This is a genomic window from Superficieibacter sp. 1612_C1, from assembly GCF_015234305.1.
GTDB lineage: Bacteria > Pseudomonadota > Gammaproteobacteria > Enterobacterales > Enterobacteriaceae > Superficieibacter.
Map to the genome: position 1 here is coordinate 1,032,778 of NZ_JADGMI010000001.1, position 230,686 is coordinate 1,263,463.

The 230,686-nt window shown below is 52.9% G+C and carries 216 protein-coding genes and 8 pseudogenes (1 of these 224 cut by a window edge); 98 read left to right on the forward strand and 126 right to left on the reverse strand.

Features of this window, described 5'->3' with window-relative positions; all coding sequences use genetic code 11:
* Positions 1-44: 44 nt before the first annotated feature.
* The 3 genes from gloA to INT84_RS04955 form a co-directional block, all read right to left on the reverse strand.
* Complete coding sequence (gloA, locus tag INT84_RS04945) at positions 45-452, reverse strand: lactoylglutathione lyase (protein WP_194205855.1); 408 nt, start codon at positions 450-452, stop codon at positions 45-47.
* 91 nt (positions 453-543) lie between these two features.
* Positions 544-1,641: an alkene reductase gene (locus tag INT84_RS04950; protein ID WP_194205856.1), complete on the reverse strand. Its 1,098-nt coding sequence runs from the start codon at positions 1,639-1,641 to the stop codon at positions 544-546.
* Positions 1,642-1,699: 58 nt separating this feature from the next.
* Positions 1,700-2,296 (reverse strand): TetR/AcrR family transcriptional regulator, encoded by a 597-nt coding sequence (locus INT84_RS04955; protein ID WP_194205857.1) that lies wholly within the window; start codon positions 2,294-2,296, stop codon positions 1,700-1,702.
* 109 nt (positions 2,297-2,405) lie between these two features.
* On the opposite strand from INT84_RS04955, the gene INT84_RS04960 reads away from it, so the two are divergent.
* The 3 genes from INT84_RS04960 (at position 2,406) to sodC (ending at position 4,193) form a co-directional block, all read left to right on the forward strand.
* Entirely contained in the window at positions 2,406-2,645 is a 240-nt protein-coding gene (locus tag INT84_RS04960; protein ID WP_176920848.1) for a DUF1289 domain-containing protein, read from the forward strand.
* Positions 2,646-2,693: 48 nt separating this feature from the next.
* Positions 2,694-3,590, forward strand: coding sequence for an aldo/keto reductase family oxidoreductase (locus INT84_RS04965; protein ID WP_194206114.1), 897 nt, complete (start codon positions 2,694-2,696; stop codon positions 3,588-3,590).
* An 81-nt stretch (positions 3,591-3,671) separates the two neighbouring features.
* Complete coding sequence (sodC, locus tag INT84_RS04970) at positions 3,672-4,193, forward strand: superoxide dismutase [Cu-Zn] SodC (RefSeq protein WP_194205858.1); 522 nt, start codon at positions 3,672-3,674, stop codon at positions 4,191-4,193.
* On the opposite strand, the gene INT84_RS04975 is transcribed toward sodC, so the two are convergent.
* The 3 genes from INT84_RS04975 to INT84_RS04985 are packed head-to-tail and all read right to left on the reverse strand — an operon-like array spanning position 4,194 to position 7,310.
* Positions 4,194-6,209 carry an FUSC family protein gene (locus INT84_RS04975; protein WP_194205859.1) on the reverse strand — a complete coding sequence of 672 codons (2,016 nt, stop codon included), beginning with the start codon at positions 6,207-6,209 and terminating at the stop codon, positions 4,194-4,196.
* Positions 6,206-7,069, reverse strand: coding sequence for an HlyD family secretion protein (locus INT84_RS04980; protein ID WP_194205860.1), 864 nt, complete (start codon positions 7,067-7,069; stop codon positions 6,206-6,208). Before INT84_RS04980 ends, INT84_RS04975 begins: the two co-directional genes overlap by 4 nt.
* Before the next feature lie 4 nt (positions 7,070-7,073).
* Positions 7,074-7,310, reverse strand: coding sequence for a DUF1656 domain-containing protein (locus INT84_RS04985; RefSeq protein ID WP_176920843.1), 237 nt, complete (start codon positions 7,308-7,310; stop codon positions 7,074-7,076).
* A 195-nt stretch (positions 7,311-7,505) separates the two neighbouring features.
* On the opposite strand from INT84_RS04985, the gene slyA reads away from it, so the two are divergent.
* Positions 7,506-7,946 (forward strand): transcriptional regulator SlyA, encoded by a 441-nt coding sequence (gene slyA, locus INT84_RS04990; protein ID WP_304949796.1) that lies wholly within the window; start codon positions 7,506-7,508, stop codon positions 7,944-7,946.
* Positions 7,947-7,974: 28 nt separating this feature from the next.
* On the opposite strand, the gene INT84_RS04995 is transcribed toward slyA, so the two are convergent.
* Entirely contained in the window at positions 7,975-9,339 is a 1,365-nt protein-coding gene (locus INT84_RS04995) for a GGDEF domain-containing protein (protein ID WP_194205862.1), read from the reverse strand.
* A gap of 256 nt (positions 9,340-9,595) precedes the next feature.
* Positions 9,596-10,063, reverse strand: coding sequence for an outer membrane lipoprotein SlyB (gene slyB, locus INT84_RS05000; RefSeq protein WP_176920840.1), 468 nt, complete (start codon positions 10,061-10,063; stop codon positions 9,596-9,598).
* A 248-nt stretch (positions 10,064-10,311) separates the two neighbouring features.
* On the opposite strand from slyB, the gene anmK reads away from it, so the two are divergent.
* The 4 genes from anmK (at position 10,312) to tyrS (ending at position 13,973) form a co-directional block, all read left to right on the forward strand.
* The gene (gene anmK / locus INT84_RS05005) at positions 10,312-11,436 is read left to right on the forward strand and encodes an anhydro-N-acetylmuramic acid kinase (protein ID WP_194205863.1); all 1,125 of its coding nucleotides are present in this window, start codon (positions 10,312-10,314) and stop codon (positions 11,434-11,436) included.
* 96 nt (positions 11,437-11,532) lie between these two features.
* The gene (gene mliC, locus INT84_RS05010; RefSeq protein ID WP_176920838.1) at positions 11,533-11,856 is read left to right on the forward strand and encodes a C-type lysozyme inhibitor; all 324 of its coding nucleotides are present in this window, start codon (positions 11,533-11,535) and stop codon (positions 11,854-11,856) included.
* Positions 11,857-11,915: 59 nt separating this feature from the next.
* Positions 11,916-12,572, forward strand: a complete 657-nt coding sequence (gene pdxH, locus INT84_RS05015; RefSeq protein ID WP_194205864.1) for a pyridoxamine 5'-phosphate oxidase — start codon at positions 11,916-11,918, stop codon at positions 12,570-12,572.
* Between the two features lie 126 nt (positions 12,573-12,698).
* Positions 12,699-13,973: a tyrosine--tRNA ligase gene (gene tyrS, locus INT84_RS05020; RefSeq protein ID WP_194205865.1), complete on the forward strand. Its 1,275-nt coding sequence runs from the start codon at positions 12,699-12,701 to the stop codon at positions 13,971-13,973.
* A gap of 90 nt (positions 13,974-14,063) precedes the next feature.
* Here the strand turns inward: tyrS and gstA are convergent, their stop codons facing one another.
* The 13 genes from gstA to blr form a co-directional block, all read right to left on the reverse strand.
* Positions 14,064-14,666, reverse strand: a complete 603-nt coding sequence (gstA, locus tag INT84_RS05025) for a glutathione transferase GstA (protein ID WP_176920835.1) — start codon at positions 14,664-14,666, stop codon at positions 14,064-14,066.
* Positions 14,667-14,780: 114 nt separating this feature from the next.
* Positions 14,781-16,286: a dipeptide/tripeptide permease DtpA gene (gene dtpA / locus INT84_RS05030; RefSeq protein ID WP_194205866.1), complete on the reverse strand. Its 1,506-nt coding sequence runs from the start codon at positions 16,284-16,286 to the stop codon at positions 14,781-14,783.
* 598 nt (positions 16,287-16,884) lie between these two features.
* On the reverse strand, positions 16,885-17,520 hold the full coding sequence (gene nth, locus INT84_RS05035; RefSeq protein ID WP_194205867.1) for an endonuclease III: 636 nt from the start codon (positions 17,518-17,520) through the stop codon (positions 16,885-16,887).
* On the reverse strand, positions 17,520-18,218 hold the full coding sequence (locus tag INT84_RS05040; protein WP_194205868.1) for an electron transport complex subunit E: 699 nt from the start codon (positions 18,216-18,218) through the stop codon (positions 17,520-17,522). The genes nth and INT84_RS05040 overlap by 1 nt, the downstream gene beginning before the upstream one ends.
* A gap of 3 nt (positions 18,219-18,221) precedes the next feature.
* Positions 18,222-18,842: an electron transport complex subunit RsxG gene (gene rsxG, locus INT84_RS05045; RefSeq protein ID WP_194205869.1), complete on the reverse strand. Its 621-nt coding sequence runs from the start codon at positions 18,840-18,842 to the stop codon at positions 18,222-18,224.
* A gap of 9 nt (positions 18,843-18,851) precedes the next feature.
* A complete protein-coding gene (rsxD, locus tag INT84_RS05050) occupies positions 18,852-19,904 on the reverse strand; it encodes an electron transport complex subunit RsxD (RefSeq protein ID WP_194205870.1) in 1,053 nt (350 codons plus the stop codon).
* Complete coding sequence (gene rsxC, locus INT84_RS05055) at positions 19,905-22,025, reverse strand: electron transport complex subunit RsxC (RefSeq protein ID WP_194205871.1); 2,121 nt, start codon at positions 22,023-22,025, stop codon at positions 19,905-19,907. It abuts the gene before it with no gap.
* Positions 22,018-22,596 carry an electron transport complex subunit RsxB gene (gene rsxB / locus INT84_RS05060; protein ID WP_194206115.1) on the reverse strand — a complete coding sequence of 193 codons (579 nt, stop codon included), beginning with the start codon at positions 22,594-22,596 and terminating at the stop codon, positions 22,018-22,020. Before rsxB ends, rsxC begins: the two co-directional genes overlap by 8 nt.
* Positions 22,596-23,177, reverse strand: a complete 582-nt coding sequence (rsxA, locus tag INT84_RS05065) for an electron transport complex subunit RsxA (RefSeq protein WP_049840739.1) — start codon at positions 23,175-23,177, stop codon at positions 22,596-22,598. The genes rsxB and rsxA overlap by 1 nt, the downstream gene beginning before the upstream one ends.
* Positions 23,178-23,254: 77 nt before the next feature.
* Positions 23,255-23,695: a DUF2569 domain-containing protein gene (locus tag INT84_RS05070; RefSeq protein WP_194205872.1), complete on the reverse strand. Its 441-nt coding sequence runs from the start codon at positions 23,693-23,695 to the stop codon at positions 23,255-23,257.
* Between the two features lie 83 nt (positions 23,696-23,778).
* Positions 23,779-23,994 (reverse strand): transcription modulator YdgT, encoded by a 216-nt coding sequence (ydgT, locus tag INT84_RS05075; protein WP_103674570.1) that lies wholly within the window; start codon positions 23,992-23,994, stop codon positions 23,779-23,781.
* Between the two features lie 266 nt (positions 23,995-24,260).
* Positions 24,261-25,661 (reverse strand): GH1 family beta-glucosidase, encoded by a 1,401-nt coding sequence (locus INT84_RS05080; protein ID WP_194205873.1) that lies wholly within the window; start codon positions 25,659-25,661, stop codon positions 24,261-24,263.
* Positions 25,662-25,773: 112 nt separating this feature from the next.
* Complete coding sequence (gene blr, locus INT84_RS05085; RefSeq protein ID WP_194205874.1) at positions 25,774-25,911, reverse strand: division septum protein Blr; 138 nt, start codon at positions 25,909-25,911, stop codon at positions 25,774-25,776.
* Positions 25,912-26,124: 213 nt separating this feature from the next.
* Here blr and INT84_RS05090 point away from each other — a divergent pair, with 213 nt between their 5' ends.
* Positions 26,125-27,168 carry an oxidoreductase gene (locus tag INT84_RS05090; RefSeq protein ID WP_194205875.1) on the forward strand — a complete coding sequence of 348 codons (1,044 nt, stop codon included), beginning with the start codon at positions 26,125-26,127 and terminating at the stop codon, positions 27,166-27,168.
* Between the two features lie 38 nt (positions 27,169-27,206).
* Here INT84_RS05090 and add read toward each other — a convergent pair whose 3' ends face one another.
* Positions 27,207-28,208, reverse strand: a complete 1,002-nt coding sequence (gene add / locus INT84_RS05095; RefSeq protein ID WP_194205876.1) for an adenosine deaminase — start codon at positions 28,206-28,208, stop codon at positions 27,207-27,209.
* A 598-nt stretch (positions 28,209-28,806) separates the two neighbouring features.
* Here add and INT84_RS05100 point away from each other — a divergent pair.
* The gene (locus tag INT84_RS05100) at positions 28,807-28,971 is read left to right on the forward strand and encodes a hypothetical protein (protein ID WP_194205877.1); all 165 of its coding nucleotides are present in this window, start codon (positions 28,807-28,809) and stop codon (positions 28,969-28,971) included.
* Positions 28,972-29,480: 509 nt separating this feature from the next.
* On the opposite strand, the gene INT84_RS05105 is transcribed toward INT84_RS05100, so the two are convergent.
* The 5 genes from INT84_RS05105 to malX form a co-directional block, all read right to left on the reverse strand.
* On the reverse strand, positions 29,481-31,130 hold the full coding sequence (locus tag INT84_RS05105; protein WP_194205878.1) for a DUF6056 family protein: 1,650 nt from the start codon (positions 31,128-31,130) through the stop codon (positions 29,481-29,483).
* Positions 31,120-32,055 (reverse strand): glycosyltransferase family 2 protein, encoded by a 936-nt coding sequence (locus tag INT84_RS05110; protein WP_194205879.1) that lies wholly within the window; start codon positions 32,053-32,055, stop codon positions 31,120-31,122. The genes INT84_RS05105 and INT84_RS05110 overlap by 11 nt, the downstream gene beginning before the upstream one ends.
* The gene (locus tag INT84_RS05115) at positions 32,052-32,414 is read right to left on the reverse strand and encodes a GtrA family protein (RefSeq protein ID WP_194206116.1); all 363 of its coding nucleotides are present in this window, start codon (positions 32,412-32,414) and stop codon (positions 32,052-32,054) included. The genes INT84_RS05110 and INT84_RS05115 overlap by 4 nt, the downstream gene beginning before the upstream one ends.
* A gap of 638 nt (positions 32,415-33,052) precedes the next feature.
* Positions 33,053-34,225, reverse strand: a complete 1,173-nt coding sequence (locus INT84_RS05120; protein WP_194205880.1) for a MalY/PatB family protein — start codon at positions 34,223-34,225, stop codon at positions 33,053-33,055.
* Positions 34,226-34,292: 67 nt separating this feature from the next.
* Positions 34,293-35,885, reverse strand: a complete 1,593-nt coding sequence (gene malX / locus INT84_RS05125; protein ID WP_194205881.1) for a maltose/glucose-specific PTS transporter subunit IIBC — start codon at positions 35,883-35,885, stop codon at positions 34,293-34,295.
* 165 nt (positions 35,886-36,050) lie between these two features.
* Here malX and INT84_RS05130 point away from each other — a divergent pair, with 165 nt between their 5' ends.
* Entirely contained in the window at positions 36,051-37,079 is a 1,029-nt protein-coding gene (locus INT84_RS05130; protein ID WP_194205882.1) for a Mal regulon transcriptional regulator MalI, read from the forward strand.
* A gap of 24 nt (positions 37,080-37,103) precedes the next feature.
* Here INT84_RS05130 and INT84_RS05135 read toward each other — a convergent pair whose 3' ends face one another.
* Both INT84_RS05135 and manA read right to left on the reverse strand, forming a co-directional pair.
* On the reverse strand, positions 37,104-38,720 hold the full coding sequence (locus INT84_RS05135) for a YdgA family protein (protein WP_194205883.1): 1,617 nt from the start codon (positions 38,718-38,720) through the stop codon (positions 37,104-37,106).
* Between the two features lie 101 nt (positions 38,721-38,821).
* The gene (gene manA, locus INT84_RS05140; RefSeq protein ID WP_194205884.1) at positions 38,822-40,000 is read right to left on the reverse strand and encodes a mannose-6-phosphate isomerase; all 1,179 of its coding nucleotides are present in this window, start codon (positions 39,998-40,000) and stop codon (positions 38,822-38,824) included.
* A 199-nt stretch (positions 40,001-40,199) separates the two neighbouring features.
* Here manA and fumA (INT84_RS05145) point away from each other — a divergent pair, with 199 nt between their 5' ends.
* Both fumA (INT84_RS05145) and fumC read left to right on the forward strand, forming a co-directional pair.
* On the forward strand, positions 40,200-41,846 hold the full coding sequence (gene fumA, locus INT84_RS05145) for a class I fumarate hydratase FumA (RefSeq protein ID WP_194205885.1): 1,647 nt from the start codon (positions 40,200-40,202) through the stop codon (positions 41,844-41,846).
* 163 nt (positions 41,847-42,009) lie between these two features.
* Complete coding sequence (gene fumC / locus INT84_RS05150; RefSeq protein WP_194205886.1) at positions 42,010-43,413, forward strand: class II fumarate hydratase; 1,404 nt, start codon at positions 42,010-42,012, stop codon at positions 43,411-43,413.
* On the opposite strand, the gene tus is transcribed toward fumC, so the two are convergent.
* The 3 genes from tus to rstA all read right to left on the reverse strand — a co-directional run bounded on the left by tus (position 43,403) and on the right by rstA (position 46,456).
* Positions 43,403-44,335: a DNA replication terminus site-binding protein gene (tus, locus tag INT84_RS05155; protein WP_194205887.1), complete on the reverse strand. Its 933-nt coding sequence runs from the start codon at positions 44,333-44,335 to the stop codon at positions 43,403-43,405. The genes fumC and tus overlap by 11 nt on opposite strands.
* Positions 44,336-44,409: 74 nt before the next feature.
* The gene (gene rstB / locus INT84_RS05160) at positions 44,410-45,711 is read right to left on the reverse strand and encodes a two-component system sensor histidine kinase RstB (protein WP_194205888.1); all 1,302 of its coding nucleotides are present in this window, start codon (positions 45,709-45,711) and stop codon (positions 44,410-44,412) included.
* Positions 45,712-45,739: 28 nt separating this feature from the next.
* Positions 45,740-46,456: a two-component system response regulator RstA gene (gene rstA / locus INT84_RS05165; RefSeq protein WP_194205889.1), complete on the reverse strand. Its 717-nt coding sequence runs from the start codon at positions 46,454-46,456 to the stop codon at positions 45,740-45,742.
* A gap of 126 nt (positions 46,457-46,582) precedes the next feature.
* Here rstA and INT84_RS05170 point away from each other — a divergent pair, with 126 nt between their 5' ends.
* A complete protein-coding gene (locus tag INT84_RS05170) occupies positions 46,583-46,918 on the forward strand; it encodes a GlpM family protein (protein ID WP_194205890.1) in 336 nt (111 codons plus the stop codon).
* 89 nt (positions 46,919-47,007) lie between these two features.
* Here INT84_RS05170 and INT84_RS05175 read toward each other — a convergent pair whose 3' ends face one another.
* Both INT84_RS05175 and ydgH read right to left on the reverse strand, forming a co-directional pair.
* Complete coding sequence (locus INT84_RS05175) at positions 47,008-48,390, reverse strand: amino acid permease (protein ID WP_194205891.1); 1,383 nt, start codon at positions 48,388-48,390, stop codon at positions 47,008-47,010.
* Positions 48,391-48,608: 218 nt separating this feature from the next.
* On the reverse strand, positions 48,609-49,553 hold the full coding sequence (gene ydgH / locus INT84_RS05180; protein ID WP_194205892.1) for a DUF1471 family protein YdgH: 945 nt from the start codon (positions 49,551-49,553) through the stop codon (positions 48,609-48,611).
* Positions 49,554-50,069: 516 nt separating this feature from the next.
* Between ydgH and pntA the strand changes: the two genes are divergently transcribed.
* From pntA to INT84_RS05195, 3 genes are all read left to right on the forward strand, one after another.
* Positions 50,070-51,599, forward strand: coding sequence for a Re/Si-specific NAD(P)(+) transhydrogenase subunit alpha (pntA, locus tag INT84_RS05185; protein ID WP_194205893.1), 1,530 nt, complete (start codon positions 50,070-50,072; stop codon positions 51,597-51,599).
* Between the two features lie 10 nt (positions 51,600-51,609).
* On the forward strand, positions 51,610-52,998 hold the full coding sequence (gene pntB, locus INT84_RS05190; RefSeq protein ID WP_194205894.1) for a Re/Si-specific NAD(P)(+) transhydrogenase subunit beta: 1,389 nt from the start codon (positions 51,610-51,612) through the stop codon (positions 52,996-52,998).
* A gap of 113 nt (positions 52,999-53,111) precedes the next feature.
* A complete protein-coding gene (locus INT84_RS05195) occupies positions 53,112-53,372 on the forward strand; it encodes a DUF2534 family protein (protein WP_194205895.1) in 261 nt (86 codons plus the stop codon).
* Positions 53,373-53,402: 30 nt separating this feature from the next.
* Here the strand turns inward: INT84_RS05195 and uspE are convergent, their stop codons facing one another.
* The 3 genes from uspE to ogt form a co-directional block, all read right to left on the reverse strand.
* On the reverse strand, positions 53,403-54,353 hold the full coding sequence (uspE, locus tag INT84_RS05200; RefSeq protein WP_194205896.1) for a universal stress protein UspE: 951 nt from the start codon (positions 54,351-54,353) through the stop codon (positions 53,403-53,405).
* Between the two features lie 141 nt (positions 54,354-54,494).
* On the reverse strand, positions 54,495-55,247 hold the full coding sequence (fnr, locus tag INT84_RS05205) for a fumarate/nitrate reduction transcriptional regulator Fnr (protein ID WP_133159226.1): 753 nt from the start codon (positions 55,245-55,247) through the stop codon (positions 54,495-54,497).
* Positions 55,248-55,431: 184 nt separating this feature from the next.
* Positions 55,432-55,947: a methylated-DNA--[protein]-cysteine S-methyltransferase gene (ogt, locus tag INT84_RS05210; RefSeq protein WP_194205897.1), complete on the reverse strand. Its 516-nt coding sequence runs from the start codon at positions 55,945-55,947 to the stop codon at positions 55,432-55,434.
* Between the two features lie 571 nt (positions 55,948-56,518).
* Here ogt and smrA point away from each other — a divergent pair.
* Positions 56,519-57,082 carry a DNA endonuclease SmrA gene (gene smrA, locus INT84_RS05215; protein WP_194205898.1) on the forward strand — a complete coding sequence of 188 codons (564 nt, stop codon included), beginning with the start codon at positions 56,519-56,521 and terminating at the stop codon, positions 57,080-57,082.
* A 6-nt stretch (positions 57,083-57,088) separates the two neighbouring features.
* On the opposite strand, the gene INT84_RS05220 is transcribed toward smrA, so the two are convergent.
* From INT84_RS05220 to INT84_RS05230, 3 genes and pseudogenes are all read right to left on the reverse strand, one after another.
* A complete protein-coding gene (locus INT84_RS05220) occupies positions 57,089-57,895 on the reverse strand; it encodes a serine protease (protein WP_194205899.1) in 807 nt (268 codons plus the stop codon).
* Positions 57,896-58,154: 259 nt separating this feature from the next.
* Positions 58,155-58,496: pseudogene (gene asr / locus INT84_RS05225) on the reverse strand (acid resistance repetitive basic protein Asr); the annotation flags it as partial.
* Positions 58,497-58,626: 130 nt separating this feature from the next.
* The gene (locus INT84_RS05230) at positions 58,627-59,877 is read right to left on the reverse strand and encodes an MFS transporter (protein WP_194205900.1); all 1,251 of its coding nucleotides are present in this window, start codon (positions 59,875-59,877) and stop codon (positions 58,627-58,629) included.
* A 107-nt stretch (positions 59,878-59,984) separates the two neighbouring features.
* On the opposite strand from INT84_RS05230, the gene INT84_RS05235 reads away from it, so the two are divergent.
* From INT84_RS05235 to bioD, 3 genes are all read left to right on the forward strand, one after another.
* A complete protein-coding gene (locus INT84_RS05235; RefSeq protein ID WP_194205901.1) occupies positions 59,985-60,887 on the forward strand; it encodes a LysR family transcriptional regulator in 903 nt (300 codons plus the stop codon).
* Between the two features lie 113 nt (positions 60,888-61,000).
* Complete coding sequence (gene mlc / locus INT84_RS05240; protein ID WP_176920800.1) at positions 61,001-62,221, forward strand: sugar metabolism global transcriptional regulator Mlc; 1,221 nt, start codon at positions 61,001-61,003, stop codon at positions 62,219-62,221.
* 127 nt (positions 62,222-62,348) lie between these two features.
* Positions 62,349-63,044 carry a dethiobiotin synthase gene (gene bioD, locus INT84_RS05245; RefSeq protein WP_176920799.1) on the forward strand — a complete coding sequence of 232 codons (696 nt, stop codon included), beginning with the start codon at positions 62,349-62,351 and terminating at the stop codon, positions 63,042-63,044.
* On the opposite strand, the gene clcB is transcribed toward bioD, so the two are convergent.
* Positions 63,018-64,292 carry a voltage-gated ClC-type chloride channel ClcB gene (gene clcB / locus INT84_RS05250; RefSeq protein ID WP_194205902.1) on the reverse strand — a complete coding sequence of 425 codons (1,275 nt, stop codon included), beginning with the start codon at positions 64,290-64,292 and terminating at the stop codon, positions 63,018-63,020. The genes bioD and clcB overlap by 27 nt on opposite strands.
* A 171-nt stretch (positions 64,293-64,463) precedes the next feature.
* Here clcB and INT84_RS05255 point away from each other — a divergent pair, with 171 nt between their 5' ends.
* Positions 64,464-64,895 (forward strand): hypothetical protein, encoded by a 432-nt coding sequence (locus tag INT84_RS05255; protein WP_194205903.1) that lies wholly within the window; start codon positions 64,464-64,466, stop codon positions 64,893-64,895.
* Here INT84_RS05255 and osmV read toward each other — a convergent pair.
* The 9 genes and pseudogenes from osmV to INT84_RS05300 form a co-directional block, all read right to left on the reverse strand.
* A complete protein-coding gene (osmV, locus tag INT84_RS05260) occupies positions 64,892-66,040 on the reverse strand; it encodes an osmoprotectant ABC transporter ATP-binding protein OsmV (RefSeq protein WP_194205904.1) in 1,149 nt (382 codons plus the stop codon). The two genes, INT84_RS05255 and osmV, sit on opposite strands and share 4 nt — an antisense overlap.
* Positions 66,040-66,687 (reverse strand): osmoprotectant ABC transporter permease OsmW, encoded by a 648-nt coding sequence (gene osmW / locus INT84_RS05265; RefSeq protein WP_176920796.1) that lies wholly within the window; start codon positions 66,685-66,687, stop codon positions 66,040-66,042. Before osmW ends, osmV begins: the two co-directional genes overlap by 1 nt.
* 9 nt (positions 66,688-66,696) lie before the next feature.
* Positions 66,697-67,599 carry an osmoprotectant ABC transporter substrate-binding protein OsmX gene (osmX, locus tag INT84_RS05270; RefSeq protein WP_194205905.1) on the reverse strand — a complete coding sequence of 301 codons (903 nt, stop codon included), beginning with the start codon at positions 67,597-67,599 and terminating at the stop codon, positions 66,697-66,699.
* A gap of 19 nt (positions 67,600-67,618) precedes the next feature.
* On the reverse strand, positions 67,619-68,335 hold the full coding sequence (gene osmY / locus INT84_RS05275; protein WP_176920794.1) for an osmoprotectant ABC transporter permease OsmY: 717 nt from the start codon (positions 68,333-68,335) through the stop codon (positions 67,619-67,621).
* 329 nt (positions 68,336-68,664) lie between these two features.
* Positions 68,665-69,279 carry a Tat proofreading chaperone DmsD gene (gene dmsD, locus INT84_RS05280; protein WP_194205906.1) on the reverse strand — a complete coding sequence of 205 codons (615 nt, stop codon included), beginning with the start codon at positions 69,277-69,279 and terminating at the stop codon, positions 68,665-68,667.
* A gap of 43 nt (positions 69,280-69,322) precedes the next feature.
* Positions 69,323-70,180 carry a dimethyl sulfoxide reductase anchor subunit family protein gene (locus INT84_RS05285; protein WP_194205907.1) on the reverse strand — a complete coding sequence of 286 codons (858 nt, stop codon included), beginning with the start codon at positions 70,178-70,180 and terminating at the stop codon, positions 69,323-69,325.
* Position 70,181: 1 nt separating this feature from the next.
* Positions 70,182-70,802: a DMSO/selenate family reductase complex B subunit gene (locus tag INT84_RS05290; protein ID WP_176920791.1), complete on the reverse strand. Its 621-nt coding sequence runs from the start codon at positions 70,800-70,802 to the stop codon at positions 70,182-70,184.
* Between the two features lie 9 nt (positions 70,803-70,811).
* Positions 70,812-73,246 (reverse strand): annotated as a pseudogene (gene ynfE, locus INT84_RS05295) (selenate/tellurate reductase subunit YnfE).
* A gap of 195 nt (positions 73,247-73,441) precedes the next feature.
* Positions 73,442-73,744, reverse strand: coding sequence for a DUF1161 domain-containing protein (locus tag INT84_RS05300; RefSeq protein ID WP_194205908.1), 303 nt, complete (start codon positions 73,742-73,744; stop codon positions 73,442-73,444).
* Positions 73,745-73,850: 106 nt separating this feature from the next.
* On the opposite strand from INT84_RS05300, the gene INT84_RS05305 reads away from it, so the two are divergent.
* Positions 73,851-74,561 (forward strand): YnfC family lipoprotein, encoded by a 711-nt coding sequence (locus INT84_RS05305; protein ID WP_194205909.1) that lies wholly within the window; start codon positions 73,851-73,853, stop codon positions 74,559-74,561.
* Between the two features lie 14 nt (positions 74,562-74,575).
* On the opposite strand, the gene speG is transcribed toward INT84_RS05305, so the two are convergent.
* Both speG and INT84_RS05315 read right to left on the reverse strand, forming a co-directional pair.
* On the reverse strand, positions 74,576-75,130 hold the full coding sequence (speG, locus tag INT84_RS05310; protein ID WP_176920787.1) for a spermidine N1-acetyltransferase: 555 nt from the start codon (positions 75,128-75,130) through the stop codon (positions 74,576-74,578).
* A 36-nt stretch (positions 75,131-75,166) separates the two neighbouring features.
* The gene (locus INT84_RS05315; RefSeq protein WP_194205910.1) at positions 75,167-75,514 is read right to left on the reverse strand and encodes a DUF1283 family protein; all 348 of its coding nucleotides are present in this window, start codon (positions 75,512-75,514) and stop codon (positions 75,167-75,169) included.
* 145 nt (positions 75,515-75,659) lie between these two features.
* On the opposite strand from INT84_RS05315, the gene INT84_RS05320 reads away from it, so the two are divergent.
* The 7 genes from INT84_RS05320 to INT84_RS05350 all read left to right on the forward strand — a co-directional run bounded on the left by INT84_RS05320 (position 75,660) and on the right by INT84_RS05350 (position 84,445).
* On the forward strand, positions 75,660-75,986 hold the full coding sequence (locus tag INT84_RS05320) for a YnfA family protein (protein WP_176920785.1): 327 nt from the start codon (positions 75,660-75,662) through the stop codon (positions 75,984-75,986).
* Positions 75,987-76,094: 108 nt separating this feature from the next.
* Positions 76,095-77,309, forward strand: coding sequence for a starvation-sensing protein RspA (rspA, locus tag INT84_RS05325; RefSeq protein ID WP_176920784.1), 1,215 nt, complete (start codon positions 76,095-76,097; stop codon positions 77,307-77,309).
* A gap of 11 nt (positions 77,310-77,320) precedes the next feature.
* Positions 77,321-78,337 (forward strand): Zn-dependent oxidoreductase, encoded by a 1,017-nt coding sequence (locus tag INT84_RS05330; RefSeq protein ID WP_194205911.1) that lies wholly within the window; start codon positions 77,321-77,323, stop codon positions 78,335-78,337.
* Between the two features lie 53 nt (positions 78,338-78,390).
* On the forward strand, positions 78,391-79,767 hold the full coding sequence (locus INT84_RS05335; RefSeq protein ID WP_194205912.1) for an MFS transporter: 1,377 nt from the start codon (positions 78,391-78,393) through the stop codon (positions 79,765-79,767).
* A gap of 85 nt (positions 79,768-79,852) precedes the next feature.
* Positions 79,853-81,259, forward strand: a complete 1,407-nt coding sequence (gene uxaC, locus INT84_RS05340) for a glucuronate isomerase (protein WP_194205913.1) — start codon at positions 79,853-79,855, stop codon at positions 81,257-81,259.
* A 27-nt stretch (positions 81,260-81,286) separates the two neighbouring features.
* The gene (locus INT84_RS05345; protein WP_194205914.1) at positions 81,287-82,831 is read left to right on the forward strand and encodes an MFS transporter; all 1,545 of its coding nucleotides are present in this window, start codon (positions 81,287-81,289) and stop codon (positions 82,829-82,831) included.
* A 150-nt stretch (positions 82,832-82,981) separates the two neighbouring features.
* The gene (locus INT84_RS05350; protein ID WP_194205915.1) at positions 82,982-84,445 is read left to right on the forward strand and encodes a mannitol dehydrogenase family protein; all 1,464 of its coding nucleotides are present in this window, start codon (positions 82,982-82,984) and stop codon (positions 84,443-84,445) included.
* Between the two features lie 50 nt (positions 84,446-84,495).
* On the opposite strand, the gene INT84_RS05355 is transcribed toward INT84_RS05350, so the two are convergent.
* Positions 84,496-85,182: a GntR family transcriptional regulator gene (locus tag INT84_RS05355; protein WP_176920778.1), complete on the reverse strand. Its 687-nt coding sequence runs from the start codon at positions 85,180-85,182 to the stop codon at positions 84,496-84,498.
* 88 nt (positions 85,183-85,270) lie between these two features.
* A complete protein-coding gene (gene ydfG, locus INT84_RS05360) occupies positions 85,271-86,017 on the reverse strand; it encodes a bifunctional NADP-dependent 3-hydroxy acid dehydrogenase/3-hydroxypropionate dehydrogenase YdfG (RefSeq protein WP_194205916.1) in 747 nt (248 codons plus the stop codon).
* A gap of 203 nt (positions 86,018-86,220) precedes the next feature.
* Between ydfG and dcp the strand changes: the two genes are divergently transcribed.
* Entirely contained in the window at positions 86,221-88,272 is a 2,052-nt protein-coding gene (dcp, locus tag INT84_RS05365) for a peptidyl-dipeptidase Dcp (RefSeq protein ID WP_194205917.1), read from the forward strand.
* A gap of 51 nt (positions 88,273-88,323) precedes the next feature.
* On the opposite strand, the gene INT84_RS05370 is transcribed toward dcp, so the two are convergent.
* Both INT84_RS05370 and ftrA read right to left on the reverse strand, forming a co-directional pair.
* A complete protein-coding gene (locus tag INT84_RS05370; protein WP_176920775.1) occupies positions 88,324-88,566 on the reverse strand; it encodes a biofilm development regulator YmgB/AriR family protein in 243 nt (80 codons plus the stop codon).
* 289 nt (positions 88,567-88,855) lie between these two features.
* Positions 88,856-89,860, reverse strand: a complete 1,005-nt coding sequence (gene ftrA, locus INT84_RS05375; protein ID WP_194205918.1) for a transcriptional regulator FtrA — start codon at positions 89,858-89,860, stop codon at positions 88,856-88,858.
* A 68-nt stretch (positions 89,861-89,928) separates the two neighbouring features.
* On the opposite strand from ftrA, the gene INT84_RS05380 reads away from it, so the two are divergent.
* From INT84_RS05380 to urtE, 7 genes are all read left to right on the forward strand, one after another.
* Positions 89,929-90,339 carry a rhodanese-like domain-containing protein gene (locus INT84_RS05380; protein WP_194205919.1) on the forward strand — a complete coding sequence of 137 codons (411 nt, stop codon included), beginning with the start codon at positions 89,929-89,931 and terminating at the stop codon, positions 90,337-90,339.
* Between the two features lie 148 nt (positions 90,340-90,487).
* Positions 90,488-91,591, forward strand: coding sequence for a cobalamin-independent methionine synthase II family protein (locus INT84_RS05385; protein ID WP_194205920.1), 1,104 nt, complete (start codon positions 90,488-90,490; stop codon positions 91,589-91,591).
* Positions 91,592-91,772: 181 nt separating this feature from the next.
* On the forward strand, positions 91,773-93,044 hold the full coding sequence (gene urtA / locus INT84_RS05390; protein ID WP_194205921.1) for an urea ABC transporter substrate-binding protein: 1,272 nt from the start codon (positions 91,773-91,775) through the stop codon (positions 93,042-93,044).
* 44 nt (positions 93,045-93,088) lie between these two features.
* Complete coding sequence (gene urtB, locus INT84_RS05395) at positions 93,089-94,663, forward strand: urea ABC transporter permease subunit UrtB (protein WP_194205922.1); 1,575 nt, start codon at positions 93,089-93,091, stop codon at positions 94,661-94,663.
* Complete coding sequence (gene urtC, locus INT84_RS05400; protein ID WP_194205923.1) at positions 94,663-95,736, forward strand: urea ABC transporter permease subunit UrtC; 1,074 nt, start codon at positions 94,663-94,665, stop codon at positions 95,734-95,736. Before urtB ends, urtC begins: the two co-directional genes overlap by 1 nt.
* Entirely contained in the window at positions 95,736-96,533 is a 798-nt protein-coding gene (urtD, locus tag INT84_RS05405) for an urea ABC transporter ATP-binding protein UrtD (RefSeq protein ID WP_194206117.1), read from the forward strand. The genes urtC and urtD overlap by 1 nt, the downstream gene beginning before the upstream one ends.
* A gap of 9 nt (positions 96,534-96,542) precedes the next feature.
* Complete coding sequence (urtE, locus tag INT84_RS05410; protein ID WP_194206118.1) at positions 96,543-97,241, forward strand: urea ABC transporter ATP-binding subunit UrtE; 699 nt, start codon at positions 96,543-96,545, stop codon at positions 97,239-97,241.
* 235 nt (positions 97,242-97,476) lie between these two features.
* Here the strand turns inward: urtE and ydeE are convergent, their stop codons facing one another.
* On the reverse strand, positions 97,477-98,667 hold the full coding sequence (ydeE, locus tag INT84_RS05415; RefSeq protein ID WP_194205924.1) for an efflux MFS transporter YdeE: 1,191 nt from the start codon (positions 98,665-98,667) through the stop codon (positions 97,477-97,479).
* A 170-nt stretch (positions 98,668-98,837) separates the two neighbouring features.
* On the opposite strand from ydeE, the gene eamA reads away from it, so the two are divergent.
* On the forward strand, positions 98,838-99,737 hold the full coding sequence (gene eamA, locus INT84_RS05420; RefSeq protein ID WP_194205925.1) for an O-acetylserine/cysteine exporter: 900 nt from the start codon (positions 98,838-98,840) through the stop codon (positions 99,735-99,737).
* 72 nt (positions 99,738-99,809) lie between these two features.
* Here eamA and INT84_RS05425 read toward each other — a convergent pair whose 3' ends face one another.
* The 9 genes from INT84_RS05425 to INT84_RS05465 all read right to left on the reverse strand — a co-directional run bounded on the left by INT84_RS05425 (position 99,810) and on the right by INT84_RS05465 (position 108,203).
* Entirely contained in the window at positions 99,810-101,171 is a 1,362-nt protein-coding gene (locus tag INT84_RS05425) for a homoserine dehydrogenase (RefSeq protein WP_194205926.1), read from the reverse strand.
* 24 nt (positions 101,172-101,195) lie between these two features.
* Positions 101,196-102,551: a gluconate:H+ symporter gene (locus tag INT84_RS05430; protein WP_194205927.1), complete on the reverse strand. Its 1,356-nt coding sequence runs from the start codon at positions 102,549-102,551 to the stop codon at positions 101,196-101,198.
* 97 nt (positions 102,552-102,648) lie between these two features.
* Positions 102,649-103,440, reverse strand: coding sequence for a DeoR/GlpR family DNA-binding transcription regulator (locus INT84_RS05435; RefSeq protein ID WP_194205928.1), 792 nt, complete (start codon positions 103,438-103,440; stop codon positions 102,649-102,651).
* A 10-nt stretch (positions 103,441-103,450) separates the two neighbouring features.
* Positions 103,451-104,107 carry an aldolase gene (locus tag INT84_RS05440; protein ID WP_194205929.1) on the reverse strand — a complete coding sequence of 219 codons (657 nt, stop codon included), beginning with the start codon at positions 104,105-104,107 and terminating at the stop codon, positions 103,451-103,453.
* Positions 104,100-105,359: a 3-oxo-tetronate kinase gene (otnK, locus tag INT84_RS05445; protein WP_194205930.1), complete on the reverse strand. Its 1,260-nt coding sequence runs from the start codon at positions 105,357-105,359 to the stop codon at positions 104,100-104,102. Before otnK ends, INT84_RS05440 begins: the two co-directional genes overlap by 8 nt.
* Before the next feature lie 329 nt (positions 105,360-105,688).
* Positions 105,689-105,907, reverse strand: a complete 219-nt coding sequence (marB, locus tag INT84_RS05450) for a multiple antibiotic resistance protein MarB (protein WP_194205931.1) — start codon at positions 105,905-105,907, stop codon at positions 105,689-105,691.
* Between the two features lie 30 nt (positions 105,908-105,937).
* A complete protein-coding gene (gene marA, locus INT84_RS05455) occupies positions 105,938-106,321 on the reverse strand; it encodes an MDR efflux pump AcrAB transcriptional activator MarA (protein ID WP_176917351.1) in 384 nt (127 codons plus the stop codon).
* Between the two features lie 17 nt (positions 106,322-106,338).
* Positions 106,339-106,773, reverse strand: coding sequence for a multiple antibiotic resistance transcriptional regulator MarR (gene marR, locus INT84_RS05460; RefSeq protein WP_176917352.1), 435 nt, complete (start codon positions 106,771-106,773; stop codon positions 106,339-106,341).
* Between the two features lie 239 nt (positions 106,774-107,012).
* Positions 107,013-108,203 (reverse strand): sugar transporter, encoded by a 1,191-nt coding sequence (locus INT84_RS05465; protein WP_194205932.1) that lies wholly within the window; start codon positions 108,201-108,203, stop codon positions 107,013-107,015.
* A 199-nt stretch (positions 108,204-108,402) separates the two neighbouring features.
* Between INT84_RS05465 and INT84_RS05470 the strand changes: the two genes are divergently transcribed.
* Entirely contained in the window at positions 108,403-109,191 is a 789-nt protein-coding gene (locus INT84_RS05470) for a PhzF family phenazine biosynthesis protein (RefSeq protein WP_194205933.1), read from the forward strand.
* 52 nt (positions 109,192-109,243) lie between these two features.
* On the opposite strand, the gene INT84_RS05475 is transcribed toward INT84_RS05470, so the two are convergent.
* On the reverse strand, positions 109,244-110,188 hold the full coding sequence (locus INT84_RS05475) for an L-lactate dehydrogenase (protein WP_194205934.1): 945 nt from the start codon (positions 110,186-110,188) through the stop codon (positions 109,244-109,246).
* 88 nt (positions 110,189-110,276) lie between these two features.
* The gene (locus INT84_RS05480) at positions 110,277-111,152 is read right to left on the reverse strand and encodes a LysR family transcriptional regulator (RefSeq protein WP_194205935.1); all 876 of its coding nucleotides are present in this window, start codon (positions 111,150-111,152) and stop codon (positions 110,277-110,279) included.
* A 105-nt stretch (positions 111,153-111,257) separates the two neighbouring features.
* Between INT84_RS05480 and sad the strand changes: the two genes are divergently transcribed.
* The 8 genes from sad (at position 111,258) to INT84_RS05520 (ending at position 120,025) form a co-directional block, all read left to right on the forward strand.
* Complete coding sequence (gene sad / locus INT84_RS05485) at positions 111,258-112,643, forward strand: succinate-semialdehyde dehydrogenase (protein ID WP_194205936.1); 1,386 nt, start codon at positions 111,258-111,260, stop codon at positions 112,641-112,643.
* A 78-nt stretch (positions 112,644-112,721) separates the two neighbouring features.
* Entirely contained in the window at positions 112,722-114,311 is a 1,590-nt protein-coding gene (locus INT84_RS05490; RefSeq protein WP_194205937.1) for a methyl-accepting chemotaxis protein, read from the forward strand.
* A 47-nt stretch (positions 114,312-114,358) separates the two neighbouring features.
* Positions 114,359-115,285: a glutaminase B gene (gene glsB / locus INT84_RS05495; RefSeq protein WP_194205938.1), complete on the forward strand. Its 927-nt coding sequence runs from the start codon at positions 114,359-114,361 to the stop codon at positions 115,283-115,285.
* Positions 115,285-115,647, forward strand: coding sequence for a DUF4186 domain-containing protein (locus INT84_RS05500; RefSeq protein ID WP_194205939.1), 363 nt, complete (start codon positions 115,285-115,287; stop codon positions 115,645-115,647). Before glsB ends, INT84_RS05500 begins: the two co-directional genes overlap by 1 nt.
* 184 nt (positions 115,648-115,831) lie before the next feature.
* The gene (locus INT84_RS05505; protein ID WP_194206119.1) at positions 115,832-116,824 is read left to right on the forward strand and encodes a sensor domain-containing diguanylate cyclase; all 993 of its coding nucleotides are present in this window, start codon (positions 115,832-115,834) and stop codon (positions 116,822-116,824) included.
* A gap of 52 nt (positions 116,825-116,876) precedes the next feature.
* Positions 116,877-117,845 carry a sensor domain-containing diguanylate cyclase gene (locus INT84_RS05510; protein ID WP_194205940.1) on the forward strand — a complete coding sequence of 323 codons (969 nt, stop codon included), beginning with the start codon at positions 116,877-116,879 and terminating at the stop codon, positions 117,843-117,845.
* A gap of 82 nt (positions 117,846-117,927) precedes the next feature.
* Positions 117,928-118,455 carry a GNAT family N-acetyltransferase gene (locus tag INT84_RS05515; protein WP_194205941.1) on the forward strand — a complete coding sequence of 176 codons (528 nt, stop codon included), beginning with the start codon at positions 117,928-117,930 and terminating at the stop codon, positions 118,453-118,455.
* A gap of 118 nt (positions 118,456-118,573) precedes the next feature.
* Positions 118,574-120,025 carry a tagaturonate reductase gene (locus tag INT84_RS05520; RefSeq protein WP_194205942.1) on the forward strand — a complete coding sequence of 484 codons (1,452 nt, stop codon included), beginning with the start codon at positions 118,574-118,576 and terminating at the stop codon, positions 120,023-120,025.
* Between the two features lie 138 nt (positions 120,026-120,163).
* On the opposite strand, the gene INT84_RS05525 is transcribed toward INT84_RS05520, so the two are convergent.
* The gene (locus INT84_RS05525) at positions 120,164-121,093 is read right to left on the reverse strand and encodes a LysR family transcriptional regulator (protein ID WP_370529632.1); all 930 of its coding nucleotides are present in this window, start codon (positions 121,091-121,093) and stop codon (positions 120,164-120,166) included.
* Positions 121,094-121,208: 115 nt separating this feature from the next.
* On the opposite strand from INT84_RS05525, the gene INT84_RS05530 reads away from it, so the two are divergent.
* From INT84_RS05530 to INT84_RS05550, 5 genes are all read left to right on the forward strand, one after another.
* The gene (locus INT84_RS05530; RefSeq protein ID WP_228065824.1) at positions 121,209-122,222 is read left to right on the forward strand and encodes an amidohydrolase family protein; all 1,014 of its coding nucleotides are present in this window, start codon (positions 121,209-121,211) and stop codon (positions 122,220-122,222) included.
* A gap of 213 nt (positions 122,223-122,435) precedes the next feature.
* Complete coding sequence (locus tag INT84_RS05535; RefSeq protein WP_194205943.1) at positions 122,436-123,350, forward strand: bestrophin family protein; 915 nt, start codon at positions 122,436-122,438, stop codon at positions 123,348-123,350.
* A 64-nt stretch (positions 123,351-123,414) separates the two neighbouring features.
* Complete coding sequence (locus INT84_RS05540; protein ID WP_194206122.1) at positions 123,415-123,867, forward strand: NUDIX hydrolase; 453 nt, start codon at positions 123,415-123,417, stop codon at positions 123,865-123,867.
* Positions 123,868-123,987: 120 nt separating this feature from the next.
* The gene (locus tag INT84_RS05545) at positions 123,988-124,695 is read left to right on the forward strand and encodes a phage antirepressor KilAC domain-containing protein (RefSeq protein WP_176917365.1); all 708 of its coding nucleotides are present in this window, start codon (positions 123,988-123,990) and stop codon (positions 124,693-124,695) included.
* 320 nt (positions 124,696-125,015) lie between these two features.
* Positions 125,016-125,876, forward strand: a complete 861-nt coding sequence (locus tag INT84_RS05550; protein ID WP_194205944.1) for an aldo/keto reductase family oxidoreductase — start codon at positions 125,016-125,018, stop codon at positions 125,874-125,876.
* Between the two features lie 18 nt (positions 125,877-125,894).
* Here the strand turns inward: INT84_RS05550 and INT84_RS05555 are convergent, their stop codons facing one another.
* Positions 125,895-126,800, reverse strand: a complete 906-nt coding sequence (locus tag INT84_RS05555; RefSeq protein ID WP_194205945.1) for a LysR substrate-binding domain-containing protein — start codon at positions 126,798-126,800, stop codon at positions 125,895-125,897.
* 65 nt (positions 126,801-126,865) lie between these two features.
* Between INT84_RS05555 and INT84_RS05560 the strand changes: the two genes are divergently transcribed.
* The 4 genes from INT84_RS05560 (at position 126,866) to INT84_RS05575 (ending at position 129,406) form a co-directional block, all read left to right on the forward strand.
* Entirely contained in the window at positions 126,866-127,528 is a 663-nt protein-coding gene (locus INT84_RS05560) for a hypothetical protein (RefSeq protein ID WP_194205946.1), read from the forward strand.
* A 184-nt stretch (positions 127,529-127,712) separates the two neighbouring features.
* On the forward strand, positions 127,713-127,949 hold the full coding sequence (locus tag INT84_RS05565) for a DUF2171 domain-containing protein (protein ID WP_176917369.1): 237 nt from the start codon (positions 127,713-127,715) through the stop codon (positions 127,947-127,949).
* 216 nt (positions 127,950-128,165) lie between these two features.
* Entirely contained in the window at positions 128,166-128,747 is a 582-nt protein-coding gene (locus tag INT84_RS05570) for a YrbL family protein (protein WP_194205947.1), read from the forward strand.
* 146 nt (positions 128,748-128,893) lie between these two features.
* Positions 128,894-129,406 carry a GNAT family N-acetyltransferase gene (locus INT84_RS05575; RefSeq protein WP_194205948.1) on the forward strand — a complete coding sequence of 171 codons (513 nt, stop codon included), beginning with the start codon at positions 128,894-128,896 and terminating at the stop codon, positions 129,404-129,406.
* A 455-nt stretch (positions 129,407-129,861) separates the two neighbouring features.
* Here the strand turns inward: INT84_RS05575 and INT84_RS05580 are convergent, their stop codons facing one another.
* Positions 129,862-131,208: a 2-hydroxycarboxylate transporter family protein gene (locus tag INT84_RS05580; RefSeq protein WP_194205949.1), complete on the reverse strand. Its 1,347-nt coding sequence runs from the start codon at positions 131,206-131,208 to the stop codon at positions 129,862-129,864.
* A gap of 554 nt (positions 131,209-131,762) precedes the next feature.
* On the opposite strand from INT84_RS05580, the gene INT84_RS05585 reads away from it, so the two are divergent.
* Together INT84_RS05585 and INT84_RS05590 are read left to right on the forward strand one after the other, a co-directional pair.
* Complete coding sequence (locus INT84_RS05585; RefSeq protein WP_194205950.1) at positions 131,763-132,704, forward strand: AEC family transporter; 942 nt, start codon at positions 131,763-131,765, stop codon at positions 132,702-132,704.
* A 123-nt stretch (positions 132,705-132,827) separates the two neighbouring features.
* Positions 132,828-134,513, forward strand: a complete 1,686-nt coding sequence (locus INT84_RS05590) for an NAD-dependent malic enzyme (RefSeq protein WP_194205951.1) — start codon at positions 132,828-132,830, stop codon at positions 134,511-134,513.
* A gap of 37 nt (positions 134,514-134,550) precedes the next feature.
* On the opposite strand, the gene INT84_RS05595 is transcribed toward INT84_RS05590, so the two are convergent.
* A complete protein-coding gene (locus tag INT84_RS05595) occupies positions 134,551-135,465 on the reverse strand; it encodes an N-acetylmuramic acid 6-phosphate etherase (protein WP_194205952.1) in 915 nt (304 codons plus the stop codon).
* A gap of 172 nt (positions 135,466-135,637) precedes the next feature.
* Between INT84_RS05595 and INT84_RS05600 the strand changes: the two genes are divergently transcribed.
* Both INT84_RS05600 and dcuR read left to right on the forward strand, forming a co-directional pair.
* Entirely contained in the window at positions 135,638-137,260 is a 1,623-nt protein-coding gene (locus tag INT84_RS05600; protein WP_194205953.1) for a sensor histidine kinase, read from the forward strand.
* Positions 137,257-137,976, forward strand: a complete 720-nt coding sequence (gene dcuR, locus INT84_RS05605) for a two-component system response regulator DcuR (protein ID WP_194205954.1) — start codon at positions 137,257-137,259, stop codon at positions 137,974-137,976. The genes INT84_RS05600 and dcuR overlap by 4 nt, the downstream gene beginning before the upstream one ends.
* Here dcuR and INT84_RS05610 read toward each other — a convergent pair.
* Together INT84_RS05610 and INT84_RS05615 are read right to left on the reverse strand one after the other, a co-directional pair.
* Positions 137,957-138,919 (reverse strand): FAD:protein FMN transferase, encoded by a 963-nt coding sequence (locus INT84_RS05610; RefSeq protein WP_194205955.1) that lies wholly within the window; start codon positions 138,917-138,919, stop codon positions 137,957-137,959. The genes dcuR and INT84_RS05610 overlap by 20 nt on opposite strands.
* 63 nt (positions 138,920-138,982) lie before the next feature.
* The gene (locus tag INT84_RS05615; RefSeq protein ID WP_194205956.1) at positions 138,983-141,790 is read right to left on the reverse strand and encodes a flavocytochrome c; all 2,808 of its coding nucleotides are present in this window, start codon (positions 141,788-141,790) and stop codon (positions 138,983-138,985) included.
* A gap of 630 nt (positions 141,791-142,420) precedes the next feature.
* Here INT84_RS05615 and INT84_RS05620 point away from each other — a divergent pair.
* Both INT84_RS05620 and fumA (INT84_RS05625) read left to right on the forward strand, forming a co-directional pair.
* Positions 142,421-143,932, forward strand: coding sequence for an anion permease (locus INT84_RS05620; protein WP_194205957.1), 1,512 nt, complete (start codon positions 142,421-142,423; stop codon positions 143,930-143,932).
* Positions 143,933-143,982: 50 nt separating this feature from the next.
* A complete protein-coding gene (gene fumA / locus INT84_RS05625) occupies positions 143,983-145,635 on the forward strand; it encodes a class I fumarate hydratase FumA (RefSeq protein ID WP_194205958.1) in 1,653 nt (550 codons plus the stop codon).
* Positions 145,636-146,010: 375 nt separating this feature from the next.
* Here fumA (INT84_RS05625) and INT84_RS05630 read toward each other — a convergent pair whose 3' ends face one another.
* Positions 146,011-147,183, reverse strand: a complete 1,173-nt coding sequence (locus tag INT84_RS05630; protein ID WP_194205959.1) for an MFS transporter — start codon at positions 147,181-147,183, stop codon at positions 146,011-146,013.
* 84 nt (positions 147,184-147,267) lie between these two features.
* Between INT84_RS05630 and INT84_RS05635 the strand changes: the two genes are divergently transcribed.
* Positions 147,268-147,768, forward strand: a complete 501-nt coding sequence (locus INT84_RS05635; protein ID WP_194205960.1) for an Lrp/AsnC family transcriptional regulator — start codon at positions 147,268-147,270, stop codon at positions 147,766-147,768.
* Positions 147,769-147,818: 50 nt separating this feature from the next.
* On the opposite strand, the gene INT84_RS05640 is transcribed toward INT84_RS05635, so the two are convergent.
* Positions 147,819-149,057 (reverse strand): MFS transporter, encoded by a 1,239-nt coding sequence (locus INT84_RS05640; RefSeq protein ID WP_194205961.1) that lies wholly within the window; start codon positions 149,055-149,057, stop codon positions 147,819-147,821.
* A 250-nt stretch (positions 149,058-149,307) separates the two neighbouring features.
* On the opposite strand from INT84_RS05640, the gene INT84_RS05645 reads away from it, so the two are divergent.
* Positions 149,308-150,636: a glycoside hydrolase family 10 protein gene (locus INT84_RS05645; protein WP_194205962.1), complete on the forward strand. Its 1,329-nt coding sequence runs from the start codon at positions 149,308-149,310 to the stop codon at positions 150,634-150,636.
* A gap of 5 nt (positions 150,637-150,641) precedes the next feature.
* Here the strand turns inward: INT84_RS05645 and INT84_RS05650 are convergent, their stop codons facing one another.
* The 4 genes from INT84_RS05650 to INT84_RS05665 all read right to left on the reverse strand — a co-directional run bounded on the left by INT84_RS05650 (position 150,642) and on the right by INT84_RS05665 (position 153,899).
* Positions 150,642-151,181, reverse strand: a complete 540-nt coding sequence (locus INT84_RS05650; protein ID WP_194206123.1) for an RNA polymerase sigma factor — start codon at positions 151,179-151,181, stop codon at positions 150,642-150,644.
* Positions 151,182-151,185: 4 nt separating this feature from the next.
* Positions 151,186-151,608 carry a hypothetical protein gene (locus INT84_RS05655; RefSeq protein WP_194205963.1) on the reverse strand — a complete coding sequence of 141 codons (423 nt, stop codon included), beginning with the start codon at positions 151,606-151,608 and terminating at the stop codon, positions 151,186-151,188.
* A 158-nt stretch (positions 151,609-151,766) separates the two neighbouring features.
* Positions 151,767-152,498: a MerR family transcriptional regulator gene (locus INT84_RS05660; protein WP_194205964.1), complete on the reverse strand. Its 732-nt coding sequence runs from the start codon at positions 152,496-152,498 to the stop codon at positions 151,767-151,769.
* Positions 152,499-152,678: 180 nt separating this feature from the next.
* Complete coding sequence (locus tag INT84_RS05665) at positions 152,679-153,899, reverse strand: diguanylate phosphodiesterase (RefSeq protein WP_194205965.1); 1,221 nt, start codon at positions 153,897-153,899, stop codon at positions 152,679-152,681.
* Positions 153,900-154,231: 332 nt separating this feature from the next.
* On the opposite strand from INT84_RS05665, the gene ycgZ reads away from it, so the two are divergent.
* From ycgZ to INT84_RS05685, 4 genes are all read left to right on the forward strand, one after another.
* Complete coding sequence (ycgZ, locus tag INT84_RS05670; RefSeq protein ID WP_194205966.1) at positions 154,232-154,471, forward strand: regulatory protein YcgZ; 240 nt, start codon at positions 154,232-154,234, stop codon at positions 154,469-154,471.
* A 162-nt stretch (positions 154,472-154,633) separates the two neighbouring features.
* A complete protein-coding gene (locus tag INT84_RS05675; RefSeq protein ID WP_194205967.1) occupies positions 154,634-154,927 on the forward strand; it encodes a hypothetical protein in 294 nt (97 codons plus the stop codon).
* A gap of 27 nt (positions 154,928-154,954) precedes the next feature.
* Positions 154,955-155,233, forward strand: coding sequence for a biofilm development regulator YmgB/AriR family protein (locus tag INT84_RS05680; protein ID WP_194205968.1), 279 nt, complete (start codon positions 154,955-154,957; stop codon positions 155,231-155,233).
* Positions 155,234-155,428: 195 nt separating this feature from the next.
* Positions 155,429-156,100 carry an HAD family hydrolase gene (locus tag INT84_RS05685; protein ID WP_176917381.1) on the forward strand — a complete coding sequence of 224 codons (672 nt, stop codon included), beginning with the start codon at positions 155,429-155,431 and terminating at the stop codon, positions 156,098-156,100.
* A gap of 30 nt (positions 156,101-156,130) precedes the next feature.
* On the opposite strand, the gene INT84_RS05690 is transcribed toward INT84_RS05685, so the two are convergent.
* The 7 genes from INT84_RS05690 to INT84_RS05720 all read right to left on the reverse strand — a co-directional run bounded on the left by INT84_RS05690 (position 156,131) and on the right by INT84_RS05720 (position 162,019).
* Positions 156,131-157,369 (reverse strand): VWA domain-containing protein, encoded by a 1,239-nt coding sequence (locus INT84_RS05690; RefSeq protein ID WP_194205969.1) that lies wholly within the window; start codon positions 157,367-157,369, stop codon positions 156,131-156,133.
* Positions 157,370-157,488: 119 nt separating this feature from the next.
* Entirely contained in the window at positions 157,489-158,064 is a 576-nt protein-coding gene (locus tag INT84_RS05695) for a TerD family protein (RefSeq protein ID WP_176917383.1), read from the reverse strand.
* Positions 158,065-158,122: 58 nt separating this feature from the next.
* Positions 158,123-158,701, reverse strand: a complete 579-nt coding sequence (terD, locus tag INT84_RS05700) for a tellurium resistance membrane protein TerD (protein ID WP_176917384.1) — start codon at positions 158,699-158,701, stop codon at positions 158,123-158,125.
* 39 nt (positions 158,702-158,740) lie between these two features.
* Positions 158,741-159,769, reverse strand: coding sequence for a TerC/Alx family metal homeostasis membrane protein (locus INT84_RS05705; RefSeq protein WP_176917385.1), 1,029 nt, complete (start codon positions 159,767-159,769; stop codon positions 158,741-158,743).
* A gap of 21 nt (positions 159,770-159,790) precedes the next feature.
* Entirely contained in the window at positions 159,791-160,246 is a 456-nt protein-coding gene (locus INT84_RS05710; protein WP_176917386.1) for a tellurite resistance TerB family protein, read from the reverse strand.
* Between the two features lie 22 nt (positions 160,247-160,268).
* Complete coding sequence (locus INT84_RS05715) at positions 160,269-161,438, reverse strand: TerD family protein (RefSeq protein WP_194205970.1); 1,170 nt, start codon at positions 161,436-161,438, stop codon at positions 160,269-160,271.
* The gene (locus INT84_RS05720; RefSeq protein WP_194205971.1) at positions 161,438-162,019 is read right to left on the reverse strand and encodes a TerD family protein; all 582 of its coding nucleotides are present in this window, start codon (positions 162,017-162,019) and stop codon (positions 161,438-161,440) included. Before INT84_RS05720 ends, INT84_RS05715 begins: the two co-directional genes overlap by 1 nt.
* A gap of 311 nt (positions 162,020-162,330) precedes the next feature.
* Here INT84_RS05720 and INT84_RS05725 point away from each other — a divergent pair, with 311 nt between their 5' ends.
* From INT84_RS05725 to INT84_RS05780, 12 genes are all read left to right on the forward strand, one after another.
* Positions 162,331-163,386 carry an ATP-grasp domain-containing protein gene (locus INT84_RS05725; RefSeq protein WP_194205972.1) on the forward strand — a complete coding sequence of 352 codons (1,056 nt, stop codon included), beginning with the start codon at positions 162,331-162,333 and terminating at the stop codon, positions 163,384-163,386.
* Positions 163,387-163,434: 48 nt separating this feature from the next.
* Positions 163,435-164,574 (forward strand): phosphoribosyltransferase domain-containing protein, encoded by a 1,140-nt coding sequence (locus INT84_RS05730; protein WP_370529637.1) that lies wholly within the window; start codon positions 163,435-163,437, stop codon positions 164,572-164,574.
* Positions 164,567-165,349: a hypothetical protein gene (locus tag INT84_RS05735; RefSeq protein WP_194205974.1), complete on the forward strand. Its 783-nt coding sequence runs from the start codon at positions 164,567-164,569 to the stop codon at positions 165,347-165,349. The genes INT84_RS05730 and INT84_RS05735 overlap by 8 nt, the downstream gene beginning before the upstream one ends.
* Positions 165,342-166,415 carry a cysteine protease StiP family protein gene (locus INT84_RS05740; RefSeq protein WP_194205975.1) on the forward strand — a complete coding sequence of 358 codons (1,074 nt, stop codon included), beginning with the start codon at positions 165,342-165,344 and terminating at the stop codon, positions 166,413-166,415. The genes INT84_RS05735 and INT84_RS05740 overlap by 8 nt, the downstream gene beginning before the upstream one ends.
* Complete coding sequence (locus tag INT84_RS05745; RefSeq protein ID WP_194205976.1) at positions 166,415-167,371, forward strand: HpcH/HpaI aldolase/citrate lyase family protein; 957 nt, start codon at positions 166,415-166,417, stop codon at positions 167,369-167,371. Before INT84_RS05740 ends, INT84_RS05745 begins: the two co-directional genes overlap by 1 nt.
* 13 nt (positions 167,372-167,384) lie before the next feature.
* Entirely contained in the window at positions 167,385-167,852 is a 468-nt protein-coding gene (locus tag INT84_RS05750) for a tellurium resistance protein TerW (RefSeq protein ID WP_176917394.1), read from the forward strand.
* Positions 167,853-168,009: 157 nt separating this feature from the next.
* Positions 168,010-168,645 (forward strand): VWA domain-containing protein, encoded by a 636-nt coding sequence (locus INT84_RS05755; RefSeq protein ID WP_176917395.1) that lies wholly within the window; start codon positions 168,010-168,012, stop codon positions 168,643-168,645.
* 21 nt (positions 168,646-168,666) lie between these two features.
* Positions 168,667-169,308 carry a TerD family protein gene (locus INT84_RS05760; protein ID WP_176917396.1) on the forward strand — a complete coding sequence of 214 codons (642 nt, stop codon included), beginning with the start codon at positions 168,667-168,669 and terminating at the stop codon, positions 169,306-169,308.
* A gap of 1 nt (position 169,309) precedes the next feature.
* On the forward strand, positions 169,310-169,948 hold the full coding sequence (locus INT84_RS05765; RefSeq protein WP_194205977.1) for a VWA domain-containing protein: 639 nt from the start codon (positions 169,310-169,312) through the stop codon (positions 169,946-169,948).
* 21 nt (positions 169,949-169,969) lie between these two features.
* Positions 169,970-171,007 carry a TerY-C metal binding domain-containing protein gene (locus INT84_RS05770; protein ID WP_194205978.1) on the forward strand — a complete coding sequence of 346 codons (1,038 nt, stop codon included), beginning with the start codon at positions 169,970-169,972 and terminating at the stop codon, positions 171,005-171,007.
* A gap of 11 nt (positions 171,008-171,018) precedes the next feature.
* The gene (locus INT84_RS05775; RefSeq protein WP_228065825.1) at positions 171,019-172,575 is read left to right on the forward strand and encodes a PP2C family serine/threonine-protein phosphatase; all 1,557 of its coding nucleotides are present in this window, start codon (positions 171,019-171,021) and stop codon (positions 172,573-172,575) included.
* A gap of 17 nt (positions 172,576-172,592) precedes the next feature.
* Positions 172,593-174,092, forward strand: coding sequence for a helix-hairpin-helix domain-containing protein (locus INT84_RS05780; protein ID WP_194205979.1), 1,500 nt, complete (start codon positions 172,593-172,595; stop codon positions 174,090-174,092).
* Positions 174,093-174,131: 39 nt separating this feature from the next.
* Here INT84_RS05780 and INT84_RS05785 read toward each other — a convergent pair whose 3' ends face one another.
* A complete protein-coding gene (locus INT84_RS05785) occupies positions 174,132-175,319 on the reverse strand; it encodes a zinc-dependent alcohol dehydrogenase (RefSeq protein ID WP_194205980.1) in 1,188 nt (395 codons plus the stop codon).
* A gap of 173 nt (positions 175,320-175,492) precedes the next feature.
* On the opposite strand from INT84_RS05785, the gene INT84_RS05790 reads away from it, so the two are divergent.
* Together INT84_RS05790 and INT84_RS05795 are read left to right on the forward strand one after the other, a co-directional pair.
* A complete protein-coding gene (locus INT84_RS05790; RefSeq protein WP_194205981.1) occupies positions 175,493-175,687 on the forward strand; it encodes a hypothetical protein in 195 nt (64 codons plus the stop codon).
* 1 nt (position 175,688) lies between these two features.
* Positions 175,689-176,468, forward strand: coding sequence for a hypothetical protein (locus INT84_RS05795; protein WP_194205982.1), 780 nt, complete (start codon positions 175,689-175,691; stop codon positions 176,466-176,468).
* A 44-nt stretch (positions 176,469-176,512) separates the two neighbouring features.
* Here the strand turns inward: INT84_RS05795 and INT84_RS05800 are convergent, their stop codons facing one another.
* Positions 176,513-176,944 carry an OsmC family protein gene (locus INT84_RS05800; protein ID WP_194205983.1) on the reverse strand — a complete coding sequence of 144 codons (432 nt, stop codon included), beginning with the start codon at positions 176,942-176,944 and terminating at the stop codon, positions 176,513-176,515.
* A gap of 223 nt (positions 176,945-177,167) precedes the next feature.
* On the opposite strand from INT84_RS05800, the gene sra reads away from it, so the two are divergent.
* The 3 genes from sra (at position 177,168) to INT84_RS05815 (ending at position 178,524) form a co-directional block, all read left to right on the forward strand.
* Positions 177,168-177,308, forward strand: coding sequence for a stationary-phase-induced ribosome-associated protein (gene sra / locus INT84_RS05805; RefSeq protein ID WP_176917405.1), 141 nt, complete (start codon positions 177,168-177,170; stop codon positions 177,306-177,308).
* A 485-nt stretch (positions 177,309-177,793) separates the two neighbouring features.
* The gene (locus tag INT84_RS05810; RefSeq protein WP_194205984.1) at positions 177,794-178,117 is read left to right on the forward strand and encodes a type II toxin-antitoxin system HigB family toxin; all 324 of its coding nucleotides are present in this window, start codon (positions 177,794-177,796) and stop codon (positions 178,115-178,117) included.
* The gene (locus INT84_RS05815; protein ID WP_194205985.1) at positions 178,108-178,524 is read left to right on the forward strand and encodes a type II toxin-antitoxin system HigA family antitoxin; all 417 of its coding nucleotides are present in this window, start codon (positions 178,108-178,110) and stop codon (positions 178,522-178,524) included. The genes INT84_RS05810 and INT84_RS05815 overlap by 10 nt, the downstream gene beginning before the upstream one ends.
* Before the next feature lie 32 nt (positions 178,525-178,556).
* On the opposite strand, the gene fdnI is transcribed toward INT84_RS05815, so the two are convergent.
* The 3 genes from fdnI to fdnG are packed head-to-tail and all read right to left on the reverse strand — an operon-like array spanning position 178,557 to position 183,137.
* Positions 178,557-179,204 carry a formate dehydrogenase-N subunit gamma gene (fdnI, locus tag INT84_RS05820; protein ID WP_194205986.1) on the reverse strand — a complete coding sequence of 216 codons (648 nt, stop codon included), beginning with the start codon at positions 179,202-179,204 and terminating at the stop codon, positions 178,557-178,559.
* Positions 179,197-180,078, reverse strand: coding sequence for a formate dehydrogenase subunit beta (gene fdxH / locus INT84_RS05825; RefSeq protein ID WP_194205987.1), 882 nt, complete (start codon positions 180,076-180,078; stop codon positions 179,197-179,199). The genes fdnI and fdxH overlap by 8 nt, the downstream gene beginning before the upstream one ends.
* 11 nt (positions 180,079-180,089) lie before the next feature.
* Positions 180,090-183,137 (reverse strand): formate dehydrogenase-N subunit alpha, encoded by a 3,048-nt coding sequence (fdnG, locus tag INT84_RS05830; RefSeq protein ID WP_194205988.1) that lies wholly within the window; start codon positions 183,135-183,137, stop codon positions 180,090-180,092.
* A 224-nt stretch (positions 183,138-183,361) separates the two neighbouring features.
* Here fdnG and yddG point away from each other — a divergent pair, with 224 nt between their 5' ends.
* Entirely contained in the window at positions 183,362-184,243 is an 882-nt protein-coding gene (gene yddG, locus INT84_RS05835; protein ID WP_194205989.1) for an aromatic amino acid DMT transporter YddG, read from the forward strand.
* On the opposite strand, the gene INT84_RS05840 is transcribed toward yddG, so the two are convergent.
* On the reverse strand, positions 184,240-185,733 hold the full coding sequence (locus INT84_RS05840; protein ID WP_194205990.1) for a SmvA family efflux MFS transporter: 1,494 nt from the start codon (positions 185,731-185,733) through the stop codon (positions 184,240-184,242). The genes yddG and INT84_RS05840 overlap by 4 nt on opposite strands.
* Positions 185,734-185,859: 126 nt before the next feature.
* On the opposite strand from INT84_RS05840, the gene INT84_RS05845 reads away from it, so the two are divergent.
* Positions 185,860-186,435 (forward strand): TetR family transcriptional regulator, encoded by a 576-nt coding sequence (locus INT84_RS05845; protein WP_194205991.1) that lies wholly within the window; start codon positions 185,860-185,862, stop codon positions 186,433-186,435.
* A gap of 81 nt (positions 186,436-186,516) precedes the next feature.
* Positions 186,517-186,942, forward strand: a complete 426-nt coding sequence (gene nudI / locus INT84_RS05850; protein WP_194205992.1) for a nucleoside triphosphatase NudI — start codon at positions 186,517-186,519, stop codon at positions 186,940-186,942.
* A gap of 56 nt (positions 186,943-186,998) precedes the next feature.
* Here the strand turns inward: nudI and nhoA are convergent, their stop codons facing one another.
* From nhoA to INT84_RS05880, 6 genes are all read right to left on the reverse strand, one after another.
* Positions 186,999-187,844: an N-hydroxyarylamine O-acetyltransferase gene (gene nhoA, locus INT84_RS05855; protein WP_194205993.1), complete on the reverse strand. Its 846-nt coding sequence runs from the start codon at positions 187,842-187,844 to the stop codon at positions 186,999-187,001.
* Positions 187,845-187,886: 42 nt separating this feature from the next.
* On the reverse strand, positions 187,887-189,536 hold the full coding sequence (locus INT84_RS05860; RefSeq protein WP_194206125.1) for an iron ABC transporter permease: 1,650 nt from the start codon (positions 189,534-189,536) through the stop codon (positions 187,887-187,889).
* A gap of 75 nt (positions 189,537-189,611) precedes the next feature.
* Positions 189,612-190,580, reverse strand: a complete 969-nt coding sequence (locus INT84_RS05865; RefSeq protein ID WP_194205994.1) for an ABC transporter substrate-binding protein — start codon at positions 190,578-190,580, stop codon at positions 189,612-189,614.
* Positions 190,577-191,278, reverse strand: coding sequence for an ABC transporter ATP-binding protein (locus tag INT84_RS05870; RefSeq protein ID WP_194205995.1), 702 nt, complete (start codon positions 191,276-191,278; stop codon positions 190,577-190,579). The genes INT84_RS05865 and INT84_RS05870 overlap by 4 nt, the downstream gene beginning before the upstream one ends.
* A 333-nt stretch (positions 191,279-191,611) precedes the next feature.
* Entirely contained in the window at positions 191,612-191,839 is a 228-nt protein-coding gene (pptA, locus tag INT84_RS05875; RefSeq protein ID WP_194205996.1) for a tautomerase PptA, read from the reverse strand.
* Positions 191,840-191,899: 60 nt separating this feature from the next.
* Entirely contained in the window at positions 191,900-192,904 is a 1,005-nt protein-coding gene (locus tag INT84_RS05880; protein ID WP_194205997.1) for a LacI family DNA-binding transcriptional regulator, read from the reverse strand.
* A 315-nt stretch (positions 192,905-193,219) separates the two neighbouring features.
* Here INT84_RS05880 and INT84_RS05885 point away from each other — a divergent pair, with 315 nt between their 5' ends.
* Together INT84_RS05885 and INT84_RS05890 are read left to right on the forward strand one after the other, a co-directional pair.
* Positions 193,220-194,416 (forward strand): L-talarate/galactarate dehydratase, encoded by a 1,197-nt coding sequence (locus INT84_RS05885; RefSeq protein WP_194205998.1) that lies wholly within the window; start codon positions 193,220-193,222, stop codon positions 194,414-194,416.
* A 77-nt stretch (positions 194,417-194,493) separates the two neighbouring features.
* On the forward strand, positions 194,494-195,810 hold the full coding sequence (locus tag INT84_RS05890) for an MFS transporter (RefSeq protein ID WP_194205999.1): 1,317 nt from the start codon (positions 194,494-194,496) through the stop codon (positions 195,808-195,810).
* A gap of 62 nt (positions 195,811-195,872) precedes the next feature.
* Here INT84_RS05890 and INT84_RS05895 read toward each other — a convergent pair whose 3' ends face one another.
* The 7 genes and pseudogenes from INT84_RS05895 to INT84_RS05930 all read right to left on the reverse strand — a co-directional run bounded on the left by INT84_RS05895 (position 195,873) and on the right by INT84_RS05930 (position 203,385).
* On the reverse strand, positions 195,873-196,766 hold the full coding sequence (locus tag INT84_RS05895) for a transporter substrate-binding domain-containing protein (protein WP_194206000.1): 894 nt from the start codon (positions 196,764-196,766) through the stop codon (positions 195,873-195,875).
* The gene (locus INT84_RS05900; RefSeq protein ID WP_194206001.1) at positions 196,766-197,539 is read right to left on the reverse strand and encodes an amino acid ABC transporter ATP-binding protein; all 774 of its coding nucleotides are present in this window, start codon (positions 197,537-197,539) and stop codon (positions 196,766-196,768) included. Before INT84_RS05900 ends, INT84_RS05895 begins: the two co-directional genes overlap by 1 nt.
* Complete coding sequence (locus INT84_RS05905; RefSeq protein ID WP_194206002.1) at positions 197,523-198,449, reverse strand: amino acid ABC transporter permease; 927 nt, start codon at positions 198,447-198,449, stop codon at positions 197,523-197,525. Before INT84_RS05905 ends, INT84_RS05900 begins: the two co-directional genes overlap by 17 nt.
* A gap of 9 nt (positions 198,450-198,458) precedes the next feature.
* Positions 198,459-198,965 (reverse strand): GNAT family N-acetyltransferase, encoded by a 507-nt coding sequence (locus INT84_RS05910; protein ID WP_194206003.1) that lies wholly within the window; start codon positions 198,963-198,965, stop codon positions 198,459-198,461.
* A 10-nt stretch (positions 198,966-198,975) separates the two neighbouring features.
* Positions 198,976-201,236 (reverse strand): annotated as a pseudogene (locus INT84_RS24155) (NtaA/DmoA family FMN-dependent monooxygenase).
* A gap of 29 nt (positions 201,237-201,265) precedes the next feature.
* Positions 201,266-202,387, reverse strand: a complete 1,122-nt coding sequence (locus INT84_RS05925; RefSeq protein ID WP_194206006.1) for an amidohydrolase — start codon at positions 202,385-202,387, stop codon at positions 201,266-201,268.
* Positions 202,384-203,385, reverse strand: coding sequence for an MsnO8 family LLM class oxidoreductase (locus INT84_RS05930; protein ID WP_194206007.1), 1,002 nt, complete (start codon positions 203,383-203,385; stop codon positions 202,384-202,386). The genes INT84_RS05925 and INT84_RS05930 overlap by 4 nt, the downstream gene beginning before the upstream one ends.
* Positions 203,386-203,812: 427 nt before the next feature.
* Between INT84_RS05930 and ansP the strand changes: the two genes are divergently transcribed.
* Entirely contained in the window at positions 203,813-205,276 is a 1,464-nt protein-coding gene (gene ansP / locus INT84_RS05935; protein ID WP_194206008.1) for an L-asparagine permease, read from the forward strand.
* Positions 205,277-205,825: 549 nt separating this feature from the next.
* Here ansP and INT84_RS05940 read toward each other — a convergent pair.
* A complete protein-coding gene (locus INT84_RS05940) occupies positions 205,826-206,887 on the reverse strand; it encodes a YncE family protein (RefSeq protein ID WP_194206009.1) in 1,062 nt (353 codons plus the stop codon).
* A 261-nt stretch (positions 206,888-207,148) separates the two neighbouring features.
* On the opposite strand from INT84_RS05940, the gene pqqU reads away from it, so the two are divergent.
* Positions 207,149-209,260, forward strand: a complete 2,112-nt coding sequence (pqqU, locus tag INT84_RS05945) for a TonB-dependent receptor PqqU (RefSeq protein WP_194206010.1) — start codon at positions 207,149-207,151, stop codon at positions 209,258-209,260.
* A gap of 41 nt (positions 209,261-209,301) precedes the next feature.
* Here the strand turns inward: pqqU and INT84_RS05950 are convergent, their stop codons facing one another.
* From INT84_RS05950 to INT84_RS05960, 3 genes are all read right to left on the reverse strand, one after another.
* Positions 209,302-211,212, reverse strand: coding sequence for a methyl-accepting chemotaxis protein (locus INT84_RS05950; protein ID WP_194206011.1), 1,911 nt, complete (start codon positions 211,210-211,212; stop codon positions 209,302-209,304).
* 160 nt (positions 211,213-211,372) lie between these two features.
* Entirely contained in the window at positions 211,373-212,410 is a 1,038-nt protein-coding gene (locus INT84_RS05955; RefSeq protein WP_194206012.1) for an NADP-dependent oxidoreductase, read from the reverse strand.
* Positions 212,411-212,475: 65 nt separating this feature from the next.
* Positions 212,476-213,051 (reverse strand): XRE family transcriptional regulator, encoded by a 576-nt coding sequence (locus INT84_RS05960; protein WP_194206013.1) that lies wholly within the window; start codon positions 213,049-213,051, stop codon positions 212,476-212,478.
* Between the two features lie 96 nt (positions 213,052-213,147).
* Here INT84_RS05960 and INT84_RS05965 point away from each other — a divergent pair, with 96 nt between their 5' ends.
* A complete protein-coding gene (locus INT84_RS05965; protein ID WP_194206014.1) occupies positions 213,148-213,666 on the forward strand; it encodes a GNAT family N-acetyltransferase in 519 nt (172 codons plus the stop codon).
* Positions 213,663-214,112 carry a DMT family transporter gene (locus INT84_RS05970; protein WP_194206015.1) on the forward strand — a complete coding sequence of 150 codons (450 nt, stop codon included), beginning with the start codon at positions 213,663-213,665 and terminating at the stop codon, positions 214,110-214,112. Before INT84_RS05965 ends, INT84_RS05970 begins: the two co-directional genes overlap by 4 nt.
* Positions 214,113-214,164: 52 nt before the next feature.
* Here the strand turns inward: INT84_RS05970 and INT84_RS05975 are convergent, their stop codons facing one another.
* The 16 genes and pseudogenes from INT84_RS05975 to INT84_RS06045 all read right to left on the reverse strand — a co-directional run bounded on the left by INT84_RS05975 (position 214,165) and on the right by INT84_RS06045 (position 224,257).
* On the reverse strand, positions 214,165-214,440 hold the full coding sequence (locus INT84_RS05975; RefSeq protein ID WP_194206016.1) for a hypothetical protein: 276 nt from the start codon (positions 214,438-214,440) through the stop codon (positions 214,165-214,167).
* A 112-nt stretch (positions 214,441-214,552) separates the two neighbouring features.
* The gene (locus INT84_RS05980) at positions 214,553-215,155 is read right to left on the reverse strand and encodes a hypothetical protein (protein ID WP_194206017.1); all 603 of its coding nucleotides are present in this window, start codon (positions 215,153-215,155) and stop codon (positions 214,553-214,555) included.
* A complete protein-coding gene (locus tag INT84_RS05985) occupies positions 215,139-215,354 on the reverse strand; it encodes a hypothetical protein (protein ID WP_194206018.1) in 216 nt (71 codons plus the stop codon). The genes INT84_RS05980 and INT84_RS05985 overlap by 17 nt, the downstream gene beginning before the upstream one ends.
* 45 nt (positions 215,355-215,399) lie before the next feature.
* Entirely contained in the window at positions 215,400-215,654 is a 255-nt protein-coding gene (locus tag INT84_RS05990) for a hypothetical protein (protein WP_194206019.1), read from the reverse strand.
* A gap of 10 nt (positions 215,655-215,664) precedes the next feature.
* Positions 215,665-215,931, reverse strand: a complete 267-nt coding sequence (locus INT84_RS05995) for a hypothetical protein (protein ID WP_194206020.1) — start codon at positions 215,929-215,931, stop codon at positions 215,665-215,667.
* 55 nt (positions 215,932-215,986) lie between these two features.
* A pseudogene (locus INT84_RS06000) lies at positions 215,987-216,178 on the reverse strand (hypothetical protein); the annotation flags it as partial.
* A 37-nt stretch (positions 216,179-216,215) separates the two neighbouring features.
* Positions 216,216-216,599 carry a DUF6258 family protein gene (locus INT84_RS06005; protein WP_194206021.1) on the reverse strand — a complete coding sequence of 128 codons (384 nt, stop codon included), beginning with the start codon at positions 216,597-216,599 and terminating at the stop codon, positions 216,216-216,218.
* A gap of 12 nt (positions 216,600-216,611) precedes the next feature.
* Positions 216,612-217,037, reverse strand: coding sequence for a hypothetical protein (locus tag INT84_RS06010; protein ID WP_194206022.1), 426 nt, complete (start codon positions 217,035-217,037; stop codon positions 216,612-216,614).
* Positions 217,038-217,150: 113 nt separating this feature from the next.
* Positions 217,151-217,288 (reverse strand): annotated as a pseudogene (locus INT84_RS24400) (hypothetical protein); the annotation flags it as partial.
* Between the two features lie 74 nt (positions 217,289-217,362).
* Positions 217,363-217,896: an Imm57 family immunity protein gene (locus INT84_RS06015; RefSeq protein ID WP_370529638.1), complete on the reverse strand. Its 534-nt coding sequence runs from the start codon at positions 217,894-217,896 to the stop codon at positions 217,363-217,365.
* Positions 217,892-218,869, reverse strand: a pseudogene (locus INT84_RS24365) (RHS repeat-associated core domain-containing protein); the annotation flags it as partial. The gene INT84_RS06015 and the pseudogene INT84_RS24365, both read right to left, overlap by 5 nt.
* The gene (locus INT84_RS06025; protein WP_194206025.1) at positions 218,868-219,251 is read right to left on the reverse strand and encodes an ankyrin repeat domain-containing protein; all 384 of its coding nucleotides are present in this window, start codon (positions 219,249-219,251) and stop codon (positions 218,868-218,870) included. The pseudogene INT84_RS24365 and the gene INT84_RS06025, both read right to left, overlap by 2 nt.
* An 11-nt stretch (positions 219,252-219,262) precedes the next feature.
* Positions 219,263-221,105 (reverse strand): annotated as a pseudogene (locus tag INT84_RS06030) (RHS repeat-associated core domain-containing protein); the annotation flags it as partial.
* Between the two features lie 100 nt (positions 221,106-221,205).
* A pseudogene (gene tssI, locus INT84_RS06035) lies at positions 221,206-221,952 on the reverse strand (type VI secretion system tip protein TssI/VgrG); the annotation flags it as partial.
* 457 nt (positions 221,953-222,409) lie between these two features.
* The gene (locus INT84_RS06040; RefSeq protein ID WP_194206027.1) at positions 222,410-222,643 is read right to left on the reverse strand and encodes a DUF2526 family protein; all 234 of its coding nucleotides are present in this window, start codon (positions 222,641-222,643) and stop codon (positions 222,410-222,412) included.
* 15 nt (positions 222,644-222,658) lie between these two features.
* Complete coding sequence (locus tag INT84_RS06045; protein ID WP_194206028.1) at positions 222,659-224,257, reverse strand: ABC transporter substrate-binding protein; 1,599 nt, start codon at positions 224,255-224,257, stop codon at positions 222,659-222,661.
* Between the two features lie 273 nt (positions 224,258-224,530).
* Here INT84_RS06045 and INT84_RS06050 point away from each other — a divergent pair, with 273 nt between their 5' ends.
* The 3 genes in view from INT84_RS06050 to INT84_RS06060 are tightly spaced (at most 4 nt apart) and all read left to right on the forward strand, a layout consistent with a single transcriptional unit that may run on beyond the window.
* On the forward strand, positions 224,531-225,817 hold the full coding sequence (locus INT84_RS06050; protein ID WP_194206029.1) for an SrfA family protein: 1,287 nt from the start codon (positions 224,531-224,533) through the stop codon (positions 225,815-225,817).
* Between the two features lie 4 nt (positions 225,818-225,821).
* Positions 225,822-228,791: a virulence factor SrfB gene (locus tag INT84_RS06055; protein ID WP_194206030.1), complete on the forward strand. Its 2,970-nt coding sequence runs from the start codon at positions 225,822-225,824 to the stop codon at positions 228,789-228,791.
* Positions 228,788-230,686: the 5' portion of a virulence factor SrfC family protein gene (locus tag INT84_RS06060; RefSeq protein ID WP_194206031.1), read on the forward strand. It continues 240 nt past the right edge of the window; the window shows 1,899 of its 2,139 coding nt (coding positions 1-1,899); its start codon is at positions 228,788-228,790; its stop codon lies off the right edge, out of view. Before INT84_RS06055 ends, INT84_RS06060 begins: the two co-directional genes overlap by 4 nt.

The following is a 230,686-nucleotide window of genomic DNA, read 5'->3' on the forward strand; positions in this document are numbered from 1 at the left end:
GTATGCGAAGAGAAAAGGGTGGGCCAGAACAGGCCCACCGGCAATTAATCGCCCAGACCTTTACCTGCGTCTTTGGCTTCAATCAGCTCAATTTTGTATCCATCAGGATCTTCCACAAAGGCGATCACGGTCGTACCGCCTTTAACCGGACCCGCTTCACGCGTTACGTTACCGCCGTTCTGGCGAATTTTTTCGCAGGCTTCAGCGGCATTATCAACGCTTAGCGCAATATGACCGTAAGCGGTTCCCAGATCGTAACGGTCGGTGCCCCAGTTATAGGTCAGCTCAATCACCGCCTCTTCGCTTTCCGGGCCGTAACCGACGAAGGCGAGGGAGTATTTATATTCCGGGTTTTCGCTGGTACGCAGCAGCGACATGCCAAGGACGTTGGTGTAGAAATCGATAGAGCGTTGCAGGTCGCCCACACGGAGCATAGTGTGAAGTAAGCGCATCTCATCCTCTCAGTTAAAAGTTTGTCTTTTCATTTCAATCAGAAACGTTGTTTTAGTATAGCGGCGGATCCTTGCCGCTATCAATGCAGGATTACAAAGAGGGGTAATCGGTATAGCCTTCAGCGCCGCCACCGTAGAAACTTTCCGGACGTTGCGGGTTCAGTTGCGCTTTGCGTGCCAGGCGCTCGACCAGATCCGGGTTGGCGATGTAATCACGACCGAAAGCGACTGCATCAATCAGACCTTTGGCGATCAGGGTTTCGGCTTTCTCCGGCGTATAGGCACCGGCACCGATAATCGCGCCATCAAAACGCTCGCGGACTTTCTGACGGAATGCCTCGGTATAGGGCTGTCCGCCTGCCCAGTCGGGTTCAGACATATGCAGATAGGCAATGCCGCGCTTGTTCAGCTCTTCAATCAGATACAGGGCATCTTCTTCTTCATTCGGCCCGTTATCCGTATTCTGGAAGGTGCCAACCGGCGAAACGCGGATGCCAATACGGTCGGCGCTCCACTCTTTACTGACGGCATCAATCACTTCCAGCACCAGACGAGCACGATTTTCTACGCTGCCGCCGTACTGGTCGGTACGATGGTTGGAAGAGGGAGACAGGAACTGGTGCAGCAAATAACCATGCGCCGAGTGCAGTTCGACCAGATCAAAACCCGCATCGCGGGCATTAGCCACGGCCTGACGGAAATCATCGACGATACCTGGAATTTCGCTGGTTTCCAGCGCGCGAGGCGTGGAGGTATCAACACGAATAGCATGGCCGTTTTCATCACGCAGCGAGGTACGCGTACCGGCATTTAATGCGGAAGGTGCGACCGGTGCCTGTCCACCAGGCTGAATGCTGCTGTGTGAAATGCGTCCGGTATGCCAGAGCTGCACGGCAATGCGGCCATCTTCGGCATGAACCCCGGCGGTAATTTTCTGCCATGCGGCGATTTGTTCGGCACTGTGCAGGCCAGGTGCCCCGGCATAACCTTTCGCCTGCGCGGAGATCTGCGTTGCCTCAGAGATAATCAGCCCGGAACTGGCGCGCTGGCGATAATATTCGCCCATCAGCGGCGTCGGAATATCGCCCGGTTCAATGCTGCGCAGACGGGTAAGGGGAGCCATAAAGACCCGATTAGGAACAGTAATCGCACCCACTTTTAGGGGGGTAAACAGCTTTTCGGTTGTCATATTCACTCCTGAGTAGACCGGTCGTCTTGAAAAAAAGGAAATAAAAAAACGCCTGTGATTAGTCAGGCGCGGCAATAATGGTTTTGACATGAGCCAGCGCGCTTTCCAGGGGAATAGCACTGCGCGACATTTTGGCCTGCAAATTCGCTCCCAGCCATAAAGAGTAGAGCACCTGCGCCTGGGTATGGGCGTCACCTGAAAATGCCAGGCTCTGATCTTCTCGCCCTTGATCCAGCGCCTGAGCCAGCAGCGAAATAATCATGCTGACGCCGACGTTCATCTCAGAACGCATATCTTCCGACAGGTCACAGACTTCCGCAGACAGTTTGACCGTCAGACAGCCGCTGATGGTGCCGTGCTGGCAAAACTGTTCAATGGTTTGCTGATACCACGCCAGCAAACGAGCGCGGGACGATCCTGGCGCGGTGAAAAAAAGCTGATCCAGCGCCAGTTGATAGCCCGCGTAATGCCGGTGCAGCATGGCCACGCCAAACGCCTCTTTCGAGCGAAAATAGTGATAAAACGACCCTTTAGGAACCTGGGCCGTCTTTAAGAGTTCACTCAATCCCATGCCGGTAAAGCCGCGATGCATGCAAAGCTGCTCGCCTGTGGCAAGGATATGTTCGCGGGTGTCATGTTCAGTATGTCTGGTCATGGCGCTACTCTAATAGACCAGTCGGTCTAATGCAACCCGCCATTTTAAGTTGCGCGTTCCTCGATGAGGGTCTTCAATAACAGTTATCATCCATACACGGGAGGTAGTCGTGGCAGAACAACTGGAGTTTTTCCCGCTGCAAAGCCCTTGCCGTGGCATCTGTCAGGTGGATGAGCGCGGATTTTGTCGCGGCTGTATGCGCAGCCGGGAAGAGCGTTTTAACTGGCAGCATTTCAGCGATGCGCAAAAACAGCAGGTGCTGCGACTGTGCCGCCAGCGTTTATTGCGTAAATTACGCGCAAACAAACCCGCTTCCGATGAAGAACCGCAGCAACCCTCACTTTTTTGATAACGTAATTACGTATACTCAATGAAATTCTTTGTTGAGGAAAACATGATGGTTCAACGTATTACCATGGCTCCGCAAGGGCCGGAATTTTCACGTTTTGTGATGGGCTACTGGCGGTTAATGGACTGGAAAATGTCCGCGCAGCAACTGGTCAGTTTTATCGAAGCGCATCTTGATCTGGGGATCACCACTGTCGATCATGCCGATATTTACGGTGGCTATCAGTGTGAAGCCGCGTTCGGCGAGGCGCTAAAGCTCGCGCCGCATTTACGTGAGCGGATGGAAATTGTCTCCAAATGTGGGATAGCTATCACTGCCCGGCCGGAAAACACGTTGGGGCACTACATCACCGATCGCGATCACATCATCCGTAGTACCGAACAGTCGCTGAAAAATCTGGCGACTGACCGTCTGGATCTATTGCTGATCCATCGCCCCGATCCCCTGATGGACGCGGATGACGTCGCGGAGGCTTTTCTGGCGTTGCATCAGAGCGGGAAAGTGCGTCATTTTGGGGTATCTAACTTTACGCCTCGCCAGTTCACCCTCCTGCAATCGCGCCTGCCGTTCACCCTGACCACCAATCAGGTCGAAATCTCTCCGGTTCACCAGCCGTTGCTGCTTGACGGCACGTTAGATCAGCTTCAGCAGTTGCGTATTCGTCCGATGGCGTGGTCCTGCCTGGGCGGCGGGCGTTTATTTAATGACGAATCGTTTAAACCATTACGCGATGAACTAACGACAGTGGCGCAGGAAGTGGGTGCCGACAGCATTGAGCAGGTGGTTTATGCCTGGATCCTCCGTTTGCCGTCGCAGCCGCTGCCGATTATTGGCTCGGGCAAAATTGAGCGCGTACGCTCGGCCATCGCCGCAGAGCAACTGCAATTAACCCGCCAGCAGTGGTTCCGCATCCGTAAAGCCGCACTCGGGTACGATGTGCCCTGACGCACGCTTTTAAGCACTTCCCGGTGAGAGCTGTGTCCGTGGTTTACACTTATCGCGGACACTGAATTTACCGGAGGTTATATGAAGCGTTTTAATCTGGCTCTGTTAGTGCTGGTCGTCTGTACCGGCGCGCAGGCCGCAAGTGAAGAAGTGCAGATGAATCTGGTCACCTCACAGGGGATTGGTCAGTCGATTGGTGAAGTGAAAATTAGCGAGACCGATAAAGGGCTGGAGTTTGCACCGGATCTCAAAGCGCTGCCACCCGGTGAGCGTGGCTTTCACGTTCATGCCATGGGCAGTTGCGAACCGGCGATGAAGGCGGGAAAACCCAGCGCGGCAGAAGCGGCGGGTGGACATCTCGATCCGCAAAAAACAGGTAAACATGAGGGACCGGAAGGCCATGGTCATGCCGGCGATCTCCCGGTGCTGGTGGTGGACAAAGACGGTAAAGCTACGCAGGCGGTAGTTGCCCCGCGCCTGAAAAAACTTGATGAGGTGAAGGGCAAGGCGCTGATGATCCACGTCGGGGGCGATAATATGTCTGATAAACCTGAACCGTTAGGCGGTGGCGGGGCACGTTTCGCCTGTGGTGTGATTAAATAATCAGTGTTGAACCGCTGCGGTGGCGGGTGCCATTTCCAGCTGCGAGAGTGAGCACTGTAATCGCCAGACAATCGCCGCCAGCTCTCTGGCGGCAGGCTGGTGATGCCGTGAGAGGGTGTCACTAATACGCTGTAATTCCTTTAACGTGACGGCCAGCGGGCGCTGCTGAACGCCGCGCTCGCTCATGACATCGCGTAACAGCGTCATACAAATATCCCGAACCCGCGCCAGCGGATCGGAACGCGTCTCCCATTCACGCAGCTGCCAGACCACATGCGAGCAATTCAGAAGCACAACGCCCCAGCGCAGTAGCCAGCGCCGCGCCAGCGCGTCCTGACTATTACTGAGCTGGCTAATGCGGTGGTAGACCAGCGACTCAAATTCATTTTCACTGTGCAGAGGATGCGAGCGCAACTGGTCGATAAAGTGACGCCGTAACGCCGTGATGTGGCGTCGGCTTTTTCGCGCATCGGAACCGGGGCGCAGCACAGCAAACGCCAGCCATGCCAGCCCAACGCCAAGAATTTTGGCAATATTATCATTGAGGAAATCAGCGAAATCGTAAACCGGCGGATTGGTCACCGCGATGAACGATCCCATGAAGACGATCAACTGCCCCCACAGACCCGCCTGCTTAGCGATTTGTAACTTGAACAGTTGCATAGTGGTCAACAGAGGGAAAAGGAAAAGCAGGAATTGCCACAGCTCGGTGATCTGCACCATAAGGCCAAATTTGACGACGAAGCTAAAAAGCGACAGGAGCAGCAAGGTTCGCAACAGCAACGTGAGGGAATTAAACGGCGACGGCACCATGGCGTAGATCACGCAACCGATTGACGTCATCGTCAGCGCTGCCGAGCCTGAATCCCACTGGGTGTTGATACTCCATGCGCCCACCATCCACAGTGCGACAAAGGCGCGAAAGCCGTTCCACAGCGCTTCAATATAATCAGTATGGCGTGCCAGCGCCGGGCTGGCCGGAACCGCAAACTGCGCCACCGCCGACGCGTTCTCCAGCCTGCGTAGCCAGCGGCTACTGCGCAAATACACAGAGCAAAAGTAGCGCAATCGCTGCCAGAAGGCATGGTGCCGATGATCCTGCGGATCACGCGGTGCAAGCGGCGCGATAATACGCGAAAGGGTGTAGATATCCGCATCCGGTCGGGCTAATGCCTGAATCAGGTTGCTCAGCACCTGCTGCATATTCGCCGGCGGATTGGGCCAGTTCATCAGCATTCGTCGCTGGCTGGAGATGAGGCTGGTCATGCGCAACTGCTGATGCAAAAGATAATTGAGCAGATTGTTTTGTCGACGAAAACGGTAGTGGCTCCAGAACGCCTGAATGCGCAGCAGGTTCATGGTCAGGATTTGGCGGATCACCCCTTCATGCGCGGTACGAATGGCATCGGTTGTGTCTTGCTGCCAGAGCAATGCCGCGTGCTCCAGCAGTCGCGCATGCATGTTTTTAAGCGCGGTCAGCAGCGTGGTGCCATCAGAGGTACTGGGCAGGATCATCATCATCATGCCGCCGCACAGAATCCCCAGCATCACTTCGCACACGCGCGCCTGGGCTATTTCCCATAGCTGGGTGGCATCGACAATGTTAATCACCGGAAACGCGATGATCGCGGCGGTATAGCCTGAAAGCTGAAAAGCATAGGCAACGTTATTGTTAAACATGGCGCAGGCCCAGGTACAGACTGCAATCCACGCCGAAATGCTGAGCAGAAACAGCCACGGGTCGACCAGCGTATGTCCCGCGATAATCAGCGCGGCGGTCGCACCAAACAGGCTCCCGGCAATGCGGCCAAAACTTTTACTGATAACGCCGCCGACCGTTGGAAAGCTAACCACTGCCGCCGAAGTCATTGCCCAGTAGGGCTCATCCAGATTCAGAGAGTAGGCGATGCTCAGCGCCAGGCACATCGCCATGGTATTACGCAGCGCATAACGCCACTGTCCAGGGGTGGCTTTACCCCAGGGCAGGCTTTGCCATGACAGGTACACGGGCTTCATTTACGTTCGCCAATAGCCACGCTGCACGTCGTCCCGGAGACCAGCGTGATATCTTTCGGCAGGTTATCGAATTCAATTCGTACCGGAACACGCTGCGCCAGTCTGACCCAGGGAATATTGGGTTTGATATCGGCCACCAGCCCGCTGTCGCTTTCAACGCTCTGATCGTAGATAGCTCGGCCAATACTGGAAACGTGACCCTGTAACGTTTGATCGCTACTGTAGAGAATGATTTTCGCCGCTTTTCCTGGCTGAATATGCCGCAGTTTCGTCTCTTCAAAATAGCCAATGACATAAAACGAATGGCTGTCAACCAGGGCAAAAACCGGTTGGCCTTCGGAGGCATAGTTGCCGACCCGTGTGGAGAGGTTGGTGATCCATCCGTCAACCGGGGCTTTGACCGTGGTTTGTTCGAGCTGCCACCTGGCGTGGTCAAGCGTTGCCTGAGCTGCCTCCACGCTGGCTTTCATGGCCTCTACCGTGGTGTTGGCGGTATCGAGATCTTCTGCTGAGATATAGTTTTGTGGCAAATTGCGGCGACGGCTGGCTTCATGGCTGGCTTTGGTGAGATCGGCGCGGGCTTTGGCTAACTGCGCTTGCGCATTGAGGACGGCGATGCGCCAGGGCGTTTCATCGAGCCGGAACAGTACGTCGCCAGCCTTAACAAACTGGTTGTCGACCACGTTTAAGGACTGGATCGTCCCCGAGACTTGCGGCGTAATATTAACCTGCTCAGCACGAACTTTACCGTCGCGAGTCCAGGGGGAGTGCATATAAAAATTCCACATCGCCCATACTGCTGCCACCGCCACGACGACCACCAGCAGGGTGGAAAAGTATTTTAATTTTTTGAAAGCCATAGCATCACCACGAGACGAGGATAACCAGCGCCAGACATACAGAGAGCGCAAACAAAGAGAGATCCATCAGCATTGGATGCCAGATGTCGCCAGCATACATCCAGTCGCGCAGTTGGCGATGCACGACAAGCCAGATCAGAAAGCCCACTATCACGGCTTTGAAAAGTGGGGGGAAGTAGATGGATGCACCAGCCACCAGATCCTCCAGGAGTAATCCTGAAGCATTGAAAATCAACTCCACAAGCAAAAATCCTTTGCAGTAAATGAGTATTGCCTCGTCAGCATCAACTAAGCTTGCAAACGGTGCGCCGGTTTTACTGAGTGTAAATCATTGCAATTCCCGGGGCGAATGCGGCAATGCATTTGTTTTGGCAATACAAATGCTGCACACTATTCTAAAATCAGTATAATAACTTAGCAAGCTAATTATAAGGAGATGAAATTGGAATCGCCACTAGGATCTGACCTGGCACGTCTGGTGCGTATCTGGCGGGCTCTGATTGACCATCGCCTCAAACCTCTGGAGTTAACGCAGACACATTGGGTCACGCTGCATAATATACATCAGCTACCTCCCGAACAGTCGCAAATTCAGTTGGCAAAAGCGATAGGTATTGAGCAGCCATCCCTGGTTCGTACGTTAGATCAGCTGGAGGAAAAAGGGCTTATCTCCCGGCAAACCTGTGCCAACGATCGCCGTGCAAAACGCATCAAGCTCACCGCAAAAGCTGAGCCTCTCATTGCGGAAATGGAAGGCGTTATCAGTAAAACGCGGGGAGAGATCCTGTCCGGGATCTCTCCTGAGGAACTGGAATCCCTGATCAGTATGATTCAGCGCCTGGAACACAATATCATCGACCTCCAGGCAAAAGGGTGAAAGCAGAGCCTTGCACAATGCAAGGCTCTTACTCTTCCCAGACCACCACCCGATTACGTCCTGTCTCTTTCGCCTGATACATCGCCTTGTCCGCCCGTTCCACGCACGTTTCGGCAGAGAGTGAAGGGCTGGTCGCGGTATAGACCCCAAGAGAAATCGTGATCGGCTCCGGCAATTGCTGCTGGCTGGTCGCGGCATCATGCCCGGCAATAGTAAGGCGAATACGTTCGGCAATATTTTGTGCATCCTGCGCTGTCGTATTGGTCAGAAGCAACGCAAATTCTTCACCGCCGATGCGTGCGGCCACATCATCCACACGAACCGCCTGTTGCAGGACGCTGGCAACGAATTGAATCACTTTATCGCCCTGTAAATGTCCATACGTATCATTGATGCGCTTAAAACGGTCCAGATCGCTGACGATAACCGATACGGGCCTGAGTGCAGACGCTTCAACCAGTTGTTTGACCAGCGTATCGTAAAAATAGCTGCGATTATGTAAACGAGTCAGCGGATCGCGGATTGAGTTTTGGTACGAATGAAGGTATTTATTCCGCGAATCGCGGTAAAGATTGAAAATGTCATACAGCAGGGTGAAGATAATAAACAGCGTTGAGGTGGCTTCAAAAAAACGCGCCTGATACCAGGCCAGCCCGTCACTATTGCGGTCGGAAAGCAGAAAAATCACGGTGAAGATATAACAAATGCAAAAGAAGCCGCCGCTAAACCAAAAAACATTTCTTAATTGGGTAACGCGTAGCAGCATTATTAACGTCAATGCCCATAACGCGACCAGTAACCAACTGAAAAAATGATTCCACAACCTTGTGAAGGCATGCGTTTCATTATCTACCAGCGAAACACTTAACAGCGGATTATAACTGGAGTATAGATATGCCAGTAGCAGCATTAATAGCGTAAAAAAGACGATCCCTGAAACAATCATCGTATGGAACCCTGCGCCTCGCTCGGCCCACTTTTGCTGGCGGAATAAAACAACAGAGGTGGCAAATAACATCGCCATCATCATATTACGAAAAGTAAAAAAAATGATGGCGTCGTTGTAGTTAGCGACGCTGCTGGAGTGACATATAAACCAGGCCGGAAAGCTGTGGAGCGTGCCGATCATCATGATGGCGGAGCCCGCGAACGCACAGGCAATAGCGACCAGATAGAGATGTTTTTTATCGCACATGTACTTCATTAGCATAAAGCCCGCGACCATGACATGAAACACCAGCAAAAAGATGGTCATTGCCGGAAAAAGCAGCGGCGACAGCGACTGGTCGAGTTGAATTAGCTGTCTGAATGCCAGTTCCAGTAAGGTAATGGCGATAAAACCGATCGCGAAGAAAAAGAAATAGCGATGCAGGTGATGTTTTTTTTCACTCATTAATGACTTCCTGTTGTCCCGTGGAATACCAAAGGGCGTACCTGTCCATTCTTAGACCTTCAGCCTGTTTGTTAACTATTTTATAACTTATAGATAGTGTAAGTATTGCGCGGGAGCAAATTATTCTGTGGAAGACGTTATTTAATGTATTAATTTAGTGAATACAATATTAATTAGTAATACGAATATTGTATGTATTGCGGTGTTCAGACGGGGGAAGCATGTGCGTGGTGAATATTCACCACGCACGAAAGCATTATCGCGGGGAAACGGTAATCTGGCTACCATTGCTGGCCATGGCAACACGCTGACCGGTAGAGAATTTAGAATCACCCTGTTTCTGGACCACCATGATGGTATTACCATCGTCCTTACGGATCTCCAGTTCTACGCCCTGGGTTTTGTTCATTGAACCCTGAACGCCCTGGCCTGCAACGCCACCCGCAACGGCACCGGCGGCAGTTGCCAGCGAGCGACCTGCGCCGCCGCCAATCGTATTACCGAGGAAACCACCCAGCACAGCGCCGCCAATCGCGCCGATAGCATTCGAATCATTACCACCCTGAATTTGCACGGGACGGACATTAACGATAGTGCCGTAAGTCACGTTTTGAACCTGTTTGGCCTCTGATGCAGAATAAACGTCTCCGGACAGGCCACTGTTGTTCACACAGCCTGCCAGCGTAAAACCAATCATCGAAACGGCTAATGCACGTAAAATCATCTATGAATCTCCTGTTCACCAAGAAAGCTCAGGCGAGCATCCGTCTATAAGTAATTATATGCGTTTCAACGCCACAGTTCATAGCGTGCGGCGAAACAATAGCAAAAATAATAATCTGCCGGGGATTAACCATACGTAAACGGCGCGTTCCATTGTACAAATATTGATAAAAAATATTAACGGATCATAGTATTAGGTGTCATTTTGTGATGGAGTAAAACCATCACCAGGCAAATTAAGGAAGACGAATGATATCGGGTCGCTACATTGGTGTTATGTCAGGCACCAGTCTTGATGGTGTGGATGTTGTCCTCGCGACGATTGATGAAAATATGGTGGCGCAACAGGCCAGCTTGTCATGGCCGATCCCGCTGGCACTAAAAGAGGCGATTCTGGCTATTTGCCAGGGCCAACAGCTGACATTGTCGCAACTGGGACAATTAGATACTCGTCTGGGACGCCTGTTTGCCGAGGCGGTACAGGCTCTGATGCGCCAGGAAAATCTGCGTCCGCAAGAGATTGTCGCCATCGGCTGTCATGGGCAAACCGTATGGCATGAACCCGGTGGCGGTGCCCCGCACACTCTGCAAATTGGTGATAATAACCAGATTGTTGCACACACCGGCATTACCGTGGTGGGGGACTTTCGCCGTCGTGATATGGCCCTTGGCGGTCAGGGCGCGCCGCTGGTGCCCGCTTTTCATCACGCGCTGTTAGCGCATCCCGACGAGCGGCGAATGGTGCTTAACATCGGCGGCATTGCCAATCTTTCGCTTCTGCTGCCGGCTAAGCCGGTGCGGGGTTATGACACCGGTCCGGGAAATATGCTGATGGACGCCTGGATCTGGCGTCAGCGGCAAAAACCCTATGATAAAGACGCTGAGTGGGCCAGCGCGGGCAGGGTGATCATCCCGCTCTTGCAGGAGATGCTCAGCGATCCTTACTTTGCCGCCCCGGCCCCGAAAAGTACCGGCAGAGAATATTTCAACTATGGCTGGCTTCAGTCACATTTATCGCGCTACCCGGGGCTGGATGCCGGGGATGTGCAGGCAACGCTGGCGGAGTTAACGGCGGTGACTATCGCTGAGCAGGTGTTACTCAACGGCGGCTGCGATCGTCTGCTGGTCTGCGGCGGCGGTAGCCGGAATCCGCTGGTGATGGCGCGGCTGGCCGGGCTGCTTGCCGGAACTGAAGTGTCTACCACCGATGCCGCCGGGATATCAGGCGATGATATGGAAGCGCTGGCGTTCGCCTGGCTGGCATGGCGAACTATCGCCGGTAAGCCAGGGAATCTGCCGTCGGTCACTGGCGCATCTGAAGCGACTGTACTGGGGGCCATTTACCCGGCCAATCCGCGGCAAAATAAGAGTTAACCGAATAACCCGCTGGCTATTCTGTCGTTAGACTGGGAGCTTCCAGGGAGGATGGATATATTCTCCCGCGTTCGGAATGTCTGAAGGATCCGTCTAATGAAAAAAATAGCCATCGCCGTCCTCCCGCTCATGCTTGCCGGTTGTAGTTACTATGGTCAAATGGTTGAGCGCATGCATACTGATACTCTTGAATACCAGTGTGACGAAAAACCGTTAACTGTGAAGCTCAATAATACGCGTCAGGAAGTGAATTTCGTCTATGACAATAAACCGCTGACGCTCAAGCAGGGGCTCTCTGCGTCTGGCACGCGGTATACCGATGGGATCTGGGTCTTCTGGTCGAAGGGCGATAGCGCGACGGTCTACAACCGCGATCGTATTGTCCTTAACAACTGTCAGTTGTCCACGGCGAAGCGTTGAGATTTAGACCTGGGCAGCGCACAATAGCGCTACATGATTAACAGTCCAGGTCAAACGCTATGCCAGATAACGATGAACTCCAGCACATCGCGCATTTGCGCCGTGAATATACCCAGGGCGGCCTTCGTCGCCACGATCTCCCTTCGGAACCTCTGGCGCTGTTTGAACGCTGGCTCAAACAAGCGTGCGATGCCCGGCTAGCCGATCCTACCGCCATGGTTGTCGCGACCGTTGATGAACACGGACAACCTTACCAGCGCATTGTGTTATTAAAACACTATGATGAAAAAGGGCTGGTCTTTTACACCAATCTCGGCAGCCGCAAAGCGCATCATCTCGAACAAAACCCGCGTATCAGTCTGCTCTTTCCCTGGCATATGCTGGAGCGTCAGGTCATGGTCATTGGTAAAGCCGAACGGTTATCGACGCTTGATGTGATCAAATACTTCCACAGCCGCCCCCGCGACAGTCAAATTGGGGCCTGGGTCTCCCAGCAGTCCAGCCGCATTTCCGCGCGCGGTATTCTGGAAAGCAAATTCCTTGAACTCAAACAGAAGTTTCAGCAAGGCGAGGTTCCGCTGCCGAGTTTCTGGGGCGGTTTCCGGGTGAGCTTCGAACAGATGGAGTTCTGGCAGGGCGGCGAACATCGCCTGCACGATCGTTTTTTATACCAGCGCGACGGCAATGAGTGGAAAATAGATCGTCTGGCACCGTAATGATGACAAAATGTTGTTTTATGTACTGGTACTCCTGATTCCGGCGCTTTATTCTATGACTCTTTCGCATCAGGCGAACAGTCGTGTACCGGCAAAGGTGCAGTCGTTTTATACATGGAGATTTTGATGGCAAGCAGTAACTTGATTAAACAATTGCAAGAGCGGGGGCTAATTGCCCAGATTACGGACGAAGAAGCGTTAGCAGAGCGACTGGCGCAAGGGCCAATTGCACTCTATTGCGGTTTCGATCCTACCGCTGATAGCTTGCATTTGGGGCATCTTGTTCCATTGTTATGCCTGAAACGCTTCCAGCAGGCCGGGCATAAACCTGTTGCATTGGTGGGCGGCGCGACTGGCCTCATTGGCGATCCGAGCTTCAAAGCTGCCGAACGTAAACTGAATACCGAAGATACGGTGCAACAGTGGGTGGATAAAATCCGCAAACAGGTTGCGCCGTTCCTCGATTTTGATTGCGGCGACAATTCGGCCATCGCGGCCAATAACTACGACTGGTTTGGCGGCATGAACGTGTTGACCTTCCTGCGCGATATCGGCAAACACTTCTCCGTTAACCAGATGATTAACAAAGAAGCGGTCAAGCAGCGCCTCAACCGTGACGACCAGGGGATCTCTTTTACCGAGTTCTCCTACAACCTGCTTCAGGGTTACGATTTTGCCTGCCTGAATAATCTGCACGGCGTTGCGCTGCAAATCGGTGGCTCCGATCAGTGGGGAAATATTACCTCCGGGATCGATCTGACCCGCCGCCTGCATCAAAATCAGGTGTTTGGTCTGACGGTTCCGTTGATCACCAAAGCGGACGGCACTAAATTTGGCAAAACTGAAGGTGGCGCGGTCTGGCTCGATCCGAAGAAAACCAGCCCTTATAAGTTCTACCAGTTCTGGATTAATACCGCGGATGCAGACGTTTATCGCTTCCTGAAATTCTTCACCTTTATGGATATCGCAGACATTAATGCGCTGGAAGAAGAGGATAAAAACAGTGGTAAAGCACCGCGTGCGCAATACGTACTGGCTGAACTGGTGACGCGTCTGGTTCACGGCGAAGAGGGTCTGTCGGCCGCGAAACGCATTACTGAAAGCCTGTTCAATGGTACTCTCAGCGCCCTGAGCGAAGCCGACTTCGAACAGCTCGCCCAGGACGGCGTGCCGATGATCGAAATGGAGAAAGGTGCCGATCTGATGCAGGCGCTGGTGGATTCTGAGCTTCAGCCCTCTCGCGGTCAGGCGCGTAAAACCATCGCTTCCAACGCGGTCACGATTAACGGTGAAAAACAGATCGATCCTGAATATACCTTTGCTGACAGCGATCGTCTGTTCGGACGTTACACTCTGCTGCGTCGGGGCAAGAAAAACTACTGCTTGATCTGCTGGAAGTAACTCAGCAAGGCAAGGAGGGGCGTGGGAAACCACGCCCCTGATTTTTGGGCTCAGGCAGTGAAAAAAAGAACATACTCATCGTTCTTGCTATCAGAGTCCTTCCGCCGCCAGCGCGGCAATCACCGCAGGTCGCGCCGCGACACGATCCATATATGCATTCACATTGCTCAGGTCGTCCATCTTCAATTTTACCGCCCGCGCCCAGCGCAGAACGGTAAAAAGATAGGCGTCAGCAATGGTAAAGCGTAAACCGTTAATCCACTGCTTATCTCTCAGCGCCTCTTCAACGAACTGGAGTTTTTTCTCCAGCTGCGCACGTACAGCGGGTTTGTACTCTTCTGGCGTATCCGGACGGAACAGCGGGGTGAAACCTTTATGCAGCTCAGTGGCAACATAATTGAGCCACTCCAGCGCCTTATAACGCGTAATACTGCCTACAGGAGCCAGAAGCTGACGGTCAGGGACGCTGTCAGCAATATACTGCATGATCGCTGTGCCTTCGGTGAGCAACGTGTTGTCATCCAGTTGAATGGCCGGAACCTGGCCTTTCGGGTTAACGTTGAAAAAGTCGCCACCATTTTCCAGATGTTTATTCGCCAGATCGACTTTCTCCAGCGTAAAGTCCACGCCACTTTCACGCAGAACAATATGTGAAGCGAGAGAGCAGGCACCGGGTTTATAAAAAAGCTTCATCATTACACTCCTTCGAAGGCAACAGTATGCATAGTCGTATGGTAGTGCGACAGCCGCTAAAAAAAAAGCCGCTAACAGGGTTAGCGGCTTAAAAGTCTGTGTTTCCCGATGATATTACGCGGCAGGCGTCTGCGCTGCTTTCACGTCTTTCTCGTCGCTTTGTGTCATGCGGTTAAGTTTCGGCGCAGTAAGCAGCATCAGAATAGCGATGACGCCGGTAGCAATGCCGATCTGCATGAAGACATGGCTATAGACCTGTAAGGAAACCAGAGGATCATTAACGTCTTCAGGAACCGCCATCATGTTTGCGACATAACCGCCGATCAGGTTAGCGCCCGCCGTGGTAAGGAACCAGCTACCCATGATGAAACCCATTAAACGCTGCGGCACCAGCTGCGCAACCATAGCCAGACCCAGTCCGGAAATCATCAGCTCGCCAACGCTCTGCAGGGCATAGCTCAGAACCAGCCAGCCTGAAGAGACAATGCCGGCATCGGTAGCCAGTTTTGCCCCTAACGGCAGAACCAGGAATGCACCTGCGCACAGCACCATGCCAATGGCAAATTTGGTCGGCATCGGCAGCGTATCGCCCATCTTGTTATAGATAGCGGCCAGAATCGGGCTACCGATAATGATCCAGAACGGGTTCAACGCCTGATACTGTTCTGGCTGGACGTTAATGCCGAAAATGGCATGTTCAACGTTGTGAATCGCAAAGAAGTTCAGTGACGTTGGCATCTGGCTATAAAGCACGAAGAAGATAATAGCCTGCAGCATCAGAATGAACGCGACAATCATTTTGCGACGTGCAGCACCCTGCATTGAGAATGCTTCTTTAGCAAAGATGCAGATGATACCCAGCGCGATAACGCCCAGAACCATACGTGCAATACCCTGGTTGTGCAGCAGCCAGGTGGCAATCGCGATCAGAATGACAACGCCCACAATTGTGATTAACAGTTTGCCGACCTTCAGGGGTTCGAAGTCCGGCTTAGAACCGTACTGTTTAACCCAGCGCTGGCAGAAGGCGAAGTTGACCACGGTGATCAGCATGCCCACAACGCTCAGGGCGAACGCCACGCTCCAGCCGAACTCTGCTGCCAGCCATGGAGTTGCCAGCATTGAGAAGAAGGACCCGATGTTGACGGACATGTAGTACATGGTAAAAGCACCGTCGAGACGGGGGTCATCTTTGGCATAGCAGGTAGAAAGCAGGGAGGACGGGTTAGCTTTAAACAGCCCGTTACCTACCGCGATAGTAGCCATACCCATATAGACGACAGCGACATCATGCCCGGACCAGGCGACCAGCGCGTAGCCAATGGCCAGTACGATTGCGCCAAGCATAATGACGCGTTTGGTGCCGAGGACTTTATCGCCCAGCCAGCCGCCGATAGCGACCAGACCATAGACCAACGCGCTGAATGATGAAAACAGCGTAATGGAGTCCGTTTCGGTCATACCCAGTTGTTTTACCAGGTAAACCGCCATAATCCCTTGCAGGCCGTAGAAACCAAAACGTTCCCATAACTCTATCGAGAAGATGAGATAGAACGCTTTTGGTTGTTTGAAAGCGTTCATGCTCACGCTTTCTGTTGGTTTATTGTTTGCAGTTGACACATATACCTCTTTTTTTACATCCCATATCAACGGGGGCGTTTTCGGTGGGATGCTCAATAAACATCCACTTTATAGTTATTCTGGAGGGGAAACGGCAGCTAATGTTCACTATCCTGCCCACTCAGGCAATACTTTTGTAATAGTCTGTTACATATTAATTTTACCGTATAATTAACCTGCTATGCAAATGTTATCCAGCGTTTAATTTCATCGTTTCGCCATTAGTGGTTTTTTAAACTGGCAAAAGGGCGTCGGGCTAGCCTGGTGGCGATATATTTTGCTGTTTTGGTCTTTTTGCAGTGATATAGGCCATAATCTGAAAAAAAGATGGTTTATTGTTTTGTTCTTCATTGGTTTCATAAAAGTAATGCAGATGTAATTACCGCGAATAAGAACAAATTCTTAACATTACGTTAAATAACTGACCAGGAAGGTAAGCGCTTAGAAAATTTTTGTTCTGAAAAAAGGATTTCACTGGTCAGCGATTCTAACGCAGCGAAAAATCATGGGCAGAGGGTGAGGGATAACGCACTATGCGGTATGAAACCGCTGCCAGCAGGCAGCTGACATTACCGCCTTTTGCCTGCCGACTGCGATCTCAGGCATACACTTTTTCTTTGTACTCGCAGACATCTTCAATGATGCATGAGCCACAGCGCGGTTTACGTGCAATACAGGTGTAACGCCCGTGCAAAATTAACCAGTGGTGACAGTCCACTTTAAACTCGGCGGGGACGACTTTAAGTAACTTTTCTTCAACCTGTTCGACATTTTTACCCGGGGCAAATTGTGTTCGATTACAAACGCGAAAAATATGCGTATCGACCGCGATGGTTGGCCAGCCAAAAGCGGTATTGAGCACTACATTCGCCGTTTTACGCCCCACGCCCGGTAACGCTTCAAGAGCAGCCCTGTCTTCCGGCACCGCTCCATCATGTAATTCAATCAACATCCGGCAGGTCTTGATCACGTTCTCGGCCTTACTGTTATAGAGGCCAATTGTTTTGATATAAGACTTAACCCCGTCTACTCCCAGCTCAAGCATCGCCTGCGGCGTGTTGGCTACCGGATACAGTTTGGCGGTCGCTTTATTGACGCTGACGTCGGTCGCCTGGGCAGAAAGCAGCACGGCGATCAGCAATTCAAATGGCGAGTTGAAGTGAAGCTCTGTGGTCGGATGCGGATTATTATCACGCAAGCGGGTAAGAATAGTCAGTCGTTTTTGGTTGTTCATCAGGCTTTCTCTGACGCCGTAGGTGCAGACATTACGGAGTTGACCGCGGCCTGCGCCCGACGTTTTTTAGAACGTTCATCAATCAGGTATTTTACCGCCAGCATCATGCCGAGACCAATAAAAGCGCCGGGCGGGAGCATCGCTAACAGGAAAGGCGTATCGGTGTGGAAGATTTCAACCCGCAGCGCTTTAGCCCACGGACCGAGCAACGCGGCCGCGCCGTCAAATAGCGTACCGTTACCCAGAATTTCACGCAGCGAACCAAGCACAAACATCGCACTGGTCGCGCCCATACCGATAGAAAAACCGTCCAGCGCGGAGAGCGGCACGCTTTTTTTGGCAGCAAACGCTTCTGCGCGCCCGATGACAATGCAGTTGGTGACGATCAAGGGAATAAAAATCCCCAGTGACTGATACAGTCCATAAGCGTAAGCATTAATGAGCATTTGTACGACGCTGACCACAGAGGCAATGATCATGACGTAAATGGGAATACGAATTTCAGCAGGAACCCAGCGGCGAAGGGCGGAGACCGCTGTGTTGGTCAGCGTCAGCACTAACGTCGTTGCCAGCCCAAGGCCAAGCGCATTGGTGGCGGTCGAGGTTACAGCAAGCAGGGGGCACAGTCCCAACAGCTGCACCAGCGCGGAGTTATTTTTCCACAGGCCCTGAACAATAACGTCTTTGACTTCGCTCATGGTTTATTCTCCACAGGCTGAGAGGTGAGAAAGTTGCGCAGGCAGCGTTTCAGCATAAAGCCCCGTGCGCTTAACCGCATTGACCACCGCGCGCGGGGTAATGGTCGCGCCGGTAAACTGATCGAAATCACCGCCGTCTTTTTTCACCGCCCAGTGGCTGTCATTCTCGCCGTTAATTTTTTTCCCGGCAAAATGGGTGATCCAGTCGGAGAGACGCAGTTCAATTTTATCCCCCAGGCCGGGCGTTTCATGGTGCTCAATAACGCGTGAACCGAGTACGGTGCCGTGAAAATCTGCCCCGACCAGCAGCTTTATGGCTCCGGAATAACCGTCCGGGGCCGTGGTTTCCAGAACGGCCGCAACCGGGGTATTGTCATGAGTGGCAATATAGACCCGATGTTGCCCTGTACCCAGTGCAGGCGCGCTCACCAGATAACAACTTTTTTGCAAATCGTTGTTATACAACTCCACCGGGAGTACCTGATCGAAAAGCGCTTTCTGCTGGCCGGCTGCCTGCTGCGCGATAGTAGTTTTTGTTACCTGATCGATGGCCGCCGTTAGCCCCGTGGTGCCCACGGCGAACAGCGCCAGCGTGACGCCATGTTTACGCATAGTCTTCAGCATGTTCTTTCCTCAGCGATGACCGTAAACGCGGGGACGCGTGTAGTAATCAATCAGCGGCACGGTAATATTGGCCAGCAGCACCGCAAACGCCACGCCATCAGGATAGCCGCCGAAACTGCGGATAAGCCAGACGAGAAGCCCCGCCAGCGCACCAAAAATCAGCCTGCCGCGATTGGTGGTGGAGGCAGTAACCGGATCGGTCAAAATAAAGAAGGCCCCTAACATCGTCGCGCCTGAGAACAGGTGAATGGACGGTGACGCCAGATGATCGGGGGCAAAGAGCCAGCCGAGCGTAGAACACACGGCAAGGCTTACAATAAAGCTCAGCGGGATATGCCAGCGAATCGCTTTTTGCCACAGTAAAAACAGACCACCGGCCAGAAACGCCAGATTCACCCACTGCCAGCCAACGCCTGCGAAGGCGCCCTGATAAATCGTGGACTGCATAATCTGCGTCACATCATGTCCGGCATGTAGCGAGGTTTTAAAGGTATCCAGCGGCGTCGCCTGACTAATGCCGTCGATGCCAAGACGCAGGGCATTCATGTCATAACCCGCGGCGGTATGGCCGCTAAAAATAACCTGTAACACCTCAACAATATCGGGCGTTCTGGCAGCGATGTCCTGCGGCGGTAACCATGACGTCATTTGAACCGGAAAGGAAATCAGCAGCACCACATAGCCAATCATTGCCGGGTTAAACGGGTTATGTCCGAGGCCACCATACAGCTGTTTGGCGATGATGACGGCAAAAACGGTGCCCAGCACCACCATCCACCATGGTGCAAGCGGCGGGATGCTGATAGCCAGCAATACGCCGGTCAGCCACGCTGAATTATCAGCCAGAATGCCGCCGACAGACTGTTTGCGCAATTTAAGCACGATGGCTTCCGCGCCCCAGGCTGACACGCTGGCGAGGATCAGCTGGATTAATGTTCCCCAGCCAAAAAACCAGAGCTGCGCGGCGATGCCCGGCAGGGTCGCCAGCAGCACCAGCATCATAATGCGTGATGTCTGGCGCTGATTATGGGTATAGGGAGAACTTGCAATTCTGAAAACCATTTAATCCTCGTTAACGGCCTGCTGTGCTGATTTTCGTGCCTGAACGCGGGCGATAGCGGCTGCCACTGCCGCCTTACGCGGATCGTCGCTGGTCGCGGGGGCAGTGGCCTGCTGCTGAAGCTTACGGGCTTTGGCGCGGGCAATCGCCGCTTCGACGGCAGCTTTACGCGGATCGGCTGGCGCTGAAACCGCCTCACTCTGCGTCTGCTGTTCCGCTTTGCGGGCTTTGGCGCGGGCAATAGCGGCTTCGACGGCAGCTTTGCGTGGATCGACTGGCGCTGACACCGCCTCACTCTGCGTCTGCTGTTCCGCTTTGCGGGCTTTGGCGCGGGCAATCGCCGCTTCGACGGCAGCTTTACGCGGGTCGGCTGGCGCTGAAACCGCCTCACTCTGCGTCTGCTGTTCCGCTTTGCGGGCTTTAGCGCGGGCAATCGCCGCTTCAACGGCGGCTTTGCGCGGGTCGGAAGCCTCTACAGCGTGCTCCGTCTGCTGAACTTTTTCAGCCTTAAGCGCGCGAGCCTGCGCTTTGCGGGCCTCACGCGCGGCAATAACCTCGCGATTATCCGGTGTTTCCCCGGCCTGAACGACGACCGGCTGGCCTGCTGCCTGCTGTTTTTCCCGCACCCTGGCGATAGCCGCCTGAATCGCATCCTGATCCTGCGCGGCAGGCTGTACGGCCGAGCGCTTGTGACGCTCCTGGCGCGCCACTTTCTCCCGCTCAAGGCGCGCCTGACGCGCTTCAAAGCGAGCTTTGGCTTCGGCCGCCCGTTTATCCTCAAGGCTGATAGCGTAAATTTCGGCCTTTTCCTGACGGAAATACTGCACCAGCGGTATATTACTTGGACAAACCCAGGCACAGGCACCGCATTCAATACAATCCTGAAGATTGTGCGCCGTGGCCTTATCATGCTGCTGACCTTTACTGAACCAGTACAGCTGTTGTGGCAGAAGATCGGCAGGACAGGCATCGGCGCAGGCGCTACAGCGGATACAGCCTTTTTCTTCCTGTTGCTCACCCATTTCATTAACGGACGGCGCGAGCAGGCAGTTAGTAATTTTGACCACCGGCACATCCAGCCACGGAAGGGTAAAGCCCATCAGGGGGCCGCCCATAATGACCATCTGTTCGGAGGAGGGGCAAAAACCAGCGAACTCCAGCAAATGACGCACAGGGGTACCCAGTCGCACCCAGACGTTACCCGGTCTGGCAACGGCTTCCCCGGTCAGGGTGACCACGCGCTCCGTCAGTGGCTCACCGTCAATAATCGCCCGTTTAATTGCATAGGCGGTACCGACGTTTTGCATTAACACGCCAATATCAGATGAGCGGCCGCCATGCGGTACCTGTTTACCGGTCAGGATTTGCGTAAGCTGTTTAGCCCCCCCGGAAGGGTATTTGGTGGGGATCACCCGCAGAGCAATATCGTGCGCATCTGCCAGTACTGCACGCAGCATGGAAATAGCCTGCGGCTTGTTATCTTCAATGCCGATCAACACCTGCCGGGGCTGTAAAATATGCGCGAGGATGCGCACGCCTTCGATAATTTGCGCGGCGCACTCCTGCATCAGCCGATCGTCAGCAGTAATATAGGGTTCGCACTCGGCCGCATTAATAATCAGCGTTTCGATTTTATCGCCGCCGCCGCGCAGTTTACTGCCGGTAGGGAAACCGGCACCGCCTAACCCTGCCACGCCGTATTGATGAATTCGCTCGATCAGCTCGTCACGGCTTTTACTGTGATAGTCTTGCCAGCCGTCACGATCTATCCAGCGGTCTTCGCCATCGGCATCGATAATGACGCTTAATTCAGCCAGCGCGGAAGGATGCGCGGTAGAGTGGGGGGCAATCGCCGATACCACGCCAGACGTGGGTGCATGTACAGGCAGCATACGTCCCCAGCCGCGGGTCAACGGCTGACCACGCAGGACATAATCGCCTGCCTTCACGCACAACTCGCCCTCAGCACCGATGTGCTGCTTCAGTGGAATAACAAAGCGCTGCGCCAGCGGCACTTGACGCAGCGGCGTCACGCTGGACTGAGTTTTCATTTCCGGCGGATGGATACCGCCGTTGAAATCCCAAATCTTGTCCTTTCTGAAGGCAGAAAATAGTTTAAACATGGTGTTCCACAGGAATGATACGGACGGGGATGGTCTGTAAATCCCATTTCCAGTTTTCAGTGGTGGTGGCTGCCGGTTGCAGGGTAATACACTGCGTCGGGCAGGGATCCACACACAGATTACAGCCGGTGCACAGGTCGTTCATCACGGTATGCATTGCGCGGGTTGCGCCAATAATGGCGTCAACCGGGCAGGCCTGAATGCATTTGGTGCAACCAATGCAATTATTTTCATCAATAACCGCCAGCATCCGAACCGGCTCAAGCGTCTGCGCATCGCCCTCTATCGGTTGCGGGTCAACGTTAAGCAAGGTGGCTATTTTTAGCATCACCGCTTCGCCACCGGGCGCACATTTATTGATGCTCTCGCCGTTGCGACCTACCGCCTCAGCGTAGGGGCGACAGCCGGGAAAACCACACTGTCCGCACTGGCTCTGGGGTAAAATGGCATCAATTTTTTCAACAATCGGATCTTCCTCAACCGCAAAGCGACGGGAGGCGTAGCCCAACAGAATACCAAAAATCAGCCCGAGAATGCCGAGCGCCGCAATCGCTATCCAGATCGCCGTCATCACAGTTTCACCAGACCGCTAAAGCCCATGAAGGCCAGTGACATCAGCCCTGCGGTAATCAGAGCGATAGCGTTGCCGCGAAACGGCGCGGGCACGTTGGCCACTGCCAGGCGCTCGCGAATGGCGGCGAACAGGACCATCACCAGCGAGAAACCCGCCGCGGCCGAAAAGCCGTACAGCGCCGACTGAAGAAAGTTATGCCCGAGATTAATATTCAACAGGGCGACGCCGAGCACCGCGCAGTTAGTGGTGATCAGCGGCAGAAAAATACCCAGCAGGCGATACAGCGCCGGGCTGGTTTTGCGCACTACCATCTCGGTAAACTGCACAACCACGGCAATGACCAGGATAAAGGCCAGGGTACGCAGATAGACTAAATCCAGCGGAATGAGGATCCAGTTATCAATCAGCCACGCACAGACAGACGCCAGCGTCATCACAAAGGTGGTGGCCAGTCCCATACCCATCGCTGTTTCCAGCTTTTTAGAGACCCCCATAAAGGGGCACAGGCCCAGAAACTTCACCAGGACGAAGTTGTTTACCAGGACTGTTCCAACAAATAGCAATAAATAGTCAGTCATTATTCGACCTGAAACAAAAAAAGCCGTCTATTATCGGTCAAACCAGACCAGGCGACAACAGGATAACTGTAGGGTTATTACGGATTGACGAAAGTGCTTTTTACCCGCTGCGATCGTCTGAAATAGGGGGCCAGTAGCGCAGCCGCAAGAAGAGGGAACAGCAGTTGCCTGATTGCCAGCGCGTCGGAGACCGGGGCGAAAGCAAAGGCCTTGATCGCCAATACCACGGAGATCAGTAGCCAGACAATATAGTGCTTCGGCACTGATTTACGGCGTTTGAAAAAGGCGATGGTTAACCACAGCGTATAAAACCACATGGCGACGGCGAACGCGCAGGAGATAGCCCACAGGGTGACATAGCTGCTGCTTTGCGTCTTCAGCGACGCCAACATTTCTGGTGTCATTAGCGCACCTGCATAAATCAACAACGATAGCGACGCGCTGAATAAGGCCAGCAGCAGCCAGGCTAAAGGTGCCAGCAGCCAGCCGCCAATACGTTCACCGGATTTTACAGACATGCCCACTCCAGAAATTAGCGCCAGAAAAGAGGTCTACGACCGGGCGGGAAGTATAAAACAACTGGCGCTATTATTTACAGACTTTATTGCACGTATCGCCAGACGGTCTTTGGAACCTGACCGATATCGAACAATTTACCACCTGACACCAGCTCGGCACGACGGTGGTCGGCAGCCCGGTACATATTGATGATTTCGGCCTCGTCGGTCAGGTTATAGTTGAGGTGGTCAAACAGTTTTTCCAGGCTTTCAAGGGAGCTGATTTTACGAAACTTTAATAAGTAGTCCTGAACGGTCATATTAAGTGGGTCCATTTTATAATGAGAATAATTATATGAATTTAGACTTATCACATCAGGATATGCATCAAGGGCCGTGCTTTTACCCGTACTATGCTTATCAGCCATCGCTGGAAGCGACGCTTCCCAGGGCTGAATGCCGCACACGTTATTTAAACCATACAAGGTAAAAGCAAAAACACGAATAATTTCTGGTTTACTTAAAAGGGATGTAAAGCATATCCATCAGATATAGCAGGTGCCGAAGGGCACCTGCGAAGAGAAGATTAACGCTGTTCGCCGTGGCTGGCAATCACGTTCTGATACCAGTAGTAACTCTTTTTGCGTTTGCGTGCTAAATCCTGGCTATGATCGACATAAACAAAGCCGTACTGTTTTTTATAACCGTTCAGCCAGCTCAACAGATCGATAAACGACCACGGATAATAGCCACGAACATCGGCACCGGCCTTGATAGCCTTTTCCAGCGCGTCGATATGCATGCGCAAATAGTCAATACGCGGGTCATCGAGCACTTCACCGTCGACAACAGGGTCTTTCGCGCCCAGACCATTTTCGGTGATGTAAATCGGAATATCGCCATAGCGCGCTTTTATCATCATAATGCCGTCGGTTAATCCCTGCGGCCAAATCTCCCAGTCCCAGTCGGTATAAACCCCTTCTGGGTTGCGAACGAATTTAAACAACCCCTTAAAGCCGAACTCGCCGCCGCTCTGGCGTTCACTGCTGTGATTCGCCTGGGTGCGCGTTTCGTGCGGATTCGCCGCCACGGTTTCACGCCGATAATAATTGAGACCAATAAAATCGCAGCGGTTATCACGCAGCAGCGCCATATCGTCAGGGGCGCATTGTGGAACGCCCCACAGCTGCTGAGTTTGCTGGAGCAGTTCGTCGGGATAAGCGCCTTTAAGGATCGGATCGTAAAACCAGTGCGTATGAATGGCATCGGCCAATTCGGTGGCGGCAATGTCTTCAGGGCTCTGCGTTAACGGAGTATGCGGCTGAAGGACGTTAACAAAGCCGATTTCACCGTTAATGCCGCTTTCGCGAAACGCGCGGACCGCCATGGCATGAGCAATAAAAACGTGGTGACAGGACTGAATCGCGCGGGCGGGATCGTTAACGGAAGGGGGATGGCTGCCGGTGATGTAGCCATGGCCGATGAACACAATCGTTTCATTAAAGGTGGCCCACAGTTTAACTCTGTCGCCAAAGCGCTCGTAGCACAGACGCGCATACTCAACAAAGGCCTCCGCCGTCGCGCGGGACTCCCAGCCGCCCTCATCCTGCAAGGCCTGAGGAAGATCCCAGTGGTAAAGCGTCAGCATAGGCTCGATATTATGCGCCAGCAGTTCATCGATCAGATCGCTGTAGAATTTCACCCCGGCTTCATTAATCTCGCCACGCCCGTTGGGCAGCAGGCGCGGCCAGGATACGGAAAAACGGTAGCTTTGCAGCCCCATCTCCGCCATTAACGCCACATCCTCGCGGAAACGGTGGTAGTGATCGACGGCGACGTCACCGTTGGTATCCTGATAAGTCGTGCCGGGTTGATGTGAAAAAATGTCCCAGATAGACGGGCCTTTGCCGTCTTTATCATGTGCGCCTTCAACCTGGTACGCCGCCGTCGCCGCGCCCCACAGAAAATTGTCCGGAAAAGCAGCCATGCTCATCTCCTGTTCGTTAAAAACAACAGTGTAAGAAGAGCGATTGAGGGTATGCAACCGGTTTCAGAAACCGGTTGCAGCATTGCGAGCCGGATCACTTTCCAGGACGATATTATTTATGCAGTGACGGTGTATCCGTCTGCGGTGGTTCGTAGTTGTCGATATGATTCGCGGCGATGAGTAAAAGTACGGTAAGGCCCACGACAGCCCAACCGGCCATTTCAAGGATGCGTGAAAAAGGAGACGACATAATCTTATAAACCCAATTAAAAATGTCGGTAAATGCTACCTGGCACGCAGGAGGACAGCAAGTCGTGACCCGATTTAATTTATGTCACATGAATTGCGGGGTTATTTGTCGGTAACAATGATGAAAACTCAAACGTTACGTGGTGTTATTAATGTGTTGTGGCGGCAGGAAAGATAGGGTGAAATAGGGGCTGGTAAAAAAGAGGGCTATAAGATGAGTGACAGTTTACGCGTTGGATTAATTGGTTACGGTTATGCCAGTAAGACATTTCATGCACCGCTCATTGACGGCACTCCGGGACTGGAACTGGCGGTCGTCTCCAGTAGCGATGAAAGTAAAGTTAAAGCCGACTGGCCGGGAGTAAAGGTCGTTTCCGAGCCGAAGCACCTCTTCAATGACCCCTCTATTGATCTGATTGTGATCCCCACGCCGAATGACACCCATTTCCCGCTGGCAAAAGCGGCGCTGGAAGCGGGCAAACATGTGGTGGTGGATAAGCCCTTTACCGTGACGTTGTCACAAGCGCGCGAGCTGGATACGCTGGCAAAAAGTCTGGGACGGCTGCTGTCGGTGTTTCATAACCGTCGCTGGGACAGCGATTTCCTGACCGTTAAAGCACTGCTCGCAGAAGGCACGCTGGGAGAAGTGGCGTGGTTTGAATCCCATTTTGATCGCTATCGCCCGCAGGTGCGCAATCGCTGGCGCGAACAGGGTGGCCCGGGCAGCGGTATCTGGTATGACTTAGGGCCGCATCTGTTGGATCAGGCTGTCAATTTATTTGGCCTGCCGGTCAGCATGACCGTCGATTTAGCCCAGCTTCGTCCGGGTGCCCAGTCCACCGACTATTTTCATGCTATCCTCAGCTACCCGCAGCGGCGCGTGGTTCTGCATGGTACGCTGCTGGCCGCCGCTGAGACCGCGCGTTATATCATTCACGGTTCGCGCGGCAGCTACATCAAGTATGGTCTCGATCCGCAGGAAGAGCGGCTGAAAAACGGGGAGCGTCTGCCGCAGGAAGACTGGGGCTATGATATGCGTGACGGCGTACTGACGCAGGCAACAGGAGAAGATCGGGTGGAAGCCGCGCCGCTGCTGACCAGCCCGGGTAACTATCCGGCTTATTATGCGGCGATCCGTGATGCGCTGAACGGTCACGGTGAGAATCCGGTTCCCGCCAGCCAGGCCATTCAGATTATGGAACTGATTGAACGTGGGATCGAATCCTCAAAACAACGTGCCACGGTGAATCTGGCATAACCGTTTCCCGCTCATCACGTTGATGAGCGGGATATTCATTAGCGTTGTGCGACGCGCTGAATCAATGCTGCCTTTTCCTGCGGCGTCAGAAAGGCAATTTCCAGGCCGTTAATTTGCGCCTGGCGGATTTGCTGCGGGCTCAGACCGGCGGCAGGGGCTGCCACCGTATACTCATGAATGATATCCACGCCTTGCACCGCCGGATCGTCGGTATTAAGCGTTGCCAGCACGCCCTGTTCGAGGAACGTTTTCAGGGGATGGTGAGCGAGGCTCGCCACGGTGCTGGTCTGAATGTTAGAGGTCAAACAGGACTCGATGCCGATCCGCTGCTCACGTAAAAATTCCATGAGCGCCGGATCTTCAACCGCTTTAACCCCGTGACCAATACGCTCAGCGCCCAGTTCGCGAATCGCCTGCCAGATACTTTCCGGACCAGCCGCTTCCCCGGCGTGGACGGTGATATGCCAGCCGGCATCGCGCGCGCGGTTAAAATGACTCAGGAATAACGACCCCGGAAAACCCAGTTCATCGCCCGCCAGGTCCAGTGCCGTAATACCGTCGCGGTGCGCCAGCAATGCCTCAAGCTCCTGCTGACACGCCGCTTCGCCAAAGGTGCGGCTCATAATGCCAATCAGGCGGGCCTCCACGCCAAAATCACGGCTGCCTTCACGAACGCCTGCAATCACGGCTTCAACGACACCCTCTATCGGCAGGTTATGCTCCATCGCCATATAGCCAGGTGAGAAACGTAACTCGACATAGTGCAGACCGTTGTGGGCCGCATCCTCCATATTTTCATACGCCACACGGCGGCAGGCCTCCAGCGAGGCAAGGACTTTCACGCCCCAGTCGAGTTTTGCCAGAAAACTGACCAGGTCTGGCTCATTACGGGTGACCTGCACATGCGGAATAAGCGCGCTAAGCGTATCGGCGGGAAGCTTGAGATTGTACTGGCGACCGAGGTCAAGAATAGTTTGGGCGCGAATGTTGCCATCCAGATGGCGGTGAATATCGGTCAATGGGAGGGTTGTATCAATCATGATCGCACTCTTTTTTTAAGTAAAGTGCGATCCATTATACATCACATTGCTAACCTGTTAGAAATGCTGGATAAATCATGCACCTAAGAATGTGAAAGGAGAAGTCTGGAGGAAAGATAATCGCACCAGAAGTTACCACGATGAATCTTGTAATTCGGATCAATATCAACTTTAACACGCTCTCGGCGACTGGCAATTGGGTGCCTGGGGAGTACCCGCCACCCTTACAATTAAAGATCACTCTTTGGCCCGTACAGGATTATTAGGTAGTTCTGACGTCGCCTATCCATTCGAATTCAGAGACTGCTTTTATATTAACGCTTTCATTTACGACATAGGATAAATTATGGCTACCATAGTAGTGCTTCAGGTGCTAACAACTACTGTTTTGGTTGGGATGGGCAAGGATGATCCTTTACGTTGATAATACTGCGGTCGGCTCTTTGAACACCACGTCAACGTCAGACTTGGGACTGAAGAAAGATATCAAGAATAACACGCAGTGTGACAGGCTGGTGGCGCTAAATGAGGTGATGTACTAGGCCACTGCGACATTTAAAATGAGGGCCCGAGGTGACGTTATCCCCGAGTCGCCGAGATGCTGAGCTTTATCGCTAACGACCTGAAGGCCGTTAGTCCGGAATGTATTTCGGGTCATGGACTGGAGAAAGAGTACGAACCGGACCCGCTGAAAGCCTACACCCCTGAACCGATCGCCATGATCGCAAACTTACTCTGGCACTACAGGCACAGCAGGACTTAATCCCTGACCTGCAAAAACAGTTAACTCCCTCAAAGCTCAAATTATTTCTTGGCCTTAAACTAATCAATGCCATACCTTAAATTCATTCTTCATTCTTCATTCTTCATCCTTTAAACGAAGTTATGCCATACTGAACACAATGCTGCGCAAACTTAGCCTGAGCAGATTGCTGCGCCCGAAGCAAAGGAAATTTCAGATATGACGGCTAACGTTGCTGCGAGTATACCATCTCAACTTTTCATATTGGGAATGAAGAAAGCTTCTGATATTCATGTAATATAGCTAGCCATCATTAAAACTGAAGGGTGTCCGTGTATGACGAAAAGACATTAAAATGCGTGACTGTGCAAGTTCCCCTGAAATACAGATGACATAACTGTCTGTATCAAAGATACTTACTCCTGTAATACACTTTAACAGACGGGGGAATGGAGATAACTAAAATCACAGAGAGAAATGTTAACTATAACGATTTTAAATACAGCCCCGCAATGGGGCTGTGAGGGCGGTCACTTTATTTTTATACGAGATATTTCTTCTTTGGATATATTATCCAGCATGACTATGCTAATTTTACTTGTATTTTTTTTATTGCACCCGTGTATATCAACGCTAGAGTAAAAGTAATCACCGATCTGCGATAGTTCAAATTTTTCATCTGTTTTTGAATTGCCCTTTTGGGTCTGGCATTCAATATTTAATGATAATTTCTTATGGTCACCAAGTATAGACTGAGGTGTTTCTTTCAAGCTAAACTTCATTAGCATTTTATTGCTAATACTAAATCTATTTACCTCTTTATAGAATTTAATAGCCGTAAGTGAGATGCCATCTGCTAATTCATATGAAGCAGGTATGTATTCACCTGTAGAAATGTGTGAGTAGTCAAAAGGCACGCTGTATTTAATAAGGTTTTTTACCTTAAAATATTCGTTCATTTTTTCATTTTGATATGTATCCAGCATATCGCTTTGCTTGGCGAGAGTCGTAAAGTAGAAATCGGGGATGTAAATTTCTTGTGCGCCTTGCTTTTTTGCATTTGATATAACTTGCTGACGAATTTTATCTTGCTCCCAGTTGCTGTTGACAGCATTAACAAACCAATAATATGAGGGTATAAAGTAAAATAGTAACCCAGCCATAACTATTGATATGCATGATTTAGTGATTTTATTATTGCACTGGCAAATATCTGAAACAATGAATGAAGCCGATATTAATAAAAAGCATAGTCCGCCATTCATTGATCGTTCAGGGAAAGCTGGAGAACCAACGAATGCTGCATTAGACAGCAAAGCGCATACTAAGAAAAAAAGCGAATAATTAAGAGTCCGCTTACTTATTGTCTTATTAGTGGATGCAAATAGTAGCACTACAAACATCATTAGTAATGCAAACCAGTACGCCTCGACTGAACCTGGAAATCTTTCATAGAAATGTGTAAAGAATTTATCTAAGAAAGATGTGTGGTTCCATTCTGTGTAAAGTGTCGCTCTGTTTCTTGTTCCAGGTGATAAAAGAAGTATGGCCGTACCGATAATAGAGCCAATAAGACCTAATGTAAGGGATATTTTATTTTTTTCAAATATAACAAGAACAATGCTAAGCAGCGCTACAATAATTGAAGTGTTTTCATTTGAACATCCAGCGATAACACCTAAAGCAAACGTAAGTAAATAGTAGATTTTATTATTTGTTTTATGTGCGCTGAACATAGAGATTATGTAAATTCCTATGAACATGTTTGTCCATAAATAATTGGCTGAGCCAACTATCCAAAATGATGTCTCTCCCAGTTTTGGATTTGAAACCCAATAGGTTAAGAAAACGAATATCAACATGAATGGATGATATTTATTTCTTTCCTTGCTTACGACAATTGGTATAAATGAAATGAAGAAGCAAAGCGCAAGAAATGCTATTGAATTGATTATTTCAATAGTGGTATGGCTGAAATTGTAAAGAAGGGTTGAGCTTATTGCGTTAGCCAAAACTCTACCAGACCAAATCAAATAGTGGTCATACATTTCCTGAGGAGAGTTCCCTAAAAAATAATAAAAATAATCATCTGAATGCATTGGTATACGCATTGATGGAATTAATATTATCGCGAAAACGATTAAGCCTGTGATGCCGATTTTTAACTTATTACTGAACACGTTTGGTCTCCTTTGGATTTTTTATTATATATTTCGGCCTTTCTTTGCATTCTATATAAATCCTGCCAATATACTCACCAAGAACTCCAATGCCGATGAGTTGAATGCCACCTAAAAACAATATCGATACAATAATTGAAGGGTATCCTTGAACAGGATTCCCAAAGACTAAAGTGTTTAAAATCATCCATGCGCCATATATAAATGACAGTCCCGCAACGATGAGTCCAATGTATGTCCACATGCGAAGAGGAAAGGTTGAGAAACTGGTAATTCCTTCCAGAGCCAGATTCCACAATTTCCAGCCATTAAATTTGGAGTCGCCCGCTACTCGTTCTGCGCGCACATATTCGACAACGTCAGTACGACCACCAACCCATGACAATATCCCTTTCATGAAAAGGTTTCTTTCTGGCAGCAACTTGATATTTTCTACTATTTCACGGGACATAAGCCGGAAATCGCCGACATTTTCCTCGATCCTGGGGTTGCTTATCTTATTATGTAATTTATAAAACCATTCGGCTGTCTTTCTCTTTAATCGTCCATCAGTTGAGCGATCTGAGCGCTTAGCCAGAACCATATCTGCGCCAGCCTTCCATTTATCTATCAGATGGGGGATTACCTCGATAGGGTCTTGGAGGTCAACATCTATTGGGATTATGGCATCCCCCGTAGCATGATCAAGCCCAGCAAATAGGGCTGGCTCTTTACCAAAATTGCGGGTAAATGATAGCGGGACGACAAGATGATCGGAAACTGCAAGAGCATTTATAATAGATTCAGTAGCATCTTTACTCCCGTCATTGATGAACAATATCTCAACCTCGTACTGTTTTAATTCTTCAAACTCCCGTACGTTTTTGTAGAAAATAGGTATCGTATCTTCTTCGTTGAAAACTGGAACAACCAGGGAAATTTTCATTTTGCATCCCTAAAAACAATGAATTTTGAATAGACAAAACCGATAATCAAGCTAAAGCCCGAAAATAAAATAAGGGTAATGAAGGGTGGCGCACGAAGCAGGTCAGCAATATGCCCAGTTATCGCTGCTATTGCACCCATGAATAAAACAAATGCGCTATATCTCCATGGTGTAGCTTGTGATTTGAATGTCCACTTTGCATTAGCAAAGAAACTGAATGTGACTGCTACGCAGAACGCAACAACATTGGAAACAGCCTGAGTTGCTCCGAGAAAATGAACCAATGCACCGAAGCATACCCAGTGCAGGCCTGTGTTTATAACACCAACTGAAATATATCGACTAAATAACTGTATCATTTGAGAAATCAGTTTAATCTGGAAGGGATTAAGTTTAACATCCTGTCCCCAAGGGGTCGATAGTAAATCCTTAACTAGCCACATATCAGCCTTTTAGATCGTATCTTCCAGATGTGTTTAAGTCGCTCAGGCTTATTTTTGAGCAATTCCTATTTGAGGATTGCGCCGCATCGATTAACTTTCCGGAGCACAGTGGCGAAAGAGGATGGCGGCCGAGATTGGCAGAGCCTGCGCTCGTGCCAATGGTGTAATAACCAGTATCATTGCTCTTGCTCCAGTTTCATCGTCATTCGCAGTTCGCAAAGTGATGAGGTCACTCGTACATAACTGGATGATAATCAACAAAATGCAATTTTGTATGTGAGCTCTCGTGTAGTCTCAATCCATAAGAAACTGAGGCTTACGAACAGGGGCATCTTGGGGGCATAACGCTAAAAAGGGGCACGTTCAGGGACAGATAAATGTCGGTTAATGGCCGATAATGTTGATATGCATTTGTTTCTAAACGTTTGAATAAAAAGATTATCTTTGTTTTTCAAAACGTTCAGAAATCCAGTATGTAAAGTGCGATCCATTATAAAAACAAATGCGGGAAAAAAGCTATTTTGCGCAACAGATTTCTCTCTTGCGCAAAAACGTCAACGTAATGAGCGGATCCCGGCAATGAGACGCTCAACCCCTTGTTCCAGCTTGCTGCGCGGACAGCCCGCATTGAGGCGTATAAAATCGTTGCCCTCAACACCATAGGTGTAACCGGGCATGATGGCGACTTTTTGCTGCTCGATCAGCGTCTTTTGCAGCGCATGCTGATCCACGTCAAGCGGGCTCAGGTCGATCCAGGCAAGATAGGTAGAGTGTGGCGGCTGCCAGCTAAGCTCGGGGAATGCGCCGTTTAGCGCATCGGCAATATAGCGCAAATTACCCTGTAAATAGTCGCGTAAGGCATCCAGCCACGGCGCGCCCTGCTGATAGGCGGCAATGTGCGCCACCAGTGCCGGCACCGACGGGGAAGAGAGCGCATCGCGATTTTTTAGCGCGTTGAGATAGGCCCCGCGCGACGTGTCTTCACCGATAAGCCCATAAGCGCCGGTCAGCGCCGGAATATTAAAGCTTTTTGAAGCGGACGTTAACAGCGCCCAGCGGCTGCGTGCCACCTCGCACCACGGAATATGCCGATGCGCTCCCCAAATCATATCCATGTGGATTTCATCGCTGATCACCGCCACGTTGTGTTTCTCACACAGCTGCGCCATGGTGGTCAGTTCTTCGAGCGTCCAGACTTTTCCGCTGGGGTTCTGCGGGCTACACAGCAGCATAATGGTGTTCTGCGGTTGTGCCAGCGCCTGCTCAAGCTGGGCGAAATCACATTGCCAGTCGTTATGCTCTTTACGCAGCGGAACCGCCACCACGTGTCGCTGATTACTCTCAATGGTCTTGTAGAACGCATCGTAGGCGGGAGTGTGCACCACCACCCCGTCGCCGGGGGCGGACCACTGGCGGATCATCTCGGCGACCATATAAATCACGGAGGGGCCGTACACCAGTTGCTGCGTATCGATCCGGCTGTTAAACCGGGTAGCGTACCAGTGCGCGACAGCCGCTACAAAGTCGTCGTTTTTCCAGCGGCTGTAACCCAGCACGCCGTGGTCGAGCCGTGTGCGCAGCGCGTCAAGAATGCAGGGTGCGGTGGCAAAATCCATATCGGAAATGGTAAAAGGCAGCAGATCGGCTGCGCCGAAGCGGTCGGCGACGTAGTCCCATTGCGTACACCAGGTACCGTGTCTGTCCACCGGGGTTGAAAAGTCAAACATGTCAGCGTCCTTATCTTTAAATCGAAGGCTGATTTTCCCCCTTTGGAGCAAAGGGGGAAAGTGTATTTTAGGCCTGAACCGTATTCATGAGCGTCGCCATTTCATCTTTGACCGACTGCACCTGAGGCCCAATCACGACCTGAAGATTATGCTGGTTAAGCTGCACCACCCCAATAGCGCGCAGGTTTTTTAACGCCGCGCTGTCAACTTTACTCATATCCTGCACCGACAGACGCAGACGGGTAATACAGTTATCCAGCGAGATGATGTTTTCTGCACCGCCCAGCGCGGCCAGGATGGCAGGGACGTTGTACCCGGATTTACCCGTGACGCCAGCGACGGCTTTTTCCAGCGGGCTGGTGGTATCAACTTCACGTCCAGGCGTTTTGATATTAAAGCGCACAATCGCAAAGCGGAAGATGGTGTAATAGGCCACAAACCAGATCACCGCAACTACCGGCACCATATACCAGCGGGTAGCCAGCCCGTGCAGCATACCAAAGACCACGAAGTCGATGATATTACCGTCGGTATTACCGATGGTCACGCCGAGCACCGCCATGATGGTGAAGCCCAACCCGGTGAGCAGAGCATGGATCACATATAGCACCGGCGCTACGAACAGGAACAGGAATTCAAGCGGTTCAGTCGTGCCGCCGACCACGCAGGCGACCACGCCTGAAATGAGCAGCCCTTTAACTTTAGGCCGATTTTCCGGGCGCGCGCAGTGATACATCGCCAGCGCCGCACCCGGCAGACCGCCGAGGAAAGAGGGCATTTTGCCCTGCGACAGGAAGCGAGTGGCACTCTCGGCAAACCCGTGGGTTTCGCTGCAACCTAGCTGCGCCTGAAAGATGGTTAACGCACCGCTCACGCTGTGACCACAGACATCCAGGGTACCGCCTGCTTCGGTAAAGCGGATCAGCGCCACCAGAATATGATGTAACCCAAAAGGCAGCAGCAGGCGTTCGCCAGTACCAAAAATCATCGGACCAAAATCGCCCGCGCTATTGATAGCGTAACCCAGCGCATTGATACCCATGGCGAATACTGGCCAGATAAGCGGGATCGCCAGGCCGACCAGGCCCAGCACTACCGAGGTAATAATCGGCACAAAACGTGTGCCGCCAAAGAAGGCCAGCGCATCCGGCAGGCGGATGGTGTGAAAACGTTCGTGCAATATCCAGACGATGATCCCGGCAATCACTGCCCCGAGGATCCCGGTATCAATCGACTGAATGCCCAAAATCATCTGGATGTTATTTGCTTTTAAAATAGCGGTATCCGTCGTCGGTAAAATGCCTTTTGCGGTTAGCCAGAAGTTAACGGCAAGGTTCATTACCGCATAGCCGACAAACCCGGAAAAAGCCGCCACGCCTTTATTATCACGCGCCAGCCCCAACGGGATGGCAATACAGAACATCACCGGTAGAAAGCTGAAAGCAAATGAGCCAACTTTGCTCATCCAGCCAAAAATAGCCTGTAGAAAAGGGTTATCCAGCCATGGCAGAAGGGTGGTGACATCATGACTGCTCAGGGAACTGCCAATCCCCATCATGATCCCACAGAAAGAAAGTAGCGCCACGGGTAACATAAAGGTTTTGCCGAGCTGCTGGAAAAACTCCCACAGCGTGATTTTTGCTGGTGCTTTTGAATTCATTGATGACTCCTTGTCAATGTCATAATCAAAACGTAGCGGCAAGATAAAGCGTTTTATCAAATTTTAGTGAGATTTCTATCACACTATGAGACCAATATAGTGTTCTGATGACAGAATGATGGATAAAACGTTTTACCTGTCAGTCGAAGAAAAATGGATAATCAGATGACAATCGCAAAAAAAATTACGATCAGCGATGTTGCGCAGGTGGCGGGCGTTTCCGTCAGCACGGTCTCGTTGGTCCTGAGCGGGAAAGGGCGAATATCGTCTGCGACCGGTGAACGGGTCAATCAGGCGATTGAGCATCTGGGCTTCGTGCGCAACCGCCAGGCGGCTTCGCTCAGAGGCGGGCACAGCGGGGTGATAGGGTTGATTGTCAGGGATATTTGCGCGCCATTTTATGCCGAACTGACCGCCGGGATCACCGCAAGGCTTGAGTCGCAAGGGCGAATGGTCTTCCTGACGCAGAGCGGCGGCGACGGTGAATGGATGCTGCAACGCCTCGAGATGCTTATTTCTCAGGGCGTGGATGGGGTCATTATTGCCGGTCCGCTGGCGCGGGGAACCGAACTGCGCCAGGCCGCAGACGAGGCGGGTATTCCGCTGGTGTTTGCCTCCCGGGCCAGCCATCTGGATGAAGTGGATCTCATCCGCCCGGATAATATGCAGGCCGCGCAAATCATCACTGAACAACTAATTCAGCGCGGTCATCAGCGTATTGCCTGGCTTGGCGGACAAAGCGCCTCGCTAACTCGCGCCGAACGCGTCGGCGGTTACTGCGCGACGTTACTCAAGTTTGGTTTACCGTTCCACAGTGAGTGGGTGGTGGAGTGCGAAACCAGCCAAAAACAGGCGGCCGAAGCGGTAGGGGTCTTGCTGCGGCAAAATCCGACTATTAGTGCCATTGTGTGCTACAACAGCGTCGTGGCAATGGGGGCCTGGTTTGGTCTGTTACGCGCCGGGAAACAGAGTGATGAGAGCGGTATCGAACGTTATTTTGAGCAGCAGGTGGCGCTGGCGGCTTTTGCCGACGTACCGGAGTGCGCGCTGGACGATATCCCGATCAGTTGGGTGATCACCCCGGCAAGAGAGATGGGCGAGAGCCTCGCCGATCGCATTCTGCAACGTATCGCCAATGGCACGACGACGCTGCGCAATCAGATTATGTCACCGAGGCTGGCGGGCAAAAATTAGCCCCTCCGTAGAGGGGCTAAACCGTTACTGTTGTGGTGCGGGGGCAGCGGGTGGCACCGGCGTCACGGGGACTGCCGGATCGGCAGGCGTGGCGGGGATCGCCGGAACCGCCGGGGTCGCAGGCTCGCCAGGTGTTGCCGGGTTAACCGACTGCGGGGCCGGAATACCCAGATCCGGCATTCCGAACATGCCAACAAAATCGGTCAGCGGCATTTTCTGTCCGTTCAGCGTCACCTGACCGTTGCTGTATTGCAGGCGGGTGGTGATACTGTTGTCTTCCATGGTGGTGATGCGGAACATCTGGCCCATCGCCGCCAGGCCTTTCACCTGCTGGTTCGCCAGTTTCGCCGCTTCCTCATTCTGATACCCTTCCAGACGGGCGATCTGCGTCATAAACTCGGTCGCCATATCGGTTGGGATCACCAGTTTAGTATCCAGCGACTTCACGCTGCGATCCACTTCCTGCTCCAGCGTCTGAGCAGGCTCGGTGGCCTGGCCCGGATCTTTGAGGAACAATGAAAGGTTGAACGTGGTTTCACCCTTGCTATTTTTCCAGCTCAGCGGGGCGATGGTGATCACCGGCTCACCCTTGAGCAGGATCGGCAGCGCGCCGAAAAACGCTTCGGTCATTTTCTGCTGGTAAAGCTGCGGGTTCTGTACCACTTCTGGCTGCGCCATCAGCGCACGGGATTGTGCATTGTACTGCTGGCTAAACTGATGCCATGCCTGACCGTCGATCTGACCGATTTTCACCGTCAGCTTGCCATTACCCATATCCTGATTCTGGAGCTTCAGGCTGTCGAGGGTGTAATCAATCTGGGAGTCAATGGTTTTACCATCTTTACCCAGTTCGGATTTACCGACGATATTCATGCCATCAAGCACCGCCAGCTCTTTGCCCTCGACCGAAATAGCGAGTTTTTCGACGCTCAGTTTCTGATTACCAATACGCTCATCAAACGAGGTGAGCTTACTTTCGCCTTCGGTTTTCAGCTTATTGAAGGTCATCCGCACGCGCTGGTTATATTCATTCACCGCATCAACCATACCGCTTTCGGCATCGCCGGTGAGGGCGAAGGCATTGCCTTCACGGTCGGCATCCAGCTGGAAGTCACCGCCGCTGAAGGCCACTTTCTCGCCGTCTTTGTCATAGTTCAGCGGTTTCAGGCTGATATCCGAATGGCTGTCGCCGGAGTAACCAATACGGGTATTGGCTTCGAAAGGCGTCTCGCCTTTGGCAATATCATAAATGGGTTTGGAGGCTTCGTTATTGGCAAGGGTCGTTTTAACTGACGCCATGGACGGGATAAGGTTGAATTTCTTCAACTGGGCCAGCGGGAAAGGGCCATGATCAACGCGTTCATTAAACACCACGCTTTGCCCGTCCTTCAGCCATGGACTCGTTGCCCCTGCAACCGGTTTAATCACCAGATCAAGATGACTGGTAAACACGCCGCGCTGATAGTTAGCGTAACTCAGCTCTACGTTCGCTTCCGGCGCGGTACGTTTGAGCTGTTCATTGGCCTGTTGAACGACCGTCGCAATACGATTTTCGAACTGCTTCCCGGTGTACCAGGCACCCGCCGTCCAGACGACGCCCAGCGCAACGATAATTCCGGCAGCAACCACAGTTTTTTTCATAGCGTTTATCCCTAAAAATAAAAACGGGCGGAACATCCCGCCCGATAAGCATGCAAGGCTACCTTTAAGCGTAGCAAGACTTCTCAAAAAAGTTCAGCAACTTACTTGAGCTTGTTGTAAACACGCGCCAGTCGCCCCGTTCCGCTGACGGCGACGGTTGATTCAGCACTGCTGATAAAAGCCGACTCGCCGGGCTTGAGCACCAGTTGCTGCTCGTCTTTCCGCAACACCGCTTCGCCTTCAACGCAAAACAGGATCGCGGCGCTGTGTTGAGTAATGAGGTTTTCCTGATTCGACAGATCGTGCAGCGAAAAGGCGAAGTCATCGACCGGAATAGGGAAATCGAGTTGCTGTCCATTTTTCACCGGCTGGGTGAGCAGTTCCGCCGCAGGTTTAGCCTCGAATTTAACGTTGGCGACCAGCTCAGGAATATCGATATATTTTGGCGTCAGGCCCGCGCGCAGAACGTTATCGGAGTTCGCCATGACTTCCAGCGCTACACCCTGCAAGTAAGCATGCGGTGTCTCAGCAAACAGGAACATGGCCTCGCCAGGATTGAGCTTCACCACATTCAGCAGTAGCGGTGAGAAAAGGCCGCTGTCATCCGGGTAAAACTCAGAGATCAGGCGAATGGTCTGCCACGGCTCTCCTTCCTGAGTATCGATAGCCGATTTGAGGATAGCCAGCGCCCGGCTTTTTTCCTCGCCTTCCAGCGCCAGCAGGCTGGCGAAAAGCTGCTTGAGACGATCTTCATCTGGCTGCTGCAAAAAATGTGCGATAGCGGTATGTGCGCCCGCAACAGGTTGCAGCAGGGAGACAATTTCTGAAAACTCGCGGAACGCATTCATCGCCAGGAACGGCGTAAGGGCGAAAACCAGTTCGGGTTTATGGTTGGGATCTTTGTAATTACGTTCGGCCGCATCCAACGGGATCCCGGCGGCATTCTCTCTGGCAAAGCCCTCTTCAGAGGCTTTTTTATTGGGATGTACCTGGATTGAAAGCGGCTGCGCGGCGCAAAGCACTTTAAACAAAAACGGCAGTTCACCAAAGCGGGCAGCCACGCTTTCACCGAGAAGTGACGCTTTATCGGCGTCAATGATCTCGCGCAGTGAGCGTTCGTTTCCGCTGGCGTCCTGCACTTTTGAGCTGCTCTTCGGATGCGCGCCCATCCACAGCTCTGCCATCGGCAGGTTTTGCGGATTGGCGATACCGTAGAGATCCGTTAACGCAGAATGACTTCCCCAGGCGTAGTTTTGCACTGAGTTAATGAGTTTTTGCATTATCAAGCCCTGTATTTAATGGAGTTAATCCCGGTATTAAACCAATAAACCGGGCAGAAGTAACCCTCGGGTCTAAAAAGTCGTATTACTCTCAGTTTTTGTTAAAAACTTGTGTAGGATAAGCGAACTCGCTTTGAACAGGGCAAATGGAATATCTGCCTCATACAAATAACCAGATTGAGTCATCAGTGAGAGCAAAATGTCGAACAAACCCTTCCGTTATCAGGATCCTTTCCCACTGGCAAAGGATGAAACCGAATACTATCTCCTCAGTAGTGACTACGTGTCTGTTGAACACTTCGCCGGGCAAGAAATCCTCAAAGTCGATCCGCAGGCGCTGACGCTTCTGACGCAGCATGCCTTTCACGACGCCTCATTTATGCTGCGCCCGGCCCATCAGCAGCAGGTCGCCGATATTCTGAGCGACGCGGATGCCAGCGAAAACGACAAGTACGTCGCACTGCAATTCCTGCGCAACTCTGAAATCGCCGCTAAAGGTATTCTGCCGACCTGTCAGGACACCGGCACGGCCATCATTATGGGTAAAAAAGGGCAGCGCGTGTGGACCGGTGGCGGCGATGAGGCGGCGCTGGCTCGCGGGGTGTATAACACCTACATCGAAGATAACCTGCGTTATTCGCAAAACGCGGCGCTGGATATGTATACCGAAGTCAACACCGGTACCAACCTGCCAGCGCAAATTGACCTCTACAGCGTCGACGGCGATGAGTACAAATTTCTCTGCATCGCCAAAGGCGGCGGCTCGGCGAATAAAACGTATCTCTATCAGGAAACCAAAGCGCTGCTGTCGCCGGGCAAACTGAAAAATTATCTGGTCGACAAAATGCGTACCCTCGGCACCGCCGCCTGTCCGCCATACCATATTGCCTTTGTGATTGGCGGCACCTCAGCCGAAGCGACGCTAAAAACGGTCAAGCTGGCGTCAACCAAATACTACGACGGGCTGCCGCACGAGGGGAATGAATTGGGGCAGGCGTTCCGCGATGTGCAACTGGAGCAGGAGTTGCTGGTAGAAGCGCAAAATCTCGGCCTCGGCGCGCAATTTGGCGGTAAGTATTTTGCCCATGATATTCGGGTGATCCGCCTGCCGCGTCACGGGGCGTCTTGTCCGGTGGGGATGGGCGTTTCCTGCTCCGCAGACCGTAATATTAAAGCGAAAATTAACCGTCACGGCATCTGGCTTGAGCGGCTGGAAAACAATCCGGCGCGCTATATTCCCGAAGCGCTGCGTCAGGCCGGCGAGGGTGAGGTGGTCCACGTCGATCTCAATCGCCCGATGAGCGATATTCTTGGCCAGCTCTCGCAATGCCCGGTTTCTACTCGCCTGTCGCTCACGGGGACAATTATTGTCGCTCGCGATATTGCCCATGCGAAGCTCAAAGAGCGTCTGGATCGCGGTGAGGGCTTGCCGCAGTACGTTAAAGATCACCCGATTTATTACGCTGGCCCGGCGAAAACGCCGGAGGGTTATGCGTCAGGCTCACTTGGCCCGACTACCGCCGGACGGATGGACTCTTACGTCGATCAGCTTCAGGCTAACGGTGGCAGCATGATTATGCTGGCGAAGGGCAACCGCAGCCAGCAGGTGACCGATGCCTGTCATAAGCACGGCGGGTTTTATCTTGGCAGCATCGGCGGCCCGGCAGCGGTTCTCGCGCAAAACAGCATTAAGCACCTCGAGTGCGTCGAGTATCCGGAACTGGGAATGGAAGCCATCTGGAAAATTGAAGTCGAAAATTTTCCGGCATTTATTCTGGTTGATGATAAAGGTAACGACTTTTTCCAGCAGATTAACAGCGGACAATGCGCGCGCTGCGTGAAATAGCGTTAACCATAACGATCCCGGCAGCCGCGCTGCCGGGAAACGACTTTCGCGCTTCCTCTTAAGCGCACGAAGCATTAAGTGAGTTGCCAAAAATAGCTGATACTTCATCTCGGTTGCAGATGAGCAATGTCGACACTTCCATCATTTATTCAAGGAGCCAGTCATGACAACGCATCGCAGTGAGAAAGATTCGATGGGGGCTATTGAGGTCCCGGCAGACAAACTGTGGGGAGCCCAGACCCAGCGATCGCTGGAGCATTTTCGCATTTCCAGCGAAAAAATGCCGGTCTCGCTGATCCGTGCGCTGGCGCTGACCAAACGCGCCGCCGCGAAAGTGAATCAGGATTTAGGGCTGCTGCCCGCTGAAAAAGCCACTGCCATTATTAACGCCGCCGATGAAGTCCTTGCCGGAAAGCATCCGCAGGAGTTCCCGCTGGCTATCTGGCAGACCGGTTCCGGCACCCAGAGCAACATGAATATGAATGAGGTGCTGGCGAACCGCGCCAGCGAATTGCTGGGTGGCGTGAGAGGCATGGAGCGTAAAGTCCATCCTAATGACGACGTTAACAAGAGCCAAAGCTCCAACGATGTTTTCCCGACCGCCATGCACGTGGCGGCCATTATTGCGATCAAGGAAGACCTGATCCCGCAGCTTAATGTCCTGAAAAGCACCCTGGCGGAGAAATCAGCGGCCTTCCGCGATATTGTCAAAATTGGCCGCACCCACTTGCAGGACGCGACGCCGCTCACCCTTGGTCAGGAGATTTCCGGCTGGGTGGCGATGCTTGAGCATAATCTTCGCCATCTTGAACACAGCCTGCCGCACCTGAGCGAACTGGCGTTAGGCGGCACCGCCGTGGGTACCGGCCTGAACACGCATCCTGAATACGCGCAGCGGGTGGCGCAAGAGCTGGCGTCGCTTACCGGCCAGGCGTTTGTCACCGCGCCGAATAAATTTGAGGCGCTGGCGACCTGTGATGCACTGGTCCATTCGCACGGAGCGCTGAAGGGGCTGGCGGCATCGATGATGAAAATTGCCAACGATGTGCGCTGGCTGGCGTCCGGCCCACGCTGTGGGATCGGCGAGCTGTCCATTCCGGAAAACGAACCTGGCTCGTCGATCATGCCGGGTAAGGTCAACCCGACGCAGTGCGAAGCGATGACTATGCTGTGCTGTCAGGTGCTCGGCAATGATGTGGCGATCAACCTCGGGGGCGCTTCGGGCAACTTTGAGCTCAACGTCTACCGTCCGCTGGTGATCCATAACTTCCTGCAATCGGTGCGCCTGCTGGCAGACGGTATCGAGAGTTTTAACGAGCACTGTGCTACCGGTATTGAGCCAAACCGTGAGCGCATCTCGCAACTGCTTAACGACTCGCTGATGTTAGTCACCGCCCTGAACACGCACATCGGCTACGACAAAGCGGCGGAAATTGCCAAGAAGGCGCACAAAGAAGGGCTGACGCTGAAAGAATCAGCCCTTAAGCTTGGCTATCTGACTGAAGAGGAGTTTGAGCGCTGGGTGCGTCCGCAAGACATGGTCGGTAGCATGCCAGCTACTCGTTAGCCACATACAGGTGCAGTCGGGGAATGATCGGCGTTAACGACTGCGCCTCCGGCTTATAACGGTGCTGTACGTTTTCGGCGTCATAATCCAGTAGTTCACCAATATCCGGCACGCTGACGCCGCCGGTGCCGGAGATCAGCGCAATAATGGGGCTGGGGCAGGCGTACTGAACCTGTTTTTGCTGTCCGGGATACCACACGCGGGCGATGGGCTGCACTTTTACTGGCCGCTTGATTTTCAGTTTCGCCCGTTCTGGCAGGGCAGCGACATCCTGATGCTCCCGCTCAAGCCGGGCCTGCCATTGTTCACGGGTCCAGGGGGCCACCGCGCGCGGCGATTTCAGGCTTTTCTCCAGCTGTTCCAGCACCTCATTACGCGTCAGATTTTTTATAATGTGCTTATTGGCCCAGCCAAAGCGCAGCGTGCCCGGATCGTTAAGCAGTGTGACCGTGCGATAAGCGTTGAGGGTGATAAGCCCTGGCAGGTAGCGATGTACCCATTCAAAACGTGCGGTGGTCGGTAAACCTGATTCTACGGTAACGATATTTTCAAACGTCGTTTTAAGCGCGTTAATATGGCTGACGCGGGTCTGCAACGCCTCCTGTTGTGCGGGCGTTACCTGAAAGCAAATCACCCCGGGGAGACGTACCGCCGCTTTACTGCTGCGAACTTCAGACTGCTGCTGGATGAACAAATGGCTAAAATGGCTGAGCGCCTGGGCGAAGGCCGCTTTACCCACGTGCTGAATCACCCGGATACGATTGAGCGGCGAATGCTCATCCTGTTTTTTGATCTCCGGCAGCTCAAAGACGCGCGCCGCCAGCAGCCGACAGTTTTCAAGATCCTGGCGCAGTTCAGCCAGTTCATGCTCCAGCTCACGAAAGGTAGAGGTTAAACGCTCAACAACATCATAACTGGCCATGAACACTCCGCGTTAGTTACAACATACTTTTAGAGTATTCATTTTATGTAAACTCAGGCTCCGGTGCAACTTTTTCAGGCAGAAGTTGGCAGGGCGATGTTATGCCATAACGGCCAGCTAAACCGAAAACGTGCGCCTCCGGCCGGACTGACCTCGCAGGCAACGTCCCCTGCCATCGCCTGAGCGATGGAGGCGACTATTGCCAGCCCAAGGCCACAGCCGCCGGTCGCCCGGTCACGGCTGGGGTCGAGGCGAACAAAAGGTTCAAACACGCGCTGGCGTTCGTGCTCCGCAATGCCGCAACCGTCATCGTCAACTATCAGACAGGCGCGGTTGCCAGTCAACGCCAGGCTGACCACAATTTGCTGCTCACTGTAGCGCAGCGCGTTATTCAGCAGATTATCTAACACCCGCTCTATAAGGCGCATATCCACGGCACCGTAGTCGCCGGGGACAATATTGCCGGCAACGATCTGCCGCTGTGGGTTAACCGATTGCACATCATCAACATGCGCCGCGATCCAGGTGGGTAAATCCGGTGTCGTCAGGGTGAGGGCCGTTTGCGGGCGATCGAGACGGGCGTAAGTTAACAGCTCCTCAATTAGCGCTTCGAGCTGTTCAATATCGCGATTTAGCGCCTGCGATTCGTCAGGCGCAAGACCTTCGCTCATCTCTAGCCGGTAGCGCAGGCGGACCAGCGGCGTGCGCAATTCGTGGGCTATGCCGTCAATCAGTTGTTTTTTACTGGCAATCAACGCATTGATATTATCTGCCATCTGGTTAAACGCCACGCCGAGCCGTTCGAAGCTGGACATACTGTCAAAGTGAATGCGCTCGGCCAGATGTCCTTCGCCAAAACGCTGGGCCGCCGACTCCAGCCGCAGCATATCCTGCCAGTGAGGGCGCATCCAGATGAACACCGGGAAGGCTAGCGAAATGCCGATAAACGCCATTAGCGCCACGTCAAGAAGCCGCATCTGGTGCATAAAGTAGAGATAGGGCACTGGCCCGACGGCGAGCACGTAGTGGCTACGTGGAATGCGCTGGACAAACGTGTACTGATCGTCCAGCGCCACAATATCTCCGGCGCGCAGGTGCTGCATATCGCTGGCCGCGAGAGTAAATTTGCTGAGCGGTTCAATGCGTAAATCAAACGATAAGTTCAGATCCAGCCGTTTGAGGGTTTTATTCCACGCGTGCGGCGGAATTTCACGCAGTTCGCTGCGCATTAAATAGAGCGAGCTTTTCATCAGATCGTCCAGCGACTGACGGCCGGCACGCTCGGCGGTGAATTTATAGACCAGTCCTACCAGCATTGTCATCACCAGAAAGCAGACAAACAGCAGGAGGTAAAACTGCACAAACAGTTTCTTCATGGCGGTATTCTATCCCGTCAGTGAATCATTAATTGTCCCAGGCGTGAGGGGCAAATAAGTAGCCTTTATTACGCACGGTCTTAATCCGATAAGGTTCGGTGGCATTGTCCTGCAATTTTTTCCGCAGGCGAGAGATAGCCACGTCAACGCTGCGATCCATGCCGTCATAGCTGACGCCGCGCAGGTTTTTCAGCAGCGCATCGCGATCCATAATCTGCCCGGCGTGGGTGGCCAGCTCCCACAGCAGGTCGAAATCGGCCGTGGAGAGGGCGATGTTGTCACTGCCTAATAATACCTGGCGATTAACCGGGTCGATTGCCAGCGAGCCAAAACGAATAGCTTTATGCGGCGTCAATGCGGCAATGGCCGGGCCAGAAGAGGGGGCCATATGCTGACGGAGATGCAAACGCAGGCGGGCCAGTAATACTGCGGGTGGCGTGGTTTTAAGAATGTAGTCATTCGCCCCCAGCTCAAGAGAGAGAATATGATTCATATCGCTGTCGAGCGAGGTCAGCAGGACAATCGGCCCCTGCCACTGCTTGCGCAGATCGCGGCAGATGGTCATTCCGTCTTTGCCTGGCAGCATGATATCCAGCAGCACAAGATCGGGGGCTTCCCGCAGCACCGTCTCTTCCGCGCGATCGCCGCGTGGCTCTATGACGACAGCAAAATCATGCTTCCCAAGCCAGGCGGCTATGAGTGCGCCAACCTCAGGATCGTCTTCGACGAAAACTATCTTATTCATATAATTGATACGGTACAAAAAAAGCCAACATACACCGCCTGAGCAAAAGCTTCCATTAATCGTTCATAAACAGAGTCACTTCCGTTATGCTGCGGTAATTGTTATTTATCTGTTAAAGGCAAAGGAATGGGGCTTTTGATCAAAGCGGCGCTAGGGGCGCTGGTGGTAGTGCTGATTAGCGTACTGTCAAAAACGAAGAATTATTATATCGCCGGGCTAATCCCTTTATTTCCGACATTTGCCTTAATCGCCCACTATATTGTCGCCAGTGAGCGGGGTATTGAAGCGTTGCGAACCACTATCGTGTTTGGGATGTGGTCGATTATTCCTTACTTTATTTATCTGCTGTCGCTGTGGTATTTCACCGGCTTTATGCGCCTTCCGCTGGCGCTGAGCGCTGCCGTTATCTGCTGGAGCCTGAGTGCCTGGCTGCTCATTCTGCTCTGGAGTCGATTCCACTAGCGCAGCGGCCATTCTCCGCCGACGCCGAAACTGCGCCCGCTAACATAACCACATTATTGACCAAAAGGATCGGCGTTAGGGCGCGCTTTTTATCCCATCAGTATCCAGGTTGCAGGAACCGCAGCAACCAGTAAGAACACGATTAATGCCTGTTCCCCGGCTTTTAATTTGCTGTCATGCTGATGCGTGCGGCGGGCGTAGATAAACACCAGCAGACCCGGTGCGTACAAGATCACTGACAGCAATAAATGCAGGGGACCTGAGGCATACAATAACCATAAGCCATAAATACAGGCTCCAATACCCACCGCGCGATGAAGTGGGCGGGCAGCCACTTTGACCAGAAACGCACCGACCAGGAAGTAGGGAACCAGGATCATTTCTGAGGCGATATTCAGTAGCGTGTTGTAATCGGAGTGCGTCAGCCAGATTAGCAGCAGACAAATCTGCACGCTGATGTTGGTCAGCCACAGCGACGCCGCCGGGGCATTATTTTTATTCTGCCTGGCAAAAACACGCGGGAAGGTTTTATAAGTCGCCGCTACCAACGGGACTTCGGCCGCCATAATGGTCCAGCTAAGATAAGCGCCGCAGACCGAAATAATTAACCCGGTGGCAATGATCACTTCACCCCACGACCCCATCATATTGACCATCAGCCCGGCCATGGAGGGATTGCGCATTTCCGCCAGTTCAGGACGGGCAACCACGCCGAGTGACAGCATCGTGACCAGCAAATAGACACCCAGCGCGGCGAGAACGGCCAGCAATGTCGCGCGTCCAACATCACGCTTATTCTGTGCTCTGGCGGAAACCACTACCGCGCCTTCAACCCCAATAAACACCCACAGCGTGATCAGCATTGTGCCTTTGACCTGCTCCCACACCGGCATCGCTAAATCTACGCCGCTAAAATCCAGGGTAAAGGTATCAAGGCTAAAAGCTAACCCCGCGAGCACGATGAATAATCCCAGCGGCAGCAATTTAGCGAGCGTGGCTACAAGATTTATTCCGGCAGCGGTCTGCACACCGCGCAGGACCAGGGCATGTACAATCCACAATAGTACTGATGAGCCTGCAATCGCCTGCCAGGTATTACCATCGCCAAATAGGCGCAGCTCAGGCGTATCGGTAAAGAAACTGAGGGCGGAAAACACGATCACCAGGTATGAGACGTTAGCGATCACCGCACACAGCCAGTAACCCCAGGCGGAACAGAAGCCGATCAGCTCGCCAAAGCCTTCGCGTGCGTAAGTGAATATGCCGCCATCGAGGTCGGGCCGCAGGCGCGTCAGCAATAACATCGCAAAGGCCAGCAGCAGGATCCCCACACCGGTGATGGCCCAGCCGATAATCAAGGCCAGCGGGCTGGCGACCTGTGCCATATTTTGCGGCAGGCTAAACACGCCCGCTCCCAACATGGAGCTTAAAACAAGTGCGGTTAAAGCACTCAGACCAAGTTTCTTTTCCATTGATATCCTGTGGCATAAATAGGGCAAGAGCGAATATTTATCTTACAAAACCGCATAAAGATGGTAGATCGCTCTGAGGCGCGGGATTGTACGAAGTGTGTTACTGAGATGCAATATTGGAAAGAAGGAATAGTGAGGATATTGTCAAAAAAAGAAGAGGGTAAGAGGATGGGTCTGGAAGCCGGGCCTGTTTCAGGCCCGGCGCGACGCAGTCAGAATTATTTGAACAGATCGGCGCTGATGGTCACGTTGCCACCGCGTTCCTGCCACTGACGAGTGATGTGGTAGTATTTCGCGCCTTTTTTAGCCGCACGTTTTGCCACCTGATAGGACACTTCAGTCATGTTGCCATAGTTGCCGGTAAACTTAACGCTATCGAACGGCACCATTTGCGCCGCGGTAATTTTGTTTACCTCTTCGACTTTCGTGCCATCCGGTAACGTGACAGTGTAACGCCCACCTTTTGATGACTGAGTTTCAAAGAAACGGCCAATTTCCGTGCTGGGGGCCGCGCTGGTGGCTACGCCCGGGATCTCAACCTTTTTGGCTTCTTCGCCGCCTTTTGCCAGGGCGGCACGTCCGGCGTCGGAATCCGCAGGGATAGCATCCGGGCTTTGCAGAACGCGTTTCTTCGCATCGGCTTTATAGATGAAGGCGGTAATACGCTGGTTGCCACCCTGGTTCGCATCGACCTGACGAACGATGTAGAACGAGGCTGCGCCTTTTTGTTTCGCGGCTTTGGTAATGGCGTCGTTCACTTCAGGCTGACTGCGGAAAAATCCCTGAATGGTGACGGTATCAAACGGCTCCAGCGCGACGGCCTGATCTTTTGGTAATTCCATCACGCCGTTAATAACGCGATTTTGCGGTTTGTCGGCCTGCGGCGCATTTTCTTTATAGACGTCGGCGACGACGCGCCAGTTACCGCTGTTATTGGCATCTGACGTATCCTGAATGTAAAAAGACGCTGCGCCCATTTTATCTGCACGGCGGGAAACGGCATTTACCGCATCGCCAATGGCATTAAAACGACCGGTAACGACCACACGGTCGTAGGGCTTCAGCGCTGCTGCTTGCTCCGGCGTTAATTCTGTGGCTGCCTGTGCCGACAGAGCGGTGGCAGACAGGAGTGCGGATGCCAGGAGTGTGTTCTTAAGCTTCATAAAAAAGAGTCCTTCGCCTTGCGCAAACCAGTGACTGGTATTGTTGTTGACTGAAATTGTGCTGATTATTGCATTTAAACGGCGCAATTGTCTGCGTGATTTTTCACCCCGTCGATCTGAAACGGCTCTCAGATGATAACTTTTCACGATATGTTGAAAAAACAGACCCTTGAGCACGTAATCCGGGAATCGATATTACTTTAATAGGTTAACGTAATGTTAAATAGATTTTTCGTGCTGGATATCATCATCTTTTCACCTGCTCGCTGCGCTCATTATCAGCCGTACTAATAATTTGGGCGGCGAAACTGACTGTGATCTCGCCAATCAGGATGTTTGCGCAATAAATTCGCAAATACTTTTTTCTTGCGGTGGATCACAGCCGTTATTTTCAGTAGGTTATAGAAAGTTTGTTACTGTTTTATTTTTCAGAGGTAATGCGGCTGCGCGAGTCGCGTTATGCAGTGCTTCTGGTGATACAACAACCATCTTCAAAAATCGATGGAAGGGAAAACTATGCGTATTGGGGTACCAAAAGAGCGGTGGGCCGGTGAGACGCGAGTGGCAGCAACGCCGAAAACGGTAGAACAGTTGCTGAAGCTTGGTTTCACCGTCGCTATTGAAAGCGGCGCGGGTAAGTTGGCGAGCTTTGATGACGAGGTGTTCACCCAGGTGGGCGCAGACGTGGTTGATGAAAACAGCGTCTGGCAATCGGATATCATTCTTAAAGTGAATGCGCCAGCGGACGCTGAGATCGCATTGCTCAATCCCGGCACCACGCTTATCAGCTTTATCTGGCCGGCACAAAATGCGGAACTGATGGAAAAACTGGCGGCGCGTAATGTGACCGTTATGTCAATGGACGCTGTGCCGCGTATCTCACGTGCCCAGTCGCTTGACGCGCTCAGCTCAATGGCGAATATCGCAGGATACCGTGCCATTGTTGAAGCGGCCCATGAATTCGGCCGCTTCTTTACCGGGCAGATCACTGCCGCAGGCAAAGTGCCGCCAGCCAAAGTGATGGTGATCGGTGCTGGCGTGGCCGGTCTGGCGGCCATCGGTGCGGCAAACAGCCTGGGCGCGATTGTCCGGGCTTTTGATACCCGTCCGGAAGTGAAAGAACAGGTTCAGAGTATGGGGGCCGAGTTCCTCGAGCTGGATTTTAAAGAAGAAGCGGGCAGTGGAGATGGCTATGCAAAAGTCATGTCTGAAGCCTTCATCAAAGCGGAAATGGAACTGTTCGCGGCACAGGCAAAAGAAGTCGATATTATCGTCACCACCGCGTTAATTCCGGGTAAACCAGCGCCTAAGCTTATCACCCGCGAGATGGTGGACTCGATGACGTCCGGCAGCGTGGTGGTCGATTTGGCCGCACAGAATGGCGGTAACTGTGAATATACCGTCGCCAACCAGGTAGTGACCACGCCAAACGGTGTGAAGATTATTGGCTACACCGATTTGCCGGGTCGTCTGCCGACGCAGTCTTCTCAGCTTTACGGGACCAACCTTGTCAACCTGCTGAAACTGCTGTGCAAAGAGAAAGACGGCAACATTGTTGTTGATTTTGACGATGTCGTTGTCCGTGGCGTCACCGTGATCCGTGACGGCGAAGTCACCTGGCCCGCGCCGCCGATTCAGGTTTCCGCTCAGCCGCAGGCGGCACCTAAAGCCGCTCCCGCACCAAAAGAGCCGGAAAAACCCGTCTCGCCGTGGCGTAAATATGCCGTGATGGCGCTGACTATTATCCTGTTTGGCTGGCTTGCCGATGTGGCACCGAAAGAGTTCCTCGGTCACTTCACCGTGTTCGCGCTCGCCTGCGTGGTGGGTTACTACGTGGTGTGGAACGTTTCCCACGCACTGCATACGCCATTGATGTCGGTAACAAACGCCATCTCGGGGATTATTGTGGTGGGTGCGCTATTACAAATTGGGCACGGCGGATGGGTAAGCTTCTTCAGTTTCATCGCCGTATTAATTGCCAGCATTAACATTTTCGGTGGCTTCACCGTGACTCAGCGTATGCTGAAAATGTTCCGGAAGAACTAAGGGGTAACACATGTCTGGAGGATTAGTTACAGCTGCATACATTGTTGCCGCGATCCTGTTTATTTTCAGCCTGGCAGGCTTATCAAAACATGAAACCTCGCGCCAGGGTAATACATTCGGGATTGCCGGGATGGCGATTGCGCTGATTGCCACTATCTTCGGGCCGGATACCGGCAACGTAGTGTGGATTATCGTGGCAATGGTCATCGGCGGCGCGATTGGTATGCGTCTGGCGAAGCGTGTTGAAATGACCGAAATGCCGGAGCTGGTTGCCATTCTGCACAGCTTTGTTGGTCTGGCGGCGGTCCTGGTAGGCTTTAACAGCTACCTGTATCACGAACCTGGCATGGAGCCGATTCTGGTCAATATTCACCTGACCGAAGTGTTCCTCGGCATCTTCATCGGTGCAGTGACCTTTACCGGATCGATTGTGGCCTTTGGCAAACTGCGCGGCAAGATTTCTTCTAAGCCGCTGATGCTGCCAAACCGTCACAAGCTGAACCTGGCTGCGCTGGTGGTCTCGTTCCTGCTGCTGGTTGTCTTCGTTCGTACCGACAGCGTAACGCTACAGGCGCTGGCGCTACTGGTGATGACTATTATCGCGCTGGCATTCGGCTGGCACCTGGTGGCATCCATCGGCGGTGCAGACATGCCGGTGGTGGTCTCCATGCTGAACTCCTATTCAGGATGGGCAGCGGCGGCGGCAGGCTTTATGCTCAGCAATGACCTGCTGATCGTCACCGGTGCGCTGGTCGGTTCATCGGGTGCGATTCTGTCTTATATTATGTGTAAGGCGATGAACCGGTCGTTTATCAGCGTCATTGCCGGCGGTTTTGGCACGGACGGCAGCTCCGATGGCAGCGATGCAGAAGTCGGTGAACATCGTGAAATCAGCGCTGAAGAAACGGCTGAAATGCTGAAAAGCTCACAAACGGTCATCATCACCCCGGGCTATGGCATGGCGGTGGCGCAGGCGCAGTACCCGGTGGCAGAAATTACCGAGAAACTTCGCGCTCGCGGTATCAAAGTCCGTTTCGGCATCCACCCGGTTGCCGGGCGTCTGCCGGGGCATATGAACGTTCTGCTGGCGGAAGCCAAAGTACCGTACGACATCGTGCTGGAGATGGATGAGATCAACGATGATTTCTCCGATACCGACACGGTTCTGGTTATCGGTGCCAACGATACGGTGAACCCGGCGGCACAGGACGATCCGCGTAGCCCCATCGCCGGGATGCCGGTGCTGGAAGTCTGGAAAGCGCAGAATGTCATCGTATTCAAACGCTCTATGAATACAGGCTATGCAGGTGTGCAGAACCCGCTGTTCTTTAAAGACAATACCCAGATGCTGTTTGGCGATGCGAAAGCCAGCGTAGACGCGATTCTGAAATCGCTCTAACACGCCATTCAGGTATTCCGCAAAAACCGCTCTTCGGAGCGGTTTTTTTTGGCTCGCGCATGGTATTGTTAATGGTGGGTAGCGAAGATGTTTCTCTAAAAGGAAGACTGACCATGATAATGGCAAAGCTGAAAAGCCGAAACGGGAAGAAATTTATCGCGGGAGTCGTGCTGGTGTTTATCACGGCACTGGCGGTCGTAGGGCGGGCGACCATTGTCGGCGTGATCCAGCAATATAACATTCCACTGGCCAACTGGACGCCGTCCATGTTTGTGATTCAGTCGGCAATGATCTGCGTCTACAGCCTGGTTTTCACCATTCTGCTGTCGATCCCGCTGGGTATTTATTTTCTCGGCGGTGACGAAAGCCACTAAAAAAGACCCGGCTTGCCGGGTCTTTTTCGTTTAATCGTCTTCGTCGTCATCCAGCTCCACCGGAGTCTGGTACTGGTCAGGTTTGATCACCAGCAGGTCGCAGCGCAGGTGATCGATAACCTGTTCAGCCGTGTTGCCCAGAAACGCGGCGGAAATACCGGTACGACCCACTGTGCCGAGAACCACAATCCCGGCCTGTAAATGCTCAGCCAGATCGGGAATGACCTCTTCGGGCAAGCCTTTCTCTACGTGCGTCATGTTTTCGCTAATGCTGAACTTCTGGCGCAGCGCTTTCATCGCCAGCAAATGTTGCCCACGGATCGCATCGTTGTACACGCTGGGGTCAAAGTCGGGGAATTCGATAGCAATATTGATAGGCGTAACGGGGTAGGCCCCGCCGAGATGCACTTCGGTATGATTTACGTGTTCTGCCAGGCTGATGGTCTCTCTGACCAGTTTTTCGTTGAGGGAGTTGTGGTACTCCTCTTCACTGGCAAGATTGACCGCCACCAGCGCTTTACCGCCTTCCGGCCACGGCTGATCTTTAACCATCCATACCGGGCACGGACATTTACGCAGCAGGTGCCAGTCGGTAGGGGTAAAAATCACCGACTCCAGCTTGTCGTGCTGGTGGGTCATTTTCAGCAGCAAATCGTGATCGCCGCTAATCACTTCCTGAATAATCGCTTCAAATGGTCGGTTATGCCAGACCACTTTGATATCGATAGGAACGCCGGATTCCAGGTAGAATTTTGCCTGCTCGCGGATCCAGGCGGTACGTTGACTAATGACGCCCTGACGCATTGCGGTGCGCTCGTCCGGGGAGAGAAGGGTGGTCATCTCATACGAAAAATCGTAGATCGGCAGGAAGGCTTTGATGCGGCCACCAATCCGTTGATGCAAATAAACGGCACGCCGTAATGCGGGTTGATCGTCCTGATTCGGGTCGATAGCGACCAGCATATTTTGATATTTTGCCATAGTGGGTCTCCTTACAACTGTCGCCACAGTCTGTAACTACAAGATAACTCATCTATGTAAAATGAAACAGGGGATCACCCTCGCCAGATCAATAAATCAGAAAAATATAATATCTGGCGAAGGGAGGATATATCGGGGAAATCAGGCGGGATTACGGCTATGGCCCGCCAGCTGTGCCAGCGTGTCATTATTTTCGATGGTGATGTATTTACCCTTCACCGCCAGCATGCCGCTTTTCTGAAAACGCCCCAGCAGGCGGCTGATGGTTTCAACCGTCAGGCCCAGATAGTTGCCGATATCGCCACGGGTCATGGTCAGACGGAACTCGCGCGGTGAAAAGCCCCGCTGAGCGAAACGACGAGAGAGGTTGTAAATAAAGGCCGCCAGACGCTCTTCAGCGTTCTTTTTCGACAGCAGCAGGATCATGTCCTGATCGCCCTTAATTTCGCCACTCATCAGACGCATCATTTGCTGACGCAGGTTCGGCATTTTCCCCGAGAGATCGTCCAGCGTCTCAAAGGGAATTTCACAGACCATTGAGGTTTCAAGCGCCTGGGCAAAGCTCGGATGATGACCGGTGCCAATGGCATCAAAGCCAACCAAATCGCCGGCCAGATGAAAACCGGTGATCTGCTCATCACCCTGCTCGGTGATGGTGTAGCTTTTAATGGTGCCAGAACGGATAGCGTACAGCGATTTCAGTTCATCACCCGCTTTAAACAGCGTCTGACTTTTCTGGATGGGCTTTTTTCGCTCGATAATATTATCGAGCTGATCAAGCTCATGCTCATTCAGCGTGAAGGGGATGCAAAGCTGGCTGATACTGCAATCCTGACAATGGATTGCACAACCGCCAGACTGAATGCGCCGTATAATTCGCTTTTCCGGGATCATAGGTCTGCTCAGGCCGTTATTGATATTGGTCAATTTTATCATCTTTTTTGTGAGCAAGTAACCCTGCTGAAACAGCATTGACTGAATAATGAAACGGTTGCAAAAAAGTTGAATTCATCCCCTTGATATTATTAAGGTTATGAAACAGGTGAGCGTAAAAACGCTGAAAACTACGCACGTATAATCAAAGCAAAAGATAGCCTTCATGGCGTAAAAGCCACTCTTTACGCTGTACGCCACCGGCATAACCGGTCATTGTGCCGTTGCTGCCAATCACGCGGTGGCAGGGAACAACAATGCTCACCGGGTTGGATCCATTCGCGGCACCCACCGCTCTTGCGGCTCCGGCACGTCCCAGATGGGTAGCAAGTTGACCATAATGCATCACCTGACCACATGGGATCTCGCGCAGCGTTTTCCACACTTCACGTTGAAAAGGGGTTCCGGCTGTTTCGGTAGGCAGGGTGTCAATAATTTCCAGATCACCAGCAAAATAGTCCGCCAGTTTTTGACTGAGGTTGCCTGGGTTGCTGGCATCTCTGCGTTGATAGCCCTCCTTTTTGTAGTGCAGATTGAGTAATAACTCCATCCGCGCGCTGTGTTCTTCCCATTCCACCGCGCGCAGGCGAAATTGTTCGTCGCATATCACCCATAATGCGCCAAGCGGTGTCGAAATTTTATCCTGTAAAAGCGTCAGCATTATTTTCTCCTCTGCCATAAAGGATAAATAATGTGCATCTTTTGTAATCGACGCAAGCATTACGTTTTGAGCTGGCTAATTGATCACAGCATCCGTAATTATGGATATGTCCAAAAATTCACCGCCATAATACATAAGTAGTATTTATGAATAAACAAGTGGGCTGACAAAGCAGCAACAGGAAACATAGCTGAGAGGGGGCATGGTAGCGAAAAACAGATAAAAAACAGAGCCTGCCGACATCCAACAGACTCCAGAGTGATTAAATAGTTGTATCCTTAATTTCCACCACATTTATTTTCCGTGATGCGGATAACTTAAGTTATAACAAGTTGTTCATTATTTTCCAGCGATATCGGGTGATATATTTCACATATTTTTAAGTTCGATCAATATATTAACCAGGGTTAATAACTATTAAGCTCTATTAAAGCTTTCGAATTAAGGAAGGGTGGAGAGTAACTGTTTTCCTGTATCGCCCCGGAAACCGCCGGTAAAGAGTGTAAATCGTATTGAGCGTGGGGGGCCGCACCGCTATAGTGACCAGGTAGAGGTAGCCGGAGGAGTAGACATGAACCTTGACGACAAATCGCTGTTCCTTGACGCCATGGAGGATGTCCAGCCGCTAAAACGATGTAGCGATGTTAAGTGGTATCCAAACCGGAATACTCGCGCCCCTGAGCGCATTGATTCCCTGCAACTGGATAATTTTCTGACCACCGGTTTTCTGGAGGTGATCCCGCTTGCGACACCGCTGGAATTCAAACGTGAAGGCTTACAAAATGGGGTGATCGATAAGCTGCGCCTCGGCAAATACAGCCACCAGGCCAGCCTGAATCTTCTTCGTCAGCCCGTCGAAAAATGCCGACAAAACGTCTTTGCTTTTATCACTCAGGCGCACAAAGATGGGTTACGCAACGTGCTGATTGTGCATGGAAAAGGGCGGGATGATAACGCTCACGCCAACATCATTCGCAGCTACCTCGCGCGATGGCTTGCTGAACTGGATGACGTACAGGCTTATTGCGTCGCCGCTGCGCAGCATGGTGGCAGCGGGGCGTGTTACGTGGCGCTACGTAAATCCAGCGAGGCGAAGAGGGATAACTGGGAGCGTCATGCTAAACGCAGCCGGTGATCGCCCTTATTCTTCTTTCGCCAGTGCATCCAGTTTGTCGGTAAAGCCGGTCACCGCGATAGCGCGGTTATCGGCCCGCCAGCGATCTTTTGCGCCGGGCGCTGAGCTTTGAACCGCAATCAGTCGCCAGCCCTGTTCCGTTTTTAACATCAGCGGCGAACCGCTATCACCCGGAAGGGTGTCGCACTGATGAGACAGCACAGAGTTTTGTGCCCAGCCCGTCACAATACAATCCTGGTGGCTATACAGATCGTCAAGGTGATCTACCGGATAACCTGACTGCGTGACTTTGCGGTCTGCCGCTTTGAGGGCAGCGGTCAGGTCGGCTTTACTCCCCTGAAACAGAGGCAGAGGCGTAATACCTGAAGGCGGGTAGCGAAGCACGATCAGCCCAAAGTCCCAGGATGCGGCAGCGGGGGGCACGATCCAGCCTTCGCCATCTGGCGTCAGGCGTTTACCCAATCCTGGGTCGACCCGGCCTTCAATCCCATGTATCTCATAGCGCCAGAGTCCTTTCTGCGACACAAAACGCAGCGCAACAGCGTTATCCATTTTGCCCTTCGGCGGTGTTAACAGGCAATGACCTGCGGTGAGCGCAAGATGGGGAGAAATGAGCGTCGCGGTACACAGGTTACCGCTGGCTGTTTCGAGTTGACCGATAGCATCCCAGGGAGATTCAGTGGGAGTGGTGACGTGCGTTCTGTCATCATGACCAAAAAATAGCGTTCTGATATCTTTGGCACTCATCGTTTCATCAGCATGAGCAACAAAAGAAAGCAGAAGAGATCCTAACAGCACAACGGTTTTACGCATATCACTCTCAGACGGGGTAATTATGATTATTAAAAGTGAACCCAATGAGATAACTATAGACGGGACGCGAAGAAAGTGGGAGCAAAATCAGCGTGCTACATTAATTCAGGAAAAGGTGGGTAGCAATAAGCGCGCATAAAATTAATGTAATCAGAATGAGCTCAAATCGATAGCGACGCAGCATCACCGCTCTCCATAAAAATCGGCGCTGAACCAGCGCCGATGTGTTAATTATGCGGATCAGAGGCTGATATTACGCAGCTGGCTGAGCCGCTGGTTTTGCCGCAGCAGGTTTTGCCGCGTTGTGTTTCACGGTTTTTTTGCTTTTCTTCGCAGCCTGCGCTTTCTGAGCAGCCGGTTTAGTCGCATCCTGTTTTACCGCTTTTTTGTGTTTCTTAGCGGCCTGAGCTTTCTGGTCAGCGGCCGGTTTGGCTGCTTTTTTATGTTTTTTGTGATGCGTGGTTTTGGTGGTCGTGGCGTGAGTCGTGGTGGTAGTGGTGGTCGCGGCTGGCGTTTGCGTGGTGCTGGTGGTTTCAGCAGCGAATGCAGCAGATGACAGACCCATAGCAGCGGCAACAACCAGAGCTAATACTTTTTTCATTCTGATATCCTCGAATTGGTTTTTCATGCAACCCCACTGCGGGGCCGTTGAAAACACTATATCCCTGAGTATTCAGCCTTTCCGTGAGTGTTTGGTTTCCGCGTGTAACCGTTTGTACAACGCCACTCCGTTAACGTAATCGCCGGTGTAAAAGGGTGCCCACGATTAAGGCGACCGTGAGCATTAAGGCAATAAAACCGCCTACGCCATTCCAGCCGTAATTGTGCCAGAACAGACCGCCCAGGGTGCCTGCGATGCTGGAGCCAACATAATAGCTAAACAAGTACAGAGAAGAGGCCTGGCCGCGTGCACGCCGCGCACGCGGGCCAATCCAGCTGCTGGCGACAGAGTGGGCAGCAAAGAAACCCGCTGAAAACAGCAACATGCCAGCAAATATCAGCCACAGGGAGGAGAAAAGGGTCAGCAACAGACCGATAAGCATTACCCCGGTCGAGAAGATCATCACCGGTCCCCGACCATAGCGCTGGGTTAGCGCGCCCGCTTTCGGCGAACTCCACGTGCCGGTCAGATAGGCTACAGAAAGGAGACCCACTACCGTCTGACTCAGTGACCACGGCGACAGCATTAATCGATAGCCAATATAATTAAACAGGGTCACAAACGACCCCATCAGCAAAAAACCTTCCAGGAACAGTAGCGGTAATCCTCTGTCATGCCAGTGCAGGCGAAAGTTCAGCACCAGGGTTTTAGGGCGCAACGATGAGGCTTTGAAATGCTGCGATTCCGGAAGGATTTTCCAGAACATAATGGCGGACGCCAGCGCGAAGCAGCCAATCGCCGCTAGCGCGATACGCCAGTTAAACAGATCGGTGATCACCCCGCTCAACAGACGACCGCTCATCCCGCCAATCGAATTTCCGCTGATATACAGCCCCATTGAAAAGGCGACAAAACTTGGGTGGATCTCCTCGCTAAGATAGGTCATACCCACCGCCGCGACGCCGCTTAAGGCCAGCCCGGTTAATGCCCGCATGACCAGAATGCCATGCCAGCTGGTCATCATGGTGGAAAGCAGCGTACAGCAGGAGGCGAGCAGGAGGGCTGTAACCATCACTTTCTTGCGACCGATGGCATCCGACAGCGGGCCGGTGAATAACAATCCGATTGCCAGCATAGCCGTCGAAATGGAGAGCGAAATACTGCTGCTGGCAGGTGAAATGCCGAATTCGTGCGACAGCACTGGCAGAATGGGCTGAACACAATAGAGCAGGGCAAAGGTGGCCAGCCCGGCAGAAAAGAGGGCCAGGGTAACGCGAATAAACTGTCGGGTACCGCGCTGAATATATTTTGCAGGTTGCGATGAGGGCGTGGCGATCGCGTCGTTTTGCGGATTGGCATCGACGGTGGTTGTACGGCTCAATGGAGATTCCTTGCGCATTACGAAAAAATGAATATCACCTGACAAGGGTAGGAAATTGTAAATATTCTGTCTAATATATTAATAATCTCAATTGATACTTTTAAAATATGAATATTGAACTGCGTCACCTGCGCTATTTTATCGCGGTTGCCGAAGAGTTACATTTTGGCCGCGCCGCTGCCCGCCTGAATATCTCCCAGCCTCCGCTCAGCCAGCAAATTCAGATCCTCGAACAACAGATTGACGCGCGGCTGTTTAACCGAACGAATCGCAGCGTCAGTCTGACGGCAGCGGGCAAGCAGTTTCTTACCGACAGCCGGCAAATTTTAGCCGCGGTAGACGATGCCGCCTCGCGTGCCACCCGGCTGCATCAGGGGGAAGCCGGGGAAATACGCATCGGTTTTACCTCTTCTGCACCCTTTATCAAATCCGTTTCCGACACCTTGTCTTCCTTTCGTCTGGATTATCCGGATGTCCATATTCAGACGCGCGAAACCAATACCCGCGAACAGATAGCGCCCCTCAACGACGGTGCGCTGGATTTAGGGCTGATGCGTAATACGCAACTGCCGGACACCCTGAGCTGGCAGGCGATCCTTCATGAACCTTTACTGGCCATGATCCATCGTGAGCACCCTCTGGCCAGCCAGCGTGTCGTTTCTCTGGCCGAACTGGCGCGTGAGCCGTTTGTTTTCTTCGATCCCCACGTTGGAACAGGGCTATATGACGATATCCTGGGACTGATGCGCCGGTATGGTTTATCGCCGGTGATCACGCAGGAGGTAGGCGAAGCAATGACGATAATTGGCCTGGTGGCCGCCGGGCTGGGGGTATCAATTTTACCGGCCTCTTTCCGGCGCGTACAACTGGACGAAATGCGCTGGATACCCGTGCTCGAAAAAGATGCGGTTTCGCAAATGTGGCTGGTATGGGCGAATCATCGGACGCTTAGTCCGGCAGCGATTCGCTTTAAAGAACGACTTTTAAGGGGTGCAAAAGCCCAAAAATAACGAAAAAATGTGCGTTAAATCACATGGCTAAGCAAAAAGTTGACGCCAGCTATTGAAGTGTTTCACCATAGCCTACAGATTATTTCGAAGCGCGAAAATAAAGGGAGTCAGCGGTGGTATCCGATAGTCAGCCAGGACATATTGATCAGATTAAGCAAACCAATGCAGGAGCGGTTTATCGCCTGATTGATCAGCTTGGCCCGGTATCGCGTATTGATTTATCTCGTCTCGCACAGCTTGCTCCCGCCAGCATTACCAAAATCGTCCGTGAAATGCTGGAAGCGCACCTGGTCCAGGAAACGGAAATTCAGGATCCGGGAAGCCGTGGTCGTCCGGCCGTCGGCTTAAAAGTCGAAACTGACGCCTGGCACTACCTTTCTCTGCGCATTAATCGCGGCACCATCCAGATTGCACTGCGTGACTTAAGTAGCAAATCGGTGGCTGAAGAGGAACTTGAACTGCCGCTGGACGATCCGCAACCGTTATTAACCCGCATTGTCACCCATATCGACCAGTTTTTTATCCGCCATCAGCATAAGCTCGAGCGCCTGACCGCTATTGCCATCACGCTACCCGGTATTATTGACACCGAAAATGGCATTGTGCACCGCATGCCGTTCTATCTGGATGTTAAAGAGATGCCGCTGGGTGAGACGCTGGAAAAACACACCGGTGTTCCCGTTTATATTCAGCATGATATCAGCGCCTGGACTATGGCTGAGCTGCTGTTTGGCGCGTCGCGCGGTGCGCGGGATGTGATTCAGGTCGTCATCGATCATAACGTGGGGGCCGGTGTGATCACTGATGGCAGGCTGCTGCACGCAGGGAGCAGTAGCCTGGTGGAAATAGGTCACACGCAGGTTGATCCGTGGGGAAAACGCTGTTACTGCGGCAATCATGGCTGTCTGGAAACCATTGCCAGTATTGAGAGCGTGCTTGAGCTTGCGCAGGCGCGAATGAGCCAGTCGATGAGCTCCCGGCTTCATGAGCAGCCGCTGACCGTCACCTCGTTATGCGAGGCGGCGCAGCAGGGGGATTTGCTCGCCAAAGATATTATTAGCGGTGTCGGTACTCACGTTGGCCGCATCATTGCCATCATGGTGAATTTATTTAACCCACAAAAGATTTTGATCGGTTCGCCGTTCAATCAGGCGGCGGATACGCTGTTTCCCGCTATCGCAGACTGCATCCGCCAGCAGGCGTTGCCCGCCTACAGCCAGCATATTACGGTCGAAAGCACCCAATTTTCTAATCAGGGCACGATGGCCGGTGCCGCGCTGGTAAAAGACGCTATGTATAACGGATCGTTATTGATTCGTCTGTTGCAGGGTTAACAAATATTTACTGATAACCTAAAAATTGCGCTAACTCAAATTAGCCACTGACATCTTCACTTAGACTTTCTCCACCCTGATCCATTAATCAGAATGATATTTACCCGATTCAACGGTGGAGTGAATCATGCTTAAGCGTTTCTTTATTACCGGTACTGATACTGCTGTCGGAAAAACGGTGGTTTCCCGCGCGCTGCTACAGGCGATGGCTGCCTGCGGCAAAAGCGTGGCGGGATATAAACCCGTCGCCAAAGGGAGCAAAGAGACGCCGGAGGGGCTGCGTAATAAAGATGCTCTGGTGCTGCAAAGCGTTTCATCGCTCTCTCTGCCTTACGAGGCCATCAATCCTGTCGCGCTGAGCGAAGAGGAAAGCAGTGTGGCGCACAGTTCACCCATCAACTATTCACGCCTCTCTGAAGGGCTCGCCAGTCTTACCCGCCAGGTTGATCACGTTGTGGTCGAGGGCACGGGAGGGTGGCGTAGCCTGATGAACGATCTGCGTCCGCTCTCGGAGTGGGTGGTGCAGGAGCAGCTTCCGGTGCTGATGGTGGTCGGCATTCAGGAGGGCTGTATCAACCATGCGTTGTTGACTGCGCAGGCCATTGCCAATGACGGATTGCCACTGGTGGGATGGGTCGCCAACCGTATTAATCCGGGGCTGGCGCACTATGCTGAAATTATTGACGTGCTCAGTAAAAAACTGCCCGCGCCGCTGGTAGGCGAGCTGCCTTATCTGCCGAGAGCGGAGCAGCGTGACCTGGCACCCTACATCCATTTAACGATGCTCAAAGATGTATTAATGATAGATGGAGTTCCGGCGTAACGTCCGTGACAGCACGGATGCCACCACGCAGGAGAGTAACAAGCCGGGTAATAACATATATTGCCCGGTCATTTCACAAATCATCAGCGCCGACATAATCGGTGCATGAGTGGTCGCCGCCAGCAGTGTCGCCATGCCGGTTAATCCCAGCAGAACGGCAATGTCCCCGTAGCCCGGTAGCCATAGCGCCCACAGACTCGCAAAAAGCATCCCCGTAGCCATCCCCATAAACAGCGTCGGAGTAAAAACGCCTCCCGGTGCGCCCGAACCGCTGCTGGCGAGCACAGCAAGCAGCTTACAGACAAATATGCCAGCCACTACTGCAAACGGCGGCGGCAAATGCAAAAATCCCTGCACGACGCTATAACCATTCCCCCAGACGTCCGGCGTGAGCAGGGATAACACGCCAACGATCAGGCCACCCGCTGCCAGCTGCAACGGCGGCGACAATTTCAGGCTAAGAAACAGACGGTGGCTGGCCGACATGAGCCAGATAAATAGTGGGCCACACACTCCGGCCAGCAGGCCGGTCGCCAGCATCAACAGGTAGTCAATCCCTTCTACGGGAGTTGTGAGTTGTACGCTGTAGAGCAGAGACGGTCCGCCGTTGAGCAGTGAGGTTGTCAGCAGGGCGGTCACCGCCGCAATAACCACTGGCCCTAATGAGGCCAGCATCAACGTGCCAAATAAAATCTCGGCAATGAACAGGCTTCCGGCCAGCGGCGCATGATAGGCGCTCGCCATCCCGGCTGCCGCACCGCAGGCAATCCACAGCTTCCATTCCGCTTTTGCTGTAAACCGGCGTGCCAGAAAGGAGGCGGCGAGGGCAGAAAGCAGGATCATAGCTCCCTCGCGACCGATAGCGCTACCGCTGACCACCACCAATAGCGAGGCAAACGATTTAATCAGACTGGAGCTGACATCAAACTCGCTGTTTTCGCTCTCCAGCACTTCCATATAATCGGTTGGCGCATGAGGACGCTGGCGGGTGTACCACTGCCAGCAGAATAAAAGCCCACCGGCTGCCAGTCCACCAAGGGCAGGTGTAATCAGGCGTCGCCACCACGGTAGCCCGTCAGCGGCGTTAACCAGGCTGCCGCTGTTATTGCTCAGAAAGATCCATTCCAGCGCCAGCATCGCGTGGCGGAACAACGCTACGGCCAGTGCCGCCAGCACGCCAACGGCTATGGCAAACAACAGACGCCGAAGCATAACGGTTGAGTCAGGGTAGGTATGAAGACGGTGCATGGATCATTACAGGCAATGAGTGAATAGCATAATTGTGCCGTCAACGCGGGACGATTACAAAAGGTTAGCGTGCTACCGCGCTGAGTAATAGCGTTAAATTGTTTTCACTTCACCTGATTTTCACTTAAGGGTTTTACTCTGTCTGCATAACGTCTTAAGGGATAATGAAAAATGAAATATCAGGGAGTTAAATCCATTTTAGGGTTTGTTTTATTGGGGCCGCTGTTTGGCTTTATGCTCACCATCACGTTCTATCTTTTTGTCGTTCCGGATGCAGGCTATTTCCTCGAACGTGTGTTCAACGAGTCAGGCTTTATTCTTTTGTGTTGCTATGTCGTGGGATTCCTGCCCGCGTTGGCAACGGGGCTATGTTATGTGTTTCACCGCGCGCGCCCCCATGCGCTGCTTTCAACGACATTCACCGGGGCAATAACGTCATGCCTGCTGAGCGTGATAACTGGCTTATGGCTGGAGTGGATGATGAGATTGCCTGTACTGTATATCATACCGCATTTTGCGCTGAACGGTGGGCTATCGGCGCTGGGAAGCGCTTCTATTCTTGACCTCCTGATGGGCAAACCCACCAGGAGGCATGATGGTTAATTATCGCTATGAATATTCAGCGCGCGGCGGGTACGGCCGGAACTGAGATAATCGGCGATATAGTCCTGAGATATTTCACCGCTGTAGCGACCCTCTTCATCAACAATCGGCATCCAGCTGGTGTTACTCTCGTACAGTTTCGACAGCACCACGCGCAGGTTATCTTCAGCTTTACCGGTGACGCGGAACGGATGCAGCAGGGCTGCACTTTCTCCGGTCGCGTTACGTGCTTCACGGCGTTTGATAAAGCCCAGCGGCTTACCGTCGACGTCAACGACGGTGATCGCACGGATGTCGTTATCATCCATTATTGCAAAAGCTTCTGCGGCAGGCGTTGAGCGACGTACGGTCAGGGTCGGCTGCTGGTCGGTGACGTCACCGGCTGACACTAACAGCAGACGCTTAAGCGTGCGGTCCTGGCCGACAAACGAGCCCACGAACTCATTCGCCGGTTTTGCCAGCAGTTCGTCCGGGCTGGCGCACTGTACGATGCGCCCCTGGCGGAAGACGGCAATCCTGTCGCCGAGCTTCAGCGCTTCATCAATATCGTGACTGACCAGCATGACGGTTTTTTTCAGTTTGCGCTGCATTTCAAGGAACTGATTCTGGATCACCTCACGGTTGATCGGGTCGACCGCACCAAAAGGTTCATCCATCAGCAATACCGGCGGATCGGCCGCCAGGGCGCGGATCACACCGATACGCTGCTGCTGACCGCCCGACATCTCTTTCGGATAACGGTGCAGGAATTTTTTCGGATCCAGCGCCACCATATCCATTAGCTCTTCGGCGCGGCTTTTATAGCGGGCTTTGTCCCAGCCCAGCATTCGGGGGACCACGGTAATGTTTTCTTCAATGGTCATATTGGGGAACAGGCCAATCTGCTGGATCACATAGCCGATATTACGGCGCAGCGTTACGGTATCCATCTCGCTGGTATCCTGACCATTAATCAGAATCTTACCGCCTGACGAGGGGATCAGCCGGTTAATCATTTTCAGCGTCGTTGTCTTTCCACAACCGGAAGGGCCGAGCAAAACACACATCTCACCTTCGGGCACGTTCAGGTTCACATTGTCGACCGCGTTAAACGTCTGGCCGTTCTTTTGCTTAAATTGTTTAGTCAGGTTTTCCAGTTTTATCATTATCGTATCCCCTTCGGTGTCAGCACGATTTGCAGACGATGCAGTAACCAGTCCAGCACAATCGCCAGCAGACAAATCATTAACGCTCCGGCAATCAGCATGCGAATATCGCTTCCGCCGATACCGTTAAGTAATAAAAGACCCAGCCCGCCTGCACCAATGACGGCGGCTATCGCCATCACCCCGATGTTCATCACCACGGCAGTACGAATCCCGCCGAAAATGACCGGCAGCGCCATCGGAATTTCAACCCAGCGCAGACGTTGCCAGAAGGTCATACCAATGCCGCGACCCGCTTCGCGTAATCCCGGCGGCAGATTATCCAGCGCGGTATGCGTATTACGCACGATGGGCAGCAGCGAGTACAGAAACACGGCGGTAACAGCGGGAAGGGCACCAATCCCTTGGCCGATGAGGGAAAATACCGGGATCATCAGGCCGAATAGCGCAATGGAAGGAATGGTCAACAGAATAGTCGCCAGACCCAGCACCGGGGTTGCCAGCCATTTATAGCGAACAATGACAATTCCGAGCGGTACGCCAATGATAATCGCCAGACCAACTGCCAGCCCTACCAGCCACAAATGCTGGAACGTCAGGCTGGAGATATAGCCAGCATTATCAATCATGTAATGTATGGTATCCATCTGCGCTCCTTATAGCAGGCCTTTGCTTTGCAGGAAGTCGCGGGCGACCTGCTGAGGTGACTGATGCTCGATATCCACTTTGGCGTTTAAATCGATAATCGTCTCGTTATTCAACTGGTCCGATAGCGTATTGAGCGCCTCTTCCAGTCCCGGGTTCGCCTCCAGCGTATCCTTACGCACCACAGGGGTGACGGCATAGCTCGGGAAAAATCCTTTATCATCCTCCAGCACTTTCAGGTCGAAGCCTTTAATACGACCATCAGTGGTGTAAATCAGACCCGCGTCAACAAAGCCGTCACGAATGGCGTTGTAGACCAGACCCGGATCCATCTGGCGAATTTGCGGACGGTCAAGCTCCATCTGGTAAGCTTTTTGGAGCGGTTTCATTCCGTCGCTGCGCCCGGAAAATTCGAGATCCAGTCCCAACAGCCAGTTTTTATCCGGATCGGTTTGACGGATATTTTCGATTTTCGCCACCATCTGCGACATGGTGGTAATGTGCTCAGCTTCAGCGCGTTTACGCTGCATCGCAAAGGCGTAGGTGTTGTTCATATCAGCCGGTTTCAGCCAGACCAGACCGTGTTTAGCATCCAGCTTTTTCACCGTGTCGTAGGTCTCCTGCGGGGTCATTCTCTTGTTGATATGATTAAAGATAATCAGCGACGTGCCGGTGTATTCCCATGTCATATCAATCTGCTTGTTGATCATGGCATTGCGCGAAATGACTGTGGCAATATTGGTCTGCGGCTGTACCTGAAATCCTTTCTTTTGCAGATATTGCACGGTTAAGGCCGAAAGGATGTGCTGTTCGGTGAAGCTTTTGGTCGCCAGTACCAGCGGGGCGGCGCTGGCCTGCGTGGCGACAAGCGACGCCGCCGCAAGCAGGCTGATAATGTGTCTACGTAACGTCATATAACGCTCCTTATTATTGTTATCGTGCGACGTGCGGCGTCAGGACCCGGCCAAGGCTGGCCAGCAGGACGTCAAGAATTAAGGCAAAAAGCGCGGTGGCCGTGGCACCAAGAATGAGCGTCGGGAAATCATTGAGATAGATGCCGGGGAAGATCAGCTCGCCGTAGCTGCTGGCACCAATAAGAAACGCCAGCGGGGCAGTCCCTACGTTAATCGCTGTCGCGATGCGGATCCCGGAAAGCATGACGCTCCAGGCATTAGGCAATTCCACCTGGCGCAGACGCTGCCATTTTGTCATCCCAATACCGTCAGCCGCTTCCAGCAGCGAGGCGGGAACCGAACACAGCCCGGCGTATGTGTTACGCACAATCGGCAGCAGAGACGCGAGGAAAAGCGCAATAATCGCCGGTGTGTCACCGATGCCGATAAACACCATCGCCAGCGCCAGCACGGCCAGCGGTGGCAGGGTATTGCCGATGTTAAAAATCTGCATTACGTATTCCGCCACGCCGCGAGCAGCAGGGCGGCTGAGTAATATTCCGCACGGAATACCGACCAGCAGCGCTAAAAACATAGAACTGAATACGAGGATCAGGTGCTGTTGTCCGAGATAGAGGAGGTCAACTTTTCGCGCCATGATAGTGTCCGGGCCAATTCCCCAGACCAGTAATGCCAGCACGATGATGATTGCTGCAACGATTAAAAGTGCGCGCTGGAGCGCAGTAACATTATGCATTCTTATCCCTCTCCCTGTATGCATGTGTTATGGCAACCTGTTGGTTGCATATTGTTATGCCATGTCTGGCAGGGTCATAGAGCTATAGCAAGGGAGGGAAAGGGATGCCAGAAAGACGCGAAATTAATAGTTTCGTCAGGGAAGTGTAAACTATTGGTTATGCCTTATAACGTAACGGTTGGGAGCAGTATTAAGGAAAAGTCTTAAAAATTCTTTTTAAAAGTGACACTGTCACGTTGAGCGGCATTTAATCAGCAAAATTGCCTGCCGATCAAACAGAAAGAGTGATTAATGCCGGAGCGGGAGGATCTTCCGGCATTTTGCAACGATTAGCGATAAAGCGGCTTTTGGGCGATCGGAATTAATAACCGATCCTGCCATTGTGCCAGCGTGAGTTGTGCTAGCTGACCGAGCGCCTGATAAAAGGGATGTGCAGCATGCTCACTGAAAAGCGTCAGGAAACGTCCTGCCCACGGTAGCAGATGCCAGGCCAGAAGCTGTTCCCACTCGGTATGGCGGCCATTTTCACTGAGCCAGGCTCCCAACAGCAGCAGCGTGCCAAAATGATCTTCAGGTTCATTTTGTTGGCTTTCGAAGGCAATGTCGTTCTCGCGCATCCATTGTCGCAGCGCCAGCGTTGAATCGCCGAATAACACGCTTTCCCGATCCAGCCAGACAGACCCCCACGGCGGCGCGGGCAGCGTCCACGGGCCGACAAAAAGGCGCTGAAAAGCCTCAGGCAGTGACTCGTCGCTTTTTTGACTGAAGGTATTAACCAGCGGCTCCAGTGTTTCCGCTGGAAGAGGCCACTGCTCAGCCCATTCACCGCTGACAAAGGCGTCGGCCAGGGCGGCAACATCAGGCGTATCCGGCGGGTAGTAAAAGAGTGCGCCCAGCACGCGAGCTGTAAAAGCAAACGATCCGCACTCGTGTAATTCATTCATTCTCTGTTTCCTTGAAAGGCGCAGTATCACCTGCGCCTGTTACTTATCCGGCAACCGCCATGCCTGCGGTCATATGCAGACCATAAAAAATCACCCGTCCCAGCACTTCACCGACGACAACCAGTATAAAGCCGGCTAATAAGCTGATAACGTGCGGCGATTGACGGCGGATTAACGGACAAAGCCAGCAGCCCAGCCCTGCGGCGAGTAAAACCAGACGGCAGATTTGCATTGCGGCATAATCCGGCACTAGCGCACTGGCCTGCTGCACGGAACTCTGTACCGCGCCAATTTGTGCGCCCTGTAATAGCATAACCGCAGCACTGACCAGTAAGGCGACAATGCTAAGCGAGGCAAACGCGGTTCCTTTGAACGGAATTCGAGCCATACGTAGCAGCAATGCGCCAAAAACAGGGCCACCCAACAATGCGGTCAGGAAGAAAGTTGCCGTGGTGTAGCCGGTATACCAGGTCGGCACCGTCTCAATCTGATACACGCGGGTCATGGCCCAGATGAAAATGACCCCCAGCACCATGCTGATCACCAGCCAGATTTTACCCGCCAGCGCAGGCATTTTACCGATAACGGCCACCAGCCACCCGAGGCCGCCCACAGCAAAAAATAGCGAGCCGCTGGCGATTTCGTTACTCAGCGCGGAGCTACCTATCCGATTCAGCGAATTAAATGCCCGCAGCGGCGAGCCAAGGTGCATTACCGAGGCCAGAAAAGCAATGCCCATTACCAGCCAGAGAAAAAACATGCTGCGGACAATCCGCTGCTGACTGGCGCGATCGCCAGAAGACGCCATCCAGCCCAGCCCCGTGACAATCAGTCCGCCCACCACGCACTGACCGAGCACCGTAAATAACACCAGCGGCCATTCATGCCATCCGTTTCCCATTTCAGACCTCCTCCGGGTTTGCCAGGTAACCAGTGGTATCCCCACATGAACGGCTGTTGGCGTTAGGTTTTATCACGATATTCGGTCGGGTGAAGTGCGCTCCCGGCAATGGCGCAACCGCCGCCAGCTCGCCGTATTTTTCCCGCAGCTCTGCTATTGGCGCAAAATCCAGCGCCCGCAGCGGGCAGGACTCAACGCAAATCGGTTTTTTCCCCTCGTTCATCACGCGGTCGTGGCAGCCGTCGCATTTGGTCATATGGCCTTTCGCGGCGTTATACTGCGGCGCGCCGTAAGGGCACGCCATATGGCAGTAGCGGCAACCGATGCAGATATCTTCATCAACGATCACGAAGCCATCCTCACGTTTGTGCATTGCGCCGCTCGGACACACTTTGGTACACGCCGGATCGTCGCAGTGGTTGCAGGCAATCGACAGGTAATAGGCAAACACGTTTTGCTGCCAGACGCCGTTATCTTCCTGCCAGTCACCGCCGGCATATTCGTAAATTCGGCGGAAACTCACGTCCGGAGTGAGATCCTTATAATCTTTACAGGCCAGTTCGCAGGTTTTGCATCCGGTGCAGCGGCTGGAATCGATATAAAATCCGTATTGAGTAGTCATTGCGGCTCCTTAAACCTTCTCGATTTCAACCAGATTGGTATGCTGAGGATTACCTTTCGCCAGCGGCGAAGGACGGTGAGTGGTGAGCGTATTCATGCAGGAGCCATGATCGACTCTGTCGCCGGCCATATCTGCATCGTGCCATGCTCCCTGGCCCATCGCGCTAACCCCCGGCATAATGCGCGGCGTCACTTTAGCGGCAATGCGCACTTCGCCGCGCGCATTAAACACGCGAACCGTGTCGCCATTGGCAATCCCACGCTTCTGCGCATCAAGCGGATTGATCCACACCTCCTGGCGGCAGGCGCTTTTCAGAACATCAATGTTGCCGTAGCTGGAGTGGGTACGCGCTTTGTAGTGGAAGCCAAAAAGCTGGAGCGGGAACGTATTCCGCTGCGGATCGTCCCAGCCTTCGAACGTGGAGGCATATACGGGCAGGGGGCTTATCACCTCATCTTTTTCCAGCTCCCAGTGGGTCGCGATCTCTGCCAGGCGGCTGGAGTAGATTTCAATTTTGCCAGACGGCGTTTTGAGGGGATTAGCAACGGGATCGTCGCGGAATTTTTTATAGGCAATGAAATGCCCGGCCGGGTCTTTACGTTTATAAATCCCCATTTTTTTCAGTTCGTCATAGGAAGGCAGAAGGGGATCTTTTTCCAGCATTTTAGCGTAAAGGTATTTGAGCCACTCTTCCTGAGTGCGACCTTCAGTAAAGCGCTGGTAAATATCTGAACCCAGCCGCTTCGCCACCTCGCTCATCATCCAGTAAATCGGGCGGCGTTCAAATTTAGGTGCGGTCGCCGGCTGGATAAAAATTAAATACCCCATATTCCCGGCATAATCGTTAGGAATAATATCTTCCTGTTCAACGGTCATCAGATCCGGTAGCAGGATATCGGCGTATTTTGCCGAGGAGGTCATAAAATTATCAATAACAACGATGGTTTCGCACTTGCTCTCATCCTGCAAAATATCGTGAGTTTTATTGATATCGGAATGCTGATTGGTAATGGTGTTGCCCGCGTAGTTCCAGATGAACTTAATGGGCACGTCGAGCTTATCTTTTCCGCGCACGCCGTCACGGGTAGCGGTCATTTCCGGGCCACGGGCGATAGCATCGGTCCAGCTAAAGCAGGAGATTTGCGTTTTGACCGGGTTATCCGGCAGCGGCATGCGCTCGATGGTAATGGTATACGTTGATTCGCGTGCACCGCTGTTGCCGCCGCTAATTCCCACGTTGCCGGTCAGGATCGGCAGCATCGCGATAGCCCGCGAGGTTAATTCGCCGTTGGCCTGACGCTGAGGCCCCCAGCCCTGACAGATATAAGCGGGTTTAGCAGAGCCGATTTCTCGTGCCAGTTTAACAATCCGCTCGGCGGGAATACCGGTAATATGCGCTGCCCAGTCAGGCGTTTTCGCAATGCCGTCTTCGCCGTTACCGAGAATATACGCTTTATAATGGCTGTTGGCCGGCGCGCCTTCTGGCAGCGTTTTTTCATCATAGCCAACGCAGTATTGATCGAGAAAATCCTGATCGACCAGATTTTCATTGATGAGTACCCAGGCCAGCCCGGCGACCAGCGCAGCATCCGTGCCGGGACGGATAGGGATCCACTCATCTTCTCGCCCGGCGGCCGTGTCAGTATAGCGCGGGTCGATAACAATCATTTTGGCATTTGAGCGCTCGCGTGCCTGCTCCAGAAACCAGGTGATCCCGCCGCCGCTCATACGGGTTTCGGCAGGGTTATTACCGAACATCACCACCAGCTTTGAGTTTTCAATATCAGAGGTGCTGTTGCCCTCATTCGAGCCGTAGGTATACGGCATCGCGCAGGCAATTTGCGCGGTAGAATAGGTGCCATAATGGCTCAGAAACCCGCCGTAGCAGTTCATCAGCCGGGCCACCAGGGAAGCGTAAGGCGAGGAGCGGGTAATATTGCCCCCCACAATGCCGGAGGAGTAATTAATATAAACGGCTTCGTTACCGTATTTCTCCACCACGCTTTTAGGCTTTGACTGATGGTGTCCAGCGCCTCATCCCAGCTTATGCGCTCAAATTTACCCTCACCGCGTTTACCGACCCGTTTCATTGGATAATTCAGACGGTCGGGGTGATTAATCCGCCGACGAATAGAACGCCCGCGTAAACAGGCCCGTACCTGGTGATCGCCATAAACATCGTGACCGGTATTATCGGTTTCAACCCAATATACTTCGTCATCACGAACATGCAGGCGTAACGCACAGCGGCTGCCACAGTTGACGGAACAAGCACCCCACACCACTTTATCCGAGGGCTGAGTAGCCTGTTGCACGGCCGCCGCAGCGGTTTTGAACCCAAAAGGTAGAGAAAAACTTCCGGCAGCCAGCGCCAGCGAACCTATTGCCGTTGATTTAACAAGGGTTCGTCGGCTGATCCCACCGGGGTTTTCGACATTGGACATAATTGCTCCATCATAGTTATCGTAATAAAAATATTACCGGCCGAAATTAATACCGGCCTAATGATGGGCAATGCTACCTCTTCGGGAGTACGGATTATTATCACGGGTCAAACGGGGGGGCATTAAGGAAAAAAAAGGTGGCGTTTAATCGACCTGGCTCACAATATTAAACGCCATAACTAAGATTGAACTCATTTACTGTGGCTCAGCAGGTTGTCCGTCCTGAGTCGCATTGCCGCTTACGGGATAGTTGCCGCTGCTGGTGCGGGTATAGAGAATTTTATACGTATCATTGGCACAATGGCCTACGACCTGCGAATCAGGCTGGTCAGTCTGATCGTTAGGCACGATGGCAAGCGTAAAACCGGCTTCTGGTACGCCATTGTTAATGATTTTTTGCTGAATATCGCTCTTCACCCGTTCACAGGAATCCGGGGCGGCCAGCGCCGGGGCGGAACCCGCGATAAGCAGGGCGATTAACCAACGAGAAGTTTTCATATCATCATCTCCTAATCTCAGGATTTACGCTAAAGCATAGCACAGACAGTGTAAACGTCTGTATTTGCTATTATAATTGAGAAAGGTCCTGACTCAGGTAGATAACGTGAACAAATTACTGATTTTAATCCCCTTCGCCGCTCTGCTGGCAGGCTGTGACGAACCGGCCGCCCCGGTGGCATTTACCCCGGAGATGGCGGGCTTCTCCAGCGAATTCGACTTTGACCCCTTGCGCGGACCCGTCAAAGAGTTCAGCCAGACCCTGGTAGATGAGAAGGGCGAGGTCGCGAAACGCGTTTCTGCCTCCATGTCCAAAGAGGGATGCTTTGATGTGCTGGAGCTGCATGACGTGGCAAACGACTCCGGCGTGGCGTTGATCCTTGATGCGAATTATTATCTGGATGCGCAGACGCATGAGAAAAAACTCCGCACTCAGGGCAAATGCCAGCTGGCGGAACTGCCTGCCGCAGGGCTCTCCTGGGAAACAAATGACAAGGGATTTATTACTGCGGCGAAAGGGCGCGAGGTTCAGATACAGTATCAGTACGACAACGAAGGCTATCCGCTGGGTAAAATCTCTGAAGCAAAAGATAAACGTCTTAAAGATGAAATCAAACCATCAACCGATCCGCGCAAAAAAATGGATTATACCGCGGTAAGTTTGTTGAACGACAAGCCGTTGACCCGGGCGAAACAATCCTGCGACTACGATAGTCACGACAACCCGGTAAGCTGCAAATTACTGCTCACCGATGAAAGCGCCTCTCCTGCGGTAGAGACGCACTATACGATTAAATACACCATGCAATATTATTAAGCCGACCGCACAACTTACTGCGCGGTCGGTTTTAACAGCGTCTGGCCGGATGGCTTGTGGTTTTCCAGATACTCCTGCTGGAATATGCACATGCGGATGGTGTTGCGATACTCACCATTAATAAAAAATTCATGGATCAACTCGCCCTCAATTCTGAATCCGAGCTTGCGATAGATATGGATCGCTTTCTCATTTTCTTTATCGACGATCAGATAGAGCTTATAGAGATTTAATACAGTGAAGCCATAATCCATCGCCAGCTTTGCCGCACGCGAAGCCAGCCCTTTACCCTGATGTTCAGGCGAAATAATAATCTGGAACTCGGCCCGGCGGTGAACGTGGTTTATCTCTACCAGTTCAACCAGACCCACGTTATCGCCATTGCATTCAACGACGAAACGACGTTCGCTTTGATCGTGTATGTGCTTGTCATAGAGATCGGACAGCTCGACAAACGCCTCGTAAGGCTCTTCAAACCAGTAGCGCATCACGCTGGCGTTATTGTCGAGCTGGTGGACAAAGCGCAAATCTTCACGCTCAAGAGGGCGGAGTTTAATGACGTCGGTCATCAGAATTCCTTTCTTGTCATTGTTAACAATGGAAACTTATGGCGTAACGACGCGACCGGTACGGCGATCGAGACAGCGCAGCGTATTCGACTCCCAGTAGGCGTTCACGTTGGCGCTCTGATGGCATTTATCCTCGGCATCAAAGGCCACATCGGCTTTATCCCACTCTTTCTCGGCACGCTTATTGATCTTCTGGCGCATCGTGCGCGTATCGTCCCACTGCTCTTTGTCCATAGCGGCATTTTGTCGGCTCTGGGCGCTGTTACCCGACTCAATCACCAGCTTGCTGGTTTCGGCATATACCGTGCCGGAAGCGGTATACACCACGGCGGCCAGCGCCAGCATGGCGGTCAGACCCAGGCGTTTGCTCAGTGTCATTTTCATTGAGATTCCCTCTGTCAGTACACGAAATAATATAGTGCAGATTCTACTCTATCTCTCACAAGTCGCCTACCCACAGAGAGTGTATGAATATGCTCAACTGATTATGTCGTATGATGGTTCAACCGCACCTCACTGAAATGGGCACATGTTAAAAACAACCCTTCTTTTTTTTGTCACCGCGCTGTGTGAAATCATCGGCTGCTTTCTTCCCTGGCTGTGGCTGAAGCGAGGGGCCACGCCATTATTGCTGATCCCGGCAGGTCTGGCGCTGGCGATGTTTGTCTGGCTATTGACCCTTCACCCGGCGGCAAGCGGACGCGTTTATGCGGCTTATGGCGGGGTGTACGTCTGTACTGCGCTGATCTGGCTGCGGGTGGTGGATGGCGTAAAACTCAGCGTTTATGACTGGGCGGGGGCCTTAATCGCTCTGTGCGGCATGTTGATTATCATTGCAGGATGGGGGCGCGCCTGAGCGCCTTTTTTTGTGATCGGTGGCCGCTTTTTTGATCTTAATACTTGTATGGTAGTAGCTCAGGTGAGTAAATTCCCGGCATCACATACTGCGATGTAAGGGATACAAATGAAAATTGTTGGCGCTGAAGTCTTCGTTACCTGCCCTGGACGTAACTTCGTTACGCTGAAAATTACCACCGACGATGGCATTACAGGTCTGGGCGATGCCACGCTGAATGGTCGTGAACTGTCTGTCGCGTCCTATCTGAAAGACCATCTGTGCCCGCAACTGATTGGCCGCGATGCCCATCGCATCGAAGATATCTGGCAATTCTTTTATAAAGGGGCTTACTGGCGTCGTGGTCCGGTCACCATGTCGGCGATCTCCGCCGTAGATATGGCGCTGTGGGATATTAAAGCGAAAGCAGCCAACATGCCGCTTTACCAGTTGCTCGGCGGTGCCTCGCGCGAAGGCGTGATGGTCTATTGCCACACCACCGGTCATTCGCTGGATGATGTGCTGGAAGATTATGCTCGCCACAAGGAGATGGGCTTTAAAGCCATTCGCGTTCAGTGTGGTGTGCCGGGCATGAAAACCACTTACGGCATGTCGAAAGGAAAAGGGCTGGCTTACGAGCCGGCGACAAAAGGCCAGTGGCCGGAAGAGCAGCTGTGGTCCACGGAAAAGTACCTCGATTTTACCCCAAAACTGTTTGCGGCCGTGCGCGAAAAATTTGGCTTCAATGAGCATCTGCTTCACGACATGCACCATCGCCTGACGCCGATTGAAGCCGCCCGCTTCGGTAAAAGCATCGAAGACTATCGCCTGTTCTGGATGGAAGACCCGACCCCGGCGGAGAATCAGGAGTGTTTCCGTCTGATCCGCCAGCATACGGTGACGCCGGTCGCGGTAGGCGAAGTCTTCAACAGTATCTGGGATTGCAAGCAGCTGATTGAAGAGCAGCTTATTGATTATATCCGCACCACCATAACCCACGCGGGTGGCATCACCGGGATGCGCCGCATTGCTGATTTTGCCTCTTTATATCAGGTGCGCACCGGCTCCCACGGTCCTTCCGATCTCTCACCGGTCTGTATGGCCGCCGCCCTGCATTTCGATTTGTGGGTACCGAATTTTGGCGTTCAGGAATATATGGGCTATTCGGAGCAAATGCTGGAGGTCTTCCCGCATAACTGGACGTTCGATAACGGCTATATGCACCCTGGCGATAAACCCGGACTGGGCATTGAGTTTGATGAAAAGCTGGCGGCGAAATACCCCTACGACCCTGCTTATTTGCCAGTCGCCCGACTGGAAGACGGCACATTGTGGAACTGGTAACGGAGCAAAATATGAAAAGCATCGTTGTTAAACAGCCCAATGATTTAGTCATTGAGGATCGTCCGCTGCCGACGCCCGCCGCCGGAGAGGTGCGGGTGCGGATTAAACTGGCCGGAATATGCGGTTCAGATAGCCATATTTATCGTGGCCATAATCCGTTTGCAAAATACCCGCGGGTCATCGGGCATGAGTTCTTTGGCATTATTGATGCGGTAGGTGAAGGGATTGAACCGTCGCGCCTGGGACAACGCGTCTCCGTCGATCCGGTCATTAGCTGCGGTCAGTGTTATCCGTGCTCGGTCGGGAAACCTAATGTTTGTACCTCGCTGGTAGTATTAGGTGTTCACCGCGACGGCGGATTCAGTGAATACGCCGTGGTGCCAGCCAAAAATGCGTTTGCCATTCCCGACGCCATTTCCGACCGGCACGCGGTGATGGTCGAACCTTTCACTATCGCCGCGAATGTGACCGGTCAGGTCAACCCCGGCACAAAGGATATTGCGCTGGTTTACGGTGCCGGGCCGATGGGACTGACCACCGTTCAGGTACTGAAAGGGGTTTATAACGTCAGCCAGGTCATCGTTGTCGATCGTATTGATGAACGCCTCACGATGGCGAAGAAGAGTGGTGCTGACTGGGTTATTAACAATCGTGAGCACTCTCTGGCGGCGCAACTGGCGGAAAAGGGAATACAACCCACGCTGATTGTCGATGCCGCGTGTCATCCCTCCATTTTGCAGGAAGCTATTTCACTGGCTTCGCCAGCGGCACGGATTGTCATTATGGGATTCTCCAGCGAGCCTGCTGAAATTATCCAGCAGGGTATTACCGGAAAAGAAATCTCTATTTTTTCTTCGCGGTTAAATGCGCATAAATTTCCTGTGGTCATCGACTGGTTAACCCAGGGTCTTATCGATCCGGAAAAACTTATTACGCATACTTTTGATTATCATCATGTCGTTGATGCTATTAACGTTTTCGAGAAAGATCAGCAGCGGTGCTGCAAGGTATTACTTACGTTTGCTTAATGATTATATCAATGCGGGCTAGTGGTACGCACCTTACCTTTTGAGATGCCAATATGACGCAAATTAAACATGAAAGAAGCACTAAGGATTTAGTTCGGGCCGCTTTATCCGGCTGGTTAGGAACAGCGCTGGAGTTTATGGACTTCCAGCTTTACTCTTTGGGTGCAGCACTGGTCTTCCATGAAATATTCTTCCCGGAACAATCGGCAGCGATGGCGCTTATTCTTGCAATGGGGACATATGGCGCAGGCTATATTGCGCGAATTATTGGTGCGTTTATTTTTGGCAAAATGGGCGATACCATTGGCCGCAAAAAGGTACTGTTTATTACCATCACGATGATGGGTATCTGTACTACGCTCATCGGTGTGCTGCCAACCTATGCGCAGATTGGTATTTTTGCGCCTGTATTATTAGTCACCTTGCGGATTATTCAGGGGCTGGGGGCCGGTGCAGAAATATCGGGTGCCGGTACTATGCTCGCGGAGTATGCCCCAAAAGGCAAACGCGGCATCATCTCTTCATTAGTGGCGATGGGAACCAACTGCGGAACATTAAGCGCCACAGCCATCTGGGCGGCAATGTTTTTCTTTCTCGACCGTGAGGAATTATTAGCCTGGGGCTGGCGAGTGCCATTTCTGGCGAGCGTGGTGGTGATGATATTTGCCATCTGGCTACGTCTGAACCTGAAAGAAAGTCCGGTATTCGAAAAAGTGAATGATGCCGAACGTTCTCTGGTTAACGCTCAGTCGCAGCAGACAACATTGGGCGCAATGTTTAAAAGCAAATCCTTCTGGCTGGCAACCGGGCTTCGTTTTGGTCAGGCCGGAAATTCGGGTCTGATCCAGACGTTTCTGGCCGGTTATCTGGTGCAAACGTTGCTGTTTGATAAGAGTATTCCCACCGATGCGCTGATGATCAGTTCAGTGTTAGGTTTCCTGACGATTCCTTTATTAGGCTGGTTGTCGGATAAAGTTGGCCGCCGCTTACCCTATATTTTGTTAAATATTTCCGCCATTGTTCTGGCATATCCCATGCTGGCTATCATTGTGGATAAAACGTATAGCCCCGGCGTAATTATGCTGGCGCTTATTGTGATTCATAACTTCGCGGTACTGGGACTCTTTGCGCTGGAAAATATTACCATGGCAGAAATATTTGGTTCGCGAAACCGCTTTACCCGGATGGCCATTTCGAAAGAAGCGGGTGGTTTGGTTGCCGTCGGGTTTGGCCCGGTACTGGCAGGGGTTTTCTGTAACGTGACGGGGTCATGGTTACCTATTGTCGCCATGCTTATCATCTATTCGTTAATTGGCTTCGTTTCTGCGTGGATGATGCCTGAGGTTAAAGATCGCGATTTAAGTATCGCTGAAGATGCCGCTGAAATTCAGGAAGCGGTAAAGGCGACGAACGCCCGTCATTATATTTGAAACTAAAGGGCACTGTGCACGTAGTGCCTTTCATTCAGCATTACCCGACTGTTTATTTACTATTCAGAGAGGTATGGAGAATACTATGAGTTTTATTAACGATCGCTTTATGATCACGAACGAGCCTGGCCTCAAACTTTATCAACAGGTTGCTAAGCATCTGCCGATTATTGATTACCACTGCCATCTCGATGCCAAAGAAATTTATGAAAACAAGACCTTTGATAATATCACCCAACTGTGGCTTGCGGGCGACCACTATAAATGGCGAGCCATGCGGGCTAATGGGGTCAGCGAAGCCCTGATTACCGGAGACGCTTCGGACGAGGAAAAATTTCAGGCCTGGGCGCAAACGGTGGAATCTTGCTTTGGCAATCCGCTCTATCACTGGACGCATCTGGAACTGAATTTTTATTTTGCCTGCGACAAAATCCTGGATAGCCATAACTGGCGCGAGGTGATGGAGACGTGTAATCGTCGCTTACAGGAAGATGAATTTAAGCCGCGGGCGTTAATTTCTCGCTCCGGTGTCGAGGTCATTTGTACCACCGACTCACCGCTGGACTCATTACACTATCATCGGCTATTAGCCAACGATAATACGCTGACCTTTAGAGTATTGCCGACGTTCCGTCCGGATGAAATGTTCGATGAAAATCCCGCAACCTGGTCAGCCTTTATTGCAAAGCTCGCGGAACTGACCGACAAACAGATTTCGTCCCTTGATGATTTCGAGGCGGCGATTGCTCAGCGAATTGATTTCTTTCATGACGCGGGATGCCGTATTTCCGATCATGGGCCGCTGGAAATTAATTATGTGCCAGCCGAGAAAGCGCAGGTAGCGAGCCTCTTCGCGAAGAAACTCAATGGCGATACGCTAAGCGTAAATGATCATGCCATTCTCAGCAGCGCGATGTTTATCCTGCTGGCGAAACAGTATAAAAAACGCCGCTGGGCAATGCAGATTCATTTTGGCGCGATCCGCAATAATAATAGCAAAATGCGTGAAGCCCTGGGCATTAACACCGGCTTCGACTCGATTAACGATCAAGTCAATCTCGCCTCCAGTCTTAATCACTTACTGGATGCGATGGCTCAACAGAATGCCCTGCCTAAAACCATCCTTTATAACCTTAACCCTGTCTATAACGATATTGTGGCGACCACCGTGGCCAACTTTCAGTCCGCAGAGGAAGGGGTTAAGTCGCCGATTCAGTTTGGTTCAGGCTGGTGGTTTAACGATACCCGTCGCGGAATGGAAAGCCAGCTTAATTCTCTGGCCGATCAGGGACTGCTGATGAATTTTGTCGGCATGCTGACAGATTCACGTAGCCTGGTGTCCTACACCCGGCACGATTATTTCCGCCGTATTCTTTGCAATCTTATCGGTGGATGGGTTGAACGTGGCGAAGTCCCTGATAATAAAGACATACTGACCCGTATGATAAAAAACATTTGCCATGACAATGCTGAAAACTATTTCAAATTTTAATTAGATAGCTTCCGATGAGGATAGAACATGACCCGCAAAAATAAAAAAATAACCATACCGGTAAGTATCGGTTATGGCCTGACCGATATTATGGGCGGTGGGGCCTTCACGGTTATTGGTGCCTGGTTATTATTTTTCTATACGACGTTTGTCGGCCTTTCTCCCGTGGAGGCCGCGTCTATCGTGGCTATCGCCCGTATTGTGGACGCGATTGTCAGTCTGTTTATGGGAAGTTTTACCGATCACTTCTACAAGAACGCGTTAGGTAAGAAATTTGGCCGCCGCCGTTTCTTTCTGCTGATCGGTGCGCCATTAATGCTGGTCTATACCTTACTGTGGCTGGATGGCATGGGCTACGGTTTCTATCTGGCCGTTTACCTGGCGTTTGAAGTGATTGCCGCGATGGTGCTTATCCCATGGGAAACATTACCTTCAGAGATGACCAAAGACTTTAACTCTCGGACAAAACTTTCGACCTGCCGCATGTTTCTGTCGGCCACCGGCACCTTCCTCGCCACCTTTATTCCGGGCCTGCTGATCAGTCACTTTGGTGAACATAATGCTAACGCCTATATGATTAACGGAGTGGTGTTTGCGGTACTGTTTATGCTCTGCGTATTTATTTCATGGAAAGTGACCTGGGAGCGGGAATTAACGCCAGAGATGCTGGCCGAACTTGAAAGCAAGGCTGCGCCGAAAACGTTCATTGAAAACATGCGAATGGTTGGCGGCTTATTTAAAGATTACGCCTCAACGCTGAAAGTCAGGGCGTTCAGAAAACATCTGGCTATCTACCTGTTTTCCTTTACCGGTAAAGATGTCTACAACACGGTATTCGTCTTTTTCTGCGTCTATTGCCTGAATGTCTCCTCGGCATTTGCGGGCAGTTTGTTATCCATGAGTATTGTCGGCCTGCCGGTAACATTATTAGCCGGTCTTGCCATTATTAAATTCGGTCCATCACGGCTGTATGTCTTTGCCTATAGCGTCATGCTGCTATGCCTGCTTGGCTTTTTCGTTGTCTATCAGTTCCCGGCATGGAATACCATCCCGACGCTGATTGGGCTGGCCGCGGTTTATCAGGTTGGGCGCTGCGTTCTGGAGTTCACGCCGTGGAACGTCTTTCCGTTCATTCCCGATATTGACGAAATGATCACCCGCCAGCGTCGGGAAGGGCTGTTCGCGGCCGTGATGACGTTCTCCCGTAAAACGACGGTTGCCATTGCCACCTTTGTGGTCGGCGTGCTGTTACAAAGCGGAGGCTATGTAAAAGGCAGTCAGGTGCAGCCGCAGGAAGCCATTACGATGATCGCCATCCTGCTGTTTGCCGGGACGGGATGTCTGCTGGTCATCGCATTGTGGCAGGCGCTGACTTTCCATCTTAATAAGCAAACGCACAAAATCTTCGTTGATGAAGTTGAACGTCTGAAAGCGCATGGCGCGAAGCAGGATGTGGATCCGAAAACGCGGCGGATTGTCGAAGATCTTACCGGTTATCGTTATGACCAACTGTGGAACGATCCCCCGCAGGCAGGTGTTGTACCTGCGGCAAATCTGTCCAAAGCCAATTAATACCGGGTGGCATCGGAAGACACTTTCGATGCTGTCACACACGTTTTGTTTTTTGTTATACCAATTGCAACGAGTTTAATACAAATCAAAGTATCCGCTGTGCCGGAGGGTAATCTGGTGCAGTAAAATCATCCCTAAAGCGAGTTAAATATGGAAAACGAACTCTTAAAAGCGAAAGCCACTCTGCCGGGTTACGATCGCAACACACTGGTACCGCGTATCGTTCATCTCGGTTTTGGTGCTTTTCATCGTGCTCATCAGGGCGTTTACGCGGACATCCTGGCTTCAGAACACGGCAGCAACTGGGGCTACGTTGAAGTTAATTTAATTGGCGGCGAGCAGCAGGTTGCCGATCTCAAACAGCAGGACCATCTTTACACCGTCGCGGAAATGTCGGCCGATGCCTGGACCGCCCGCGTCGTCGGCGTGGTTAAAGAAGCGCTGCACGCTCAGGTTGACGGGCTGGAAACCGTACTGGCAAAAATGTGTGAACCGCAGATTGCCATCGTGTCGCTGACGATTACCGAGAAAGGATACTGCCACTCTCCGGCAACCGGAAAGCTGATGCTCGACCATCCATTGATTGTGGGCGATCTGCAAAACCCGCATCAACCGAAATCAGCGGTCGGGGTGATTGTTGAAGCCCTGGCGCGCCGTAAAGCCGCCGGGCTACCGGCATTCAGCGTGATGTCCTGCGACAACATGCCTGAAAACGGCCACGTCATGCGTAACGTGGTTTGCGCGTACGCTCGCGAAGTGAATGCCGATCTGGCCGGGTGGATTGAGCAGCATGTCACCTTCCCGTCCACGATGGTGGATCGAATCGTACCGGCGGTGACGCCTGATACGCTTAATAAGATTGAGCAACTGACTGGCGTGCGCGATCCGGCGGGCGTGGCCTGTGAACCTTTCCGTCAGTGGGTGATTGAAGATAACTTCGTGGCAGGGCGTCCTGAATGGGAAAAAGCCGGTGCGGAACTGGTGGCCGATGTGCTGCCGTTCGAAGAGATGAAACTGCGTATGCTTAACGGCAGTCACTCTTTCCTCGCATATCTGGGCTATCTTGCCGGCTATCAGCATATCAATGACTGTATGGAAGATGATAATTACCGTCTTGCCGCCCATGCGCTAATGCTCCAGGAGCAGGCACCCACGCTGAAAGTGCAGGGCGTCGACCTCAAACAGTATGCCGACAGACTGATTGAACGCTACAGCAACCCGGCGCTGCGCCACCGTACCTGGCAAATCGCCATGGACGGTAGTCAGAAACTGCCGCAGCGGATGCTGGACTCCGTGCGCTGGCATCTGGCGCACCAGAGCCGCTTTGATCTGCTGGCGCTGGGCGTGGCAGGCTGGATGCGCTACGTGAGCGGCGTTGACGATCAGGGCAACCCGATTGAGATCTGCGATCCGCAGTTAGCAGTGATTCACGAAGCGGTGAACCGTAGCGAAGAGGGGCCGGTGCGTGTTCAGGCACTGCTGGGCATCGAGGCGATCTTTGGTAAGGCACTGCCGGATGACAGTGAATTTGTTAGCGCCGTAACGCAGGCGTATAAGATGCTGCTGGAGAAGGGCGCGAAAGCAACCGTGGCACAATTTGTGGCTAATCGCTAAACGTCACCCGGGCCGGGCGGAACCACGCCGTCCGGCTACATTTTTTGCGATCAATCTTCGCTAAACCAGTCGCGATTTTCCTGGCGAATCAGCTGTACGGAACCGCTAATTTCCTGCAAATGCAGCGCCATCGCCTTTTCAACCGTATCAGCATCGCGCTGCTGGAGAGCGGCAAAAATGTCAAGGTGCTGGCGGAGGAGCATTTCCGGCGGGGAGACATGATCAAGACTCATGTAACGCACCCGGTCAATAGCCGCTTTGATATTTTCAATGGTATCCCACGCCAGCTGACAGTCCGCGATCAGCGCCAGTTTCTGATGAAATTCGTCATCAAGCAGAAAAAAATCGTTGAGCTGCTTACGCTCAATGGCGATCCGCTGCTGATGCAGATTTTGCTCAAGCTGCCAGAGTTGTTCATCATTAATCATCCCCGCCGCGCGCCGGGCAACGGCGCACTCAATCGCCTGGCGGACAAAACACCCGTTCCGCACCTGGGAAAGTGAGATCTTGTTGACGTAACTGCCGCGCTGCGGACGGATCTGGATAAGACCATTTTCTGCGAGTTTAATGAAGGCTTCGCGCACCGGCTGGCGAGAGACATCGAAGCGGACTGAAATTTCTTTCTCGGAGAGAGGCGTGCCGGGCGCAATCAGACAATGCACGATATCCCGGCGTAAAATCCGGTAGATCTGCTGATTAACAGGCTGTGTAGGGTTCAGTTGGGTCTCGAAGGTCATTCATTCTTACTTTTTAGACGATTAACCAGTTGATTTTACCACCACTTCGCTACTTTCAATACCCGGCCTTGCGGCCGGGCGATAAAAATTAACCCCGATGTACGCTTAATCCGGCATACGTCTGGCTAACCGGCATCATTTCAAGGGTATTGATGTTGACATGCTTCGGCAGCGTGGCGACCCACCATACCGCTTCAGCGATATCTTCCGCAGACAGCGCGGTGGTGTTTTCGTAGGTTTTATCGGCTTTCGCATCGTCGCCTTTAAAGCGCACATTGGAAAACTCAGTACCACCCACCAGCCCCGGCTCAATGTTAGTCACGCGAACCGCCGTTCCATTAAGATCGGTACGTAAGTTGAGGCTGAACTGATGCACAAATGCCTTCGTTGCCCCGTATACGTTTCCACCCGCATAAGGCCAGCTACCGGCCGTGGAGCCGAGATTGATCACATGCCCACGGTTACGTTCGACCATGCCAGGCAGCACGGCGCGCGTCATATACACCAGGCCTTTATTATTGGTATCGATCATATTTTCCCAGTCTTCAACGCTCGCTTTGTGCGCAGGCTCCATGCCAAGCGCCAGTCCGGCGTTATTAACCAGGATATCGATGTCACGCCATTCTGCGGGCAGCGACGCGAGTTTTTCATCGATTGCCGCCCGATCGCGGACATCCAGTTGCAGTGGATAAATGGCGTCGCCAAGCTCCTCTTTCAGCGCCTGGAGACGCTCCTGACGGCGGCCGGTTGCAATCACTTTATGTCCATTTTCAACGAAACGGCGCGTAATGCTTTCACCAAAACCCGCCGTCGCGCCTGTTACCAGAATAATCATCTCACTGTTCCTCAACGCTTTTTGTGTTGTATAACCTTAACATGCGTTCCCGGGTTGCGGGAAACCGAAGTTAAGTGTGGCAAAAAAGTGCCGCTAACGTTTGGATAGATGACGCATCCACGTTATTTTTGTGCGAATGTCTATAAAGCGTGGTGTATCAGCGAAATGCCTGGTCTGAACGGTCAGGTTTTCAGGAGAAAGTGATGTCGTTAAACAATCCGTTTTTTAATGTGAGCACCTTGCCTTATCAGGCTCCTCGTTTTGATCAAATCAGGGAGGAACATTATCGCCCGGCCTTTGATGAAGGAGTACGCATTAAGCGCCAAGAAATTGAGGCTATCGCGCAAAACCCGGCTCCGGCAGATGTCGAGAATACCTTTGTGGCGCTCGAAAAAAGCGGCCTGCTGTTAGGTCGGGTGGTCACGGTTTTTTTCGCCATGTCCCATGCTCATACCAACGATACGCTGCAACTGCTTGATGAGCAGTTTTCTGCCGAACTGGCGGCACTGGCGAACGATATTTATCTCAACGATGCCCTTTTTCAACGTGTGGAGCATGTCTGGCAGCAGCGCGAGTCGCTGGCGCTGGATGATGAAACCCGCCGTCTGGTTGAGACGACCAGGCAGCAGTTTGTCCTCGCGGGCGCAACGCTGGGCGAGGCTGAGAAAGCGGCGTTAAAAACGCTCAATACCGAAGCGGCTACCCTGACCAGCCAGTTTAACCAGCGTCTGATGGCGGCGAATAAAGCCGGGGCATGGGTGGTTGAGAGCGAGCAGCAGCTGGCGGGGCTGACTGAGGATGAGATCGCCGTGGCGGCGACTGCCGCGCGTGAAAAAGGATTAACCGATCGCTGGTTATTACCCCTGCTAAATACCACTCAGCAGCCTGCGTTAGCGGCACTACGCGATCGCCATGCCCGGGAGCAGTTATTCAACGCGGGCTGGACCCGGAGCGTAAAAAATGACGAAAATGATACCCGGTCGCTGATATTACAGCTGGTGGAGATCCGGGCAAAACAGGCCGAACTTATCGGTTTCGACGATTACGCCAGCTGGAAAATTGCCGATCAAATGGCGAAAACCCCGGCGGCCGCGCTGGCGTTCATGCGTAAAATTGCCCCTGCGGCACGGGCGCGGGCCGAACATGAGCACGCCGCGATCCAGCAGGTTATTGATAAGCAGAACGGCGGCTTTCAGGCGCAGGCGTGGGACTGGGATTTTTATGCCGACCGGGTTCGTCAGGAAAAGTATGCGTTTGATGAATCGCAGGTCAAACCTTATCTCGAACTGAATACCGTGCTGCAAGAGGGCGTCTTCTGGACCGCGTCGCAGCTTTTTGGCATCCGTTTTGTCGAGCGTTTTGATATCCCCGTTTACCATCCGGACGTTCGCGTCTGGGAGATCTTCGATGCCAGTGGCGAAGGGCTGGCGCTATTCTACGGCGATTTCTTTGCTCGCGACTCCAAGAGCGGCGGGGCATGGATGGGTAACTTCGTCGAGCAGTCGACGCTGCTTAACACCCAGCCGGTGATCTACAACGTCTGTAACTATCAAAAACCGGCGGCAGGCCACAGCGCGCTGATCTCATGGGATGACGTGATTACGCTGTTCCACGAATTTGGTCATACGCTTCACGGCCTGTTTGCGCGTCAGCGTTACGCCAGCCTGTCAGGCACCAATACCCCGCGTGATTTCGTTGAGTTTCCTTCGCAGATTAACGAGCACTGGGCGACGCACCCCCAGGTATTTGCCCGTTTTGCCCGTCATTATCAAACCGGTGAATCGATGCCGGAAGCATTACAGGCCAGCATGCTACAGGCGACGCATTTTAATAAAGGCTATGAAATGACGGAGCTGCTCAGCGCGGCATTGCTCGACATGAACTGGCACAGCGTCAGCGTAGATAATATCCCTGAATCGGTGGATGACTTTGAAACGGCGGCGATTCGCCGGGAGCATCTGGATCTTCCCGCCGTCCCGCCGCGCTATCGCAGCAGTTACTTTGCGCACATTTTTGGCGGCGGCTATGCGGCAGGCTATTACGCCTATCTGTGGACGCAAATGCTGGCCGATGATGGCTACCAGTGGTTTGTCGAACAGGGCGGTTTGACGGCGCAAAATGGCCAGCGTTTTCGTGAAGCTATTTTATCCAGGGGGAACAGTACCGATCTGGAGACGTTGTATCGTCAATGGCGGGGAAGCGACCCCCTCATTGAGCCGATGCTTAAACATCGTGGTTTAAGCGAGCAGGGATAAAAGAAAAACGGGCGCAAGCCCGTTTTGTTTATCTGTCCTGTGTGCCGACGTTTAAATATCGTCAGGCGTATTCAGTACAACCATTTCTAATGCGCTGCGGTAGATATCCAGTTTGACGATATCTTTTTCTGTTTCAAGCCGGACCACCAGTTCCAGAATGATGTCTTTATTATTAACAGCACTTTTTCTGGACAAGAGATCCTGCATAATCTCAGAAATGACTTTTTGTCCGGCATCATCATGGCTATAACCAAACGACAACGGGGAACTCTGGTCTACTTCTTGTATTGGCATGTTTTATGTTGCACCGTGCATAGTTAACGATAGTGGAGTAGTGGAGAGACGGGAGTCTTCAACTCAACGGTTTTAAACTAGTCACAAACCTGCAAATGTACAAATTCAAAAGCAAAAATATTTTCAAATGCTCAAATAAATAACAATACATTAACTTTTTTAATGCATTTTACCCAGGGGAGTTAAAGCCCGGGCTCAGGAAAGAAAAAAACGAGTTTGCGAATAACGTAATAATTGGCCTGCCTCTATTCTCACCCTTCTTATTTTTGCGCCAGAACTCAGGCAATCTTTATTGTTTAACACGACGATATTCTTTGCGGAATTGGGTCGGCGACAGCGAAAAATGCTGACGAAAGTGCTGGCGTAATACACTGGCGTTGCCAAAACCGGTCAACTCCGCGATGGCCTCAATACTGTGCTGGCTATGCATCAGGTGATCCTGAACACAACGCAGGCGCTCGCGCAAAATCCAGCGGGCGGGTGTGGTCCCCGTCGCGAGGGCAAACCTGCGCAGCAGGGTGCGGGTACTCATGCCTGCCCGCTGTGCCAGGGCATCCAGGCTATGTGTCTGCGCCAGATTCTGATGCAGATAATCAAACAGCTGGCCCAGCGACTGACTTTCACGGGCGCTGGCGACGGGGCGGGCAACAGTTTGCGCCTGGGAGCCATCACGGTGGGGTTGGATCACCAGTCGACGCGCAACGCTATTGGCAATCTCCAGACCGTAATCCTCACGAACCACGTGTAAACACAGGTCGATACCTGCCGCGCTGCCCGCCGAGGTCATAATGCGCTGCCCGGCGACGTAAAGCACATCATTCACCACCGTGATATCCGCAAAACGCTGCTGGAGGATCTGCGTATAGCGCCAGTGGGTCGTTGCTTTCAGCCCCGAGAGCAATCCTGTCGCTGCCAGGACAAATACGCCGGAGCAGATCGATATTATCCGACAGCCGCGCGCATAAGCCTGGCGTAGTGCGTCAATGAGCGCCGTCGGCACCGGGGAATCAATGCCACGCCAGCCCGGAATGATAATGGTGTCTGCCTGCGCCAGTAAATCCAGTCCGCCATCGGCCATGATGCGGATACCTCCTGTGGCACGCATTTCGCCGCTCTCGGCTGCCGCCACGGCAAACTGATACCAGTTATCACCAAATTCCGGGCGCGGCAGGCCAAAAATTTCGACCGCCACACCAAATTCGAACGTGCAGAGGCCATCATAGGCGAGGACGATCACCCGTCGTGGCGTGAGTGGGGAAGGCAATGTTGTCATTTTTACGGCGCTTTCTGACATGTTGATGGGCGGTTTTACCGGACGGACTCTGGTTAAATCATTGTTAACATAAACAAGGAGAACACGCTATGAGTTACGTTACTGATTATCCCGCCGCTGCCCCTGAAGAAGCCGCTGCCTGGTTTTCCCGTCGCCTGAGCCTTGAAACAGACTGCTCGGACGTACATGACGCGATAAGCCAGCATCAGCAGGACTTTGTTTTACTCCACGTGATTGGTCGCCAGGCGCACTTTGACCAAAAACATCTGCCGGGTGCAGTTCATCTTCCGCATGCGCAAATCAATGCGGAAACATTAGCGCAGTGGCCGGCAGAGACGTTATTTGTCGTGTACTGCGCCGGACCACACTGTAATGGTGCCGATAAAGCCGCGCTTAAGATTGCCCGACTGGGCCGACCGGTGAAATTGATGCTCGGCGGTATGACCGGATGGCACGATGAAGGTTTTGCGTTTGCCGAAGATTCACCGCTGGCAAAATGAATTAATTTCATGCGCCGTGAAATTTTCTCCTTTGCGAAGTGATAATAACTATGTCATATTTTAGACATATAGCCATCCAGAAGTCTAAGTGTTCACATGCTGAATTATCACTGTGGGCAATGAATTGCCTACAGCTAAAGGAGAGAATATGTCACAGCAACATGGCCCATACCGCGCAGATATCGTCGGCAGCTTTTTACGTCCGGACAGCATCAAGCAGGCGCGTCAACAACTGGCGAGCGGCGAGATTACCGTCAGCCAGCTTCGTGAGATAGAAAATGACGCCATCCGCCATGTGGTACAGCAACAGTGCGAATGCGGTTTGCATGTGGTCACCGATGGTGAGTTCCGTCGCGCCTGGTGGCATTTTGATTTCTTCGATGGATTGCAGGGCGTGGAACGTTACGATTCCGATAAAGGCATCCAGTTTAACGGTGTACAGACCAAAGCCCACGGCGTGCGCGTGACCGGGAAGCTGGCATTTGGCGATCACCCGATGCTGGAAGATTTTCGCTATCTGAAAAGCATCAGTGGTAACGCTGAGCCAAAAATGACCATTCCGTCGCCAAGCGTCCTGCATTTCCGCGGCGGACGTAAAGATATTGATGCCAGCGTTTACCCCGATCTGGCCGATTACTTCGCTGACCTCGCAACCACCTGGCGCGATGCGATTCAGGCATTTTACGCGGCGGGATGTCGCTATCTACAGCTTGATGACACCGTCTGGGCGTATCTGTGCTCAGACGATCAGCGCCGTCAGGTGCGTGAACGTGGCGAAGATCCGGATGAACTGGCAAAAATCTATGCCAGGGTGCTGAATAAAGCGCTCGAAGGCAAGCCTGAGGATCTGACGGTGAGCCTGCACGTTTGTCGCGGTAACTTCCGCTCGACGTGGATTTCGGAAGGCGGCTACGAGCCGGTAGCGGAAGTCTTATTCGGCACGGTGAACGTGGATGCGTTTTTCCTCGAATATGACAACGATCGCTCCGGTGACTTTGCGCCGCTGCGCTTTATTCGTCCCGGCCACCAGCAGGTCGTTTTGGGCTTGATCACTACCAAAAATGGCGAGCTGGAAGACCCTGAAGGAATTAAGGCGCGTCTCCAGGAAGCGGCAAAATATGTGGATTTAAAACAGATCTGCCTAAGCCCGCAGTGCGGATTCGCCTCCACCGAGGAGGGCAACTCGCTGACTGAACAGCAGCAGTGGGACAAAGTTCGTCTGGTAACGGATATTGCCTCCCAGGTCTGGTAACACTCTGCGGCACAGCGTTGCACTGTAATAATGCAGCGCTGTGCCACAATAATGCTCTCCACGCGCTGTACCACCTTTTTATCTCAATTCCTGCAATAAAAACACACCTGGCATCCTTTTTGCCTGATCTCTCCTGAACGCTTTCGTCGACCTTTGTCATTTGAATATTCAGGAGTGAATTATGCAACGTCGTACCCTGTTAAAAGCTTTTGCGCTCTCCGCCTCCGTTGTCAGCATGGGGATGACCTTCAGCGTCTACGCTGCCGACACCATCAAAGTCGGCATCATGCATTCGCTCTCCGGCACCATGGCGATTTCTGAGACGCCGCTTAAAGATGTGGCGTTGATGACCATTGATGAGATCAACGCCAAAGGTGGCGTGCTGGGCAAAAAACTGGAGCCGGTGGTGGTCGACCCGGCATCTAACTGGCCGTTGTTCGCAGAGAAAGCGCGGCAATTGTTAACCCAGGATAAGGTCGCGGTGGTGTTTGGTTGCTGGACATCCGTCTCCCGCAAATCAGTATTACCAGTGTTTGAAGAACTCAACGGCCTGTTGTTCTATCCGGTGCAGTATGAGGGCGAAGAGATGTCGCCGAACGTCTTTTACACCGGCGCGGCTCCCAATCAGCAGGCCATCCCGGCCGTGGAATACCTGATGAGCGAAGATGGTGGCAGCGCCAAACGCTTCTTCCTGCTCGGTACTGATTATGTTTATCCACGAACCACCAACAAAATCCTCCGCGCGTTCCTGCATTCAAAAGGCGTGCAGGATAACGATATCGAAGAGGTGTATACCCCGTTTGGGCATAGCGACTACCAGACTATCGTTGCCAATATTAAAAAATTCTCGGCGGGCGGCAAAACGGCGGTGGTGTCCACCATCAACGGGGATTCCAATGTTCCTTTTTACAAAGAGCTGGCAAACCAGGGGCTGAAAGCCACCGATGTGCCGGTCGTGGCGTTCTCCGTGGGCGAGGAAGAACTGCGTGGCATTGACACCAAACCGCTGGTGGGCAATCTGGCGGCGTGGAACTATTTTGAATCCGTCGATAATCCGGCTAATCAGAAATTTGTCGCGGATTATAAGGCGTGGGCTAAAGCCCGCAAGCTTCCCAATGCCGATACCGTGGTAACTAACGATCCTATGGAAGCCACTTATGTCGGTCTGCATATGTGGGCACAGGCAGTCGAAAAAGCAGGGACTACCGATGTTGATAAAGTGCGTGAAGCGATGGCCGGGCAAACCTTTGCCGCGCCGTCGGGCTTTACATTGACCATGGACAAAACCAACCATCATCTGCATAAACCGGTGATGATCGGTGAAATCGAAAACAACGGTCAGTTCAACGTGGTATGGCAAACCGACGCCCCGGTCCGCGCCCAGCCGTGGAGCCCGTTCATTCCTGGAAACGAAAAAAAATCCGACAGCCCGGTTAAATCGGGCGGGCAATGATTTTTAGCCCTCCTCACGGAGGGCGCGTTTCGGGAGAACGGGTTATGAACATTATACGTATTATGTACTGTTTATTACTGCTGGCAGGGATCCTGCCGCTGAGCGCACAGGCGGCGGATGCCGATGATTTCGTTGCCGCCAGCCGATCCGCGCAGGCAACGCTGCTGGAAAAATGGGCTGCTGAGCCGCAGCCACAGCGGATCCCTTTCCTGCGCGCGCTGGCCGCAGAAAATCTGAATATAGACGGCGGGCGTCATGCCTTTGCGCTGGAGAACGGTCAGCCCGTGGCGCTGAATGGAACCTCAACGCCAGAGGGCGGACTTAAAAAGGTCCGTCTGACAAACCGGTTACGTAATCTGGCGGCGGCGGCTCTCGCTACGCATTTACTGGTAAGTGACAATGTCACGGAAAGGCTGGCCGCGGCAAAGACCCTGCGTCGCGATGCACAGCCATCAATGTTACCCATGCTGACGCAGCGTAAAGCTCTGGAAAAAGATGACGAGGTCAAAGAGCAACTGACCATTGCCCTCGCCAGCCTGCAACTTACCAGTGCCGATGCGGCGGTACGTCGCAATGCTGCAATAGCGTTAGGCAGTTCTTCCGATCCGGAAACGCAATCGCGTCTCACGCCTTTTACCGATATACACACCGAACCCGATGCCAGTGTTCGCGAGGCGGCCATAAGCAGCATTGCGCAAATTAAGCAGCGTCAGGTTCTCGGCGAGATCCTGGGACAAGCCTTTATGGGACTGTCGCTGGGCTCCATTTTATTGCTGGCGGCGCTTGGCCTGGCGATCACCTACGGTCTGCTTGGGGTCATCAATATGGCGCATGGCGAAATGCTGATGTTAGGCGCGTACAGCACCTGGCTGGTGCAGCAGGCGATGGCGCAGTTTGCGCCACAGTGGCTGGCATTCTATCCCGTGGTGGCACTGCCGGTGGCCTTTGCCGTGACGGCGGGGATGGGAATGTTACTTGAGCGCACGATAATCCGCCATTTGTACGGGCGTCCGCTGGAAACGTTGCTGGCGACATGGGGGATCAGCCTGATGCTTGTCCAACTGGTGCGTATGCTGTTTGGCGCACAGAACGTCGAGGTCGCCAATCCCGGCTGGCTGTCAGGCGGGATCCAGGCATTGCCCAACCTCATTCTGCCGTGGAACCGGGTGGTGGTGCTGGGATTTGTGTTACTGGTGCTGTTTTTCACCTGGCTTATTCTCAACAAAACGCGGCTGGGCATGAATGTGCGGGCGGTGACGCAGAATCGTGCGATGGCGGCGTGCTGCGGCGTGCCCACGGGGCGCGTCGATATGCTGGCCTTTGGCCTGGGATCCGGTATTGCCGGGCTGGGTGGTGTTGCACTCTCACAGCTTGGTAACGTCGGGCCGGAGCTGGGACAGGGTTACATTATCGACTCTTTCCTTGTGGTCGTTCTTGGTGGTGTCGGCCAACTGGCAGGCAGCGTTGTCGCGGCGTTCGGCCTTGGGATCTTCAATAAAATCCTCGAACCCCAGATGGGCGCGATGCTCGGTAAAATCCTCATTCTTGTTGTCATTATTTTGTTTATTCAGAAACGGCCGCAAGGGCTGTTCGCCCTGAAAGGGAGGAGCATTGACTAATGAGCCAGCCTTTGACGCTTACTCTGGCGCAAAAAGCGCCCTTTACGCTGCCTATTGTCGGCGGGATCCTGTTTGCCGGATTGCTGATATTACCGTTCCTGGCGCTGTTGCCTGCCAGTCATCCGCTGTTTCTGTCGACATGGATGCTGACGCTGATCGGCAAAATACTCTGCTATGCGGTCGTCGCTGTGGCTCTGGATCTGGTCTGGGGCTATGCCGGATTACTGTCACTCGGGCACGGGATTTTCTTCGCCCTCGGCGGCTATGCAATGGGAATGTATCTGATGCGTCAGGCCGCCGGGGACGGGCTGCCCGCGTTTATGTCGTTTCTGTCGTGGAGTGAATTGCCGTGGTTCTGGTGGGGAACGCAGCATTTCGCCTGGGCAATGATGCTGGTGGTACTGGTGCCGGGATTGCTGGCGCTGATATTCGGCTACTTTGCCTTTCGCTCGAAAATTAAAGGCGTCTACTTTTCGATTATGACTCAGGCGCTAACCTTCGCGGGCATGCTGCTGTTTTTTCGCAATGAAACCGGCTTTGGCGGCAATAACGGGTTTACCGGCTTTACCACGCTTCTCGGTTTTCCGGTAACGGCCACGTCAACGCGAGTCGCCCTGTTTTTAGCGACGGTGCTCCTGCTGCTGATGTCACTGGCTATTGGCTATGCGCTGGCAAAAAGTAAGTTTGGCCGGGTACTTACCGCCGTTCGCGATGCGGAGAACCGGCTGATGTTTTGCGGTTACGACCCACGCGGCTTTAAGCTGCTGGTCTGGACGTTGTCCGCGGTTCTCTGCGGGCTGGCAGGCGCATTGTATGTTCCACAGGTCGGCATTATTAACCCCGGTGAAATGTCGCCCACGAACTCGATTGAAATGGCGATTTGGGTTGCGCTCGGGGGACGAGGAACCTTAATTGGTCCGGTTGTGGGTGCCGGGCTGGTCAATGGTGCAAAAAGCCTGTTTACCGTTGCCATGCCGGAGTACTGGCAGGTATTTCTCGGCCTGATATTTATTCTGGTCACCCTGTTTTTACCCCGTGGCGTCATTGGCCTGCTGCGCAGAGGAGATAAATGATGCAACCTGACGAAGGGCTTTTTACCCGGCAGCATCCGGGAGACCGCTTCCGCGACCAGACCGATCCGGTTCTGCAACTGAAAAATATCAACGTTAACTTTGACGGGTTTCAGGCGCTGACCGATCTGACGCTAAACATCGGCGTCGGCGAGTTGCGCTGTGTAATTGGGCCGAATGGGGCAGGTAAAACGACCCTGATGGACGTGATCACCGGCAAAACGCGCCCGCAAAGTGGTTCTGCGCTTTACGATCAGTCGCTGGAGCTGACTCGTCTGGATCCCATCGAAATTGCGCGTCGCGGCATCGGGCGTAAATTTCAGAAGCCGACGGTGTTTGAAGCATTAACGGTCGCGGAGAACCTTGAGCTGGCGCTAAAAACCGATAAGTCGGTACTGGCGACGCTACGGGCAACATTACGTGGTGAGCAGCAGGACCGGATCGATGAAATTTTGCTGCTGTTGCGTTTTGGCGCAGAGCGTCATCGCCGCGCCGGACTGTTGTCCCACGGGCAAAAACAGTTTCTCGAGATCGGGATGCTGCTGGTGCAGGAGCCGCATCTGCTATTACTGGATGAGCCTGCCGCCGGAATGACCGATGCCGAAACCGACTATACCGCCGAGCTTTTTCGCCAGCTGGCAGGGAAACATTCGCTGATGGTGGTCGAACACGACATGGGCTTCGTCGAAACGATTGCCGACAAGGTCACCGTGCTGCATCAGGGGCAGGTACTGGCAGAAGGATCGCTACGCGAAGTCCAGCAAAATGAACAGGTTATTGAAGTCTACCTCGGACGCTAAGGAGCGATGATGTTACAGGTTAACGATTTGCATCAATATTATGGCGGAAGCCATATCCTGCGGGGTGTCAGTTTCACGGCCCAAACCGGGGAAATCACCTGTCTGCTGGGGCGCAACGGGGTAGGTAAGACCACGCTATTAAAATGTTTGATGGGGCTTATTCCGGCGCGCAGCGGCTCGGTGATCTGGCAGGATCGCCAGATTACCAACCGCAAACCGCATCAGCGCGTGCAGTCCGGTATTGCTTATGTGCCACAGGGGCGTGAAATATTCCCCCGTCTGACGGTGGAGGAAAATCTGCTGATGGGGCTGTCCCGCTTTCCGGCGCGTCATGCACGTACGGTTCCCGATGATATCTACCACCTCTTTCCGGTGTTAAAAGAGATGAAACATCGTCGTGGTGGCGATTTGTCCGGCGGGCAGCAGCAGCAACTTGCCATCGGTCGGGCGCTGGCAAGCCGCCCGCAACTGCTTATTCTTGACGAACCGACGGAGGGTATCCAGCCGTCAGTGATTAAAGAAATTGGCGTGGTGATCCGTGAACTCGCCCGTCGCGGCGATATGGCCATTTTGCTGGTGGAGCAATTTTATGATTTTGCCGCCGAACTGGCGGACAGCTACCTGTTAATGTCCCGCGGCGCTATCGTGCAACAGGGACGGGGAGTGAACATGGAAGCCGAAGGCGTACGGGGAATGGTGGCGATTTAAAAGGGTGCGCATGTTATTGCCTCCGTGCAAAGAAGAGACTAACATCCGATTGTCTGGTTCGGATGTAGGCCTCAGGTGGATAGAAATATCTCCTGGGGCTTTTATCTTTCCGAACTCCGACAAGGCCTGAGACCGGAAAGCCTCAAGCACCCGCCGTGTATTCTATGCTTCGATAACGTCCGCACCAGCCTGTTTTCAGGCTTTATTCTCAGGCTGCGAGGAGGCTCGCAACGTCTCAGTTTGTTTGCACAACATCATGAATACGTTTGCTACCCATCCCGCGGATAATCATCAACCAGGCCAGAATGATGGCCGCCATTAAAATAACAAATAATGACCAGTGCGGGAGATGAGTTAATATTAATCCGGTCGCCAACGGATTCACCGCTGCACCCAGCCAGCCCAGCGCCTGAGCAGAAAAATAGCTCGCTTTCATTCCCGGAGGCGCAATATTGTCAATTAACATGTATTCACCCGGTGCATATATTATCTCACCAATAGTAAATACCGCTGCCGATATTCCCCAGACGACCAGGTTTACCCCCGAAAACATAAATCCCATCAAGCCTGCCACGAAGAAAACGGTGCCGACAGTCATCAACGGGCGTAAATTTTTTGCCGTTAACCGACGACCAATCGAATACTGTAACGTCACAACCAGCGCGGCGTTAACTGGCAGCACCACCGCGACTACATGCTCGGCAACGTTGCTGTCGGCGACTGCCAGCACGTATTGTGAAATGCATGATGCAAAGGATCCGCCGACAAACGAGGCCAGAAAACCCGACAGGGTAAACCAAAACAGCGCTTTATCCCGCAGCAGAACGGAAGGTGACCAGGTAACAGGTTCACCATTGGCACTGCTGGCCGCCACCCGCTGCACGAAACGCCCGATAAACACCAGCGGGAAGGCGGCGCAAAATGCGGCCAGCCAGAAAGGCAAATTCAGACTGTACATCACCAGCAACGTGCCGATCGGTGGGCCTATCGTCCATCCAATATTCAGAAAACTGTAGTTAAGCGAAAATATCCGCGCTTTCTCTGACGGAGAAAGGACGTCGGCAAACCAGGCTTTCAGGACGGTGGCAAATACCGAATACGCGCAGTTAATCATCGCAAAAAATATAACGACCAGCGCAACATTATTCACTACGGGAATGGCAATAAAGCCAAGGATAAATACCAGTATTGAAACCAGCATATAGCGTTTTTTATCAAATTTATCCGCCATAATGCCGAAACCAAGACTAAATACGACGCCAATGGTCAGCGCGATAGTCATCGCATAGCCGATCGCCTCAACGCTCATCGCATAGCGACGCGTGAGATAAATCGTCATAAAGGGGAGGGTTGCCCCGCGACCAATAGTTAAAAGTAATGACGATGCCAGCAGCGCAGTAATGGAGCGCCTGGTTGATGTGATCATTTTTCTGCCCGACAATTATTTCGTCTTATCAGGAATATCACGCAATAAGAACAATGTATAGCGCGGCCAGGGGGGCGGATGACCTACCAGAAATAATGATCTGTTAAAGCGTGTTTTTTTCCGCTAACGTGGGATAGTTCACATAATTCTAACAATTACAGAGGCAGGGTATGACGCGTAAAGATGGGCTGCTGGCACTGCTGGTTGTCGTGGTTTGGGGGCTTAACTTCGTCGTCATCAAAGTCGGATTGCATAATATGCCGCCGCTATTGTTGGCTGGCCTGCGCTTTTTGCTGGTGGCTTTTCCTGCCTTGTTTTTTGTGGCGCGCCCGAAGGTGCCGCTGCGTTTACTGCTGGGATACGGACTCACCATCAGCTTTGGCCAATTTGCCTTTCTCTTTTCGGCGATCAAATTTGGCATGCCCGCAGGGCTGGCGTCACTGGTTCTTCAGGCGCAGGCTTTTTTCACCATCCTGCTTGGCGCGTTCGCGTTTGGTGAACGATTGCAGGGGAAACAGCTGGCCGGAATTACGCTTGCGGTATTCGGCGTTCTGGTGCTGATAGAGTCGAGCCTGAACGGACAGCATGTTGCGGTGCTGGGCTTTATGTTGACGCTGGCCGCCGCGCTGAGCTGGGCCTGCGGCAATATTTTTAACAAGAAAATTATGCAGCTCAAGAACCGTCCGGCAGTGATGTCGCTGGTGGTCTGGAGTGCGCTGATCCCCATTGTGCCATTTCTGCTGGCGTCGCTGAAGTTTGACGGTCCGGCAGCGATATTGCAAAGCCTGGTGGCAATCGATCTGACCACCATTTTATCGCTGATTTACCTGGCATTTATTGCCACCATCGTGGGCTACGGCATCTGGGGTTCATTGCTGGGACGCTATGAAACCTGGCGCGTTGCACCGCTGTCGCTGCTGGTGCCGGTGGTTGGATTAGCCAGTGCGGCACTGTTGTTAGGGGAGACCCTCAACCTGCTACAACTTGTGGGCGCGGCACTGATCATGGCAGGGCTGTATATCAATGTCTTTGGCTTGCGTTTTCGGCGGGTGAAAGCGGTCAGGGGATAAACCCTCACGACGGCAGTTCGGGTTACAGGTGATGAAAAACCTGTACTCCCGGACTGCCGTTTCTGGCAGTGGTTAAAACGTTTCCTTCCACGCGGTATACAGCAGCGAATCTTCCATATGCAAAGCATCAAGAGGAATCAACTCGCCTTGCGGAATATCACGGGTTAATACTTTATTCGACAGCAGGTAATAAGGCGCAATACCTGCACCAGCGGATTTTGGCAATAGCCGGGCGCTGACGTTGGGGATGGTGTGATGATGACCGCCCATTTCCAGCAGTTCTCCTTTCTTCAGCGGACGATCGGCATACCCAGCCATCACCGCGTGGATCTGCTGATTAGTCGCTCCGGAGGCGCGATGGTGCAGTACCGCAGAAAATATGGAGAGTGGCGATTCAAGTCCCATGATGTGATACGGCAGATAAATACAGGCGTATTTACCGTTTTTGCTAACCACATGCCCTTTGCCGGCCAGCATTTCCCAGGTGGCGTTATCTTTACAGCGCACAATGATAAACACACCGCCGCCAAAGCTCACTTCGTCCTCGCGACGCAGGCAGTTAAACACATCAACCACGCCATGACGTTTCAGGATGCCGCCATCCTCCTCAGGAATAAAAATATCGGCCAGCTCGCTGATATGGCACATCGGATAGCTCATTTCATCGCACGCCGGGGTTAACGCGGCGGAGTTTGCTACCACGTTCATTTCGCAATAGTCCGGCGTGGCGCTAAGCGGTAGCATACTGAGTAGTGATGTTCTCCTGGCGAGCGTGGCGGCAATATCGTCGCTTAACTGCCAGCACTCCGTCAGACCACTGACCTCAACCTGACGATCGCACCAGGTGATGGTGTTGCTGGCTGGCGACCAGACAAAGTCATACTCACTGGATTTACCGGCAGCGACAATTTCCAGCCCCAGAACCTGCGCCCAGGTGATGAGACCCAGCAGATTCGAAGGCTGATCGCCATCGACAGTGGTGTAAACCGCATCATGTTTCAGCGCCAACTGGTTCAGCCACGGACCCGCGACAGAATCGGTTTCTTTACTCACCATACCGACATGAACGCCGCGCTGTAATGCATGGATAGCGATAGCGATGCTGATCTCGGGTTTACCAGTAGCCTCAATCACCATATCCAGATCGAGCGCATCCAGAAGGGTGTAATCGCGTATGATGGCGGTTTTTCCCGCCTGCTGAGCGGCAATAGCCTGCCCGGCGTCTTCGCAAATTTCCGCATCAGTACAGTAGTTAAGATCGTTGAGTAATGACTGCGAGCCTTCAACGTTCAGGTCGCAGAGGGCGACGATCTCTATTGACGGAATTTCCCGACACTGCACCAGCAATGAGCGACCAAATCCGCCGGATGCCCCGGTGATGGCGATGCGTATCTGACGGGTATTTAACGTGTCGAACAGCAATGTGTAGTTCATGTTCCTTCCTCATTAATAAACAGGTTAGCCAACGAGGGCGTTAAGCAATAAAACGAAAATCAGACCGAGGACCGACAAGAACGACACCAGCAGGGTCCAGCTTTTCAATGTCTCGGCCACCGTAAGCTGAAAATACTCTTTAAACAGCCAGAAACCGGAGTCATTCACGTGCGATAACATCAGACCGCCCGTGCTGGTCGCGAGTACCAGCAGTTCGAGGTTCACTCCGCTGTGGCTGGCCAGCGGGGCGACGATCCCGGCGGTAGTAACCACGGCAACGGTTGCAGAACCAATGGCAATACGAATTAAGGCGGCAACAACCCACGCCAGTACCAGTGGCGAGATGTTCCAGTGCATTGCAGAGTTGGCAATCAGCGTACTGACATTGGTCGCCAGCAGCATCTCTTTAAATCCGCCGCCAGCGCCGAGGATAAGAATGATGGCAGCGCACGGACCGAGGCTTTTGCCGACGATTTTTTGTAACTGGCTCATGCCGAAGCCGCTGCGCACGCCAAGTGCCCAGAGAGAAAACAAGACGGCAATAAGAAGCGAAACTATCGGGTCACCAATTGTGTTGAGCAATTCCGCAGGAACGGTGCCAGGTTCCACGTATCCTTTTGCCAGTGTTTTGAACATCATCAGAATTGGCGGCAGCAGGATGGTGAGCATCGACATCGCGAACGAGGGCATATTCTGGCGAGTCGTCTCCTGCTCATTCTCTTTAGTTTGCATTTGACGATAATCCTGACGGCGCAGATCCGGAAACACCTTTAACGCAAAATGAGTAAATACCGGGCCTGACAGGATAACCATCGGAATAGCCAGCAGTAGTCCGTAGAACATACACATACCGGCATCAGCGCCATAGGTTGTCATCGCAAGCGTCGGTGCGGGATGCGGCAACATTAAACCGTGGGCAACATATAACCCTGCCGCCAGAGGAATACCAATACGTAACAACTGACTGCGGGTACGGCGCGCAATGACATACACCAGCGGCACCAGCATGACAAAACTGACATCGAAAAGATGTGGAAGGCCGATGATCAGTGCGGCTATGCAGATAGTCAGGGGGATCATGCGAACCGAACCAAGACGAATAAAGGTATTCGCGATCCTATCAGCAGCCCCCGATTCCAGCATAACGCCGCCGAGCATGGTGCCCAACCCTACCACCAGGCCGGTCGACCCTAATACGCCGCCAAAGCCTTTCTCAAAGCTTTTTATTGTTTGCGTTGGTGACAATCCCGCAGCAACACCTAAAAAACCTGCTGCAATGATTAATGCCAAAAAAGGATGGAACTTAAACTTCGTAATCAGAATAACTAATATCGCAATAGATGCAATGAGTGAAATAAAGTGGCTGATTTCAAATTGCATAGAGCCTCCGGGCTGACTGGTGCAGTAGCCTTATATTTATAATTGGAAACTGGTAATAGAATTTATCGTTTGTAGGGAATGAGTGAAGATCTACATTTTATTTCTCCTTGCTGTTCCATGCATGGCTCACCTGGTGCAGGCGCAATGGCAACTGTTGTAATTTATTAATGGCTTCTGCGGGAAGCTGATCGTCGCAAATAATGTCATCGATCTGATCAAGATGACAAATATGGAACATGCCGTATTTGCCATATTTACTGCAATCTGAAACCAGCACCTTATGCCGGGATGAACCTATGACGGCCTGTTTTACCAGCATTTTTCCTTCGTCAGGCGTAGAAATCCCGTGTTCACAATCCCAGGAGCTGGTACTTATGAAAGCGATATCAATATTATACTGACGGATTAACTGAGCTGCGCAATGTCCTACCGCCGAGCGATTACGCACGTCAACCCGGCCTCCGGTATGAAACAGTTCGACACACGATGTCGACATTAAAAAATCAGCAATCGTAAAATCATTAGTAATAACGGTGACTTTTTTTAATTTATTGGCAATAACCTGGGCGATTTCATACGTTGTCGTCCCGGCATCAAGATAAATCACGCTGCCTGAATCAATAAATTGCTCGGCAATGACCCCGATTTGCCTTTTAGTTGAATGATGGAGCATTGCTTTTTCAACGTAAGGTAATTCCTGAATAAGCACTTCATTCAATTTAGCCCCACCACTGATAAATTTGACTCTCCCTTCGTTCTCCATTTCTTTTAAGTCTCTGCGAATGGTCATGTGCGAGACACCGAGTAATTTCGCCAGATCGCCGATCGCCGCGTGGGCATAACGGTGAAGATGACTGTAGATAAAAACGCGGCGCTCGTCGGGTAACATTTCAGTATCCTTAGGGGGCTGGAGGCGTAGTATGGACGCTGAAGCGGGTTTTCAGTTCGCTGACCTGCTCATCATTCAGCGTATTCATTCCGTGTGGCCTGATCATAAACCAGATCCGTGCGGTATCTTCCAGCTCTTCGGCATTGAATGTTGCCTCGCGCAGCGTGGTCCCCCCAATAACAGGACCATGATTCGCCAGCAGCATCGCATTATGATCCGGAGCCAGTTTTGCCACCTCATCCGCCAGACCCGGATGCCCCGGCCGTAAATAGCGGATCAGTGGTAATTTACCTGTACGCATAACGAAATAGGGTGTAATAGGCGGCAGGCAGTCCTGCGGATCCAGATCTGGCAAACACGACAATGCCGTCAGAGAGGTAGAGTGAAGATGCACAATACCACCAATATCGGCGCGCTGGCGATAGAAAGCCAAATGCATCAATGATTCTTTCGACGGTTTTTCTCCTGAAACCCACTGGCCCTGAGCATCAAGTTTGCTGAGGGTTGCAGGATCGAGAGAGCCAAAGCTGGAGTTGGTCGGTGTTACCAGAAACCCTCCCTCCGGCAGACGCGTACTCATATTTCCTGCGCCACCGCTGCTATAGCCGCGCATAAACATCGAACTGGCCAGCGTGACCATCTGCTCCCGCAGTTGTAACTCATTCATTAAAAAGCTCCTGAGCTTTGATAAAAAAGCGCTCGTCACCAAAATTACCTGATTTAAGCGCTAACCACATATTGCGCGAGATATCTTTTACCCACGGTACGCCGGGAGCAATAGACTGGCCGATAACAAATCCCTTTACGCCGAGGTGTTGAACTAACAGGCTGGAGGTTTCGCCGCCCGCAACAATGATCTTATTCACCCCGTGATGCGTGAGTTCACTGGCAAGCGCCGCAATAAGTGACTCGATAGCGATGCCGGCAGCTTCTGCGCCATAGCGTTGCTGTATCACTTTCACTTCGTCGGCAGGACGCGTGGCATACAGCATCGGTGCCAGTGAGCCTGAGCGGGATAAATACCAGCTGACCAGTTCCTCCAGATAGGCTGTTTTATCATGTAACACGCGTTCAACATCAATAGACAACGACGGCGCATGCTGACGATAGAAATTAACCTGGCGGTTGGTCATGGTTGAACTACTGCCCGCCAACACCAGGCATTTTCCTTCAGTACCTGGAATACCGATATCCGTGGTGTTACGCGATTCAGGTGTGAGGAAAGCCAGTGCGCCCGCCAGCCCTGAACCGCCAGTAAGTAAAAGATTTTCCGGGATCGCCAACGCAAGCACTTTCAAATCTTCATCGGTCATGGCATCCAAAACCGCGTAGCGTTGGTTTTGTTGTTGCAGCGCATTAAGTTGATGGGTTATCGCCTGACTGCCAGCCCGCACGTGATCCAGTGATACCAGGCCACACTGGCCCGATGCCTGTTGTTCCATCACGCGCAGCAGATTGGCATCGGTCATGGGGGTGATCGGATGGTTTTGCATCCCGGATTCGTTGAGTAGCTGACCGTTCACAAACAGATGACCATGAACAACGGTTCTGCCATTCACCGGAAGTGCAGGGCATAACACTGCCATGGGCGATTGTGTGAGTTCAAGAAGGAGGTCCGTGACCGGACCAATATTGCCTGCCGGACCAGAATCAAACGTCGAGCAATACTTAAAATAGATGCGCTGACAGCCCTGAGACTGGAGCCATTCACAGGCTTCGCGCGTCATACGTTTTGCCTCATTAACCGGACAAGAACGGCTTTTCAACGAAATAACCACTGCATCAGCGTGGGTGATATCGACGCGCCGGTCGGTAATGCCATTGAGTTGTATGACCTGCCAGCCTGAAAATGCAATAAAGCTGGCGATATCGGTCGCTCCTGTAAAGTCGTCTGCAATGATGCCCAGGCGTATGCTCATACTTTTTATTCCAGCGCTACGTTGTGATGATGTGCATTATTGTGAAGGGTGTACTTTCACATTAAGATGATGAATATCACAAAAAAGCGCATGCATTTAACGCTATATTGATTTATAACCTATTGATTTTAAAGTTATTATTGCGTTACTGTGTCTTAACACTGCTGTGTGAAATTCTGTGAATGTTGTGATTTTATGTGTGCAACGAGATTAAACAGCGCGAGGGTATTGCTTGCGTGGGTTGTATCGGGGTGGGTATTACCGGGACGTAATAAAGCAGAGCGGCAGATCGGGCAAAAAAAAAGCCCCGCGCGGGCGGGGCAAACGAATCACAGGCTGTGCTGATTATAATAGGGCACACCCAGTGCGTCGGATTTGTCACTTCCTGTGCCCATATGATTAAAATCAAACGGAGACTGGTCATACGCGGAAGGAATCGTTAACGTCGCGCGGGCGCTGCCTTCAGCAGGGTGACGAGGTTGCTCCGCAAAGCTCTGACCGGCGGTCAGTATCGCTAATGCAAAAGTAGCGGAGACGAGCAGTTTCATGATTTCCTCGATACGTCTTAAAACAGGCGATTAGTGATTACAGTGATTTAACGGTTGCAGGTAGCGTGCTTCGCCCGGCATATCCATGATCCGGTATTTATGCGGTGGCACGTCGAAATAGTTCTTGAACGTTCGGGTCAGCGTTTGCTGCGATTCAAACCCGTAACGTTCAGCCAGATACAGGATCGGCTCGTTACTTTGCTTCAGCTTCCGGGCGATTTCCGTCAGCTTACGGGTGCGAATGTACTGGCCCAGCGAGTGTCCGGTTTCCTTTTTAAACATTCTTTGCAGGTGCCATTTTGAGTAGCCGGAACGTTCTGACACTTTCTCCAGTGACAACGGCGTCTCCAGATTGTCTTCGATCCAGTCCAAAATGCTATGAATGGTAATGGCGTCAGTATTACGTCTGGACATCGTCTTACCTCTTATGTTTACGGCAGGACTTTCTTGAGCAGGTATTCAAGAGTAGCCACTTCGTCCGCCGATAAGTTTTTTGTTAGTTCCTGATGCAGATCTTGCCCAACAAGCTGATGACATTGCTCACAAATGGTGGTGCCTTCCGGCGTCAGTCGTACCAGTACGCCGCGTTTGTCATTGGGATTCGGCAAGCGCTCAACCCAGCCTTTACAGACCAGTCTATCGAGCATACGAGTCAGGGCACCCAGGTCGACCGACAGCACTTTTTTCAGCTCGACAGGGGTGACGCACACTTCGCAGCGAATAGAGCAAAGCACTTTGAACTGGGTGGCGGTAATGTCCTGCGGCGAAAGATAATCGTTGAGCAAACGGTCTTTTTTTTGGTTAACCATGTGGATCAAACGTCCCAGCGGAATGATTTCGTTAAACAGATCCCCTGAACTTTTCACAATGGTTGCCCTGGCAAGTATATTAGTTGCGGAGGATATTATTGCCCAGGCAAACATAAGTCAACTGAATGAATAAGTTTGTGCCACGATTTGCTAAAAAGAGGATTAAGTCCGCGTCCGCTATGGGGTTATAGTGCGGAGGGAGGACGTGATGCAGATGTGAGAGAGGGTAAGAAATAGGCGATATTATTTGTCGTGGTGATGTATTGGGGCCAGTCATGGCCCCAATCAGTACGCCATTACTGTGTCTGTTCTTCCAGTGAAACCGGCCAGCGGCGGAAAATAATAACCGCCCAGATCAGCGCGGACAGTGCCGGCACCGCACCGACATAGCCGATGGCCGCCATCGAAAAATGGCTGCTTACCTGGCTGCCCACCAGCGCACCGGCACCGATACCGATATTAAAAATGCCCGAGAACAGCGACATGGCGACATCGGTAGCATCCGGAGCCAGCGCCAGTACCTTCACCTGCATTCCAAGGCCGATGATCATAATTGCCACGCCCCAGAACACGCTCAGAATAGCCAGATGGTTTTCATTTTGTGCGGCCGGAACCAGTAATAGCAGGCAAACAAATAGCAGGCCAATAGCACCTGAAATCAGGGTTGAGGCGTGCAGGTTGCCCAGCTTGCCGAAAAGCAGACTACCGAGAATGCCGGAGCCACCGAGGATCAGCAGCAGGACAGTGGCAAAATTACCGCTCAGACCGGCGACCGTTTGCACGAAAGGCTCAATATAGCTGTATGCCGTGTAGTGCGCCGTCACCACCACTACCGTTAACAGGTAGATGCTCATCAGCGCCGGACGACGGAACAGCAGCGGCAGGCTTTTAAGTGAACCTGAATGCTCGCTCGGCAATTTCGGCAGCAGTTTAATCAGGCACAGCAGAGTAATCAGTGCGCCGGTACCGATAGCAAAAAAGGTGGTACGCCAGCCAAAGTACTGGCCCACTATGCGGCCAATCGGAATACCCAACACCATCGCCAGCGCGGTCCCGGTAGCAATCAGACTCAACGCCTGTGCCCGCTTTCCGGCCGGGGCAAGGCGAATGGCCAGCGAGGCGGTAATTGACCAGAATACCGCGTGCGCAAACGCAATGCCGATACGGCTAATAATCAGGGTGGTAAAGTTCCAGGCCAGGAAAGATAAAACGTGGCTGGCGATGAACAGGACGAACAAGCCAATGAGCAATTTACGTCGCTCCATCTGGCTGGTCAGCAGCATAAACGGCAGTGACATCAGGGCAACCACCCAGGCGTAGATCGTCAGCATAATACCGACCTGCGCGGTCTCCATGCCGAAGCTCTGCGCAATATCGGACAGCAAACCCACCGGTACGAATTCCGTGGTATTAAAAATGAACGCTGCAATGGCAAGCGTAACCACCCGCAGCCACGCCACTTTGCGTGAAACAGTATTCGTTGTCATAGAGATAATCTGGGTTGGTTGTACAGAAGAAGAGGAGATGATCTTAAAGCTATCGCTGGCGCAAATACAACCATTTTGTGACGCAGATCTCAATTTAACCCGTAAAAAATTAAAGATTCGTTATAGTTTGTATTAACGCTGGCGCGATCAATGGACGCCATGTCAGCGTAGTGGCGAAATAACAACAAGAGGAAAGAGCATGCGGTTAATTGATTATTATATGGTCGATGCGTTCAGTGAACGCACCTTTGGCGGTAATGCCGCCGCCGTCTGCCCCCTGACAGACTGGTTGCCGGATGAGGTCATGCTCAGCATGGCGCAGCAACATAATCAGTCAGAGACGGCGTTTTTCGTTCCGCATAATAACGGATTTTCCCTGCGCTGGTTCACTACCCGTAACGAAGTCAATTTATGCGGCCATGCTACGCTGGCTGCGGCGCATGTGATCTTCAACCATCGGGGCTATACTCAACCAGCCATTATTTTCGACACCGCCTCCGGCGAGCTGACGGTCAGTCGTGATGATGACTGGCTGACTCTGGATTTTCCGGCGGATCGCACCGAACCGCAAACGCCGCCAGCTACCTTGCTGCGCGCGTTAGGTATTACGTCATACCAGGCGGCGCATAAAGGCCGTGCATGGTTGATTGAACTGGCAGATCGACAGCAGGTTGAAGCGGTTAAGCCTGATATCGCTGCAATGGTGCCTGGCGAGCACAAAGTCACCATCACCGCGCCAGGCGGGGAGGGATATGATTTTGTCAGCCGCTTTTTCTCACCAGGCGAAGCGGTATGGGAAGATCCGGTGACCGGTTCCGCCCACACAATGTTGATCCCTTACTGGGCGCAGAAGCTGGGTAAAAATCGCATGTTTGCCCGCCAGGTTTCAGCCCGTGGTGGGGATATTCGCTGTGAGTTGAAAGGCGACCGGGTATTGATGAGCGGGCAGGCGAAAACCTATATCGTGGGTAAGTTGATGCTCGGGTAAGGATTCTTCTGCCAGCCCACACGGCGGCATGGGGCTGGCAGAGCCAAAATACTTAAGGCAGGCGGGCGATATTCGCTTTGATCACGCTGGCCGAGTGGCGGAATTTTTCCAGCTCATCGTCGGCAAGATGTAACTCAATAACCTGTTGTACGCCGCTTTGCGCCAGCACGGCCGGCACGCCAATCGCGACATCGCTTACCCCATACTCGCCGTCCAGAATGCAGGATATCGCCAGCGCACGATGGCTACCGGTAAAGATATTGCGACAAATTTCAGCAATGGTCCCGGCGATGCCGTATTCCGTACAGCCTTTACCGGCATAAATTTCGAAACCCAGTTTACGGACTTTCTCTGCCAGTAGCCCACGGTCGAGCGTTTTGCCGGTATGCCGCTGATAAACGTCGCTAATCGGTGAACCGTATACGGAAGAGTGTGACCAGACCGGGAACTGGGTATCACCATGCTCACCGAGAATAAAGGCATCAATACTTTGTGCGCCAATATCGAGGTGCTGTGCCAGCGTACGGCGTAAGCGGGTGGTATCCAGCCAGACACCGGTCCCGATAACCTGACTTCTCGGCAGGCCGGAAAGTTTCCACACCTGCCAGGTAATGATATCGCAGGGATTAGTGGCGATAAGAAAGATCCCGTTAAAGCCGCCAGCCATCATTTGCGGGACGATACTTTTCACAATTTTTGCCGTATTAGTCAGCTCATCGAGACGCGTCTGCCCTGGTTTCAGTGCGCCGCCTGATACGGTGATGACGGCGATATCAACATCCGCACAATCGCTGGCGTCGCGTGTGGAGATGGTCATCATGCCGGGCATATAAGCGGCTGCATCGCTGAGATCCTGCACATGGCCTTCGACCAGCGCCTTATTGAGATCGACTAAAATCAACTCTTCACAAATTGACTGATTCAACAGGGCATAGGCGGCAGAGGCACCGACATTGCCCGATCCAATAATCATCACTTTACGTGCTTTGGTGTTCATGGTTAATCCGTTTAACGTGAGAACAAAAAAATAACCTACTGCCGGAACCGGCATCAACGCAACATTCTGCGTTATCTATATGATAATCCTATGGCTGCGCCTTAGGTAATGTCTCTTTCACCATCTCAATGAAGGCCTCCAGCGATCGCGTCATTCCGCCGCGACGCCATACCAGCCAGGTGGTCAGCCAGCGCCAGTTTTCTGCCAGCGGCCAGGCGGCTACCTGATGACTCCCCGGCATGGTCTCCAGCATTGAACGCGGGATCAACGCCAGGCCCGCGCCGGCAATTACGCAGGCCAGCATCCCGTGGTAGGACTCCATCTCATGTATTCTGCCCGGCGTGGCCTGGTCGGCGTGAAACCAGTTCTCAAAATGTCGCCGGTACGAACAGTTAGCGCGGAAGGCGTAAATATTGACGCCGTTAACGTCTCTGGCACGCGCGATGGGGGCGTGCCCGTCGGGGGCGACAATCATCATCTCTTCCTGATAAACCGGCATCCCCTCCAGCGCCGGGTGAGCGACAGGTCCATCCACAAATGCCGCGCTCAGTATGCCCGCCAGTACGCCATCAAGCATGGTTCCTGAGGGACCGGTCGCCAGATCAAACTGGATTTTCGGGTAACGTTGAGTGTACTGCGCAAGCGTGGCCGGAATGCGCACGGCGGCGGTGCTCTCCAGCGAACCCAGCGAGAACAAGCCCTGCGGCTCATCACCGGCGATCACCCGGCGCGCCTCGTCCACCAGGGCGAGAATTTGCTGGCTGTAGCGCAAAAAATTGTGTCCGGCGGGAGAAAGACGCAAACGCTGATTTTCACGAATGAACAGCTCGACGCCAAGATCGGCCTCCAGCTGGCGAATGCGGGTTGTCAGGTTTGACGGTACTCGATGCACCTGCTGTGCCGCCTGAGTAATGCTGCCTGTCCGGGCGACCGCATTAAACATTTCAAGCTGGGTTAAATCCATAGCTTTCTCGTTTTATGAATGAGATGGTCAGTATTATTCATTTTTCAGGAATGGGTGAGTGTAGCAGAATAGGAGCCTGTAAAGACATCGCTAAGAGAGAATCGTATGACCTCACCTATAAATGAAGCTGTTTCTGTTAATCCGGCCAACGGGCACACCATGATTTCTCTGCCGTGGGCAACGCGCGAGGAGGTAGAGAAGGCCATTGAGCAGGCATCGCAAGGCTACCGTCAGTGGCGCAGCTATAGCGTTAACGATCGGGCGGCAAAACTGCGCGAGCTGGGTGCTGCTCTGCGTGGACGAGGCGAAGAGATGGCGCAGTCGATCTGCCGTGAAATGGGCAAACCGATTGTGCAGGCACGCGCTGAGGTGAACAAATCAGCCGATTTGTGTGACTGGTACGCTGAGCACGGCCCGGCGATGCTGGACACTGAATCAACGCAGGTTGCTGGCGGTCAGGCGGTCATCGAATACCGTCCACTGGGGCCGGTGCTGGCGGTAATGCCGTGGAACTTCCCCCTCTGGCAGGTGCTGCGTGGCGCGGTGCCGATCCTGCTGGCGGGCAACAGCTATCTGTTAAAACACGCCCCCAACGTGCCGGGTTGTGCAGCGCTCATTCAACACGTCTTTAATGATGCTGGCATCGCGCCGGGGGTGTTTGGCTGGATCAATGCAACCAATGACGGCGTGACGCAGGCGATTAACGATCCGCGTATTGCCGCCGTCACCGTCACCGGCAGCGTGCGCGCAGGCAAAGCAATTGGCGCTCAGGCAGGGGCGGCGCTGAAAAAATGCGTGCTTGAGCTCGGCGGCTCGGACCCGTTTATTGTCCTCAATGATGCCGATCTGGATCTGGCGGTGCGTGCCGCGGTTGCCGGGCGCTATCAGAATACCGGGCAGGTCTGCGCGGCGGCAAAGCGTTTTATCGTTGAAGCGGGCATTGCCCGGGAATTTAGCGACCGCTTTGTGGCGGCGGTTGCGCAACTTAAAATGGGCGATCCCACGCTGGAGCATACCGATCTCGGCCCGATGGCGCGTTTTGATCTGCGTGATGAGCTACATCAGCAGGTACTGAAGACGCTGGAGCAGGGCGCAACCTTATTACTGGGCGGCGAAAAAGTGGCGGGCGAAGGTAACTATTATCCGGCAACGGTGCTGGGTGACGTAACCGCTAATATGACCGCATTTCGGGAAGAGCTGTTCGGCCCGGTGGCTGCCATCACCGTCGCTCGCGATGCAGAACACGCGCTGGCGCTGGCCAACGATAGCGAGTTTGGTCTCTCCGCTACCGTTATGACGGGCAGTGAAGAAAAAGCGCACTATTTTGCTGAGCGTCTGGAGTGTGGCGGCGTGTTCATTAATGGCTTTAGTGCCAGTGACGCACGGGTGGCCTTCGGCGGCGTGAAGAAAAGCGGGTTTGGCCGTGAACTGTCGCACTTCGGTCTGCGGGAATTCTGTAACATTCAGACCGTGTGGAAAGATCGCCGCTAGTTCTGTCACACTGCTGTCATGGCATTGTCATTTTCATCTCCTACACTCGCGCGTAACTTGTTGTTATAGATGAAAATTATGAACTTAACTCAAATTCTCCGCCGCCGTGTACCACGTGTTATCCCCCGTCAGTTTGGTTTACTGGCGGGAATTCTTTGTATCATCGGCCTTTTTTCCGCGCTGCAAATCTCGTCTTCGCTGTTATTGTCGCATTCGCTGCAAAACGCGCGGCAGAATGAACAGCGTAATCAGCAAACGCATCTCCAGCAGGTCAAAGTCGATGAGGCCCGGGTAGCGTTGTTGACGGCCAGCGATTTACTTAACCGGGCTGGCGTCTGGTTTATGCAGGATCGTGATACCGGCTCGGTAGGGAGCTGGAACGGCTTGCTTGATGACGCGCAGAACGCGCTGGCACACTCACAGAAAGCCTGGCAAGCGTGGCAGGCACTCAATCCTCCCGGTGATGACGCTCTCATCAATAGTTACCAGCTATTTTATAGCGCCATTAAAGAGCAGGCCGATGCGCTGGGGAAAACCCAGTCTATTGATGCCTTCTTTGCCGTACCGGTGCAGGCATTTCAGGCTGATTTTAACGATAACTATGCCCGCTTTCAGCAGGCCAGTGAGCAACGCGCCGGGGAGGGACGTCAGGCGTTAATGACCAGTCTGGCGTCACTGCAAACGCTTTTTCTGCTCGCCCCGGCCTTGCTGTTGATTATTGCGGTGGTGGTCTGGACCGGGATGTCGCGCTGGGTAATTGTGCCGCTGCGACGACTGATTGCTCATATCAATCGTCTGGCGGCGGGCGATCTCTCCGCACCGCTGCCGCCGGTGCGTCGATTTAACCGGGAGATTAGCCAGCTCAGCCAGAGTATTGGCGAAATGCAAACAGGGCTTCAGCAACTGGTGATACAGGTCAATGATGCCACTGCTTCAATGGTGGGCAATATTCATCGCCTGGCGGAGGGAAATCAGGCGCTTTATCAGCAGTCGGTGAAACAGACGCGCGAACTGGATGATGTCACCACCCACATTGCCACGCTTGAATCACACGTCGAGGGCAATACCGGCTACGCACAGCAGGCAAGTCAGCGAGCAGACGAGGCGCGTCAGGTGGCGGCGGGCGGTGACCGGATGATGGAAACGGTCAATCAGTCGATGCGGGAAATCGTCGAGCGATCCGCCGAGATGCGTGGCATCGTGGCGATGATCGATAATGTCGCCTTCCAGACCAATATCCTGGCGCTCAATGCGGCCATTGAAGCGGCACACGCCGGTGAGCAGGGGCGTGGCTTCGCTGTAGTAGCAAAAGAGGTTGGCCTGCTGGCGCGCAAAAGCAGTCATTCCACGCAGACCATCCAGCAATTGATTAATCATTCTCTTCAGGGGATTGAAGATGGATCAAAAGCGGTGACCCGGCTCGAAGATAATCTTCAGCAGGTCACGGGACTGGTAGGCAAACTCAGTAGTCTGTTGAGCGATATTTCGGATGCCACGCTGAGCCAGGGAGAGAGTATTCACCAGATGACCCGTCAGCTGCATGCCCTTAACCTCGTCGCGCGACAGACCGGCGATCTGGTCACTCACGCCTCGCAGGCCTCTCAGCAATTACAGGATGATTCACAGCAGCTCACGCTGGCGGTAACGCGTTTTCGGCTTCCTGCCTGACCTGTTATACTCGCAGGCCGAAAATGGCCTGTGACAAGGAGCAACAGGTGGCAAAGGTCATCACAACGACGTTACTTGAATCCATTCTGGCCGACGTCAGACCGTTGATCGGTCAGGGCAAGGTGGCGGATTATATTCCGGCACTGGCTGCTGTTAACCCGCACAAACTGGGTATAGCGATCAGCACCGTTGATGGTCAGCATTTTGCCGCCGGCGATGCCAGTGAACGGTTCTCGATTCAGTCTATCTCTAAAGTGCTCAGTCTGATTGTGGCGATGAATCACTATCCTGAAGACGACATCTGGCAGCGCGTGGGTAAAGATCCCTCCGGACAACCGTTCAATTCGCTGGTGCAGCTGGAGCTTGAGCAGGGGAAACCGCGTAATCCGTTCATTAATGCCGGAGCCCTGGTGGTGTGCGATATGCTACAAAGCCGTCTGAGCGCACCGCGACAGCGGATGCTGGAAATTGTCCGTCAACTCAGCGGCGCGGCAGATATCAGCTATGACAGCGTGGTCGCACGTTCTGAGTTTGAGCATTCCGCCCGTAACGCGGCGATTGCCTGGCTAATGAAGTCTTTTGGCAACTTTGATAATGATGTTCCGACCGTGCTGCAAAACTATTTCCATTACTGCGCACTGAAAATGAGTTGCGTGGAGCTGGCGCGAACCTTTTTGTTCCTCGCGGATAAGGGAAGGGCACCGCACCTGAGTGAGCCGGTGATCACCCCGCTCCAGTCGCGGCAGGTTAACGCCCTGATGGCGACCAGCGGCATGTACCAGAGCTCTGGCGAATTTGCCTGGCGCGTGGGACTGCCTGCAAAATCAGGTGTCGGTGGCGGTATTGTGGCTATTGTGCCTCATGAGATGGCGATTGCCGTCTGGAGTCCGGAGCTGGATAGCACCGGTAATTCGGTCGCTGGTGTGGCAGCTCTGGAAAAGCTGACGCAGCAGCCCGGACATTCGGTATTTTAATGGATCGTTTTGATACGCTTTTTGCACGCCTGGCACGTTCAACCTTTCGCTCCCGCTTTCGCCTGGGTCAGAAGGAGCGGCAATACTGTCTCGATAAAGGGGCGGAAAAGGTCAGTGAGCACGCAGCTGACTTCGTCGCCCGTCGGCTGGCTCCTGCCGAGCCGCTAAATGATGGCAAACAGACCCCCATGCGCGGACATCCCGTCTTTATCGCGCAGCATGCGACCGCGACCTGCTGTCGCGGCTGTCTGGAAAAATGGCATAACATCCCTCAGCATCAGGCGCTTTCTGATGAGCAGCAGGCCTACATTGTGCAGGTCATTTTCCACTGGCTTGTGATCCAGATGAATCCGCCTCGTTAGCATTAATAAATGCTATTGTTTAAAAGAGGTTAGCCAGACGCTAAGAATTTCCTAATATCGCTTGATACCGGCTTTTATCGTCAATAAGATAAGTCTGCATATGCAGCGGAAAAATCGTGTCATGAACGAATCTGACAAGCTACTAAAGAATGAGCGGGTTAACGGAGCCAGATTTGTCAGACGCATGTATCTGATGCGCACGCTCGGCACGCTGCTCTGCTTTTTTCCGGTTCTCTCCGTTCTGGTCGAGCTTGACCGTCCTCTCTGGCTGCTGGTTTTACTGGCGGTCAATGCGTTTATCTGGCCGATGGTGGCCTATCTTCGTGCTAAAAACGCATCTCTGCCGCTGGATAAAGAACATCACAACCTTATTTTTGACGCTGCGGCGGGCGGTTTCTGGATCGCCATGATGGCAGTGAATCTTCTGCCGTCGGTGGTGATTGCGACGATTTTGATGTCCGATCGGGTTTCTGCGGGTGGCTTTCCGTTATTGCGTAAAGGCGCGGCGGTGATGCTCGGCGCGTTTGCTATTACCTGGCTGGCGCTGGGGTTTCCTTTTGCGCCTGTCGTCTCACAAAAAACGCTGTACGCCACTCTGCCGTTAATCGCTATTTATGTGTTTGCGCTCAGCGTGCTGACTAATTCCATTGCCCGCAAGCTGCGTAAAAACAGTCGTGAACTGGAGCGGATTGCGATGATGGATCCGCTGCTGGATATTGCTAATCGTCGATTGCTGGAGCGGCGGATTGAGTTTGAGCTGATCAAACTGCGTCACAATAGCCATAGCTCGGCCTTAATGTTTATTGATATCGACAACTTTAAAGAGGTTAACGATCGCTACGGGCATAAAGTCGGTGATTCTCTTTTAGTGACAGTGTCACAAATATTGCATGTCGCGACTCGTAAAACGGATACGCCAGCGCGTCTGGGCGGCGATGAGTTCGTGATCCTGCTGCCGGAGACGGTGGATGACGAGGCAAAAAATATCGCCAGGCGAATTATGGAAGCGGTGTCGGTGATGACGGTTTTGCCTGATAACACACTCTCTCTGACGCTCAGTATCGGTATTGCGCGGGCAACAAAGGAGATGATTTCCTCTACCGACTGGCTCAAGGCTGCCGATGACGCGCTCTATCAGGCCAAACGTGAAGGAAAAAATCGTATCTATGCACACTGATGAAGTCGCTGCGCTGGCATAGACTGAAGTATCAATAATAAAAGGAGATGCAATGAAGAGTCCGGCCATACCTGTGAACGAACCGCAACGCCTTGCCTCGCTACATGAGTCAGGGATCCTTGAATCCGGCGATCCGCAGCGCTTTGACCGTCTGACCCGTCTTGCAAAGCGCCTGTTTGATATTCCCGTCGCGCTGGTTACGCTGGTGGATGAAGACGTATTGATTTTCAAATCCCATGACGGCATCGATATCACCACCTTACCGCGCAATATTTCATTTTGTGGGCATGCCATCTTCAGCGAATCGCCGCTGGTGGTAACGGACGCCACTCAGGATGAGCGTTTTGCCGATAATCCGCTGGTGGAAGGGGATGCGCACGTGCGTTTTTACGCCGGGTACCCGCTGCGCCTGCCTGATGGCGCGGTGGCGGGGGCCTTTTGTCTGGTAGACCGCCAGCCCAGGACCTTCAGCCCCAGCGATCTCGAGATGCTCAAAGATTTGGCGGCCATTGTTGAGGGCGAATTTGCCGCAATTAATGCGGCCACCACCGACGAACTGACCGGGCTGTTTAATCGCCGTGGTTTTAATAACCTGGCAAACTATGCGATTCGTTCTGCCGCCCGGCGCGCGGTGCCGCTGACGCTTGGCTGGCTCGATCTCGACGGTTTTAAGAAAATCAACGATCGCTGGGGCCATGCGGAAGGGGATGCGGCACTGAAAACCATGGCGATGCTACTGAAGAATTCATTCCGCGATACCGATCTGACCGTGCGTTATAGCGGTGATGAGTTTGCCATTCTCTTTTCTGACACCGACGAAAATGGTGCCTGGATTGCGATGCAGCATCTGGTTGAAGAGGCGGAAGCCTTTAACCAAACGTCCGGCAAACCCTGGAAGCTTGCCTTTTCATGGGGTGTCACCGAATTTGACCAGAATGGCTCAACCCTTCAGGAATGGCTGAAAGCGGCCGATCAAAAGATGTATACCATGAAAAATAAGCAAGAAGACAAAGGTCGTTAACATCATAAAATCCTATGAGAGAAAGACTTGTGTTGTGAGTTTGTTAAAATAATAGTGATGTGGTCATTTACAAGGAGCATGTATGGCTACATCAATTTCACTGCGCACCTTTTCACGTAACGATATCCTGCATCATCTCGATGCCCTCACCGATATTCTTGAGAACTGCATTAATGGCGGGGCTTCTGTCAGTTTTATGCTTCCCTGCCAGCCGGAAGCGCTGCGAGCCTGGTGGATCACGATTGCTGATAGTGTCGCGGCACAAGAACGACTTCTGCTGGCGGCGCTCAATGAAAATCAACAACTCGTCGGTACTGTTCAACTTATTCTGGATCAACCTGAGAACCAGCCGCATCGTGCTGACGTTGCTAAGTTGCTGGTTCACGAGCGAGCGCGGCGATTAGGTATCGCCGGGCGGCTCATGTCAGCGCTTGAAGCGCTGGCTCGGGAACATCATAAAACGTTGCTGGTACTCGATACCGCCACCGGAAGCGGAGCTGAAACATTTTACCGGCGCAACGGCTGGATCAAAGTGGGTGAAATTCCTGACTATGCTCTGATGCCAGATGGCGCGCTGACGGCCACTAGCGTGTTTTATAAGCAGATGTAATTTATTTTTACTATAGCGTCACGATTTGATCAAAACGGGGTTTTATTGGTTTTAAAGTCTGTTAAGTTATTGGACCAATTCCTGTGAGTTGTATGATTAATTAAAAAAGGACCCTATCGTGAAAACGCTGAACCGCCGTGATTTCCCTGGAGCAAACTATCCTGAACGTATCATTCAGTTTGGTGAAGGCAACTTCCTGCGCGCCTTCATTGACTGGCAGGTGGATCTGTTGAATGAAAACACCGACCTCAATGCCGGTGTGGTGATTGTCCGTCCGATTAAAAGTGATTTCCCGCCGTCATTAAGCACTCAGGATGGTTTGTATACCACTATCATTCGTGGACTCAATGAGCAGGGCGAGGCGGTCAGCGATGCGCGTTTGATTCGTTCGGTCAATCGCGAAATCAGCGTTTATGCACAATACGATGAGTTTCTCAAACTGGCTCACAACCCGGAAATGCGCTTTGTCTTCTCGAACACCACCGAAGCGGGCATTAGCTATCATGCTGGCGATAAGTTTGATGATGCGCCTGCGGTGAGCTATCCGGCAAAACTGACGCGCCTGCTTTTTGAACGCTTCAGCCATTTCAACGGCGCAGCGGACAAAGGCTGGATCATTATTCCTTGCGAATTGATTGACTATAATGGCGAAGCATTGCAGGAACTGGTGCTGCGCTATGCGCAGGAGTGGGCGCTCCCTGCTGAATTCACCACCTGGCTGAACGAAGCTAATGCCTTCTGCTCCACGCTGGTCGACCGTATTGTTACCGGTTATCCGCGTGATGAAGTTGCACAGCTTGAAGCTGATTTAGGCTACAAAGATGGATTCCTGGACACCGCAGAGCATTTCTATCTGTTTGTGATCCAGGGGCCAAAATCACTGGCGTCCGAACTGCGTCTGGATAAATATCCGCTTAACGTCCTTATCGTTGACGACATCAAACCGTACAAAGAGCGCAAAGTGGCGATCCTGAACGGTGCGCATACCGCGCTGGTTCCGGTCGCCTGGCAAGCGGGTCTGGATACGGTTGGTGAGGCGATGAACGATCGCGACATCTGCGCGTTTGTCGAGAAAGCGATTTATGAAGAAATCATCCCGGTGCTTGACCTGCCGCGCGATGAACTGGAATCTTTCGCCAGCGCGGTAACAGGGCGTTTTCGCAACCCGTATATCAAGCACCAGCTCCTGTCTATTGCGCTAAATGGCATGACCAAATACCGCACGCGCATTCTGCCGCAGCTGCTGGCAGGGCAGAACACCTCTGGTAAATTACCGGCCCGTCTGACGTTTGCGCTGGCGGCATTGATTGCGTTTTATCGCGGGGAACGCAACGGTGAGACCTATCCGGTACAGGATGATGCGCACTGGCTGGAGTCCTATCAACAGCTGTGGGCGAAGCATCGCGACCAACAAATCACCACGTCCGAGTTGGTTACCACCGTTCTCAGCGTCAGCGAGCACTGGGAGCAGGATCTGACCCAGGTTCCGGGACTGGTAGAGCAGGTGACCGCGGATCTGGATGCTATTTTGTCCAAAGGAATGCGCGAAGCCGTAAAACCGCTTTGCTAAATAATCAGCCCGGCTTTTAGCCGGGTTTATTAGTGGTTTAATTAGTTACAACATACACTTTCTTTATATGTAGTCTAACAGCACTAACGCTTTACCTTGAAACGGCCTTACACCGTCCAAAAGGCGACCGCCTGTAATTTATGTCGTCTGAGATTTTTCCTCAGGCTGACAAACAGTCCAAATCGTCTCACGCAGCCAACGATGCTCCGGGTCGGCGTGCAGACGAGGATGCCAGATCGCTGAAATTTTGATAGTCGGGGTTTCCACCGGCAATTCAAACCAGTTCATTTCGGACATCTCCGGGTGCAGAGAGGAACTGGCTAGTGCAGATAACGGAACCAGCCCGATAAGATGCGAATGGCGTACGATATGAATAGCGTTGGTAAAGGCAGGGACGACCATTACAATCTGCCGTTTCAAGCCTTGTTTTGCGAGAGCTGCATCGACTGGTCCATGCAACTTATTTTTGCGTGAGACCACCACATGCGAGTAGCTGGCATAACGTTCGGCTGTTATGCAGGGAGTCTGAAGCAGAGGATGGTCAGATCGACAAATTCCCACGAATCGGTCGTTAAAAAGCATTCGCGTTTTTAATTCTGGCGCTTCAGTACCCAGCACGCCGATTTCAAGATCTATCGTTCCATCACGCAGAGGCTGGGCGTCTTTATCATGTTTTCCGACAAAATGTAATCTCACCCGAGGCGCATTTTTTTGCAGTTCAAGTGCCAGCTTTGCCGAGGCCAGATCGATAAAACTTTCATTAGCGCGGATAACGAAGCAGCGATCAAGCGTGAAGAGATCGACTGTTTTCGGCGCTGGCTGTAACAGGGTATAGACACTGCGGGTAGTCTCATGAACGCGTTCAATCAGCGTCAAAGCATAAGGTGTTGGTACCAGCTGGCGACCCGCTTGTACCAGTAACGGATCGTTGGTGACCCTGCGTAGACGAGTAAGGTTACGACTCATGGCTGATACGCTAAGGCCCAGACGCTGCGCTGCGCGCGTCACACTACGTTCAGCTAACAACGCATCCAGCGCCTTAAGTAAATTCATATCGATATCAGTCACAGTTCACCCATTCACTTGCATTTCATGCAATCTATTATTGCATGCATAGCGTCTGGTGCAATCAACGGGGGCTGTTTATGCTTTTCATTCATACCTTTTCAGGAGCATTGACCCTATGTCTGCAATAAATAACAACGGCCATTTGCCACTCATTGGCATTGAAGAACATTTTCTGACAGAAGAAGTTTTACAAGTCTGGGAAGAGGCTGGCTTATTCGCCACCGATCCCAGCACTGCCCATAACGCGGGTATTATAGGTGAACGTTTACTGGATCTGGCCCAGGGCCGCCTTGATTTAATGGATGAAGCAGGCGTTGATGTACAGGTTCTTTCACTCACTACGCCAGCATTGCACGAGATATCTGCGGCAAGTGTCGACATCGCCCGACGCTGCAACGATGCCATCGCAGAAGCGATGGTCCGTCATCCGGGCCGTTTCCAGGGATTAGCGACATTACCCGTAGCCAATCCCGAAGCGGCGGCTCTGGAACTGGATCGTTGCATCAAAATGCTGGGATTTAAGGGGACCATGTTAAGCGGACGAGTGGGGGACAGAAATCTGGACCATCCAGATTTTTGGCCGATATTTCACAGCGCCGCCAGACTTGGAGCACCTGTTCTTTTACATCCTCGCACGCCTCCTGTTGCCGTACGTAAAGCCTATTATAATGACCTTAATCCTGCATTAAATGTCGCTATGGCGACGTATGGTCTCGGCTGGCATTACGATGCCGGATTGCAGTTCGTACGACTACTGGTGTCAGGTATTTTCGACCGTCTGCCTGAATTGCAAATAATTTTAGGCCACTGGGGAGAAATGGTTCTTTTTTACGCTGAACGTTTTTCTGCCATGGATCGCGTAGCGGGGCTCAAGCGACCTGTAGCTGATTATCTGAGACATAATTTATATGTGACCGCCAGCGGCATGTTTTCAGCAAACTATCTGCACCAAGCCGCCAGCATTGTAGGCAATGAGCGGCTACTGTTTTCAACCGATTATCCCTACCAGTACAGACCGGGCCACGATGCCAGACGTTTTTTAAACAACTGCGGTCTTGAAGGTGAAGCGCTGACAGGCTTCGCTCACACCAACTGGCAGCGCCTGACACAGCATTGCGGCTCTCGCTAAAAAGGTGTGAGTGCGAAAGTACAGGAAAATGAGAAGATCACCAGGGGATCCTGACGAATCGGTAATGGACTTTCCTGATTCAACGCCACTTTATGCCGTCACAGCCGGGCGATAGCGGAGAACGGTAACTATAAAAGGTAAAAATGATTAGCTTTTGGCGTGCATTTTGGTTTCACTTAACGTTTACACTATTATTTACCTGCAAATTCTCAAATGATCATAAGACCGCAACAACACTGGCTAGCCCTTATCTTTGTCTGGCATGGCTCAGTGCTCTCCAAAGTTATCTCCAGACTATTACTTAACTTCCTGCTTTCCATCGCCGTTATCATGATGTTGCCGTGGTATACCTCATTAGGGATTAAGCTCACCGTCGCGCCTTTTAGCATTCTCGGCGTCGCTATCGCCATCTTTCTCGGCTTTCGCAACAATGCCTGTTACTCCCGGTTTGTGGAAGCGCGTCAGCTTTGGGGGCAGTTGATGATAGCGGCTCGCTCGTTATTTCGGGAAGTCAAAAACACCTTACCCGACGATCCGCGACTCGGGGAGTTTGTGCGTCTGCAAATTGCCTTCGCCCATTCATTACGCATGACGCTTCGCCGTTTGCCTCAGGAAGAGACGTTAACCTCATTATTACCGCCGCATCAACTTCAACAGGTGCTGTCGGCCCATTCTCCGGCAAACCGTATTCTGCTGCTGATGGGGGAGTGGCTGGCCGTGCGCCGCCGTAGCGGCGATCTTTCCGACATCCTTTTTCACAGCCTGAATAACCGCCTGAATGATATGTCTGCTGTGCTGGCAGGCTGTGAGCGCATCGCTAATACGCCGATCCCTTTTGCTTATACGCTTATTCTGCACCGTACCGTATATATATTCTGTATTCTGCTGCCATTCGCGCTGGTCGTTGACCTGCACTATATGACGCCATTTATTTCGGTGCTGATTTCCTATACGTTTATTTCTCTGGATGCACTGGCTGAAGAGCTTGAAGACCCTTTCGGACTGGAAAATAACGATCTCCCGCTGGATGCTATCTGCAATGCAATGGAGATTGATCTCCTGCAAATGAACGATGAAACCGACATCCCGAAAAAACAACTGCCGGATAAAAACTATCAGCTCACCTGATCATGTTGAGGAATCTATGCTGGAACTCAGACCTGGCGGCATTGACGTTACGAGTGACTGCGCCATGAGGGAACGGCCCTCTGCCCGGTTACTGATCGTCGATGCCGCCGAACGAATACTCCTGTTTCGCTTTACGCATACTAACGATGCGCTGCAAGGCCGCTCCTATTGGGCGACGCCCGGTGGCGCAGTAGAAGAGGGGGAAAGCTTCGAACAGGCAGCACTCAGAGAGCTTTATGAAGAAACCGGGATTATCGCTCGTCATCCAGGTCCGGCGGTGGCGCAGCGTTCATTCTCGATGCTATTACCCAGCGGCGAACAGGTGCTGGCAATAGAGCGGTTCTATATCCTCAGAATAACCGACCATGATGTGAATAAAGATCGCTGGAGCCTGAATGAAAAGCAGGTAATTAGCCATTTTAAATGGTGGGATCGCCAGGCGCTTACCCGCACCACTGAGACCATTTTTCCGGAAGATATTTTATCTATCCTCCAGAATGAGGGGAAAGCACTCTAACGGATCAGGAACATCACCACGGTCTAAACCGCTCAAAAAAAGAACTGGATATTTAACCAGTACATTGTATACTATTTCAACTACCCGCATGGGTGTTGTGAGTAAGTGAGTGGTGAACCTATGATGATTACGTTTGATAGCCAACGGACCCTTGACCAGTCTTCCCTGATGAGTAGCCGTGAGATCGCTACCCTGACCGGTATCACTCATGGCGAAGTAAAACGTATTATTAATGGGCTGGAGACGGCGCAGCGTTTTACCCAGCCTGTTACGGTGAGTCTTTATGAACGTGAAGGCGAAACGTATCAGGAATTTTTCCTGAATAAACGCGATTCGCTGCTCGCCGTAGCACGTTTGTCTCCAGGATTTACAGCCGAAACGCTGGACCGCTGGCAGGAGCGTGAAAAGCGCGACAATCTGCCCGATTTTACCAACCCCGCGACAGCGGCGCGTGCCTGGGCTGAACAATACGAACAGCGCCAGATAGCCGAGCAGCGGCTGGCACTTTCGGTGCCAAAAGCTGAGTTTTTCGATCGCTACGTGCAGGTTGAAGATTCGCTCGGTTTTCGTCAGCTCTGTAAAATGCTCAGGGCTAAAGAACCCGAGTTCCGCCAGTTCTTGCTGGAGCGCAATATTATGTACCGGGTGAATGGCGTGCTGACGCCTCATCACCATCACGCACAGGCTGGCTATTTTACGCTGCGCTCGGGTGTGGGCGAAAACCAACATACCTTCTCGCAGGCGCGTTTTACTGCAAAAGGGGTGAAATGGATTGCCAGCCTGTGGGCCGGTTATCTGGCGACGCAGTCCAGAAGCGCGGCAGCGTGACTTATTCTTTTGATGCTCAATAAATGCCCGCCGCGTTGCGGGCATAACAGAGTAAGGCTTTTACCGCCACGGGCAAACCGAGGTTCTGACTAACTCTTCAAGCGTCGCCAATACGCCGTAGTTTTCCTTCTTTTTCAAATTCCCATCCAGCAACATCCCCACCAGAGAATCGCCCCCGAATACAGGCATGCCGCCAGCGCCCAAACCGCATTCATAATTGTTTGCTTTTTCGTACACCCTATAGGGATTGTGCCGTATATTATCAACACAGGAATAAGCGATTATTGTGGCATTTCATTCCGTGTAAAGGACGAATTCTCATGCAGACAAAACGTGATCACAGCTTCAAACTCGGCGATCGTCAGGTAAAACGCATTGGTTATGGCGCTATGCAGTTAGCAGGGCCGGGAGTGTTTGGTCCGCCGAAGAACGTCGATGCGGCGCGTGAGGTTTTACGTGCAGCCCTGGCGGCAGGCGTTAACCATATTGATACCAGCGATTTTTATGGCCCACATGTCACCAATCAGCTTATCCGCGACACCTTATCTCCCTATCCGGATGATTTAGTCATTGTGACCAAAATTGGCGCGCGTCGCGATGACAAAGCCAACTGGCTACCCGCCTTTTCTGCCCAGGAATTACGTCAGGCGGTGGAAGATAACCTGACCCATCTGGGGCTTCAGCAACTGGATGTGGTCAATCTGCGCCTGATGTTTGGCGTTCACCAGCCGGAAGAGGGTTCTCTTGAAGCACCGCTGAGCGTGCTGGCGGAGCTTCAACAGCAGGGGCTGGTACGTCACATTGGCTTAAGCCATGTAACGATGAAGCAAATCGAAGAAGCACAAAAAATCTGTAAGATTGTCTGTGTGCAGAACCATTACAACCTGGTGCACCGTCATGATGACGAGATGATTGATGCATTAGCGGCAGAGGGCATTGCGTATGTGCCGTTCTTCCCGCTGGGCGGATTTACTCCGATTCAGTCATCGAAACTCAACGACCTCGCCGCACGTCATCATGTTACGCCGATGCAGCTGGCACTGGCGTTTCTGCTACAGCGTTCAGATAATATTCTGCTGATCCCGGGGACCAGTTCGGTAACGCATTTGCGTGAGAACCTGGCGGCAGGTGAACTCACGTTGTCCGCAGACGTAATCGAGGAACTGAATTCACTGGGTTAAGCTTAAGCGCAGAGCGGACTAATTCCCGCTCTGCGTGTCTCGCTGCATCCGCTGTACCATCCAGTCACGCAGTTTTCGGATGTCATCGCGCTGGGCCATCTCTTCGAGCGTCAAAAACAGATAACGCGCACCGGGAAGAGGAGCATCGAAAGGCGTCACCAGCATTCCTCTGCGTAGCAAATCACCGGCCAGAAGTTCGCTGGCAATCACCACGCCCTGGCCGGCAACGGCTGCCTGAAGCGCATGGGTCTCGTCGCTAAATCGCACACCTTTACCGATATCAAGTCCGGCAGGACCATAACGTTGATGCCAGTGTTCCCAACTCGGCGACTGTGCCGGCACATGTCGATTATCGACGTGAAAAAGGGTGGTTGTTACCAAATCTTCCGGCGTTTTTAATGCCAGTGACGGGCTCGCCACGACGATAAAGCGATCTTCAAATAGCAGACAGTTGTGTAACCCTGGCTCCTCCATTTCACGATAGCGAATAGCAACATTGACCGTTCGCTGGCTTAGATCCATCCGCTCAACGCTGGTATGCAGACGAAGATCTATCTCCGGGAACTGAGCCGTAAAATCACCCAGGCGGGGGATCAGCCAGTTGGTCAAAAAGTTTGATGTCGTTGTGATAGTCAGTGAGGGCGGTTGCAGGCGATGAGCGATGCGCGCAGTGGCATCCTCAAGAGCAGTAAATGCCTGCCGGGAAGCCGAATATAAAATCTGTCCCGTTTCCGTCAGTGATACGCCCTGGGCATTGCGATCAAATACCCGGCAGCCCAGCGTATCTTCCAGCACGCGGATCTGATGGCTGATAGCTGTTGCGCTGACATTAAGCTGAGCCGCAGCCTGCCTGAAGCTCAGCGTACCTGCTACGGCATGGAATGCGCGCAGGGTTCCCAGCGGAGGTAAACGGATTTTGTTCATGATGAGTTATTTTCACCCTTTGATGAAATGTATGACTTTGAATAAGCCTCTCAGAAGAGATTAAGATGAGTTTACTTCATCCTATGGATGAGTTCGCACCATCTTACGAGAATTTTGCCTCTGGAGGTACTATGTCTGGTCTGTCACCATCGAAAAATAATCAGCGCGATGTTGAAATGAATATTATTTCTGAGATATTCATGTGGAGTTTATTGACCGCAGAAGGGGGCTTATTAATCAGTCTCTATGCCGACAAACCGCTGTTGACTATCCCTGGTATGCCGCTCATGCTGCTGGCTGCATTTATTTTTGGAAATAAATTTCTTAGCGCGAGGAATTGCTGGCTGACCACCCACTTCAATCCAGTCTTATGCGGATTTTCAGTCTGTGCAGCAGGGATGTTGCTCATTATGTTGAGCATCACCATTTCCCGGGGAAACCCTGGCGTACTGTCAGGCGTTATTATTTCGGGTATAGGCTATAGCATGATCTACACTGCAAACAAACAACATCATAATAAGCGTGAAAATTACGGCTATTGGCGGATCCGTTACCTGACAATATTGTTCAGCATCATGCTTACCGCCGTAGCGCTACTCTCACAATCGGGTTTTCAGGGTGCGAAGGACGCTGCCAGGGGCTTTGCAATTGTACTCGATGTTTCTTTGCTGGGGCTGGTCTATATAAAAATCCGAAGAGATGATTGTGCTATTAATTTAACGAAATAGTGATTGTGCTGTGCGTAAATAAGAATGCGTTTATTTTTATATAAAACACCAAATTATCAAATCGAGCATTCTGATGACTCAGCATAATAGCAATTTGTTTCAAAATGCTAACATGAAGTGCAAGTCTGAATTTATGGTCTATGCTTTATAGGGTTACATTAACATCAACCAAAAAAGGTATTTTATGATTAATAAAAGCGAAATTAAAGACCATTCTCAGGTTGTAGCGAGCTGCGGTACTCATGTTGGTGTTGTCGATCACCTTGACGATCAAGATCGAATTAAGCTTTCAAAAAGCGACCCAGAAGCGGGCGGTAAACATCATTTCATCCCGCTGGCATGGGTGGATAAAGTTGATGATAATAAAGTTATTCTCAACAAAAATAGTGAAGAAGTATTTGCTGGCTGGCAAGAAGCATAACACCCTGACGAAGCCCCTTGAACAGGGGCTTTTTTGCGTCTATACATTTAGTAAAGCCATTCACCACATCGAACGTTTTTCGAACAAATGAGCAATTCGTTTATTCATTGTTGACGTTGTTAATATATCATTATTTTTATAACAAGAACGTGTCGCCACTGTTGGAATGCAGCGAGGCGTTGTCATTTTCCATCGGGTAAGAGTCCAAAAACCATTATGAAGCAAGAGCTTGTGTTGACCGATGATGATTTGCTGGCCAGGGGCAACGATCGTTATGTCTTTCAGCATCCACAAGATAGTAAGCTACTGATTAAAATCGTTATTCCTGGGATTGCAAAGTATAAAAGCAAGCAGCGTGAAGTTCACCGGGATATCAAAGAGTGCAAGCCCCATAATGAGGCTGACTCGCTTTTTATGCAGAAAATCCTGGGGCTGATCGAAACAAACAGAGGAGTAGGGCAAGTCATTGTAAAAGAGTGCGATGAACAAAATAACATTGCCCAGACCCTTTATCAGCTTGCCCTGAACAAAGAGCTTGATGCACATAAACTCCAGAAGCTGAATGTTTTTTTAGCATGGTTTGTTAGCACGCGTGTGATTATTAATTCTCTACATTGTAAAAATATTGTCTACGCCTGGGACAGCACACGTCAGGAGTATCGCTTTAAAGTCATTGATGGTTTTGGTGACAAAACCTTTTTTCAGTTGAGCAAAGTTTCAGGGGCGATACGCGATAAAAATAAAATTAAGTGTCTTAAGCGGATGCTCAGAGATTTGAACAGCCTCCAACAAGCGTAACGACGTCGGTTTAACATAATCTCATCTCCACAAGCCCGGCGCAGGAACATCGCCGGGCTTCGTTATTCTGATCGCATCGATGTTTTCCCGCCAGTGATCCGTGAGATACAATGGAGGGCACATGCCATTGCATTGCAGGAAAAACAATGCCCACTATTGTCACGGACCGATTGATTTTACGCCCCCAGGTTATCACTGATTTCGCCGCATGGTATCCCATGTATGCCGATCCAAAACTGATGAATGCACCAGGTTTCACGCCTGAAGAAGGCTGGAATCGCTTACTGCGCAATGTTGGCCACTGGGCAACCTTTGGTTATGGCATTTTTGCGATCCTGCGAAAAATTGATGGCGCGTTTCTGGGAGAAACAGGTCTGGCAAATTTTCATCGAGGTATCGATGAGAACTTCGGGAAGTATGCCGAGGCATCCTGGGTCGTATCGCAAGCCGCCCAGCATCAGGGGATCGCAAAGGAAGCCGCCAATGCGGCACACACATGGTTTGTTGGTACGTATTCGCCAGCCAAAACGATCTGCCTTATTGCGAAGGACAATGTAGCTTCGATCAACGTTGCTGAGAACATCGGTTATCAGGTGTATGACGAGTGCATCTATAAAGGAGCCGAGTGTCTGAAATTGGAATGCCTGTGGATAAAATGAAAAAATCCTGCCGATGAATGATGACAGAGCAGGAAAAGCAACGCTGCGGAACAACAGAAGATAAGAGTAAGTAGACAAGATCTCGAGTGGGATTTTGCCATCCTCAGAATCACTCGATGGTCGGCCGAGTGCCCAGATTGGCATGATTATTTAGCCCTTATGCTGTAAGTGCGCATAATGTATATTATGTTAAATTACCTGCGAAGGTACTTTACTTCATTCTTCACATCCACACATAGATGAATCAATACGTTGTGATTTCTGACTACCCTCTCGTTTCTTTCGTTAGTTTGCGTTACGTTGATTCTCTTCGACATTTCATAGTCCAATACCGGGATCATGTAAAGCCACAGATATTATAGATGGCTCACCGAAACTATGAGTTCGGCGAGCTTATGTAAAAACCAACTCAGAATGAATCCTTTCAGGCATTATCCATTTATACTATTTTTGGTTTATACCAACCAGCTTAATAGTAAAGTAGCCATGATTACCGTAGATGCACCGCCGATACGTGTTGCAATTTGCGCGAACGGCATTAACGACATGCGATTGGCCGCAGATAAGATTGCCACATCCCCCGTACCGCCCAGTCCGCTATGGCAGCTGGTAACGATAGCCGCCTCGACGGGATACATGTTCAGCCGCGAGGCAATAAAGTAGCCGCTTAACGCCATGGCGATAACAATCGCGCCGCACACGACGACATAACCGACAGAGAAAACCGACACTACGCTTTCCAGCGGCACGTACAGCATTCCAAGTCCTATCATCAGCGGCCAGACCAGCGCTGCGGAGACAAATTTGTAGCAACTGTGCGCGCCCTGTTCCATTGAAGCGGGAATAACGCGGGCATACTTACACAATACCGCGATAAGGATCATCAGCACCGGTCCGGGAATGTGGACGATGTTTTCGAATAGTCCGCCGACGATAAAGAAGGCGCAGATCAACAGCAGCCCGCCGCCCATCAGATTGAAATCGGTTTGCTGCGCGTCCTGTGCGCGGGTAAACATTTGGTTCTCTTCGTTGCTGCGGATCAACATACCGTTGCCGGTCAGCGTCGGGCGACGGCTGCCGAGTCGTGCAAGGACGCCTGCGCAAATGATGGCGAAGATATTGCCTACCACCGCCGCCGGGGCCAGTTGCGCCACGTAAACGTCTGGCGTCTGGCCGAGGATCGCTGAGTACGCCAGCGACAGCGGCAGAATACCCTCGCCAATGCCTCCGCCAATGATCGGCACAATAATAAAGAAGAAGGTATGGTACAGGCTATAGCCAAACAGCGATCCCACCGCCAGCCCGACGATTGTCGCCATCACCGTGCCCACAACCAGCGGCACGAACATGCGTAACATTCCCTGAATGAGAATAATACGGTTCATGCCCAGAATACTTCCCACCACCAGGCAGGCGATGACAAAGTAAAGCAGGTTGGCCTCCTTCATCAACAGATGCACCGTGTCAAGTGTATGCTTCTGGAAGACACCGAAGTAGACCAGAACAGACGGCAGCATCAGGCATAAGATCGCCGGCCCGCCGATATCTTTAAACAGCGGAATGCGACGGCCAATTTTCGCAAAGGCAAAGCCGAGGGTCATAATCACCGCCAGCCCGCCAATCATATTTTTCGGCAACACTCCCGCCCATGCGGATAACGCCACAATCATGGCGATCCCCATAAACAAGATCAGCGGGACGGTCCCTACTTCGGTATTGCTCAGCAGGCGCGAGGCCGGGCCAGCAAAAGCAAAGCGCGACGCCGGCGTCGGAGGAGTTGGCTGCAAAGGATTATTTTTCATTTTGTTCACCTGATTTGCTCGTAGGATAAAAAGGCACAGAAACAGGCAACGTTATTTCTGTGGTTCTCATTTTAATAGTCAAAATAAAATAATAAAAAAGTGCTCTGAACGTTTATGTTTCAGCGAAAATAAGCACGGGCACGATGCTGAAAAAAAGGATGCACTATTACCCGCAATAAAATTGTGAACAGCGCACAAATTCAGCGTTAAATAACTTTTCTTCAGCGTTTTGTAAGTAAAGTTATTTAATCGACAAACGTCCCGCACTCACTATTTTTGGTAAAGGGCTGTAGCATTACAGCAATAATCCAAAAGCCGCAGCGCTGACAGGTTTTCAGAGGAATACAGTAACTTGATAAAACCATTAAAAACATCAGGTTATATTAAATGCAAAATCCAGGATTCATTATCGCATCAACAATTGAAATTAAATTAACCCTTTTGTAATTATTTAAACCAGACGGACTGTGATCTTTATCACCCTTGATAAATTCCCTGTTCGTTAGATTAACGTCTGAACGAAACCTAAAAAATGATACCCTACAGGATATGTTATGCCCTCATTACTTTTACAATCGCTGTTTCCGCTGGTCTTTATTATGCTATTAGGATGGCTAAGCGGAAAATTAGGCTATACGCGTCGTGAAGATGCCAGCGTACTGGCGACGGTGGTGATCCGTTTTGCGCTGCCCTTTCATCTCTTTATCGGCGCGCTGAATACCGATCCGAATAAAATAAAAAATCTCTCTTTTATGGCCGTGCTGGTGATTGGGTTGATGGGCTCCTATTTACTGACCCTGTGCCTCTCACGCTACGTCTTTCGTCACGACATTAAAACCAGCGCCATCCAGTCGCTGGTCTGCGCCTTTCCGGATATGGCCTATTTTGGCGCGCCGGTACTCTCAGTGCTCATCGGGCCGGAGGGTTTTCTCGGTGTGCTGATCGGCAACCTGATCACCAGCGTTTTTATGATCCCGCTGACTATCGTGCTGATTCGTATGGGCGATAAAGACAGCGACCTCAGCACGCTGAATCCGGGCAAAATGGTGGTGCAGAATCTGATTAAAGCGGCCCGCAACCCTATCGTGTGGATACCGGTTTCCGGCGTCCTGCTGAGTCTCGCGGGCGTGCAAATACCGCATCTGCTGAGTATGCCGATTGAAATGGTCGGTAAAGTGGCGGGCGGTCTGTCGCTGTTCGCCCTGGGTTTGCTTTTTTATGGCGAGCGTCCGCAACTCAATATTCAGACCTGCACCAATATTGGCATTAAAAATCTTATACAGCCCGCCATGATGGCCGCAGCGGGCGTGGCATTTGGCCTGAGTCATACCCTGTTGCAGCAGGTGGTCATTATCGGCGCGACCCCTTCCGCTATTGCCGCAGGTATGTTTGCCTTACGCAGCGATACCTATATTGATTCAGCCTCATCGACCATTTTAATCGGCACCGCCGTCGGGGTGGTGACGGAAGGAATAATGATTTATTTGATTTCGTAAACGGTGGGCCGTCCGGCCCGGCAACACGCTATCGTGACAGGCCGCTTCCGCACGATCGTCATGTACGGCGGACAAAACACGTTAACAACGCACTCTCGTTATCTTTATATTCAGGAGCAACGCATGTCAGGCAATGAAATTTTGTACACTCCCTATAACGGCGCGGTTCTGCTGGAAACGCCGCTCTTAAACAAAGGGCTGGCCTTCAGTGAACAGGAGCGCGATAACTTCAATCTGCATGGTTTATTACCGCAGAATATCGAAACCATCGAAGAGCAAACCGAGCGCGCCTGGGGACAATTCTGTCATTTTAATCGCGATATTTCCCGCCATGTGTATCTGCGTAATATTCAGGATACCAACGAAACGCTATTTTATAATCTCCTGCGCACGCACATGAAGGAAACGTTGCCGATCATTTATACCCCCACGGTGGGCGAAGCCTGCGAGCATTTTTCTACCCTCTACCGCCGCGCGCGCGGCCTGTTTATTTCCTGGCCCAACCGCCACCGTATTGATGAAATGCTGCAAAGCTTCTCGCGCAACGATATTCGCGTCATCGTAGTCACTGACGGAGAGCGTATTCTCGGCCTGGGCGACCAGGGCATCGGTGGGATGGGGATCCCGATTGGTAAACTGTCGCTCTACACCGCCTGCGGCGGCATTCCCCCGGCCTCTACGCTGCCCATCATGCTGGATGTCGGCACTAACAATACCCAGCATCTGGAAGATCCGCTCTATATGGGCTGGCGTCATCCGCGCATCAGCGACGATGAATACACCGAATTTATGGATATGTTTATTGAGGCGGTGAAAACCCGCTGGCCGGATGTCCTGCTACAGTTCGAAGATTTCGCCCAGAAAAACGCCACCAAACTGCTGAACCGCTATCGCGACCAGCTCTGCTGCTTTAATGATGATATTCAGGGCACCGCCGCCGTCACCTCCGGCACGCTTATCGCCGCCGCCCACGCCGCCGGAACACGCGTGCGCGATCAGCGGGTGGTATTTTTAGGCAGCGGCTCTGCGGGCTGCGGTATTGCCGCGAAGATCGTTGCGTTGATGGTTGACGATGGCCTGACCGAAGCCGAAGCCCGGCGTCGTATTTTTATGGTGGATCGTTTTGGTCTGCTTACCGATGACATGCCGAATCTGCTCGACTTCCAGCAGAACCTGGTCACTGCCCGTGAGGATCTCAGCCACTGGCAGGTAGCATCGACCAACATCTCGCTGCTGGAAGTGGTGCAAAATGCGCATCCGACGGTGCTGATTGGCGTATCAGGTCAGCCGGGGCTGTTCAGCGAAGAGATCGTAAAAGCGATGCACGCACACTGCCCGCGCCCGATCATTATGCCGCTCTCTAATCCGACCTCGCGCGCGGAAGCGCAGCCTGCAGACCTGATCGAGTGGACGCAGGGTGCGGCGTTGGTTGCCACCGGCAGCCCTTTTGCACCAGTATTCTGGCAGGATGCGCAATATGACATCGCCCAGTGCAATAACGCGTATATCTTCCCTGGTCTGGGCCTCGGCGTGCTGGCCAGCAAAGCCCTGCGGGTCACAGAGGGGATGCTAATGACGGCCAGCCGCGCGCTGGCGGCGCATTCACCGCTGGTGAAGACCGAAAAAGGCGGCCTGCTGCCGCCGGTGGATGACATTGAAGCGGTATCCCGCAACATCGCGCTTGCCGTGGCGCGAACGGCGATGGAAGAAGGGATCGCGCCGACGGTGAGCGATGCCGCGCTGGAGAAGCGCATCGAACAGATGTACTGGAAGGCAAAATATGCTTCATACCGACGCGCCTCGCTGTAGCGGCACCCCTCGCGCGGCAGGTACCGCGCGCACGGGTTCAGGCTCCGGCAAGCGGGCTTTGTGTTTGCTGCAACGCGAAACGCAGACGATCGTCATTGTCCTTCAGTATCCTGCGCGCCTCGCCGGGGTCCATCCCGGTAAGGATCGTCAGGATGGCGGTCGGGCAGTGGCGATGACAGGCTTGAAGCGCGGCTTTCGCCTCGCTGCGCGAGCAGTCGCTGGCCGCCATGACGACTGCGATCTGGCGTTCGCACCAGCGATCCGAGTGAAAAGGTACGTCCACGCGCATGTTGCGCCACGTTCGCCCGGCGCGGATCGCCAGACCGCTGACGATCATCGTCAGTATTTGCTGCTGTGCCAGCTGCGCTTTGGGGGTACTGAACCCGGCCACCACTTCCGGTCCGGTATCCGGCGCGACGATCATCTCTGCCAGTTGGGCGGCTTCGCTGGCAGCGTTGCCGGTGATAAGCGCGATGCGCGAACCCTGAGATCCGGCGTGACGCAACCCACCCCACACCCACGGGGTTTTGCCGCTGACCGAGAGGGCGAGCAGCATGTCGTTGTGATCAAACGCGATGGACTGCAAATCACGAATTCCCCGGTCATAGTCGTCAGCGGCCTCGTTACGCATGTGCAGCAGGGTTTTCTCCCCCCCCGCCACCAGCGCCCGCAAACCATGATCGCCATCCGGGGAGAATTCGCTTACCGCCTCCATTGCGGCGCGCCCGGATCCGCCCGCGCCAATCAACACTACCCTGCCGCCCCGGCCAATAATATCGGCGGCGTTGTCCACAATGCGCGCAATCTCCGGCAAACAAGCAGCAACCGCCCCGGCGATACGCCGATCCTCGCCGTTGATGACGGTTACCATGTCCAGCGTCGACAAATGGTCGAGCGGTTCCGCTGCGGCGCTGCGCAGAAACGACGGAATACGGTCATGCTCACTGCTCATTATTATCTCCTTATTATTAACGCCATTCGTACTATAAGGTTATTTGCATTGATTACCTGCGAATGGCGTCACGCTTCCCCAGGCAATCCTCGCATTTTGCGGTGCGGAGAATGCTTTATGATATCGCTGCTGTCGGTGATAATGGTTCATCGTTGTAATATCCGGGCTGTTTATGAATGCTTTCCCCCACTTCGTTTATTCCGCACGTAAGCACCCTATGAAACTGAGCACGACGGTGACTTTGATGGTGTGCTGCGTTACCGGATCGATACTGGCGCTGGTCTTTGCGCTGTGGTTCTGGCAGGTCAGCAACGCCACGCGCGACAATTTGCAGGCCACCGCGCTGGCAGTGGCCCGCACTCTGGCGAACGCGCCGGAGGTGAAAAAGGGCCTGACGCAGCCGCCCATCAACGGGCCTGTCCAGTCGCAGGCGATGGCGGTGACCACCCGCAACGACCTGCTGTTTGCGGTAGTGACAAACATGGACGGCATCCGCTACTCCCATCCTGACGCCGGGCTTATCGGCCAGCGTTTTATCGGCGACGATCTGCAAACTGCCCTGCACGGCAAAGAAAATACGGCGATTAATCATGGCGTACTGGGCCTGGCGATGCGCGTCTTCACACCGGTCTATGACGCCCGGCACCGGCAGATCGGCGTGGTCGTGGTGGGTATCTCCCTGAGCAAAGTGGATGCGCAGATCAATCGCAGCCGCTGGAGCGTGCTGTGGACGCTGCTCTTTACCGTGGCGGTCGCCACGCTCGGTATCTGGCGGCTGGTTCACGCCCTTAAGCGAGTACTACTGGGGCTTGAGCCGTATGAAATTACCGCGCTATACCAACAGCGGCAGGCCATGCTGGAGTCGCTGAAAGAAGGCGTCATCGCGACCGATGCTGAAGGCCGCGTGACGTTGTTGAACAATGCCGCCCGGCACATGCTGTTTAGCGACGAGCAAAATCAACATAATTCCACCGATAACGTCCTGCTGACGACGCTGTTGCAGGAAGCAGTGAGAACCGGCGTGCCCATTGCGGATCGCGAGTTGAGCTGCAACGGCCTGCTGTTGCTCAGCAATACTGTACCGGTTCGCAGCGAGGGCGCGGTGATTGGTGCCATCAGCACCTTCCGTGACAAAACAGAGGTCAGCCAGTTGCTCCAGCGTCTCGACGGGATGGTTAATTACGTTGATGCCCTGCGGACTACCTCGCATGAATTTATGAATAAACTACACGTCATCCTCGGCCTGCTGAGCATGAAAAGCTATGACAAGCTTGAGGAGTACGTACTGCAAACGGCCCATAATTATCAGCGGGAGATCGGCGCGATTCAGCACCGCATCAAATCGCCGGTAGTGGCGGGTTTTCTGCTCGGTAAAATCAACAGCGCCAAAGAGCGTGGGTTCACGCTTACGCTGGCGGATGAGAGCCTGGTGCCCGACAATCCCGACGAGAAGCAGGTCATGGCGCTGGTCACCGTGCTGGGCAATCTGATTGAAAACGCCCTGGACGCGATGAGCGATCAAAATGAAGGCGAAGTGGGATTGTTGCTGCATTATATGAACGGCTGGCTGATCGCCGAAGTGAGTGACGACGGACCGGGTATCCTGGCAAGTCATCTTCCGTTAATTTTTAATAAGGGTTTTTCAACCAAAGGCGACGATCGCGGCGTCGGTCTGTTTCTCGCCAGCCAGCAGCTCCGGGAACTGGGCGGTACGATTACCGTCGAGTCCGAACCCGGCGTGTTTACACAATTTTATGCCCATCTTCCCTGGGATAGCGAGAGGAACAGCGCGTGATTAATGTTTTGATTGTTGACGATGATGCGATGGTTGCTGAACTCAACCGCCTGTATGTGGCGAAAATCGCCGGTTTCCACTGCTGCGCCACCGCCTCCACGCTCCGCCAGGCCGAAGCGCTGATTAACGATCCGCAGCAGGAAATCGACCTGGTGCTACTGGATGTGTATATGCAGCAGGACAGCGGTCTGGATTTACTTCCGAGGATCCGCGCGTCGGGGCGAGCGATTGACATCATCATGATCACCTCCGCCGCCGACGCTTCTACGGTGCAGACATCAATGCGTTATGGCGTCGTTGATTATCTGATTAAGCCCTTTCAGTTTCCACGCTTTGAAGAGGCGCTACTGACGTGGCGCAAACAGCGCAAACAGATTGCCGCCCAGCAGTGGTTCGAACAGTCCGATGTCGATCGCTTGCTGCACAGCGGAGCTCCGGACGCTGTCGATACCAGCCGCCTGCCGAAGGGCCTCACAGCCCAGACGTTGCGCACCATTTGCCAGTGGATCGATGCCCATCCGGAGGCGGAGTTTTCAACCGATGAACTGGCCAGCGCGGTGAATGTTTCCCGCGTTTCCTGCCGGAAATATCTTATCTGGCTGTCGCAAATTAGTATTCTTTATACCACGATCCACTATGGTGCCACCGGGCGTCCGGTGTATCGCTACCGGCTAGTGGCGGAGCAATACAGCCTGCTCAAGCAGTACACGCACTGACACGGTAGCTGTCGTCAAGCAGCGTAAAACGGAATTGACGCTGTGAGGAGAGGATCACATCGCGGTTTTTGGTGATAAAAATCGCTTCGATATCCTCGCGCTGGCGCAGTAATGCACACCCTTTCTCCACGCCGAAACCGTACAGTAGTGTCGTCCAGACGTCCCCGTCCAGCGAATCGCCGGAGACGATGGTTACGCTCTCAAGCTCATTGTCCAGCGGATAACCGTTTCGCGGATCGAGGATATGGTGCCAGCGCTTGCCGTCCTGTTCAAACCAGCGTTCGTAGATGCCAGACGTCACGACCGATTTATTGGCGACCTCAACGACACCCACCAGCGCATCGGCGGCGGCAAAGGGCTTTTTCACCCCTACCGACCATGTCCCCTGCGGCGCGCCAAGGGTCAGCACGTTGCCGCCAAGATTAATGAGCGCCTGTTCAACCCCCTGCTGGCGCAGAAAATCCCGCACCCGATCGGCGATGTAGCCTTTGGCGATGGCGCCTAAATCGATCTCCATTCCGGCGTGGGCCAGAAAGACGCTGCGATCGGCGACATCAAGGATGACGTCTGTCGGGCGGGTCAGCAGCAGCCGGTCAGCAATTTCATCCCGGTCAGGTATCCGGTTGCCCTGGAAGCCAATGCGCCACAGTTTGACCAGCGGGCCAATCGCCAGATTGAACACACTCCCGCTGACCAGGCTGGCTTCCTTCGCACAGCGGATCAGATCAAAAACCGCGCTGCTGACCTTCACCGGATGCAGACCCGCAGCGTGATTAATAGCCATCACCTGGGAAACGGCGCGGTTAACGGTCAGCGCGTCTTCATAGCGCTGGATCAGACGGAATACGCGGCCAGCCAGATCGCGATCGTCGATAAGCAGGGAGAGGATGATGGGCGATCCCATCAGGACGGTGGACCAGCTGTGCAGGCGAGGTTCGGACATTGTGTTCTCTTTCAGATAGCGGCGAACTTTTCCCGGCGGCAGAATGCCGCCGGGAGGCGGACATCAACCGGCCCGTCGCGTCGGGGAGATCGCCAGACGGTTGGCGCGTTCGGCGGCGTGGTGTCCTGCGAGAATACCAAAAATGATGATATCTGCTACGGCGTTGCCACCAATTCGGTTGCCGCCATGAATGCCGCCGACCACTTCTCCGGCCGCCCAGGCACCGGTAAGTGGCTGGTTCGCCCGATCAAGAACTTCTGTTCTGGCATTGATGGTGACGCCCCCCATGGTGTGGTGGACGCCCGGCGCAATCTGAATCGCATAGAACGGCCCGGCGTTAACCGGCGAGCGCAGCGCGGTGGTGCGGCCAAAATCCTCATCGCACTGGCGCCCGACAAAATCATTGTAGCGCTCAAGCGTCGCAAGGAATACGTCGCTTTCAAAGCCCACTTTTTCCGCCAGCGCGCGCGGTGAGCTGGCGCTGGTCACCAGCCCCCGCGCAATATATTCATCAGCGGCTTTGTTTTTCGCCCGCACCTGCTCATCGAAGACGATCCACGCGTATTTTTCCTCCAGCGCGATGATCGCGGCAGAGACTTTATCGCGGGTTTCCATTTCGTTGAAAAAGCGCGCGCCCTGCTGATTGACAAGGATCGCGCCTCCGCCACGAATCGATTCCGAAATGAGATACGAGTTGCTTTGCTCCACCGTCGGGTGGATCTGGATTTCACCCATATCCACGGTGCCTGCGCCGATGCGCTCCAGCAACGCGATGCCGCCGCCCGTCGCGCCTTTATGGTTGGTCGTGACGAACCCGGCCAGATCGGGACGATATTTGACCACCATCTCGCTGTTGGCGCTGAATCCCCCGGTCGCCACGATGACATTTTTCGCCTCAATGGTCAGCTCGTCCTGCTCGTCAGTCAGCAGCCGCACGCCGCACACTTCGCCATCCTGGCGCAGGATCTCCTCCACGCTGGTTTCCAGCATCACATCAATGCCGCGACGAGTCACATTGCGTACCAGGCCGCTGATTAAATAACCGCCCACGGCCGAGCCATCTCTCGGACGGTGAGTACGATCAATGCTCATGCCGCCGGTCGTGGTAATATCATTGAGCATAATCCCACGATCTGCCAGCCATTCGATGGCCAGCGGCGCGTTCATCACAAACCGGCGCAGCAACTGCGGGTTATTTTTGTTGTGGCCGCCCTTCAGGCTCTCCTGGTAAAACAGCTCTTTACTGTCTTCGATGCCTCTGGCGCGCTGGAAGCGCGTTTCTGCCGCATTCATCCCGGCGGACGCTTTCAGCGTATTGCCGCCGAGGGTCGGCATTTTTTCGACGATCAGCACGCTGGCCCCGTCGTCATGGGCCTGAATCGCCGCCGCGAGTCCGGCACCACCGCTGCCTATCACGACCACATCATAACTTTTCGCCGCGTCGGCATCGTTACCCTCTTCTTCGCGCCGGGCCTTACTGGATTTCGCCATGGCTTTGACGACGGCTTTTTTCACCGCCTCGCTCTGGCTGGTGGCCCCGGATATAGCGTCAACGTGCGGGGTGTTGGCGTTGAGGATGCGGGAGCGGATCTCGCTGAAGCTGCTGGTGAATTCCACATCGTCCAGCGGGCCGGCCGACAGTTCGATGTCGGTCAGGCGGTCCGTTTCGAGGCTGACGCTGATGGTAAGCTCATGGGCGTCATCCTGCACTTTCTCGACAAATACGCCAGGTTTGAACTTCGCCGCCGTCATGCTCAGATCGCGGATCATCGCTTCTACCAGCGAAAAGCGCCACAGTGGTTCGGGGATCTTCAGGGCTTCCTGCTGCGTGCTGTCGATAAACAGCTCCAGCGTCTCGCCGCGCGCAATGCGCGCCGTCCAGTCGGGGTAAGCGATGCAGGCGCGGCCAACGGCCATCAAATCATAGCCGTTATCGAGTCCACACTGCACATCCGTCATATTGACCACGCCGCCGACGCCCATAATGGGGATCTGCGCCAGCGTCTGAGAACGCCGTTCAACATATTTTTTAATCAGTGGCGTCGGATCGCTGGTGTTAATAATCGACGCGCGCAGGCTGGTGCCAATGGAAAAATGGAGGTAGTCCAGCCCACATGCCGCCAGCTTTTCCAGCAGAAACAGGGTATCGTCGAAACGAATGCCCGGCACTTCCAGCTCTTCCGGCGAAAAACGATAACCGATGATAAAGGCGTCATCGGCATACTGGCGAGCCATCCGGTGAGTAATATCCAGTACCGCCAGTGGGAAACGGGCGCGGTTTTCACGGCTTCCGCCCCACTCGTCTTTGCGCTGGTTGGAGTTGGGGGAGAAAAATTGCTGGATCAGGTAGGTATTGGCCCCATGGATCTCCACCCCGTCGAAGCCTGCCTGAATGGCGCGCCGCACGGCGTCGCCGAACTGAGCGATGAGCGCAGATACCTCGTCATTGCTGAGCATGGATGGCGTGGCCGCCCCTTCGCGCGGTGCGGCCAGCGCCGACGGCGCAACAGGCGTTCTTCCGCCGATTAACAGCGGATCAACCATCCGGCCGCCGTGGTAAATCTGTAAAATGGCTTTAGAACCTTCCGCCTTGATGGCATTGGCGATTTTTGCCAGTCCGGCAACCTTTTTGTCATTATCAATCCCAATCGCGCCGGGAAAGGCCGGACCAAGTGGGTCGATAAAGCAGCATTCGACAATAATCGCGCCAACACTGCCGGCTCTTGCCCGGTAATATTCCACCAGCTCCTGGCTGACGGTGCCATCAAAATAACCTGAACAAGTGGTCATCGGTGCCATCAACAGACGATTTTTGAGCGCGGCACCATTCGGTAATGTATAAGGGCTTAAGATTTGTTCATAGCTGGTCATAATAATTCTCCAGTTCCTGAAATATTAAAAAAGAATGGGGTGGCGGATTTTTTTGGTTATCGTTTTTATCCTTAAAAGCCAGATCACTAATATACTACCAACTTTAATTACAAAACTGATTACGTTAGTTAAATAACTATTTAATACCGGCTGCAACAACCTTACCTCTTAATGGTTATAGAATTTAAATACAATCTTTACAAGTTGTTAATTTACTGCAACATAACTATTACTTTACACATAACAACAAAGCGAGATAAATACACTTTTATTCGTAATTATCAATATGTTACTTAAAAACGCAATACAAATACAAATATTAATAAATCCTGTCAACGCTGCGCCTGTCATCTTCTCCGGAAGAATTAAATTCGGAGCAATTGAAAAATGATACTAATAATTTTATGCTCTGATTACGTTTTATTGATCTTTATCAATTGCTTGTTTTGATGAAGGGGCAATATAAAAAGAAACCACTTATTTTTTTCATAGCGTCACTTCCGCGGCGCTACGTTATTGTCGATAAAACACCATCTGTGAGTTAAATAATTAAAAAAAGTTTCGTAATTAAAGTTATCAGCGGTGTTTTATGGCACAACCCTATTTTCAACTACTCGTAGGCGTTTATTTATGAAAACAGAAACGTTACCCTTGCCGCTTGCCGGTGCCACAGCCCTGAAACCGGGTAAACCACGTCGACTTATGATGATGGCGTTGCCGATCGTTGTCGCCCTGCTGTTGCTGCTTGTCCCGGTTCCGGACGGACTTCCCCCCTATGCCTGGCACTACTTTGCCCTGTTTGTCGGGGTGATTGTCGGGCTTATTTTCGAGCCGTTGCCGGGCGCGGTGATTGGCATGACCGGCGTGGTCGCCATCGCGCTTGCCAGCCAGTGGCTGTTGTTCAGCCCCGAACAACTGGCCGCGCCAGGCTTTAAGCTTGCCAGCCAGTCATTTAAGTGGGCGGTTAGCGGCTTCGGCAACTCAACCGTATGGTTGATTTTCGGCGCCTTTATGTTTGCAGCCGGGTATGACAAAACTCAGTTCGGTCGCCGCCTGGCATTGATTCTGGTTAAGTACCTTGGTCGCCGCAGCCTTACGCTGGGATATGCGATCACCTTTGCCGATCTGCTGCTCGCGCCGTTCACGCCTTCCAACACCGCACGCAGCGGCGGAACGATTTATCCGATCATCGCCAACCTGCCGCCACTGTATGGTTCGAAGCCGAACGATCCGAGCGCGCGGCGCATCGGTTCATACCTGATGTGGGTCGCCATCACCGCTGCCTGCATTACCAGCTCGATGTTTCTCTCTGCGCTGGCACCCAACCTGCTGGCGCTGGCGCTGGTAAAAAGCACCGTCGGACTGAATATTTCCTGGGGCGGCTGGTTTATCGCCTTCCTGCCGGTGGGGGTACTGCTGATTTTGACCATGCCGCTGCTGGCGTACTGGCTCTATCCGCCGCAGGTAAAAATAAACGATGAAGTGCCGCTGTGGGCCAGCCGCGAGCTGGAGAAACTCGGCAGGCTTTCACGCCATGAAATTCTGCTCCTCGTCTTTGTCTGCTGCGCGCTGATGATGTGGATTTTCGCCGCCCAGTGGATCGAACCTGCTATGGCCGCCCTGCTGGTAGTGGTGCTGATGCTGTGGACCGGCGTGCTGTCATGGAGCGATATCACCGGCAACAAGGCCGCGTGGAACACCTTTGTCTGGTTTGCGACACTGGTGGCGCTTGCCGACGGCCTGTCATCAACCGGTTTTATCGCCTGGCTTGGTAAAGAAGGCGGCGCGCTGATGAGCGGCATTTCACCGGGCGTCGCCACCGTCTGCCTGCTGCTGGCGTTTTATTTGCTGCACTATCTGTTTGCCAGCTCCACCGCGCATACCACTGCGCTGCTGCCTGCGATGCTGACCATCGCGTCGACCATTCCGGGAATCAACATGGAGGTGTTCGTCATGTTAATGGTCACCTCGCTGGGCGTCATGGGCATCATCACGCCTTACGGAACCGGGCCAAGCCCCATTTATTACGGTAGCGGTTATTTACCGACCAAAGATTACTGGCGTCTCGGCACCATTTTTGGCGCGATTTTCCTCGCCGCGCTGCTGCTGATCGCCTATCCATGGATGTCCATGATGTTCTGATACCCGTCACCGGCGCACTGCCGGTGACTTTATTTCAGGGAGTAAAAACAATGTCGAACAAACCGTTTATTTATCAGGACCCGTTTCCTCTGCAACACGAGGATACCGACTACTACTTGTTAAGTTCCGACCATGTTTCCGTCAGCGAGTTTGAGGGCCAACCCGTGCTGAAGGTCGCCCCCGCCGCGCTGACTCTGCTGGCACAGCAGGCTTTTCACGATGCCTCGTATATGCTGCGTCCCTCTCATCAGCGCCAGGTGGCGGCGATCCTGGACGACCCGCAGGCCAGTGATAACGATAAATATGTAGCCCTGCAATTTCTGCGCAACTCGGAGATCGCCGCGAAAGGCATATTGCCTACCTGCCAGGATACCGGCACGGCGATTATCATGGGTAAAAAAGGTCATCGTGTCTGGACCGACGGTCATGACGAAGCTGCGCTGGCCCGTGGGGTTTACCATACCTGGACCGAAGATAATCTGCGTTATTCGCAGAACGTGGCGCTGGATATGTACAGCGAGGTCAATACCGGAACCAACCTGCCGGGGCAGATCGATATCTATAGCGTCGAGGGAGATGAGTACCGGTTTCTTTGTATCGCGAAAGGCGGCGGCTCGGCGAATAAAACGTATCTGTACCAGGAAACCAAAGCGCTGCTGTCACCGGATAAACTTAAAAACTATCTGGTTGATAAAATGCGCTCGCTCGGCACGGCGGCCTGCCCGCCTTATCATATCGCCTTTGTAATCGGCGGCACCTCCGCTGAGGCGACGCTGAAAACGGTCAAACTGGCCTCCACCCACTACTACGACAGCCTGCCGACGGAAGGCAATGCGCACGGTCAGGCCTTCCGCGACATTAAACTTGAGCAGGCACTGCTGGAAGAAGCGCAGACGCTCGGTCTTGGCGCGCAATTTGGCGGTAAATATTTTGCCCATGATATCCGGGTGATCCGTCTGCCGCGTCATGGCGCATCTTGTCCGGTGGGCATGGGCGTTTCCTGTTCTGCCGATCGGAATATTAAGGCTAAAATCAACCGTGACGGTATCTGGATCGAAAAACTGGAGCACAATCCAGGCCAGTACATCCCGCAGGCGCTGCGTCAGCATGGCGAAGGCAATGCCGTCAGCATCGATCTGAACCAGCCGATGTCAGAGATCCAGCGCCAGCTTTCCCGCTATCCGGTTTCAACCCGCCTGTCGCTCAGCGGCACCATCATCGTGGCGCGTGATATCGCCCATGCCAGGCTCAGGGCGCTGCTGGATAATGGCGAGCCGCTGCCGCAATACGTGAAAGATCACCCGATCTACTATGCCGGACCGGCGAAAACGCCGGAAGGCTATCCCTCCGGATCCCTCGGTCCGACCACCGCCGGGCGCATGGACTCCTACGTAGATCTCCTCCAGTCACACGGCGCGAGCATGGTGATGCTGGCAAAAGGCAACCGCAGTCAACAGGTAACCGACGCCTGCGCCAGACATGGCGGATTCTATCTGGGAAGCATAGGCGGTCCGGCAGCGGTGCTGGCACAGCAGAGTATTAAAAGTCTGGAATGCGTCGCCTGGCCGGAACTGGGAATGGAGGCCGTATGGAAGATAAGCGTTGAAAACTTCCCGGCATTTATCCTGGTAGACGACAAGGGAAATGATTTCTACCAGCAAATTCTGTCCTCAAAATGTATGGCGTGTGATAAATGTAATTAATTGGCCTGGTCTCCGGTGATTCACACATCGCGATAAGCGGGAAGCCGTAGAGCAACGCATGTTCAGCGCCTGAATGCGTCGTTAAAAGAAAGTCTGCTTCATCTACTGGCCGACGCGCCTGCATTTGAAGCGAAAGCCTGAGGTAAAAACGTCAGAATCAAATGGTATCTTTGCTGCGAGGCAAAGGTACCACTGACTTTGCCTGAACGTAGGATTGATTTACTAAGAATGGGAAGTATTCAGATTAGCATCTTCCTAACCCCAATCCCTGCTACGTAAGAATTTCCGACCTTCATCTCGTTTCTTTTTTCAAGTCTACCCTGGTAACCTAAAAAAGCGCCCGCTTCTCTGTGGGCGCTCATCGTATACATTACGTTACTCAGGTATCGGCAAAATGTAACCTTTACGGGCGCTTTGCCATGCCAGAAAAGCAAGCCCCAACGCAATAAAGGACAAAATTGCCCCCGCCCAGTTCGGTGAGGCCAGACCAAAACCTGCGGCAATGGTCACGCCGCCAGCCCATGCACCCAGCGCATTTCCCAGATTAAACATGCCAATATTGACCGATGCGGCCATCGTGGGTGCACCAGCATGGCTGGCGCGCTCCATCACCAGCTTCTGAATGGGCGAAACCGTCGCGAAGCCGAACGCCGCCATCAGGAAGACCGAGATACTTGCGACCCACTGGCTTTCAACACCCGCCCAGAAAACCAGCAGTACCAGCCCCTGAGCGGCAAGCGTGACGAAAAGCGTGCCAAACAGAGAGCGATCGGCAAAGCGCCCGCCTATCCAGTTTCCAACAGCCAGTCCCAGGCCAAACAGTACCATCAGTCCTGCCACGCCGCCTGCGGTGAAACCGGCCTCCTGAACCATCATAGGGGCAATATAGGTGATGGAGGTGAAAAAGGCTGCCGGGCCGAAAATCGTGATCCCCATGACGAGCAGCACTTGCGGATCGACAAAGGCCCGCAGCTCGTTGCGTAAGGCAATGGCCTTACCCTTCGCAATATGCGGAACCAGTACGGCTACGCTTGCCATCGTCAGCAGTCCGATACCGGCAATCACCCAGAACACTAGTCGCCAGCTAAACGTCTGAGCAAGCCAGGTACCGGCCGGCACACCAAGCAGATTGGCCAGCGTCAGCCCCGAAAACATAAAGGCAATGGCGCTTGCCTGACGACCTGGCGCTACCAGCGAGGCGGCAATAATCGAACCGATACCGAAAAAGGCTCCGTGATTAAAGGACGTGATAATACGACCCGCAATCGCAACCTCCATCGTCGGCGCGATTGCCGTAATGATATTGCCGACCGTAAAAATACCCGCCAGCGCGATCAGCATGGCCTTGCGAGGAACCTTTGCGCCCAGCACTGTTAACAACGGTGCACCAACAAAGACACCAAGGGCGTAGGATGTCGCCATCATTCCCGCTTTCGGGATACTGACACTAAATTCTGCGGCAATTTGCGGCAGGATCCCGGCAATGACAAATTCAGTCAGACCGATACCGAATGCGCCGACGGCAAGAGCGAAAAGTGCGATAGGCATTGCAACTCCATTAACTATTTTGTGACTTAATAATATTAGGTAGAATGTAGTATATTCATACTTTCATTCAGACTGAGAAGCCCTGTGAGCACATTTGATAAAGAAAAAGATGGTATTCGGCAGACAAGGCATAAACCGGCAGAACTGGATGCTATTGACCGAAAAATATTAGGTGCCTTAGCGGAAGACGCAGGCCGCAGTTACACGGAGTTGAGCGAGATTGTGAATTTATCGGCACCCGCGGTTCACGATCGCGTAAAGCGACTGAAGCGTGATGGAGTGATCAAAGGCACCGTAGCAATACTGGATGGCTGCAAGCTGGGACGGACGCTACTCACGTTTCTGGTGATCGATACCAGCAGCTATCAAGCGACACGCGCCCTTCTACAATTCACCAGCCGCAAAGAAGTAGAAGAATTGCATACCGTTGCCGGAGACGGCTGCGTCTTTATCAAAGTACGGGCCGCCGATACCGAATCGCTGGAGAATTTCCTGATGGAGATTCAAAGCCTTGAGGGCGTGCGCTCTGTGCGGAGCTATATCGCGCTTTCCACGTTTCTGGAGCGCGGACCTTCGCCTGACTAATGCGTGCGGCCTTCTGCCGTGAGGTGAAAAACGGCGGCGTTCAGAAGAACTCAGACCAACTTTTCATTCTCCAGCTTCTGTCGTTTACGCAGATGGGGAAATATCGTCATCCACACCGCGACTACCATCAACGTCCCAATCCCTCCCAGTGCTGCTGCGGGTACAGCGCCGAGCCATGCGGCCAGCACTCCGGATTCAAACTCGCCGAGTTGGTTGGAGGTATTGATAAAAATCGCATTCACCGCATTGACGCGCCCGCGCATATCATCTGGCGTATCAAGTTGAACCAGTGCGCCACGGATCACCATGCTGACCATATCGAAACCGCCGAGCGCAACCAGTGCCAGTAGCGACAGCCAGAGCTGGGTGGACAGCGCGAATATCAGCGTCGCCAGTCCAAAACCTGCCACCGAGCCAAACATAATGATCCCGACATTTTTCTCCAGCTTGTGACGACTCAGCCATACGCCCATCAACAGCGCGCCAACGGACGGTGCGCCGCGTAGTAATCCGAGTCCCCACGGACCGGTATGCAAAATATCCTGAGCAAAAATGGGCAACAGCGCAGTCGCTCCACCGAGCAGTACGGCGAAAAGATCAAGAGAAATTACGCCCAGCACATCTTTACGCTCCCGGATAAACCGTACGCCAGCAAACAAATTGGTTAAATTCATCGGCAAACGAATCTGTGCGGGACGTTCATAGCGCAGCTGGCTGACCAAAATGATGGAGCAAAGATAAAACAGCGCCGACACGCCATAGACAACTTCCGGCCCGATCACATACAACACCCCACCCAGCGTGGGCCCAATAATCACTGCCGCTTCACCGCTTACCGAACTGGCGGCCATTGCTCGTGCAAGAATCGGCGGTGGAACCAGTGACGGCAACATTGATGTCATCGCGGGCCATTCCAGGGCTTTCGCCACTGAAATTAAAAAAACCAGACCCCAAATCTCAAATTGATCCGCCCAGTGCAGCAGCGTCAGGGCGACTAATCCCAGCAAAGCGCCCCACTCTATCAACTGTCCAAGAAGCACAATCCGACGGCGGTCGAGTTGATCTGCCAGGTGCCCGGCCGGTAGCGCCAGCAATACTGAGGGTAAGAATTGCATCAGGCCGATCATACCGAGCGCCATCGCGCTATGTGTTAAGGCATAGATCTGCCAGCTGACGGCGACGGAAAACATTTGAAAGCCGAACGATGAGCAGGTGCGGGCCAGCCAAAAAGCGACAAACGACCTGTGCCGCAGCAGAGAGTCATCTGCTACAGTATGTTGTGATCCCATATTCATCCCATTAAAAAGGTGTGTCGGCTGACGTCATAGCATTAGCCTGATTAGAAGTTCGATAACTTAACCCTTATTAAACATAGGGCTAAGCTATTTTTAGCATCAAATTAACAATATCAGCCCTGTGGCAGACTGTCATTGGCTGGATGGGCCTGTATATCGCAATTGCCCGCATTTCCTGCTTGTAAGTTGGCCTCACCAGAGGCCTAATATCCTGATTATAAACGTTGAAACTACCGGACTTCGCATGGCCGCCCATTGCCCTAAGGTTCCTTTCGTTAAACGGTTAAGCGCGCTGGCTTGCTGCGCCCTTTTCCTTGCCAGTTGCTCATCTAAAACGCCAAAATCTGTCGTTACTCCCCTTCCTCCCGTAGCGAAACAGCCGCTGCCAGGAAAATCGCAGCAGGATCAGACACCCGTGCGCGGCGTCTGGCTGGCAACGGTCTCCCGTCTCGACTGGCCCCCGGTGAACTCAATCAATGCCAGCAGCGCTGAGAGCCGCAACCGGCAGCAGCAGAAAGCGTTGACCGATAAGCTGGACGAGCTTAAAAGCCTTGGAGTGAATACCGTTTTCTTTCAGGTGAAGCCGGATGGTACTGCGCTCTGGCCATCTAAGATATTACCCTGGTCTGATATGCTCACCGGTAAAATTGGTCAGGATCCTGGCTACGATCCGCTCCAGTTTATGCTGGATGAGGCCCATAAACGTGGAATGAAAGTGCATGCCTGGTTCAATCCCTATCGTGTTTCGGTAAATCTTAAGCCGGGTACTGAAGCCGAACTCAACCGAACACTATCCATGCATCCGGCAAGTGTTTTTGTTCTGCATCGTGACTGGGTCCGTACCTCAGGTGATCGCTATGTGCTCGATCCAGGCATCCCGGAAGCGCGGGACTGGATAACCAGCATCGTGGCGGAAGTGGTGGCACGATATCCGGTCGATGGCGTTCAGTTTGATGATTATTTCTATACCGAATCTCCCGGCGCAACGCTCAACGACAGCGAAACGTTCCGTAAATACGGTCAGGGTTTCGCGTCGAAAGCTGACTGGCGGCGGAATAATACCGAGCAGTTGATTGAACAGGTTTCACGCGCGATCAAACAACTGAAGCCCGAGGTTGAGTTTGGCGTCAGTCCCGCTGGCGTCTGGCGTAATCGATCCTTCGATCCAGCAGGCTCCGATACCCGTGGCGCAGCCGCCTATGATGAATCGTATGCCGACACCCGCCGCTGGGTTCAGCAGGGACTCCTCGATTACATCGCCCCGCAACTCTACTGGCCCTTCTCCCGCAGCGCCGCACGTTATGATGTACTGGCTAACTGGTGGGCGAACGTGGTGAAACCCACTAATACGCGTCTGTATATCGGCATTGCATTATACAAAGTCGGTGAGCCGTCAAAAAAAGAACCTGACTGGATGGTTGACGGTGGCGTCCCGGAGCTGAAGAAACAGCTCGATTTGAATGAGGCCAACCCGCAAATTAACGGCACGATTTTATTTCGCGAAAGCTATCTGCATCAGCCGCAAACGCAGAAAGCCGTCTCTTATCTGAGGAGCCGCTGGGCGCAGCAATAGCACACTCAAACGTCAATCAGCTGATCATAAAGGCTGTGCAATCTTACCCGCAGATACAGCACAGCTTTATGTTTACGTGATAATAACGCTTGAACGCTCAGACCAGTTTCTTCCGCCAGTTGTTTGACGCTATAACCCTGCAATTCCGTTTTTACAAACGCCTCGCGCTGTGCGGGAGGAAGTTCAGCGAGCGCTTCTTCCAGCTCCTCCCAAAATAGCGCACTTAAATAGTCATCTTCCGGCGTCTGCGGTACGCCAAATAAGGTGGCTTCAAGTTCACTTTCCGTAAAATCAGCGTCGCTGTCGAGGTCGGACAATGAGAGTTCGCGTTTTTTACGTGACCGGTCCGTCATTTCATTACGCGCTGCACGAAACAGCCAGGCGGCGATGTTTTCCACCGGCTGTTCTATTTTCATTAATTGATAAGTGACTTCCTGTAGAACATCGTCTGCCTCATCGCGTACCGCCATGCGGCCGCGAATAAAGGCTTTCAGTCGGGATCGGCAGGCATTTAGCGCCGATACCAGTATTGACTCGTTCTTCATTGGCTTACTCGCCTGCTGGCTTTTCTTCAGACGATGAAGAGGTTTTCTCGCCATCATCGTGATGCCGGCATCCGCCAAAACGAGAGCGATGGCCAAAACCGGCGCGACGTTGCTGGATAAATTCCTCACGCTGCTCCGGTGTCATATTCATCCAGCGTTCATGCATGCGGCGATGCTCACGTGCCATGCCGAACATGCCAGGACGCATCCCGAGTCCGCCAAAAAGAATGCGGCACAATATCAGTAGCCCAAGCGCCTGCCAGAAACCAATTGTTGTTACCCCGACAATACCCGGAAGCAATGCATTCCACAGCGTCATGACCACCACGCCCAGCAGGACGAACAGAGCTGCACCGATGATCGCCGGCTTACCCATGCGGTGTCGGCCAAATCGATGTCCGCGACCGTGTGTATCGAAATCTCTCATAATGTCTTACCTCGTTATGTTAATGAAGAGTGTCTGTAATGAGGTAGACGAATGAGGAAGGGAAATATTGCTAAAAAAATGAAGAAGATTTGCGAAAGGTAATATGTATTGAGGAAACTCGTTGTTAATAAAGAGAAAGGATTTTAACCCCCTTCTCTTTATACGCCGTGATAAGTAACGGCAAAGCCCTGCTCCTGCCAGTGAGCTAGCTGCTCATATTGTCGTCGTGACAACGCTTTGCCTGTCCATAAAAAAATTTGCTGTCCGGGAAAGAGTTCCGGCCTCGGTGAATCCAACGGTTCCGCCAGTACGGTAATATGCCAGCCGCGCTGCGAAAGTCGCCACGCCTCCAGCCATAATCGGGTATGGTCATCGCTTCCCCACCCAATCAGCAATGCCTCTTTGCCCTCTTTCTTCCGCGCTTCAGAAAGGCATGAAACCGCATAATCTATCAACATTCCATCCAGTAAACTGCACATCGTACGGGCTGTATGTTGATCGAGACTCAGTTTCTGACGGACAGGCACAAACACACTATCGATAAGGTTTTCTGCTGAATGCTTACGCCCTATTTCCACTATTTTGGCGCGAAGGCTGACGGGATGAACACGACGCAGGATGCTCATCATCTCTTCCTGAAGCAATGCCCAGCCGTCATGGGCAGCGACCGCTTCCCCTTCAAGCAGCGCCTTCACTTTACCCACGGGCACACCGCTGTCTACCCAGCGTTTAATTTCTTCAATACGCTGAATATCATCTTCATCAAACTGACGATGCCCGCCTGTGCTACGTTGAGGTTTAAGGAGACCGTAACGCCGCTGCCACGCCCGTAATGTCACGGGGTTGATTCCACATCGTTCAGCTACATCACCAATGCTATAAAAAGCCATTCACACTCTCATACTTAAAACCGGAATGTACAAGTTTAGGCTAACAATTCACTATGACTTGTACAAGTTTTTTTATTGTACAACGTGAATTTGCTGGTCTGTATAAAAAACGTATCAACCGCAGGCGTAAAAAAAGCTGCTGATAATGCTATCAGCAGCGTTTATTTGACGAGGATAGTGTTAAAAGTTGGTTTTCTTTTCTGGCCAGAACACAGCGGGAACGGCCCCTAACGCGGGTTTAGCAAAAAGATGTCCCTGAAACAGCGAAATCCCGGCGGACTCCAGCCACATCCACTCTTCTGCCTTCTCGACGCCTACGGCAGTGATAGAGATTTCAAGCGATGTACAGCATTTGATGATGGCCTGAATTATCGCCTGACGCGGACCACTTTTATGCACATCCTTGATCAGATCGCGGTTTATTTTGATGCGGTCCGGCTGGAACTGCGCGAGGAGCGAAAGTCCGGCAAAACCCGCACCAAAGTGATCGATAGCGACCCGGATACCGGCCGCTTTTAGCTGTCTTACCGCATCAGTGAACTCATCAAGTCGCGAAATGATTTCGCTTTCAGTGAAATCGACAATGATCTGTTCCGGAACCAGCCCATTGGCTTCTATTTCTGTCAGCAGAAAGCTCACCGCGCCGGGGACGTTGACCAGCGTCATCGGCTGCAAATTGACCGTCAGCGTCTGCTCGCCGAGATTCAGCGACGCCGCCATTGCGAAGGCCACTTTTTTACTGTGAAGGTCTGCCTGATAAAGCGCATCCCCGCTCAGGGATTCAAAATAAGCCTGCGGAGGCGCACCCTCGGGGGTACGAAGCAAGGCTTCAAGCGAGACGATTTCCTGGGCGAGCGGATCGATGGTTGGCTGGAAAGCGAAACTGCAATTCGCCGTTAAATCACTCTTCAAATCTTGCGGCAGCACCGCATTGCCATCGGAAATAAAGTCCCAGGAATCCCCGGCGGGAATTTCAAAGTAGTTCTCTTTTTCCCGCGCCTCAACGAAGGTACGGAAGAACTGCAACGCGCGGTCATCATAAATTAACTGATATTTAGACGTCCCTTTATCAAGCACGACCTGGAGCACTTCATCCCTGTCATGCTCGCGTAAATCAAACAGTTCCATCCCGGCCTTACCAAAACGCCGCGAGGGCGAATAGTCACGCAGGAGCTCAACGACATTGTAATGGCGATCATCTTCGCAAATATGGCGATAGATAGAGGTAACACTCTCCTGCGGGCCTTCGAGCAGCTGGAAAAAGTGGGTGCCATTAAACAGCAGAATACCGGTGACGCCTCCATGGCTGTTCTTTTCGTTTGCCGCTGTAACCATCTCCTCCAGCGCTTTATACGGGACGTTATCGCAGAAATGGCTGCGGTAAATGATTGTGGTGAGCATGAAGATCTCATAGGCAGGATGAATGAACAGCCACACTAGCAGATACTGGTTTTTGAAGCTTGTACTACTTAAGCATTTCTCTCACTTTCTCCTGACAATCTGATCACATTGTCGGCATAGCAACATGCCGCTATGAGTAAATCGCTCGTACTGTACAACTCACAAAGAACCTGCACATCAAAAAAAATCACGTTAACTTATTGTAAGTTAACAATAAAAATATAAACATTTCCTATTTTTCAATAATTGTACAATTATATGTGTACAAGTTTGCCAATTTTGTATAACTTTAGCCGTACTTGATGTGACAAAATATTTTACAGGAGTGACATATGCAGCAGAATAGTTACATTCCAGATACCGCTAATGCCATTGCCCGTTATTTCAATAAAGCAGCCCTGCCTACTCAGCAGGAAACCTTGGGTGAAATTGTACGGGAGATCCTTACCGAGGGACGCAGCCTGAACCGTAAAGCGATCTGTACCAAATTGCTTAAGCGACTGGAAACCGCTTCCGGCCCGGAAGAAGAAAGCCATTATCACCGGCTGATTGGTCTGCTGTTTGACCGCTGAGGTTTGCCAACCCTGAATGACGGAGGCCCTTTTTAAGTCAATTCGGGCGGAGGACTTATGCTTTACAAAGGACCATCGACTACCAGAGAACCTCTTGCAGCAGCGAACTGACTTTATGCCGCGCTTCCCAACCGGGACTCAGTGGCAATTAGAGATGCAGTTATGAAAAGAAGTGAAACAGAACAACTGACAGACGAGCTTATTGGCGAGGCAGTGTTATCTCTGCTGGTCGATAATAGCCCGATTAACAAACAGTCGTTGATTAGCAGGCTGCGGTCTATTGAGGCCAGTGAGCCTGACCGACAGCGGCGAGACATTCTTGCGAATATTATTATGGAAATCAGTAATAACGCAGAACGTAATAAAACAACACATGAACCGTCACCATGGGGCGGGGATAACGTTCATCAGCTGTTTGGTGCTAACCAGCAGTCTGGCAAACGCAAAAATCATTGATAGCCTTATAAATCGCGGAGTAAATACATGAGTCAGGTAATGTTGCAGGAACGAGAAAGTTACGAAGATTTGCCTACCCTGGCGCTGACTCAGTATTTTCGTACTGCCGGCGATAGACTGGTGGAGGAATCCGCGATGCTCGGCACGGCTATCAGAAGCATTATGGCCTCGCACGGTGACTTGTCGAATAAAGCGATCATCCAAAAACTTATCGCTTTTCTGGAAACCAATGATGATGTAGTGACCGGCGATATCATTCGCAAGACACTGGAAATCATTGTCGATCACACGATGGACGACATCTGAGTCCCCTATATCAATTGCCGCTTAACGGGCGTGATATTATCGCGCCCCTGGCAAACATTCCCTTCCCCGCCTCAACGATTTAAACAATGCTTAGAGCGCAATAATTTGAGATGATATCAGCATCTTCGCTAAGGTCAGGAGTATCGCTTCGGTACCTTTGATAACTGCCACTATCATTGAGAGTCAAACGTTTTTATGGAAACCACACACGCAAACGTTCTGTCCGTCTTCGATTTTGATGGAACCCTCACGCGTCATGACAGCTTTATCCCGTTTCTGCGTTATGCTTTTGGCAATCGTTTTTTTATACGTAATATTGCCAGGATGACCCTGCCTGCGCTGCGCTGCATGCGTCGCAAGCTGACCCGGGATGAACTGAAAGAAGTGTTGATTACCACCTTTCTGACCGATATTGATGAAAAATGGCTGCGCGCAAAAGCGGAAACGTTTTGCGAGCTGTACTGGGATCGGCTAATGCGCTCCAGCGGGTTACTGGCGGTCGCTTCAGAGCGGATGTCCGGTGCTGAAGTCACCTTATGCTCGGCGTCCCCTGAACTGGTGTTGCAACCCTTTGCGGATAAACTGGGGGTAAAGCTGATCGGAACTCAGCTTGAGATCCAGGACGGCAAGCTGACCGGCCGGATTAGCGGACACAATTGCCGGTGCATTCAAAAAATTAACCGGCTCGAAAGCGTTTATGGATCGCTGGCGGACTATCATCTGCGGGCCTGGGGCGATACCCGTGGCGATTACGAACTCCTTACCGCCGCCAGGGATGCCCACTGGCGTCATTTCCACCCGGCCTGGAAACGCCGCAAGTCGCCGCTGGAAATGCTCAAAGCTAACCAGCAAAACTACAATTTATGATGATATCGCCCCGATGTCGGGGCGATATTGTTACAGAATACGCAATGACGTCGCCTGATCGTGCCAGTCCCTGAACTCTTCGAGCAGTAAATCATACAACTGCTCATCTTTCATTTTTGCAAAATCATCAATCGCAAAGAAATTGCTGTTATCCACCCGCCGCTCGGTAAAGGTATCCAGTTTTTCGAGGATGCCGTAACTTGAACCGCCGAGGCCGACGAACTTCCAGAAGATCGGCCCTTCCGCAGAACGCCGAATCACCTCTTTAATCTCGCGGGTTTTGCTGATGCCGCCATCGGTAATAAAGACCACAAACACCGGCAACGTACTTCCCCGGTAGAAATCGACAATCTCATTCATCACCGGCGGCTCATTATTGAGGCCACCCAGACCGGGCAAAACTTCCAGCATGGAACTGCGGGATGCGCTCTGAATGCGGGAGATATAGCCATCCAGATTATCAAGCGTGACGTCAGGGTATTTTTTATGTCGCTGGGCAAAACCCCACATATCCATCGCGCCATCGTCATCAAACTGGACGGCCAGAACGGCAATACGATCCAGAACGGCCTGGACATTGCCTTTTTTAAACTGCCCTTTCATTGAGCCTGAGGCATCCAGCACAAATGCCACTCTGGCCTGAATAGACTCCAGCTTATGCTTCGTCAAACTCACCGTTGCCGTTTTCGCAAGGCTGACCAGACGCGGGGCTTTCTCCTGAAGTTTTTTCTCCAGGCTGATTTTGACCGGCGCCGATTCGGCTGCCGGAGCGGCAACATCGACGCCATAATGACGCGCCAGCGGCTCCAGCCCACCGTTAAAGCCCTGCCCGATAGCCTTTAGCTTCCATTGCCCCTGATAGCGATAAATCTCAGCCACGATCAACGCCTTTTCCTGACGACCGTTAACATCAACATCAAATCGGGCCAGCTCACCCGCCGCGACCGATAACTGAGCCAGCTGTCCCAGCGCATCGTCGCCGTCGATGACGACCGTCAGGGCAATCTTGTGGATACGAGGCGGTACATCGTGTAAACGGACGCGGAAAGTGGCGCGTTGCGGGGAGAGATCCATCTGGACCGCACCGTCTGCCGATTGCAGATTATTAAAGAAGATAAAGTCTTCGTCCTGCGCCACCCTGCCGTTTTCTGCCAGCAAAAAAGCGGAGGGATCGAGGTCGCTGCGAAAGGAAGCATTCCCCTGATAATGAAGCGTGAGGGCGATATCTGAAGTGGTAATAACCGTATTTTGTCCTGCCTGAAGTTGCATGTACGTTCCCTTTTCGTTTGCCGGCAAAAAAGAGAGCACTTCGGATGCAGCTGAAATGGCGCTGTTTTTTGCGGACCAGGGGAAAAGCCCGGACGGATGCCGGGCTTCTGACACTACTTTTAGATATTCACACCGTGCTGAGAGGCCAGCGCACTCAGACCACCGGCAAAACCCTGACCTACCGCTTTGAATTTCCATTCGTTACCGTGGCGGTAAAGTTCACCGAAGATCATCGCGGTTTCAGTCGACGCATCTTCAGAGAGATCAAAGCGAGCAATTTCAGTGCCGTTGTCGTTGTTGTAAACGCGCATGAAGCTGTTGCTCACCATGCCGAAGTTCTGTTTACGTGCTTCAGCATCATAAATCGTGACCGCAAACACCAGTTTTTTGACGTTCGCATCAACTTTAGCCAGCTCGATTTTGATCTGCTCATCATCGCCGTCGCCAGCACCGGTGCGGTTGTCACCCTGGTGCTCCACTGCGCCGCACGGGCTCAGTTTGTTGTTGAAGAAAATAAAATGACTATCGGACAGCACTTTGCCATCTTCGCCAACCATAAACACTGAGGCATCCAGGTCAAAATCCTGACCATCAGTGACGCGAGCATCCCATCCAAGACCGACCATGGCAATGTTCATGGTTGGTGCTTCTTTAGTAAGGGATACGTTACCGCCTTTTACGAGAGAAACTGCCATTTTTAGCTCCTGCTGTTAATGATGGAGCTGCGTTTGCAGCTCCGGTAGATAAGGATGATCAGGACGCGTTGATGCCGTACTGAGCACATACAGATGCCAGTCCGCCAGCATAACCCTGGCCGACGGCACGGAATTTCCACTCACCGCTGTGACGATACAGTTCACCAAACAGCATCGCCGTTTCTGTTGACGCATCTTCCGTCAGATCGTAACGCGCGACTTCGGTCTGGTTGTCATTATTGACCAGACGGATGAACGCGCCGGAAACCTGGCCAAAACTCTGGTGGCGAGCCTGGGCATCGTGGATAGTGACGACGAAAATAACTTTATCAACGTCTGCCGGCACGGTATCCAGTTTCACGATCAGTGACTCATCATCACCGTCGCCTTCGCCAGTACGGTTATCACCGGTGTGAGTCACTGAACCGTCTGCGGACTTCAGATTGTTATAGAAAATGAAGTCTGCGTCACCGCGTACTTTGCCGTTTTGGCCAAGCAGGAATGCAGACGCATCGAGGTCAAAGTCCTGACCATCAGTAGAGCGAGCATCCCAGCCAAGACCAATCAGGACATTTTTCATTGCCGGTGCAGCTTTGCTTAAGGATACGTTGCCGCCTTTAGAAAGAGAAACGCTCATAAAAAATCCTCACTGGTTACGTTTTAAGATAGAAATTATTTACTCTGCATCCGCTTTTTCCGGGAACAGCACGCTGGCAATGATCCCGATAGCCAGTACCACCAGAACCACGATCAGGCTGGTTGTGGCGGAAAGACTGTAGCCATGATGCCAGATATGGTCGGAGGCATTAAGACCCAGTTTGGCTGCGATAAAGAACAGCAGCACGATCACTGCTTTTTCCAGATGCGTCAGATACTGTTTCAGCGCCTCAAGGACAAAGTAAAGAGTACGCAGGCCCAAAATGGCAAACATCATCGCACTGTAAACAATCAGCGGTTCACGGCTAACCGCGATGATTGCCGGGACGGAGTCAAAAGCAAACATCACGTCAGAGAGTTCAACGACGGCGACGCAGAGCATCAGCGGAGTGGCATAAAGCGCCGCTTTTTTAACCCGTCCCACGACGATATCTTTGTTCTCCGGTTTTGCCAGTTCAGTATCTACTTCTTTCTGTGTCAGCAAAAAGGCGTGGCCAGAAAGCTTTGGCCAGATCGGGAAGAAGCGTCTGACCATGCGGTAGGCAAGATGCTGTGAATAGTCTTCGACCTCCTCTTCATCGCCACCGCTTTTCAGCATCATGACCGCCGTCCACGCCACTACAACAGCGAAGATCAGTTCGACGTATGGGCCGAGGGAAAGCAGGCCGGTGCCGATAGCAACAAAGATACCCCTGAAGACAATGGCACCAATGATCCCCCAGTACAGCACGCGGTGACGATAGCGGTCCGGTACCGCAAACCATGAGAAGATCGCCATCATGACAAACAGGTTGTCGACGGAAAGCACTTTCTCAAGCGCATAACCGGTCACGAACAGGCTCGCCACTTCCGCACCGTGATGTACGTACAGAAAACCAGCAAAAGCCATCGCCACAATGACCCAGAATACCGACCATAACGCCGCGCTTTTCAGCGAGATCGGCTTGTCATGGCGATGCATGAAGAGGTCAATAAAGATGGCACCGACTGACAATGCAATAAATACAGTGACAGTTTCAGCCGGAAATCCGATATGTGTAGAAACCATGTTTTACCCTTTACAGAAAAATCAGAGGCCAAATTCAGCAGGCTCGAAGCCTAACGCAATGGCAATTTCACGAACGGCTTTCTGCTCATCAGGATCAAAATTACCGTCGCTCTTACCGACGGCAATACCTACCCGAATAGCCAGTTGCGCGGCTTCAGGCTGATCTTTCAGAGCCAGAATGTATTTCATTGTTTCGCCTTTACCGATTTCCATATCAAAGTCAAAACTTGAAATTAGCTTGTTAAAAAACTCGATAACTTCATTGGTATCAAAGACTTTTAGTTCATCGGATGAACGTAAGAAACCGATCATCTTCTGCTTTTCTTCAGCACTGACGCCATCGCTGGCAACCGCAATTCGTGCACAGACAGCTACCGTCCCCTGCATGAATTTTTTGTTTTTAAACCGGCTGACCTGCTTTGTCAGCTCTTCACGGCTGGTATTAAATGCACCTTTAACTTTATTGAAAAAACTCATCACTCTGTCCTCAGCATTAACGTTATTTTGAACCCGTCGTCCAGCGAAAGCCCCAGCCGAAAGCACGGTCCATCTCCTGTTGTCCTTTAAAGAACTGATTAATACGCTCGATTTTAATTGCGCCGTTTTCGTTAACCAGACGCGCAATAGCACACAGCGTGCGCTTGTTATCGCCTTCGGTCAGACGCGTTTCAATCGGTGGCTGTTCAGGGATATGGAGGGTGACAATACCATCCGTTTTATCCCAGCTGGGGGCCCCCTGATAGATAAAGGTATAGATCAGCACTTCGCTAATATTTTTCCATTCGCGGCCATTCACATGGATCCATTCCCCGTCACTCACATCGCCGGTGCGATCGTCGCCCTGGAGCTGAACGTAAGGGTGAGAATGGTAGGAACCAAACATGTTTCCCAGCGCCTGAACAATGGTTTTCTGCCCATCGCGGAGCTTGATAAACGCACCGAGATCGAGATCGATGCCTTTATCTCCGCCAAACATGCCCAGCAGGCCGGAGGATTTACTGCCCCGGTGCCAGTTCAGGTTGATGCGGATTTCACCAAAGTTGTCCTGCTTGGCAAGGCTGATTGCCGGTTTCTCTTTGGTTAATGAGACCTTACTCAGGCTTATTTTGCTGGCCGGAGGCGTAGGCGGTACGGGCGCTGGAGTTGGAGTTGGGGTTGCCGCTGGGGTTGGCGAATCCGCAATATCAACGCCGAAATACTCGGCCAGCGGTTTTAATCCACCGTTGAAACCCTGAGAAATAAAGCGGAATTTCCACTCCCCATTACGACGGTACAATTCGCCCAGAATTAACGCCGCTTCCGTACGGCCATTGAGATCCACATTGCCACTGGCGACCGACGAACCGGCATTGTCGACCTGAATGGCAAGACTTCCCAGACCTGATACTTTCTGAACGCCTTCGCAGGTCGCCGTGAACGCCACTTTTTGCACGTCCGCTTTCAGGTTGTTGAGATTAACGATGAACGTGGTGTTATTACCTTCATTCGTCAAACTAATAGTACCGTCGTCATTACGCGGCTGACCGTAAAAAACCATGTCAGGATCGCCCTTCACTTTTCCATCGGCATAGAGCCGGAAAGCAGAAGTATCGACAGGCGAACCGGAAAGGATACGCACGCGTAACTCGCCGTTCGGAACGGAGGTGTTACCTCCTGGGCTTAGATTCATTAGCGTACCACCGTAGCCACAATTTCTGGCAGCATGTCGTCAATTGTCCGTCCACGGCAGGCATTGCCCAGCGCCGTGAAGTCCCAGCTACCGCCACTACGGCGCAGCGAGGCAATAACAATACCGGTGTGGCTGCCCTGCTCGGAAAGCGCGTAACGCGCCAGCTCTTTGTTCGCCTGGTCCACGACGCGGCAGAACGCATTTTGCACTTCATTGAAGGTCTGGCCGCGGAAGCTGTTAACGGTAAACGCCAGATATTCCACCTGCGAAGGCAGCTTCGTCAGGTTAACATTAATGACTTCGTCATCGCCGTCGCCCTCACCTGTTAAATTATCGCCGCTATGAACCACAGAACCGCAGCGGGAACTAAGCTGGCGGAACCAAATGGTATCTATTTTATTGCCGCTCGCGTCCAGAAGAATACAGCTTGCATCCAGATCGATATCACCAGAGCCGCCCAGAAGACCGCCAAAGAATCCTTTCTTCTTAATGGGATCCCAGCCAAGTCCAAACTTAAGCTGACTAAGTGAAGAGGATTCTTTACTGAGCGACACCGTCTGATTCTTACTTAAAGAGACCATATATTTTCCTTAACAAGGGTTAACTGAAACGACACTTCGGGTTGAAAAAATCCATCAGCAAGAAAATCATATCATGATGTAGTTCACTCACAAGATAATTTTCTTAAAAACTTCACTTCAACTAAATAACCTATTGATAGTATTATTTTTATATTTTATAACCCCCTATATTTAGGGGGTGAAAGTTAAAAATTGCCTTAACTATTGAGGGTGTGAATGCATAACGATTTAAAATCATAATATGATTGACAATGTACCAGACCATAAATAGACTGCTGGGATCCTCCTCTATTTAAGTGCTGCCCCGTAAAATGAAAAATAAAATATGGTTTATGGAAGGTCTTTCTTCTCAACGGGATCTCATTCAAAGTGTAAATGATTTTTCTCGCGCGTGTGGTAAACCAGTCACAATCTATGCTTCGCATCGTAATGAAAGAAATGAAATTTTATCGTTGGCCCATTTTTCTTTAACTGAACCAAAAGATGCCGATCGGCGTTTGGCATTTATTGAAGCTATAGTAAGAGAACACGGGATCAACGTTATTCATACCGGCCGCCACAGCCGATGGTTCGAAACTCACCGTCAGGCGATTGAATCGACTGGCGCAGCGCTGACGACGGGCGCATCTGGTGTTGATGACATAGACATTGCCGATGACAAAGTGACATTTGCTCAGTTTATGGAAAAGAACGGGCTGCCGGTCGTTCCCTCACTGCGTATCACCACACTGAGTGAACTGAAAACACAGCTTGCTCACTCACCATTTACCTCATCACAACTCTGTGTCAAACCGGTGAAAGGGATTTATGGAATGGGATTCTGGCGCGTTGATGACGCGGTATCGCCCATGACAATGATCCACTATCCCGAGCGTCGTCAGATTACGACCTGGCAATACCTTGCTGCCTGCGAGGCCGCCGGGGCTTTTGAACCGCTGGTGCTAATGCCTTACCTGCCGGGGCCGGAATATTCGGTCGATATGCTGGTAAACAAAGGCAAGGTTCTGGCCGCCGTGGGGCGACGTAAAGAAGGCGCGCTCCAGTATCTCGAAAATACGGGTGAGGCTTACGAGCTGGCGCTGGCCTGTGCAGCCGTTATGAAAGCGGATGGGCTGGTCAACGTGCAAACGCGCAACGACGAGAGCGGCAAGCCCGTCCTGCTTGAGATCAACATGCGTCCTTCGGGCGGTATCGGTTATACCCGTCACAGCGGTGTTAACCTCGCGGGGCTGTATGCCGGTTTCAAACTGGGTTATCTCAGTGAACGCGACGTTCAGTCTGAGACGCAGGCACGTTTTAGTCCTGCCACCGTGCGTGCCATGACAGAGGCGATTGCTTACCACGCTACGCTAACCAATGCACTGTGATGCAGACGCGATTTATTTACCCCATCATGTTCAGGACGTAACGCTATGATGAATACTCACGACGCCAACGTTTATCGTCGCACTCTGACCAGCGGAACCATCAGCGTCACCCGCCATAAAGGCGTGGCCGCGCTTGAATCATTATTTGATATTGCCGAGCGCCGTAATCCGAAGAGAGCCTTTTTATTCGTCAGCAAAGTGCTTGGCCGACATATTCCGGTCTCACCGACCATAATGCGCTCCGTCTTCCGCCAGCTCAGCGAACTGTTTCCACAGGATCTTCCCGGCCCCGTACTGTTCATCGGTATGGCCGAGACGGCGGTCGGTCTGGGTGCCGGTGTCTTTGATGAACTGAGAGAACGCGTTGGCGATCCGGTTTATCTGACCTCCACACGTCATCCTGTTGACGGCGAGTTGCTGTGTGAATTCAAAGAAGCACACAGCCATGCCACCGATCACCTGCTCTATCTGCCGGCAGATCCTGAGATGCGTCGCCGCGTTCAGCAGGCGCAGACGGTAGTGCTTATTGATGATGAAGCGACCACCGGAAATACCTTTATTAACCTGCTGGCCGCGTTGCGCGACGACGGCGGATTAACGTCGCTGCGTCAGGTGGTCACCGTCACGCTGACCGACTGGAGCCATGATGCGCTGGAGGCTGGCTGCCCGCTCCCCGTACACTCTCTTTCTCTGGTGAGCGGCCAATGGTCGTGGGAACCCGTTCCCGACGCACCGGTGCCGGTGATGCCGCAGGTCAATGTCACTGCGACGGGCACCTTTGCGCCGTCGAGTAAACAAACCTGGGGGCGGCTGGGAATGATGAAACCCGCCGCCGATCTGGCTCCTGATGTCACCGTTCAGCCGGGAGAAAAAATTCTCGTGCTGGGGACCGGGGAATTTGTATGGGAGCCGTTTTTACTCGCAGAACGGCTGGAAGCCATGGGCGCAGAGGTGAAATACAGCTCCACCACCCGTTCGCCTATTGCCACCGGTTTTGCCATTCAGTCCGCCCTTTCCTTTACCGACAACTACGGTCTGGGGATCCCCAACTTCGTGTATAACGTTGCACATCAATCATTCGATCGTATTTTACTCTGCGCTGAGACACCGGCTGAGAGTATTGATGCCCTGCTGCTCACCGGTCTGAAAAATGTCGCTGACTCCGTAGAGATTATTACCTATGAATAAACCCGTTTTTCTTTCCGACCTTGACGACACGCTGTTTCAGACCCGGCGCAAAATGATTAATGAGCTGGATCTGGAGCCGTTCCGTACCGGTGCGCTCGATCGCAGCCTGCAACCGCGCAGTTTTATGACCGAAGAACAAGCGATGCTGGTCGACTGGCTGCTTGAACACGCGGAGCTTATCCCTGTCACCGCCAGAGGCACGGAAGAAATTAGTCGGGTGCAGATCCCCTTTCATTCATGGGCTATCACCACCCACGGCGCGGTGATCCTGAATGCCGATCGTCAGCCTGATGAAGAGTGGAAAGCGCATATGCTGGCCCGCTTAAAACCCTATGAGGAAAAGCTGACCTCTATGCAGCGCCAGATCACCGAGCTGATGGACGCCAGAGGCATTAATGCCTGGGCACGGCTCAACTACGAATATGGCGATGTGCCGGTGTATCTGGTCATGAAACATCGCGACAGCACTCGCCTTGATGAACTCAACGCTATCGGCGATGAAATCGAAGCCCTCTTCTCGACTAACGGGTTTTATATCCACCGCAACAGTAACAACATTGCCTGGCTTCCTGAACCGGTAGAGAAAGGGCTGGCGGTCAACTGGCTACTGCAAAAATTACGCGCAGAGCGCGGCGTTTTCCCGGTCATCGGCCTCGGTGATAGCCTGAGCGATCATCGTTTTATGAAACTTTGCACCTGGTTCGGCGTTCCGCAACAAAGTCAGTTTGCCGGGGCTATTGCGCAATCACTTTTTGGGGACCACGATCATGCGTGAAGAGACGATTTTCTCAGGCTCTTATCTGCCTGAAGATGTTCATTTTCTTCTTCAGCCGGTACAAATGGAAATGACGCCGGTAGAGTTGAAAGAAGAATATATTCAGTCCGGCAAAAAACACTATTCAGAAATGCTCAGTCAGGAGCCAGAACCGACGCCGTGGCACATTGACCTGTTTCGCCGTTCGCTCGATCAGGGCGCGGAACGCCTCGCGACTGAAGTACAGCAACTTGCCAACGCCCTGGTGGCACAGTTTGGTGATACCCCCATCGTACTGGCAAGCCTGGTGCGCGCGGGCGTGCCGCTGGGCGTAATGTTACAGCAGGCGCTGCGCGAGATGGGCCGAACCTCCTTTCATTACGGCATCAGCATTATTCGCGATCGTGGCATCGATACCGCCGCGCTGGACTGGATTGAATCCCGTCACGGGACCGACGGTATCGTCTTCGTCGACGGCTGGACCGGAAAAGGCGCGATTACCGGCGAACTGATCAAATCGCTAAAAGGACGTCCGGGCTATCCGGATATGCCTCGTCTCGTCGTCCTGGCCGATCCCTGTGGCCGGGCCTGGCTTTCGGCCAGCGACGATGACTGGTTGATCCCCTTCGGTATTATGGGCGCGCCCGTCTCAGGACTGATTTCTCGCTCGATCTGGACGCAACAGGGTTTTCACGGCTGCGTGCAGTGCGATCATCTCGCCGCCTGGGAGTGCAGCCGCACGCTGGTCGACACCGTAGCGGAGCAGCGCCGACGCCTGCATGAGGTCCCGGCGCTGTCTCCGGCGAGTTCTGATAAGGCGCAGCTGCGCGAAACCAGTGACCGGGTCGTCAGCACGCTGGCCAGCCGTTACCAGGTCGACAGTATTAACCGTATTAAACCCGGCATCGCTGAAGCGACGCGAGCGGTGCTACGCCGGGTGCCCGATCACGTATTTGTTCGTGCCATTGACGATCCTGATGTGGCCTTACTTGTCGCACTGGCGCAAGCCAAAGGCATCGCGATCGCTGAGGTTGGCGATGCTATCGGGCAGTATCGCGCCGTCACCATCATTAAGAAGGTGCTTTGATGATGAAACGACTTTCTCCCTGGAATCTTGGGGCAACGCTGTATATGCCCGCCACCCGCACGGATATTGCCGAGGCGATCCTGAATGTCAAAGTCGAGGGGCTACGGTCGCTGGTGATCTGCCTCGAAGACGCCGTTAGCGAGGAGGATGTTCCTGCCGCGCTCAGTAACTTGCAGATTCTGCTTGATGCACTGGCGAAAGCCAAAGCCACTGACGGCAGTTCTCACTGGCCGCTGGTGTTCATCCGCCCACGGGATGTTGAGATGGGCGCGCGACTGACTCAAACGATGAATCTGAGTCCGGTTGACGGACTGGTGCTGCCTAAGTTTACGCTGGCATCATTACCGGCATGGTGGGAATTCATTCAGCATACCCATTTATGCATGATGCCGACGCTTGAAACCGAAGAGGTTTTCGACGTTGAGCAAATGCGACAACTGGCGATGTCGCTGCTTGATCATCCCTGCCATCAACGGCTTATCGCATTGCGTATTGGCGGTAACGATCTGATGAACGTGATTGCCCTGCGTCGTCCGCGGCATCTTACGCTGTACGATGGCCCGATGGGCTATGTCATTAAAATGCTGGTCTCCGTCTTTGCTACACGCGGTTTTGCATTGACCGCACCCGTCTGTGAGCACATTGACGATCACGACATTATGGACAAAGAGCTGGCGCTCGATATGGCGCATGGTCTGGTAGGAAAAACGGCAATTCATCCTAATCAGATCGGCAAAATAGAGGCGGCGTTGAGAGTATCGGATAACGATTATGCAGACGCATTGCGGATCCTGAACTCCTCACAGGCGGTCTTTAAATCGCTGGGTGCCATGTGCGAGCCTGCAACGCATCGCCGCTGGGCGTCGGCTGTCCTGCAACGTGCTCAGGTCTACGGCATTATTAGCGAACGCGAAAACGGCGGCATTGTCCGGGTTCCGCTGTCGCAGCAGAGCTGAGGTGACGTAGAAAATGCTATTAAGTTCGCGACAAGAACGCGTATTCAGGCTGGCGACGATCCTTGGTACCGGCAAACCGGTTTCTGCAAGTCATATTCTTGAGCTTCTGGAATGCTCTGAACCCACCCTTACCCGCGCGCTTAAAGAGTTGCGGGAGTCATATTCGGCGGATATCAAATACAGCAAGGCCGTCCATGCTTACCAGATGACTCATTTTGGCTCGCTGGATAAAAAAGCGCTGCGGCGAATGACCGAGTCGCTGAGCGCGAACGCGGAGCTGAAAAAAGGGGAAGCAACCCGCTGGGTCGATCTGGACAAAGACAAGAAAACCGCCGTCTCGCTTTCTCTGCGTATGAGCATCTTGCGCAAAATTGACCGTTACGCGTTTGCCAATGACAAAACCCGCAGCGAAGCCGTTGAGTTGCTGACGGAGAAAGCCTTTGAACTGCTACAAAATGAACGCGTCAATACCAGGAAATAGCGGTCAATTTCCTCTGCCCGTCGCGCGTGCGACGGGCTACACTCTCAGTTTGTCTTGATAAAAACCAGAAAAATACTCGCTCATAACGCCTTAAAAGCATACTGTATTTTGGTCATTACCCCTCTGGTTAAAAATCTCAAATCATCAGGAGCTACACATGCGAAGACTTCCTGTTTATTTACTTCTCGACACTTCAGGTTCAATGAACGGTGAACCTATCGAAGCGGTCAAGAACGGGGTACAAACCCTGCTGACAACCCTCAAACAAGACCCCTACGCGCTCGAAACCGCGTATGTTTCCGTCATTACGTTTGATTCCTCCGCGCGCCAGGCCGTGCCGTTAACCGATCTGCTTAGCTTTAAACTCCCCGATCTGGTTGCCAGCGGGACCACCGCTTTGGGCGAAGCGCTTTCCCTGACCGCCGACGCTATTTCTCGTGAAGTTCAAAAAACTACGGCAGAGACCAAGGGAGACTGGCGTCCGCTGGTCTTTATCATGACCGACGGTTCGCCAACGGATGACTGGCGTAAAGGCGTCAGCGCATTCAAAGCCGCCAGAACAGGCGTAGTGGTTGCCTGTGCTGCTGGACATTCAGCAGAAACCAGCGTTCTTCAGGAAATCACTGAGATTGTACTGCAACTGGATACCGCCGATTCCACCACTATTAAAGCTTTCTTTAAGTGGGTTTCCGCCAGTATTTCCGTCGGCAGCCAGAAGGTTGAATCCAAAAAAGAGGTGATTGGGCTGGATGATTTGCCGCCGCCACCGCCGGAAGTAAACGTCGTTTTGTAACCACATAAATAAGGAGATGTTATGTCAGTCAGTTTACGCAAGGGGCAAGGCGTTAGCCTGCGAAAAAATGAATACGATCTCTCTTCCGTCACCATCGGTTTGGGATGGGACATTAACGAAGAGAAGAAAGGATTTTTAGGTAGCGTATTTGGCAAAAAGGAAGAAGAGTACGATCTCGACGTTATTGCTTTTTTGTGTAACGCCCAGGGAAAAGTGACTGATTTAGGCGACCAGGAGAACGGCAAGCCGACGCTGGTCAATGGCGACATCATCTTTTTTAACAGCCTGCGACATAAGACAGGCAACATCTGGCTGACCGGCGATAACCGTACCGGGGCTGGCGACGGCGACGATGAGCAAATTATCGTGAAGCTTAACGCCCTCGAACCGCGCTATGAAAAAATCGTCTTCATTGTGCAAATCTACAACGGCGAACGCCTGAAACAGCATTTCGGCAAGGTGAAGAACGCGTTTATTCGTGCGGTTGATGCACGCAATATCGAAATGGCACGCTTTGATCTCTCAGGCGGAGCCGCATTCAATAATCAGTGTTCGATGCTTTTCGCCGAGCTGGTAAGGGAGCCGAGCGGCTGGAAACTTAACGCCGTCGGTGAGCCGTCTGAATCCGATACCTTCGTTACCCATTTAAAGAGCTATATTTGATATGAGAAGACTCCCTGTTTATCTGCTCATTGATACCTCCGGATCGATGCGCGGCGAATCCATTCACGCGGTTAACGTTGGCGTACAGGCGATGCTTAGCGCATTGCGCCAGGATCCTTACGCGCTTGAAAGCGTGCATATCTCGATTATCACCTTTGATAATGAAGCGCGTGAGCACACTAAACTCTCCGCGCTGGAAAACTTTCAGTTCACCGATATCGTGGTCCCCAGTGCCGGGGGCACGTTTACTGGCGCGGCGCTGGAATGCCTCGTGGGCTGTGTCGATCGCGACGTGCGTCGTTCGGATGGCGATCAGAAAGGTGACTGGCGGCCACTGGTATTCCTGATGACCGATGGCACACCTTCTGATGCCTGGGCTTACGGAGAAGCGATCAAAGAGGTCAAAAAGCGTGCGTTTGGCTCTATCATTGCCTGCGCGGTAGGCCCCAAAGCGCGTCATGAACACCTGAAGCAACTGACGGATACCGTTGTGGCGCTTGAAACGCTTGACTCAACCGCCTTCGCCGGTTTCTTCAAGTGGGTGTCGGCCAGCGTAGCCTCGGGCAGCACCAGTGCGGGAGTCAATTCCAGCACGGACACGCTCCCTCCTCCGCCGCCAGAAATTCAACTGGTGCTGTAACGGCCTGATGAGGTGATCTCCGTGAGAAGACTTCCGGTATTTTTTGTTCTGGACTGCTCAGAGTCCATGATTGGCGACAATCTAAAAAAGATGAATGACGGCCTGCAAATGATCGTCAGCGACCTGAGAAAAGATCCGCATGCCCTCGAAACGGCCTGGATTTCAGTGATTGCCTTTGCCGGTATCGCGAGAACCATTGTGCCGCTGCATGAGGTCCTGTCGTTTTACCCCCCGCGCCTGCCAGTGGGTAGCGGCACGAATCTCGGTGCCGCGCTGCGTGAACTGATGACGCAAATTGATACCCAGGTTCGTAAAACCACCGTCGAACGCAAAGGCGACTGGAAACCGGTGGTGTATCTGTTAACTGACGGTCATCCCACCGACGATGCTGCCGCAGAAATTAAACGCTGGAAAGAGTATTACGCCCGTAAAGTGAATCTGATTGGGATCGGGCTTGGCCCCTCTGCCGACCTTAATACGCTGCGCCAGCTCTCAGAGAATGTGTTTCATTTCAACGAAGCGCATGAGGGTGACTTCACCCGCTTCATAAAGTGGATCACGGCCTCCGTCACCGCCCACAGCCGTAGCGTGGGTGAAGACGTGCCGCCGCCGGCGGTCCAGACCGACTATCTGGTTAAGCTGGCGAAGGATGACGTGGCGCGTGCCTGCGATGAAACCTGCGTCACCCTCGCCGGACGATGCAGTAAATCGCGCCGCCCTTACCTCATCAAATATGAACGTCCGCCGGTGAATCTTTCCGGTCTAAATTTCAATCTGAATATTAACGGCTTTAATCTCGCGGGCTGTTACCCGATTGATGAAGATTATTTCGAGTGGAGCGATCCCTCCGCCTCATCAATGCAAGTGAATACCAGTGAATTACACGGCGTACCGGGTTGTCCACACTGTGGCAATGCCAGCGCATTTGCCCTGTGTCGCTGTGGCCGACTGCTGTGCGTCAACGGCCCCGACGACATTATCTGCCCGTGGTGCGAAACCGCGTTAACGTTCAGAAATGGCGATGACAATGACTTTGATGTCAGCAGAGGTAAAGGATGATGGACGACAATATGCCTCTGAAAAAAAAGATCCTCGCTCTGATTATTGCCGAAAAAGGCCTGACCTTGACGCCGGAGGAACAACGCTCCCTCAGTCACAACGACGAGCTTGACGCCGAAATCAGCGCGATCATTGAGAAAGTCAGCGCGGGCGCGGCAGAAGAGGCAGCGTCAGAGCCTGAATCTGACGCTGAAGCGGCTGACAAAAATCCGCCGCCTGCACCGGAAGAGAACGCCCCGGATGAAGAAAGTACCAACCCTGCGCCGTGGCAAAAAATGCCTTACGATGAACTCAATGAAACAGCGCCTCAGGAAGCTGAATCCGTGAGTAAACCGGTTGAATTATTAAAGCCCGGCCAGATTCCCTCGCATCCGGCCGCAGCGCACACCCCGCCGCTCAAGGCTCCCAACGCGCGGATCGGCATTGCCAACGCCCGGGCTGGTGCGCCTTTTCACTGTACGGTAGATATTGCTCTTGATAATGGCGAACGTGCCGAGGTTGAAGATATTATTTTCGACGCGCCCATTGGACTAACGTTTGAGCGGGCTGAAGGCACTCTGTCAGGCACGCCAACAACCAGCGGCGACATGGAGATTACGGTGAAATGGTCCTGCCCGTCACATCCTGACGGTGCATCCAGGATCACGTTTATAGTTAATCCCGATCCTCGGACGTTATGGAAAGATATCGATCCTCCAGAAGAAGACAGGTATTACAAAACCAATCTCGATCATCAGCTGATTAAACATGCTGGCGTGACCATCGCCGCGGCCAGCCGCCGTGGACGCTCCCACGCCCATGTTGGCTCGTTCCGCGATGATGATTTTTACATTAACGCCAGCGAGCAGAGCGGCTGGAGCGTGATGCTGGTCGCTGATGGCGCAGGTAGCGCCAGTCATTCACGTCAGGGTTCACGGATTGCCACCGAAACGGCTGGTAACTACCTGTTTGATCAGCTTAAAGGCGATAAAGGTCTGGCGCTCAAAACCCAAATTACCCAGTGGAACACCGACGATCAGCGGCAGATTTGGGACTATTTTTACCGCCAGTTCAGTCTGGCCTCGGCGCTGGCGGTTAACAATATCAACCATGAAGCCAAAATCGCCGGGGAAAAAAGTAAATCCTACTCAACGACGTTATTAGCACTGGTCTCTTTTCGTGAAGGCGATGAGATTTTTGCGGCTGCTTTCTGGCTGGGCGATGGTGCTATTGCTGCCTACGGCCCTGCGGGAAAAGTTCGCGTCCTGGGTATGCCGGACAGCGGTGAATACGCGGGTCAGACACGCTTTCTGGACGCTGAAACCATCCAGGATGCGGAATTCAGCAAGCGCATTATTATCGGCCGCTGGAAAGAGATTTCCCACCTGGTGCTGATGACGGACGGCGTGTCCGATCCCTGCTTCGAAACAGATAACGGGCTGCAAAATCCACAGAAATGGGATGCGCTGATCGCAGAGCTGACGCCTCATCTGGACGATGCAGAAAACGCGGCGGAGAACCTGGTTGAATGGCTGAACTTCTTTTCGCCAGGCAATCACGACGACCGCACTATCGTGGTCTCATGGTGACGGGCGGGTGAGATAATATGGCAAATATCGTAACGTGTACCACCCGGGACGGTAAAACCGTTCAATATGTGGATGAAATCATCGGCTCCGGCTCAATGAAGGATGTCTATTTTTCGCCGGATAAAAGCTATGTGGTGGCGTTTTATAAAAAGCCGCAGAATGAGCAGGCGCGCGAGCGAATCGACATGATCACGGGCCGCTATCGGCCCAATATTTTTGAGCAGGCCGGCGGCGAATACTGGAAGGATCTTTTCTGCTGGCCGACCAGCGTAGTGGAACATGACGGGAAAATCGGTATTGTGGTGCCGACCTACCAAAGCCACTTCTTTTTCAAATATGGCTCCAAAAATAACGATTTTCTCGGCATTCGCGGGCGCGAAAAAGAGGGGAAATGGTTTGCCAGCGCCAACAACCAGAACAAATTTCTCGATCCGCGCGAAAAAGGCAATACCCTGACCTATCTCAAGGTCTGCTTATTATTGAGCCGCGCGGTAAGGCGTATGCATGCGGCAGGACTGTGTCATAGCGATCTGAGTTACAAAAACGTCCTGATCGACCCGGAGCAAGGTCACGCCTGCATTATTGATGTCGATGGCCTTGTGGTGCCGGGAAAATTTCCCCCGGATGTGGTGGGCACGCCGGATTTTATTGCGCCGGAAGTGGTTAAAACCAGCCATCTGGAAAAAGACGATCCGCGCCGGGTTTTGCCGAGCATTCTGACGGACAGGCACGCGCTGTCAGTGCTGATTTATATGTACCTGTTTTACCGCCATCCGCTCCGGGGCGGTAAAATTCACGATCTGGACGACGAAATGCGCGACGAATCCCTGTCGATGGGTGAAAAAGCGCTATTTATTGAGCACCCTGTCGATCGCAGCAACGCGGTGAAACTCAATCAGGTCTCGCCATCATCGCTGCCGTGGGCCGATCCGCAGAAGATCCCTTACACCATCATGGGACCGTACCTGACCCCACTGTTTGACCGGGCGTTTATCGAGGGCCTGCACGATCCGCAGCGTCGCCCGACGGCGGACGAATGGGAATCGGCCCTGGTGAAAACGGTCGATCTTATCCAGCCGTGCCAGAATCCTGGCTGCGAGCAGAAATGGTACGTTTTTTCAGGTAAAACCAAACCGGTTTGCCCGTATTGCGGCACCCCTTACAAGGGGAAACTGCCGATCCTCAATTTATATTCGTCACGTAAAGCGGGCAGCTTCCGACCGGACGATCACCGCCTGATGGTCTGGAGCGGGCAGTCGCTGTTCGCCTGGCACGTAAATCGTTTAGTGGCTCCCAATGAGCGCACGACAGAAGCCCAGAAGAAACGGGTCGGGTATTTCGTTTTCCATAACGATCGCTGGTGGCTGGTGAATGAAGGCATTCCGGGCCTGATGTCGCTGCCTGACAAAACGGTCATTGGGATCGGCGATAAGCTGGCGCTGGACGACGGGACCCAGTTCGTGCTTTCAACGGAAGAAGGTGGCAGGCTGGTGGTAGTGCAACTGGTCTCAAATTAACCATGATGAGCCGGGTGAACCTCTCACCCGGCGATTCGCTTACTCAGCCACGGCTGACATTCCTGGAACAAGGATCACTTTGCGGCAATCCTCCTCGCGCTTCTCGAAAATCTCATAGCCTTTTGCCGCCTCTTCCAGCGGCATATGATGAGTAATAATCTCTTCCGGACGCAGCAGCCCTTCTTCAATCAGTTTCAGCAGTTCCGGCAGGTACGCATGCACATGCGTCTGGCCCATTTTGAAGGTTAAGCCTTTATCGAAGGCGTCACCGAACAAGAAACCGTGAATGAACCCGGCATAAACGCCCGGTACGCTGACAATGCCGCCACGGCGCACCGCAGCGATACACTGGCGCAGCGCTTTACCGCTGCTGCCCTCAATCTTGAGATTGCTAAGTACGGTTTCCGTCAGGCTTCCTTTGGCTTCAAAACCAACCGCGTCAATGACCGCATCCACGCCGCGATGATTATCGGTATTTTCAATAATCCACGCCGCCGGATCGTCATTTTTATCAAAGTTAATCGGAATAACGCCATAACACTGGCGGGCAAAATCGAGGCGGTAATCATGATGGTCGATCATAAATATTTTTTCTGCGCCTAAATAACGCGCGCAGGCGGCTGACAATAACCCCACCGGTCCGGCACCAAATATCGCCACGCTGGACCCTTTTTTGATCTCTGCATTTTTAACCGCCTGCCAGGCGGTTGGCAAAATATCGGTTAAAAAGAGAACTTTATCATCGGACAATACGCGAGGAACTTTAAACGGACCGGTATTGGCTTTGGGAACGCGGACATATTCTGCCTGACCACCGGGGACGCCCCCGTATAATTTGCTGTAGCCAAATAGCGCAGCGGGTGGCGTAATGGTTTTGCGGTTCAGCGCTGCACCCTTCCCGCTATTGGTCGTTTCACAGGCGGAATATTGCTCAAGCTGACAGAAAAAACAGTTGCCGCAGGCAATGACAAAAGGGATCACAACCCGGTCGCCACGGCTCACCGCCGTGACATCTTTCCCCGTCTCGACGACTTCGCCCATAAACTCATGACCAAAAATATCACCGTGACCGGTACCCGGAATTTTTCCGCGATAAAGGTGTAAATCGGAGCCGCAAATAGCCGTTGCGGTGACCCGCAGAATAATGTCATCACTGGCTTCAATTATGGGATCCGGATGCGTATCAACGCTGACTTTGTGCGGCCCGTGATAAGTGAGTGCTTTCATGTGATTCTCCGGGAAATGATCCGCCAGGGCGGGAAGTCTTAAATCTAGTTGCCAGCGGGCAAAGTTCAAGCTGAAGGGAGGGCGTAAGCCTTGTCTAAGAATTATCTGGTATAAATAATTACCGTCCGCCTGTTTTGTCCGGAGTTTCTATACTGGGTGCAGGAGGTTTTACTATGCGATGGTTCCGTTCACTTTTTACCAGCCCCGAGAGATTTTTGCAGGTCATTAATCACCAGGATATCGAAGAATCTATTGAAGATGGCGAACGCATCCTGGTGGATGACGACGGCAATGCGACGGTCAATGTCCATTGCCGCGCCGTACAGGAAGATTTTGATCGCCACGTTAACGCACTGAAAAGGGCCTGAGATGGGAACGGCTATATTTATGGTTCTGATGGTGTGTGGTTACTGGTATAGCAGCCGGGATCTCTCCACCCGTTTTAAATTCAAACGCACTTTCGGCTGGGATGTGTATTTTCTGGTCGCCCTTTATGGTTGTATTTTCGTCCTGCAAGGTATTATTGCCACTGGCATTCTGTGGCTGATGTTATTGATCGCGTCCGTGACGATGAACGCCCTTCCCGCCTGGTTTGGACCTGAAGAACATCGGTTTCAGATGGTATTCATGAACTGGAGCTTTTTAGGCATTCAGGCTCCGGTAGTGATCATGCTGGCCTTCGCGATTTTCTTTTGTCTCTACCGCTCCAACTGGGCGATGAGTGCCAGACTGGATAGTAAAGGACGACTGGCGCTTTACAAGACGCTGGCCAGCGGAAATAGCCTTGAGGGACTGCTTTATCAGTGTATGGAGAGTGGTCAACTGGTCTGGCTGACGTTGCGGTCTCAACGTATTTATATCGGCATGGTTCATGCTGCGACGTTTGATGCCAGTAACGCCAGCAATATTGTGATCATCCCTATGTTAAGCGGTTATCGCGACAGTAAGACATTCGACTTTACTGCCGAACATAATTACAGCGCATGGTATGCGGATCATGAGATTACCCTGGCATCGGAGCCACAATCGGCGCTGGATTTTCGTAAGGTGATCCTGATAGAGCAAATCGAAAGCTTATCGCTTTTCGATCCTTCTCATACTCTGGCGCTGGGGATGCGCAAAGAAAGCGAAATGTTTAAGGATATTTAAAGGGAGTAAAAGAACTCGCCCGCAGCATGCGGGCGAGTCGGGGATTAGGCGTTCAGCTGGTAATCAAGCGTGATCTCAGCATTCAGCAGCTGTGAAACCGGGCAACCCGCCTTCGCTTTCTGGATAATAGCGTCAAAGGCAGACTGTTCAATCTGCGGCACCGAGACCTTACTTTGCAGGGCAACTTTGGTAATCGCAAAACCACCGTCTTTTTTATCAAGGGAAACGTCTGCAACGGTATCGATGGAAGTCGCGGTATAACCCTGTTCGCCCAACATCAGTGAAAGCGCCATTGAAAAGCAGGCGGCGTGTGCTGCGCCAATTAACTCTTCAGGGTTGGTTCCTTTCTCACCCTCAAAACGGGTATTGAAACCATACGGGCTTTGGTTAAGGACGCCACTCTCTGTCGAGACGGTACCTTTACCACTTTTGATATCCCCTTCCCAGTGTGCCTGACCTTTCTTATGAATCGTCATAATTGACTCCTTTTTGCTGTCGAGTCATCAAGTATAGGACGCGCCTGAAAGTTTGCGGCAAAAAGAGAGTGTTCCTAAAAGCCGCCGATCGATTGCAAAACGCCAGGGTTTGGTCAATGCTTAACAGTCAGCTCGCCTCGCGAGCTGTCCTTTAGGGTAACGTTTCGTCCGGCACCCGCCGGGCTTGTCCTTGAAACCAGTAAAACAGGATTAAGGAGTAAGAATGAAATCGAACCGTCAGGCACGTCACATCCTTGGACTCGATTACCGGGTCTCAAATCAGAAAAAAGTCGTTATTGAAGGTGATAGCGAAACCCCTGTTACGCACACCCACGCGACTGGCCGTAAACGTCGTAGCGAATAAAGCGTCTTTTCGATGTGATCCCAGACACCATCTTCTCGGGAGGGGGGTGTCTGACTGCTGATAAACGTTATACCGTGGAATTATGCCTGGTGGCGCTTTGCTTACACAGGCCTACAGATGGTGGACAACCTGTAGGCCGGGTAAGGCGAAGCCGCCACCCGGCAAAACGGCACAGACATAGCAAAACCCGATTTTTTAACAAGCTGACACCACCTTCCCCGGAAGGTGGTGTTTTTGTTTCGGGGGTGGCCTGTTCTTTCTGCAAAACTGGGTAAGTAAAGGTACGGTGTTGCGTATGATTATTTGTTAAAGACAAGCATTAAGTATGTTGTAACTAATGTTTTATCCACCAGCAACATTAGCCTGAAAATCCCAAATATTGCGAGGAGCTTTCAGGCTTTGCGCTATCTCTATTGCCTGAAGAAAAGCGTGTGATTAAGCTGCACTGAGCGTATAGTGTTGACAAAATGGCAACGGAAGGTCATATGCATGTAATTTCACAAAAGAAACTTGCCGTGGCGGCAGAGAAGTATCCACAGTTCAGAGATGAGTTGATCGCACTGGGAAAGATTATTGCCAAAGGGCAGTTCCCTACTCCTGATTCCCTGCGACAAATTTATCCTACTCTGGATAATATTAAATATATTGATAAGTACTATGTTATTGATATTGCAAGAAACAGACTACGCATCATTGCAATCATCTTTTTTAAAACCCAAAAATTTTATGTCCGGCATATTTACACACATAAAGAGTACGATGAATTTGTAATGAAGTGTCGCACTAAAGGAAAAACCAAATGGCTGTAGAAGAGGCATTAAAAGCAGCAGAAGCATTAAAACGAGCAATCCCCCTCCTTGTCGGTAGTACACGATGTGAGGACTATGATGATGCTCTGAGGCTGGTGGAATATTGGCTCCTGCACGATCCGGAAAACCCGTTGCTTGAGTTGGTAGCCGCAAAAATTGCGGTGTATGAAGCAACATTACCTGAAGTGGCGGCCTTCAGAAAAGCGAGCGCTAAAACCCATTCAGCACTCGCCACGCTACGTATCCTGATCGATCAACATAATCTGACGCTTTCAGATTTTAAAGATGAAATCGGTAGCAAATCTATGGTATCGCGCGTATTAAACGGTGAACGCCAACTTACCCTCGCGCATATAAAAAAACTTGCCGCACGGTTTGGCGTATCTCCAGCGCTATTCCTCGACTAACACCCGGCCCCACGAAGGGGGCCGGAGTGAGATTACATTCCTTCACTACTCTCTTTTTTTGCTTCCAGTCTCTCCACATCCCGGTACCAGCGCGGGTGATGCTTCTTCGCCCAGCGGCGGCTAACCTTCCCTTCCACCATGCCGTTAATGGAGCCTTTCACCCAGAACGCCATATACATATGAATAAGAATGGCGTGGATCAGAATAATCGCCGACGTCGCGTGCAGCAGCAGGCTGTAGCGGATCACCTGAATCGGGAAGTAATGCGCAAAATAAGGCCGCCAGATAATCACGCCCGTCACCAGTAATACAAAAATCATGCTCATGATGCTCCAGAACATCATCTTCTGTCCGGCGTTGTATTTTCCTACCCGGGCGACCTTATGCTCGTTGCCCTTCAGGACCTCGAGGATGCCCTTCACCCACGGGATATCCTGCTTATCCGGAATGTTATGATGTACAAAGCGAACAAACATAAACATCAGAGCAATAAAAATGACTACCCCAAAGAATGGATGGAGGATGCGCCCCATCTGCGGCGTGCCGAAGGTTTCCGTCAGCCACTGAAGCGTCGGGAAGAAAAACGAAATCCCCGACAGCGCCACCAGAAAGAAACAGATCACCACCGTCCAGTGACAGGCCCGGTCGATAAAGGTGGTACGCACAATCATCTTACTCATGATGCTCCTCCTCATCATCGACCTCTTTATTCGGGCCAATGCCAATGTAGTGATAAATCAATCCGGCAAAGGTGGCGACAAAACCTATCGCGGAGAGCGGCTTCAGCACCCCTTTCCATAGCGTAACGGCGGTATCGATATGCGGATCTTTCGCTAAACCGTGATAGAGCTGCGGCCGGTCCGCATGATGCAGGACGTACATCACATGCGTACCGCCCACGCCCACCGGGTTATACACGCCCGCATGCTGATAGCCGCGCGCATGGAGTTTCCCGACCCGTTCCGCCGCCACCTCCAGCATCTCCTGCTTAGTGCCAAAGTGAATCGCCCCGGTGGGACAGGTTTTCACGCAGGCGGGCTCCTGCCCGACGCTCACCCGATCCACACACAGCGTGCATTTATAGACCCGGTTATCATCCTTATTCAGCCGCGGCACGTTAAACGGACAGCCGGCAATGCAGTAGCCGCAACCGATGCAATGTTCCGACTGAAAATCAACAATACCGTTGGCATACTGAATAATCGCTCCGGCGGAGGGACAGGCCTTCAGACAGCCAGGATCCGCGCAGTGCATACAGCCGTCTTTGCGGATCAGCCACTCTAGTCGGCCATTTTCTTCGGTCTCGCTAAAGCGCATCACCGTCCAGGACTTAGCGCTCAGATCGGCGGGATTGTCGTAAACCCCGACGCAATGCCCCACCTCATCACGGATATCATTCCACTCTGAGCAGGCCACCTGGCAGGCTTTACAACCCACGCAGGAGGAGACATCGATAAGCTTGGCCACTTCCAGTTTATAATCACGCCCCTGGGGAGGCGGCGTAACCGGATTGGTGGCGGAGCGTTTGATAATGTCCTGTGTTTCCATCGTCATGGTTCGCTCCCTTACGCCTTCTCGATGTTAACTAAAAACGCTTTATATTCCGGCGTCTGCGAGTTGGCATCGCCGACGTTAGGCGTCAACGTATTGGCGATATAGCCTTTCTGCGCCACCCCTTCGAAGCCCCAGTGCAGCGGAATACCGACGGTCTCAACCCGCTGACCGTTCACCTGCAAGGTTTGCAAGCGGCGCGTGACGACGGCTACCGCGCGAATAAAGCCGCGCTGGCTGCTCACCGTCACCCGATCGCCATTCAGTATTCCTTTTGCGGCGGCCAGCCCTTCGCTGATCTCAACGAACTGCTGCGGCTGTGCGATGGCGTTCAGCCGGGCATGTTTGGTCCAGGTATGGAAATGCTCGGTCAGACGATACGTCGTCCCGACATACGGGAAGTTATCTTTCTTACCCAGCCGCTGCGCATCCTCGTCATACACGCGCACGACCGGACTGGACACCACATTCGGGTGCAGCGGGTTGGTCCCCAGCGGCGTCTCCATCGGCTCGTAATGTTCCGGGAACGGTCCTTCCGCCAGCTTATCGAGGGCAAATAGCCGTCCCAGCCCTTCCGGCTGCATAATAAACGGCCCGGTGTTGCTCCCCGGCGGCGCGGTATTAAAATCAGGAATATCGTTACCGCTCCACGTCGTACCGTTCCAGGCAATCAGCATCCGTTTCGGGTCCCAGGGTTTACCGTGAATATCCGCCGAGGCGCGGTTATAGAGCACGCGTCGGTTCAGCGGCCACGCCCACGCCCAGCCGAGGGTATTCCCCAGCCCGGACGGATCGGCGTTATCGCGGTTCGCCATCTGGTTGCCCTGCTCCGTCCAGCTGCCGCTGTAGATCCAGCAGGAGGATGCGGTGGTGCCATCATCGCGCAGCAGCGCAAAGCTGTTCAGCAACTGGCCTTTTTTCGCCACCAGCGCGCCGCTGGCATCATAGAGATCGGCCAGCGCGACGCCATTATTCTCCTTCGCGACCTCTTCGGACTGCGGACGATCCGGCTGCTCATAGTCCCACGCCATTTTCAGCAGCGGCTCCGCGCCCGGCCCGCCTTCGCTGCGGTACAAATCGCGCAGGCGGTGATAAATTCCCGCCAGGATCTCGCCGTCATTGAGCGCTTCCCCCGGCGCGTCCTGCCCTTTCCAGTGCCACTGCAACCAGCGTCCGGAATTGGCAATCGATCCATCCTCTTCGGCAAAGCAGGTTGACGGCAGACGGAACACTTCAGTCTGAATAGACGCCGTATCCACATCGTTCATCTCGCCGTGGTTTTGCCAGAACGTCGATGTCTCGGTGACCAGTGGATCGACGACGATCATGTATTTCAGCTTGCTGAGCGACTGCACCACCTTGTTCTTATCCGGGAACGAGGCAACCGGGTTAAAGCCCTGACAGATATAGCCCGTCACTTTCCCGTTGTGCATCATGTTGAAATACTTAATGACGTCATAGGACTGATCCCACTTCGGCAGCCAGTCAAAGCCCCAGTTGTTGTCCGCCTGCGCCGCCTCGCCGTAAAAGGATTTCATCAGACTGACGAAGAACTTCGGATAGTTGCTCCAGTAGTTTACCTGGTCCGGCAGCGTCGCTTTCGGCGTGCTGGCTGTAAGATAGGTTTGCAGATCGGGTTGTTTCTCCGACGGTAGCGTCAGATAGCCCGGTAAACTGGTCGAGAGCAACCCTAAGTCGGTTAATCCCTGGATATTGGAGTGACCGCGCAGCGCATTGACCCCGCCGCCCGCCATGCCCATATTCCCCAGCAGTAATTGGATCATCGCCATGGTACGGATGTTCTGTGCGCCCACGGTATGTTGGGTCCAGCCCAGCGCGTACAGGAAGGTGGTGGTTCGGTCCGCCGCACTGGTTGAGGCCAGCGCTTCACATACCTTCAGGAAATCCGCTTTCGGCGTACCGCAGATATTTTCCACCACTTCCGGCGTATAGCGGGAAACGTGCTGTTTCAGCAGGTTCCAGACGCAGCGCGGGTGAGTCAGCGTGTCATCGCGACGGGCGTAGCCATTTTCATCGAACTGATAGTTCCATGAGGATTTATCGTACTGACGCTTTTGCGCGTCGTAACCGCTGAACAAGCCGTCATCAAAACTAAAATCATCCCGCACCAGCAAACCGGCGTTGGTATAGTGCTTAACGTACTCAGCATTCATTTTTTGATGCTGGATCAGGTACAGCAGGACGCCGGACAGGAAGGTGATGTCCGTGCCGGAACGAATAGGCGCATAGATATCCGCCACCGACGCCGTGCGCGTAAAGCGCGGATCGACCACGATCAGCAGCGCGTCGTTATTATTTTTGGCTTCCATCGCCCAGCGGAACCCCACCGGATGCGCTTCGGCGGCATTACCGCCCATCACCATCACCACGTTGGCGTTTTTGATATCAACCCAGTGGTTCGTCATCGCACCGCGACCAAATGTTGGAGCAAGACTTGCTACCGTTGGTCCGTGTCAGACGCGTGCCTGGTTATCGACTGCCAGCATCCCCAGCGAGCGGACGAATTTTTGCGTCAGCATGCCGGTCTCATTACTCGCCGCCGAGGCGCACAGCATCCCGGTGGACAACCAGCGGTTGACCGTGACGCCCTGTTCGTTTTTCTCAATAAAATGGGCGTCGCGATCGGCCTTCATCAGACGGGCAATGCGATCGAACGCGTCGTTCCAGCTGATGCGCTGCCATTGGTCGGAACCCGGCGCGCGATACTCTGGGTAACGCAGACGATTATCGCTATGAACATAGTCCAGCAGGCCCGCGCCTTTCGGACACAGCGCCCCGCGGCTGACCGGATGATCCGGGTCGCCTTCAATATGATAAATCGCTTCTTTCGCGTTCTTTGCCCCATCACCGAGGCTGTACATTAATAGCCCACATCCTACGGAGCAGTACGTACAGGTATTACGGATCTCTTTGGCGCGCAGCAGTTTATAATTGCGTGCCTGAGCCAGCGCCATTTTGGGGGCAAACCCCAGCGCCGCTGCCGTCGTCCCGGCCATACCACCCGCGCAGATTTTAAAAAACTTTCTGCGACTGACGTTCATTGCCTTCCTCATTATTCTGAAATGTCATGCGGCATGGAAACTAACAGCAAAGCCCCTGCATTTTTTGCGTCAAATCAATTCAGCCCGTTGACGCCCTCTTAATAGTCGCAGCGAGCGAATTTTATTAATCCTTAGGAAGTAATGACGCTGGTGATTAATTCGGCATGATGGAACAAAAATGGTATAACTGCCGTTTGGCATTTCATTGGGCATATTGACTCACCATGACAAAACAACGCGCAACGCTTATCGGACTGATGGCTATAATCCTGTGGAGTACGATGGTGGGGCTTATTCGGGGAGTCAGTGAAGGTCTCGGTCCCGTAGGCGGTGCAGCAATGATTTACACCCTCAGCGGTCTTTTACTGCTGGTCACCGTCGGTTTTCCCGATATCCGCCGCTTCCCCCGGCGCTATCTTGTCGCAGGTAGCGTGCTGTTCGTGTGCTATGAAATTTGTCTTGCGCTGTCGCTGGGGTATGCAACCACGCGCCACCAGGCGATCGAAGCCGGGATGGTTAATTACCTGTGGCCAGGGCTGACTATTTTGTTCGCCATTCTGTTTAACGGCCAGCGTACAAATGGATGGATAATTCCCGGCCTGTTGTTGTGTATTATCGGCGTCGGCTGGGTATTGGGTGGAGATAATGGATTCAGTATTGACGATATTATCAGCAACGTTGTCTCCAGCCCCCTGAGCTATATTCTGGCATTTTGCGGCGCGATTATCTGGGCCGCTTACTGTACGGTAACCCGCAAATATGCCGCGGGAAATAACGGGATCACGCTGTTTATTTTGCTGACCGCGGTGACCTTATGGTTAAAATACGTGCTCTCTGAACAGCCGCCGATGCTCTTTAGCTGGCCGGTAACGCTCAGGCTCGGCCTGGTTGCTCTGGCGCTGGGTTTTGGCTATGCCGCGTGGAACGTCGGTATCCTGCACGGTAATGTGACCATTCTGGCGACCGCGTCCTATTTTACTCCGGTACTCTCTTCGGCACTGGCCGCCCTGTTGCTTAATGCATCCCTGTCATGGGCTTTCTGGCAGGGAGCCTGCATGGTCTGCGCAGGCTCCCTGCTAAGCTGGTATGCCACCCGCCAGCGTTAAGCTGGCGCTTTTTCTGCGTTTGCCAGACCAAACCAGATCCCGGCGGCCAGTAAGAGCAGCATGCCGCCGGCAGAGTACAACGCCACGCTGTGTGAGGTGATGAATGCCTCTCTGGCCGCGGCGATCAGCGCCTGGGCCATACCGTGATCCAGCGTTGCGGCAAGTTGGATCGCTTCTGCAATGGAAGACGTGGCCTGTCCGGCCTGCTCCGCCGTTAATCCGCCAGGCAGGGTGACTGACCCGGCATAGCTACGGCTGAGGATCACCCCGAAAAGCGCAATGCCCAGCCCGGCCCCGAGTTCATAAGCCATCGTTTCAATCGCCCCTGCTGCCGCCGCTTTCTCTTTCGGTGCCGCCGCCATAATGGCTGCCGTCGAGGCCAGTAAGGCGCTGGCGGCGCTGAATCCCAGCAGCGCCATCAGGCACCATGCCTGCCACGGCTGAGCGCTAAAGCTGGTCATCGACAACCCGAGAAAGCTCAGCGCGCTGAGCGTCATGCCTCCCGTCGCCACATAACGTAATCCCAGGCGTGAGACCAGAACGCCGGCAACAGGTCCGCTGAAACCACTCGCCACCATGACCGGCAGCATAAACAGTCCGGCGGCAAACGGTGTCATCCCGTGAACGAATTGCAGTTCCTGCGCCATCAGCAGTTCAAATCCCACCAGCGTTATCATTGCCGTCATCGCCATCACCACCCCGCTTAAAATAATGCGGTGCGTAAACAGGCTCAGGTCAATCATCGGCCGTACCGCCCGTAATTGCAGACGAATAAAAATGACCAGTAACGCCGCGCCCGCCACTAAAATCGCCAGTACGATACCGACGGCAAGCTGCCCTTTCATGCCGGTTTTAATGCCATAGACCAGCAGCAGGATCGCCGTAATCAGCACCAGCGCATGCGCCAGATCCAGCGGCTGCTCCCGACGACCGGCCTGACGCGGCAATAAATACGCGCCCAGCAGCAGCACGATCAGAATAATCGGCACGTTAATCAGGAATATCGCACTCCAGTGAAACTGCGCCAGCACCATCCCACCAATGAGCGGCCCGAATGCCGCGCCGCCTGAGCCGACGGCGGTCCAGATCCCCAGCGCGATATTGCGCTCACGTACCTGGGTAAAGGTGGTGCGGATCCCGGCAAGCGTCGCCGGGAGGATCATCGCCGCGCCCCCGGCCAGTAACACGCGGGTCATAATGAGCCACTCTGCGCTATGGGCAATGGCCGCCAGCATCGACGCCACGCCAAATAGTGCGCTACCCAGCATTAACAGCCGCTTATAGCCGATGCGATCACCCAGCGCGCCCATCGGCAATACCAGACCTGCCATCACCAGCGAGTAAATATCAATGATCCACAGCAGTTGATTACCGCTTGCGCCCAGCGTCACGCTCAGGGTGGGCGCGGCGACATGCAGTACCGTGGCATCAATCGCCACCGGAATATAAACCAGCACGATAATCACTAACGTCAGCCACTGACGAGACATACAAACATCCTCACATTTTAAAACTGGACAAATGTCCAACTTCGCCGATCCTACGGAAAGTTGAACGCTTGTCCAGCTTTTTTGATATTCTCTGATGCAGAGGATTTAGTGAGGAAAAAGAAGGCAATGAGCTATCTTAATCGCGAAGAACGCCGGGAGCATATTTTGCAGGCCGCGATGCGCGTGGCGCTGGATGACGGCTTTACCGCCATGACCGTCCGGCGTATTGCCAGCGAAGCAGGCGTGGCAACCGGCCAGGTGCACCATCATTTTACCTCCGGCGCGGAACTGAAATCGCTGGCCTTTATCCGCGTCATTCGCGCGCTGCTTGATGTGGATATCCTGCATGAGCAGGCTACCTGGCATCAGCAGCTTCACATGATGCTGGGTAGTAATGATGAACGGTTCGAAAAATACATCCGCCTGTGGCGAGAAGCGCAGATCCTCGCGGCCAAAGATGACGACATCAAAGGTGCCTACATCCTGACGATGGAAATGTGGCACGATGAAACGGTAAAAATTATTCATAAGGGCTGCCAGGCGGGTGAATTTACCCTCGCAGACAGCGCGGAAAATATTGCCTGGCGGCTGATTTCGCTGGTCTGCGGTCTGGACGGCATCGCGGTGCTGGGAATGGCAAGCCTCGATCAAACGGCCTTTGAACGCCATCTGGCAAAAATGATCACTCTGGAGCTGGGATAGATAATCTTTCTGCTCCACAGAAGCGTATTCTCAACGAATACCCCCCCCTCTTGCATGGACTGTTAATATTACGGAGATAAGATGCGCCAGAGAATAATTACCTGCCCGGTTATTCAAAACGACGGGCACTATTTGCTGTGTAAAATGGCTGCCGACCGCGGCGTGTTTCCTGGTCAATGGGCCTTGCCTGGCGGAGGAATGGAGCCAGGAGAAACCATAGAGGACGCTCTCAGGCGAGAAATTCGGGAAGAGCTGGGCGATGCGCTGGAGATTGTGGAGGTCAAACCCTGGGCTTTCCGGGATGATATCCGCATTAAACAGTACGCGGATGGCACCCGAGAAGAGATCTACATGATTTATCTTATCTTTGACTGCCTCAGTGCCAACCGGACCATTACCTTTAACGAGGAATTTCAGGAGATCGCCTGGGTCTCTCCTGACGTGATCAAAGAGATGGACCTCAACGACGCAACCAAAATCACATTCGCGCAAAAAGGGTTGCTATAGCCGTCTGATGTCACTCCCCAGCCGGGGAGTGACGCTGGCGTTGGCCGCGAAATAGGCTACTTCCCGGCCTGCGGATGAGTATCAAACCCGGCCATCACCGCCGTCAGAGCATCGAGGCTAAAACCGTAGCGGTGATCGTTCACCCCCAGCCCAAAACGCGTTTGTACAGTTTCATACAGGGCCGCGACATCCGGCAGCGTGAATTGCTCGACGGCGCGATCGTGCTGCCAGTGGGTAAAATGGAAATTGGTCAGCGTCAGCTTGCCGCCGTCAGGTAAATGACGGCACATCAGCAGATGATGCAGAAAATGCGATTGCGGCCAGTGGGCGGACCAGAAGTTACCCATCATAAAATCTGCAAGGTAGCACTCGGTAAGATCGAAACGATACATCGACTGCCAGCGCTCATGGTGCCAGAACTGTAAAATCCAGTCGCTCCCCTCCTGCTGTAACCGGTAACGACCGTGCGGCGTGCTTTGCTCAATGTCCGCCAGCAGGCGGATCGGCGCGGTCAGGGTCTGGCTGCCAAATCCGACATCGGCAATCCATAATTCGTCCTCCAGCTCCACCAGCAGTAGCCGGTGGGTGCGCGGCGGCATTTGCGGCGGAGTAGCCAGCACCACCCGTCCGAGCAGGCTGCGCACGCGAAAGCCAATCTCCGCCAGCGCCCGCTCAAACAGACCGTTTTGTTCGAAACAGTAGCCACCCCGCCGGGCGGTGACCAGTTTATCTTCCAGCGATTGCTCATCGAGCAGGATCTCGCCTGGCAGAAGCACATCAAGATTTTCAAAGGGAATGGTACAGTTATGCTGCAAATGCACTGCCCGCAGCGTTTCAATGTTAACGTCAGGGACTTCTTCCCACGCCAGTCGGGATAAATACGCGTGCAAAAACGGGGTCATGAAAGGCTCCGGCAAAATACGTTTACCCCTTTATACCCTGAATTATTTTTTACGGCGGCGAATTTGTGCGATCGCAGGCCGCTCCCGGCGCTGCATCAATGCCATTGCGCCAGACATCAACCCCAGCCCGGTGATCAGGGTCAGCGTCGCCATCGCCATTCCCTGACCGGGAGAGCCCTGCTCGAACTGCCGCCAGATAAACACCGCCACCGTCTGCGTTCCCGCTGGCGCAAGCAGCAATGACGTCACCAGCTCACGCGAGGCGATAGCAAACACCATCAGCATGGCGGCCAGCATCGCCGGGAATACCAGCGGCAGGACAATCAACCGCAGCGCCTGAAGCGAAGACGCACCGTGCACCCGGGCCGCTGGCTCCAGATTGCCACCCAGCTGGCGCAGCGCGCTGCCAACATAGCGTACCGGCCACGGCAACAGCAGGCAGCAATAAGAAAGCAGCAAAATCGCCCAGGTGTTGTAGGGGGAAACGGGCCAGAAAGCGCGGTTCCAGAGCAGGATCAGCCCCACGCCGACCACAATTCCCGGCAGCGCGGCGGGCATCAGTGAAAGCGCATCAATCAGACTACGTCCTTTGATCTTCTGCACCACCACCAGCCAGGCGGCCAGCAGCCCCACCAGTCCGGTGACGAGTGCCGCGCAAAATGCCAGTGACAGACTGGTGCCCAGAGCCGAAAGCGCATCGCCCTGCTGGCTGAATAATGCCGCATAGTGTGACAACGTCACGTTATCCCAGGATACGCCTCCGGAGAGTGTGGCCATCATCCCTGTCAGCGCCATCGACATACCCGGCAAACCTACCGCCAGTAACCCAACCACACTCATCGCGGTGATAATGGGGATCATAAACCCGCCCGGATGCGCACCGTTGTTTTCCGCGGGCTTACCGGTAATACTGGTCACGTCTTTATCGCCCACCAGCCGACGTTGTAGCCACCAGCCGCCCAGCGCCACGGCAATTAACACCAGCGACAGCAAGGACGCGCCGGGAAGATCGATGGGCCAGTCCGCCAGTTTTTTCTCAATGCCGACCGTGAGCATCACCACGCCTGCCCGTGAACCGAGTGCGGCGGGCACCCCATACTCTTCGATGGCCAGCGTAAAGGCGAGCAGCATTCCTGCCGCCAGCGCCGGAGACACCATCGGCAAGGTAATATGCCAGAAAGCCCGCCACGCGGTCGCGCCATGAACCCGCCCCACCAGCGCAAGACGCTGTCCGCTGGCCAGCAAACTGCGCGACACGGCAAAATAAACCACCGGAAAAATATTCAGCGTCATCACCAGAATAATTCCGCTGCGGCTGAACAGCAGATCGTTGAGGTTAATGCCGGTAAACTGCTGAAGATATCCCTGCGTTTGCAGCACCAGCATCCACGAAAGTGCGGCAATATACGGCGGCGTCAGAAACGGGATTAAAAATAAAACATCCCACAGTTTCGCCAGCGGTAGCCTGAACATCCCACGTGCGACGCCCAACGGCAGGCCAATCAAGGCGCTGAATATCGCCACCCCGGCGGCAATCGTCAGCGTTCCGCCCAGCATGGCGGGCAGTTGTGGGTCATCCAGCAGCGGGGAAACGCCCGCAAAGGCATCCTGCCACACACCGCTGCTGAAATGGGGAAAGATCGCCTGCAAAATAATAAACAGCAGCGGTAAGGCAACCAGCAGCACGAGCATCGCCAGCGTAAAGGCCGGAATGAGTTTTTGTTTCACCAGTCTGTCCTGCGGGCGGGGTCGCCCCCGCCGATAGCGTTATTGCGCGAAGAGTTTATTGAAGCGGGTGAGAACGCGGCTACGTTCACTGCTGCCGTCACTGGTGGTGGGCAGGATTTTCAGTTCATCCAGGAGCGGACGTTTTGCTTTAACATCGCTGCGGGCAGGCATCAGCCAGGCATCTGCCACCAGCGTCTGACCTTCCGGTGACAGTACATAGTCGATAAAACCTTTGGCCTCATCCACCTGTTTGCTGGTTTTAAGGATCATCATTGGGCGCGGCGCAATTACCGTTCCGCTGGCCGGAAAAATCACCTTCAGCGACTCACCCTGACTGATATTGCCATAAGAGACATAATCCACTGCGCCAAAGACTGCCGCTTTGGCTCCCTGCATGACCGGCGTTACCGCCTGCGCATTTGGCCCGCTGACCACCATGCCGTTGTTTTTCAGCGCGTCAAACAGGCTCCAGGCTTTTTCACCCATGCCGTTTTGCAGACCGATCAGCAGATCCAGCGAGGCCCCCGACAGCGCCGGATCCGGCGTCGTAACCTTATCTTTAAATGCCGGACCGGTCAGATCCTGCCACTCTTTCGGCTCCGGTGTACCGCTCTTGCTATTCCAGACGATGCCCAGCGCCGATACGCCCTGGGCGATAAAATCAGCCGATTTAAGATTTGCCGGCACGTTAACGGCATTAGCACTCTGATAGGGCAGCAGCCAGCCGCGCTGATGCAGATCTTCCGCCGTATCCCATGAGGCAGAAATCAGAATATCGGCCTGCGGGTTGGCCTGTTCCGCTTCCAGCCGGGCCATCACTTTACCGGTGGTGGCCTGAAAAATATTCACCTTCACGCCGGTTTTCTTTTCGTAACCGCTGGCAAGATTTTTCGCCAGCGTACCTGGTCCGGCGGTATATACCGTCAGCGCATGAGCGCTGGAAATCATGGCAGATGACAACATAATGGCTAACACAACTCCTTTCTTAACGGCTAGTACGGATGTCATACGGCTTCCCCTGAGGATGAAGTAACTGAACGAATGGCGGCAATACTGCCGCCAGAAAGATGCACAATGCGGTCCGCCAGCAGTTCTGCTTCACGACGGTCATGGGTGACGTAAACTGCCGTGGTACCCAACTGGCGCAATAGCTGACTCATTTCCAGGCACAGCGACTCACGAAGTTCGCTATCGAGGTTGGAAAGCGGTTCGTCAAACAGCAGCACGCGCGGTTCGGCGACAATGGCGCGTGCCAGCGCCACCCGCTGCTGTTGACCGCCTGACAGTCCGGCAGGTTTCCGCCCGGCAAACGCCGCCAGCCCCACCCGTTGCAATGCCTGCTCAACCCGACGTTCACGTTCTGCGCGTGAAACACCGCGCATACGCAGCGGAAAGGCGACATTCTGCGCCACCGTCATATGCGGCCACAGGGCGTAGTCCTGGAACACCATACCGATATCCCGCGCTTCCGGAGGTAACGACCATCCCCGTTTAGCCACCCGCCGTTCGCCGAAGAAGATTTCGCCGTCGGCGGGCTGGGTCAGCCCGGCCAGTAAACGTAAAAGCGTGCTTTTGCCGCAGCCGGAAGGCCCGAGTAGCGCCACAATGCTGCCGGGGTCAATATGCAGGTCGATCTGATTGAGCACGGTTTGCGTGCCGAAGGCGAAGGAAACGCCTCGCAGAGAGATTGAGGTGAATGCGTGCATCAGCGCCCTCCCGTTACGGACAGCGTGATAATCCCTGCGGTCAACACCCGCCGGGCCGCACTCACCTGTGAGAAACACAGGGGAGCCATCATATTGTTATCCTCTTTGGGACTTTATCTGGCGATGACTATAGGGGGAGTGCGTGACGGTGAGATGACAGTTTGATGGCGATTTAGTGGTGGCGGGAGGGTGATAATGCCGGGTGGCGGCTTCGCCTTACCCGGCCTGTAAAACTCACAATATCAGAGAGTTATAGAGAAACCGTAGGCCCGGTAAGCGCAGCGCCACCGGGCATCTGAGGTAAAGCGCTAATGCACATACCGGGCATTATGGTCACATACTGTAGCCCGGTTTTTTAATCAACTCGTCCATGTGTGGGGCAATTTCACTGTCCCAGACCTGCTGCCATTTTTCCGGTTCAACCTGATTAAGTGCCACCGAGATCGACTGCTCCTTACTTTGCAGATGACGAATAATCACTTCGGTAATATCCGCGGCCAGCGCCGATTTCTGCTCGTCGTTCAAATCTCGGGGAAAGCATTTGATATCAATGTGTGGCATGGTCTTCTCCTTTTGCAATGGACCTTAACGCTAGCATAAAAAACCCGCTGCGATTTATCATTACGCCGACTCGCGCTCGATCAGATGAAAGCCGATATCCACAATACTCTCGTCCTGTCCAACGCCTTCGATACGGTCGGCCAGCAGCGTGGCGGCGCGACAGCCAATCGCCCGGCGATCCACACTGACCGTGGTGATCGCCGGCCGGTTACTGGCGGCAAAATCCAAATCGCCAAAGCCAATCACCGCCAAATCGCCAGGCACGCTCATGCCCCGGCTTTCCGCTTCCATAATCGCCCCCTGCGCCAGGGTATCGGAGCTACAGACAATGACGTCATAGTCATCCTGCGCCAGAAGCGCCGTCAGCCCACTGCGTCCCAGCGCCAGTGACGCAGGCAGCGGGACGTCAACTTGTCCCGGTTCGCTGATGCCGTGGCGGCTCAGCACCTCGCACAGCCCGCGTTTACGCTGCGCGGCACGCTGGTCACCGGCCCACAATAATCCAGGCCGACGATAGCCTTTGCGGTAAAGATATTCCCCGGTAGCGATACCAATCTTCTCGTGAGAAAACCCCACCAGCATATCCAGCGGCGTCGGGGTGAGATCCCAGATCTCCACCACCGGAATGGCAGCGTTAAGAATGATTTTCTTCAGTTCTGGCGAATGATGAATACCGGTCAGCACCACGCCATCTGGCCGGCGGGATAACAGTGTGGAAACCAGCTCGGACTCCGTTTGCTGCGTATAACCCGCCACGCACAGCAGCATGTGATAACCGCGCAACGCCAGTTCGTCACTCAGCGTCTGAATGGTATCGACAAACATATTGTTGTTGATTTGCGGCACCACCACGGCAATCAGCCTGCTGCGCCGGGAGGCCAGCCCCCCCGCCAGCGCGTTGGGAATATAGCCGGTGACCCGCACCGCCTGTAGGACTTTTTCTACCGTTTTCGGGCGCACCAGATGCGGCGTATTCAGCGCTCGGCTGACCGTCATTGAGGATAACCCCGCCGTGCGGGCAACATCATCGAGCGTCGGCGCGCGCGTCAGTTTCGAACTTTTCACCACAAAGCCCTTTTAAGGATCGTTGTTATCGTCACGGCATTATTCATGATGCTCCGTCCCATTGCCAGACGCCGCCCGATTTTAACCACAAATCAACCTGTTACCTGTTTTATGCCTCTGATAAATGTTATCGCTATCATTACAGGTTGGGCATTTTCACATACACTTCTGGAATGTGATAGTAGTTATAAAAATAGCGCCATTTTCGCCGTTATTTGTGATCTGTTGTACATAAACGCAGCATAACGCTGGCAACCTTCTCCCGCCAGAGATAAAAATGTTAGCGCAAACATTTTAATTCATCAGGAGAAAAAAATGACCGCAAGTGCCAATTCCGATGCTGTCTCCTACACCCGCGTGTCGGGGGTCAAAACCGCCGCTGAAACCGGCGACCGGATAGAATGGGTAAAACTGTCGCTGGCATTCCTGCCGCTGGCGACGCCAGTTAGCGACGCAAAAGTGCTGACCGGACGCCAGAAACCGCTGACTGAAGTGGCGATCATCATTGCCGAAATCCGCAGCCGCGACGGCTTTGAAGGCGTTGGCTTCAGCTATTCAAAACGGGCGGGCGGCCAGGGGATTTATGCGCACGCTAAAGAAATTGCCGATAACCTGCTGGGCGAAGATCCCAACGACATCGACAAAATCTACACTAAATTGCTGTGGGCTGGCGCATCCGTAGGCCGCAGTGGTATGGCGGTGCAGGCCATCTCCCCTATCGATATTGCGCTGTGGGATATGAAAGCCAAACGCGCCGGACTGCCGCTGGCAAAATTGCTTGGTGCACACCGCGACTCCGTTCAGTGCTACAACACCTCCGGCGGTTTCCTGCACACGCCGCTGGATCAGGTGCTGAAAAACGTGGTGATTTCCCAGGAGAATGGCATCGGCGGCATCAAAATTAAAGTGGGTCAGCCGAACACGGCCGAAGATATTCGTCGCCTGACGGCGGTACGCGAAGCGCTGGGAGATGATTTCCCGTTGATGGTGGATGCTAACCAGCAGTGGGATCGCGAAACGGCAATCCGCATGGGCCGTAAAATGGAGCAGTTTAATCTGATCTGGATCGAAGAGCCGCTGGACGCTTACGATGTTGAAGGTCACGCACAGCTGGCTGCTGCCCTGGATACGCCGATTGCCACCGGGGAAATGCTGACCAGCTTCCGTGAGCATGAGCAGTTAATCCTCGGCAACGCCAGCGATTACGTTCAGCCGGATGCACCGCGCGTTGGTGGTATCTCGCCGTTCCTGAAGATTATGGATCTCGCCGCCAAACATGGCCGCAAGCTGGCTCCGCACTTCGCCATGGAAGTCCACCTGCATCTCTCCGCCGCCTACCCGCTGGAGCCGTGGCTGGAGCATTTCGAATGGCTGAACCCATTGTTCAATGAGCAACTGGAGTTACGCGACGGAAGGATGTGGATCTCTGAGCGTCACGGTCTTGGTTTCAGCATCAGCGAACAGACCCGCCGCTGGACACAGCTCACCTGTGAGTTTGGTAAACGCCCTTAATTTTAACGACAGGCGGGAATAATCTTCCCGCTCCTCTACCCTACAAAATAAAACTCAACCCTGTTAAGGAGTTGGTAATGACGGCACTTATTCAACGCACCAGAGTGCGTTACGGAATATTGTTATTTTTATTTTTGGCTACCGTATTTAATTATGCTGACCGCGCCACGCTTTCCGTGGTTGCGCCCATTATGAGTAAAGAGTTAGGTTTTGATGCGGAGGATTTAGGTCTCGCATTTTCGGTATTTGGTATCTCCTACGTTATTATGCAAATCCCCGGCGGCTGGTTGCTGGATAAATATGGCTCAAGGCTGGTCTATGGCACGGCACTGATTGCCTGGTCACTGATTACCATGTTTCAGGGGACGATTTTTTTGTTCGCCAGTCCGCTGATGGTGCTGGTGATCCTGCGTCTGATGATGGGAGCCATCGAAGCGCCAGCGTTTCCAGCTAACAGTCGTTTAAGCGTTCAGTGGTTTCCTAATAAAGAGCGCGGTTTTGTCACCTCGGTTTATCAGGCAGCGCAGTATATCTCTTTGGGTATTATCACCCCGCTGATGACGATTATTCTGCATAACCTGAGCTGGCATTTTGTCTTTTATTATATTGGTGCCATCGGCGTCGTGCTGGGGATATTCTGGTTAATTAAAGTCAGAGATCCACTGCACCATCCGAAAATTAACCAGCAGGAAATGGACTATATTCGTGACGGCGGCGGAGAGCCGACTCTTGGCACCAAAAAAGACCAGCCAAAGCTTACCCTCGCGCAAATTAAAAGCGTCTGCGTCAACCGGATGATGATCGGAGTATATATCGGTCAGTTCTGCGTAACGTCGATTACCTGGTTTTTTCTTACCTGGTTCCCGACCTACCTGTATGAAGCTAAAGGCATGTCGATTCTGAAAGTCGGCTTTGTCGCCAGTATCCCGGCAATAGCGGGATTTATTGGCGGTTTGCTCGGCGGTATCTTTTCCGACTGGCTGCTCAAACGCGGCTACAGCCTGACCACCGCGCGCAAATTTCCGGTGATTTGCGGCATGCTGCTCTCCTGCGTCATCGTCGTCGCCAACTACACCTCCTCGGAAGTGGTGGTGATCGGCGCAATGAGCCTGGCGTTCTTTGCCAAAGGTTTCGGCAATCTGGGCTGGTGCGTGCTCAGCGACACGTCGCCAAAAGAAGTGCTGGGGATCGCCGGTGGGGTGTTTAACATGTGCGGCAATATGGCAAGTATCGTCACACCGCTGGTGATCGGCGTGATCATCGCCAACACCCACTCCTTTGACTACGCCATTTTGTACGTGGGTTCGATGGGACTGATCGGCCTGATCTCTTACCTGTTTATTGTTGGCCCGTTGGATCGTATTACCTTAACGCCATCGGCCGCCCGATCCTGATATGGCGACCTTTCGCCACGCTGTTCCGGGACTGAACTCTCCGGAACAGCGCTTTTTTTGCCTTAGTAGGTGATCCCCGGCGGGTTAATCTCCGAAGCCGCTACTTCTTCCCCCTGCTCCCCCCAACGCGCCAACACCTGCTGATACTCACCGCGCGCAATCGCCCCGTCCAGCGCTGCCTGTAGCGCATTCACCAGACCGTTGCCTTTTTTCGTGGTTGTCGCTACATAGGCTTTTTTCGGTCCCAGCCCCACGACGCGAGTTTTGCCGGTTAGCGCCGCTTTATAGGAAGCCACGGACTGCGGACCAAAATTCACGTCCGCACGCCCGGACTGAATATACAGATTGCCCGAAGCGTCATCGGTAAGGTAAACGGGCTGAGCGGGTTGACGCCCGGCCTTAGCGTTTTCCGCATTCCAGCCGAGCAGAATGCGCTCCTGATTGGTGCCGGAGCCCACAATGACTTTCTTACCTGCCAGATCTTCCGCTTTGCTGATGGTTTTAATCGGGCTGGTGGATTTTACCGAAAACGCCAGGCGGTCGACACGGTAGGTCGCAAAATCAAACTTCTCTTTGCGCTGCTCGGTCACGGCAATATTGACCAGCGCCACGTCATAACGCCCGGAAGCGATCCCCAGCGGCCAGTCCTCCCACGCCACCGGCACCAGCCTCAACTTCAGGCCCAGCGCCCCCGCCAGCAGGCGGGCAATATCCGGATCGCTACCAATACGGGTGCGGTTGTCGCTGGCAAGCAGCGCCAGCGGCGGCGAGTTCAGCGCAGAGATAGCCACCGTCAGCGTGCCCGGCTCCACAAAGTGATAGCTGGCCGGGATTTTAGCGACAGCATTGTCATCCCGCGTCACCGGCAGCGGTTTCTCATTGGCCTGAAGATCCAGCGCTTCCTGTGCAAAAACACAGGCGCTTAACGTTAACAGCGCCAAAAGCATATATTTCATTAGAGTACCTTCGATAAAAACTGACGGGTGCGCGGATGCTGCGGCTGGTTAAGCACCTGCTCGCTGCTGCCCTGCTCGACGATTTTGCCATCAACCATAAACACCACCTGATCCGCCACTTCGCGGGCGAAACCTATTTCGTGGGTAACGACCACCAGCGTGGTGCCGGAACGGGCGAGCTTTTTGATAACGTCCAGCACTTCGCCCACCAGTTCAGGATCCAGCGCTGAAGTTGGCTCATCAAATAACATTACCCGTGGACGCAACGCCAGCGCGCGGGCGATAGCAATCCGCTGCTGTTGGCCGCCAGACAGATGACGCGACCACGCATCGGCCTTGTCGCGCAACCCCACCACATCCAGCAGTTCATAAGCTCGTTGTACGGCGTCCCTGCGGCTCAAGCGCCGATGGGCCACCGGCGCTTCAATCAAGTTTTCCAGCACCGTCAGATGGGGAAATAAATTAAAGTTCTGAAAGACGTAGCCGACGTTGACCCGCTGACGCAGGATCTCTTTTTCCTTTAGTTCATATAGCTTGTCGCCCTGTAGGCGATAGCCGATATAGTCGCCGTCGATCTGGATAAACCCTTCATCAACGCGTTCCAGATGATTAATGGTGCGTAATAGCGTTGATTTTCCTGACCCGGACGGTCCGAGGATCACCGTCACCGTCCCCGGCGGAATATCGAGTGAGACATCATCCAGCGCTTTATGCCGGCCAAAATATTTACTGACGCCAGTAATGGAGATATGACCTTCAGGAGAGATGGGCATGAGCAGGCTCCGGTGATTGTGCAACGGGGGTAGCGGAAACGGTGCGCGACGTGCGCGCGGGATTAATAGCTGAACGCCGCTCGCTGCGCGCCAGCCAGCGCTCGACCAGATGCTGGATCAGCGACAGCACGCTAGTGATCGCCAGATACCACACTGCCCCTACCATCAGCAGCGGGATCACTTCCTGCGTGCGGTTGTAGATCATCTGGATGGTATAGAAGAGCTCCGGCATCGCCAGCACATAAACCATCGCAGTCCCCTTGGCGAGACTGATGATTTCATTGAAACCGGCAGGCAGGATCGTGCGCAGCGCCTGCGGCAGAATAATACGCACCGTGCGCCGCCAGGCCGGAAGACCCAGCGCGGCCGCCGCTTCATATTGACCATGATCGACACCGAGGAAACCGCCGCGAATAATCTCTGCGGTATAGGCGCTTTGCACTAGCGTCAGGCCCACCACGGCGGTAGAAAACTGGCCCAGCACGTTAATGGTTTCATACTGCCCCCAGTTGATGCTGGTGAAGGGGATGCCAAGGGACAAGGTGTCGTACAGATAGGAAAAGTTATACAAAATAATCAGCACCACAATCAGCGGCAGCGAACGGAACAGCCAGATATAGCTCCATGCCAGGCTGTTAAGCAGCCAGGAGGAAGAAAGCCTTGCCAGCGCCAGCACGCCGCCAAATAGTACGCTTAATACGGTACCAATCAGGGTCAGCAGCAGCGTTTGCCCCAGCCCTTCGAGGATCACCGGGTCAAAGAACCAGCGGGCGAAAACCGCCCACTCCCAGCGCGGATTAAAGGCGACAGATTGGATCACTACCGCCAGCACAAACAGGGCAACGACAGCGCCCACCGTACGTAGCGGATAGCGGGCAGGCACCACTTTAATTGTTTCTGAGCTTTTCATACTGACTCCTCAGGCGCTTTTACTCAGGCTGGCCGATAATACTTTGGTGAAGCGCAGCCGCCCGTCATAAGGCGGCAGGCTGTACTCGTGCGGATCGCGATTTACATCGAACTGCGGCGCGTAACCCTGGCGGAGATAAAGTCTGACCGCCTCCGGCTGGCGAAATCCGGTGGTCAGATAGAGATGGCTGTAGCCCGCCAGCTGCGCCCGGCACTCCAGTTCCTGCACCACCCGTGCCGCCAGCCCTTGCTGGCGCAACGCGCTGTGCGTCCAGATGCGTTTGATCTCGGCGGTGCTGGCGTCGAAAGGTTTATACGCGCCGGTAGCGATGATCTCCCCATTACGTTCCAGTACGATAAACAGCCCCTGCGGCGGCAGATACCATTCGGTCAGTTCCACTTCCGCATCGCGGGAAAAATAATTGCCATAGCGCGCGGCGTATTCGGCAAATAGCCCTTCAATAATGGGCTGAAGTTCAGGTGCCTCCGGTGAGAGGACGCGGAATCGATCGCTCATCGTTCGCTCCTTAGTCGCCCAGACCCGCTGGGTTGATTTCCGATTGCGGGATGCGCTCAATGCTCTCCCCCCAACGTTTCAGGACCTTGTCGTAATCCCCGCTCTGGATCGCGCCATTAAGCGCGGTCTGTACCGGTTCAACCAGGCCGCTGCCTTTTTTCAGCGTCACCGCAATATGCGCCGCCTTCGGCCAGCCGCCGTCCACGCTGCCCACCAGCCGGGTTTTTCCGGTTAACTCCGCCTTCCATGCACCAATCACGTTCGGGCCAAAGAAGGCATCCGCCCGGCCCGACTGGATCGCCAGCGTTTGCGCTGCGTCGTCTTTGGTATAAACCGGGGTAAAAGGCTTCAGTCCCTTCTTCAGATTGGCTTCGTTCCATGCCAGTAAAATCGATTCCTGATTGGTGCCGGAGCCGACGATAATCCGCAATTCGGGAATATCCTCCGCTTTCTCAATCCGCTTGATGGGACTGGTGGATTTGACGTAAAAGCCGAGCGAATCTTTGCGATAGGTCGCAAAGTCAAACTTCTCCTTACGTTCTTTAGTAACGGTAATATTGCTGATCGCGGCATCATATTTGCCTGAAGTTACGCCGAGCGGCCAGTCTTCCCACGACGTGGGCACGACGTTCAGTTCCAGGCCAAGGCTGTCGGCGACCAGACGGGCAATATCTACTTCGCTGCCGAGCAGCGTTTTATTATCATCAGCAAACACCGTCAGCGGCGGCGAGTTAAGCGCGGCCACCGCCACGGTGAATTTCCCCGGCACGGCGAAATGATAATCTTTCGGCAACAGGGCGATGGCCCGCGAGTTTTTCACGGTGTGAACCGGCGTTTTATTTGCTTCCAGACTGACGCCGGTACCATTTATGGTCACCTCCTTTGCCAGAGCAACGGAACTCGACGCCAGCGCGAGCGCCAGAACAAGCGATGTTTTCTGCATAGCACTGTCTCTTATTATTGTGTGAACTGATTGGCGGGCAGGCTCAGGCCAAAGCTCTCGCGCAGCGTGTTGCCGGGGTAGTCCTGACGGAACAGGCCGCGCGTCTGTAAAATCGGCACCACGCGATCAACAAAGCGTGGGAAGGTATCGGGCGTGCCACCCTGAATAATAAAACCGTCCGCCCCGCGCGCCTCAAACCAGTGCTGTAGCCCATCGGCCACTTCCTGGGCGGTGCCGGAGAAACGCGGGCGCGGGCTGGCGGCTTCCAGCGCGACCTGACGCAGCGTCAATTGACGCTCGCGGGCGTTGCGTTTGATTTCATCGGTCGTGCTGCGAAAGCTGTTCTGACCGAGATCGCCGATGTCCGGGAAGGGGGCGTCCAGCGGATACTGGCTGAAGTCGTGATGTTCGAAATAGCGCCCAAGATAGTTAAGCGCATCGTTAATCGTGACCAGCGCGGCGGTGGTCTGATACTGCTGCTCCACATCGTCGGCATCGTCGCCGATAATAACGCTCACGCCCTGGAAAATATGCAGCGCGTCCGGGTGACGGTCATACCCTTCCAGTTGATGCTTTACATCCTGGTAAAACGCCTGCGCTTCTTCCAGCGTTTCATGATGGGTGAAAATAGCGTCCGCGTGACGTGCCGCCAGCTTTTTGCCATCTTCCGACGCCCCAGCCTGAAAGATAATCGGTCGGCCCTGCGGAGTACGGCCAATATTCAACGGTCCGGCGACCTGGAAAAAATCGCCGTGATGGTTAAGGGTGTGCAGCTTCGATGGGTCAAAAAATTGCCCGCTCTTTTTATTGCGCACAAAGGCGTCCTCTTCCCACGAATCCCATAATCCCTTCACCACGTCGAGATATTCATCGGCAATGCGGTAGCGCAGCGCGTGTTCCGGATGCTGAGCACGGGAGAAATTTTTCGCCGATCCCTCCAGCGGCGAGGTCACTACGTTCCAGCCCGCGCGACCGTTGCTGAGATGATCGAGGCTGGCAAACTGGCGGGCAGTGGTAAAAGGCTCGCTGTAGGAGGTGGAAATCGTCCCCACCAGTCCCAGATGCCGGGTGATGCTTGCCAGCGCGGAAAGCACGGTCAGTGGCTCAAAACGGTTAAGAAAATGCGGGATCGATTTTTCATTAATATATAAACCGTCGGCGACAAATAAAAAGTCGAGTTTCCCCTCTTCCGCTTTTAATGCCGTCTGCTTTACGAATTCAAAATTGATGCTGGAGTCTGCTAGCGCCGCCGGATGACGCCAGGCTGACATATTTCCCGACGCGCCGTGTAAAATAGTGCCAAGACGTAGTTGCCGTTTAGCGGACATAATTACCCCTTCCCCTGCTTAGAAATAAGTTAGATATGATGTAATGCCTGTTCCGCCAGCGCGGCAAAATAGTGTGCCGCGGGCGCGATCAGCGCTTCGTCCGGGTTAAATGCCGGATGATGCAGACCGAATTCGCTGGCGCTGCCGATACTGACAAACGCGCCGGGAATGTGCTGGAGATAGACGGCGAAATCTTCACCGCCCATATGCAGATCTGCATAGCTGGTGTGATAGCCGGATCGTTCTGCGACCTCATGCGTAAATGTTGCCCAGCGCTCGTCGTTAACCAGCGCCGTCGGCCCGGCGTACCAAATCACATCGATTTGCGCGCCGAATGCTTGGGCAAACCCGGCGGCGATCTCGCTGACTCGCGCCTTCACGCGCTGCTGAACCTCTATACGGTGAGTACGCAGCGTGCCCTCCAGCTCTACGCTCTCCGGCAGCACATTCCAGGTATTGCCGCCCTGAATGCGCGTGACGCTCAGCACCACGGAATCCAGCGTATTGACTTCACGGCTAGCGACGCTCTGTAGTGCAGTCACCAGTTGGCTGGCAAGCAGGATCGCATCGCGACCTTCGTGCGGTCGCGCGGCGTGCGCGCCTTTACCTGTCACGCGGATCACGAAACGATCAACATTGGCATAGAAAGCCCCGCCGCGGGTTGCGAAATGGCCCACCGGCAGGCCAGGTTCATTATGCATGCCGAAAATTGCCGAGATACCGTCCAGCACGCCTGCGCGGATCAATGCCTTCGCGCCGCCAAAATTTTCCTCAGCGGGCTGAAAGAGAACGCGCACCCGGCCCGGTAATTCGGCTTCTTTCTCTTTCAGCAGCAGCGCCGCGCCAAGCATCACGCTGGTGTGTACGTCATGGCCGCAGGCGTGCATCACGCCCGTATTCTGCGAACGGAACGGTAGGCTGCTCACTTCATCAATCGGCAGCGCATCAATATCTGCCCTCAACGCAATGGCTTTCTCCCCGTGACCAATCTCTGCCACCACGCCAGTTTTGAGATCGTATGGCAGCAGGCGGATACCGCCGCTCTGTAGCCAGTCCCGTAGTCTGGCGGTGGTCGCCACTTCTTCGAGAGAAAGTTCAGGGTGCTGGTGGAGTTCGCGCCGCCAGTCAATTAACTGCTGGCTAAAACTCATGGCAGCACCTCATCCGCGGTTCGTGCTTCCGCCAGCAGGCGCAGCGAGTTAATGCGCGCATCGCCTTCGGCGACGGGCGTATCAATAATAAATTCATCAATCGCAAACTCAGCGTGCAGCGCATTAAGGCGATCGACAACCTGCTCCGCCCTCCCGTGAAGTAGCGAAGAAGCGCGACGGGCGATGTGTACCGGCGGGCTTCCGGCCTGACGCGCAAAGGCGAGCGCCTGCGCCTCGCTGCTGACGGTCACGCGCTGGCCGTTTTCCAGCTCCACGCCCCAGGCTTCCACCTGCTCCGCCAGTTTCGCCGCACGGGCGCTATCGTCAGCGACAATCGCCTGCACCGCGACAATCACCGGACGGCGGCTCAGGGCGCGCCAGCCGGTAATTACTTCACGTAATAACGCTATATCACCGTTAAGATGAGCGGCAAAAACAAAATCCCAGTCCAGCGATGCCGCCAGCCGCGCACTCTGCACGCTGGCACCCAGCAGAAAACCCTGCGGCCGCTGCGGCGGGACTGGCGTTGCCAGTACGCTTGCCTCATCTTCCGCTCCGGTGAGCGACAGCCAGTTATCCAGTTGCGCCAGCTGATCGTCAAAACGCCCTTTTTGTGCCGGGTCCACCGCCTGCTGGAGCGCGCGGGTAGAATTAGGCAGACCGCCTGGCGCTTTACCGACGCCCAAATCCACCCGCCCCGGCGCGATGGACGCCAGCAGGTTAAAGTTTTCCGCCACTTTATACGGGCTGTAGTGTTGCAGCATCACGCCACCGGAACCGACGCGAATGTGGCGGGTTTGCCCGAGAATCCAGGCGATAACCAGCTCCGGCGACGGGCTTGCCAGTTGGCCAGTATTATGATGCTCGGCTATCCAGAAACGATGGTAGCCCCACGCTTCAGCATGTTGCGCCAGTGTTAAAGTGCGAGTTAGCGCCTGAGTGGCGTTTTCTCCCTCCGCCAGTGGACTCTTATCCAGGATGCTCAATTGATAGGACATTTTGCAGGCTCATGTTCAAGGACATACCTGCATTATTAAAATCCCGCGCCGCTGATGAGAAACAATTTATTTACATTTGTACTACTGAAAAACAGAAATACCCCCCGCGCCTTCCCGGTGAGCGCAGGCTGATCTTCGGGAAGTTAACGTTTTTTCTCACTGAATCGGCGTCATAATGCAGAAAACGCGTTGTTGCTGACGCGGTTCACCTATACAGCGGAAGATTGCCTCCACGTTCTTCCCATCTTCGCAGACCATTACGTTTTTCAACGGCTGGCTGGCTTTACGGCATCGTTCAGATGAGTGTAGGATGCTTCGCCCCCTCCGGTGTTATCTCTACATCAGAATAATGAGAAGGACCGGACGGCATGCCTGGAAAGGCATCGGCAATCCTTGCAGGATTTGGACAGGAAAAACAGGAAAATACATGAACACAACACATCACACGTCGGCGGAGCAGCGCGCTGCCAAACGCCGGTGGTTGAACTCGCATGAAGAGGGATACCACAAAGCGATGGGCAACCGTCAGGTACAGATGATCGCTATCGGCGGCGCTATCGGCACCGGTTTGTTTTTAGGGGCTGGAGCCCGTTTGCAAATGGCCGGGCCTTCGTTGGCAATCGTCTATCTGGTTTGCGGCATCTTCTCTTTCTTTATTCTACGTGCACTGGGCGAACTGGTGCTCCATCGTCCCTCCAGCGGCAGTTTCGTTTCATATGCGCGCGAGTTTCTCGGGGAAAAAGCGGCTTACGTGGCGGGCTGGATGTACTTCGTCAACTGGGCGATGACCGGTATCGTCGATATCACCGCCGTGGCGCTGTATATGCATTACTGGGGCGCGTTTGGTGATGTGCCACAGTGGGTGTTTGCCCTCGGTGCGCTGGCCATTGTCGGCACCATGAACATGATCGGCGTGAAATGGTTCGCCGAAATGGAGTTCTGGTTTGCGCTGATCAAAGTGCTGGCCATTGTGATCTTCCTTGTCGTCGGCACCGTGTTTCTCGGCAGCGGCAAACCGCTGGATGGCGGCGCAACAGGCTTTCACTTAATCACCGATAACGGTGGCTTCTTCCCGCACGGCCTTCTGCCCGCGCTGGTGCTGGTACAGGGCGTGGTCTTCGCCTTTGCCTCTATTGAGCTGGTAGGAACGGCGGCGGGTGAATGTAAAGATCCGCAGACGATGGTGCCAAAAGCGATCAACAGCGTGATCTGGCGTATCGGCCTGTTCTACGTGGGTTCGGTGGTACTGCTGGTGCTGCTGCTGCCGTGGAACGCCTACCAGGCGGGGCAAAGCCCGTTTGTCACCTTCTTCTCAAAGCTCGGTGTGCCGTATATCGGCAGCATTATGAATGTTGTGGTGCTGACGGCGGCGCTTTCCAGTCTTAATTCAGGTCTGTATAGCACCGGGCGCATTTTGCGTTCGATGTCGATGGGCGGGTCCGCGCCGAAGTTTATGTCGAAAATGAGCCGCCAGCATGTGCCTTACGCCGGTATTCTGGCAACGCTGTTCATCTATGTGATCGGGGTGTTCCTGAACTATCTGGTGCCATCGCAGGTGTTTGAGATTGTGCTTAACGTCGCGTCGCTGGGCATTATTGCGTCGTGGGGATTCATCGTGGTCTGCCAGATGCGCCTACGCAAGGCAATTAACGAAGGAAAAACGCCTGACGTCGGCTTTAAAATGCCCGGCGCACCGTTCACCTCCTGGCTCACCCTGCTGTTCCTGCTGAGCGTGCTGGTGCTGATGGCGTTTGATTACCCGAATGGCACGTACACCATCGGTTCCATTCCGCTGATTGCCGTGCTGCTGGTCGCAGGATGGTTTGGCGTGCGTAAACGCGTGCAGGCGATCCACAGCCTTGCACCGGGCAATGAAACGCTAACAAAATAATGTGAATATCCGCGTTGCCAGCCCTGGCAACGCATTTTGCCGGGTGGCGGCTTCGCCTTACTCGGCCTACAAAACTCACAATATCAGCGATTTACATCACAATCGTAGGCCCGGTAAGCGCAGCGCCACCGGGCATCCGGGGTACGCCGCTGGGCCCATACCGGATAATGCCGGGTGGCGGCTTCGCCTTACCCGGCCTACAAAATTCACAATATCAGCGCTTTACATCATAACCGTAGGCCCAGTAAGCGCAGCGCCACCGGGCAGCCGGGATACGGCGCTGGGCCCATACCGGACAATGCCGGGTGGCGGCTTCGCCTTACCCGGCCTACAAAATCCACAATATCAGCGCCTTACATCATAACCGTAGGCCCGGTAAGCGCAGCGCCACCGGGCATCCGGGGTACGGCGCTGGGCTCATACCGGATAATGCCGGGTGGCGGCTTCGCCTTACCCGGCCTACAAAATCCACAATATCAGTGCTTTACATCATAACCGTAGGCCCGGTAAGCGCAGCGCCACCGGGCATCCGGGGTACGGCGCTAACGTTTACAACGCAATACGGATCACGTCATCCGGCTGGGTCGCTTCTTTCTCACGGGTAGATTCCTGTTTCACGGTCACGTACAGCGTCTGGCCATCGGCGGACAACGCCAGGCTATTCGGGAAGGTCGGCGTGTCGAAGGTCTTCACCACTTTATAACTTTTCGCATCCACGACGCTGACTTTCCCCGCCTTACGGTGGGTCACGTATGCTTCATCACGCACCGGGTTAAACAACACCGCCAGCGATTCTGGTGCGTCGATTTTTTCAATCACCTTACCATCACGGCTATCCACCACCAGCACCTGCGGCTGTTTTGAATCGGTAATAAACGCGCGATGTCCTTTTACATCCAGACTGATGTTGAGGAACATATGATCCTTGCCATCATCCAGCAGCTTTTTACGCGACAGGATCTTATTGCTGGCGGTATCAATGGTAATCAACTCGCCGTCCGCGTTGGTGACATAAAGGCGTTTCGCCCCGGTATCCAGCGCCAGACCCGTGCCCATTGCGCCGGTATTGGTAATGGTGGTTTTCAGCTTCAGCGTTTTTCCATCCACCACCCACACGACGCTCTCTTTACCCAGCCCGGTGATGTAAACGGTATTGGTGGTTTCATCAACAGTCAGCTCACGCGGCTGAAGCGGGCGCACGGTTTCAGAGCGTTTACGCGCATCCAGCACCAGCCGGCCTTTTACCTCGCCGGTTTTGGCATCGACCGCCGTGACCGCGCCATTGGTGGTATTGCCAAACCATAGCGTGCCGGTTTGATTGTCGATCGCTGCGCCAAACGGTTTGAGATCGTTATGAATTGACTGCGTGATTTCAAGCGTGGTCGGATCGAGACGGTAGATCACGCCGCCTTTATCCGTTTTGCGGCTTTGTGACGTGGCAACCCATAGCGCATTTTCCTGCGGGCTGAGGGCCATTTCATACGCACCCTTGCCGACCGCCTTGCGCAACATCTCATCGGCAGCGTGTACAGTAAACGACCCCGCCAGCAGCAGAGAGGCAAACAGAATGGAATGGCGCAGACGCGGCGCGGACAGTTGACGTAAAGACATAACGACTCCCTTTGATAAGCAATGTTAGTACTACTTCACAGGCTTCCACGGGCAAACTCATCGTTCCGCCCTTATTTTAGATGCGAATAATAATCATTATTTTGTTGAATGTGGAGTGTTAATTTTTACCTTTCCGGCAAAAACTGATTTACTTCCTATACTTGCATTTAACGTAACGTGCCGTTTTGATTTTCAATTATTTACAAAAGCTTTAACATAACGGCGTTTGTTCACTTATGTTCGCCTGTAAGAGTCTCTTTAATGAAAATCCCGATCGCCCGTCAGACCGCATTTCCGGTACTGTTATTACCTGTTATGGCCCTCCCCACCCTGTCCGTCGCCGCAGACGATCAGACCCTGATTGTTACCGCCGCTCCCCACGCCGTGTCCGAACTGGACACCCCTGCCGCCGTGAGCGTGGTCAATGGCGAGGAGATGCGCCACGCCGCGCCGCGGGTGAACCTTTCCGAATCGCTGGGGGCAGTACCGGGGTTGCAGGTGCAGAACCGGCAGAACTACGCGCAGGATCTGCAATTATCGATACGCGGTTTTGGTTCGCGCTCCACTTATGGCGTGCGCGGCCTGCGGCTGTATGTGGACGGTATTCCCGCCACCATGCCGGACGGTCAGGGGCAAACGTCCAATATTGATATCAACAGCGTAGAGAGTGTGGATGTCCTTCGCGGTCCCTTCTCGGCGTTGTACGGCAACTCCTCCGGCGGCGTGATGAATGTCACCACCCAAACCGGCGAACAGCCCACCACCATTGAAGCCAGCAGCTATTACGGCAGTTTCGGTAGCTGGCGCTACGGCCTGAAAGCGACCGGGGCGACCGGCGATGGCACCCAGGCAGGCGATGTGGATTACACCGTCTCCACCAGCCGTTTTGCCACCCACGGCTATCGCGATCACAGCGGGGCGCGTAAAAATCTCGCCAATGCCAAACTGGGCGTGCGTATTGATGAGGTGAGTAAGCTAACTCTGCTGCTGAACAGCGTCGATATTAAGGCTAACGATCCTGGCGGTCTGAGCAGCGCGGAATGGCATGATAATCCGCGCCAGTCGCCGCGCGGCGATCAGTACAATACCCGTAAGGATACGAAACAAACCCAGGCCGGATTACGCTATGAGCGCCAGCTTAGCGCCGATGACGATCTCAGCGTCATGATGTATGCGGGCGAGCGTGAAACCACACAGTATCAGTCCATTCCGCGCGCCCCGCAGCTCAATCCGAACCATGCCGGGGGCGTCATCAGCCTCAACCGCAACTATCAGGGCATCGATACCCGCTGGACCCATCGCGGCGAATGGCTGGTTCCTGTGACCTTCACCACCGGCCTTGATTACGAAAACATGAGTGAGAACCGCAAAGGTTATGAGAACTTTGTGATGGTCAACGGCGCGCCGGAGTATGGACAGAAAGGCGCGTTGCGCCGTGATGAACGTAACCTGATGTGGAACCTCGACCCTTACCTGCAAAGCACCTGGCAGTTGACCGAGAAATTGTCGCTGGACGCGGGTGTGCGTTATAGCTCCGTGTGGTTTGACTCCAACGATCACTACATTACCGCCGCCAACGGCGATGACAGCGGCGATGCCAGTTACCATAAATGGCTACCGGCAGGATCGCTTAAATATGCCGTCACTGACGCGTGGAATGTGTACCTCTCCGCCGGACGCGGTTTTGAAACGCCGACCATCAACGAGCTCTCTTACCGTTCCGATAATCAAAGCGGGCTGAATTTCAACCTCAAGCCCTCTACCAATGACACCGTGGAGATCGGCAGTAAAACCCGCGTCGGCAATGGCCTGATTACCGCCGCGCTATTCCAGACCGATACCGACGATGAGATCGTGGCGGATGCCAGCAGCGGCGGACGCACCAGTTACAAAAACGCGGGCAAAACTCGCCGTCAGGGGGCTGAACTCTCCCTCGATCAACAGTTTGCCGAAAACTGGCGTGCTAAAGCCTCGTGGACCTGGCTTGATGCCACTTATCGAACCAATGCCTGCGGCGCGAACGACTGTAACGGCAACCGTATTCCGGGCATCGCGCGGAATATGGGCTTTGCCTCGCTGGGATATGAGCCGGAAACGGGCTGGTATGCCGGAAGTGATATTCGCTATATGAGCGACATTATGGCGGATGATGAGAATACGGCGAAAGCGCCGTCATGGACGGTAGTGGGCCTGAACACCGGCTATAAATTTAATTACGGTCACTGGATGATGGATATTTTTGGCCGGGTGGATAATTTATTCGATCGCGAATATGTCGGATCGGTGATCGTGAATGAATCCAACGGTCGCTACTACGAACCGGCCCCGGGCCGCAATTACGGCGTCGGCTTATCCGTTGCCTGGCAGTTCTGATCGGTTATTTCGCCCGGCGACCTGCGCCGCCGGGCGTTTGCTCAGAATGTTGTCCAGTTTCCTTCCGCTAATCCCCCAGCCGCTAATACCGGCTGACGTGCCGAGCGCTGAACGCGAACGCTGTCATCCAGACGGAATGCGGCAACCAGCTCTTCCAGCACCCTGGCCTGCTCTTCCAGCGATCCCGCCGCCAGCGACGAGGCACTCACCAGCGAGGCATTTTGCTGCGTGGTGCTATCCAGTTCCGATACCGCGCGGGCGATCTGCTCGATGCCCCGGCTCTGCTCTTCCGAGGCCGAGGAGATCTCACCCATAATATCGTTCACCCGGGTCACGGAATGCACCACCTGCTCCATCGTTTGCCCGGCTTTGACCACCAGATGACTGCCGGTATCTATGCGCGACACTGACTCAGCGATAAGATGTTCGATATCTTTTGCCGCCTGCGAACTGCGTTGTGAAAGGCTGCGCACTTCGCTGGCGACCACCGCAAATCCGCGCCCCTGCTCGCCAGCGCGTGCCGCTTCCACCGCCGCGTTGAGCGCCAGTATATTGGTCTGAAACGCGATGCTGTTGATCACCGCAGTAATATCGGCGATTTTGCGCGAGCTGGTATTAATATCACCCATCGTCGCCACCATATCGCGCATCACGTTGCCGCCCTGACTGGCAGTCTGCGAGGCTTCCGCCGCCAGTTTGCTGGCGTGACGGGCGTTATCGGCGTTGTTTTTTACCGTGGCGGTAAGCTGCTCCATACTGGCGGCGGTCTGCACTACCGCGGCGGCTTGCTGCTCGGTACGCGATGAGAGATCGGTATTACCATCGGCAATTTCCGAGGCGGCGCTGGTGACGCGAGTGACGCTGTGGCGTACTTCACCAATCATTGAACGCAGTTTGCTGTTCATCACGCCCATCGCGGAGGTGAGTTTACCGAACTCATCCTGACTGCGGGCCTGAATATTGGCGCTTAAATCGCCGCTGGCAATGCGCTCTGCAAGGTGGAGATTCTCGCGAACCGGGCGGGTGATTTGTCGCGTTACCCACCACGAGACCGCAATCCCCAGCAGAATAGCAATCAGCCCCACCAGCGCGGTGATGGTCGCTGAGGTATTGGCAAGGCTGTCGTTATGCGCTTTCACCAGTGCGATAATTTCTTTAATTGAGGCGCTGGAACGGTCGCCCGCCGTTTTAACGTTATCTTCTGTGGCTTTAAGATCCTGCACAGCCTGGTAATAGTACAAACTGTTGTCGCGGTAGCTGGTGCTCTCTTCCCACAGCGACTGAAGCTGTGTTTGCGCCGCCTCAGGCAGTTGCGGCTTCAGGCTCTCAAGCGCGCTTTGCGTCGCCGCAGACTGTTTTTCCAGCGCGTCACGCGCCTCCTGACTGGCGCTAAAACGTAGCGCCAGCGCCCGGTCGCGCAGGTTGCCTAGCGCAAACAACACATCATAAAGTTGATAGCTAAGCGCAGTATCCTCAAGCGGCGTACGAATAAGCGCGGCATAACGAGGCTGAAGATCTTCCGTGCCCGCCTGATCCAGCGCGCCCCTCAGGGCCAACAGATTGGCCGTTGATTTCTGCATTGCCGCAACGCTGGTTTTAAACGCGTCAAGATGACCGCCCATCGTGTCGATGACAGCTTTTTCTGCGGGTGTCCACTCAAGCTGTTGCGCCGTGGCGGTAAGTTGTAGTGCATGATCGACGTAATCCGCCATCACCTGACCTGATTTTTCATCGCTGCTGTAGAAGTATTTCAGACGGTTAATTTTGGCCTGAAACACTTCAATATTAATGTTGTAAATCAGATTGGTTTTTTCATAGACATCGCGTATTTCGCGAAAGCGCAGCACGCTTAGCGTGGTAGCGATAGCTACCAGCAAGAGCACCACGCCAAACCCCATGGCGAGTTTTTTACTGATCGTGATATTGCGTAATCGTTGGCGAAAACCGGACATCCCGTGCTCCCTGGATAACAAGTGACAAATCGATAGCGTGTCTTGTTATCGGCAGGGAAAGGGGTTAATTCAGCCTCACAGAGGCAAAAACACCATCATGGCCGTAGAACGGGAGCCGGATCACACTACGCCGTGCAACGTTGCACGGCGTAAGCGTCGCTTAGCTTTCGGCAGAAACCTGAATCACGACTTTGCCGAAGTTTTTGCCCTCCAGCATACCAATAAAGGTCTGCGGCGCATTCTCCAGCCCTTCGGTGATCTCTTCACGGTAGTGGATTTTTTCCGCTTTCACCCATTCGCCCATTTGCTGCTGGAATTCATCGATACGGTGAGCGTAATCCTGGGCGATGATAAAACCCTGCACCCGCATCCGTTTTTTGAGGATCGTGCCCATCAGCAATGACAGCCGATCCGGCCCTTCCGGCAGATCGGTGGCGTTATAACCGCTTACCAGACCGCAGACCGGCACGCGAGCGGAGGTGTTGAACAGCGGCAGCACCGCATCAAAAACCTTGCCGCCGACGTTTTCATAATAAATATCAATACCATCAGGACAGGCGGCGGCGAGCTGGTCGGCGAAGTCTTCCGCACGGTGATCGAGACATTCATCAAAACCGAGTACCTCTTTGGCATGACGACATTTTTCACTACCGCCCGCCACGCCAATCACCCGACAGCCCTTCAGCTTGCCGATCTGCCCTACCGTCGCGCCCACCGGCCCGGTCGCGGCGGCCACCACCAGCGTTTCACCCTCTTTCGGACGACCGATATCCAGCAGCCCCATATAAGCGGTGAAGCCCGGCATTCCCAGCACACCCAGCGCCCAGGAGCGCTGCGGGATACTGTCGTCAAGTTTGACCAACCCTTCCCCTTCGGAAATCTCATATTTCTGCCAGCCGCTGTAGCCGAGCACCCAGTCCCCTTCTGAAAAATCAGGATGGCTGGATTGTTCAACCCGGCTGACGGTGGCCCCCACCATCACCGCGCCAATCTCCACCGGCGGAGAATAGGAGGGCTGATCGCTCATGCGCCCGCGCATATAGGGATCGAGTGAAAGGTAAACGGTGCGCAGCAGCAGTTGCCCTTCTCCAGGCGTGGGAACCTGATCTTCTTCAAGGCGAAAGTTTTCGGCGACCGGCGCGCCGTGCGGGCGCGAGGCGAGGACCCAGCGGCGGTTACGTTGCGGTTGTTGACTCATAGATCGCTCCTTCTGGTTAAATGCATCCCTTGATACTAGACCGTGAACGGGAGCATCGCTTTACTTTACGCGGCAGAAGGGTTTAAGCGCACCACCAGATAAATGCAGGGTACTGATGATTCATTGATAAACCGACAGTCGTTAGGCGGCCCCAGTTCAAGGCAGTCTCCCGCACGCATGTCGTGGCGGGTATCGCCTTCAACAAACACCAGTTCCCCCTGCTGTAGCCAGATTAACTGACGCGCCAGCGCATAAGATGAGGCGGGCATCGGGACGTCGCTCCCGGCGGGCAGTTCGATTTGCACCAGATCGATGGGGAGATCGCTGCGGGGAGAAACATGGCGGCGCAAATAGCCGGTTTGTGGATCGTGCCACACCGGCTGATTCTCCAGCCGTAACAGCTTGCCTTCCTGCATCTCTGCCCTGGCGATGAGCGTTGACATACTAATGCCAAACGCGCCGGACAACCGCCCGAGTAACGTCGCCGTGGGGCTACTCTCCCCGCGCTCGATTTTGTGGATCATCGCCCGCGACACGCCCGCCCGCTCGGCCAGATCGCTGAGCGACCAGCTACGCGATTCGCGCTCGATACGAATGCGGATGCTGATGCGCTGATTAATCGTGTCTTCGGGGGTATTCATGGCGCTCCACGGTTCAATATAAAAAAGAATGACAACCCTGCGTACAGTATTGTAATAATATCGTACTACTATAGTGTACAACAGTTGAGGTACAAAATGTCTCTTCGTTACGCCTGTCAGGATGACTGCGCGGCCATTGCTGAAATTTATAACCACGCGGTGCTGCACACCGCCGCCATCTGGAATGATAAAACGGTAGAGGTGGATAACCGTATCGCCTGGTTCGAGGCGCGCAAGCTGGCGGGCTACCCGGTGCTGGTGAGTGAAGAAGATGGCGTGGTTACCGGCTATGCCTCATTTGGCGACTGGCGCGCGTTTGATGGATTCCGCCATACCGTCGAACATTCGGTGTATGTCCATCCCGATCATCAGGGCAAAGGGCTGGGCCGCGAGCTGTTGGCACAGCTAATCGTTGAGGCGCAACGTATCGGCAAACACGTGATGGTGGCGGGTATTGAATCGCAAAATCAGGCATCGCTGCACCTGCACAGCAAACTCGGCTTCGTCACTACCGGGCAGATGCCGCAGGTCGGCACCAAATTTGGCCGCTGGCTGGATCTGACGTTTATGCAACTTCAGCTGGACCAGCGCAGCGATCCGGACGGCGTCGCATGAACCAGACGCTGACCCTCACCTTTCTGGTGGCAGCGGGCATCGGGCTGGTGGTGCAAAACACGCTGATGGTGCGGATCACCCAGTCCTCGTCCACGGTACTGATCGCCATGCTGCTTAACTCGCTGGTCGGCATCGTGCTGTTTGTCAGTATTCTGCTGATCAAACACGGCTTCGCCGGCTTCAGTGAACTGGCGGCGAACGTGCGCTGGTGGACGCTCATCCCCGGCCTGCTGGGTTCGTTTTTTGTTTTTGCCAGCATCAGCGGCTATCAGTACGTCGGCGCGGCCACCACTATCGCCGTGCTGGTCGCCAGTCAGTTAATTGGCGGGCTGGTACTGGATGTCATCAGAAGTCACGGCGTGACGTGGCGGGAGCTGGCGGGTCCGGTTTGTGGTGCGGTACTGCTGGTGATTGGCGTCTGGCTGGTGGCCAGACGCTCATTTTGATAATCGATTGATTTATTGGGGAATTACTTTCTTCCCCAAAGCCTCCCCAAAATTAGACGGCAACCACCCGCCAGCCGTTATCCTGCTGAAGTTTTTCCGCCAGGCTCCTGCGATACGTTCTGACCAGCGTTGCGGTTTCCGTTTCAATACGCAGCAGCAGCGTAAAACTCCCCGGATGATAGGCTGTCTCGATACGGGCTGCCTGCGTCTGCATTGCCGTCAGCCGGTCGCCATCCCATCCGTACCAGGTCGTCTCCGGCTGGCGCGGCATGTCGCCGTATTCCTCATAAAGCGTATTTGTCGCCCGGCGCTTACAATGCCATACCATCCGGCACACCCTCCTGCCCGTTGCATCATAGATATACCGGCTCTCTGTAATGTCCCGGTTGCTGATCCAGCATTTATGCCAGCATTTGCATAATGATCTTTGTAGCAGGTATTTATAACTCGGCATTTTTCACTTCAATTGAGTATATTATTTCCTGTAATTTCAGACCCCCATTATTTATGGTATAAAACTCAAATATAACTCTTTCACTTTTTCCAGAAGAATATGAAAAATGACATAGGACACGATATTCCATTCTCTTTATATTTATACCCATCACTGTAGCAGTGATAGAAAGAATATCTAAAGAATTTAATTTTCCCTCATGCTTTCTTTTCAATTTGGTTTTTTCTAACACATTGAAAATTTCTTTCTCATTCATAATTTTTACAAATGAATAGTCAATCAAAGAACCATCATTGTACTCTTGCTCAAATCGCAATATTAACTCTTTAATTTTCTTTCTATCTGAAAAAATCGTAAATATATTATATAATATTGTAAAAAAACCGGCTATAGATATCATTTTAAAAGTTTTTTCAATGAAACCACTGTTATAATAAACACCCTTTCCATTTAAATAATTCAATATCCCAACTATTATGACTATAACGATAGAAACAAATAATACGGATATAATGTATGAAATTACAAAAAACTTCACATTAACAATGTTACGTTTTCTAAAAAAAATAAAATCAATTATTTTCATCATTTTTATTCAAAGCCTTCCCTATATTATCGCCCGTACCTTCAGATACTAACCCCGTAGCAAAATCACCAAAACCATTTGATAAAAAAGGTATTTTACCTAAAGCGCCACTCACTATCGTTCCGATTCCAGCGCCTAAAACACCTCCGCCACTCCCGCTATTCAAACAGCTGACTCTTCCCGCAATTAATGAATACAGCACACCAAAACTTTTCCTGAAATTGTCTTTTCTTTTAATAACCCAGATTTATTTTTTATGTTTCTCACTCTCCTTTGCTTTTCGCATTGCCCACTCGCCTATGCCAAATATTACGCCAAAAAACAACCCTTTTTTAAGGAAGAACATCAACTCACCGCGAAAATCAAAATAAAAAATACTGCTATTTAACATATGAAAAATTGAAATACCCAACAGTGCCAAATAAAGAGCAAGAGTAAAAGCAATGCAGCATTTCAAGATTGAACCCAGCAGAAATATATATGAATTGCTTTTTAGATTCATTTAACACCTTCTAATTATCAAGTGTTTCATTAGTTTTACTCGTTGTAGCTTCAGTTACGACAGCCCTAACTCCCGTGGCAATATTACTACCAACCGTAGCTCCTAATGCTTTAGTTGTTCCAAAACCAGTTATTGTTCTCAATGACGTTACAACAGCACCTTCCGTTGTTGGAGCAGAGCCTTTAGTCATATTACTGATTGAATACCCGGCGACATTTATACCTATTGTGGATAACAGACCACGGCCTTCGGTTAGAATCTCTGCATTCGTTGCCACAGATATATATCACTAAAAATAAAATCTCCGCCATTCCACATTTGATTTAAAGCATTTCCGTTTCAATGCGCAGCAGCGGCGTAAAACTCTCCTGATGATAAACTGTCTGGATACGGGCTGCCTGCGTCTGCGTTGTCGTCAGCCGGTCGCCATCCCATCCGTACCAAGTCGTCTCCGGATGGCGCGATAATTTTATCCGCGTCTCATTCCAGTAGACTGACTCACGTTTCCACACCCGTTTACCCATCTAGCGGTCGTAAATATACCGCCCTTACTCCAGCGTCTCACCTCATTCTGGTAACCCGCCGCTTAAATTCATCCTCAATCCAACTCTTTCGGCATTTTATTATTAATGTATTTACTTCATCACTATATGGTCGCCCAACTGAAACAATAGTAAAACTAATAACACCATCAGTTTCCTCTAAATGATTTTCTACGATATAATCTCCAGGCATCATTCCTGGTGGAGATGATTCAAAATATAGAACATCAGAAAAAACAATATAACCATTTTTAATATTATCAGATTCATCCCAATCTTTTTTGTTATAACCTGATTGGAAGAGAAATGACATAGCACTTATTTTTATCCTCACCTCACATTTCCAGCTATCTATTTCAACCCCAAGGATCGATCTGTCGCCAAGATAAACTTCATTGATCATATGCTACCTCCTTCAAATCAGGTTTGTATAACCACAAAGAGTATCTGCATTGTTCTGATCTATATTATACTCTATTTCTTTGCTCATAGCACAAAAACACTGTCCAATGCTTCCTTTTTTACAGCTACCAAAAGTAGACATATGAATAAATGGTGAAAAAAATGACAATATACCTATTGCTTTTACATTATAAAAATGCGCAGCTTTACTAGCTGCATCTACAATGTCTCCATTAATATCTAATGAGTACCCTTGACCAGTATTATGAGGGCCTCTCCCTTTTAAATGTGCATGACCATGAGGAGTTTTATTACCAGAATGTCCCTGAAAATCCAATCTATAAATATTAGAATCATTGTCATAAACAGTATTAATACTTAATTGAGGTTCTCTTTTGGGTGGATATCCAATCACTTTGCCTCCTGTAGGAATTGCCATTGTATTTCCTCTAGAGTCAACTGCAAAGCTTTCAACTATTCCTTTAGTTATAGGATCAATAACATAACTCTGGCTTGCGACTATCTGTTTGGGGATGGTAGCAATATTTTTTCAAGCCCCAACGGATCTATATTTAAAATCAGATCTGAGGGATATTGATAAAGCTTCCCTCCTCCCTCCAGACCAATCGGGTCCTGCATGATATACATCCCTTGTACCGGTCCGTGGTACCAGTTCCTATTGCAATACAATTTCAATCTTCACTATACAGTTACCATGACAGATGACTAATCAATTTATGGCAAATCGGACTTGATGCATTTCATTATTCCTTCATACACTTAACTGATTTATTAATATAATTAATCGTATCATCAATCCTCCATTGCATATTATTTTCATCACTACATATGTGTTTGATATTTAAATCAGAGAATCTGGGTGAGTTCGTTTTTTTTATATACATTACTTCTTTAATACAATCATCTTCAAGTTGCTTCACATTTAATTTTTTTAAAAAAGGTTTTATACGCCCACCTTTTTCTAATAGATAACATGTATATAACTCAGAAAGGCCAGCATCTATTTTATATTGCATTATCCTTGACAATGAATTAAGAGACGCTCGATCATTATTTACTGCTATATAGGCTAATCCAAGTTCAGCATCTGAATCTTTGCACGCAAAAGAACTATGCCCACAAGCTTCTCTACCTTCCTTTGTGCTTGCAGATATTCTCTCCCACAATATAGTGTTTTCAGCCATTTTTAACTCACGCAATCTCAATTCCGCCAGAGTCGCAGTAGAAAAAAACAATAAAAACAGAAAAAATAAAAAAATAATCTCATATTCATTAATCCGTTACAGTTAATGTACTATCAGGTTCAGCGGCCAATATCTCATTTAATTTTTCCATATCCACCGAGGAGCCAGTAATACAGCCCTCAGAACAAAATCTTGGACCTAATGATGGCCCAAATGCATTCAAACAACTATGTGTTAAGAAACCACTTCGACCATAGGTCTCTGTATCATTAGAGGGAATCAGTCTGGTTCCATTAGGCTTAGTATTACTGGCACCTGGTCCATTGACATTCCACGTCCATAATCCTTGAGGGATTGGCCCCCTATTAGCTAAATGTTTACAATCGGGGTTGTTTTTACATTGCATGTTATTACCATTGTTCCCAGATGCAACGGGTATATTCAACACATCATGGATATTATTAGCATTTGGTATATCTGAAACACATGAAAGCATACCTATCGTTATACTGTACATACAAGTCGCTAAACCTAAGGGGTCTATCTCTGCAATCGGATTTAGCGGATAACTATATAAATTTAACCCACCTCTCAGCCCTATCGGATCCTGCGTGATATACCTCTTCTGTGACGGATCATAGTAACGGTACCGATTATAGTACAGCCCGGTTTCCTTATCATACTGCTGCCCCGGCAACCGGATAAGCTGTTGCAGATTTTTCGGGTTATCCTCCAGCAGTTGATTGCCCCATTCATCATATTCCGCGCGCCATACCGCTTCGCCCCTGCTGTTTATCAGCGCCAGCGGTAATCCCCTGTGGTCACAGTGATTCAGCTCCCCCTCCAGCCCGTTAAGTTGCGCCACCAGCTCCGCCGGGAAGGTTATCCCCGTATCCTGCTGAAGTTTTTCCGCCAGGCTCCTGCGATGCATTTTTGCCAACGCTGCGGTTTCCGTTTCAATGCGCAGCAGCGGCGTAAAACTCCCCGGATGGTAGACTGTCTGGATACGGGCTGCCTGCGTCTGCGTTGTCGTCAGCCGTTCGCCTATCCATCCGTACCACGTCTTATACAATTTTGTGCAGTTTCAATAACTCTATTATATCTGATCTGTCATTAATCTTAGCAATATCAAGTGGTGTATCTCCGAAATCATTTTTTACTTTTACCCTACAACCAAGAGTGACAAGTATTTTTATTATCTCATTATTCCCTTGTCCAACCGCTTCGTGTAACGGAGTATTCCCATGCTCTCCGATAGCATTTATATTTGCACCACCATTAATTAATGCCATTACTTCATCAATATCCCCCCGGACACATGCAATATGCATAGGGGTATTACCAAAAATGCCGGATTGATTTACAAAAATAAGATCAATCCCACTAAACTCTGGCAAGCCTTCTTCATGATAGCGTTTTAATATATCAGCAGCACTCAAGGTTTTCATGATTTAGCCCTCTATTGACAATTTTCTTTGATAAAATTTTCCAGTTTATTAATGCTAGTTTCCAATTGAACAATGCTTTCCTCATGTTTACCTGGGCGCCACTTTTCATCCCACGCTTTTCTCATATCTCGGCAATCCTTATTCCTGTTTAATTTCCACTTGGCTTCACTACAAATATCGAGGCCAGAGGGCGTTGACTGATTGCAACGATCTTTATATCTTCTGTATTCTTCCTGTCTTTGTTTCGCCTCAATCTTATTGGCTTTATTACTGGCGGCTAACATTACCCCCAAAAATTCAGGATACTGCATGGCAACATAAAATGTTCTTTGAGACGCAGTCTCATCCCACCATTTTGTTAAATCCAGTGCCGCCTGCTGTCTGTATTTTCCCATAGGGTCTGCGATAAACCAAGATGAACCAGGCTGTTCTATAGAGTCTTCACCGCAAAGGCCCAACGGATCTATATCAGTGGTTGGACTCAATGGGTACTGATATAAATTCCATCCTCCCCGCAGCCCTATCGGATCCTGCGTGATATACCTCTTCTGTGACGGATCATAGTAACGATAACGATTATAATACAGCCCCGTTTCCTTATCATACTGCTGCCCCGGCAGCCGGATAAGCTGTTGCAGATTTTCCGGGTTATCCTCCAGCAGTTGATTGCCCCATTCATCATATTCCGCGCGCCATACCGCTTCGCCCCTGCTGTTTATCAGCGCCAGCGGTAATCCCCGGTGGTCACAGTGATAAAGATGAATTTTACGCTCCGGCGTGAACTCCGGCTCCACCAGGCCCGCCAGTTGCTCCTGAGTCAGTCCGCACTGCGCCAGCCACTGCTGGTTCTGTTCGCTGACCTTCCCGCGTTTCAGCTCCCCCTCCAGCCCGTTCAGTTGCGCCACCAGCTGTGCCGGGAAGGTTATCCCGTATCCTGCTGAAGTCTTTCCGCCAGGCTCCTGCGATGCATTTTGCCAGCGCTGCGGTTTCCGTTTCAATACGCAGCAGAGGCGTAAAACTCCCCGGTTGATAGACTGTCTGGATACGGGCTGCCTGCGTCTGCGTTGTCGTCAGCCGGTCGCCATCCCATCCGTACCAGGTCGTCTCCGGCTGGCGCGGCATGTCGCCGTATTCCTCGTAAAGCGTATTTGTCGCCCGGCGCTTACACTGCCATACCATCCGGCACACCCGTCTTCCCGTTGCATCATAGATATACCGGCTCTCTGTAATGTCCCGGTTGCTGAATCCGTGGGTGAGGCGGTAATGCACCAGACGGTGCTGGCTGTCATAACGGTAATGGTGTGTTTTCTCATTCCCGCTGCGTATTGCCCCTACCGGAATATTGGTGCGCTTCTCCGTCAGGCTCCCGGACTCATCGTAGCGGTACAGGTACTGTAAATCTTCCGTGATACGGTTATCCGGGAAGCGTTCCGCCAGCCCGCGTGCTTCCCGCAGCGCTTTTTCCTCCACCCGGTTGCCTGCTGCATCCGTTTCATACGGTATTTCCACACGGACATCACCCTCCGTCAGGATAATATCTGTCAGCCTGCCGCTCCCGCTGTAGCCATATTCCCGCGTCCGGTGCATCCCGCTGATGCGTCCCAGCCGTCCGGCAGCGTCCCAGCCATAGTCGAGGTTAAACTGCGGAAGGGACGTGTACTGGCTCTGAAGCTGGCCTGCTGCCGTGAATGTGGTGGTCTGTTCGTAAGTCCCTGCCCCTGAACCAAACCGCCGCAGCGTCTCGCGGTGCAGACGGTCCCGCGTGAACTCAACCAGCGGTGTGTCACCCAGCTTCATACCCACCAGATAACCGCTGCCGTAGGTAAGCCACTCCACCGGAGGGAGGTTAACCGGATTGCCTGATGTTTTCCCGCCCGGACATACCGAGCAGGCCACGCCGGTCGGTGCGCCTATCAGCACCCCCGCCGACCCCTGCACAATATCTGCGCCCTTAATCCTGGTGCTCTCCCGCATGCTCAAAGCGGCCCGCCCAGCCGGGGCGTTTAAAGGTGTAGTCCTTGCCGGTGACGGATGAGGGGCGTATCTGCGCGCTGTGCCGGAACTGGCTGATACAGAGTGTGCTGACTTCAGTACGGGTGTTCGGGTTCCACGGGATGTCAAAGGCCTCCGGCAGGAAACGGACCGTGTCACACAGCACCAGGCTCTGGTCGTCGCTCTGCTGCGCGTGCTCCTCGTAGAAGAATATCCCCTCCTCCGCCGCCATCCGCGCCAGAAAGTCGTAGTCCGTTTCCCCGTACTGCACGCAGAACTCCCGCGGCGGATGCGGTTCAATGAACAGCGGACTCCACTCCGTCACCCCGTTCTCCTGCAACATCGTCCCCAGAATGCTTTTTATGTCCTCGTTCTGGAATATCCGCGAGTTCTGTCTCAGCGCCGCCCGCCACAGCGGCGGGCGCACCCTCATGCTGTACAGCATCTGGTTGCCGTCGTATTCCCCCTGCTCAAACCACGTCACCACGCCCTTCACCCGGCGCTGTATCTCCGTGCCCTGCCAGATTTTCAGGTGCGCCGTCTTTTCCAGCACCTGAGAGAATTCGATATTAAGGAGCTGCTGGCTGACCAGCGAGATGTCGAGGGTGAACAGCGAGGAAAGGGACTGGTCCAGGTGAAAGGACACCACCGCCAGTGCGTCCTGCGGCAGCCCGTCCACCTCCAGTGTGAAACGTAATCCTGTTGACATAACTTCCTCCCTGAATAAAAAGGCATCTCTTCCAACATCTCTTGATACTATTTAGAGTACTTACTTTCCTGCAAGTAACAGGAAATTTTTCTCTTTGCTCGGGTCTTATTAAAAGGCTTATCCAGGTCTTTTTCTGTGACAACAATCAATAAGTTTTCTTTAGGCGTTTATTTAGTTTAAAAGTGCAATCAAACCTCAATTAAGCAATAACAATAAATTTATAGTATTTAACAAACAATACACACAATCAATATTTTTAGTCATAACTTATTGATAATGCAAGAAATTTAAAATCGCAGAGAGTAAAATAACGTTTGCAAAAAACAGTACTATGTATTCATTTCATGAATATAAAACATTCGAACGAACGTGATAAAACAGAGTGGAAATGTGCCATTCCCAAATATATACATTACGGGAATGACACATAATTTCTGCTATTGCTGTTCTGAACCCACTACAAAATCGTGCCGCCCTTAGTCAAATGCTCGCGGCGCGCTTCCCGGTCTTCCTTATGCTGATGCCCGTGATGGGCGATGGCATTACGTAAGCGTTGCTGCTGGGTATAGCGCTCTTCGCGCGCCAGCACCGCATCGTCGCTGAGTTCTACCAGTAGCTCATTCATATGGGTGATCACATCTTCCGCAAGCGCGGCGTCAACGCGGGCGCGAACCTCATCCAGGTGCGACATACACTCTCCTTCGTATTAGTTCAGTTTAGCTTTCGAGAAATCACTGCCCATCAGGCTAACACTATATCCGGTCACGTTGCTGCGGGTGGCATAGAATGTTTTGCCGTTGGCCAGCGCGATCCACGGAGCCTGTTGATAATAAATCTCCTGTGCCTGAGCGTAGAGTTTTGCCCGCTCTTCCGGGACGCTGGTCAGACGCGCTTTTTGCACGAGATCGTTATAACCTTTATCGCACCAGCGCGCGGCGTTGGAGCCGGTTTTGATGCTGTTACAGCCCAGCAACACATCGGCGAAGTTATCCGGATCGCCGTTATCGGACATCCAGCCGAACAGCGCGGTATCGTGCTCACCCTTACGCATCCCGGAGAGATATTCCCCCCACTCATAGGAGACGATTTTGGCTTTTACGCCGACTTTCGCCCAGTCGCTCTGGATCATCTCGGCGATGCGGCGCGAGTTCGGGTTATAGGGACGCTGAACCGGCATTGACCACAGGGTCGCTTCGAAGCCCTTCTCCAGCCCGGCCTGTTTCAGCAGATCTTTGGCCTTTTGCACGTCATAGCCGTAATCTTTCAGGTCTTTATTGAAGCCCATCATATTTGGCGGGATCGGCGATTTTGCTACCGTACCGGACCCCATAAAGACGGCATTGATAATCGCTTCTTTATCGGTGGCGTAGTTCAGCGCCTGACGCACCAGTACATTATCAAACGGTTTTTTCCCGGTATTAAACGCCAGATAACCCACGTTCAGGGCATCGACGGAGTGCAGCGTCAGATCTTTGTTCTTTTTGATAGCATCAAACTGAACCGGCGACGGCGCAGGGATAATCTGGCACTCGTTGGTTTGCAGCTTCGCCAGACGCGTTTCGACGTTAGGGGTGATCGAGAAGATCAGGTGTTTGGTTGGTACCTCACCGTCCCAGTAATTCGGATTGGCGATGTAGCGGATCAGCGAATCGACTTTGTATTGTTGCAGCGCATAAGGTCCGGTGCCGACAGGCCAGGTATCGACGTTTTCCGGCGTGCCTTTTTTCAGCATCGCGTCGGCGTATTCCGCAGAGAGGATCGACGCGAAATCCATCCCCCAGTCGGCCAGGAAGGCAGCGTTAGGTTCGCTGAGAGTGAACTGTACGTGATAATCGTCGATTTTCTTCACGTCGGTAATCAGCTTATCCAGCCCGACATCGTTGAAGTATTCGTAATTGCCCTGCGACACATTATGGTAAGGATGCTTAGGGTCTTTCTGACGCATCACGGAGAAAATGACATCATCCGCGTTAAAATCGCGCGTCGGCTTGAAGAATTTATTACTGTTGAATTTGACGCCCTGACGCAGAGTGAAGGTATAAGTCTTGCCGTCGGGAGAGATGGTCCATTCCGTTGCCAGTGACGGAATGGGGGTATTTTTTTCGCGATCGAAATTAATCAGGCGGTTATATAACACCTGCGAGCTGGCGACGAACGTCGGGCCGGAGCTGGCAATCTGCGGGTTGAAGGATTCCGGAGACGCTTCGGAACAGTAGATCAGCGTATCGTTATTCGCCGCCCAGGCGGCACTTGCCGGTAATAAGGTGCTCAACGTCAGCGCGAGCAGGGTTTTTCCCATCGACATGGTTATAAGCCTTTCGGTTTTATTATATGGAGCTTAATAACAGCATAGCGATCTGCAACTGGCAAATAACAAATCACTATCAGGTTATGCTTAAGCAACGTTTTTCGCTGGAATAATAAGCATCGGACGCGATGAAATCGTGCGGTGGGTGGACCTGACGCCTTCCCCGCCGTCAATGCCGCGAGAATTACCCAGTTTTTGCCTCTCTTCCACCGTTTATCTACGGATGCTTTGCGTAAAGTAGAGCGGTGAAAAAGTCAGTGAGATGAAAACGTGGCAAAAACTCTTTTACGCAGCGGTGACTTAGACGATTTTCAGGCGGTGGGTGGCGGTGGCCAGGCCGTTTTTGATTCGGCGCTGCAAATTCGCGAGACGCTGCGCCTGCGTAAACAGCTGGCGATGGTGGACTGTCTGGCGATCCCGCAGGTCAATGACGATGGCGACCGCGTGAACTGGTACTCACCGGTCGAAGGCCAGCCTGTTGCCTGGCAGGCTGCGGACGCGGAAACCCGCTCCCGCGCCCTGCGCTACCTTGAAACGACGCTGGATGCTGCGACGGCGCTCAGCCGCAAATGCCTGCAATCGGGTAAAACCGCCCAGCAGCTCTTCGGCTCCCTGCTGGAAAAAGCGCTCCAGTTTCCGGGGGAAAATCATCTTTTCCTGGTAGATGGCAAACCGGTGATCACGTTCTGGGGATTCGTCAATCTTAACGAAAACGCCCGCGACGATGTGCTCGACTGCCTGCGCCAGCCCGCGACTATCGAACCCACTCTGCTCTCGCTGCCTGTTGAAGAAGAAGATGAAGAAGACGCGCCAGTCATGGTGACGATTACGCAGGCGGACGAACCTTTATTGCCGCCGCCTGTGCCCGCAGAACCGCGACCTGCCATTGTGCTGCCTGCCGCGAAGCCAGAAATCATTCCGTCGCCCGCACGCGTCAAGCCGCGCCGCCGCGTCCCGCTGTGGATAGCGACCCTGGTTGCGGTGTTGATTGCGGTTGCCGCCGCGCCGTTGCTGATGTCCCGCCCTGCGCCGCAGAGTGCAGCGCCGGTCGCGCAATCCGGCACACCGTTGCCGGAAATCATGGCTGCCCTGCCGCTTCATCAGGCTGAGGTGGTTAAACCCGCGCAGCCGGAAGTGGTTGCCAGCAAGCCGGTCGTCATTGCGGCCATTCCGAAAGAAGCACTGGTCATGGACGCCAGCCAGGTCAGGGCCGGTATGACCCGTTTCCTGAACGGTAACTGGCAGGTACAGATCGCCATTCAGGACCCGGTGACCGGTAAAGCCCCCGGTTTACGCTTTCAGATCCAGAATAATAAAGGGACGGCGCGACTGACCCACGGTAAAAATATTGTCTGCCGTGCGGAGATCTTTTCCGGTCTGCATCAAAGCGGCGAGCTGATGATCAAAAGCCGCAACAACGCCCGCTGTAACGATGGCTCCCGCTACCCGATGCCGGAGATCACCTGTAAAGCGGGTAGCAATGATGTGGCCGAATGCGTTGCGCGCTACGATGCTGCGCACGCCGTTCCCGTGACGTTTCGAAAAATAGGTGCCTGATCCCATGCTGGTAAATCTCTGCGATTACAAACAGAGCGTCACGTTAATAGCCAACAGTGGCGTGCAGTTTCTTGATTTTGGTCTGACGCCGCTGGATGCGCCACATAGCGGCCGCTTTGTGCGTAAAACCGCCAATGGTCCGCTACTGCGTCTGGGTTACGATCTGGCGAGCGGACGCTATACGCTTGCCGGACGCGACGGCATGCAGCCCGAGGTGGTAAAACCCGAAAGCACCCTGCCGCTGACCCACTCTCTTGCCCTGCTGGATGGCGTCTGGCTGCCGCTGCCTTTTTTGCGGTTTAATCCGCCGCGCACGTTTGTTGAAGGGCCGGATAACTGGGGTCGGATGCAGATCCGCAAACTCCATGAGCCGGACAGCGCAGGCAATACCCACCGCCTTACGCTGGCGCTGGACACGCAGATTAGCGATCGCTCCCCTGCGGCCCTCGCCCCGGTGGAAAACGATCTCCTTAACGGCACCCGTTTTGCGCTGGCGTGGCAGGATGACGAACTGGCCGATTTTCTTGACCAGACCTGGATCGACGGCTGGCTGCGCGAAGTCTTCACCCAGTACGTTACGCAACAGGAAAAACGCAGCGAGACCGAAATTGCTCAGGCGCTGAGAAGCTTTGAGTATCAGGGACACTGGCTCAATTTACTCGCCCTGCTGGGCGAGCAGCTCAACGTGCCGGAAGTCAGGCTGGTCACTGCCACCCTCAGTACGCCTGCGATCCCGGTCGATTTGATCCTCGACGTGGGGAACACCCATACCTGCGGTGTGATTATCGAAGATCATGGCGATGCGAACGATGGCCTGCGCCAGACGGCAGAACTACAGGTCCGTTCCCTGAGCGAGCCGCAGTTTTTTAACGATCCGTTATTTACCAGCCGCCTCGAGTTTTCCGAGGCGCGTTTTGGCAAGCAACATTTTTCGGTGCAGAGCGGTCGTGAAGATGCGTTTGTCTGGCCGTCGATTGTCCGCGTTGGCGACGAGGCGCGTAAACTGGCGATGCAGCGGCTCGGCACGGAAGGCAATAGCGGCATTTCCAGTCCACGCCGCTATCTGTGGGATGAATCCCCGGTACTTCAGGACTGGCGTTTCAGCCAGATGAATGCGAAAACGCATCGAGAACCGCTGGCCACCGCCTTCCCGTTGATGAACCTGATGAATGACGACGGTCAGCCGCTGTTTACCCTGCCGCAGGACGAGCGTCTGCCGGTCTTTTCGCCCCTCTACAGCCGCAGCACGCTGATGACGCATATGCTCTGCGAGCTACTGGCGCAGGCGCTGGGGCAAATCAACAGTATTGCCACGCGTCTACGTCTGGGCTTTCCGGCATCCCCCCGCCAGTTGCGCACGATCATTCTTACGCTGCCTTCTGCCATGCCTAAACAGGAGCGAGAAATTTTTCGCCGCCGGATGTTTGAAGCCATCGCGCTGGTGTGGAAAGCGATGGGCTGGCATCCGCAGGATGAGGATTTTGCCAGTCAGAAACAGCGTGATAAAAGTGTGATCCCGGTACCAGAGATCCAGATGGAGTGGGACGAGGCCAGCTGCGGGCAACTGGTGTGGCTGTATAACGAAGCGATGTCGCATTTTGGCGGGCAAACGGAAGCCTTTTTTGCCTCCCGCATTCGCCCCGACCGGGCAACGCAGGGGGATCGCACGCTAAGGGTAGCGTCGATTGATATTGGCGGTGGCACCACGGATATGGCGATCACTCATTATCAACTCGATGATGGCACGGGCAGCAACGTCAAGATCACCCCGCATTTACTGTTCCGCGAGGGCTTTAAAGTCGCGGGTGACGATGTGCTGCTGGATATCATTCAACGTTATATTCTCCCGGCGCTGCAAACCCAGCTGCAAAAGTCAGGAATTGCTGATGCCGCGGCGCTAATGGCGACGCTGTTTGGCGATTCCGGGCGCATCGACACTCAGGCGGTACTGCGTCAGCAAACCACTCTGCAACTGTTTATGCCCATCGGGCACGCGATCCTCTCCGCCTGGGAACAGAGCGATATCAACGATCCGCTGGCGGGATTGCACGCCACCTTTGGCGAACTGCTTGACCAGCCGCCGGGGCGCAATGTGATGAACTATCTCACCCAGGCCATTGAACATGCGCTGCCTGCGGGGGAAACGGCATTCGACATTCTGGCGGTCCCGCTGGCGGTCAATTTTGGCGAATTGCAGCGGGCGATGCTGGCAGGCGAATTTACCCTGGCCGCCCCACTGCACGCCGTCTGTGAAGCCATTTCACATTACGTTTGCGACGTGCTGTTAATTACCGGACGTCCGGGCTGTCTGCCCGGCGTACAGGCGCTGATCCGCCATCTTCAGCCGGTGCCGATAAACCGTATGGTCTGGCTGGACCAATACCGGGTCCATGAATGGTATCCGTTTAGCCAGCAGGGACGCATTGGTAACCCTAAATCCACGGCGGCAGTGGGCGCAATGCTGTGCAGCCTCGCGCTTGACCTGCGTCTGCCGCGTTTTAACTTTAAGGCCGCGGATATCGGCGCTTATTCCACGGTGCGCTATCTTGGCGTCCTGGATAATACCGTCAATACGCTGCGTGACGAAAAGGTCTGGTATCACGATATCGATCTGGATAAAGGCGGCAGCAAGCTTGACGCCCGCCTGCACTTCCCGCTGCGCGGCAACGTGACGCTGGGCTTTCGCCAGCTGGCCAATACCCGCTGGCCCGCCACGCCGCTCTATACCCTGAGCATTAACTCTCCTGAGCTGGCGAAAGCCATTGCGGGCGACGGGGTGCTGAATGTGCGCCTGCAATTAACTGGTGGCAGTAAAACCCAGGGGCCGGAAGCGTTTATTCTCAGCGATGCCTGGTTGCAGGACGGCACGCCGGTGGCGGCCGATGCGCTAACCCTCAAGCTGAACACCCTGGCCGACCGGCGTCATAGTGGCAGCCATTACTGGATCGACAGCGGGAGCATCTATTTAAAATGAATCAATTACAGTCAGTCAGTGAATGGATCGACGCCGCCCGCCAGCGCTCGGCGGCGCTCGATACTGACGCCGATGCGTTGCAGGCCGCCGTCGCCAGATTGGTCGCCCAGTCGCGAAAGTTGGCGCAGGCGCAAAGTGCGGGGGCAAGCGTGGCGCTGTACGGACATTCGCAGGCGGCAAAAGCGCACCTGCTTACGGCGCTGTGCGGTAACGACAGCGGACGCCTGACGGTCCGCCCCGGCGCGAAGGCGCTCGACTATTTTAGCCATATTAACCCCGGCCATCAGTTGACGCGGATGGCTCTGCGTTTCAGCCATCGCCACGCCACGCCGGATGAAGCGTTTCCGCTGCGCCTGGTGCTGATATCGGAATCCGAGCTGGTGCAGTTATTTATTGTCCATGCGCAGTCACAGGCAGATTTACGCGTGGTCGAGCGCTCGGTTATCGAGGCCCGACTTCATGCCTGGCGAGCGTTGCGTCAGACGCAGACGGTGCCAGGACTCGATGCCAGCGACGTGGCATCCATTGCCCGTTTCTGGCGTGGTGTGGTGCCATCTTCCCGGCAGCAGATCGATGATACTCTCTGGTCTCAGTTTGCCGACCTGCTGCCTTCGCTGGACCTCAGTACCCGTGCAAGCGCCTGGTCGTTACTGTGGGGCGAACAGCAGGAGCTGACCCAGCAGTGGCTGGCGCTGGCGCATGTTCTCCATCAGACTGGCAACGCCCGCGAGCTGGCTGCGCCGCTGAGTTTGCTGGTAGATCAGTTTGCGCTGCCAGCCGAGGGATTTTTAACCGCAGAAAGTGATGCAGAAGACGACGTGGTCGTTCATCCGTGGTCAGAAGACCCACAGCACAAAGCTATCAGCCTGCCGGGTTCCACCCTGGCCCTGCTGACCTGCGAACTGATCCTGCCGCTGGAAAGCGGCGCGCTGGCGCAGGTCGATATCATTGATATTCCTGCCCCCGCACCGCAGAACGCGCCACCGCTGTGGCTGAGCAAGTGTCGCTGGCTGCTGGATCGCTATCGTCAGCATCTTCAGCCGGACGTGCTGGTGATCTGCAATGCCATCGACGAACGCGCCCGGACGCCGGCGATGGCAAAAACGCTGCGTCAGTGGGTGGATGAAACGCAATCAGGGGAAGAAGCCTCCCTGCCAGGGCTGGTGTGGGCGATTACGCCCCAGGATGAGAGATTTACCCGCAAGCGCAACCTTGATGAGGGTATTCAGCAATTACTCGGTAAGCCCGGTCAGCGCTGGGGCACGCTTCAGGCACTGGATGCCAGCAGCGTTCAGCGTCTTGTGGAGTGGTTATCGCAGGCAACTTCGCCCGCGCTGCGGCATGCCCGACTTGAAGCGCTTAGCGCACGTTATCAGCAGCAGCTTCACGCGCTAATGCAGCCCTGGCGGGCGACGGCGGATGATACCGCCAACGCCAGCATCGCCGATATGATTAAAACGTTACAACGTCACGCATCCGTACAGGGGGAAATGCTGGCAGGACTGCTGCCGGATATAACCTTGTTTGAAGAGATCTGGCACGTGCAACTCCCCCGCGAAGAGAAGGTCAACGGCCTGTTTAATGAGGCTATCGATCTCTTCGCCCCGGATAACGTTGCGACCAGCGTGTACGATCGGGGAGAGAATATCGGCCAGCGGGCGCATGCGATATGGGTGAAACACCTGCGCCAGTGGAGTCGCCGAAACGAGAATGCGCAGCGACTGGCACTGACACCGGCTATCTTACAGCAGCTGACAGACTGCCTGATTACGACCAGCTACCGTCTGGATCTGCCAGGTCAGCTACAGGCTTCGATGCAAAATGATCGCGCCCCTGCGGCGCAATTACAGGCGGTGGTGGGCAATTTCATCACCTGGCTCGGCTATGCCGATGTG

Bases quoted from the DNA above. Each gene is read 5' to 3' on its own strand.
- INT84_RS05720 (WP_194205971.1), bottom strand. From the start codon at position 162,019: ATGGTCTCTTTAAGTAAGAATCAGACGGTGTCGCTCAGTAAAGAATCC.
- INT84_RS05930 (WP_194206007.1), bottom strand. From the start codon at position 203,385: ATGTCCTATCAATTGAGCATCCTGGATAAGAGTCCACTGGCGGAGGGA.
- malX (WP_194205881.1), bottom strand. From the start codon at position 35,885: ATGAATTCAAAAGCACCAGCAAAAATCACGCTGTGGGAGTTTTTCCAG.
- ycgZ (WP_194205966.1), top strand. From the start codon at position 154,232: ATGCAGCAGAATAGTTACATTCCAGATACCGCTAATGCCATTGCCCGT.
- INT84_RS04965 (WP_194206114.1), top strand. From the start codon at position 2,694: ATGGTTCAACGTATTACCATGGCTCCGCAAGGGCCGGAATTTTCACGT.
- INT84_RS05925 (WP_194206006.1), bottom strand. From the start codon at position 202,387: ATGAGTTTTAGCCAGCAGTTAATTGACTGGCGGCGCGAACTCCACCAG.
- uspE (WP_194205896.1), bottom strand. From the start codon at position 54,353: ATGGCAAAATATCAAAATATGCTGGTCGCTATCGACCCGAATCAGGAC.
- INT84_RS05170 (WP_194205890.1), top strand. From the start codon at position 46,583: ATGGGGCTTTTGATCAAAGCGGCGCTAGGGGCGCTGGTGGTAGTGCTG.
- pntA (WP_194205893.1), top strand. From the start codon at position 50,070: ATGCGTATTGGGGTACCAAAAGAGCGGTGGGCCGGTGAGACGCGAGTG.
- rstA (WP_194205889.1), bottom strand. From the start codon at position 46,456: ATGAATAAGATAGTTTTCGTCGAAGACGATCCTGAGGTTGGCGCACTC.
- fumA (WP_194205885.1), top strand. From the start codon at position 40,200: ATGTCGAACAAACCCTTCCGTTATCAGGATCCTTTCCCACTGGCAAAG.
- INT84_RS05975 (WP_194206016.1), bottom strand. From the start codon at position 214,440: ATGGTATGGCATTGTAAGCGCCGGGCGACAAATACGCTTTATGAGGAA.
- INT84_RS05940 (WP_194206009.1), bottom strand. From the start codon at position 206,887: ATGTCTTTACGTCAACTGTCCGCGCCGCGTCTGCGCCATTCCATTCTG.
- tus (WP_194205887.1), bottom strand. From the start codon at position 44,335: ATGGCCAGTTATGATGTTGTTGAGCGTTTAACCTCTACCTTTCGTGAG.
- INT84_RS05080 (WP_194205873.1), bottom strand. From the start codon at position 25,661: ATGGCTGCTTTTCCGGACAATTTTCTGTGGGGCGCGGCGACGGCGGCG.
- INT84_RS05380 (WP_194205919.1), top strand. From the start codon at position 89,929: ATGAGTTACGTTACTGATTATCCCGCCGCTGCCCCTGAAGAAGCCGCT.
- terD (WP_176917384.1), bottom strand. From the start codon at position 158,701: ATGAGCGTTTCTCTTTCTAAAGGCGGCAACGTATCCTTAAGCAAAGCT.
- INT84_RS05255 (WP_194205903.1), top strand. From the start codon at position 64,464: ATGAAATATCAGGGAGTTAAATCCATTTTAGGGTTTGTTTTATTGGGG.
- INT84_RS05505 (WP_194206119.1), top strand. From the start codon at position 115,832: ATGTATCTGATGCGCACGCTCGGCACGCTGCTCTGCTTTTTTCCGGTT.
- gstA (WP_176920835.1), bottom strand. From the start codon at position 14,666: ATGAAGCTTTTTTATAAACCCGGTGCCTGCTCTCTCGCTTCACATATT.
- add (WP_194205876.1), bottom strand. From the start codon at position 28,208: ATGATTGATACAACCCTCCCATTGACCGATATTCACCGCCATCTGGAT.
- INT84_RS05760 (WP_176917396.1), top strand. From the start codon at position 168,667: ATGTCAGTCAGTTTACGCAAGGGGCAAGGCGTTAGCCTGCGAAAAAAT.
- INT84_RS04980 (WP_194205860.1), bottom strand. From the start codon at position 7,069: ATGGCTTTCAAAAAATTAAAATACTTTTCCACCCTGCTGGTGGTCGTC.
- INT84_RS05865 (WP_194205994.1), bottom strand. From the start codon at position 190,580: ATGACATCCGTACTAGCCGTTAAGAAAGGAGTTGTGTTAGCCATTATG.
- ogt (WP_194205897.1), bottom strand. From the start codon at position 55,947: ATGCTGACGCTTTTACAGGATAAAATTTCGACACCGCTTGGCGCATTA.
- urtB (WP_194205922.1), top strand. From the start codon at position 93,089: ATGAACATTATACGTATTATGTACTGTTTATTACTGCTGGCAGGGATC.
- dmsD (WP_194205906.1), bottom strand. From the start codon at position 69,279: ATGAATGAATTACACGAGTGCGGATCGTTTGCTTTTACAGCTCGCGTG.
- INT84_RS04995 (WP_194205862.1), bottom strand. From the start codon at position 9,339: ATGAGTGAAAAAAAACATCACCTGCATCGCTATTTCTTTTTCTTCGCG.
- INT84_RS05710 (WP_176917386.1), bottom strand. From the start codon at position 160,246: ATGAGTTTTTTCAATAAAGTTAAAGGTGCATTTAATACCAGCCGTGAA.
- INT84_RS05905 (WP_194206002.1), bottom strand. From the start codon at position 198,449: ATGAAAAGCTCAGAAACAATTAAAGTGGTGCCTGCCCGCTATCCGCTA.
- INT84_RS06005 (WP_194206021.1), bottom strand. From the start codon at position 216,599: ATGATCAATGAAGTTTATCTTGGCGACAGATCGATCCTTGGGGTTGAA.
- speG (WP_176920787.1), bottom strand. From the start codon at position 75,130: ATGACCGACGTCATTAAACTCCGCCCTCTTGAGCGTGAAGATTTGCGC.
- INT84_RS05845 (WP_194205991.1), top strand. From the start codon at position 185,860: ATGAGCTATCTTAATCGCGAAGAACGCCGGGAGCATATTTTGCAGGCC.
- INT84_RS05370 (WP_176920775.1), bottom strand. From the start codon at position 88,566: ATGCCAATACAAGAAGTAGACCAGAGTTCCCCGTTGTCGTTTGGTTAT.
- INT84_RS05890 (WP_194205999.1), top strand. From the start codon at position 194,494: ATGACGGCACTTATTCAACGCACCAGAGTGCGTTACGGAATATTGTTA.
- marA (WP_176917351.1), bottom strand. From the start codon at position 106,321: ATGTCCAGACGTAATACTGACGCCATTACCATTCATAGCATTTTGGAC.
- rsxC (WP_194205871.1), bottom strand. From the start codon at position 22,025: ATGTTTAAACTATTTTCTGCCTTCAGAAAGGACAAGATTTGGGATTTC.
- INT84_RS05315 (WP_194205910.1), bottom strand. From the start codon at position 75,514: ATGAAAATGACACTGAGCAAACGCCTGGGTCTGACCGCCATGCTGGCG.
- sad (WP_194205936.1), top strand. From the start codon at position 111,258: ATGACCTCACCTATAAATGAAGCTGTTTCTGTTAATCCGGCCAACGGG.
- INT84_RS05480 (WP_194205935.1), bottom strand. From the start codon at position 111,152: ATGGATTTAACCCAGCTTGAAATGTTTAATGCGGTCGCCCGGACAGGC.
- blr (WP_194205874.1), bottom strand. From the start codon at position 25,911: ATGTCGTCTCCTTTTTCACGCATCCTTGAAATGGCCGGTTGGGCTGTC.
- INT84_RS05610 (WP_194205955.1), bottom strand. From the start codon at position 138,919: ATGTCCGAACCTCGCCTGCACAGCTGGTCCACCGTCCTGATGGGATCG.
- fumA (WP_194205958.1), top strand. From the start codon at position 143,983: ATGTCGAACAAACCGTTTATTTATCAGGACCCGTTTCCTCTGCAACAC.
- INT84_RS05895 (WP_194206000.1), bottom strand. From the start codon at position 196,766: ATGAAATATATGCTTTTGGCGCTGTTAACGTTAAGCGCCTGTGTTTTT.
- rsxG (WP_194205869.1), bottom strand. From the start codon at position 18,842: ATGCTGAAGACTATGCGTAAACATGGCGTCACGCTGGCGCTGTTCGCC.
- INT84_RS05220 (WP_194205899.1), bottom strand. From the start codon at position 57,895: ATGCGTAAAACCGTTGTGCTGTTAGGATCTCTTCTGCTTTCTTTTGTT.
- INT84_RS05580 (WP_194205949.1), bottom strand. From the start codon at position 131,208: ATGAAAAATAATCCTTTGCAGCCAACTCCTCCGACGCCGGCGTCGCGC.
- rstB (WP_194205888.1), bottom strand. From the start codon at position 45,711: ATGAAGAAACTGTTTGTGCAGTTTTACCTCCTGCTGTTTGTCTGCTTT.
- INT84_RS05740 (WP_194205975.1), top strand. From the start codon at position 165,342: ATGCGTGAAGAGACGATTTTCTCAGGCTCTTATCTGCCTGAAGATGTT.
- INT84_RS05590 (WP_194205951.1), top strand. From the start codon at position 132,828: ATGTCAGGCAATGAAATTTTGTACACTCCCTATAACGGCGCGGTTCTG.
- INT84_RS05110 (WP_194205879.1), bottom strand. From the start codon at position 32,055: ATGAAAATTTCCCTGGTTGTTCCAGTTTTCAACGAAGAAGATACGATA.
- osmY (WP_176920794.1), bottom strand. From the start codon at position 68,335: ATGCATAATGTTACTGCGCTCCAGCGCGCACTTTTAATCGTTGCAGCA.
- INT84_RS05345 (WP_194205914.1), top strand. From the start codon at position 81,287: ATGACCCGCAAAAATAAAAAAATAACCATACCGGTAAGTATCGGTTAT.
- INT84_RS05840 (WP_194205990.1), bottom strand. From the start codon at position 185,733: ATGTCTCGTCAGTGGCTGACGTTAGTGATTATCGTGCTGGTTTATATT.
- INT84_RS05725 (WP_194205972.1), top strand. From the start codon at position 162,331: ATGAAAAATAAAATATGGTTTATGGAAGGTCTTTCTTCTCAACGGGAT.
- INT84_RS05440 (WP_194205929.1), bottom strand. From the start codon at position 104,107: ATGAATGAGTTACAACTGCGGGAGCAGATGGTCACGCTGGCCAGTTCG.
- INT84_RS05540 (WP_194206122.1), top strand. From the start codon at position 123,415: ATGAGGGAACGGCCCTCTGCCCGGTTACTGATCGTCGATGCCGCCGAA.
- INT84_RS06055 (WP_194206030.1), top strand. From the start codon at position 225,822: ATGCTGGTAAATCTCTGCGATTACAAACAGAGCGTCACGTTAATAGCC.
- INT84_RS05040 (WP_194205868.1), bottom strand. From the start codon at position 18,218: ATGAGCGAAGTCAAAGACGTTATTGTTCAGGGCCTGTGGAAAAATAAC.
- gloA (WP_194205855.1), bottom strand. From the start codon at position 452: ATGCGCTTACTTCACACTATGCTCCGTGTGGGCGACCTGCAACGCTCT.
- INT84_RS05320 (WP_176920785.1), top strand. From the start codon at position 75,660: ATGTTAAAAACAACCCTTCTTTTTTTTGTCACCGCGCTGTGTGAAATC.
- INT84_RS05790 (WP_194205981.1), top strand. From the start codon at position 175,493: ATGCGATGGTTCCGTTCACTTTTTACCAGCCCCGAGAGATTTTTGCAG.
- ansP (WP_194206008.1), top strand. From the start codon at position 203,813: ATGAACACAACACATCACACGTCGGCGGAGCAGCGCGCTGCCAAACGC.
- INT84_RS05550 (WP_194205944.1), top strand. From the start codon at position 125,016: ATGCAGACAAAACGTGATCACAGCTTCAAACTCGGCGATCGTCAGGTA.
- pdxH (WP_194205864.1), top strand. From the start codon at position 11,916: ATGCCAGATAACGATGAACTCCAGCACATCGCGCATTTGCGCCGTGAA.
- slyB (WP_176920840.1), bottom strand. From the start codon at position 10,063: ATGATTTTACGTGCATTAGCCGTTTCGATGATTGGTTTTACGCTGGCA.
- INT84_RS05650 (WP_194206123.1), bottom strand. From the start codon at position 151,181: ATGAAGAACGAGTCAATACTGGTATCGGCGCTAAATGCCTGCCGATCC.
- INT84_RS05680 (WP_194205968.1), top strand. From the start codon at position 154,955: ATGAGTCAGGTAATGTTGCAGGAACGAGAAAGTTACGAAGATTTGCCT.
- INT84_RS05745 (WP_194205976.1), top strand. From the start codon at position 166,415: ATGATGAAACGACTTTCTCCCTGGAATCTTGGGGCAACGCTGTATATG.
- INT84_RS04950 (WP_194205856.1), bottom strand. From the start codon at position 1,641: ATGACAACCGAAAAGCTGTTTACCCCCCTAAAAGTGGGTGCGATTACT.
- marB (WP_194205931.1), bottom strand. From the start codon at position 105,907: ATGAAACTGCTCGTCTCCGCTACTTTTGCATTAGCGATACTGACCGCC.
- INT84_RS05885 (WP_194205998.1), top strand. From the start codon at position 193,220: ATGACCGCAAGTGCCAATTCCGATGCTGTCTCCTACACCCGCGTGTCG.
- ydgH (WP_194205892.1), bottom strand. From the start codon at position 49,553: ATGAAGCTTAAGAACACACTCCTGGCATCCGCACTCCTGTCTGCCACC.
- INT84_RS05780 (WP_194205979.1), top strand. From the start codon at position 172,593: ATGGCAAATATCGTAACGTGTACCACCCGGGACGGTAAAACCGTTCAA.
- INT84_RS05675 (WP_194205967.1), top strand. From the start codon at position 154,634: ATGAAAAGAAGTGAAACAGAACAACTGACAGACGAGCTTATTGGCGAG.
- ftrA (WP_194205918.1), bottom strand. From the start codon at position 89,860: ATGTCAGAAAGCGCCGTAAAAATGACAACATTGCCTTCCCCACTCACG.
- INT84_RS05430 (WP_194205927.1), bottom strand. From the start codon at position 102,551: ATGCAATTTGAAATCAGCCACTTTATTTCACTCATTGCATCTATTGCG.
- INT84_RS05385 (WP_194205920.1), top strand. From the start codon at position 90,488: ATGTCACAGCAACATGGCCCATACCGCGCAGATATCGTCGGCAGCTTT.
- INT84_RS05785 (WP_194205980.1), bottom strand. From the start codon at position 175,319: ATGAAAGCACTCACTTATCACGGGCCGCACAAAGTCAGCGTTGATACG.
- INT84_RS05515 (WP_194205941.1), top strand. From the start codon at position 117,928: ATGGCTACATCAATTTCACTGCGCACCTTTTCACGTAACGATATCCTG.
- mliC (WP_176920838.1), top strand. From the start codon at position 11,533: ATGAAAAAAATAGCCATCGCCGTCCTCCCGCTCATGCTTGCCGGTTGT.
- INT84_RS05620 (WP_194205957.1), top strand. From the start codon at position 142,421: ATGAAAACAGAAACGTTACCCTTGCCGCTTGCCGGTGCCACAGCCCTG.
- INT84_RS05965 (WP_194206014.1), top strand. From the start codon at position 213,148: ATGTCTCTTCGTTACGCCTGTCAGGATGACTGCGCGGCCATTGCTGAA.
- INT84_RS05685 (WP_176917381.1), top strand. From the start codon at position 155,429: ATGGAAACCACACACGCAAACGTTCTGTCCGTCTTCGATTTTGATGGA.
- INT84_RS05490 (WP_194205937.1), top strand. From the start codon at position 112,722: ATGAACTTAACTCAAATTCTCCGCCGCCGTGTACCACGTGTTATCCCC.
- INT84_RS05435 (WP_194205928.1), bottom strand. From the start codon at position 103,440: ATGTTACCCGACGAGCGCCGCGTTTTTATCTACAGTCATCTTCACCGT.
- INT84_RS05600 (WP_194205953.1), top strand. From the start codon at position 135,638: ATGAATGCTTTCCCCCACTTCGTTTATTCCGCACGTAAGCACCCTATG.
- INT84_RS05775 (WP_228065825.1), top strand. From the start codon at position 171,019: ATGCCTCTGAAAAAAAAGATCCTCGCTCTGATTATTGCCGAAAAAGGC.
- fnr (WP_133159226.1), bottom strand. From the start codon at position 55,247: ATGATCCCGGAAAAGCGAATTATACGGCGCATTCAGTCTGGCGGTTGT.
- INT84_RS05500 (WP_194205939.1), top strand. From the start codon at position 115,285: ATGGATCGTTTTGATACGCTTTTTGCACGCCTGGCACGTTCAACCTTT.
- INT84_RS05070 (WP_194205872.1), bottom strand. From the start codon at position 23,695: ATGTCTGTAAAATCCGGTGAACGTATTGGCGGCTGGCTGCTGGCACCT.
- INT84_RS05330 (WP_194205911.1), top strand. From the start codon at position 77,321: ATGAAAAGCATCGTTGTTAAACAGCCCAATGATTTAGTCATTGAGGAT.
- INT84_RS06045 (WP_194206028.1), bottom strand. From the start codon at position 224,257: ATGTCGATGGGAAAAACCCTGCTCGCGCTGACGTTGAGCACCTTATTA.
- urtC (WP_194205923.1), top strand. From the start codon at position 94,663: ATGAGCCAGCCTTTGACGCTTACTCTGGCGCAAAAAGCGCCCTTTACG.
- ydeE (WP_194205924.1), bottom strand. From the start codon at position 98,667: ATGATCACATCAACCAGGCGCTCCATTACTGCGCTGCTGGCATCGTCA.
- INT84_RS05990 (WP_194206019.1), bottom strand. From the start codon at position 215,654: ATGAATCTAAAAAGCAATTCATATATATTTCTGCTGGGTTCAATCTTG.
- INT84_RS05335 (WP_194205912.1), top strand. From the start codon at position 78,391: ATGACGCAAATTAAACATGAAAGAAGCACTAAGGATTTAGTTCGGGCC.
- INT84_RS05575 (WP_194205948.1), top strand. From the start codon at position 128,894: ATGCCCACTATTGTCACGGACCGATTGATTTTACGCCCCCAGGTTATC.
- INT84_RS05235 (WP_194205901.1), top strand. From the start codon at position 59,985: ATGAATATTGAACTGCGTCACCTGCGCTATTTTATCGCGGTTGCCGAA.
- INT84_RS05100 (WP_194205877.1), top strand. From the start codon at position 28,807: ATGCTGAGCTTTATCGCTAACGACCTGAAGGCCGTTAGTCCGGAATGT.
- nudI (WP_194205992.1), top strand. From the start codon at position 186,517: ATGCGCCAGAGAATAATTACCTGCCCGGTTATTCAAAACGACGGGCAC.
- INT84_RS05535 (WP_194205943.1), top strand. From the start codon at position 122,436: ATGATCATAAGACCGCAACAACACTGGCTAGCCCTTATCTTTGTCTGG.
- INT84_RS05660 (WP_194205964.1), bottom strand. From the start codon at position 152,498: ATGGCTTTTTATAGCATTGGTGATGTAGCTGAACGATGTGGAATCAAC.
- INT84_RS05645 (WP_194205962.1), top strand. From the start codon at position 149,308: ATGGCCGCCCATTGCCCTAAGGTTCCTTTCGTTAAACGGTTAAGCGCG.
- sodC (WP_194205858.1), top strand. From the start codon at position 3,672: ATGAAGCGTTTTAATCTGGCTCTGTTAGTGCTGGTCGTCTGTACCGGC.
- fdnI (WP_194205986.1), bottom strand. From the start codon at position 179,204: ATGAGTAAGATGATTGTGCGTACCACCTTTATCGACCGGGCCTGTCAC.
- slyA (WP_304949796.1), top strand. From the start codon at position 7,506: ATGAAATTGGAATCGCCACTAGGATCTGACCTGGCACGTCTGGTGCGT.
- INT84_RS05195 (WP_194205895.1), top strand. From the start codon at position 53,112: ATGATAATGGCAAAGCTGAAAAGCCGAAACGGGAAGAAATTTATCGCG.
- manA (WP_194205884.1), bottom strand. From the start codon at position 40,000: ATGCAAAAACTCATTAACTCAGTGCAAAACTACGCCTGGGGAAGTCAT.
- sra (WP_176917405.1), top strand. From the start codon at position 177,168: ATGAAATCGAACCGTCAGGCACGTCACATCCTTGGACTCGATTACCGG.
- pptA (WP_194205996.1), bottom strand. From the start codon at position 191,839: ATGCCACACATTGATATCAAATGCTTTCCCCGAGATTTGAACGACGAG.
- INT84_RS05910 (WP_194206003.1), bottom strand. From the start codon at position 198,965: ATGAGCGATCGATTCCGCGTCCTCTCACCGGAGGCACCTGAACTTCAG.
- INT84_RS05355 (WP_176920778.1), bottom strand. From the start codon at position 85,182: ATGACCTTCGAGACCCAACTGAACCCTACACAGCCTGTTAATCAGCAG.
- INT84_RS05690 (WP_194205969.1), bottom strand. From the start codon at position 157,369: ATGCAACTTCAGGCAGGACAAAATACGGTTATTACCACTTCAGATATC.
- INT84_RS05970 (WP_194206015.1), top strand. From the start codon at position 213,663: ATGAACCAGACGCTGACCCTCACCTTTCTGGTGGCAGCGGGCATCGGG.
- urtD (WP_194206117.1), top strand. From the start codon at position 95,736: ATGCAACCTGACGAAGGGCTTTTTACCCGGCAGCATCCGGGAGACCGC.
- INT84_RS05115 (WP_194206116.1), bottom strand. From the start codon at position 32,414: ATGATACAGTTATTTAGTCGATATATTTCAGTTGGTGTTATAAACACA.
- INT84_RS05765 (WP_194205977.1), top strand. From the start codon at position 169,310: ATGAGAAGACTCCCTGTTTATCTGCTCATTGATACCTCCGGATCGATG.
- INT84_RS05750 (WP_176917394.1), top strand. From the start codon at position 167,385: ATGCTATTAAGTTCGCGACAAGAACGCGTATTCAGGCTGGCGACGATC.
- urtA (WP_194205921.1), top strand. From the start codon at position 91,773: ATGCAACGTCGTACCCTGTTAAAAGCTTTTGCGCTCTCCGCCTCCGTT.
- INT84_RS06040 (WP_194206027.1), bottom strand. From the start codon at position 222,643: ATGTCGCACCTGGATGAGGTTCGCGCCCGCGTTGACGCCGCGCTTGCG.
- smrA (WP_194205898.1), top strand. From the start codon at position 56,519: ATGAACCTTGACGACAAATCGCTGTTCCTTGACGCCATGGAGGATGTC.
- INT84_RS05800 (WP_194205983.1), bottom strand. From the start codon at position 176,944: ATGACGATTCATAAGAAAGGTCAGGCACACTGGGAAGGGGATATCAAA.
- INT84_RS05900 (WP_194206001.1), bottom strand. From the start codon at position 197,539: ATGCCCATCTCTCCTGAAGGTCATATCTCCATTACTGGCGTCAGTAAA.
- INT84_RS05795 (WP_194205982.1), top strand. From the start codon at position 175,689: ATGGGAACGGCTATATTTATGGTTCTGATGGTGTGTGGTTACTGGTAT.
- osmW (WP_176920796.1), bottom strand. From the start codon at position 66,687: ATGGATACCATACATTACATGATTGATAATGCTGGCTATATCTCCAGC.
- rsxA (WP_049840739.1), bottom strand. From the start codon at position 23,177: ATGACTGACTATTTATTGCTATTTGTTGGAACAGTCCTGGTAAACAAC.
- INT84_RS05135 (WP_194205883.1), bottom strand. From the start codon at position 38,720: ATGAAAAAAACTGTGGTTGCTGCCGGAATTATCGTTGCGCTGGGCGTC.
- INT84_RS05465 (WP_194205932.1), bottom strand. From the start codon at position 108,203: ATGACAACGAATACTGTTTCACGCAAAGTGGCGTGGCTGCGGGTGGTT.
- INT84_RS05950 (WP_194206011.1), bottom strand. From the start codon at position 211,212: ATGTCCGGTTTTCGCCAACGATTACGCAATATCACGATCAGTAAAAAA.
- INT84_RS05300 (WP_194205908.1), bottom strand. From the start codon at position 73,744: ATGAAAACTTCTCGTTGGTTAATCGCCCTGCTTATCGCGGGTTCCGCC.
- INT84_RS05655 (WP_194205963.1), bottom strand. From the start codon at position 151,608: ATGAGAGATTTCGATACACACGGTCGCGGACATCGATTTGGCCGACAC.
- osmX (WP_194205905.1), bottom strand. From the start codon at position 67,599: ATGACGTTACGTAGACACATTATCAGCCTGCTTGCGGCGGCGTCGCTT.
- otnK (WP_194205930.1), bottom strand. From the start codon at position 105,359: ATGAGCATACGCCTGGGCATCATTGCAGACGACTTTACAGGAGCGACC.
- pqqU (WP_194206010.1), top strand. From the start codon at position 207,149: ATGAAAATCCCGATCGCCCGTCAGACCGCATTTCCGGTACTGTTATTA.
- INT84_RS06010 (WP_194206022.1), bottom strand. From the start codon at position 217,037: ATGGCAATTCCTACAGGAGGCAAAGTGATTGGATATCCACCCAAAAGA.
- INT84_RS05715 (WP_194205970.1), bottom strand. From the start codon at position 161,438: ATGAATCTAAGCCCAGGAGGTAACACCTCCGTTCCGAACGGCGAGTTA.
- INT84_RS05530 (WP_228065824.1), top strand. From the start codon at position 121,209: ATGTCTGCAATAAATAACAACGGCCATTTGCCACTCATTGGCATTGAA.
- INT84_RS05350 (WP_194205915.1), top strand. From the start codon at position 82,982: ATGGAAAACGAACTCTTAAAAGCGAAAGCCACTCTGCCGGGTTACGAT.
- INT84_RS05615 (WP_194205956.1), bottom strand. From the start codon at position 141,790: ATGACCAGCTATGAACAAATCTTAAGCCCTTATACATTACCGAATGGT.
- INT84_RS05640 (WP_194205961.1), bottom strand. From the start codon at position 149,057: ATGGGATCACAACATACTGTAGCAGATGACTCTCTGCTGCGGCACAGG.
- uxaC (WP_194205913.1), top strand. From the start codon at position 79,853: ATGAGTTTTATTAACGATCGCTTTATGATCACGAACGAGCCTGGCCTC.
- clcB (WP_194205902.1), bottom strand. From the start codon at position 64,292: ATGCACCGTCTTCATACCTACCCTGACTCAACCGTTATGCTTCGGCGT.
- INT84_RS05815 (WP_194205985.1), top strand. From the start codon at position 178,108: ATGGCTGTAGAAGAGGCATTAAAAGCAGCAGAAGCATTAAAACGAGCA.
- ydfG (WP_194205916.1), bottom strand. From the start codon at position 86,017: ATGATTATTCTGGTAACAGGCGCGACGGCGGGTTTTGGTGAAAGCATT.
- INT84_RS05860 (WP_194206125.1), bottom strand. From the start codon at position 189,536: ATGCTCGTGCTGCTGGTTGCCTTACCGCTGCTGTTTATTATTTTGCAG.
- bioD (WP_176920799.1), top strand. From the start codon at position 62,349: ATGCTTAAGCGTTTCTTTATTACCGGTACTGATACTGCTGTCGGAAAA.
- rsxD (WP_194205870.1), bottom strand. From the start codon at position 19,904: ATGGTTTTCAGAATTGCAAGTTCTCCCTATACCCATAATCAGCGCCAG.
- INT84_RS05960 (WP_194206013.1), bottom strand. From the start codon at position 213,051: ATGAATACCCCCGAAGACACGATTAATCAGCGCATCAGCATCCGCATT.
- urtE (WP_194206118.1), top strand. From the start codon at position 96,543: ATGTTACAGGTTAACGATTTGCATCAATATTATGGCGGAAGCCATATC.
- dcp (WP_194205917.1), top strand. From the start codon at position 86,221: ATGTCGTTAAACAATCCGTTTTTTAATGTGAGCACCTTGCCTTATCAG.
- nhoA (WP_194205993.1), bottom strand. From the start codon at position 187,844: ATGACCCCGTTTTTGCACGCGTATTTATCCCGACTGGCGTGGGAAGAA.
- INT84_RS05630 (WP_194205959.1), bottom strand. From the start codon at position 147,183: ATGCCTATCGCACTTTTCGCTCTTGCCGTCGGCGCATTCGGTATCGGT.
- INT84_RS05560 (WP_194205946.1), top strand. From the start codon at position 126,866: ATGAGTTTACTTCATCCTATGGATGAGTTCGCACCATCTTACGAGAAT.
- INT84_RS05555 (WP_194205945.1), bottom strand. From the start codon at position 126,800: ATGAACAAAATCCGTTTACCTCCGCTGGGAACCCTGCGCGCATTCCAT.
- yddG (WP_194205989.1), top strand. From the start codon at position 183,362: ATGACAAAACAACGCGCAACGCTTATCGGACTGATGGCTATAATCCTG.
- INT84_RS05290 (WP_176920791.1), bottom strand. From the start codon at position 70,802: ATGACTACTCAATACGGATTTTATATCGATTCCAGCCGCTGCACCGGA.
- tyrS (WP_194205865.1), top strand. From the start codon at position 12,699: ATGGCAAGCAGTAACTTGATTAAACAATTGCAAGAGCGGGGGCTAATT.
- anmK (WP_194205863.1), top strand. From the start codon at position 10,312: ATGATATCGGGTCGCTACATTGGTGTTATGTCAGGCACCAGTCTTGAT.
- eamA (WP_194205925.1), top strand. From the start codon at position 98,838: ATGACGCGTAAAGATGGGCTGCTGGCACTGCTGGTTGTCGTGGTTTGG.
- INT84_RS05695 (WP_176917383.1), bottom strand. From the start codon at position 158,064: ATGGCAGTTTCTCTCGTAAAAGGCGGTAACGTATCCCTTACTAAAGAA.
- INT84_RS05735 (WP_194205974.1), top strand. From the start codon at position 164,567: ATGAATAAACCCGTTTTTCTTTCCGACCTTGACGACACGCTGTTTCAG.
- INT84_RS05810 (WP_194205984.1), top strand. From the start codon at position 177,794: ATGCATGTAATTTCACAAAAGAAACTTGCCGTGGCGGCAGAGAAGTAT.
- INT84_RS05595 (WP_194205952.1), bottom strand. From the start codon at position 135,465: ATGAGCAGTGAGCATGACCGTATTCCGTCGTTTCTGCGCAGCGCCGCA.
- INT84_RS06025 (WP_194206025.1), bottom strand. From the start codon at position 219,251: ATGAAAACCTTGAGTGCTGCTGATATATTAAAACGCTATCATGAAGAA.
- INT84_RS05705 (WP_176917385.1), bottom strand. From the start codon at position 159,769: ATGGTTTCTACACATATCGGATTTCCGGCTGAAACTGTCACTGTATTT.
- INT84_RS05090 (WP_194205875.1), top strand. From the start codon at position 26,125: ATGAGTGACAGTTTACGCGTTGGATTAATTGGTTACGGTTATGCCAGT.
- INT84_RS04955 (WP_194205857.1), bottom strand. From the start codon at position 2,296: ATGACCAGACATACTGAACATGACACCCGCGAACATATCCTTGCCACA.
- INT84_RS05730 (WP_370529637.1), top strand. From the start codon at position 163,435: ATGAATACTCACGACGCCAACGTTTATCGTCGCACTCTGACCAGCGGA.
- INT84_RS05870 (WP_194205995.1), bottom strand. From the start codon at position 191,278: ATGCACGCATTCACCTCAATCTCTCTGCGAGGCGTTTCCTTCGCCTTC.
- INT84_RS05425 (WP_194205926.1), bottom strand. From the start codon at position 101,171: ATGAACTACACATTGCTGTTCGACACGTTAAATACCCGTCAGATACGC.
- INT84_RS05175 (WP_194205891.1), bottom strand. From the start codon at position 48,390: ATGGAAAAGAAACTTGGTCTGAGTGCTTTAACCGCACTTGTTTTAAGC.
- INT84_RS05510 (WP_194205940.1), top strand. From the start codon at position 116,877: ATGAAGAGTCCGGCCATACCTGTGAACGAACCGCAACGCCTTGCCTCG.
- nth (WP_194205867.1), bottom strand. From the start codon at position 17,520: ATGAACAACCAAAAACGACTGACTATTCTTACCCGCTTGCGTGATAAT.
- INT84_RS05585 (WP_194205950.1), top strand. From the start codon at position 131,763: ATGCCCTCATTACTTTTACAATCGCTGTTTCCGCTGGTCTTTATTATG.
- osmV (WP_194205904.1), bottom strand. From the start codon at position 66,040: ATGATAAAACTGGAAAACCTGACTAAACAATTTAAGCAAAAGAACGGC.
- INT84_RS05545 (WP_176917365.1), top strand. From the start codon at position 123,988: ATGATGATTACGTTTGATAGCCAACGGACCCTTGACCAGTCTTCCCTG.
- INT84_RS05755 (WP_176917395.1), top strand. From the start codon at position 168,010: ATGCGAAGACTTCCTGTTTATTTACTTCTCGACACTTCAGGTTCAATG.
- INT84_RS05665 (WP_194205965.1), bottom strand. From the start codon at position 153,899: ATGCTCACCACAATCATTTACCGCAGCCATTTCTGCGATAACGTCCCG.
- INT84_RS05570 (WP_194205947.1), top strand. From the start codon at position 128,166: ATGAAGCAAGAGCTTGTGTTGACCGATGATGATTTGCTGGCCAGGGGC.
- pntB (WP_194205894.1), top strand. From the start codon at position 51,610: ATGTCTGGAGGATTAGTTACAGCTGCATACATTGTTGCCGCGATCCTG.
- INT84_RS05120 (WP_194205880.1), bottom strand. From the start codon at position 34,225: ATGTTTGACTTTTCAACCCCGGTGGACAGACACGGTACCTGGTGTACG.
- INT84_RS05980 (WP_194206017.1), bottom strand. From the start codon at position 215,155: ATGATGAAAATAATTGATTTTATTTTTTTTAGAAAACGTAACATTGTT.
- INT84_RS05955 (WP_194206012.1), bottom strand. From the start codon at position 212,410: ATGAGTCAACAACCGCAACGTAACCGCCGCTGGGTCCTCGCCTCGCGC.
- fdxH (WP_194205987.1), bottom strand. From the start codon at position 180,078: ATGACGATGGAAACACAGGACATTATCAAACGCTCCGCCACCAATCCG.
- rsxB (WP_194206115.1), bottom strand. From the start codon at position 22,596: ATGACGGCGATCTGGATAGCGATTGCGGCGCTCGGCATTCTCGGGCTG.
- INT84_RS04975 (WP_194205859.1), bottom strand. From the start codon at position 6,209: ATGAAGCCCGTGTACCTGTCATGGCAAAGCCTGCCCTGGGGTAAAGCC.
- fumC (WP_194205886.1), top strand. From the start codon at position 42,010: ATGACAACGCATCGCAGTGAGAAAGATTCGATGGGGGCTATTGAGGTC.
- INT84_RS05565 (WP_176917369.1), top strand. From the start codon at position 127,713: ATGATTAATAAAAGCGAAATTAAAGACCATTCTCAGGTTGTAGCGAGC.
- INT84_RS05475 (WP_194205934.1), bottom strand. From the start codon at position 110,188: ATGAACACCAAAGCACGTAAAGTGATGATTATTGGATCGGGCAATGTC.
- rspA (WP_176920784.1), top strand. From the start codon at position 76,095: ATGAAAATTGTTGGCGCTGAAGTCTTCGTTACCTGCCCTGGACGTAAC.
- INT84_RS05470 (WP_194205933.1), top strand. From the start codon at position 108,403: ATGCGGTTAATTGATTATTATATGGTCGATGCGTTCAGTGAACGCACC.
- ydgT (WP_103674570.1), bottom strand. From the start codon at position 23,994: ATGACCGTTCAGGACTACTTATTAAAGTTTCGTAAAATCAGCTCCCTT.
- INT84_RS05285 (WP_194205907.1), bottom strand. From the start codon at position 70,180: ATGGGAAACGGATGGCATGAATGGCCGCTGGTGTTATTTACGGTGCTC.
- INT84_RS05130 (WP_194205882.1), top strand. From the start codon at position 36,051: ATGACAATCGCAAAAAAAATTACGATCAGCGATGTTGCGCAGGTGGCG.